The sequence below is a fragment of the Cellulomonas fengjieae genome (assembly GCF_018388465.1).
Classification (GTDB): Bacteria; Actinomycetota; Actinomycetes; order Actinomycetales; family Cellulomonadaceae; genus Cellulomonas; species Cellulomonas fengjieae.
The window spans coordinates 858,773-1,088,489 of the sequence record NZ_CP074404.1; the positions used below are offsets into that span (position 1 = coordinate 858,773).

Here is a 229,717-nt window from a genome sequence, read left to right on the forward strand (position 1 = left end):
CCGCGGCACGACGCCACCGCGCTGGCGGCGCACGTGCTGGGCCGGGAGCGCCTCGAGCTCGCACTCGCGCCACCGGTGCCGGACGGGTTCGCCGAGCGGTTCGCCGGCCTGGTCGAGCGTCGCCGCAACCGTGAGCCCCTGCAGCACCTGGTCGGGTCCACCGGCTTCCGCTACCTGACCCTCCTGGTCGAGCCGGGGGTGTTCGTGCCCCGCCCCGAGACCGAGGTCGTCGCACAGGTCGCCGTCGACGAGGCCGCCCGCCTGACCGACCCGCTGGTGGTCGACCTGTGCTGCGGCGCCGGCGGCATCGCCCTGTCGGTCGCGACCGAGGTCCCGTCCGCGCGGGTCGTGGCGGTCGACCTGTCGCCCGAGGCCGTGGACCTGACGCGGCGCAACGCGGTGCGGGTGGGCGCGCCGACCGTCCGAGTCGAGCACGGCGACGTGGGAGACCCGATGCTGCTGCGCGAGCTGGAGGGCACCGTCGACGTGCTCGTCGCCAACCCGCCGTACATCCCGCCCGACGCGGAACCGGTCGATCCCGAGGTGCGCGACCACGACCCGGACCTCGCGCTCTACGGCGGCGGCCTCGACGGGCTCGACGTGCCCCGCGCGGTCCTGCGGGCCGCCGCGCGGCTCCTGGTCCCGGGCGGGCTGCTGGTCATGGAGCACGCCGAGGTGCAGGACGCGGCCGCGCGCGAGGCCGCGCTGGCCACGGGCGCGTTCGTCGACGTCGAGTCGCGCGCGGACCTGACCGGCCGGCCCCGGATGCTCGTCGCTCGGCGAGCCGCACAGCAGCACGTGACAGACTCGGCGCCGTGAACGAGCGGATCACCCCCGCGAGCGACCCCTCCACCTGGGGCAGGGCGCTCGACGAGGCGGTCAACATCCTGTCCCGCGGGGGCCTCGTGGTCGTCCCCACCGACACCGTCTACGGGATCGCCGCCGACGCGTTCACCCCGCCGGCGGTGCAGGCGCTGCTCGACGCCAAGGGCCGGGGGAGGCAGATGCCGCCGCCCGTGCTGATCGCGAGCGTGCAGACCCTCGACGGCCTGGCCACGGGCGTCCCTGCCGGTGCGCGCGCCCTCGCGGAGGCCTTCTGGCCCGGCGGGCTCACCCTGATCGTCCGGGCGCACCCGTCGCTGGCCTGGGACCTGGGGGAGACGCACGGGACCGTCGCGCTGCGCGTCCCGGACCACGAGACCGCGCTGGCCCTCCTGGCACGCACCGGGCCGCTGGCGGTCTCCAGCGCCAACACGACCGGGTCGCCCGCCGCGGTCACCGCGCAGGACGCCTACGACCAGCTGGGGGACTCGGTGGCGCTGTACCTCGACGCCGGCGAGGCGCCCGGGCAGGTGTCCTCGAGCATCGTCGACGCCACGGGGGAGACCCTGCGGCTCGTCCGCGCCGGGGCGATCAGCCTCGAACGGCTGAACGAGGTCACCCCGGTCGAGGGGCCCACCGCGTGAGGGTCTACCTGCTCGCCATGCTCATCTCGGCCACGGTCGCGTACCTGATGACGCCGCTCGCCCGCTGGTGCGCGCTGCGCTGGGGCGCGATCACGGCCGTGCGCGACCGGGACGTGCACGCGATCCCGACGCCCCGGCTGGGCGGGATGGCGATCTTCGCGGGCATGCTCGTCGCAATCGTCATGGCCAGCCGGCTGCCGTTCCTGGAAGGCGTGTACGCCAACCCGAGGCCCCTGGTCGGGATCATGGGCGGGGCGGCGATCGTGTGCGCGCTCGGCGTCGCGGACGACATCTGGGACCTGGACTGGCTGACCAAGCTCATGGGGCAGGTGCTGGCCGGCGGGTTCCTCGCCTGGCAGGGCGTGCTGCTCTACCAGCTGCCCACGGCCGGAATGCCGACGCTCGGGTCCACCCGGATGGCGACGTTCCTCACGGTCTTCACGGTGGTCGTGGCCATGAACGCGGTGAACTTCGTCGACGGGCTCGACGGCCTCGCGGCCGGTGTGCTCGCCATCGGCGGCACGGCGTTCTTCCTGTACGCCTACCTGCTCACCGAGGGGGCGAACCCCGGCGCGTACGCCAACGCCAACCTCGCCGCGCTGGTCCTCGTGGTGCTGGTGGGTGCGTGTGTGGGCTTCCTGCCGCACAACGTCTATCCGGCGCGCATCTTCATGGGTGACTCCGGCGCCATGGTTCTCGGCTTCGTGTTCAGCGCCGCGGCCATCATCATCACCGGCCAGATCGACCCCGAGCAGGTGCTCGCGCGCCAGCGGTTCCCGGCGTTCCTGCCGATGCTCCTGCCGTTCGCGGTGCTGCTGCTGCCGCTGCTGGACATGGGCCTGGCGATCATCCGCCGGGTGGGCGCCGGCAAGTCGCCGTTCCACCCGGACCGCATGCACCTGCACCACCGCCTGCTGCAGCTCGGCCACTCGCACCGACGTGCCGTCGCGATGATGTACGTCTGGACCGCGGTGTTCGCGTTCGGCGCCGGCGCGCTCGTCGTGCTGTCGACCACGACTACCCTGATCGTGCTCGGGATCGGCGTCGTGGTAGCGACCCTCCTGACCCTCGGACCCCTACGCGGCAAGACCGCACCCGCGCCCTCGGAGGCCCACTCGTGAACGCATCCACCCCGACCGACCCGGTCACCCCCCGCGCCGACCGCTCCGCGGCCGACCAGGTGTTCCGCACGGCCCTGCGCGACATGCTGATCCTGCTGGGGGCCCTCGCGGTCCTCGGCGTCGGCATCGGCGCGCTCGTCGCCGGCACCGAGGGGGTCTGGGGCGCCGCGATCGGCGTCGGCCTCGCGCTCGTCTTCTCGGGCACGACGGTCGTGTCGATGCTGCGCACGAGCGGCTCCAGCCCGCAGGCCATGGCGGCCGTCGTGATGGGGGCCTGGCTGGCCAAGGTGATCGTCGTCATCGTCGTGCTGGCGCTCATCACCGACATGGACTTCTACAGCAAGCCGGTCCTCGCGGTGGTCCTGCTGGTCGGCGTCATCGGCTCCGCCTACCTCGACTACCGGGCCGTGAGCCGCGGCCGGATCCCGTACGTCGAGCCCACCTACGCCGACCGTCCCGAGCGTCGGGACGACGCCGAAGCGTAGGTTAGGCTTCCACCATCCATGACGGCCAGACGCCGCTGGCGTGCCCGCGCTGAAGCGGTACCCGGCGCCTTCGACCCAGGAGCTCGTTCTGTCAAGCCTCGCCTCGATCACGACGTTCGCCTCCGCCGAGGGCGAGGGCGGATTCCACGCGCCGTCCATCGCGGACTTCTTCCCGCCCCCGATCCTGTTCGACGGCACCGCCTTCGAGTTCAACCGCCTGCAGCTGGTCCGCGTCATCGCGGCCGTCGTGCTGGTGGGGCTCATGATGCTGGCCGCTCGTCGCGCCACGCTGGTCCCGGGCCGTGCACAGAACGTTGTCGAGATGCTCCTCGACTTCGTGCGGGTCAACGTCGCTGAGGAGATCCTCGGCAAGGAGCGCGCGCACAAGTACGTCGCGCTCCTGACCACGATGTTCTTCGCGATCCTGGCCTTCAACATCACCGGCGTGATCCCCGGCCTGAACATCGCCGGGACCTCGCTGATCGGCCTGCCGATCCTGCTCGCGCTGTGGGCCTACGTCATGTACCTCGGAGCGGGCGTCAAGGCGCAGGGGGTCGGCGGCTTCCTCAAGTCGAACCTCTTCCCGCCCGGCGTGCCGCCGTTCATGTACGTGCTGCTCACGCCGATCGAGTTCCTCACGGTGTTCATCCTGCGGCCCGCCACGCTGGCGATCCGGCTCATGGCGAACATGGTCGCGGGGCACCTCATGCTGGTGCTGACCTTCTCCGCGACGAACTACTTCCTCCTCGAGGCCGCTCCCGCGATGAAGGCGTTCGGCGCCCTCACCCTGGTGAGCGCGATCGCACTGACCCTCTTCGAGGTCTTCGTGGCCGCACTGCAGGCCTACATCTTCGTCGTCCTCACCGCGGTGTACATCAACCTGTCGGTCGAGGCCGAGCACTGACCATCTCAGCCCCCGGGGATCAGTGATCCCCACCCACGCACGATCGCCCGGCCGAACGGCCGGACGACCAACGGAAGGAACGAGAAATCGTGGCACTCGCGGACACCGGCACCATCCTCGCTGCGGCAGACGCCGTCTCCGGCAACATCGCCACCGTCGGCTACGGCCTCGCGGTGATCGGCCCGGGCATCGGCCTCGGCATCCTGATCGGCAAGACCATCGAGGGCATCGCCCGTCAGCCCGAGGTCGCCGGCCAGCTGCGCACGACCATGTTCATCGGCATCGGCTTCGTCGAGGTCCTCGGCCTCCTCGGCCTCATCACCGGCTTCCTGTTCCCGTGATCGGCGCCGCGCTGAACGCGGCTGCGATCGTGGCCGCGGAGGAGACCGAGGCGATCGACGGTATCTCGCTGCTCCTGCCGGCGGCCTATGACCTGGTCTGGTCAGTGGTCGTCCTGCTGATCATCGCGGTGCCGTTCTACCTGTACGTCCTGCCCAAGTTCAAGGTGCTCCTGGATGAGCGGACCGCCAAGATCGAGGGCGGGCTGGAGCATGCAGAGAAGGCGCAGGCCGAGGCCGCCGAGCTGCGTGCGGAGTACGAGCAGCAGCTCGCCGACGCCCGCACCGAGGCAGCCCGCATCAAGGAGGCCGCTCGCACCGAAGGTGGCGAGATCCTCAACGACCTCAAGGCGCGGGCGACCGCCGAGGCAGCGCGCACGGTCGAGACGGCCCAGCGCCAGATCGAGGCCGAGCGCCAGCAGGCCGCGGTCTCGCTGCGGCAGGACGTGGGCGCGCTCGCCACCGAGCTCGCCTCCAAGATCGTCGGCGAGTCCCTCGAGGACTCCGCGCGTCAGTCGCGGGTCGTCGACCGCTTCCTCGAGGAGCTCGAGGCATCTGCGACCGCGCCCGTCGGCGGGTCCACGACCACGAGCGTCGGCAAGGAGAACTGATGCGCGGCACGAGTCTGGCGTCGCTCGGCGCAGTACAGCTCCGGTTCGCGCCGGTGCTGTCCGCGGCGGGCACGACGGCCGTCACGCTCGGCGAGCAGCTGTTCGCCGTCGTCGACGCCCTGGACTCCTCGGGCTCGCTGCGGCGGACCCTGTCGGACCCGGCTATCCAGGGCGGCGCCAAGGCGGGACTCGTCTCCGGCGCGTTCGGCCGGCTCGACTCGCGCGTCGTGGACGTCCTGTCCACGGCCGTGCAGGAGCGCTGGTCCTCCGCCGACGACCTCATCGAGGCCGTCGAGCGACTGGGCTTCGACGCCGTGCTCGCCTCGGCGCAGGCCGGTGGCGAGCTCGAGCGGGTCGAGGACGAGCTGTTCCGCATCACGCGGTCGCTCGTCGGCCAGCGCGAGGTGCGCCAGGCACTGTTCGACCCGCGGGTCCCCGGCGACAAGCGGGCGGACCTGGCGGAGGACCTGCTGCGGGGCAAGGTCGCCCGCGCCACCCTCGTGGTGGCCCGACGCGCTGCCGCCTCGCCCCGGGGTCGGCGCTTCGTCGCCACCCTCGGCCTCGTCGGTGAGCTTGCCGCCGCACGGCGCGAGCGCCTGGTGGCGGCCGTGACCTCCGGCAGCGAGCTCTCGCCCGCACAGCTCGAGCGGCTGGGCCAGATCCTGCAGCAGTCGTACGGTCAGGATCTACAGCTCAACGTGACGGTGGACCCCGAGATCCTCGGGGGCATGCGCATCCAGGTGGGCGCGGACGTGGTCGACTCGACCGTGCTCGCCAAGCTTGCCGACGCACGACGACGACTTGCCAGCTGAGAATCGGCCCCCGGCCGGTCCCTTGAACGACGTGCACGAACGTACGACCGCCCGACCGGCGGTCACGACAGGAGAAGAGCAATGGCTGAGCTGACGATCCGGCCAGACGAGATCCGGGCCGCGCTGGACAGCTTCGTGAAGTCCTACGAGCCGACCGGCGTGGTCTCTGAAGAGGTCGGCCGCGTGACCCTGACCGCCGACGGCATCGCGCAGGTCGAGGGCCTGCCCGGAGCCATGGCGAACGAGCTGTTGCGCTTCGAGGACGGCACGCTCGGCCTCGCGCTCAACCTCGACGTGCGCGAGATCGGCGTCGTCGTGCTGGGGGAGTTCACGGGCATCGAGGAGGGCCAGGAGGTCCGCCGTACCGGCGAGGTGCTCTCGGTGCCGATCGGTGACGGATACCTCGGGCGTGTCGTGGACCCGCTGGGCCAGCCCATCGACGGTCTGGGCGAGCTGGAGACCGAGGGCCGCCGCGCCCTCGAGCTGCAGGCCCCCGGCGTCATGGCGCGCAAGAGCGTCGACGAGCCGCTGCAGACCGGCCTCAAGGCGATCGACGCCATGATCCCGATCGGCCGTGGCCAGCGTCAGCTGATCATCGGCGACCGGCAGACCGGCAAGACCGCCATCGCGATCGACACGATCATCAACCAGAAGGCCAACTGGGAGACCGGCGACCCGACGAAGCAGGTCCGCTGCATCTACGTCGCCATCGGCCAGAAGGGCTCCACCATCGCCGCCGTGCGCGGCGCCCTGGAGGAGGCCGGCGCGCTGGAGTACACGACCATCGTCGCGGCCCCCGCGTCCGACCCGGCCGGCTTCAAGTACCTCGCGCCCTACACCGGCTCGGCCATCGGCCAGCACTGGATGTACCAGGGCAAGCACGTCCTGATCGTCTTCGACGACCTGTCCAAGCAGGCCGAGGCCTACCGTGCCGTGTCGCTGCTGCTGCGCCGCCCGCCGGGCCGCGAGGCGTACCCCGGTGACGTCTTCTACCTGCACTCCCGTCTGCTCGAGCGTTGTGCCAAGCTCTCGGACGAGCTGGGGGGCGGCTCGATGACGGGTCTGCCGGTCATCGAGACCAAGGCCAACGACGTGTCGGCGTACATCCCGACCAACGTCATCTCCATCACGGACGGGCAGATCTTCCTGCAGTCCGACCTGTTCAACGCCGACCAGCGTCCCGCCGTCGACGTCGGCATCTCGGTGTCCCGCGTCGGTGGTGCCGCGCAGGTCAAGGCGATGAAGAAGGTCTCCGGCACGCTGAAGCTGGACCTCGCGCAGTTCCGGTCGCTCGAGGCGTTCGCGATGTTCGCGTCCGACCTCGACGCCGCGTCCCGCGCCCAGCTGACCCGTGGCGCGCGCCTCATGGAGCTGCTCAAGCAGGCGCAGTACTCGCCGTACCCGGTCGAGGACCAGGTCGCGTCGATCTGGGCCGGCACCAAGGGCAAGCTGGACGACGTCCCGCTGGCCGACGTGCGCCGGTTCGAGACCGAGCTGCTCGACCACCTGCGCCGTAACACCGACGTGCTGTCGACGATCGCGTCGACCGGCAAGCTCGAGGACGAGACCGAGAAGGCTCTCGGCGACGCGATCGACGAGTTCCGCAACGGGTTCCTCGCGGGTGACGGCTCGACGCTGGTCGGCTCGTCCGACGACGGCGCCGAGGTCGACGTCGAGCAGGAGCAGATCGTCCGGCAGAAGAAGGGCTGACGTGGCAGGTCAGCAGCGCGTCTACCGGCAGCGGATCCGGTCGACACAGTCGCTGAAGAAGATCTTCCGCGCGATGGAGCTCATCGCTGCCTCGCGCATCGGCAAGGCGCGTGACCGGGTGACGGCGGCGACGCCGTACTCGCGCGCGCTGACCCGTGCGGTGTCGGCGGTGGCCACGCACTCCAACGTGACCCACCCGCTCGTCACCGAGCGGACGGACACCAACCGGGTCGCGGTCCTGCTCGTCACGTCCGACCGGGGCATGGCCGGCGCCTACTCGGCGAGCGCGATCCGTGAGGCCGAGCGCCTGATCGGGCGCCTCGTCGAGGCGGGCAAGGAGCCGGTCGTCTACGTCACGGGCCGCCGGGCCATCTCGTACTACGCGTTCCGCGGGCGTGAGCTCGCGGGGCAGTGGTCGGGCGCCTCGGACGCGCCGTCGGTGGAGACCGCGACGGAGATCGCGGACACGCTCCTCGCGGCGTTCCGCGCCCCGGCGGACGAGGGCGGGGTCGCGGAGCTGCACGTCGTGTTCACGCACTTCCGGAACATGGTGTCGCAGACCCCTCGGGTCATCCGGCTGCTCCCGCTCGAGATCGTGGAAGGCGTCGAGCCGCCCGAGGAGGGTGCGGTCTCGCCGCTGTACTCGTTCGAGCCGTCGCCCGAGGACGTGCTCGACGCGCTGCTGCCGATGTACGTGCGGAGCCGCGTCTACACCTGCCTCCTGCAGGCGGCGGCGTCCGAGCTGGCCGCGCGCCAGCGGGCGATGCACACCGCGACCGAGAACGCCGAGGACCTGGTGCGCATGTACACCCGGCTCGCCAACCAGGCCCGCCAGGCCGAGATCACCCAGGAGATCAGCGAGATCGTGTCGGGCGCCGACTCGCTCGCCGCCTCCTGACGACTACGTCCCCACAGACGAACCGGAGAAACACCATGACTGCTACCACTACCGAAGCTGCCGTCGAGCACGCGTCCGGTCCTGGCGTGGGTCGGGTCGCGCGGGTCATCGGCCCCGTCGTCGACATCGAGTTCCCGTCGGACCAGATCCCCGAGATCTTCAACGCGCTCAAGGTCGACATCGACCTGTCGGCGCAGGGGGAGGGCGAGGCCGAGGGCGTCACGACGATGACGCTCGAGGTCGCCCAGCACCTCGGGGACTCGCTCATCCGCGCCATCGCGCTCAAGCCGACCGACGGCCTGGTCCGCGGCGCGCTCGTGCGCGACACCGGCGAGGCGATCAGCGTGCCCGTCGGCGACGTCACCAAGGGTCACGTCTTCAACGTCATCGGCGAGGTGCTCAACCTCAAGGAGGGCGAGAAGCTCGAGATCACCGAGCGCTGGCCCATCCACCGCAAGCCCCCGGCCTTCGACCAGCTCGAGAGCAAGACGCAGATGTTCGAGACCGGCATCAAGGTCATCGACCTGCTCACGCCGTACGTGCTCGGCGGCAAGATCGGTCTCTTCGGCGGAGCGGGCGTCGGCAAGACGGTCCTCATCCAGGAGATGATCCAGCGGGTCGCGCTCAACCACGGTGGTGTCTCCGTGTTCGCCGGCGTCGGCGAGCGCACGCGTGAGGGCAACGACCTCATCGTCGAGATGGAGGAGGCCGGCGTCTTCGACAAGACGGCGCTCGTCTTCGGCCAGATGGACGAGCCGCCGGGCACGCGGCTGCGCGTCGCCCTGTCCGCGCTGACGATGGCGGAGTACTTCCGCGACGTGCAGAAGCAGGACGTGCTGCTCTTCATCGACAACATCTTCCGGTTCACGCAGGCCGGGTCCGAGGTGTCGACGCTGCTCGGCCGCATGCCGTCCGCGGTGGGCTACCAGCCGAACCTGGCCGACGAGATGGGCCTCCTGCAGGAGCGCATCACCTCGACGCGTGGTCACTCGATCACCTCGCTGCAGGCGATCTACGTGCCGGCCGACGACTACACCGACCCGGCCCCGGCCACCACGTTCGCGCACCTCGACGCGACCACCGAGCTCTCGCGTGAGATCGCGTCCCGGGGCCTGTACCCGGCCGTGGACCCGCTGACGTCGACGAGCCGGATCCTCGACCCGCGCTACGTCGGCCAGGCGCACTACGACGCCGCGACGCGCGTCAAGTCGATCCTGCAGCGCAACAAGGAGCTCCAGGACATCATCGCGATCCTCGGTGTCGACGAGCTGTCGGAGGAGGACAAGACGGTCGTGGCACGCGCCCGCCGTATCCAGCAGTTCCTCTCGCAGAACACCTACATGGCGGAGAAGTTCACCGGCGTGGTCGGCTCGACGGTCCCGCTCACCGAGACGGTCGAGGCCTTCGGCAAGATCGCCGACGGCGAGTTCGACCACATCTCCGAGCAGGCCTTCTTCAACATCGGTGGCCTCGAGGACCTCGAGCGCAACTGGGCCCGCATCCAGAAGGACTACGGCGTCTGAGCACGTCCGCGGCGGGGCGTCGTCTCCACGGCGCCCCGCACCCGTAGTCCCGCACACCACCGAAGGAGAGTCCCGTGGCAGACATCGAGGTCGACCTCGTCGCCACCGCCGGCAAGCTCTGGTCCGGCACGGCCCGCATGGTCTCGGCGCGGGCCGGCGACGGTGAGATCGGCATCCTCGCCGGTCACGAGCCGGTGCTGTCCGTCCTGCAGGCGGGCGAGGTCCGCGTGTTCCCCGTCGGGGAGGGCGAGCCGAAGCGCTGGCAGGTCAAGGGTGGGTTCCTGTCGTTCGACTCCAACCACCTGACCATCGTCGCCGACGACGTCGTGGAGGGCGCCCGCCCGACGACGCCGCGCGCCTCGCACTGAGGGCCCCCGGCACGGTGAGCACGCAGGCCATCGCACTCCTGAGTGTGGTCGTCGTGGTGCTGCTGCTCACCGTCGTGGCCCTGTGGGGGTCGCGGGTGCACACGTTGAACCGTCGCGTCGGCTCCTTCCCGTGCTCGGTCGGCCGGACCCCCGACGGCCCGTGGTCCTCCGGCGTGGCGCAGTACGGCGCCGACCGGCTCTACTGGTGGCGGTACCGCTCACTGGCGGCGCGGCCGCACAGCCGGTGGCAGCGCGACGGCTTCGTCGTCGTGGAGCGCACCGAGCACCAGGCCGGCCAGCTCGTGGTCACGTGCCGTGACGGTGCGGCGGCCCACCAGGTCCACCTCCTGATGAGCGCCGACGCGTACGCCGGCCTCACGTCCTGGATCGAGGCGACGCCGTCGCGCGTCGGCTCGGTCATCTAGCACCCCGGGAAGAGATCCGATGCGTCTCGTCGTCGCGTCCTGCTCGGCCCGCTACAGCGGGCGGCTGAACGCCCACCTGCCCCTGGCCACGCGCCTGCTGGTGGTCAAGGCGGACGGCAGCGTGCTGCTGCACTCGGACGGCGGCTCCTACAAGCCGCTGAACTGGATGAGCCCGCCCTGCACGCTGGCGGTCTCGGAGCCGGACGACGAGGCCCGGGCGGCCGGCGTGACGCAGGTATGGACCGTGCAGCACCAGAAGTCCGACGACAGGCTGGAGATCGACCTGTACGCCGTCCAGCACGACTCGGCGCACGAGCTCGGCGTCGACCCGGGCCTGATCAAGGACGGCGTCGAGGCGCACCTCCAGGAGCTCCTCGCCGCCCAGATCCTCCTGCTCGGCACGGGCCACACGCTGGTGCGCCGCGAGTACCCCACCGCGATCGGACCGGTCGACATCCTGGCCAAGGACCCGGCCGGCGGCACGGTCGCGGTGGAGATCAAGCGCCGCGGGGACATCGACGGTGTCGAGCAGCTGACCCGGTACCTGGAGCTGCTCAACCGGGACCCGCACCTCGCGCCGGTGCGCGGGGTGTTCGCGGCGCAGGAGATCAAGCCCCAGGCGCGCGTGCTGGCCACGGACCGCGGCATCGGCTGTCTGGTGCTCGACTACGACGCGATGCGCGGCGTGGACGACAGCGGATCCCGCCTCTTCTAGCCGTACCGCCCGGGCAGGTGGGTCGACGGCGTGACCGCCGGGTCCCTGCCCGAGGCACGCACGGGCGCGGGCCCGCACCGTCCGGGTGAGCCGGAACGGCGACCGCGTGCGCAAGGATGAGCGCCGTGAGCACCGAGACGCCCCTCGTCCTGCGCGGCCGGCTCGTCACCCCTCGCGGGGTCGTCGACGACGGTGCGGTGGTGGTCGACGACGCCACGATCGTGTGGGTCGGACCCGCGGCCGGCCTGCCGCGCGGGTGGAGCCTCCCGGAGCCGACCGACGTCACGCTCCTGCCCGGGCTGGTCGACCTGCACTGCCACGGCGGCGGCGGGGCGAGCTTCCCGGACGCGGTCGACGCCTCGGACGCCCGGCGTGCGGTCGACGAGCACCGTCGGCACGGCACCACGAGCCTCGTCGCCTCGCTGGTGACCGCCGCGCCCGACGTGCTGCTCGAGCGCACCGCGGTGCTGGCGGGGTTGGCGGACGCCGGTGAGATCGTCGGGATCCACCTCGAGGGGCCGTTCCTGTCGACCGTGCGCTGCGGCGCCCAGAACCCCGCGGACATGCGGGCGGGCGATCCGCTGCTCGTGCGGCGCATCGCGCAGGCCGCGCGCGGCCACCTGGTCACGATGACCGTCGCGCCGGAGGTGCCCGGCTTCGACGACGTGCTGGACGCCCTGGTCGACGTGGGTGCCGTGCCGTCGATCGGCCACACCGACGCGACCGCCGAGCAGGTCGACGAGGCCGTCGACCGCGGCTTCGACCTGTTGGCCGCGCGCTCCAACCGCCGGCTCACCGCCACCCACCTGTTCAACGGCATGCGGCCGCTGCACCACCGCGACCCCGGTCCGGTCGCGGCGTGCCTGGCCGCCGCGGCACGCGGGGAGCTCGTCGTCGAGCTCGTCGCCGACGGCACCCACCTGGCCGACGGCACGGTCCGGTCGGTGTTCGACCTGGTCGGTGCGGGCTCGATCGCCCTGGTGACCGACGCGATGGCGGCGGCGGGGATGCCCGACGGCGAGTACCGGCTGGGCCCGATGGACGTGCGGGTGGCCGACGGGGTCGCGCGTGTCGCCGACGAGGGTGGGGCCATCGCCGGCGGGGTCGCGCACCTGCTCGACGTCGTGCGGCACGTGGTCGCGGCGGGCATCCCGCTGGCCGACGCCGTGCTCAGCGCCGCCTCCGTCCCCGCCGACGTGCTGGGCCGTCGCGACCTCGGCGCGCTGGCCGCGGGCCGCCGGGCGGACCTGGTCGTCACCGACCACGGCCTGGCGCCCCTGCGCGTGATGCGTGCCGGCGTCTGGGTCTAGCGCGGGGGAGCGGTGCTGGTGCGGGTCGTCAGCACGGGCGCCAGCAGGCGGGTCTCGGCGGGCTGCTCGCCCGTGAGGCGGCCGATCGCCATGTCGACCGCGACCGCGCCGATCGTGTGCGCGGGCAGGTCGACGGCGGTCAGCGGCTCCGACTGCCCGAGGGCGACGTCCTCCGGACACACCGCCACGACGGAGATGTCGCCGGGGACGTCCTTGCCGCGCGACCGGAGTGCCTCGAGCACGGCGGGGAGGGCGACCTCGTTGTGCACGATGAGGCCGGTGACGCCGGGCATGCTGGTGAGCACCTGGTCCACCGCGTCGATCGCGCCGCTGTGCGAGGACTCGCAGGTCTCGAACACGGCCTCCAGGCCGAGGCGCGCGGCCTCCTGCGTGAAGCCCCGCACGAGGCGCGCGGCGTAGGTGGTGCGGCGGCTCAGGACCGCGCGCGGCGAGCCGATGAGGGCGATCTGCCGGTGCCCGAGCCCTGCGAGGTGGTCGACGGCGGTGCGGCCGACGGCCTCGAAGTCCAGGTCCACGCACGAGAGCCCGGTGGGGTCGCGCGGCAGGCCGATCAGCACGGCGGGCTGGCGCTGACGACGCAGGATGGGCAGGCGCGGGTCCTCGGCCTCGACGTCCATCATGATCACCGCGTCGACCATCGAGCCGGCGGCGACGCGTTCGATCCCGTCGTGGTCGTCCTGGGTGAGCAGCAGGACGTCGTGCTTGAAGGCCTGGGCGCGCGTGACGACGCCGGTGACGAACTGCATGATCACACTGACGTTGACGTCGACGCGCAGCGGGGCCATGAGCGCGAGCACCTGCGTGCGCTGCGAGGCCAGCGCACGAGCTCCCGCGTGCGGCCGGTAGTCGAGGTCGCGCACGGCGCGCTCGACCCGGGCGCGGGTCGCGGCCGAGATCGGTCGCTTGCCGGAGAAGGTGTAGGACACCGTGGAGACCGAGACCCCGGCCACCCGTGCCACATCGTCGATCGTCGCCATCGTCGTCCCCTCGTCGGCTGCCCGCTGGCCACCCTAGCGAGTCGAAGCAGCATCGAAGCGGTGGCGCGCGCCGTCGACCGCTCCGCGCGTTTGTGCTGACCGCTATGCCCATTGGACCATCGAAGCGGTTCGATGGACAAGCCCTCATCGGGACGTTCCTCGCGATCCGCCCGCCCGAGGGCGCGTGCCGCACCGTCAGCGGCGCAGCGCCCCGCAGTCAGGGCTGGTCGACGAGGGGTGGCGGGAGCGTTCCCACGATGTGTATCGTATCGTTTCGACGCTCGCACGTCCCCGGGCCTGGACCGATCGGCAGAGACGCCGCTGCGACGTCCACGGCCCGCACGCCTGCGCAGGCAGCTGTCCCAGCCCGCTCGATCGAAGGACCCGCACATGACGACCTCGCGCCCCTCCGGCCGCCAGTTCCCCGCCGACTTCCTCTGGGGCTCCGCCACGGCGGCGTACCAGATCGAGGGCGCCTTCGACGAGGACGGCCGTGGCCCGTCCATCTGGGACACGTTCTCCCGGACGCCGGGCAAGGTGCTCAACGGCGACACCGGTGACGTCGCGGTGGACCACTACCACCGTGTCCCCGAGGACATCGCGATCATGACGGACCTCGGGCTGCAGGCCTACCGCTTCTCGATCGCGTGGCCCCGCGTCCAGCCGACGGGTTCGGGCGAGTTCAACCAGGCCGGCCTGGACTTCTACGTCGACCTCGCCGACCGCCTCATCGCCGCGGGGATCAAGCCCGTCGCGACGCTCTACCACTGGGACCTCCCGCAGGCGCTCGAGGACGAGGGCGGCTGGGCCAACCGGCAGACCGCGCTCAACTTCGCCGTGTACGCCCGCAAGCTGGCCGAGGTCCTCGGCGACCGGATCCACGTCTGGACCACGCTCAACGAGCCGTGGTGCTCGGCGTTCCTCGGCTACGGCTCCGGAGTGCACGCCCCGGGCGTGACCGACGACGCGAAGGCCCTCGCGGCGGTCCACCACCTCAACCTCGCCCACGGCCTGGCCGGCCGGGCGATCAAGGACGTGCTGGGCGACGACACACCGATCTCGGTGACGCTCAACCTGCACGTGACGCGCGCCGCCTCCGACAGCCCCGAGGACCTCGAGGCCAAGCGCCGCATCGACACCATCGCCAACGACGTGTTCCTGAGCCCGATGCTCGACGGCGAGTACCCCAAGGAGGTCTTCGGCGACACCGAGGGGATCAGTGACTGGTCCTTCGTGCAGGACGGTGACCTCGAGCTCATCAAGGTGCCGCTCGCGCTCCTGGGGGTCAACTACTACTCGACCAACCGGGTGCAGCATGGCACCCCTGCGGTCGGCGACGGCACACCGGGCCCCGACGGGCACCGGTCGTCCGAGAACAGCGCCTGGACCGGCGCGACCAACGTGGAGTGGGTCGCACAGCCGGGGCCGTACACGGCCATGGGCTGGAACATCGAGCCGCAGGGCCTGGTCGACCTGCTCATGGAGCTCCACGAGCGGTACCCGAACGTGCCGATGGCCATCACGGAGAACGGCGCCGCGTTCTACGACGAGGTCAGCGCGGACGGCCGGGTGCACGACCCGGACCGGGTCGCGTACCTGCACGACCACATCGACGCCGTCGGCGAGGCCATGGACCGTGGCGCCGACGTGCGCGGCTACTTCGTCTGGTCGCTGCTGGACAACTTCGAGTGGGCCTACGGCTACGACCGTCGGTTCGGCGTGGTCCGCGTCGACTACCAGACGCAGGAGCGCACCGTGAAGGACTCGGGCCTCTGGTACCGCGAGCTGCTGCGCACCCGCACGATCCCCAACCCGGAGTCCGCAGCCCGCTGACCCACCCACGACGTCCGAGCAGCTGGAGGCCCTGGCCCACATCTGCTCGGACGTCGTGTTGTTGGCCGGTGGGGGAGGATGGCGGCGTGGGACGACGATCGACGAAGCGCCCGTACGGCGCCGAGCACGTCGAGCTCGATCTCGACCGGGCGACCGGTGGCCGACGTGCGGAGTCCGGGGCCGACGGCGAGTGGACGGTGCAGCGGGTGCGCGGCTCCGACCGCGAGTACCGGTGCCCCGGGTGCGACCAGCTGGTGAGCGCCGGGACGCCGCACGTCGTCGCGTGGCGGACCGACGGGCTGTTCGGCGAGGCGCTCGACGACCGACGGCACTGGCACTCCTCCTGCTGGCAGGCGCGAACCCGGCGCAGACCGACCCGGCGGTGACGGCGGCTTAGGCTCGTCCCGATGACCACGCACACGTCCGACCCCGGCCTCATCCGAGCGCTCACCGTCCTGCCCGCCCTGCGCGAGGACGTCGAGCTGCACACCGCGGACGGGCTCACGCTCGTCGGTGAGCTCGCTCGACCCGTCGAGACGGCGCCCGCGGCGACGCTGGTGACGCTGCACCCGCTGCCGACGCACGGCGGCTACATGGACTCGCACGTCCTGCGCAAGGCGGCGTGGCGGCTGCCGGCACTCGCCGACCTGGCGGTGCTGCGGTTCAACACGCGCGGCACGACCAGCCCCCGGGGCACCAGCGACGGAGCCTTCGACGGGGGCGACGCGGAGCGGTACGACGTGCACGCCGCCATCGAGTTCGCCGAGTTCCACGACCTGCCGAACCGCTGGCTCGTCGGGTGGTCATTCGGATCCGAGCTGGTGCTCATGCACGGCCGCGACCCGTCGATCGAGGGCGCCGTCCTGCTGTCCCCGCCGCTGCACCGGGCGACGGACGCGGACCTCGACGCCTGGGCGCAGTTCGGCAAGCCGCTGGTGGTGCTCGTCCCCGAGCTGGACGACTACCTGCGCCCCGACGAGGCCCGCCGCCGGTTCGCGCGGGTGCCGCAGGCCGAGGTCATCGGCGTCGACGGCGCCAAGCACCTGTGGGTGGGCGAGTCCGCTGTGCGGCGCGTGCTCGACGAGATCGTCGCGCACGTGCTGCCCGACCACCCGGTCCCGCTGCCCACCCACTGGGACGGCCCGAGCAGCACGGCGAAGGATGACGCATGAGCCTGCACACCTACCGCGCGGACGGACCCGGGCTGCCCGTCGTCCTCCTGCACGGATTCCCGCTGGACCACCGGATGTGGGACGCCGTGGCCGACCAGCTCACCGCCGACCGAGCAGTCCACGCGGTCGACCTGCCGGGCACGCCGGGCAACGCCACCGATCTTCCGGAGCCCGCGCTCGAGGCCTCGGCCGACGCGGTCGCGGAGGTCCTGCGCGCCGCGGGGATCGACCGGGCCGTCGTCGCCGGCCTGTCGATGGGCGGCTACGTGGCGCTCGCCCTGCTCGAGCGCCATCCCGACCTCGTCGCGGGCCTCGCGCTGGTGGACACCAAGTCCACGGCCGACCCGCCCGAGGCGCGCGCCAACCGGCTGCGCATCGCCGCGCAGGTGGAGGAGTCGGGTTCGGTGGACGCCGTCCGGCCGATGGCCTCGTCGCTCGTGGGCGAGTCGACGAGGTCCTCGCGGCCCGCCGTCGCCGTGCAGGTCGGCGAGTGGATCGACCAGCAGGAACCCGCGGGCGTCGCGTGGTCGCAGCGCGCCATGGCCGCCCGCCCGGACCGCTCGGACGTCCTGCGTGCGTTCGCCGGCCCGGTGGTCGTCGTGGTCGGTGACGAGGACACGGTCACGCCCGTGGAGGCCGCCGAGCACCTGGTCGCGACGGCACCCCAGGCCCAGCTCGTCGTCGTCCCGCGCGCAGGCCACCTCTCCTCGGTGGAACAGCCCGCGGACGTCGCGGCCGCCCTGGCCAACCTGGCGCAGGCCGCCGACTCCGCCTGACGGCTGCTCCTCAGCGCGCGAGCACGCGCGCGAGGGCCTCCGCCATGTCGAGCGACTCGCCGTCCTTCCCGCCCGCACCGATCACGAGCGGGGGAGCGGACGGCTCCGGCGTGACTCCGCGGAGGCGTGCGGTCAGGCTCGACGGCGTGGTGAGCACGTAGAACCTGCCGTCGGTGTCCACCGCGACCGTCTCGTCGCGCCGCAGGTACCAGCCGACCAACGGGGTCCGGTAGCGGGCGCGGCCGTCGTAGGAGCGCGCGGACAGGGGCTCGGGGGCGGGGCCGTCGGTCAGCGCCCGGCGCAGGAACGCGTCGATCTGCTCCTGCGCCTGGGCGGACTCCGCCCGCTGTCGTTCGGCCAGCCGCTCCCCGTGCACCGCGGCAGCAGCCCGGCGCTCCTCGCGCCAGCGGGCCGCCTTGTCGTCCGTCACGTGTGCCCCCGGAGCCGTCGCGGCCTGCCGTCAGCGGGTCGGCGCGGAGGCGTCGTCGCTGGCGGGCTGCCCGTCGCGGGCGTCGGCAGCGGCGTCCTCGACGTCCGTCGCCGGGGCCGCCTCGGCGGCCGCGTCGCTCGGGGCCGTGTCGCTGGAGACCTCGTCGCTCGAGACCGCGTCGCTGGAGACCGCGTCGTTCGAGACCTCGCCGGCGGGGGCGTCGTCGGACGGCGACAGACCGGTCTTCTCCTCGGCGGGAGCCGCCTGGACCGGGATGGCCGCCGACACGGGAGCCGGACGGGACTTGGTCGGCCGGGACGCCGGGCGGGCGGGCTTGGCCGCGGCGGCACCCGACGGGCCCGACGTGCTGGACCCGCCCGACGTGCTGGCCGCGCCCGACGTGTTCGACGTGCTCGACGTGCCCGACGTGCCCGACGTGCCCGACGGAGCGTCCGTGCCCTGGTCCTTGTCCTTGCCCGTGACCGGCGCGGCCTTCTGCTCCTGCTGGAAGGCCGCCTCGGCACGGGAGGCCCGCTCGAGCGTCGCGCGGTCGGGGTTGTGGCCGAGCAGGTTGCGCAGCTCGTCGAGGTACGACGTGATCGACTCGCGCTGCCGGTTGAGGTCCTCGACCTGACGGGTCGCCGTCGTGCGCTCGCGCTCCGACTCGATCATCGAGTCGGAGATCTGCTTCTCGGCGTGCTCCCGGGCCTCGGCGACCACGCGGTCGGCGTTCCGGCGCGCGTTCGACAGCAGCTCCTTGGCGTGCTGCTCGGCGTCGGTGCGGACCTTGTCCGCCTGGGCCAGCGCCTTGGCCACGCGCTGCTCGGCCTCGGCGGCGTGCGCCTCGGCATCCCGCACCAGGCGCTCGGTCTCGGCACGCGCGGTCTCGTGCCGGCTGGCGTCCTCGCGCTCCGCCGCCTCTCGGCGGGAGGCGATGGTCAGCTCGGCCTCGGCCAGCTGCTGCTCGGCCGACCGGACCAGCTCGTCCGCGCGGGTCTTGGCGGACGTGGTCAGCTCGGCCGCTGCTCGGCGGGCCTCCGTCGTGACCCGCTCCACCTCGAGTCGGGTGCGCTCGCGCAGCTCGGCGGTCTCGCGGTCGGTGGCGGACCGCAGCTCGCCCGTCTCGCGCTCCGTGACCTCCCGCAGCTCGGCCGCCTCGCGCGCCGTGACGTCGCGCAGGTGGGTGGTCTCGTGGGCGGCGCGCTCGCGCAGCTCGGTCGTCTCCCGCTCGGCCTGCGCGCGCAGGTCGGCGGCGTAGCGCTCGGCCTCGCCCCGCAGGCTGACGACGACGCGCTCGGCGTCCGCCCGCTGCGCCGCGAGCTCGTCGGAGGTCGTGGAGCGCAGCTCGCCGGTCTCCCGCTCGGCCTGCGCGCGGACGAAGGCGGCGTACTGCTCGGCCTCGGCGCGCAGCGCGGCCACCTCGGCCGCCACCCGCTGCTGCAGCGCGGCGGCGTCCCGCTCGGCGGAGGCGCGGACCCCGTCCGCGTACTCCTGCGCCTGCACGCGCAGGGATGTGACCTCCTCGGCGGCCTCCTGACGGGCCAGGCTGACCTCGATGGCCGCGTCGCTGCGCTGCTGGGCCACGTAGCGGTCGACCTCGATGCGCGCGGCGGCCAGCTCGGCCTCGACCCGCTGGCGCAGCTCGGTGGTGTCCCTGTCGGCGCTCTGACGCAGGTCCTGCGCGTACCGCTCGGCGTCCTCGCGCTGGGCGGTCGTCTCCGCCTCGGAGCGCGCCCGCAGCTCGCTCGCCGTGCGCTCCGTCGCGATGCGCAGCTGCGTCGCCTCGTGCTCGACGCTGGCCCGCAACGTGCCGAGCTCGCGCTCGAGCGAGCTGCGCCGCTCGCTCTCCTCGGTCGTGATCGCGCTCTGGATCCGGGCGGCCTCGCGCTCGGCGGAACCGACCAGCTCCTCCGCACGACGCTGCGCGGCGAGCAGGGTGCTCTCGGCCTCCGCGGCGGCAGACGTCTTGACCTCGTCGGCCTCGCGCCGGGCGGTCGCGACGAGCTCGGCGACCTCGTTCTCGGCGCGCGCCCGCAGCTGGCCGGAGGCGAGCTTGGCACGGGCGAGGGCGTCCGCCGCCTGCGAGTTCGCCTGCGTCACGACATCCGACGACTGCTCCTCGGCCGACCGCAGGAGCTGCTCGATGCGCGAGCCCAGGCCCGAGTACGTCGGCCGCTCCGCCTCGCGCAGCTGCCGGTGCGCCTCGGACAGCTCCCCGGCCACCTGCATGGCCCGACCGTCGAGCGACTCCACCTGGGCGCGCGCGTCCGCGAGCGCCTTCTCCAACGCGGTGAGCCGGGCATCGACGGCCTCCCGCTCGTAGCCACGGAAGTTCACGACGGGGAAGGGCGGGCGAGCATCGGGCACGAGCAGTCCTCCTGGGCACCGTGGCTCCGCGCGGAGCTGCCTCGGTCGAGGCGCTCGTCAACTGCCGGAACCCGCTGGTCAGGATACCGGTCTTCACCCGCTGGCGGACGCGACGCCACCGCCGCAGGCACACGACGGCCGATCCGTCCAGTCGAGCCCGGTTCGGCCGTCACAGGCGCGCGGCCTATCCTGATGCCTCTCTTCCTTGGAGGATTCTGCGTGCTCAAGCGACTGATGATCGCTGCGATCGGCATCGTCGGACTGGTCGTCGTGTGCCTCGGTATCGCATCGGCGACGGTGTGGCGGGCCGACGACGTCCTGGTGGCGACCACCTCGGGGGGTCCGCACACCCTCGTGACGGACCCCGGCGTCCTCGAGCTCGGGGGTGACCCCGTCACGGTCAAGGTCACGGTTCCGGACGACGGCAAGGTCGTGCTCGCGATCGGGCGGGACACCGACGTGGCCGGCTGGGTGGGCACCGACGAGCACGGCCGGGTGACCGGCCTGTCGGGGTGGCACACCCTCGAGGTCGAGGAGGTTGCCGGCCCGGAGCCGACACCGGCGCCGACCGACGCCGCGGCGCCCGCCGACGGTGCGAGCCCCGCACCGGCCGAGGGCGCCACGGACGCACCCGCGACGGTGGCCGACCCGTCCGGGTCGGACCTGTGGGTCGCCGAGGAGACCGGCACCGGTTCCGCCGAGCTGGTGTGGCCCGCTCAGGAGGGCCGCTGGAGCCTGCTCGCCGTCAGCACCGGGGAGTCCGCGCCCACCCTCTCGCTCGCGTGGCCCCGCGTGGTCACGACGCCGTGGCTGTGGCCGTGCGTCGCGGTCGGTGCCCTGCTGATGCTGGTCGCGGCGTGGCTGATGCTGCGCGACGTGCGCCGCCGCCGCGCCGGGCTCGACGACGAGACCTGGCACCCCGTGAGCACGGGGGCCGTCCCCGTGGTGACCGTCGGCGACGGCAACGAGATCCCCGTGCTCACCCGTCGGGAGCTGCGTGAGGCCGCGCAGGCCCGTGCGGCCCGCCCGCGCACCGGCTCGGTGCCGAAGGTGACGGCGCGCACCGGCTCCGTGCCGGTGGTGGCGGCACCGAAGAACCCGACCGCCGACGCACCCGCGACGACCTCGGCGGGCGCGGCCGCGGTCACCCAGGCCACGGTCGCGACCAGCCGCCGGTCGCTGCGACCGCCGACGGGCGCGATCCCCGTCGTGCCGCAGAAGTCTGCGACGGACCGACCCGCGCCCGGCCCCGGCTGGACGCCGACCGCCGCGCCCGGGGGCGACCGCACGTCGGCCGACGCGACAGCTGGGCGGCCCACGTCGGCTCCGGTCGCGCCGACGACATCGGGCGGCCCCGGACCTGCGCGCCCGACCGCGGATGCCCCGCCGCACGGCCGCCCGTCCTGGGTGGCCGGCACGTCGGCGCCGGCGACCCCGGTCGGAGCACCCGTCACGGGTCCCAACCGTCCGGCGGACCGTCCGGTGGACCGTCCGGCCGGGTGGACGGCGGTCCCGCCGCCTCCCGGTGCCCGCGTCCGCCCCGGTTCCCCGGACGATCCCGGCGCCGCGCACGCAGGTCGGCCCGCCTGGGCCAGGACGGACGCCGGTCAGGCCGACGAGCCCGGGACCGCAGGTTCTCGCGCCGACGCCTGGCGTCGCGCCTGGGGCCTGCCGGCCACCGACCCCACCCCCACCACCCAGCGCGACGACCACGAGGAGGAGAACCGATGACGCGCACACCGCGCCCCACCCGCGTGCTCGCCGCGGTCGGCAGCGTGCTCGTGCTCGGCCTCTCCGCGTGCAGCGCCCCGCTGCCGCAGGCCCAGCCCGACCCCGTCCCGGCCGTCGCACCGGCGGCCACGACCGTCTCCCAGACCCAGACGCTCCTCGGTGACGTGGGGGAGGTGCTGACCACCGCGGACACCGCGCTCGACGCGGCCCAGCTGACGCCGCGGGTCGAGGGACCCGCACTGGCCGTCCGGACCGCCGAGTACGTGCGCGCGACCGCGACGGCGGGCGCCAAGCTGCCGACGGCGCTGCCCACGGACGAGCAGGCGCTGATCGTGCCGCAGACCGACACGTGGCCGCGCACCCAGCTGGTCGTCACCAAGCAGCCCGACGACCTGCAGGCACCGCGCATCCTCGTCATGCAGCAGACGGCCCCGCGCGAGCCGTACCGGCTGTGGGGCTGGGGCCGGATGGGTGCCGGCATCCAGATGCCGGCGACGGCGGCCGCGGAGACGGGCAGCCCTGCGCTCGCACCCGACGCGACCGGCCTGCTGATGACGCCGACCGAAGCGCTCCAGCAGTACGCCGACGTCCTCGCCAACGGTGACGCCTCGACGTTCGCGGCGAGCTTCGAGCCCGACACGTTCCGCACCAGCATCGAGGCCGCCCGGGCAGCGACGGCGTCGGGGGTCCAGGCCGCCGGCTCGGCGACCGAGACGTACACGCCCGACGCCGCGCCCGTGGTCAGCCTCGGCACCGTGGACGGCGGTGCGATCGTCGTCGGACAGCTCACCACGGTGTCCACCGTGACGCTGACGGTCGCAGGTGGGACGATCCCCATCGCCGACCCGTTCTACGCGGCGCTCACCGGCAAGCAGAGCGCCGGCAGCAACTTCGTCCGGACGTTCACCGACGTGCTCGTCATGTACGTGCCTCCAGCGGACAGCGGTGCCAAGGTGCAGCTGCTCGCCGCGGAGCACGCCGTGACGGGCGCGACCGCCGAGTGATCGCCCACCGACCCGCACCCTGACCCGCCCACCCGGCACCGGCCACGAAGGAAGATCGACGCATGTCGCAGCCCACCGGACCTCGCCCGCCCCTCGACGTGCGAGGTGCCGTCGACCTGTCGATGCTGAACCGCCCCGCGACGCCGGCGCCCGGTAGTCCGGGTGGGCTGCCCGCACCGGGCGCCTACGTGGTGGACGTCGACACGCAGTCGTTCCCCGACCTCGTGCAGAGCTCGACGCAGCACCCCGTGGTCGTGGTCCTGTGGGCGCCGCGCAGCGAGGTGAGCGCGACGGTCGCCGCGGACCTGGCGGCGCTCGCCGACGAGGACGCCGGCCGCTGGCAGCTGGCCCGCATCGACGCCGAGGCCAACCCCCAGATCGCGCAGGCCTTCCAGGCGCAGGGCGTGCCGACGGTCGTCGCCGTCATCGCGGGTCAGCCGCTGCCCCTGTTCCAGGGTGCCTACCCCCGGGACCAGGTGCGAGCGGTGCTCGACCAGGTGCTCGCGGCCTCGGAGGCCAACGGCGTCACCGGGCGCGCGACGCCCAGCACGGGGGCACCGCAGGACGAGGTCGAGCCGGAGCCCGAGCTCCCGCCCCTGCACCAGGAGGCGTACGACGCGATCGAGCGCGACGACCTCGCCGCGGCGACGGCCGCCTACGAGCAGGCGCTCAAGGAGAACCCTCGTGACACGCTCGCCCGTGCCGGCCTCGCGCAGGTCGGGCTGCTCGAGCGCACGCGCGACGCCGACCTGCAGAGCGCCCGTGCGGCCGCTGCGGCGGACCCGTCCGACGTGGACGCGCAGCTGGCCGTCGCCGACCTCGACATCCTCGGCGGCAAGGTCGAGGACGCGTTCGCGCGGCTGGTGGACGTCCTGCGCACGACCTTCGGACCGGACCGCGAGCGGGTGCGCGTGCGCCTCGTCGACCTGTTCGAGGTCATCGGTGGCGAGGACCCCCGGGTGATCGCGGCCCGACGTGCCATGGCGAGCGCCCTGTACTGACCCGCGGGCCTGGGCCCGGCACCCGCCGCGAGGCCGCGGCGGCACGTCGCGCCGGGCAGGCGCGCGCGGGCGACAGCGGGGGCCGTCAGGCGCGTTCGTGCAGGTCAGGGGCGCCGGGGACCACGTGACCCGCGTCACCGCTCACGGATTTGCCACCTGGCGCGGGCGCTGCGTAATGTTCTCGATGTCGCCCCGGCAGGGAGGAACGGACACAGCGGATCACACCGCGTGGCTGGTCCCCCGGGAAGACTCCTCGGACACGTCGACCGGCGGCAACATCGCCGGTCTGAGGTAGTGTCCGGGACGCGGAACGCAGGTTCCAGCCCAGTTGGATCGCCTCTCACCAGGGGATTTGACGAGGCGGGGCCGCTCCGCTAAGTTAGAGCAGTTGCCTCCGGACAGGTTGAGAAACCGAGATGGATGCGCGTCTGTTCCTTGAGAACTCAACAGTGTGCCAAATAGTCGATGCCATATGGCTCGCTATCTGAGGGTGTGTCCGCTCGTTTGGGTGGGTGTGTCTGATGGTGGTGGGTCTTGGTTGAGATAGATGTCCGTTCTTTCACCTCCGTGGGAGGCGGCATCAAAATTCAGCCGAATCTGAACGGTCCTTATCGGGACCATTTCGTTTGTCGGTTGCTCTGCTGCTTTCGGGTGGCGGGGTGCCATGTAGACATTAACGGAGAGTTTGATTCTGGCTCAGGACGAACGCTGGCGGCGTGCTTAACACATGCAAGTCGAACGGTGACGACCAGCTTGCTGGTCTGATCAGTGGCGAACGGGTGAGTAACACGTGAGCAACCTACCCCAGACTCTGGAATAACCATGGGAAACGATGGCTAATACCGGATACGAGACGTGCACGCATGTGTGGCGTCTGGAAAGATTTATCGGTCTGGGATGGGCTCGCGGCCTATCAGCTTGTTGGTGGGGTAGTGGCCTACCAAGGCGACGACGGGTAGCCGGCCTGAGAGGGCGACCGGCCACACTGGGACTGAGATACGGCCCAGACTCCTACGGGAGGCAGCAGTGGGGAATATTGCACAATGGGCGCAAGCCTGATGCAGCGACGCCGCGTGAGGGATGACGGCCTTCGGGTTGTAAACCTCTTTCAGCAGGGAAGAAGCGAAAGTGACGGTACCTGCAGAAGAAGCGCCGGCTAACTACGTGCCAGCAGCCGCGGTAATACGTAGGGCGCAAGCGTTGTCCGGAATTATTGGGCGTAAAGAGCTCGTAGGCGGTTTGTCGCGTCTGCTGTGAAAACCTAAGGCTCAACCTTGGGCTTGCAGTGGGTACGGGCAGACTAGAGTGCGGTAGGGGTGACTGGAATTCCTGGTGTAGCGGTGGAATGCGCAGATATCAGGAGGAACACCGATGGCGAAGGCAGGTCACTGGGCCGCAACTGACGCTGAGGAGCGAAAGCATGGGGAGCGAACAGGATTAGATACCCTGGTAGTCCATGCCGTAAACGTTGGGCACTAGGTGTGGGGCTCATTCCACGAGTTCCGTGCCGCAGCAAACGCATTAAGTGCCCCGCCTGGGGAGTACGGCCGCAAGGCTAAAACTCAAAGAAATTGACGGGGGCCCGCACAAGCGGCGGAGCATGCGGATTAATTCGATGCAACGCGAAGAACCTTACCAAGGCTTGACATACACCGGAAACTTCCAGAGATGGTTGCCCCGCAAGGTCGGTGTACAGGTGGTGCATGGTTGTCGTCAGCTCGTGTCGTGAGATGTTGGGTTAAGTCCCGCAACGAGCGCAACCCTCGTCCCATGTTGCCAGCGGGTTATGCCGGGGACTCATGGGAGACTGCCGGGGTCAACTCGGAGGAAGGTGGGGATGACGTCAAATCATCATGCCCCTTATGTCTTGGGCTTCACGCATGCTACAATGGCCGGTACAAAGGGCTGCGATACCGCGAGGTGGAGCGAATCCCAAAAAGCCGGTCTCAGTTCGGATTGGGGTCTGCAACTCGACCCCATGAAGTCGGAGTCGCTAGTAATCGCAGATCAGCAACGCTGCGGTGAATACGTTCCCGGGCCTTGTACACACCGCCCGTCAAGTCACGAAAGTCGGTAACACCCGAAGCCGGTGGCCCAACCCTTGTGGAGGGAGCTGTCGAAGGTGGGACTGGCGATTGGGACTAAGTCGTAACAAGGTAGCCGTACCGGAAGGTGCGGCTGGATCACCTCCTTTCTAAGGAGCATCTGGCATCAGGTTGTCCTGTCATGGGGTGGCTGTGGTGTCCAGGCCCGTTGTCCCTGCCGAACGAGTGGGGGACGGTGCTCGAGGGTGGAACATCGACTGTGGCCGGCTTTCGAGCTGGTGGCGACCTAGTACGCCGGGCCCTTTGGGGTTCCGGGTGGGAACGGATCGTTGCTGGTGAGGGGTCGGCTGGGCACGCTGTTGGGTCCTGAGGGAACAGCCGGAAGGTTGTTCGTTCAGGGTCGCTACGAGTCGCATCGCCGCCTGTGGGTGGGGGTGGGGCTCGGGTGGCTGCGGGCTGGTACCGCTCAGTCGAACCGCTCTTGCTGGTGCCTTCGGGTGCGGTGGGGTAGGCGCTGGGGTGAGGGTGCTGGTTTCCCGGTCGTAGCTTGAGAACTGCACAGTGGACGCGAGCATCTTTTATGAATGATCTTTGTGGTCAAGTTTATAAGGGCACAGGGTGGATGCCTTGGCACTAGGAGCCGAAGAAGGACGTTGTAGCCTGCGATAAGCCTCGGGGAGTTGGCAAACGAACCGTGATCCGAGGATGTCCGAATGGGGAAACCCCGCACGAGTCATGTCGTGTGACCCGCACCTGAATATATAGGGTGTGTGGAGGGAACGGCGGGAAGTGAAACATCTCAGTACCGCCAGGAAGAGATATTCCGTGAGTAGTGGCGAGCGAAAGCGGATCAGGCCAAACCGTGTACGTGTTCAAGCCGGCAGGCGTTGCGTGCACGGGGTTGTGGGACCTTTCAGCTGGTTCTGCCGATCCAGCAGGGAGTCAGAAAGTCGCGTCATAGTCGAAGGGCATTGAAAGGCCCGGCACAGAGGGTGTGACCCCCGTAGACGAAATGGCGTGGCCTCCCGAAGGGGATCCCAAGTAGCTCCGGGCCCGAGAAACCTGGAGTGAATCTGCACAGACCACTGTGTAAGCCTAAATACTACCTAGTGACCGATAGCGGACAAGTACCGTGAGGGAAAGGTGAAAAGTACCCCGGGAGGGGAGTGAAATAGTACCTGAAACCGTGTGCCTACAATCCGTTGGAGCCTCCCTAGCAGGGGTGACAGCGTGCCTTTTGAAGAATGAGCCTGCGAGTTAGTGGTACGTGGCGAGGTTAACCCGTGTGGGGAAGCCGTAGCGAAAGCGAGTCCGAATAGGGCGATTCAGTCGCGTGCTCTAGACCCGAAGCGGAGTGATCTAGCCATGGGCAGGTTGAAGCGCGGGTAAGACCGCGTGGAGGACCGAACCCACCAGGGTTGAAAACCTGGGGGATGACCTGTGGTTAGGGGTGAAAGGCCAATCAAACTCCGTGATAGCTGGTTCTCCCCGAAATGCATTTAGGTGCAGCGTCACGTGTTTCTTGCCGGAGGTAGAGCTACTGGATAGCCGATGGGCCCCAACAGGTTACTGACGTTAGCCAAACTCCGAATGCCGGTAAGCCAGAGCGTGGCAGTGAGACTGCGGGGGATAAGCTCCGTAGTCGAGAGGGAAACAGCCCAGACCACCAGCTAAGGCCCCTAAGCGTATGCTAAGTGGGAAAGGATGTGGAGTTGCACAGACAACCAGGAGGTTGGCTTAGAAGCAGCCACCCTTGAAAGAGTGCGTAATAGCTCACTGGTCAAGTGATTCCGCGCCGACAATGTAGCGGGGCTCAAGTATACCGCCGAAGCTGTGGCATTCACATATCAGCTCAGCGCACCTTTTGGGTGTGTTCAGGCGTGTGGATGGGTAGGGGAGCGTCGTGTGGCGAGTGAAGTCGCGGGGTAACCCAGCGGTGGACGCCACACGAGTGAGAATGCAGGCATGAGTAGCGAAAGACGGGTGAGAAACCCGTCCGCCGAATGATCAAGGGTTCCAGGGCCAGGCTAATCCGCCCTGGGTAAGTCGGGACCTAAGGCGAGGCCGACAGGCGTAGTCGATGGACAACGGGTTGATATTCCCGTACCGGCGAAGAACCGCCCATACCGAGCCCGGTGATGCTAAGCGCCCGAGCCGGCACATCGTCCCTTCGGGGACACCGTGCCGGGGAGCGCGTGACCCGAACCGGTAGTAGGTAAGCGTATTAACAGGGGTGACGCAGGAAGGTAGCCAAGCGTGGCGATGGTAGTCCACGTCCAAGGTCGTAGGGCGAGGTGTAGGCAAATCCGCACCTCATATAGCCTGAGAGCTCACGGTGACCGCGAATGCGGGAATCTGGTGATCCTATGCTGCCAAGAAAAGCCTCGACGCGAGGTTCTAGCCGCCCGTACCCCAAACCGACTCAGGTGATCAGGTAGAGAATACCAAGGCGATCGAGAGAATCGTGGTTAAGGAACTCGGCAAAATGCCCCCGTAACTTCGGGAGAAGGGGGGCCTGAAGCGTGATCCGGCTAGCCCGGGGAGCGTGAAGGGCCGCAGAGACCAGGGAGAAGCGACTGTTTACTAAAAACACAGGTCCGTGCGAAGTCGCAAGACGATGTATACGGACTGACGCCTGCCCGGTGCTGGAAGGTTAAGAGGACGGGTCAGCCGCAAGGCGAAGCTCAGAATTTAAGCCCCAGTAAACGGCGGTGGTAACTATAACCATCCTAAGGTAGCGAAATTCCTTGTCGGGTAAGTTCCGACCTGCACGAATGGCGTAACGACTTCTCCGCTGTCTCAACCGCGAACTCGGCGAAATTGCACTACGAGTAAAGATGCTCGTTACGCGCAGCAGGACGGAAAGACCCCGGGACCTTTACTATAGCTTGGTATTGGTGTTCGGTGCGGCTTGTGTAGGATAGGTGGGAGACTGTGAAGCCGGCACGCCAGTGTCGGTGGAGTCAACGTTGAAATACCACTCTGGTCGCTCTGGATATCTAACCTCGGTCCGTGATCCGGATCAGGGACAGTGCCTGGTGGGTAGTTTAACTGGGGCGGTTGCCTCCTAAAATGTAACGGAGGCGCTCAAAGGTTCCCTCAGCCTGGTTGGCAATCAGGTGGCGAGTGCAAGTGCACAAGGGAGCTTGACTGTGAGACTGACAGGTCGAGCAGGGACGAAAGTCGGAACTAGTGATCCGGCGGTGGCTTGTGGAAGCGCCGTCGCTCAACGGATAAAAGGTACCCCGGGGATAACAGGCTGATCTTGCCCAAGAGTCCATATCGACGGCATGGTTTGGCACCTCGATGTCGGCTCGTCGCATCCTGGGGCTGGAGTAGGTCCCAAGGGTTGGGCTGTTCGCCCATTAAAGCGGTACGCGAGCTGGGTTTAGAACGTCGTGAGACAGTTCGGTCCCTATCCGCTGCGCGCGCAGGAAACTTGAGAAGGGCTGTCCCTAGTACGAGAGGACCGGGACGGACGAACCTCTGGTGTGCCAGTTGTTCCGCCAGGAGCACGGCTGGTTAGCTACGTTCGGAAGGGATAACCGCTGAAAGCATCTAAGCGGGAAGCCTGCTTCAAGATGAGGTTTCCATGCCCCCTTGAGGGGTGAGAGGCTCCCAGCTAGACCACTGGGTAGATAGGCCGGATGTGGAAGAGGGGACTAAAGACCCTCGCAGCTGACCGGTACTAATAAGCCGACAACTTCACCACACCATTCATTGCGTGTACGCGTCCACTGTGCGGTTCCCGAGGTACGAACGGGAATCCCGTTTGAGAACTCGATAGCGTTACGGCGGTCATAGCGAAGGGGAAACGCCCGGTCCCATTCCGAACCCGGAAGCTAAGCCCTTCAGCGCCGATGGTACTGCACTCGCCAGGGTGTGGGAGAGTAGGACGCCGCCGGACATCATTCAGAAAGAGCCATCCCTTCGGGGGTGGCTCTTTCTGTTTTCCGGGGTTGTCGACTGACTCCGCGGGTGGCCTTCTGGTGCGCGTTCGGGCGCGGTCGCGCCGCGTGGGCGGCCGCCGGTGGCGTCAATTGCGTGGCACGAGAGACCGCGGTGGCGTTAGCGTGGCCGGATTCTCGAGTCGGCTCGGAGGAGGTGGGACCCATGGACGCAGTCTCCGTGGTGTGCGCTCCCGTGCAGGTCGCACGACTGGGCTAGTCGCCCGCGGGAGCGCCGCCGAGGCACTCGCGAAAGGCAGCTCACCATGAACGTCTCATCTTCTTCCTCAGAGTCGTCCGGACAGGCGACGGACTCTGCTCCCCGTCGGCGGGAGCCTGACGTCGACGCCACGCGCCGCGTACCCCCGGCCGGTGCTCGGGCTCTGGTGCTCGGCGGGGGTGGCTCGACGGGTCACGCGTGGCTGATCGGCGTGTTGACCGGGTTCGTCGAAACCGGGCTGGATGTGAGCGCCGCCGACCTGACGATCGGTACGTCGGCGGGGGCGACCGCCGCCGCCCAGCTGGCCGGCGCCACTGCTACCGAGCTATACGGCGCGGCCCTGGCGGCGCCCCCTGCGCAAGCTCCCAGTACGGCCGGGCGCGACCAGGGACGCGCTGCGCGTGGGCGGGTGGTGGACCACCTCGAGCGGTTCCGCGCACTCGTCGCCGCATCGGCGGACGCGGCAGACATGCGCCGCCGGATGGGTGCGGCGGCGCTCGAGAGGGTGGCGGCATCGGACGGCTCCTGGCAGGCCCGGTGGCGCGCGACGGTCGCCGCACGCCTGCCTGACGCACGCTGGCCGCAACGTCCCGTGGTGCTGACGGCGGTCGACGCGCACAGCGGTGAGCCCGTCGTGTTCGACCGGCACAGCGGCGTCGACCTGGTCGATGCCGTGGCCGCCAGCACTGCCGGTGGCGGCTATCCCTACGAGATCGGCGGCCGGTACTACATCGACGGCGGGTACCGGTCCAATGCCGAGAACGCCGACCTGGCGGCCGGGTTCGCGCGCGTGCTGGTGCTGTCACCGCTGGGCGGCAGGTCGCTGTACCCGGCGGAGTGGGGCACGCGGCTCACCGCGCAGGTCGACCGGCTCCGGGCCTGGGGGAGCCGGGTGGTGACGATCGCCCCGGGCGCTGCCTCCGAGCACCTGTTCGGCGCGGACGCGATGGATCTGTCGTTGCGTCCGGCTGCTGCCCGGGCCGGTTACGAGGACGGCAGGAGGCAAGCCGAGCAGATCGCCGACGTCTGGGGCTGAGCTCGGCAGGACGCCCTGCGCCGCCGCCGTGCACCTCGGGGCAGCGGCGGTGACGGCGTCGTCAGGACGGCGCCTCGGGGAGACGCGGAAGCCCGCACCGACCGGTGCGGGCTTCCGTGCGTCCTACCGTGCCGTCGAGGTCAGCCGGCCTGGAAGATGACGACACCCAGCGGAGGAACCCGGATCGACGCGGAGTACGGGCGTCCGTAGTGCGGTTCGTGGAGAGCCTCGATCTGGCCGAGGTTGCCGACGCCGGACCCGCCGTACGCCTCCGAGTCGGAGTTGAAGATCTCGCGCCACCGACCGCCGCGCGGCAGGGCGAGCCGGTAGCCCTCGTGCGGGACGCCGGCGAAGTTGACGACCACCGCGACCGGCACGCCGTCCTCGCCCTTGCGCAGGTACGCGAGGGTGTTGCGGAACGCGTCGTCGGAGTCGATCCACTCGAACCCGTCCGGACTGTGGTCGAGCTGCCACAGGGCGGGCGTGTCGACATAGACGCGGTTGAGGTCGGCGACCGCACGCATCACACCCTGGTGGCCCGGGTCGTCGAGGGCGTGCCAGTCGAGCGAGCGCGACTCGGCCCACTCGGTCTGCTGGGCGAACTCGCTGCCCATGAACAGCAGCTGCTTGCCGGGGTGGGTCCACTGGTACCCGAGCAGCAGCCGGACACCGGCCAGCTTCTGCCAGTGGTCCCCGGGCATGCGCTCGTACAGGGAGCCCTTGCCGTGCACGACCTCGTCGTGGCTGATCGGGAGCACGAACCGCTCCGAGTAGGCGTAGACCAGCGAGAACGTGATCTCGCTGTGGTGGTAGCGCCGGTGCACGGGCTGCTCGGCCAGGTAGCGGAGCGTGTCGTTCATCCAGCCCATGTTCCACTTCAGGCCGAAGCCGAGGCCGTTGGCGTCGGTGGGGGCGGTGACGCCCGGCCACGCCGTCGACTCCTCGGCGATCATCATGATCCCGGGGGTGCGGCGGTAGGCCGTCGCGTTGGCCTCCTGCAGGAACGCGATGGCGTCCAGGTTCTCGCGGCCGCCGTACTTGTTGGGCCGCCACTGCCCGGGCTTGCGCGAGTAGTCCAGGTAGAGCATCGAGGCGACGGCGTCGACGCGCAGGCCGTCGACGTGGAACTCCTCGAGCCAGTACGTGGCGTTGGCGACCAGGAAGTTGCGCACCTCGGGGCGCCCGAAGTTGAACACGTACGTGCCCCAGTCCGGGTGCTCGCCCAGCAGCGGGTCCGGGTGCTCGTACAGGGGCGTGCCGTCGAACTGCGCGAGCGACCACTCGTCCTTGGGGAAGTGCGCGGGCACCCAGTCGACGATGACGCCGATGCCGGCGTTGTGCAGAGTGTCCACGAGGTAACGGAAGTCGTCGGGGTGGCCGAACCGGGACGTCGGCGCGTAGTACGACGACACCTGGTAGCCCCACGAGCCACCGTACGGGTGCTCGGCGACCGGCATGAGCTCGACGTGGGTGAAGCCCAACGAGAGGACGTGCTCGGTCAGCTGCTGGGCGAGCTCGCGGTAGGACAGGCCCGCGCGCCACGAGCCGAGGTGGACCTCGTACACGCTCACGGGGGCCGTGTGGGGGTCGCGGGCGGCGCGGGCGGTCAGCCACGCGTCGTCGGTCCACTCGTAGTGGGACTCGACGACGACGGAGGCGGTCGCGGGCGGGACCTCGGCGCCCCGTGCGAGCGGGTCCGCCTTCTGGCGCCACGACCCGTCGTCGCCGAGGATCTCGAACTTGTAGCGCGCGCCGGGGCCGACGCCGGGTGCGAAGACCTCCCAGACCCCGGACTCACCGAGCGAGCGCATGGAGTGGGACGCGCCCTGCCAGTAGTTGAAGTCGCCGACGACGCGCACGGCGCGGGCGTTGGGCGCCCACACGGCGAACGACGTTCCCGTCACCTCGCCGAGCGTGCCGGGGTAGGTGTGGACGTTGGCGCCCAGGACGGTCCAGAGCTGCTCGTGGCGGCCCTCCCGCACCAGGTGGCGGTCCAGCTCCTGGACGGTGGGCAGGTAGCGGTAGGGGTCGTCGACGATCGTGGTCTGACCGTCGTACGTCACCTCGAGGCGGTAGTCGGGAACGTCCACGCCGGGCAGGACCGCGACCCAGATGCCGTCCTGCTCGTGCCGCGCCTCCGTGCGTGCGTCGGCGGTGACGACCGTCACGGAGTCCGCGAGCGGGCGCAGGGTGCGGATCGTGATCCCACCAGCTCCCACGTGCGGGCCGAGGACGTCGTGGGGGGCGTGGAACGCCCCATGGGCGACTGTTCGGAGGGTCTCGGGATCGACGGGGACCGGGGACGGTAAGGCCGGGCTCATGCCCCCTACCCAACCACCCGGTTGCTCGGCCCGCAGGACAGACGCCCAGGTGACCTGCGTCTCAGGCCCCGTCGCGGGGTGCTGTCGTGGTGGTTCCGCGGGCGACGAGCCGGGGCAGGGGAGCGGTGTACGAGCGGACCGTGCCGGACGCGAGCAGGTTGAGCACGCAGTCGGCCACCTGGACGCCCATCGCGTGCACGTCGAGGCTCATGGCGGACAGGGCAGGGTGGGAGAGCCGGCACAGGGCCGAGTCGTCCCAGGCGAGCAGGGAGAGCCGGTCGGGGACCGTGACGTCCATCTCGTGCGCCACCCCGAGCCCGGCGACGGCCATGACGTCGTTGTCGTAGATGATCGCGGACGGTGGGGTGCCGCGGCCCAGCAGCGCGCGAGTCGCGCGGGTGCCGGACTCCTCACCGTAGTCACCCTCGACGACGGCACCGTGGGCGCCGAGCCGGGCGCACTCGCCCATGAACGCCTCCGTGCGCGCCTGCGTGTGGGCGAGGTGGCGGGGGCCGCTGACCCGGGCGAGGCGCCGGTGGCCGAGGCCGACGAGGTGCGTCACCGCGGTGCGCATCGCCTCGGCGTTGTCGATCCAGACGTTGGCGAACGGCAGGTCGGGGCGCGGTCCGCCGACCACGACGGTGGGGATGCCGAGGCCGCCCAGGACGTCGAGCCGGGCGTCCTCGAGGGCGATGTTGACCACGACGACGGCGTCGACCAGCCTGCCCTCGCCCCAGCGCCGGTACGTGCCGATCTCCGCGTCGTGGTCGGGCACGACGTGCAGCAGCAGCGACCGGCCCTCGCCGGCGAGAGACTCCTCGATGCCGCCGATGAGCTCCATGAAGAAGGGCTCGAAACCGAGCATCCGCGCAGGCCGAGCCAGCACGAGTCCTACCGCGTCGAGCCCAGGTGCCATGGACGCGAGCGTACCTGCGGAGCGTGCGCGCTCAGGCGGGGGTGCGACCACGCGCGCCGACCCGGGGGACGACCACGTCGTTGGCCGAGCGCAGCACGGGGGCACGGGTCAGGTCGGCGGGGTCGATCACGGCGCGGGTGCGGACGTGGAAGGACGCGGTCGCGCCCGCCGGGATGTCGACCATCGCCGTGTCGACCACGGCGTCGGGGTCCAGGCGGTCGACGAGCAGCGTGACGTCCCGGGCCAGCGACGACGCGGTGACGTCCACGCGGTACCCGTCCTGGACCGGCGTGACCGAGGCGTGCAGCGGGCTCGGGTCGAGCGCCAGGTCGACGTCCTCCGCCCACGTGTGCACGGCCTGGGCGGCACCGAGGCGCACCACGAGGACCTCCCGCTCCGGGGCGTCCGGGGTGGCGACCGCCGCCGGCAGGGAGAACTGGCCGACGGACCAGGCCCCGACCGCCAGTGCGAGCTCCTCCTGGGCGAGGACGGTCCCGTCGAGGAGCCGGCGCGACAGGCTGACCGTGCCCTGCCAGATGGTGGGCGTCTCGTTGACGACCACCAGCACCTCGCGGTCCTCGCGCGGCTGCACCGTCAGGATCCGCGGGGCGAACGCGGCCCGCAGCGCGTACCAGAGCGGCTTGGGCCGCTCGTCGCTGTCGATCGCCGCCCAGGAGGTCACCGGCCAGCAGTCGTTGAGCTGCCACACGATCGCCCCCGCGGTGCGCGGCCACCAGGAGCGGTAGTGCTCGAGGGCGAACCGCACCGCGCGGGCCTGGTTGAGCTGGGTGGCCCAGTGCCAGTCGGTGAAGCCGTCCGGGACTCCCAGGTGCGGCTCGAGGCCGCGGTCGAGCTTGCCGTTGCCGTCGTCGGCCTTCTGGTGCAGCAGGAAGGTCGGATCCTGCTGTGCCAGCGGGCCGCCGTCGTCGGGACGCACCGCGCGCGTGAGCGTGGTCCACGTGGGCGGTCCCTGGAAGCCGAACTCGGAGCAGAAGCGGGGCACGTCGTCGGCGTAGTGCCGGTAGTCGACCCTGTTCCAGACCTCCCACTGGTGGAACGTGCCGTGGTCGGGGTCGTTGGGGTGCACGTCGGTCAGCGCCGCGCCCGGCGAGTACGGGCTGCCGTCGGAGTAGGGGCGGGTGGGGTCGAGCTCCGCGACGACGCCCTTGAGCAGCTCCGTGGCGTACCGGTAGCCCCAGGTGCGGCCGTCGAGCTGCTCCTGCCAGCCCCAGTCCATGAACCCCCAGAGGTTCTCGTTGCCGCCGTTCCACAGCACCAGCGACGGGTGGGCAGTCAGCCGCGCGACGTTCTCCCGGGCCTCGGCCTCGAGCTCGTCCCAGATCGGCTGCTCCTCCGGGTAGGCGGCGCACGCGAGCAGGAAGTCCTGCCACACGAGCAGACCCCGCTCGTCGCACAGCTCGTAGAAGTCCTCGGACTCGTAGATCCCGCCGCCCCAGACGCGCAGCAGGTTGAGGTTGGCGTCCACAGCCTGGTCGAGCCGGTGCGCGAGGCGCTCACGGGTGATGCGGGTGAGCAGGTGGTCGTCCGGGATCCAGTTGGCGCCCTTGACGAAGATCGGGCGGCCGTTGATGCGGAAGGTGAAGGCGGTGCCGTGCTCGTCGGCACCGGTGTCCAGCTCGACCGTGCGGAAGCCGATGCGGCGCGACCAGGTGTCGAGCGGCTCCTCGTCGGGCGCCAGGAGGTCGACGGTGAGCTCCGTGAGCGGCTGGGCGCCGTGCCCGACCGGCCACCACAGCGGCGCGCGCGGCACCTCGAGCACCACGCGGGCCGAGCCGGCGTCGCCGGGCACGAGCACCGTGGCCTCCGCGCCGCCTGACCGCGCCTGCACCGTCAGCGGGACGTCCCCGCCCGCCAGACCCGAGCGCTCGACGTCCACGTGCACCTCCACGCGGCCGGTCCCGTCCGGACCGACCGTGACCAGCGGGCGGACGCCGGCGAGGCGGGCCACCCGCCAGCGCTCCACCCGCACCGGGCGCCAGAGCCCCGCCGTCTGCAGGTCGGGCCCCCAGTCCCAGCCGAAGGAGCAGGCCATCTTCCGCACCATGTTGAACGGCTGGGCGTACGCCATCGGGCGCGGTCCGAGGCGTGCGGCCTCGGCCTCCGCGTGGACGAGCGCCGAGCGGAGCAGCACGCGCAGGCGCTGCGTGTCCGGGCGGACCAGGTGGCGGACGTCGAACCGGTACGCGCGGTGCTGGTTGGCCGTGCGGCCGACCTCGTGCCCGTCGAACGACACGGTGGCGACGGTGTCGATGCCGTCGAACACCAGGTCGACGCGTTCGTCGGGCGCCGGCGGCGCCAGCTCGAGGTCGTGCTCGTACGCCCAGTCCGTCCGGCGCATCCAGGCCAGGTGCTCCTCGTTGCGGTCGAGGTACGGGTCGGGGATCAGCCCGGCATCGAGCAGGGCGGTGTGGCTCGTCCCGGGGACCCGGGCGCGGACGCGACGACCGACCAGCTCGGCGGGGACGGGGCCGGCGACGGCAGTCAGCGACCAGCCGTCGTACAGGTCCTGGGTGATCATCGTCGAGCTCCTGGGTCCGTGGGTCCGGCGCGTGCCCGCCGCATCCTCGCGACGGGCCTCGTCGGCACCCGAGAGCGCCGATCGTCTGGGCAAGCACCCGAAGGGCAATTCTTAGGCAACTGAATAAAGTAAGTCAATCGCAGACGCACGTAGCGTGGGGCACCACAGAACTCACCGACCAGGAGACCCCGTGACTGCTGCCGACGACGCCCCCACCGACCTCGTCCACCTGCGTGCCTCCGGCGTGAGCGTGGTGGTGGACCTGGCCGGGGCGCTGCCCCGGATCCTGCACTGGGGGAGCGACCTGGGAGCCCTCGACGCCACCGGCCTGGCGGCCGTCCGCCGTGCCTGGGTCCCCGTGCCGCACGGCTACCCGGTGGACGGCGGCGTCGAGATCGCGGTCCTCCCGCAGGAGTCCACGGGCTACCTGGGCACCCCCGGCCTGGTCGGCAGCCGCGGCGGGCAGGACTTCTCGACCCTCTTCGTCACCGGGTCGCACGGCGTCGAGACGACCCCGGAGGGGACGCAGCGGCTGACCGTGGACGCGGGCGACGACGCAGCGCGGCTCACCCTGCGTCTCGTCCTCGAGCTCACCGCCGAGGGACTGCTCCGGCAGCAGGCGACGCTGACCAACCGGGCCGACGAGGTGTACGGCCTCGACGGGCTCCTGCTCACGTTCCCCGTGCCCCGCGTGGCCACCGAGCTGCTCGACTTCTCCGGTCGCTGGGCGCGGGAGCGCAGCCCGCAGCGCACGCAGTTCACGCACGGCACCCGGCTGCGCGAGAACCGGCGCGGCCGCACCGGCTACGACACGGCCTACGTGCTCGTCGCGGGCACGGCCGGCTTCGCCAACCGGACGGGCGAGGTCTGGGGGCTGCACACCGCCTGGTCCGGCAACCACCGCATGCTGGCCGAGCGCAGCCACTACAACCCCGGCCTGCTCGGCGGCGGCGAGCTGCTCGGCTCGGGCGAGGTGCGGCTGGGCGGCGGGGAGTCGTACGCCAGCCCGTGGGTCTACGGGTCGTGGGGGACCGGGCTGGACGAACTCGCGGGGCGTTTCCACGCCTGGATGCGGGCGCGCCCGCAGCACCCCGCCACGCCGCGCCCCGTCACGCTCAACACCTGGGAGGCGGTCTACTTCCAGCACGACCTGGACCGCCTGACCGCGCTCGCGGACGCCGCGGCGGCGGTCGGGGCGGAGCGCTTCGTGCTCGACGACGGCTGGTTCGGGGACCGGCGCGACGACACGCGCGCGCTCGGCGACTGGCACGTCTCCGCGGACGTGTGGCCCGACGGTCTGCACCCGCTGGTCGAGCACGTGACCGGGCTCGGGATGCAGTTCGGGCTCTGGGTGGAGCCCGAGATGGTCAACCCCGACTCGGACCTCGCCCGCGCGCATCCCGACTGGATCCTCCAGGTGCCGTCGCGCCTGCCCCGGGCGGCCCGGCACCAGCAGGTGCTCGACCTGGCCGTCCCCGGGGCCTACGCCTACATCCTGGAGCGGATGGACGCACTGCTGACCGAGTACCCGATCGGGTACCTCAAGTGGGACCACAACCGCGACCTGGTCGACGCGGGCCACGGGGGACTCCCCGGGGTGCACGGACAGACCCTCGCCATCTACCGGCTCCTCGACGAGCTGCGTGCCCTGCACCCGGGCGTGGAGATCGAGTCGTGCTCGTCGGGCGGGGCGCGGGTGGACCTGGAGATCCTGCAGCGCACCGACCGCGTCTGGGCGAGCGACTGCATCGACGCGTTCGAGCGCCAGCAGATCCAGCGGTGGACCAACCTGCTGATCCCGCTCGAGCTGATCGGCGCGCACATCGGCTCGGGCCACGCGCACAGCACCGGGCGGCGCCACGAGCTGTCGTTCCGGGCGGGGACGGCGCTGTTCGGGCACCTCGGGATCGAGTGGGACCTGCAGGAGGCCGGCGAGGCCGAGCGGGCCGACCTCGCCGCGTGGATCGCGCTGTACAAGGAGGTGCGCCCGCTGCTGCACACGGGCACGTCGGTGCACGCCGACGTGGTCGACCCCGTGCTGGCGGTGCACGGGGTGGTCGGCGCCGACCGCCAGGACGCGCTGTACGCCCTGGCGATGACGGGCCGGTCGACGGACACCGCGCTCCCGCGCCTCACGCTGCCCGGCCTGGACCCGGACGCGTCCTACCTCGTGCGGCCCCAGGCCCCGGGCGACGCGGTCGACCACGCGCCGCAGTGGTGGACCCCCGAGGGGGTGCAGCTTCCGGGCCGTGTGCTGTCCGCGGTCGGCCTCGAGGCGCCGTTGCAGCTGCCCGAGCGCATCGCGCTCGTGCGCGCGACGCGGGTCTGACCGCCTACCGCTGCTGCAGGCCCCGCGTGGGGAGCTCGTGCCGACCAGCGGCACGAGCTCCCTCACGCGATCGGTCGCCGCTCTCGTCGCCCTACTTCGTCGCGCCCGACGTGAAGCCGTTGTAGATGTACCGCTGCAGGAACAGGAAGAGCACGAGGATCGGGATGATCGTGATGACGACGCCCGCCGAGATGACCTCCCACTGCGAGCCGTACGGGCCCTTGAAGTCGAACAGCGTGGTGGAGATAGGCCGCAGCTCCTTGGACGGCAGGTAGAGGAACGGCAGGTAGAACTCGTTGTAGATGCCGATCCCCTTGATGATGACGACCGTCGCGATGGCCGGCTTGAGGTTGGGCAGGATGATCTGGAAGAAGATCCGCAGGTGCCCGGCGCCCTCGATCATCGCCGCCTCGTCCAGCGACCTGGGGACCGCCCGGATGAACTGCAGGAAGATGTAGATCGAGATGATGTCCGTGCCCATGAACAGCAGGATCAGCGCCCAGCGGGAGTCGTAGAGCCCCAGCCCGTTGATGATCTGGAACGTCGCCACCTGGGTGGTGACGCCGGGGACGAGGGTCGCGAGCAGGAACAGCGCGAGCACCGTGGCGCGGCCGACGAAGCGGAAGCGGTCGAGGGCGTACGCCGTGGCGGCGCCGATCAGGATGGTGCCGACGATCGCCGCGCCGAAGATGAAGACGGTGTTGCCGAAGGCCGCAAGCATGTTGCCGCGCGTGAACGCGGTGACGTAGTTCTCGACGTTCGCCCAGTCGGCCGGCGGCGTCATCGGCCCCGTCGCGAGGAACTCCTGACCGGTCTTGAAGGACCCGAAGAGGATCAGGCCCAGGGGCAGCAGCATCGCGACCGAGGCGATGACGAGGGAGACGTACTTGGCCGTGCTGGTGACTGTGCTGGTGGCGCTGCGCGTCATGTGAGGTCCACCTCATCGTCGGGTACCACCCTGCGCTGGATCCAGGTGACCAGCAGGACGACGAGCAGCAGGACCACCGCCATCGCCGACGCCAGCCCGACCAGGTTGCGGTTGAACGCCATCCAGACCGTCCGGATGACGAACGTCTCGGTGCCGTTGGCGCCGCCGGTCATGACGAACGGGACCTCGAACACCGCGAGCGCGCCGGAGATCGCGAGGATGAGCGACAGGCCGACGATGGGGCGGATCGACGGCAGGATGATGTAGCGGAACTGGTGCCAGCGGTTGGCGCCGTCGAGGTCCGACGCCTCGTAGATCTCGGAGCTGATCGACTGGATGGCGCCCAGGAACATCACGAAGTTCAGGCCCAGGTAGCGCCACACCGACACCCCGGCCAGGGAGAAGTTGGCGACGTCGGGGTCGCCCGTCCACTGCTGGACCAGGCTCTCGAGCCCGGCGGTCAGCAGGACCGTGTCCAGGCCGCCGCCGGGCTTGAGGAAGTTCAGGAAGATCAGGCCGATAGCGACCCCGTTGATCAGGTAGGGGAAGAACAGGATGCCCTTCCACAGGTTCGTGAACCGGACCCGGAACGACAGGATCGTCGCGAAGTACAGCGCGAGCGCCATCTGCACGAACGAGGCGACGAAGTAGTACAGCGACACGTAGAACACGCGGACGTTGTCCGGGTCGGTGAACACCTCGACGTAGTTGTCGAGGCCGACGAGGTTCTTGGTCTTGTCCAGCCCGTCCCAGTCCGTCGCGGAGTACCAGAACATGGTGACGACGGGTGCGAACGTCAGCAGGAGCAGGAGCCCGACGGGGATCAGCAGGAAGTAGTACGGCGTCAGCCGGCGGTACCACGCGGTGCCGCGGCCCGCGCCGCCCCGGGAGCGGGGGGTGCGGGCCGCGACGGACTGCTGCGCGGCCGCCGCCGGCGGGTCGGACAGACCCGGGTGAGCGGTCGTCATGGCTGCCTCAGCCGGCCGAGGACCGGCCCTCGGCCCACTGCGCGTTGAGGTCGTCGAAGACCTGCTCCTTGGTGCGCGCACCGGAGCGTGCGTCGTCGATCGTCTTCTGACGGAACTTCGGGTCCGTGGTCACGATGCCGGACGCCGTGTCGATGTCCGCGAACAGCGACTCCTTGCCCTCCTCGGCCGGGTTCAGCGTGATGAGCTCCACCTGCTCGACGAAGCCCGTCAGGGCGTCCGGCACGGGGCCGTCGATGATCGGCGAGAGGCCGGCCTGCGACTCCGAGAACCCGGACTCGTGGTTGAACCAGTCGATCCAGGCGCGTGCGGTCGCCTTGTTGTCCGAGTTCACGTTGATGCCGAGGTTGTAGTCGCCGCCGGCAACGGAGTGGAAGGTGCCGTCCACCTGGACCGGGGTAGGCGCGTACGCGATGTCCTCCGCGCTCGCGCCGGCTTCCTCGGCCGCGGCGGCCATCTGGGGCAGCGCCCACGAGCCGAGGACCATCGTCGCCACCTGGCCGGTGCCGAGCAGTCGCTTGGACTCCTCCCAGTTCGTGGTGGTGGGGTCGGCCTCCGTCAGGCCCTGCGCGACCGCGTCGTAGATCAGGCCGTCGACCACGCCGTAGTCGCTCTCGGGCGTCCACGGCGTGTCCGACTCGATGATCTTGTTCTTCCAGTCGGGGTCCGCGGTGACGGCGCCGAGCCAGCCGTCCCACTGCGACAGCGGCCAGCCGTCCTTGTAGTTGGTGTAGAGCGGCGCGATCTCGACGCCGTTGTCCTTGATGGCCTGCAGCGCCGCGAGGAAGGCCTCGGGCGTGTCGGGGAACTCGGTGACGCCGGCCTCCTCCCACACGCGCTTGTTGTAGACGTAGCCCTGGACGTTGCCGACCACCGGGATGCCGTACGACTGGCCCTCGAAGGACTTGTCGTTGATCCACTGGTACTCCGCGCCGATCTCCTCCTGCGTGCCGAGGGGCTCGAAGAAGTCGGCGTACTGGTCGGGTGTGACCGAGCCGGGGATGGCGAGCACGTCGCCGTAGTTCTCGGTGTTCATGCGCGTCTTGACCTCGCCCTCGTAGTCGGTGAGGCCCTCGACGGTGACCTCGGTGACCTCGGGGTACGCGGCCTTGAACTGCTCGACGTACTCGTCGAACGTGCCGTCCTCGACGAGGTCGGTGCGCCAGGTCAGCACGGTGATCTCCCCTGCGGGGGTGCCGTCGTCGTTGGCCTCGTCGTCACCGCCGCTGCCGCCCGAGCAGGCGGTGAGGGCGAGGAGGGAGCTGGCTGCGGCGATCGCCACGAGGCGTGCGCCTCGCTTCTGAGGGAACATCGTTGATCCTCTCGTCGTGCCGGCACCTCCGCGTGCCGACCGGGGTCTGCGGAGGCAGGACCGCTCGGACCGGGCAGCGCTGCTCCGCGTGACATTCTTAGGCAAGTGAACAAAGTTAGTCAACGGGCGTGTCCCGGGTGGGGATGCCCGTTCTCGGATCGTTATGGTGTGCCACGAGGGGGACACCCCATGGAGGAGGACGGGTGAGCGGCTCCCAGCCGGGTCTCGGTGCCGCGCACGCGAGCAGCCGGTCGGCGATCCTGGACCTGATCCGGGCCGCCGGGACGATCAGTCGCGTCGAGCTGACCCGGGCGACGGGCCTGACCGCCGCGACGATCTCGACGGTCGTGCGCAGGCTCATCGACGACGGGCTCGTGCTCGAGGTCGGCCGCGCCGAGTCGACGGGCGGCAAGCCGCGGATGCTGCTGGAGCTGGACGCCTCTGCGCGGTACGCGGTCGGCGTGCACCTCGACCACGCCGGCATCACCTACGTCATCGCGAACCTCGGCGGCGCCATCGTGGCCCGGTGGCGGCGCCCCGGCGCGGGGTCGGACGACCCCCGCGAGGTCGTCGCCCGCATCGCCGCGGAGATCCGCACCACCGTCACGCGCGTCGGCGTCGACCCCACCCGCATCCTCGGGCTCGGCGTCGTCTCGCCGGGGCCGATCTCCGCCAGCACCGGCATGACCCTCACGCCCCCGGTCATGCAGCGGTGGGCCGAGTTCCCCCTGGCGGCCGCCCTCGAGGACGCGGTGGGGCTGTCCGTGGTGCTGGACAACGACGCGACCGCGGCCGCCGTCGGCGAGTACTGGTCCGGGGGGATCACGACCGGGTCGGCGTTCGCCGCGCTCTACATGGGCACCGGGATCGGCGCCGGGATCATCGTGGACGGCACCGTCTACCGCGGGTCCAGCTCGAACGCGGGCGAGGTCGGGCACATCTGCGTGGACCTGGACGGTCCGGTCTGCTGGTGCGGCAACCGGGGCTGCGTCGAGGCGCTCGCGGGCCCCGCGGCCGTCGTCGCGGCGGCACGCGAGGCCGGGCTCGAGCTCGCCGGGCGGGGGGTGGCCGAGGACTTCGGCTCGCTCGCCCGGGCCGCGAGCCGCGGGGACGCGCTCCCGATGGAGCTGATCCAGCGGTCGGCGCTGTACATGGGCGTCGCCGCGCAGACGCTCGCCAACGTGCTCGATCTCGAGCTCGTCGTCCTGACCGGCCCCGCGTTCGCGATCGCCGGCTCGCTGTACCTGCCCGAGATCGAGCGCCGGCTCGGGCAGTCGTTCTTCGCGCGCGGCAGCCACCCGGTCCGGGTGGCCATCTCGTCGAACGCGCCGGAGGCCGCGGCGGTCGGTGCCGCGGCGCTCGTGCTGCAGAGCGAGCTGGCGCCGCGGCAGGTGGGCGTACGGATGCCGCTCGAGCTGCCGCTCGAGGTCACCGCGGGCTGATCAGGGCCGCGTCAGGCGCTCCAGCCCTGCCATCGGGATCGGGAGCCACGTCGGCCGGTTGCGCGACTCGTAGACGACCTCGTAGAGCGTCTTGTCCAGCTCGAGCGCGCGCAGCAGCGTCTGGTCGCCACCGCCGTACCCGGCGAGCAGCCCGGCGCGGGCGTCGGCCGTCCAGTCCGCGGCGCGGTCGCCCGACAGGCCGCCGACCGCCGCGGCGTAGTCGATCGAGCGCAGCAGGCCGGCGACGTCGCGCAGGGCGAGGTCGGGCCGCGTGCGCTGGTCCAGGGGCGCGAGCGGCTCGCCCTCGAAGTCCATGACGTACCAGGTGTCGTGCGACCGGAGCACCTGGCCGAGGTGCAGGTCGCCGTGCACCCGCTGGCGCGGCGGGGCCGCGGGCAGGGCGCGGACCTCGTCGACGACCGCGGCGACGTCGTCGGCGAACGGCGCCAGGGCCGGGACCGCGGACAGCGCCCACGAGAACCGGGTGGCGACCGCACGCGCGACCTCCTCGGGACCCTGGTCACCCGCGTCGGTGCCGTAGGCCGCCACGAGGGCGTCGTGCATCGTCGCGGTGACCGCACCGAGGTCGGCAGCCAGCGAGGCGAACGACTCGCCGCGGCCCGCGTACGCGCAGGCGAGCTCGAAGCCGTCCTCGGCCGCGTCGACGAAGGCGGCGAGCACGCCGAGGTAGCCCGTGCCGGGCCTGCCGTCGGGACCGGGCCACTCGCCCTGCAGCCAGGCGAGGGGTGCGGGCACGTGCTTCCAGCCGACGCCGACGAGGTGCCGGGGGACGTCCACGTCCGGGTTCTCGCCGTGCGCGACCGCGCGGAGCACCTTGAGGATGCCGGGACGGGCGCCCGGCAGGATCACCGACGTGTTCGACTGCTCGCCCGAGATCGCCCGCGCGGCGGACACGTCCACGTCGGCGCCCGGCCCCTCGGCCGCGGCGAGCCAGGCCGCGAGGAACTCCGGACGGTCGGAGCCGTCGACGACGCTGCGGCCGTCGAGGGTCCCGATCGCGCCCTCGGCCGGACCGTCCGTCAGGACGACCGGCACCTGCAGCACCGCGTCGATGGACCCGGCGCGTGCCCGGACCAGCAGCACCGTCACGTCCGGTGCGAGCACGAACGACGCGACCGCCGACAGCTGCGCGGACTGGCCCTTGGCGGGGAACCAGCGCCTGGTGGGCAGCCAGTCGCGCAGGACGTCGAGCAGGCGCGCGTCGTCGGGGGAGGTGCGGGCGACGAGGCTCACGGGGCGGTCAGCTCCAGCCAGTAGAAGTCGCGTGAGCCCAGCGTGAACGAGGCCGACCCGTCGGCGCCGACCGGGGCGAACGGCGCCCCGCCGAACGCGTCCCGCACCGACCAGCCCACCTTGTCCGGCAGCCTCACGGTCGCGGCCCGCGCGGTGGCGGCCATGTTGGCCACCACCAGGATCGTCTCCTCGGCCGTCTGCCGGCAGAACGCCAGCACGGAGTCGTTGTCGCAGGGCAGCACGGTGAAGTCGCCGGCGCCCAGCGCGGGGTGCTGCCGGCGGACGGTGAGCATGCCGTGCACCCAGTGCAGCAGCGACGTCGGCTGCGCCAGCTGCGCCTCGACGTTCGTGTGGCTGTAGTGGTGCACCAGGGACTGGACCAGCGGCAGGTAGAGCTTGCCGGGGTCCGCGGTGGAGAATCCCGCGTTGCGGTCGGGCGTCCACTGCATCGGGGTGCGGACCGCGTCGCGGTCGGGCAGCCAGATGTTGTCGCCCATGCCGATCTCGTCGCCGTAGTACAGGCACGGGCTTCCGGGCAGCGAGAGCAGGAGGGCGTGCGCCAGCTCGATCTCCTTGCGCGAGTTGTCCAGGAGCGGGGCCAGGCGCCGGCGGATGCCGACGTTGGCGCGCATCCGGGAGTCGGGTGCGTACCACCCGTACATCGACGCGCGCTCCTCGGTGGAGACCATCTCGAGCGTGAGCTCGTCGTGGTTGCGCAGGAAGGTGCTCCACTGGGCACCGTTGTTCGGGATGGGCGGGGTGTCCGCGAGGATGTCGATGATCTGCGTCGCCCGCTGGTCACGGATCGAGTAGTAGATCCGGGGCATCACCGGGAAGTGGAAGCACATGTGGCACTCCGGCTCCTCCTCGGTGCCGAAGTAGTGCACGACGTCCTCGGGCCACTGGTTGGCCTCGGCCAGCATGATGCGACCCGGGAACTCCTCGTCGATCATCTTGCGGACCTTGCGCAGGAACGCGTGCGTCTCCGGCAGGTTCTCGCAGTTGGTGCCCTCCGCCTCGAACAGGTACGGCACCGCGTCCAGCCGGAAGCCGTCGACGCCGAGCCCCAGCCAGAACCGGCCCACGTCCATCATCGCCTCGACCACGCGCGGGTTCTCGAAGTTGAGGTCCGGCTGGTGGGAGAAGAAGCGGTGCCAGAAGTACTGCCGCCGGACGGGGTCGAACGTCCAGTTGGACGTCTCGGTGTCGACGAAGATGATGCGCGCGTCCTGGTACTTGGTGTTGTCGTCGCTCCACACGTAGAAGTCCCCGTAGGGGCCCTCCGGGTCGGAGCGCGACGCCTGGAACCAGGGGTGCTGGTCGCTGGTGTGGTTCATCACCAGGTCCACGACGATCCGCATGCCGCGGTGGTGCACCTGCTCGATGAGCTCGGTGAAGTCCGCCATCGTGCCGTACTGGCCCGCGATCGCGGTGTAGTCCGCCACGTCGTAGCCGCCGTCGCGCAGCGGGCTCGGGTAGAACGGCGGCAGCCACAGGCAGTCGATGCCGAGCCACTGCAGGTAGTCCAGGCGGTCGATGAGACCCCGCAGGTCGCCGCTGCCCTGGCCGGAGCTGTCGGAGAAGGTGCGGAGCATGACCTCGTAGAACACCGCGGTCCGGTACCACTCGGGGTCGTGGCTGAGGCCGCCGGGCTGCACGGCGGGGTGCGGCAGCGGCGGGTGGCCGTGGCCGGGCAGCAGGATCTGTGCCGTCGTGGGGGCCGGCTCGCGCGTGTGGCGCCCCACGGGAGTCGTCTCGGTCACGGCGCCACCAGGTGCACCACGTGCGCCGCCCGGACCATCGGGTCGAGCCGGACCCACACGGAGCTGCCCCACTCGTACGTGTCGCCCGACAGGACGTCGTGCGCGACCACGGGATGGTCCGGATCCAGCCCGAGCGCATGCAGGTCGAGCTCGACGATGCCCTCCCGGGTGGTCCACGGGTCGAGGTTCACGACGACCACGACGGTGTCGGCCAGACCGGTCGGCGAGTGCTTCGCGTCGAGGTGCTTGACGAACGCCACGAGGGCGTCGTCGGAGGTGGGGAGCACCCGCAGGTTGCGCAGCTGCTGCAGGGCGGGGTGCGTCCGGCGCAGCTCGTTGAGCCGACCGAGCAGCAGGTTGATGCCGATGCCGTCGGCCTTCGACCAGTCGCGCGGCTTGAACTCGTACTTCTCGTTGTCGATCTGCTCGTCCACACCCGGCCGGGGCACGTCCTCGACCAGCTCGTAGCCCGAGTAGATGCCCCACGTGGGGGAGCCCAGGGCGGCCAGGATCGCGCGCACGGCGAAGCCCCGCACACCCGTGGTCTGCAGGTAGGGCGGCAGGATGTCGTGCGTCGTCGGCCAGAACGCGGGCCGCAGCCACGCGCCCTGCTCACCGGAGACCTCCGCCAGGTACTCCTCGATCTCCTCCTTGGTGTTGCGCCAGGTGAAGTACGTGTACGACTGGTGGAAGCCGATCTTGGCGAGCGTCTGCATCATCGCGGGCCGGGTGAACGCCTCGGACAGGAAGATGACCTCGGGGTGCGCGGCGCGCACGGACGCCAGGATCCGCGCCCAGAAGTCGAGCGGCTTGGTGTGCGGGTTGTCGACCCGGAACAGCGTCACCCCGTGGTCGATCCACACCTGCAGGACCCGGCGGATCTCGGTGTAGATGCCCTCGGGGTCGTTGTCGAAGTTCAGCGGGTAGATGTCCTGGTACTTCTTCGGCGGGTTCTCCGCGTACGCGATCGTGCCGTCGGCGCGCGTGGTGAACCAGTCCGGGTGCTCGGTCACCCACGGGTGGTCGGGGGAGCACTGCAGCGCGATGTCCAGCGCCACCTCCATGCCGAGGTCACGAGCCGTCGCGACGAACGCGTCGAAGTCGTCGAAGGTGCCCAGCGTCGGCTCGATGGCGTCGTGCCCGCCCGCGGGCGAGCCGATGGCGTACGGGGAGCCCGGGTCGCCGAGGTCCGCGAACAGGGAGTTGTTGGGGCCCTTGCGGTGCGTCTCGCCGATGGGGTGCACCGGGGTCAGGTACACGACGTCGAACCCCATCCCGGCGATGCGCGGCAGGTCCAGCGCGGCGGTGCGCAGCGTCCCCGAGATCCACTTGCCGGCGGCGGCGTCGAAGCGCGCGCCCTGCGAGCGGGGGAAGAGCTCGTACCAGGAACCGGCGAGGGCCAGCGGGCGGTCGACGGTCAGGGGGTAGGCCTCGGAGCGGGTCAGCATGTCGCGCAGGGGGTGGGCGGCGAGCGCGGCGTGCACCGCGTCCGACAGCCCGGCCGACAGGCGCTCCTGCGGGGTGTCGCGCACGTCGCGCAGGCCGATGACCGCCTCCCGCAGGACCCGGACCGAGGCGCGGCTCATCGCGTCGGTGCCCGTGCGGGCGGCCGCGCGCTCGAGCAGCAGCGCACCCTCGGTGAGCATGAGCTCGACGTCGACGCCGGCCTCCACCTTGATCGCCGCGTCGTGCGCCCACGTGCCGTACGGGTCCGACCAGCCCTCGACGCGGAACGTCCAGTCACCGGTGCTCGTGGGCACCAGGCGGGCCTCGAACCGGTCCAGCCCGGGGGCGATGTCGACCATCCGGGCGCTCGTGCGATCGATGCCCGACGGGTCCGTGAGAACGGCTGTGGCACCGACGGCGTCGTGCCCCTCGCGGAACACGGTGGCCCGCACCGGGACCGCCTCACCGACGACGGCCTTGGCGGGGAACCGTCCGGCCTCGGCCACGGGGGAGACATCGATCACAGGGATACGGCCGACGGAGGTGCCGGGGGACAGGGGGCGAGTCGTCACACTCCCGAACCTATCCGTAGGTGCAGGTCGGGGGCATCTGGAGCGCGCCGCTGTGCTGAGGCGCACAGTTCCCGCGTGCCCTTGCGAGCGGTGTCAGGCGCGCAGGGCGCGGCCCACGGTGCGCCCCGTGTACAGGCAGCCGCCCAGGAAGGTCCCCTCCAGCGCGCGGTGCCCGTGCACGCCGCCGCCGCCGAACCCGGCGGCCTCACCCACGGCCCACAGCCCGGGCAGGACCTCACCGTCGGGCCGCAGCACGCGACCCTCGAGGTCGGTGTGCAGGCCGCCGAGGGTCTTGCGCGTGAGCACGGACAGCCGGACGGCCAGCAGGGGGCCGTGGGCCGGGTCGAGCAGCCGGTGCGGGGCGGCCACGCGGATGAGCCGGTCGACGACGTACCGTCGCGCCATCGCCGTCGCGACCACCTGGTGGTCCTTGCCGAGGCCCGTGGTCACCTGCCGGTCCCGGGCGACGATCGTGCGCTCGAGGGCGTGGGCGTCGATGCGGTCCGAGCCCGACAGCGCGTTCATCTTCGCCGCGAGCTCGGCGGGCGTGTCCGCCCACAGGAACTCGTCCGACCCCTCGGCGAAGGCCTCGACCGGCCCGACCGCGCCCGGCTTGACCCGGTCGAGCAGGAGCCGCAGGTCCTTGCCCGTCAGGTCCGGGTTCTGCTCCGAGCCGGACAGGGCGAACTCGGAGCCGAGGATGGTCCTGTCCAGCACGAACCACGAGTGGTCGTCGCCACGTCCGGTGATGTGCCGCAGGGAGCCGAGCGAGTCGAAGCCCGGGAAGAGGGGCGCCGGCAGGCGGTTCCCGTCCGCGTCGAGCCACAGGGAGCTCGGTCCGGCGAGGATCCGGATGCCGTGCTGCGACCACACCGGCGAGTGGTTGGTGATGCCCTCCGGGTAGTGCCACATGCGGTCCTCGTGCACGACCGCCGCGCCGGACGCCCGGGCGGCGGCGATGCCGGAGCCGTCGACGTGGTCGGGGACGCCCGAGAGCATCCGCTGCGGCAGCCTGCCCGCGGACGCCGGCCACGCCGCTCGGACGAGGTCGTGGTCGGCCCCGATCCCACCGGTCGCGACGACGACCGCGCTCGCGGACAGCTCGAACGGCCCCCGCACCGCCCGGGTGCTCGGCACGGCGCGCCCCACGGGCTCGGCGACGAGGACGTCGCCCTGCACCCCCGTGACCCGGCCGTCGGTGGTGACCAGGCCGGTCACCCGGTGCCGGAACCGCACGTCGACGAGGCCCTCGCGGCGGGCGTCGAGCAGCGCCCGCACGAACGGTTCGAGGATGCCCGGCCCGGTGCCCCACGTGACGTGGAACCGGGGGACGGAGTTGCCGTGCCCGTCAGCCAGGTACCCGCCGCGCTCGGCCCACTGCACGAGCGGGAACCAGCGCACGCCGAGCCCGTGCAGCCAGGACCGCAGGTCACCCGCGGCGAAGTCGACGAACCCCTCGGCCCATGCCCGGCCCCACCGGTCCGTGCCGTCGTCCGCGAACTCGGCGGACCCGAACCAGTCGGCGAGCGCGAGCTCCGCGGAGTCCTTGACGCCCAGGCGGCGCTGCTCGGGGGAGTCGACGAGGAACAGGCCGCCGAACGACCAGAACGCCTGGCCGCCCAGGCTCGCGGCCGGCTCCGCGTCCAGCAGGGTGACCCGGCGCCCGGCGGCGACCAGCTCGGCAGTGGCGACGAGGCCGGCGAGGCCCGCGCCGACGACCACGACATCGGAGTGCGTCATGCGACGTACCGTACGCGGGCCCGGACGCGCGTCCAGTCCCTACGATCCGGTGTGGTGACCTACGTGCTCAGCGACGCCGCCGACCGGCTCGACCTCGAAGCGATCTGGCGGTTCCTGTCGACCGAGGCCTACTGGGGGCGCTGGCGCAGCCGGGACGACGTCGAGCAGCAGGTCAGGGGCGCGTGGCGGGTGGTCGGCGCGTACCTCGCGTCCACCGGCGAGCAGGTCGGGTTCGCGCGCGCGGTCTCCGACGGCGTCGGGTTCGCGTATCTCGCGGACGTGTACGTCGACGCCGGGCACCGGGGCGCAGGACTGGGGCACCGCCTCGTCGCGGCGATGATCGACGAGGGCCCGGGCGCCGACTTCCGCTGGGTGCTGTTCACCGGCGACGCCCACGGGCTGTACCGCACGCACGGGTTCAGGGACCCGGACAGCACCGCGATGGTCCGGCCCGACCGTCGGGGCTGACCCGGCGCCCGTCAGGGCTTGTCGAGCACGTACACCCGCATGCTCAGGGCCTCCACGACCGTCGCCTCCCCGGGCTCCGCGTGCAGGGTGCCCTCGATCGCCGCGGAACGCTCCCCGGCCGGGCTCTCCCAGACGGAGTCCCACGCCAGCCGCCAGCGTCCACCGTGGTCGTCGGCGAGGACCAGGTGCACGGCGTCGAGCGACCCGTTGATGACCAGCAGCACGGTGTCCCGCTCGGGCGGCGGTGCCGTGCGCACCATCTGCAGCGTGCGGATGGCCGGGTCGTGCCAGCGGTCGTGGTCGAACGGGACGCCGAGCGCGTCGAACCACGCCAGGTCCGGCCGTTGCCCGGGCACGTGCGGGCGACCGGTGTAGAAGCGCTCGGAGCGCAGGGCGGGGTGCTCGCGGCGCAGCAGCAGCAGCCACCGGGCGGTCGCGAGCAGGTCCTCGCGCCACGGGGTGAGGTCCCAGTGCACCCACGAGATCTCGTTGTCCTGGCAGTACGCGTTGTTGTTGCCGCGCTGCGTGCGGCCCATCTCGTCGCCCGCGGTGATCATGGGCGTGCCCGCCGCGAGCACCAGGGTGGCGAACAGGTTGCGGATCGAACGCCGACGCAGCGGCGCGATGTCGACCGCGGGGTGCTCGCGGCCGACGTGCCCCTCGCTGCCGTGGTTCCAGGACCGGTTGTCGTTGCTGCCGTCGCGGTTCTGCTCGCCGTTGGCCTCGTTGTGCTTGTGCTCGTAGGCGACCAGGTCCGCGAGCGTGAAGCCGTCGTGGGCCGTCACGTAGTTGACCGAGGCGCCGGGGCCGCGCACCAGCGGGGGGTCGCTGTGGCCGAAGAGGTCCACCGACCCGGACAGGCGGGTGGCCAGGTCGCGGACCCGGTGCCCGGGCTGGCCGTGGGCCGCCCGGCCGGGGTCGGCCAGCCAGAACGAGCGGGCGGCGTTGCGGAAGCGGTCGTTCCACTCGGCGAACGGCACCGGGAACTGACCCGTGCGCCACCCGCCGGGACCGACGTCCCACGGCTCCGCGACGAGCTTGAGCCCGTGCAGCGACGGGTCGGTCGCCATCGCGACGAAGGTCGGGTGGTCGGGGGTGAACCCACCCGCGTCCCGGCCGAGCGTCACGGCCAGGTCGAAGCGGAAGCCGTCCACGCCGACGACGTCCGCCCAGTACCGCAGCGAGTCCAGGGTGAGCCGGACCACCTCGGCCCGGCGGAAGTCGAGCGTGTTGCCCGTGCCGGTGACGTCCGCGAGCGTCGCGGGCGCGCGGCCGTCGTGCGCGTAGTAGGTCGCGCTGTCCAGCCCGCGCCACGACAGGTGCTGACCGGCCAGCCCGCCCTCGCAGGTGTGGTTGTAGACGACGTCGAGCAGCACCTCGAGGCCCGCCTCGTGCAGCGCGTGGACCGCACCGCGCACCTCGGCGAGCACCGCCGCCGGTCCCGCCGCCCGCGCTGCCGCGGTCGCGTAGGCCGCGTGCGGCGCGAAGAAACCGAGGGTGCTGTAGCCCCAGTAGTTGGTCAGCCCCTTCTCGACCAGGTGGGGCTCGGAGGAGAACGCGTGCACCGGCAGGAGCTCGATCGCGGTGACGCCGAGCCCGAGCAGGTGGTCGACGACCGCGGGGTGTGCGAGCCCGGCATAGGTACCGCGCAGATCCTCGGGCAACCGCTCGTCCAGCAGGGTCAGGCCCCGGGCGTGCGCCTCGTAGACCACGGTGTGCGACCACGGCGTCCACGGGCGGTTCCGGGCGGGGTCCGGGCCGGGCAGCCGGCGGGTGTCCACGACGACCGAGTAGGGGACGTGGCCGCGGGAGTCGCGCGGGTCGGCAGGGCCGTACGGGTCGCCGGCCAGGTCCGCGCCCACGACGTGGCCGTACGTCTCCGGCGTGTGCGCGACCTCGCCGTCCAGGCCGCGGGCGTACGGGTCGACCAGCAGCTTGGCGGGGTTGTACCGGTGGCCCGCGGCGGGTTCCCAGGGCCCGTGGGCGCGCAGGCCGTAGCGCTGGCCGGCACGGACGCCGGGCACGGACGCGCTGAAGACCCCGTGCACCGGCGGGCCCAGCGGGACGCGCCGCTCGTCCGGCCCGTCGAACAGGCACAGGTCCACGCCCGTCGCGTGCGCCGCGTACACGGCCACGTCCACGCCGCCGTCCGTGACGTGCACACCGAGGCGGGGTACGGGTCGGTGCGGGGACGGGGTCACCTGCACATTGTGCGGGACGCGGGACGACGCATGTCGGGCGTCTCCGCCCCTGGACCCGGCGCCCGCGGGTGCGCACCGGGAGGTAACGTTCCGCGGGTGAGGATCGTCGTCTGCGTGAAGCATGTCCCTGACATCCAGTCCGAGCGGGCCCTGGGCCCCGACGGTCGCGTGGTCCGCGACGGCGGGGACGGCACGATCAACGAGCTCGACGAGAACGCCCTCGAGGCGGCGCTCGCGCTCGCGGAGGCGCACGGCGGGTCGGTCGTCGCTCTCACGGTCGGCCCCGCCGACGCCGCGGACGCCGTGCGGCGCGGCCTGCAGCTCGGTGCCGAGGAAGCGGTCCACGTGGTCGACGACGCGGTCGCCGGCTCGGACGTCATCGGCACCGCGCGCGTGCTCGCCGCGGCGATCGCGCACCTCGACGCGCAGGAGCACGTCGACCTGGTGGTCACGGGCATGGCGGGACTCGACGGCTTGACGTCGCTGCTGCCGACCGCGCTCGCGGAGCTGCTCGACCTTCCGGCGCTGCCGCTCGCCGCGGAGCTGACCGTCGAGGGCGGCACGGTGCGCGTGCGCCGCAACCTGGACCACGCCTCCGAGGTGCTCGAGGCCGCGCTGCCGGCCCTGGTGTCGGTGACGGACCAGGCCAACGAGCCGCGCTACCCGAACTTCAAGGGCATCATGGCGGCCCGCAAGAAGCCGATCACCACCCTCACGCTCGCGGACCTGTCGCTCGACGCCGCGCGCGTCGGGTCGCTCGGGTCCCGCACCGAGGTGCTCGAGGCCACCGCGCGCCCGGCGCGCGAGAACCGCGTGCTCGTGCAGGACACGGGCGACGCCGGCGTCCGGCTCGCCGCGTACCTCGTCGACAACTTGCTCGTCTGACGTCCCGAACCGAAGGATCGCCGCCGTGACCGCACCCGTTCTCGTGCTCGTCGACCACACCGAGGCCGGCGCCGTGCGCGCCCCCGTGCGCGAGCTGCTCACGCTCGCGCGCGACCTGGCCGGCGGCGCGGGCGTGCACGCCGCGTGGGCGGTCGACGGTGTCGAGCCCACCGCCGACGTCGTCGCCGAGCTCGCCGCCCTGGGCGCCACGCACGTGCACCGCGTCGTCGCCGACGCGGACCTGCACCTGTCGGCCGTGCTGTCCGAGGCGATCGCCTCCCTGCTCGACGCCACCGGCGCGGGCCTGCTGCTCGTGGTCTCGTCGTTCGAGAACAAGGAGATGATCGCCCGGCTCGCGGTGGCCACCGGCGCGGGCGTCATCACCGACGCGGACGGCCTCGCCCTGGTCGACGGCCGGTACGTCGCGACGAAGACCGTGTTCGCCGGAACGTGGACCACCGCGTGCGCGATCACCGCGCCGCTGGCGATCGTCGCCCTCAAGCCCAACTCGGTGCAGCCGGTCCGCGTGGACGCGGCCGCCGCGCCGCAGATCGGCGAGCACGTGGTCGCCGTGAGCGACAAGGCCCGGCGCGTGCACCTGGTCGAGCGGACCGAGCGACCCGCGAGCGGGCGGCCGGACCTCGGCAGCGCGAGCATCGTCGTGGCCGGTGGCCGCGGCACCGAGGGCGACTTCTCGGTGGTCGAGGAGCTGGCCGACGCGGTCGGGGGCGCGGTCGGCGCCACGCGCGTGGCCACCGACGAGGGCTGGATCGGGCACGACGCCCAGATCGGCCAGACCGGCGTCACCGTCGCACCTCGGCTGTACATCGGCGTGGGCGTCTCCGGCGCGGTGCACCACCGCGGTGGCATGCAGGCGTCCGGCACGATCGTCGCCGTCAACTCCGACCCCGACGCGCCCATCTTCGAGATCGCGGACTTCGGCGTGGTGGGCGACCTGTTCACCGTGGTCCCGCAGGCCGCCGCGGAGATCCGCCGCCTCAAGGGCTGACTGGTCCGTCCGGGTGACGGGCTGACGCGGTCGGCGAATCCCCGGACGGGCCCGCGCGTGCTCCGCTAGCGTGCGCGTGGGTCCCGGCCGCCGCACGCCGGGCAGCGTGCCGAGGAGAGCCGTGATCCGCTACCTGCCGTTCCTGATCGAGGCCGCGCTGCTGGTCTACTGCCTCATCGAGTGCATCCAGACCGACGTCCCGCGCAACCTGTCCAAGACGACGTGGGTGTTCGTGATCATCCTGCTGCCGATCGCGGGCGGAATCGCCTGGCTCGTCGCCGGGCGCCCCGAGCGCCGGCCCGCCCGGGACGTCCCGTGGCCGTCCACGGGGACCGCCGGGTTCCCCGAGTACGAGCGGCCCCGCCGCACGTCACCGGACGACGACCCGGAGTTCCTGGCGGCCATGGGCGCCTCGGACGACAAGCACGAGCAGATGCTCAAGGACTGGGAGGCGCAGCTGCGCGACCGCGAGCACAAGCTCAAGGACGAGCCGCGCGACCCGGCCTGACGCCCGCGCTCAGGACAGGTCGCGCAGCCAGCGGATCGTCGCGACGCCCTGCGCCGCCTGGAACCGGCGCAGGTTCGGGATGCCGAGCGGTGCCGGCTGGCGTGAGCTCCACGTGAAGTAGCCCGACAGCCCCGCCAGGCCCGCCCGCAGGGCGTCGTCGTCGACGCCCTCCGACACGGCGTTCGCGCGGAAGAGCGTGGCGGGGTCGCCGCCGCCCTGCAGCGCGACGCTCGGCAGCATGAACGCGAGGTCCAGCCAGGGTGCGCCCACGCTGGCGTGCGGCCAGTCGATGATCCAGACGCGGTGGTGGTGGTCGGGGTCGATCATCACGTTGTCCGCGCGCAGGTCGCCGTGCACGAGCGCGTCGCCGGCGCACACGCGCAGGGACTCCTGCTCCCAGCGGACGAGCTGCTCCACGTGGTCGAGCGCCCAGCGGCCGATGCCGCCGCCCATGTCGGCGAGCTGGTTCTGCGTGGCCGCGTCGAGCGCGTGCAGCTTGCGCCATCCGGTGAAGTCGTCGGCCAGCTGGTCGTCGGTGCGGGGCAGCGAGTGGCCAGGGAGGGGTTCGGCGTCTGCGAGCGCTCCCACGGCGTCCGTGACGGCGCGCAGGTCCTCGGGCCGCCACGGCAGCTCCGGGGAGCGGCCGTGCGCGACCTCGAACCCGAGGATCACCCAGTCGCCGTCGTCGGACGACCACAGCAGCTTCGGCGCCGGGACCTGGGGCGGCAGCGCGTGGGCGACGCGGATCTCGGCGCGGGCCAGGTCGGGCGAGACAGGGTTCTGCTCCCCGGAGACCGCCTTGACGAAGACGCCGCGGCCGTCGGCCAGCTCGAGGACGGCCGCGAACCCGGGGCTGAAGCCGCTCGTCGCGCTGGTCTCGGCCGTGACCTGGGCGCCCGCGAGCTCGGTGATCCGCGCGCGCACGTGCCGGGGGAGGTCGCGCCAGTCCAGCCGCTGGCCGCTGAAGGCGAGCGGGAGGGCTATGACGTCGTCGGCACTCACGCGCCACATCCTGCCAGTACGCAGGTGGTGCACGGGTGGTGGTTTCACGGGCCGTGGGCCGGGCGTGCTCCCGGGGTTCGTAGACTGGAGCGCGATGAGCGTGTATCTCGACCATGCGGCGACCACGCCGATGGTCCCGGAGGCCGCGCGGGTGCTCGCCGAGCAGCTCGCGCGCACCGGCAACCCCTCCTCGCTGCACGCCTCCGGCCGGGCGGCTCGCCGCACCGTCGAAGAGGCCCGGGAGCGGCTCGCGGCGGCCCTGGGCGCCCGGCCGAGCGAGGTCGTCTGGACCTCGGGCGGGACGGAGGCGGACAACCTCGCCGTCAAGGGCATGTTCTGGTCCCGGCGCAGCCAGGACCCCCGTCGACGCCGCCTGCTGGTCTCCGCCGTCGAGCACCACGCGGTGCTCGACCCGGCGTTCTGGATGGCCGAGCACGCCGGTGCCGAGCTGGTTCTCCTCCCGGTCGACGCGGACGGGGTGCTCCAGGTCGACGCGCTGCGTGAGGAGCTCGAGCGCCACGGCGAGCAGGCCGCACTGATCTCGGTCATGTGGGCGAACAACGAGATGGGCGCCCTGCAGCCGCTCGGCGACGTGGTCGAGCTCGCGCGCCGGTACGGGGTGCCCGTGCACGCCGACGCCGTGCAGGCCGCGGGGCAGGTCCCCGTCGACTTCGGGGCGTCGGGGCTCGACGCGATGACCGTCACCGGCCACAAGGTCGGCGGTCCGGGCGGTGTGGGTGCGCTGTTGGCCCGCCGCGGGCTGGACCTCACGCCGGTGCTGCACGGCGGCGGGCAGGAGCGCGGCGTGCGGTCCGGCACGCTCGACGCGCCGCTGATCGCGTCGTTCAGCGTCGCGGTGGACCTGGCCGTGGCGGAGCAGCCCGCGTTCGCGGCCCGGGTCGGTGCCTTGCGCGACGCCCTCGTCGAGGGCGTCGAGGCGCTGGTGCCCGACGCCGTGCTGCGCGGGCCGCGCACCACGGCCGCGCGGCTGCCGGCCAACGCGCACCTCACCTTCCCCGGCTGCGAGGGCGACTCGCTGCTGTACCTGCTCGACTCCGCGGGCATCGAGGCGTCGACGGGGTCGGCGTGCCAGGCGGGCGTCCCCCGGCCGAGCCACGTGCTGCTGGCGATGGGTGTCGACGAGGTGGCCGCGCGCGGAGCGCTGCGGTTCAGCCTGGGGCACCCGTCGACGACGGACGACGTCGAGGCGCTGCTCGCGGTGCTGCCCGGAGTCGTCGACCGCGCCCGCGCGGCGGGTCTCGCCACCGTCGGGTCGGTGTCCTGATGCGCGTGCTGGCAGCCCTCTCCGGAGGGGTGGACTCCGCCGTGGCGGCGGCCCGCGCGGTCGATGCAGGGCACGACGTGGTCGGGGTGCACATGGCCCTGTCCCGCACGCGGGAGCAGTTCCGCACGGGATCGCGCGGGTGCTGCTCGATCGAGGACGCGGGGGACGCGCGCCGCGCGGCCGACGTGCTCGGCATCCCGTACTACGTGTGGGACCTCTCGGAGCGCTTCGAGGAGACGGTGGTCGCCGACTTCGTCGCGGAGTACGAGGCGGGCCGCACACCGAACCCGTGCGTCCGGTGCAACGAGCACATCAAGTTCGCCACGCTCCTGGACAAGGCAGTCGCCCTCGGCTTCGACGCCGTCTGCACGGGCCACTACGCCCGCATCGAGACCCGTGCGGACGGCACGCGCGAGCTGCACCGCGCGCACGACCCCGCCAAGGACCAGTCCTACGTGCTCGCGGTGATGGGACCGGAGCGCCTGGCGCGCTCGATGTTCCCCCTGGGCGACGTCGCGTCCAAGGAGCAGACGCGCGCCGAGGCCGCCGCTCGCGGCCTGTCGGTGTCGGCCAAGCCGGACTCCTACGACATCTGCTTCGTCGCCGACGGCGACACCCAGGGCTTCCTGCGCGCGCGCCTGGGCTCGCAGCCCGGTGAGATCGTCGACGCCTCCGGTGCCGTGCTCGGCCAGCACGACGGCGCGTACGCGTTCACCGTCGGGCAGCGCAAGGGCCTGTCGATCGGGCGGCCGGCACCCGACGGTCGTCCGCGGTACGTGCTGTCGGTCGAGCCGGTGCAGAACCGGGTGGTCGTCGGCTCCGCCGAGGACCTCGCGGTGCACAGCGTCGTGGCGGACCGCGCCGTCTGGTTCGCAGGCCCGGAGGCGCAGTTCGCGTGCGCGGTGCAGGTCCGCGCGCACGGAGCCGCGGTGCCGGCGCACGCGACCGTCCGTGACGGCGTGGTCGAGGTCGTCCTCGACTCGCCGGGGGACCTGCGGGGCGTCGCGCCCGGCCAGTCCGCCGTGCTCTACGACGGCACGCGCGTCCTGGGCCAGGCCACCGTGACCGCTGCGCAGCGCGCCGCCATCGGCGCCGCCCGGTGACCGGGGCGCGGCCGGGCGTCACGGGCAGCGGACCCTGGCCCGGGCTGGACGTGCTGGAGGCGCAGACGGTCGTGGTCGGCGACCTCGTCGACGTCCCGTCCGAGGTGGCCGGCCTGCCGTTCACCGTGACCCTCGCCGAGCGCGGACCGTGGAGCGACCGTGTCGGGCGGACGTCGTCGCTCCTCGCCGAGCTGCCGACCGAGCTGGGGCCGCACGGCTGGAAGCTCGCCGACCGGCCGAGTCGCGACCTCGCACGGGCGCACGCGTACCTGCGGGAGGACGTCGACGCGCTCGCGGTCGCCGCGCACGGGTGGGACGGGCCGTTGGTGGTCCCCGTGCTGGGCCCGCTGACGCTCGCCGCCTCGCTCTACCTGGCCCGCGGCGACAAGGTGGTGTCCGACGCGGGGGCGGTCCGCGAGCTCGCCGCGTCCCTGGCCGCCGGCTTCGCCGAGCACCTGGCCACGATCCGCCGGTCGGTCCCCGGGGCGCAGCCCACCGTGCTGCTGCACGAGCCCCTGCTGGCACAGGTCATGGCCGGGGTGCTGCCGTCGTTCTCGGGGTACTCCGCGCTGCGCTCGGTGCCCGGACCGGTGGCCGCCGAGCGGATCCGGGAGGTCGCCGCAGGCATCCGCTCGGTCGAGGGTGCGCGGGTCGTCGTGCACGGCGGGACGGCGTGGACCTCGCTCGGCGCGATCCGGGCGGCGGGCGTGGACGGGTTCGCGCTCGCGGTCCCCGCCCTCGACGAGCGGAGCTGGGAGAAGGTGGCGGAGGCCGTCGAGGGCGGCCTCGCCTTCTGGCCGGAGCTGGCCCCTCAGGCGTCGTCGCAGTGCGCCGGCCCGGACGTGGTGGGCCAGGCCGATACGCTCACCCGGCCGTGGCGGTCCGTCGGGCTGCCGATGACGAGCCTGCGCGACGTCGTGCTCGTCGCGGGGCCCGTCGCCGGGAGCAGCCCGGACGACGCCCGGGGCGTGCTGGCCGGGCTGGTCCGGGCCGCGCGGATCGTGGCCGAACGAGCGGAGGCATGACCGTGGTGGGTGCACCTGCACAGCCGAGCGTGAAGCGCGCCCTGGCGCTCCTGGTGGCCTCCGGGGCCGCGATCGTCGGGATGGTGCTGCTCGTCGTCTGCTACACCGGCATCGGCGTGGCCACGCTGACGTCCGCGACCGATGACATGCACCCCTGCGTGGCGGCGTACTCCGCCGGGACCGACTCCGCGACGGTGCGGTACACCGTGGTCCCGCCGCAGGCGGTCTGCACGTGGGACGTGGCCGGGGAGCCGACCGAGGTGGTCGTGGCGTCCGCGTCCACCGCGCTGTTCGCCACCGCCGCGGTGCTGGTGGTGGGCGGGGTGCTGGTGTGCGCCGGGCTGCTGGTCTCCCAGCGCCGCAGCCCTCGGCCCTGAGCGCGGGCCGTTCGCGCTCGTCCCGCGTGGGCGCCGTGACCGGTGTGGGCGGGGGGCGCGATGATGTGACGGTGAGCAACCAGATCGACGACCCCGCCGCCGCGCACGAGATCCCCGCGGACGCGCGGCACCGCTGGGCCGAGCTGGCCGCCCTCATCGAGGCCGACCAGTTCGCGTACTACATCCGCGACGCCCCCGTCTCCTCGGACAAGGAGTACGACGAGCGGCTGCGCGAGCTGCAGGCGCTGGAGGACGAGCACCCCGGCCTGCGGACCCCCGACTCACCGACGCAGCGGGTGGGCGGCACGTTCTCCACCGAGTTCGCCCCCGTGCAGCACGTGGAGCGGATGCTCTCGCTGGACAACGCGTTCTCCGACGAGGACCTGGCCACGTGGGTGGGTCGCGTGCACCGCGACCTCGAGTCGGACGCCACCATCCACTACCTGTGCGAGCTCAAGATCGACGGCCTGGCCGTCGCGCTGCTGTACGAGAAGGGTCGCTTGGTGCGCGCCGCGACCCGCGGGGACGGACGGACGGGGGAGGACGTCACGCTCAACGTCCGCACCATCTCGACCATCCCCGACGTGCTGGCCGGGGACCCGGCCACCCACCCCGAGCGCATCGAGATCCGCGGCGAGGTCTTCCTGCCGGTCACGGCGTTCGCCGAGCTCAACGCGGCACAGGTCGAGGCGGGCAAGAGCCCGTTCGCCAACCCCCGCAACGCCGCCGCGGGCTCGCTGCGCCAGAAGGACCCGCGTATCACGGCCTCGCGTGACCTGCGGATGTACGCGCACGGCATCGGCGCGCTCGTGTGGGGCGCGGGCCGAGGGACGGGGATCGAGCGGCAGTCGCAGGTCTACGACCTGCTGGCAGGCTGGGGCGTGCCGGTCTCCGGGCACACGCGGGTCGTCGACGGGCTCGACGGCGTGCGGGAGATGATCGCGTACTACGGGGAGCACCGGCACGACGTCGAGCACGAGATCGACGGCATCGTCACCAAGGTGGACGAGATCGCGCTGCAGCGCCGGCTCGGGTCCACCAGCCGCGCGCCGCGCTGGGCGATCGCGTACAAGTACCCGCCCGAGGAGGTGAACACCAAGCTCCTCGACATCCGTGTCAACGTCGGCCGCACCGGCCGGGTCACCCCCTACGGCGTGATGGAGCCGGTATTCGTCTCGGGCTCGACCGTCGAGATGGCGACGCTGCACAACGCGAGCGAGGTGGCGCGCAAGGGCGTGCTCATCGGCGACACGGTGGTGCTGCGCAAGGCGGGCGACGTCATCCCGGAGATCGTCGGTCCGGTGGTGGACCTGCGCGACGGCACCGAGCGCGCGTTCGTGATGCCCACCGAGTGCCCCTCGTGCGGCACGCCGCTGGCGCCCGCCAAGGAGGGTGACGTCGACATCCGCTGCCCCAACCAGCGGTCCTGCCCGTCGCAGCTGCGCGAACGGCTGTTCCACGTCGCGTCGCGCGGGGCGTTCGACATCGAGGCGCTCGGCTGGGAGGCGGCCAGCGCCCTGCTGGCCGCGGGTGTCGTGACGGACGAGGGCGACCTGTTCGCGCTCGACGCCGACGCGCTGCGCAACGTCCCGCTGTTCACCCTGTCCGCCCGGTCGAAGGTCGCGGGCGTGGTCCGCGAGGCGGGCGACCTCAACGCGACGGGAGTCGCTCTCCTGGGCAACCTGGAGAAGGCCAAGGAGGCGGCGCTCTGGCGCGTGATCGTCGCGCTGTCCATCCGGCACGTCGGCCCGACCGCGGCGCGCGCGCTCGCCCAGCACTTCGCGTCCATCCCCGCGATCGCGGTGGCGACCGAGGAGGAGATCGGTGCGGCCGAGGGCGTCGGTCCGACGATCGCGGGCGCGGTCCGAGCCTGGTTCGACCAGCCCGGCGAGGACGACAAGTGGCACGCGGCGATCGTCGAGAAGTGGGCCGCGGCGGGCGTGCGGATGAGCGAGGAGCGCGACGAGTCCGCGCCGCGCACGCTCGAAGGGCTCACCGTGGTGGTCACCGGCGGCCTCGAGCGGTTCAGTCGCGACGGCGCGAAGGAGGCGATCCTGGCCCGCGGCGGCAAGTCGGCGGGCAGCGTCTCCAAGAAGACCGACTACGTGGTGGTCGGCGAGAACGCGGGGTCCAAGGAGGCCAAGGCCCGCGAGCTCGGGCTGCCGATCCTGGACGAGGCCGGGTTCGAGCGGCTGCTCGCCGAGGGGCCGGCGGCGTTCGGCGGCCCCGTGCCGGACGGCGAGGCACCGGCGGACGACAGTGCCTGACGTGTGGGTGCCCGACGTGACTGTGCCCGACGTGACTGTGCCCGACGTTCCGGTGCCTGACGTGACGGTGAACGCGGGGACCCGGAGCCCGGCGTGAGCGGTGCCGTGGTGCGGGTGGCGAGCGGCACGCAGGTGGCCGACGCCGGGGCGCTGACCGCGCGGGCGTACCTGGCGGACCGGCTCGTCGACGGCTCCCACCCCTACGTCGACGAGCTGCGGGACGCGCAGCGGCGGGCTCGGGAGGTGACGCTGCTGGTCGCCCTGCTGCCGCGCGCCCCCTCCGACGACGCGAGCGGCTCGTCGGACGCGGTGGGCGCCGACGGTCCCGTCGTCGTCGGCACCGTCACGCTGGCGCCGTACGGGACGTCGTACGCCCAGATCGCCGAGCCGGGCGAGCTGGAGATCCGGATGCTCGCGGTCACGCCCGAGGCGCGTCGCCGGGGCATCGCGGAGCTGCTGATGACGACGGCCCTGCGGGAGGCCGTCGCGGGCGGTGCGCGCCGGGTGGTGCTGTCCACCACCGACGCGATGCACGCGGCGCACAGCCTCTACGAGCGGCTCGGTTTCGTCGCGGTGCCGCAGCGGGACTGGGGTCACGTCGAGGTCCACCTGCGCGTCCACGCGTGGACGCCCCCGGACGCGCCGGGCGCGCTGGTCGAGTCCGCGACGTGGCCGCCGGCACGGGTGGTGGACGTCGACGGCTGGCGGGTGGGGCTGTCGGGGGGCCTGACCCGCCGCGCCAACAGCGCGCTGCCGCTCGGGGTGCCGCAGGACCTTCCCGTGACGCTCACCCGGGTCGAGCAGCTGTACGCCGGCGAGGGGCAGCCGTCCATCGTCCGGGTGTGCCGGGCGTCGCCGCCCGGTCTGGACGACGTGCTGGCCGCGCGCGACTACGCGGTGATGTCGCGGACCGACGTCCTGGTGCGACCGCTCGACGGTCTCGGGCCCGGCGGCGGCGCCCTGCGCACGGCGGAGGGTCCGGTGCGCGTCGGGGTGGCCGACCGGCCCGATGACGAGTGGCTCGCCGCGTGGTCGGGCTCCAAGGCGCGGCTGCACGCCACCGGGGCCGCGGCGCAGGCCGACGACGAGAGCCTGCGGCTGGCGCGCGAGGTGCTCGGCGGGGCACCCGCGCTCTACCTCACCGCGACGGACGCCACCGGGCTCGTCGGGGTGGTGCGGGCCGCGTTCGCGCAGGACTGGGTCGGGCTGTCGTGCCTCGTCGTCGCGCCTCGGGCGCGCCGCCACGGCCTCGGGCGGGCGCTGACCCTGCGCGCGCTCGACGAGGCCGTCCAGCGGGGTGCGGACCGCGCGTTCCTCCAGGTCGAGGCCGAGAACACGGCTGCCGGTGCGCTGTACGCGTCGCTCGGCTTCCAGCCGGCCGAGCGGTACGTCTACCGGGAGCGGGGCTAGCCGGCGGCTCGGCGGTCAGCGGCTCGCCCAGAGCAGGCCGCGCTCGATGATGATCCGTACCGCGGGCACCTCCAGGTCGGCCAGCTGGTGGCCGGGCGCGCACACGAACACCCGGCCGGCGCCCCAGCGGCGCGTCCAGACCGCCGGTGACGTGACGGGCTCGTGCCAGGGGTCGCCGGGTCCGGGCGTGATCGTCGTCGTCGCCAGGACCTCGTTCAGTGGGTCGGTCAGCAGCCAGTACTGCTCCGACCGCAGCGTGAAGTCCGGTACGGCACGAACAGGTCGGCCGCTTCCTCGGGTGCGTGACCTTCCCAGCCGCCGCGGACGACGAGGGCACGGCGTTGCTCGGTCACGGGGGGTCTCCTTCAGCTGATCAGGGCATCGATCGCGGCGGCGGACAGGACGTGCTCGGAGGCCATGGCGCTCGCTCCGAGCACGCCGGCGCGCCCCGTGGTGCGGGAGGCGACGATGCGCAGGTGCTGGGTGGCCAGCGGCAGGGAACGGCGGTAGACGACCTCCCGGATGCCCGCGAGGAGGTGCTCGCCGGCATCGGCGACGACCCCGCCGATGACGATGACCGAGGGGTTGAGCATGCTGACGCAGGCGGCCAGCACCTCGCCGATGTGCCGGCCGGCGGCGCGCACCTCACGGCTGGCGTCGAGGTCGCCGGCCCGCACGAGCGCCACCACGTCGGCGCTCGTGGTGGCGTCCGGCAGCACGCTCGCGATGGCCGGGCCGCTGGCGACCGCCTCGAGGCAGCCCGTGTTGCCGCAGCGGCACGGCCGGTCCACGCCGCCCGGGACGGCGATGTGGCCGAGGTCGCCCGCCGCGCCCTGGGCGCCGCGGCGGATCCTGCCGTCGGAGATGATCCCGGCGCCGATGCCCGTCGCCACCTTGACGAACAGCAGGTGGTCGACCTCCGGCCACTGCGACGTGTGCTCACCGAGGGCCATCAGGTTGACGTCGTTGTCGACCAGCACCGGCACGCGCAGCTTGCGCGACAGCAGCCCCGGGACGTCGGCGTCGTCCCAGCCCGGCATGATCGGCGGGTTGATCGGCCGCCCGGTGGAGTGCTCGACCGGCCCGGGCAGGCCCACGCCGACGCTCACCAGGTCGCTGAGCGGGCGGCCCGCGGTGCTGAGGAGCTCGAGCCCGAGCTCGAGCACGCGGTCCAGCACCGGTCCGGGTCCCTCGGCGATCGCGATGGGCTCGTGGTGCTCGGCGAGCACCGTGCCGACCAGGTCGGTGAGCGCCAGGCGCGAGTGCGTGGCGCCGAGGTCGACCGCGAGGACCACGCGAGCGGCCGGGTTGAACGCGAAGGTGGCGGGTGGCCGGCCGCCGGTCGAGCTGGCCTCGCCGGCCGGCGCGACGAAGCCCGAGGAGAGCAGGAGGTCGACGCGGGCCGCGATCGTGGAACGCGCTTGCCCGGTGAGTGTCGCCAGGTCGGAGCGGGTCCGGGGCTGCCCGTCACGGAGGAGCTGGAACATGTCCCCGGCGCCCGTCGGCCGGGGAGCGAACTTGAGGAGCTCGTCCATGGGCACAGTGAACCATTCCGGCTTCTGCAAGGCACGCCCCGGTAACTTCGACAGTTGCCTGACATCTTTTGCTTGACGAGCAGCAGAAGTACTCCTACCGTCCTCGCTATGGTCAACGAGGACCCGCCCCTGCTCCAGATGCGCGGAATCATCAAGCAGTTCCCGGGTGCCCGGGCGCTGGACGGCGTCGACCTGGACGTCCGCGCCGGCGAGGTGCACTGTCTGCTCGGCCAGAACGGCGCGGGCAAGTCGACGCTGATCAAGATCCTCGCGGGCGCCCACCAGCCGACCGAGGGCCAGATCCTCCTCGACGACCGGCCGGTCACGCTCACCCACCCGGTCGCGGGCCTGGCGCTCGGCATCGCGACGATGTACCAGGAGCTCGACGTCGTCGACGGCCTGTCCGTGGCCGAGAACGTCTACCTGGGCCACGAGCTGGCCAGCGCGGGCTTCTCCCGGCGTCGGGCCGCCACTGCCCGGACCCGGGAGATCCTCACGCGGCTGGGTCACGGCGACCTGTCCCCGCACCGCGAGGTGGGCAGGCTGTCCGCCGCCGGCAAGCAGATCGTCAGCATGGCGCGCGCCCTGTCGCACGACGCCCGGGTGATCGTCATGGACGAGCCGTCCGCCGTCCTCGACGTCGAGGAGGTCCGCAACCTCTTCCGCGTGGTCCGCGAGCTCACGGCGTCGGGCGTCGCCGTCGTCTACATCTCCCACCGTCTCGACGAGATCCGGCAGATCGGCGACCGGATCACGGTGCTCAAGGACGGCCGCACGGTCGCGACCGGTCTGCCCGCGAGCACCCCGACGGCGGAGCTCATCCGGCTCATGACCGGCCGCACCGTCGAGTACGCGATCCCGCCGCGCCCCGCGCTCCCGCCGGACGCCCCGACCGTGCTCCGGCTCGACGGGCTCACGCTGCGCGGGGCGTTCCACGACGTCTCGTTCGACGTCCGCGCCGGGGAGGTGGTCGGCCTCGCCGGTCTCGTCGGCTCGGGCCGCACCGAGATCCTCGAGACGGTGTTCGGGGCGCGCCGGGCCACCGGCGGTGCCGTGCACGTGGACGAGCGTCGGCTGCGGGCCGGCTCGGTGAGCGACGCGGTCGCGGCCGGGATCGGGCTGTGCCCCGAGGAGCGCAAGAGCCAGGGCCTCCTCCTCGACGAGCCCGTGTACCGCAACATCACGCTGTCGACGTTCGCGCGGACGGCGACCGCGTCGTTCCTGGACGAGGGCGCCGAGCGCCGGGTGGCGCGCGAGCAGATCGACGCGCTCGACGTCCGGCCGTCCGACCCCGACCGCAGCGCCCGCACGCTGTCCGGCGGCAACCAGCAGAAGGTCCTGCTCGCGCGCTGGCTCGTGCACGGCTGCCGCGTGCTCCTGCTCGACGAGCCGACCCGCGGCGTCGACGTCGGCGCGCGCGCCGAGATCTACGGCCTCATCGCCGACCTCGCCGCGCAGGGCGTCGCCGTCGTGGTGGTCTCCAGCGACATCCCGGAGGTGATCGGGCTCGCCGACCGCGTCCTGGTCGTCTCCGAGGGGCGGGTGGTCCACGACGGACCGGCGTCCGGCATCGACGAGCACCGCGTGCTCGACCTCGTGATGGAAGGAAGTGCCGCGTGAGCGAGCAGGACGTGACGGTCCCGGCCGCCGACGAGTCCGCCCGGGTCGAGCAGGTCGCCCAGGCCGACGAGAAGCGCCGGACGGGCGGACTCCTCAAGGGAGCGGCCGGCCGCAACCTCGGCCTGGTCATCGCGCTGGTGGCGCTGTGCGTCTTCGGCGTGGCCACGGCCGGGGAGCGGTTCGCCAGCCTCGACAACGTGCTCACCATCCTGCGGCTGGCGTCCGTGATCGGCGTGCTGAGCATCGGCATGACGTTCGTGATCACCGGCGGCGGCATCGACCTGTCCGTCGGCTCGGTCGTCGGCCTCGCGTCGGTGTGGGCCACCACCGTCGCCACCCAGACCATGGCCGAGGACGTCCACTGGATGGTCATGGTGCTGTGCGCGCTCGGCGTCGGGCTCGGCGCGGGCGTGATCAACGGCGTGCTCATCGCCTACGGGAAGGTCGTGGCGTTCATCGCGACGCTCGCCATGCTGGTCGCTGCCCGTGGCCTGGCGGAGATCATCGCCGACCGGCAGACGCAGATCGTCCGGGTGGACGGCTTCCTCGACGTGGTCCGCTCGTCCCCGCTCGGCCTGCCGATGCTGGTGTGGATCTTCGCCCTGGTGGCCGTCGCGGGCTGGCTCCTGCTCAACCGGACGACGTTCGGCCGGCGGACCATCGCCGTCGGCGGCAACCCCGAGGCAGCCCGGCTGGCGGGCATCAAGGTCAAGCGCCACACCATGTACCTGTACGCGCTGGCGGGGCTCACGGCCGGCATCGGCGGCGTGATGATGCTCGGCCGCACGACGGCCGGCAGCTCCACCAACGGCCAGCTCTACGAGCTCGACGCCATCGCCGCCGTGGTCGTCGGCGGAACCCTGCTGATCGGCGGCCGCGGCACCATCGTCGGCACCGTCCTGGGCGTCCTGATCTTCTCGACGCTCACCAACGTGTTCACGCAGAACAACCTGTCGATCTCGGCACAGGCCATCGCCAAGGGCGTGATCATCGTCGTCGCCGTGCTGCTCCAGCAGCGCATCGCCGAGCGCTCCCGTGCCGGAACCTGACCCAGCCCCGCCCCTGCTGTTGCCCGCCCGATCAAGGAGGATCGTCATGTCCGGACCCGCCCTCTCCCGGCCCCGTCGAGGCTGGATCGCCGCCGCCGGCACCGCCGCCGCGCTCGCGCTCGTCGTCGGCTGCACGTCCAACACCCCCGAGGAGGAGGAGGCCCCGCAGGCCGCCCCCGCGGCCGCCACGGGCAACGACGAGTCCGGCGAGAAGGTCGTCATCGGCTTCTCCGCCCCGGCGGCCGACCACGGCTGGATGGGTTCGATCACCAAGTCCGCCGTCGCCGAGGCCGGGAAGTACGACGACGTCGAGCTGGTGCAGGCCGAGGCGACCAACGACGTCAACCTGCAGATCAGCCAGGTCGAGCAGTTCATCAACGACGGCGTCGACGCCATCGTGCTGCTGCCGTTCGACGGCGCGGCGCTCACGGAGGTGGCGATCGAGGCCATGCAGGCGGGGATCGTCGTCGTCAACGTCGACCGCGAGTTCGAGGACCCCGACGCCGCGCGGACCACCGTGCTCGGCGACAACTACGGCATGGGCGTGAGCGCGGGCGCGTACATCTGCGGCGAGGTGGGCGGCAACCCGGACGCCAAGGTGGCGGAGATCGCCGGCATCGACTCGCTGCCGCTGACCCAGGACCGCAGCCAGGGGTTCGAGGACGCGCTCGCGGCCTGCGGCCTGTCGGTGAGCAACCGCGTGGCGGCCGACTTCACGGTCCAGGGCGGCGAGTCCGCCGCGGCCAACCTGCTGCAGGCGGCGCCCGAGCTCGACGCCATCTGGAACCACGACGACGACCAGGGCGTGGGCGTGCTGGCCGCGATCGAGAACGCGGGCCGCGACGAGTTCATCATGGTCGGGGGTGCCGGCTCGAAGAACGTCATGGAGGCCATCCAGGCGGACGACTCCGTGCTCAAGGCGACCGTCGTCTACCCGTCCACCCAGGCGGCCGACGGCATCAAGCTGGCCCGGCTGCTGGTGCAGGGCAAGTCGATGAGCGACCTGGTCGAGGTCGAGGTGCCGCGCACGGTCCAGCTGTACGCGCCCGTGGTGACCAAGGAGAACGTCGACCAGTACCTGCCGACCGCCTTCGAGTCCTGACACCGACACCTGACCCATCGCACGGCCGGGCGGGCCGCCGCGTACGCGGCCCGCCCGGCACATCGGCCATCCCGCGCGGGTGACCTGGAGGAGGAACCGTGACAGCAGCAGTCCCACGCCTGGGCGTCGGCATGGTCGGGTACGCGTTCATGGGGGCCGCGCACTCGCAGGCCTGGCGCAACGCGCCCCGGTTCTTCGACCTGCCGATGCGGCCCGACATGGCCGCCGTCGCGGGGCGGGACGCGGCCGCCGTGCAGGCCGCGGCCGTCAGGCTGGGCTGGTCGAGCACCGAGACCGACTGGAAGGCGCTGGTCAGCCGCGACGACATCGACCTGGTCGACATCTGCACGCCGGGAGACACGCACGCCGAGATCGCGATCACCGCGCTGGAGGCCGGCAAGCACGTGCTGTGCGAGAAGCCCCTGGCCAACTCGGTCGAGGAGGCCGAGGCGATGGTCCGGGCGGCGCAGGCCGCCGACGGGCTCGCGATGGTGGGGTTCACGTACCGGCGGGTCCCCGCGATCCAGCTGGCCCGCACGCTCGTCGCCGACGGCCGGATCGGCACCGTCCGGCACGTGCGCGCGCAGTACCTGCAGGACTGGATCGCGGACCCGCAGGCGCCGTTGTCGTGGCGGCTGGACAAGCAGAAGGCCGGTTCGGGGGCCCTCGGCGACATCGGTGCGCACATCGTCGACCTCGCCCAGTTCGTGACGGGGGAGGCGGTGACCGGGGTCTCGGCGATCCTGGAGACGTTCGTGCGGGAGCGACCGGTCGCCTCCGAGCACTCGGGGCTGCGCGGCACCGCGGGCGCGCAGACCGGTCCGGTGACCGTGGACGACGCCGCGATCTTCCTCGGCCGGATGTCCGGCGGCGGGCTCGCCACGTTCGAGGCGACCCGGTTCGCGTGGGGGCGCAAGAACGCGATCCGCCTGGAGATCAACGGCTCCGCGGGCTCGCTCGCGTTCGACTTCGAGGACATGAACGTCCTGCACTTCTTCGACGCGACGCAGCCGGCGGTCGAGGCGGGGTTCCGCCGGATCGTCGTGACCGAGCCGGAGCACCCCTACATCGCGGCGTGGTGGCCGGCGGGGCACGGGCTCGGCTACGAGCACGCGTTCACGCACCAGGCGGTGGACCTCGTCACCGCGATCGCCGAGCACCGCCAGCCGGTGCCGAGCTTCGCCGACGGGCTCGTGGTGCAGCGCGTGCTCGCCGCGGTCGAGCAGTCGGCGGCCGACGACAGCAGGTGGACCCCCGTGCAGAAGGAGAGCTGACCATGGCGCGACCGATCACCCTGTTCACCGGCCAGTGGGCCGACCTGCCCCTCGAAGAGGTCGCGCGCCTGGCCGCCGGCTGGGGCTACGACGGCCTCGAGATCGCGTGCTGGGGCGACCACCTGGACCCGTGGCGCTGGGACGACGACGAGTACGTCGCCGGCAAGCGGGCGCTGCTCGACGAGTACGGGCTCGAGGTCTACGCGATCTCCAACCACCTCAAGGGACAGGCGGTCTGCGACGACCCCATCGACCAGCGGCACCGCGACATCCTGCCCGACGTCGTCTGGGGCGACGGCGACCCGGAGGGCGTCCGGCAGCGCGCCGCCGAGGAGATGAAGCACACCGCGCGGATGGCCGCCAAGCTCGGCGTGCAGACGGTCGTGGGCTTCACCGGCTCGAGCATCTGGAAGTACGTCGCCATGTTCCCGCCCGTCTCGCAGGCGGCCGTCGACGCGGGCTACCAGGACTTCGCGAGGCGGTGGAACCCGATCCTCGACGTGTTCGACGAGGTCGGGGTGCGGTTCGCGCACGAGGTGCACCCGAGCGAGATCGCGTACGACTACTGGACGACCGTGCGGACCCTCGAGGCGATCGGGCACCGGGAGGCGTTCGGGCTGAACTGGGACCCCAGCCACTTCATCTGGCAGCAGCTGGACCCGGTCGACTTCATCCTCGAGTTCGCCGACCGGATCTACCACGTGGACTGCAAGGACGTGAAGCTGCGGCTCGGCAACGGGCGCAACGGCCGGCTCGGCTCGCACCTGGCGTGGGCGGACCTGCGACGCGGGTGGGACTTCGTGTCCACGGGCCGGGGTGACGTGCCCTGGGAGGCGTCGTTCCGGGCGCTCAGCTCCATCGGCTACGACGGGCCCATCTCCGTGGAGTGGGAGGACGCGGGGATGGACCGGCTGCTGGGGGCGCCCGAGGCGCTGGAGTTCGTGCGGCGCAACGCCTTCGACCCGCCCACGGCGGCGTTCGACGCGGCGTTCAGCACGCGCTGACGGCTCGCCGGCGAGGAAGTCGCGGCTGCCGCCCGGGGTCGGGATCCTCCCGGTTCGTCCTGTGCCAGGACACGCGCAGCCCGGCGGCGGATACTGGGGCGATGATCTCGCTCGCGCGTGCTCAGGAGCTGCAGGCCGCCGGTCTGCGCTGGCAGCCGGCGCCCGGAGACCGGTTCGCGCTCCGGACGCTCGAGGACCAGGTGTTCACCATCTCGGACATGGTGGTGGAGCCGCACGACTACCCGACCGGCACGGTGCTGGGCTTCAACGGCACCACCGAGTGGGCCCTGGACTCGGTCGCGCAGGAGGACGCCGTCTGGCTCCCGCGCGAGGACCAGCTGCGCGACCTGCTCGGCGGCACGTTCCGCAGCCTGGCGCGTTCGACGGACGGGCAGTACGCGGTGCTCATCGAGTACGCGGGCCGACCCGAGCGGCTGTTCACGGCCGACGCCCCCGAGGACGCGTACGCGCAGGCGCTCCTGGCCCTGGTCACGGCGGCGGTCGGCCGCGTGTAACGCGCACATCCGGCGCCTCTTTTGCAATGATGCGCGCCATGCCCACACACCTGCGCCACTCCCGCACGGCCGTCGCAGCCCTCACCCTGGCCGCGGCGGTCGGTCTCGCCGGCTGCACCGCACCGGACGACGACCCCGAGCCGACCGCGCCCGCCTCGGCATCCGCCCCGGCCACGCCCTCCGCGGAGCCCAGCGCCTCGCCGTCCGAGGCGGCCGTCGAGCCGGTGGTGGTCACGCTTCCCCGGGAACGCGGGACGGTGGACGTCGCGGTCCGCTCCCTGGTGCTCGACGAGAACGGCACGACCATGACGCTGCGCGTCGACTTCACGCCGCACCTGGTGAAGGCCGACGACGCGATGACCCTGTCCGCGATCAACAGCTACTTCTTCATCTTCCCCGAGCTGCTCGACCGTCAGCACCTCAAGCGCTACTCGGTGATCGAGGGCGAGGGGACGCAGGACTGGCTGACCAACAAGGACGCCAGGACGGGCAACGACGAGACCCTGTCGTCGTGGTTCGTCTACGCGGCCCCCGAGGACGACGTCGACGAGTTCACGCTGATGATGGACGGCTGGGGGCTCGAGATCCCGGGCGTCGAGGTGACCGCGTGAGCGCGGGGGCGATCGCCGTCGCGATGGCGCTGCTGCTCCCGTTCGCGTACGTGGACCGGGAGGACGCTCCCGAGCCGTCGGCCGAGCGGATCGAGCGCTCCGTCAACGCGTACTCGACCGAGGGCAGCGTGACGGGCGTCGAGGCGCCCGCGTCCACCGGCGGCGGGACGACGCTGACCATCGGGTCCGACGTGCTGTTCGCCTACGCGAGCAGCGAGCTGGACCAGACCGCGCAGGCCGCGCTCGGCGCGCAGCTGGACCAGATCCCGGCCGGCGCCCAGGTGACGGTCGAGGGGCACACCGACTCCCGCGGCGGCGACGCCGTGAACGTCCCGCTGTCCACCGCCCGCGCGGAGGCGGTGGCGGGCGTGCTGCGCGCCTCGCGCACCGACCTGGTGCTCCAGGTCGTCGGCAAGGCGTCGAGCGAGCCGGCCGTGCCCGAGACGGACGAGCCGGCCATGGCCAAGAACCGGCGGGTCGAGCTCAGCTGGGCGAGCTAGCCGGAGTCCCGGCGGCCGGGGCGCCTCAGTCCTCAGCGCGGCCGTCGGGGTCGTGCACGGGGACGAAGGTGCCTCGGTCGCTCGAGACCGTCCAGCCGGGTTCGTCGTCGCCCGCGGGTGCGGCCACGACGCGGATCGGCTCGGTGTCGCCCGGGCGGTGCTCGTGGACCGGGGGCCACGGCGTCCTGCCCGGGACCGTCTGCTCGGGTGCCGGCCGGCGCACGGCGACCGACGGTGGCCGTCCGTGGGGCGGCTGGGCGGGCGTGAAGATGATCGCGCACAGGTCGCGGTAGGTCGCGTCCGGGTCCGCCACCCAGGCGATGCGGCCCAGCGCCTGGTCCTGTCCGGCGGACTCCAGCAGGAACTCCCCGTAGCCGAGGATCCGACCGGCGATCGACCGCGAGAACCGCATGTCGGTGACCTTGACCAACGGCATCATCGAGACCTTGTGCGTGACGAGGCCGTACATCATCAGCATCCGCTTGTCGGTGGCGACGAACCACTCGTTGCGCCAGTCGAGCACGCGCCAGACGAGCCGCGCGAGCAGGACGAACCACAACCACCACAGCCAGTCGGAGCGGTCGCCGACGGCGGTCGCGGCCACGTCCACCAGCCACGCCACGAGCGCGAAGCCGGCCAGCGTGGTCAGGCTGGGTTCGAGGAGCTTGGCCCAGTGCGACCGGCGCGTCAGGACGACGCGCTCGCCGGGTAGGACGTACTTGCGCAGCGTCCGGTGCCCCGCGAGCGTCTGCTCGACCGTGCCCATGTCACTGCGTCAGGTTGGCGAAGAACTCGCCGAAGCTGCTGAACGCGCGGACGACGATGTCCCACAGCGCGCGGACGCCGTCGGCCGCCCGGTCAGGGCTCGTGACGATGGCGTACACGAGGAAGATGGCGACGATCCAGAACAGCGCTGTCTTGATCTTCGGCGGCATGGCGGTCCTCGCGGGGCGTCGTCGGGGGAGGCGCGTGGCGTGTTCGGTGCACGTTCGGGGCAGGCGGCGGAGCGGACCCGGGGCGGGGGCCGGCCGACACCACCAGGCGGGGCAAAGCGTACTTTCCGGACCGCGCCCCGCGGGGGAGCACACACCGGCGGATTTCCGCGTGATCGCGCCTCGTCGACGCGGTATCAGCCATCGCGGGCCGGGGTCCTCTCGGGTGAGGAGACCGAGGGGGCGCAGCGTGGCGGGGTACCGGCAGGTCGGGGTCAGCCTGGTGGCGCGGGCGATGGGCTGCGTCTCGGTCTGGTTGGTCGAGCAGGACCTGCGGGGGCGGGTCGAGGTCACCCGGTGGGACGGGTCGGGCGACGTCATGGCGCGCGGGTGGGCGGTGGACGGCCCGCTCGTCGCCGTGCTGGCGGGCCTGCCGGTGCTGCGGCCGCGCGTCGACGCGGACGGCGCGATCGTGCTCACGGTGCGCTCGCCCGCCGTCGGGCTCGTCGGGTGGCGTCTGGTGGGCGAGGACCCGTTCGACCAGGCCGACCTCGTCGCCGCCACCCGGATGGTGTCGTTGCTGGCGGACCCCGAGATGCGGGCGCCCGACGGGCCCGGGGCGGCGTGCGCGGCCAGGGTGCTCACGGCGCGCGAGTCGGAGATCCTGTCCCTGGTCGGCGAGGGCCTGACGGCCCGGGCGGTCGCGCGCCGGCTGGGCATCAGCGTGCGCACCGTGCACAAGCACCTGGAGCAGGCCTACCGCAAGCTCGACTGCCACGACCGGCTCAGCGCGGTGCTGCTCGCGCGGGGCTCCGGTCTGCTGGTTCCCGCGGGCTGAGGCGGTCCTCGTCCTCGTCCGGGTCGAGCCGGCGCAGCTCGACCCGCACGGCCGCGAGGACCGCGGCGGCGACCCGACCGTCGCCGGCGCCGGACAGGGTGGGCGGGTGCACGACGACCTTCATGGCGTGCCCACCCCCGCGCGGCCGCGCGCGGTGAAGTCGAGCACGCGTCCCGATCGCGGGATCACGAAGTCGTTGAGCTCCGCCGCGATCGGTCCGTCCAGCTGGATCTGGTCGGCCGCCTGCCGCGTGTCCACGTAGCGGCCGGCACCCTGCACGTCCGCGATCCGGCCCGGGGTCGCCGTGGGCGTCGCCCCGGGCACCGGCAGGCCGTCGGGGCCCACCGGGACCAGGCGCGTGGCCAGCCCTTGCTCCGGGGTGATCGTCGAGCGCAGGTTGCGCAGGTAGCCCGCGTCGATCTCGAACATCTTCAGGCGTGCGCCGGGCCGCGCCTCGAGGATGAACTCGACCGCCCGCTCGAACGAGCCGATGTTGAGGTTGAGCTTGTCGCCGCCCGCGTGGATCCGGGTGTTGCCGTGCTGGTCGATGCTGATGTACTCCCGGCTGCGCCGGGCGACGCCGCCCGAGCCGCCCTCGATGCGGAACACCACGGGGTTGCCGGTGCGGGACGTGAACATGAGACGGCTCAGGGCGCGGGCCTGCTCCGGTCCCGGCTGACGCGCCGGGAGCTGGATCCAGACGCCCTGCTGGCGGGTCCCCGTCCCTGCCTCCAGCGCGCCGAGCGCCGCGTCGAGCTCGTCGGCGAGCCCGGCCGGGTCGTCGCCGGGCAGGTCGGTCGGGACGTCGCCGACGCGCGGCGGCGCCCCGGGAGCCGGCGGACCGGCGAGCTCGTCGGCCAGCCGGCCGGCCTCGGCCGCCTGGGCCTCGCGGTGCGCGGCCTCGCCGAGCAGCGCGTCGGCGCGGCGGCGCAGGCCGGCCTGGTCGGCGGTGATCGCCCGGTCGAGGATCGCCTCCGCCTCGCGGCGCAGGGCTGCGGCGTGCCGGCGTGCCGCCTCGGCCTGCAGCCGCAGGGCGCCCTCGAGCTGGCGGTCCATCACCTGCGCGACCGTCCGCCCGGCCGCGGTGGCCGGCCGGGCGACCAGGTTCGCCTCGGCGAGCAGCGCGAGGATGCCACGCTGCTGCTCGGGCGTGTAGTGCGCGATGCGGCTGAGGAACGACGCGAGGTCGCCGCCGGTCGAGAACGTGCCCGTCATCAGGTGGCGGGCCTGCGCGGGCTCGAGGGCGGCCAGCACCTCCATCAGGCGCACCGCGACCTGCGGCTGGTCGGCGAACGTCTCGGCCAGTCGGCGCGCCGCCTCGACGGAGGCGGGGTCGTCCGCTGCGGCGAGGAAGATCTCCAGCCCGCGCACCGCCTGCCGGGAGAACTGCGCCCCGGACAGCTCGAGCACCCGCCGTGCCGTGGCCGACGCCGCCCATGCCGTGAGCACCTGGGTCACCCGCTCCCGGAACTGTCCGGTCAAGGCGCTCGTCGCGATGTCGGTGGCGAACAGCGTGACCGACCGGTGCATCGCCGACAGCGCGTCGGTGGCCCCGGCAGCGAACTGGGCCAGCGTGTAGCCCTCGTCGCGAAGCTGCTCCACCAGGTCGCCGACCACTGTCCGGGCGTACCGGCCCCCGGAGCCCAGGGCCCGCATCACGGGCGCCACGGTGAACTCGGCGAGGACGCCCATCGCCGCGCCGATCGCCATGTCGCGGACGTACGTGCGCCAGCCCGACAGGTGCCCGTCGCGGACGGCCACCTCGACCATGTCGCGCGCGAACCGGGTGAGCAGCGCGGACGTCGAGCCGCCGACGATGCCGACGGTCAGCTTCTCCACCACGATGCCGGTCCAGACCCGCCGGACGCTCTGGCCGCCGATCGCCCGCCCCAGCGGTGCCGCGACGAGCGCACCGGCGCGGAAGCCGAGGGCGCCGAGGTAGCCCTCCACGGCGGCCATGAGGAAGCCCTCGACGCTGAGGCGCGCGTCGAAGAAGATCACGCGCACGACGTAGATCAGCTCGCTGATCGCGATCGACGCGAGCACCATCTTCGCGCCGCCGCCGGCCGAGACGAGGGCCGCGATCAGGCCGGCCTCCCACGCGATCGCGATGAACCCCACGACGGCGATCACCATGCCGAGCGTCGCGTAGAGCTCCCCGGCCTTGCCGAGGCGCAGGTAGACGATCATCGCCTCGAACTCGTCGGCGGACCGGCTGAACTCCGCACCGACCGTCGTCCAGGCCGACGTGCCCTCCCGGCGCTCGACGCGTGCCAGCCGGACCGTCCACATGGGCAGGTCGTCCACGGGGGTGTAGTCGACGGCGACGAGGCGCAGGCTCGTCTCGATGGTGACGGTGGTGAAGTCGTCGTCGGTGATGCGCGCGCGCTCGCAGGCCGCCGCGACCACGTCGCGCAGGAACGTCTCGGCCGACACCTCGCGCGTGTCCACCCCCGACGCCAGGCGGGTCATCAGCGCCTGCCGTTCCGTCTCCAGCGCGGTGCGGAACCGGTCGGCCGCGGCTGGCGACAGCTCGCGCTCGTCGCGCTCCGAGACGAATGCCGAGCTGACGCGGCCGAGCACGTCCCGGCCCGGGACGCCGACGGTGAGGCGCCGGTCCTCGTCGCGGTCGATGTCCACGGTGCCCGCGGCCGCCGCGTCGCCCGCTCGGTAGGCGTTGGCCCGGGCGTCCCGCCACTGCCGGGTGAGGCGCTCGAACAGCGCCACGATGCTCGGGTGCGTGCGGTGTCGGGTGGCCCGGGAGTGGTGCAGCAGGTTGATGACGGTGTCGCCGAGCGTCGAGCGCTCGCACACGGCGACCAGGCGCGGGATCTCCCCGGCCGCGTCGAGCTCGTCGAGGGCGTACTCCCAGGCAGTACCGCCGGGCGGCCGGGCGTCGTAGCCCCCGCCGAGGCGGCGCGAGAAGAAGCCGGCCAGCTCCGACCGCCAGACCAGCTCGCGGCTCTCGCGGTCCATGAGGTCCCGGATCTCGCCGGCGAGCCGTCGCCCCTCCGGTCGCAGCACCGCAGCGCCGAGGGTCTCGGGGTCGAGGGGGAGGTGGACGGCGACCGCGAGCACCACGGTGCCGGGCGGGGCCTGCGGGCCGGGGGCGGGCGCCCCGCGTCGGCGGGGTACCGGTGCCGGCACGGGGAGGCCGGCCGCCCAGCCGGTCACCGCGTCACGGACCGCCGTCGGGAGGGCGGGGAGGTCCGGGTACGCCACCATGTCGTCGACGGCGACGCCCGGCTCCGGCGCGGGCAGCCCGGCCCGCGACAGCAGCATCCGCCCGGCGAAGCCGATCGCCACCTCGCCGACCGCCCGTCGCGTGCGCATCGGCAGGACGTCGACCCGCACGAGCCGCGTGCCCGCCTCGTCGAGCACCCGCTGCCAGGGGAACCCGTGCCGCGACTGGAACACCGCGGGGTCCAGCGTGCGCGACGCCTCGGCCAGAGGAACCCGCAGCGTGGTCGGCGGGCCCGTCTCGAGGAGCGCCTCGGGGAGGATGTCCGGCAGCTCCATGCCCGCCCACACGAGTCGTGACCGACGCAGCAGGCGGGTCGAGGCGCCGTTGCCCGAGACGCGTCGCGCGTTGGTCCGGTGCAGCAGCGGCAGCCGGGCCACCTCGCCGTCCGTGTCGAACGTCGCCAGCAGCGTGACGTCACCCTCCGCGACCGTGGCACCCGACAGCATCGTGCGGCCGCGGCGCCCGCCCAGGAGCTCGAGCGCGCGGGCATCGAGCCGGGGGAGCAGCTCGCCGAGCGTCGTGGGGTGCTCGACCTCGACCACCCAGACCGCGACGTAGTGCTCCTCGGCCGACAGGTCCTCGTACAGGGCGCGCTGCGGCAGGACGCTGCCGCGCGCCGGGTCCGGGTCCTGCGACATCACGGTCTCGACCCAGTCGGTGAACTCGTCGACGCGTGCCCGCACGTGGGCCGAGCGCAGCACCCGCCAACCGCGGCCCGTCGGCGGGGTGGCGACGGGCACGGGAACCCGCCGGCCGCGGCCCCGGTACGACGGGATCGCGTACCCGTCCGCGACGTCGCGGTCCTCGTCGTACCGCTCCGCGGCGTCGTCCGGCCGGCGCGGCGCGCCCGACGCACGGTCCGCGTCGGCAGCCGGCTCCGCGAGCAGCCGCGCCGCCTGGGCGAGCCGGTCACGCACCTGGCGGCCCACCGCCTCCCGGAGCGCCGCGAGGGCGGCCTCGTCGGGTTCGCCGAGCACGCGGACCGTGATCGGCACGTGGCAGTGGACGGTGGTCGCCATGGTGTCTGCGCGAGTCGCGGGCGGGCGGGCGGGTCAGCGGTCGAGGTTGAGGATGCGCAGGCCGCCGAAGGGCCGCCCCGCGGCGTCGCGTGCCACGACGTCGAACGCCTGCAGCGCGCCCGCCACCCCGGTGTGCTTCAGCGCGAGCTGCGCGAACGTGCCCTCGCGGCCCACCGTGGTGACCAGCCGACCGGCACCCCAGTCGCGGGCGCGCAGCGCGGGCCGGTCCGCGAGCATCGGCGCCACCCGCTTGCCGACACCCAGGAGCTGGTGCACGTCGAGCTCCCCGAGCCCGTCGATGCTCAGCGTCCCCTGCACGGCCTTGCGGCTGAAGGCGATCGGCACGTCGGGCCTGCCCCGGGTCCCGGCCAGGACCAGGCGCTTGCGGCCGACCTCCGGGATCGTGATCTCGCGCAGCGAGCGCAGCAGCCACTGCTCACCGATGCCCAGGTCCCGCGACCTCAGCGGCAGCAGGTCGAGCGCGAACTCGCCACCGTTCTCGGGACCGAAGACCTGGAACGTGAAGTTGACGGTCGCGTCCTTGAGCACGGCGATGTTGCGCTGGCCCTGGTGGGGGTCGTTGATGACGTCGTAGGTGGTGGTGTCCGGCACGGGCCCGCCGTCGGGCACGGAGTAGGCGTTGGCGACGAGGCACAGGTGCCCGTTGCTGGTGCCCTCGATGTCGGCTGCCGTCGGCGTCCACGGGATGGCGCCCAGCACGGGGTCCTGGATCTGGCACGTGATCACGTGGGGGTCCGCGGAGCTGGTGCCGCCCGAGCCCGGCTCGATCGACGCCGCGAACCCGGTCAGCTTGCGGCGCGCGTTGAACGGCTGGAACGGGCCGACGAACGGGTTCATCACGTACGCGTCGACGCGCACGTCCTCGATCGCCGTGGTCCTGTTGGCGTTGGAGACCCGCACCTTGACCGTGGTGGCCTGGCCGACCTTCGTCTGCGTCTGGCTCACGCCGCCGGACAGGAAGATGCTCGTGTTGTTCCACTGGGGGTTGGTGCCGGTGTACGGCCGCACGCCGGCAGTGTCGGTCGCCCCGGGGAGGCCGAAGTCGACGCTGAGGAAGATGCTCATGGGTGCTCCTTTGTCGGTCCGGCGGGTGCCGGTCAGGCGAGATAGCTGATCTGGAAGCCGGACAGGCTGACGCTGTCGGTGACGGCGGCGTTGTCGAGGGTCGCCAGCACGAAGTAGCGGAACGTCGTGTTGTCGACCACCGCGAACGCGGGATCGACGGCGACCGTGTTGTCGAACGGGTTGGCGTCGCCCGTGACGCGGGCGAGGCGGTCGCTCGCGCCACCCCCCGCCAGCCGGGCGCGCATGAGGTTGACCCGCAGGGATCCTGCGCCGCTGTTGACTCCCGTCGCCCGCAGGCTCGAGACGCGGACCCCCTGCGGCAGCACCGCGGGGGCGATCCCCGACAGCGCCGTCTGCGCGGGTGGCCGGACGGCGTTGCCCGAGGTGTCGAGCGCCCAGGTGCCCCCGCCCGTGGTGGCCACGAGGATCGGGGGCAGCGTCACGACGCGTGTCTGTGCACCCGGTCCGGCCTCGAGGCCGTCGAGCACCGTGTCGATCTGCGACACGACACCGGCCAGCGCGCCGAGGTCCGACTGCAGCGCCGCGAAGCGCACGTTGAACCCGTTCGGTCCGGACGCCTGCACCCGGTCGCGGTTGTCGACCCACGGGGTGTGGCTGAAGGTCGGTGTGAAGCTCACGCTAGCCATGCGATGTCCCCTTCCTCAGTGAACGGACGGCCCGGTGCAAGCGGAACGCCGGGTAGGTGAAGCTCGGGTCGATGCCGCCGGGGGTCGAACCCAGCTCGACGACAGCCGACCGGAGCTGTTCGGTCAGCACCTCGACGCCCACCGGGTGCAGCGTGTGCAGCGCATTCATCAGGAGGTAGTACTGGTCGCGCGAGATACGCGCCCCGGCCAGCTCCGGGCGCAGCCGCACCTCGAACGCGTACGGTCCGGGCGCGCCCGCCTCGCGCAGGGTCGCGCGCACCCAGCTGCGGCCGGGCACCCGCGCGGTGACGGCGACGGTCGGTGCGGTCGTCGACATCAGCTGGACCCCCTGCCGGTCGGGCGCGGTCGGCACCACCTGTGCGCTGGACCAGCCCAGCCGCGAGGTCGCCGAGACGTCGGCCGGTGCGGGGGAGACGGTCAGGACGACGGTGTTGCCGACCTCGAGCTCGGTCGGCCCGTCGACGCCGACCGGGTCGCCCGGCGGCCCCGCGACGACGACCGTGGCTCCCGCCCGGGCGACGTAGGCGAACCCGACGGCGTGCGCGGCGACGCCGAGGCGGTCCGCACCGAGCACCGAGTGCGTCAGGACCAGACGTCGCCCCTCCCGCGCCAGGTCCCCGGCGGGCGCCGCGGGCCGGTACGCCTCGGCGAGCGTCAGCTGTCCCGGTTGGCCGGCGGCGTCGAGCGCGTCGAGCAGCGCGACGAGCGGCGCCACGAGCCCGCGGTCCACCTGCGCGTCCTGTGGTGCAGGCCCGAGCGTCACGCGGGGGTCGGTGAGCGTCGCCAGGTAGGCGGGGTCGAACCCCGGTGCGGGCGGTCCGACGATGCTCTCCGCGACGCCCTGCGTGCCGTCCTCCGCGATGGCCGCACCGTCGGCCAGCGGGCCGGGCAGGGCGCGCACGGTCACGGTGACGGTCGTGGTCCGCCCCCGGTGCACGACGTCCGCCGACAGCGCGAGCGGACCGGGCGCCGACGCGGTCAGCGTGGCCGTGGCCGCACCGGGTGCGGTGGGCACGAGCGTGGCGCGATCGGCCGCGCCGAGCAGCGAGAAGCGAACCTCGGCGTCGATCGGCACGGTGGCGCCGGTGAACGTGGGCGTGCCGAGCGAGACCTCGACGAGCGTCGGGATGCCGACGTCGATCCGGGGTGTCCCGCCGGCCTGGAGCACCGGACCCGCACCCGTCGGCCCCAGCAGCAGCGAGCGCCCCGGTGCGCAGGCGGCGTAGACGATCCCGCCGGCGCGGTGCTCCACCAGGTCGAACCCCGCCCGGTGCGCGAGCGCGGCCAGGCGACCCGGCCCGACCGCCGCGGGCGTGAGCACGACGGCCCGTCCGTCGGCGCGGGCGTCCCGCGCGGCTGCGTCCCAGCCGGAGCGCACGTGGACGCCGCCGGAGAGTCCCGCGGCGTCGAACAGGTCGGCGAGCCGGGTCAGGGCCGCGGCGGTCGGCGGGCGCATCAGGCGGGGGTCGGGGGCGGGAAGTCCCGGCTCCCGGGTGGGGTCCGCGGCGACGGGCGCGAACGAGACGCGCGGGTCCGCGCAGCGCCCGAGCAGGTCCGGGTCGGCCGCACCGTCGGCCGCCGGCCACATCGTGTCCTCGCGTACCCCGGGCCGGCCGTCGCCGTCGATGCTCTCCATCGACGGGACCGCCTCCGGCCAGACGCGCAGCACCGTCCCACCCGTCCAGGCGGGTCCGTCGGTGTCGTCCACGACGAACGGGTCGGCCACGCCGTCGACCACCGGTACGAGACGGTTGAGCACCGCCTGGAGCCGGGCCGGGGTGGGCAGCTCCCAGCGGCGGAACAGCGCGAGCCGCCTGCGGTAGCTGTCGTCCGACTCGCCCAGCACGGGGTGGAAGTGGCGGCGCGCGACCGAGCTCAGGCGCACCTCGTCGAGGGAACCCCGGAACCCCGACGCGTCGGGGCCGAGGACCACGTCGCCCGGTCCCTGCACCGCGCCGAGCACGCCGCTCGCCACCGCGGACTCCAGGCCGTCGACCACCACCGAGAGGCGCGACGACCCGGCGTCGCGGGCCAGGACGAGCGCGACGTGCGTGAACCGCTCGGTGGGCAGGTCGACCGCCGCCGAGACGCTCAGCGCGGTCGTGCCGTCGTCGACGGTCGCGCGCACCGACTGCCGACCGCCCAGGCCGAGGTCGCCGACGTCGAGGGCCCAGGACGGGCTGCCCGCCGGTCCCCGGCGCGCGACGAAACCCAGGGTGGACCCGGGGTCGGGCCGCACGAACAGCTCCACCGTGAGCCCGTCGCCGGCCGCGGCGTCGAAGTCGGTGTGCGAGGCGAGCGTCACCGCGCCGGGGCCGGGGAAGCGGAGCCCGCGGTCGTAGCGACCGACGGCGCCCACGGTCGCGGCGCCCGACGGCGTCCCGTGGTGGGGCGTGCGGCCGGGGAAGACGGCGGCGGCGTCCGCGACCGCGGGGACCGCACCCGGGGCGTCGTCGAGGTGCAGGAGCGCGACCGTCCCGTCGTCCACGGAGTACGGCGTCGGAGGGAAGCGGGGTACCGCCAGGTCCGCGCCGACCAGGTCGAGGCCGGCTCCGCCGGTGCGGGCCACGACGCGCTGGTCGTGCACCTCGCGGGCGAGGCGGGCGAGCCGGTCGCGCTCGGCGCCGAGCACCCACAGCAGGCGGGCGGTCGTGCCGAGCAGCGCGGTGACCTCCCACCGGTCGGCCGTGGTCCCCGTGGCCGGCGGGTCGGGCTCGCGGAGCGCCGTCAGGCGGGCGCCCGCGCTCGCGGCGGCGGGCAGCGGCAGCGCGACGCTGTCGCCCGCACCGAGGCCGCTGACGTCGACGGGGACCGTGAAGACGCCCGCCACGGGGTCGGTGCCGTCGACCTCGACCACGGTCCCCCCGGACGCCCGTGCCCGCAGGACGTAGCTGGCCTCGGGGGAGCGCCCGTACAGCGCCTGGTGCTCGGTGAACGCGTACGGCGCCACCGCGGCGGCGCCGGGCACGGCACCGGCCAGCAGCGTGAGGTCGAGGGCGTCGGCCCCGCGGGCGAAGGGCAGCGTCAGGCGCCCCCGCATGCCGTGCACCGCCGCGGGTGGACGCAGGGCCGGGATCACGGGATCACCACCTCGATGTCGTCCAGGCCCGAGTCCGGCCGGAACACCGCGAGCTCGGTGGGGGCCATCACGAGGTTCTCGCCCACCCCCGCCTCGTAGGCCACGGACTGGAAGCCGACGGGTCCCAGGCTGAACCGACCGAACACCGCGGGCCCGCGGCGCAGGTGCATCGCCTGCACGTCGAGGACGCCCGCCTCGTCGGTGAAGGCGCGCATCACCTGGGCGAACAGCACATCACCGCCCAGCCGCAGCCCCGCCGCCTCGGCACCCACGCGCTCGAGCACCCTGGCGAGCAGCGCGTCCTTGTCGTAGCCGGGCTGCACGACGACGCGTGCGCGGACCCCGACGTCGATGTGGTCCGCCTCGATCACGTTCGGGTGCACGCCGGGTGGGCGGACCAGGTCCAGCGCCTCCCGCACCCGCTCCAGCCGCGCACGGGGCCCTGCGGCAGCCACGGCCACCGGAACTCGTGCGCCACCACGACGTCGAACAGGTAGGGCTCGCCGAAGCGCCGCTCCGCGGCGAACAGCCGCCGGCCGAAGTCGAAGAGGCCGAAGTACGACTGCGAGACGTCGACGCCGCCCAGCGGGTCGGAGATGAGCACGTCCACGACGCCGTCGACGGCGAGGACCGCCTGCTGCACGGCCTCGATGGTCCAGAGCGTGCGCGACGTGCCGACCAGCCGGCCGCGATAGACGTCGTCGGGCTCGGGGGTGGTCCCGCCTGCCGTCGGGGCGGCGTTGGCCACCGAGATCGTCGCCGGGCCGAGGTCGGCGAAGTACACCGCGGCGTGCGCCGCCTCGATCGCGGCGATGCCGCCCGCCGGGACGTCCCCGGCGGGGCCGCGGTCGAGCGCGAGGACCGGGGTCGTCGCCTCCGGCGCGGTGGCGGTGAGCGTGACGGCGCGGGTCGTGGTGAACAGGGTCCCCGAGGCGGTGGTCAGCACTGTCGCCTCGTTGACCAGGTACGTCCGGCCCGGGACGCCGCCGCTCAGCGTCAGGGTGACCTCGCCGGCCGCGTGCTCGGTGCGCCGGTCGACGCCGACGTCCTCGCCGAGCAGGTCGAGGCTCGCGCCGTCCGCCGTGGAGGGGAAGCCGGCGTAGTAGCTCCACTCCAGCCGCTTCCACAGCTCGGCGTCCTCGCCGGCCGTCACCTCGAGGATCTTGCGCAACGGGCTCGTGGCGGTCAGGTCGACGTCCGCGCCGAACGCGGCACGCGCCCTCGCCAACGACTCCGCCAGGACGACGTCCAGCCCCTTGACGACGTAGCCGTCGTCGGTGACCCCGTACGGCATCATCTCGCTCACCACCTCACGTCTGCCAGGACCTGCACGGTCGCTGCCGCGCCGGTCGTCGGGTCGGAAGCCGGGTCGGTCAGGTCGGCCGCGAGCGGGACGGGGGTGACCGTGATCTCGACGAGCGCGGTGCGGACGTCGCCGGCGCCGCCGTCGGTGCCCGGGTGCGCGGCGAGGTACTCCGGGTCGTCGTCGAACAGCACGCGGTCCACGCTCGCGACCCGGGGGTCGCCCGCGAGCGACCGGATGATGCTCAGGCGCAGCACGTCCTTGACCATGGGCCGCGGCAGCGCGGCGGTGAACGTGTCCCGCACGTCCAGGCCGTACCGCACGTCGAGCCGGTCGCTGGCCCAGGGGGTGGCGAGCCGCAGCTCCAGCCCTTGACGCAGGCACGCCACGCCGCCGACCTCCTCGAGGCGCCCGGCGTCGAGCACGAGGTCGCCGTCGTCGAGCGCGAGCGCCCGGCCGTAGGCCGCCTGCTCGCGGGCGCCGCGCGATCCGGCGCTCATGACGTCACCAGCGACGAGTGGCCCGCCGAACGGACGCTCCACTGCCCGGGCCCGTCCGCGGAGACGCCGTCCGTCAGGCCGCGCGCATCGGTGGTCAGCACCTTGTGCCCGCCCACGGACAGCTTCGTGGCCTCCCCGGCCAGCAGTGAGGTGACCGCCAGGCACGGCTTCGTCGAGCTGGTCGCCGGTGTGCCGCAGCCGCTGATCGTGGCGCCCAGGACGTCGAGCCTGGCGAGCGCCGCCCTGCCCCCGACGGTGAGCGCCGTGCGTCCGCCGGTGAGCGTGACGGAGCCGCCGTGCGCGCACGCGAGCTGGGAGCCGACGGTCAGGACGGTGGCCATCACGCCACCTCCACGGACGAGCCGTCGATGCTCAGGGAGACCTGGCCGTTGCCGAAGGTGAGCTTCTTGTGGTCGGTGGTCACCGACACCGCCCCCTGCGCGTCGATCGTGATCCTGGTGCCGCTCGCGTGCTCGATGGTGATCGTGTCGTCCGCGGGGACGGTGGGTCGCGTGCCGACGGCCGGCAGCGCCGAGGCGCCGACGAGGACGTGCAGCGCCCTGGCCTGCAGCACCCGCGCGCCCCGGGCGTCGACGAGGTCGTTGACGCCCTTGCCGGTCGGCCGTCCGTCGGAGCCCAGCTCGGTGGGCAGGGCCAGCCACCAGTCGCCGGCCTGGTTGGGCGGTGGCGCGGCGGCGGGCTCGGTGGGCCAGAGCCAGCCCGCGACGACCGCGTCGTTGGTCAGGGAGCGGTTGTGGGCCAGCAGCGCGCGCATCCCCGGGTAGACGGGCGTGACCAGCCCGACCTTGTCGAAGGCGAACACCGAGGCGACCGGCTTCTTGACCAGCTCGTCCTCGGTGGAGACGGGGCTGTCCGTGCTCGGTGCGGTGACGCCCCGGGCGGGGGTCTGGGCGTAGTGCATCGTGACGCGGTGCTTGTCACCCTGCGCGGCGCCGTCCCCGGCCACGTACGCGGTGACCTGCCCGACGTCGACGGCGGGGTTGTCCTGCCGCGCGGCGAGCATGGCCCGGTTGAACTCGTCCACCACGCGCGTGGCCGGCGTCGCGGCCGGCGCGCGGGCGCCGCCCGTGACGTCGGCGAGCACGAGCTCGCACACGTAGCCCGACTTCACCGAGTAGGTGGTGGTCAGCGCGCTGATCCGCAGGGTGCCGGACGCCCCCGGGGCCTTCGAGACGATCGACTGCCCGACCCGCAGGCCGGGGTGCCCGAGGACCGTGACGGTGTGCCCGTCGGTCACGGCCCGGTCGGCCGGTGAGGCCGGGGCCGACGCCGCGGCACCCGCCGCGGGCCGGTCGGTCTGGGCGCTGCCGAGCTGGACGATGTTGTCGGCGATCTCCACGGGCGCGCGGTCCCGCCCGACGGCCGCGCCGATGGCGACGACCCCGTCCCCGACGACCAGCGCCTTGCCGGCCAGCTCGGTCAGCTGCGAGAGGGCCGACAGCACCGAGCCGCTGCGGACGGTGAAGTCCCGGGTCGACGCACCCAGCGAGGACCCGTCCGCGAGCCGCAGGCCGCCCGCCGGTGCCGTGACGCTGCTCAGGAGGCGGCGCACGACGGCGTCGAGGTCGCCCGAGCCGCGTAGGGTCCCCGCGGCGCGGGTGTGCAGCAGGAGGTAGCCGGTCTCCTCCTGCCCCCGGAGCACCACCTTGGCGCGCCCGTCCTCGCCGATCGTGGCGTCGATGTCCACGATCCGGCCGCGGAGCACCGGGTGGTTGCCGAACACGATCCGGGGGTCGTCGAGGTAGCCCAAGCTGATCGCGACGTGCAGGGCGCCGTCGTGGTTGGCGGACCGGAGGATCTCGGTGTCCTTGCTGGGCAGGTCGTAGACCGTCACGGCGAACGTGGTCGCGGTCGCCCCCTCGCGCGCCGTGATCGTCACGTCGGCGTCGAGCACCAGGCCCAGCCCGTACACACTGTTGCTGATCGTCAGGGGCAGGCCGAATCCGAACGCCGAGGCCAGGGCACCCAGTGCGCCCCCGCCCGCACCCGCGGCGCTGATCACCACCTTGTGCCAGAGCACGATGCCGTTCATCGCACACCCACCCGGGCGCGCAGGACCGAGCCGAACGCGCCGGCACCGTTGAGGTTCCCGACCGCGATGCGTACCTCGTCGACCACGAGGACGAGCTCCGCCGCGGTGTGCACCAGGCCCGGCAGGAACCGGCGGCGCAGCAGCGGGACGGGCGTGCCGTCCGGCGACTGCCGGACCACGACGCCGACGAGCATGCCCTGGGCGGGCGAGGTCGCCGAGCCCACCACGTCGATCGTGGTGCGGCGGTCGGCCTCCTGGTCCAGGAGGTGCTCGGGCACGTCGACGTACAGCTCGAACCGGTAGGTGCGCTCCGCCATGCCGAGCAGGAAGGACTGGGGGAAGCCGTCGTCGGCGTCGACGGGCAGCGTCCGCAGGCCGACGGTCGACGCCGCGGTGGCCGGCACGGGTGCGGTCACGATGAGCCTCCTGTTCGGGTGCGGGTCAGGGGCCCGGGGCCCGGGTGACCGGGTTGGGCGGGGGCGACGACGGCAGGGCGGCCGTCGCGACGGCGAGTGCGAGGTCGAGCGCCTCGCCGGCCAGCTCGGCGATCGCCGAGCGGGGCACGTGGACGAGCGTGATGCTCACGTCGAGCGCCTCGCGCTTGCTCACCGAGTGCGTGAACTTGAGGTCGGTGATCTGCATGTCGGTGCTGACGGTCATGCCGGCGACGACCGGGATGCCGGCCAGTGCCAGCGCCGGCGCGGCGGCCGCGGCGGTCCACCGGGTGGCCAGCGCGAGCGTCTCCAGCGCCTTCTTGATGAGCAGCCGCTCCTGACCGATCAGCACGGCCTCGATCTGGATCGTCTTGGCTGTGGGAGCCAGCGCCTGGAGGAACCGGCTGCCCATGACCCGCTCGATCTTGTAGCCGTCGGACAGCACCATCGACTGCACCGCGAACAGCGGGACGGGGCCCACGAGGACCGGGGGGTTCCCGGACAGGACGCTCACGGCTCACCCCCGCGCGCCGAGCTCACGACCGAGCTCGTCGAAGACGCGGGCGACGACGGTGCCGGCGGTCGCGTCGTCCAGGCCGACGACCTCGATCTGCACGGGGAACCAGTAGTGCACCTCCGTCGGTCCCTCACCGTCGGCTCCGCGCGCGGTCACCAGGTCCGCGGCGGCACCCGGCGCCGGCACGACGAGCTCGCCCTCGTGCACCAGCGCGATGCCGGTGCGCTCGACGCGGGTCGCGCCGTCCAGGTCGAGGTCGTCGCCGTCCACGTCAGGCCTCGATGCCGACGGTGAGCGCCATGCAGGTGAAGTTCGCCTGCGGCACGCCGTCCACGACGACGTTGCTGGGCGTCGCGCTGGTCACCAGGCAGCGGCTGAACTTGAGCGCCTTGAACGCCCAGTCCTCCCCGTCCTTCTCGGTGACCGCGATCTCGAACTCGCCGCCCGTCAGCGCGAGCTCGGTGAGGTCGGCGACCGCGGTGGCGATCGCGGGGACGGCCATGGTGAACGTGATCGTCACCGGCTGCCGGATGACCCCGACGTTGTCGGACTCGATGCTGTGCAGGACCGTGTGCGGCACCCCGAAGGTCGGGGAGATGCTCGTGATCGGCGTGATCGTCGTCGTGCCGAGCTTGACCTCGAGCCGCGTGTTCCAGTCGGGCATGGCGATCTCCTATTCGAACTTGAGGGTCAGCGCGACGCGGTGGATCGCGCCGGCGTAGTCGACGGCGACGAGGACCTCGACCACCCGCTGGGACTGGGCGTCGTCCACCTGCTGGTCCTCGGCGGCGGTGCGGACCGGCTTGTCCAGCAGTCCGAGGATCGGGATGATCACGTCGTACCCCTCGATCACCCCCTGGCGGACGAGCGGGTCCAGGACCGCCTCGAGCTGGGCACCGAGGGTGCGCAGGCCGGAACGGCTGACGCGGACGTTGCCGATCGTGCGGATCAGCTGGGCCTTGAGCAGGAACGAGACGTTGTCGATCGTGCGCACGACGTCGATGTACTTCTTGCCGCCGCCCGGGTCTCCCGTGTAGCCCTCGCCCAGGTACAGCCCCTGGCCGGGGATGAGCGCGGGGTCGACCAGCCAGTTGACACCCTGCCCGGCAGGACCGGATGCGAACGTCTCGGAGCCGTTGAGCTGGTCGATCTCCGCGGCCGTGAACGCCTCGCTCGACGTCTTGACCGGCTTGAGCAGCAGGGAGACGTGCGGCTCGTAGCCCGCGATCGTGCCCGCGACGGCCGCCGCGACGTCCTCGTCGCTCTTGTGGGCGACGAACACCATGCGTTCGCTGGCGAGGGCGCCGGAGACGATCGTCGGGTCGGTGGCGGCCTTCTCCAGCATGGCGACGCCGATGCGCTCCCGGCCGTCGCCGCCGGTGTTGGAGACGCCGACCACGTGGTCGGCCAGTGCGCGGACGGCACCCCCGGCAGCCGCGGCGGCCGTGTCGAGCGGCGTGTCCGCGAGCGTGACGATCTGCACGTCCCGGGTGGAGAGCGTGTCGAGCGCGAGCGCCCAGTCCGGCGCGGCCGTGTCGACCCGCACGCCCGTGACCTGCGTGGGTCCGGGGATCTGGTTGAAGGCCAGCGAGATCGCGTCACCGAGCGCGCCCGGTGCGCGACGGCGCGCCTCGGCGGGGTCGGTGAAGACGACGGCGTCGCCGACGGCGAGGAGGTCGGCCGGCGGTGCCGCCGGTGGCGTCACCCTGCCGACGACCGCCACGTTGCCGTAGGCGCGCACGGCCGGCGCGAACATGTCGGAGACCGGGTTCACCCGGACGTACCGGACGGTCATGGTCGTGTCCCTTCGTGGAGAGCGGGTGCTGGCGCGGCGTGGGGTCGGCGACCCCGTGCCGGGGGCGGGCGGCGCCTCACGGCGGGCTCGCGAAGAGCGGGAGCACGCCCGCGGAGGCGTACAGGGAGTCGACGGCGGTGTCGTCCGGCTGCCCCGCGGGCGCGGTGGCCGGCAGGACGACCGCGACCGCGAACGGCCGGACCGGCCGGCCGAGCGTGGGATCGGCCCTGCCCGGGGGGCCCGCGGCCCCCGCCGCGCGCAGGCGGCGTGCGGCCCGCAGGCCGCCGACGAGGTCGCGGTCGTCCAGCACCGCGAGCGCGACGTCGAGCGTGATGGTGCGGGCGTTGGCGGGGTCCGCCGGGTCGAACGGGGGCGCGGGACGCAACCGGACCTCGGCCAGGACGTACTCGGCGGACGCGCGCAGCTGCTCGACGGTGCTGATCCGGCGGCGCGCGAGGAAGTCGTCCAGGTCGAGGTAGCGGAACCGGGACCGGAAGTCGGCCAGGCTCGTGACGTCGTCGATGGCGCGCGTGACGGCCGACTCGACCCCGCCGGGGTCCAGCGCCGCCACCACGTCGAGCAGCACGGTGACGTACAGGTCCGCCCACACCTCGGCGCCCACCCGCTCGACCAGGCCGCGCAGGTCCGCGGTCAGGTGGCTGGGTTGCGCCTGCGTCCAGGTGAGGGCGACGCGGTCGGCGGCGGTCAGGCGGTGCTCGGGCCGGACCGACAGCACGGTCGCGCCGGTGATCCGGTCCAGCTCGACGCCCTCGGTCTCGTAGACCTCGTCCACGAGCCGCACCAGGCGCGGGTAGGTCGCGGCGGGCGCCCCGGTGAGCAGGGCCGTCATCGCGGCGGGGTCGTGCAGCTGGGCGAGCACGTGGTCCGCGAACGCCGCCATGGCCGACCTCCTCCCGCTGCTGTGTGGACGGATCCACTGTCACGGGGGACGGGTCGGGGTCGACATACGCACAACTGCGCAGCGGGGGAGGTATCTGATGCGGCGGGAGGCCGCCGCACCGCTGACTAGACTCGGCTCCATGTCCACCCTCTCTCGCGACGAGGTCGCGCGCGTGGCGGGCCTGGCACGGATCGACCTCACGCCGGCGGAGCTCGACCGCCTGGCGGGCGAGCTCGACGTCATCGTCGAGTCGGTCGCCCGCGTGAGCGAGATCGCCACGCCCGACGTGCCGGCCACCAGCCACCCCCTGCCGCTGACCAACGTCTTCCGACCCGACGTGCCCGTGGCGGTCCTCGACCGCGACGCCGTGCTCGCCGCTGCGCCGTCGGCCATCGACGGCAAGTTCGCGGTCCCGCAGATCCTGGGGGAGGACGCGTGAGCCCCGAGAGCACCGACCTGACGCGGCTGTCCGCCGCCGCGCTGGCCCGGAAGCTGGCCGCCAAGGAGGTGTCGAGCGTCGAGGTGACGCAGGCGCACCTCGACCGGATCGCGGCCGTCGAGCCCGCCGTCCACGCGTTCCTCCAGGTCAGCGACACTGCGGCCCTCGCGGTGGCCGCTGACGTCGACGCCCGCCGCGCGGCCGGCGAGGAGCTGCACGCGCTCGCGGGCGTGCCGATCGCCGTCAAGGACATCGTCGTCACCCAGGGCCTGGAGACCACCGCCGGCTCGAAGATCCTCGAGGGCTGGATCCCGCCGTACGACGCCACGATCGTCGAGCGGATCAAGGCGGCGGGCCTGCCCATCCTGGGCAAGACCAACATGGACGAGTTCGCCATGGGGTCCTCCACGGAGCACTCCGCCTACGGCAACACCCACAACCCGTGGGACCTCGACCGGATCCCCGGCGGCTCCGGGGGCGGGTCCGCCGCGGCGGTCGCCGCCTACGAGGCCCCGCTGGCCATCGGCACCGACACCGGCGGCTCGATCCGCCAGCCCGCGGCCGTCACCGGCACGGTCGGCGTCAAGCCCACCTACGGCGGGGTGTCCCGCTACGGGCTCATCGCGCTGGCGTCCTCGCTCGACCAGGCCGGCCCGGTGACCCGCACGGTCCTCGACTCGGCGCTGCTGCACGAGCTCATCGGCGGCCACGACCCCCGCGACTCGACGTCGATCGACGAGCCGCTGCCCGCGCTCGTCGCCGCGGCCCAGCAGGGCGCCAACGCGGACCTGTCGGGCGTGCGCGTCGGTGTCATCCGCGAGCTGCAGGGCGAGGGCTACCAGCCCGGCGTCCTCGCGCGGTTCGAGGAGTCCCTCGAGCTGCTCCGTGGTGCGGGCGCGCAGATCGTCGAGGTCTCCTGCCCGCACTTCACGTACGCGTTCGCGGCGTACTACCTGATCCTGCCGGCCGAGGCGTCCAGCAACCTGGCCAAGTTCGACGGCATGCGGTTCGGCCTGCGGGTCGTCCCGGAGGACAACCCCACCGCGGAGCGCGTCATGGCCGCCACCCGCGGCCAGGGCTTCGGCGACGAGGTCAAGCGCCGGGTCATCCTGGGCACCTACGCCCTGTCGGCCGGCTACTACGACGCCTACTACGGCTCGGCGCAGAAGGTCCGCACGCTCATCCAGCGCGACTTCACCGCCGCGTTCGAGGCGGCCGACGTGCTGGTCTCCCCGACGGCGCCGACCACGGCGTTCAAGCTGGGGGAGAAGCTGGACGACCCCCTGGCGATGTACCTCAACGACGTCGCGACCATCCCGGCCAACCTGGCGGGCGTGCCCGGCCTGTCGCTGCCGAGCGGGCTGTCCGACGACGGCCTGCCCGTCGGGTTCCAGGTGCTGGCACCGGCCAAGGCCGACGACCGGCTGTACCGCGTGGGGGCCGCGCTCGAGGCGCTGCTGGAGAACGAGTGGGGCGGGCCGCTGCTGGCCCGGGCACCTGAACTGGCAACAGCGCTGGAGGCACAGAAGTGAGCACCGTGAGCACGCTGGTCGACTACGACGACGCCGTCGCGCGCTACGACACGGTCATCGGCATCGAGGTGCACGTCGAGCTCGGGACGGCCACCAAGATGTTCGACGGCGCGCCGGCCGGGTTCGGCGAGGAGCCGAACACCTCGATCACCCCGGTCTCGCTGGGGCTGCCCGGCGCACTGCCGGTGGTCAACGGCCTGGCCGTGGAGTACGCGATCCGGATCGGTCTGGCGCTGAACTGCTCGATCGCGCAGACCTGCCGGTTCGCCCGGAAGAACTACTTCTACCCGGACGTGCCCAAGAACTTCCAGACGTCCCAGTACGACGAGCCCATCGCCTACGAGGGGTGGGTCGACGTCGAGCTCGACGACGGCAGCATCTTCCGCGTCGAGATCGAGCGCGCGCACATGGAGGAGGACGCCGGCAAGAACACCCACATCGGCGGCTCCGACGGGCGCATCCACGGCGCCGAGTACTCGCTGGTCGACTACAACCGCGCCGGCATCCCGCTCGTGGAGATCGTCACCAAGCCGATCACCGGCGCCGGTGCCCGGGCGCCCGAGGTGGCCCGCGCGTACGTGCAGACCCTGCGCGACCTGTTCCGCGCGCTGGAGGTCTCCGAGGCCCGCATGGAGCGCGGCAACGTCCGCGCGGACGTCAACGTGTCGCTGCGGCCCACGCCCGACTCCCCGCTGGGCACCCGCACGGAGACCAAGAACGTCAACTCGTTCCGGTCGGTGGAGCGGGCCGTGCGCTACGAGGTCAGCCGCCAGGCGGGCGTGCTCGACGACGGCGTCGCGATCATCCAGGAGACGCGGCACTGGCACGAGGACACCGGCACCACCGCCTCCGGGCGCGTGAAGTCGGACGCCGAGGACTACCGGTACTTCCCGGAGCCGGACCTGGTGCCGATCGCGCCGGACCGCGCCTGGGTCGAGGAGATCCGCGCGGGCCTGCCGGAGCTTCCCGCGGCCCGGCGCCGCCGGCTGCAGGGCGAGTGGGGCTACGCCGACGCCGAGATGCGCGACGTCGTCAACGCCGGTGCCGTGGAGCTCATCGAGACCACGATCGCCGCGGGCGCGAGCCCGGCCGCCGCACGCAAGTGGTGGATGGGCGAGCTGGCCCGCACCGCCAAGCAGCAGGAGGTCGAGCTGGCCGAGCTGCCCGTGACGCCGGGCCAGATCGGTCAGCTGCAGAAGCTGGTCGACGAGGGCCGGATCAACGACAAGCTGGCCCGGCAGGTGCTCGAGGGCGTCCTGGCGGGCGAGGGGGACCCGGAGACGGTGCTCGTCGCGCGCGGGCTCGAGGTCGTCTCGGACGACGGCCCCCTGCTCGAGGCCATCGACGCCGCCCTGGCCGCACAGCCGGACATCGCGGAGAAGATCCGCTCCGGGAACCTGGGACCTGTCGGCGCGATCATCGGAGCCGTGATGAAGGCGACCCGCGGTCAGGCCGACGCCGGGCGCGTCCGCGAGCTGCTGCTCGAGCGCATCCAGGTCGGGGGCTGACCGGGCGTCGTGACCCGCCGGTAACGTCCCGGCCATACCCGGGCCGTAGCGTTCGCCGCGGCGACAGGAGGCAACTGATGGACAAGCCCACGCTCCAGGGGGAGATGATCGTGCTCCGCCCCATCAGGGCGGGCGACGCCGACGCCGTGTGGGAGTCGGTGAGCGACCCCGAGGGGATGCGCCTCACCGGCACCACGCAGCTCCTCTCCCGGCCCCAGATCGACGCCTGGTGCAGCTCCATCGAGTCCGCCGAGGGGCGCATCGACCTGGCGGTGACCGCGAACGGTGCCGACGAGTACCTCGGCGAGATCGTGCTCGACGACATCGACGAGGCGGTCCGGTCGGCCAGCCTGCGCCTGGTGATGCGTCCCGGCTACCGGGGCCGGGGCTACGGCACGGAGGCGATCCAGCTGATGCTCGGCCTGGCGTTCGACGGCCTGGGGCTGCACCGCGTCGGGCTGGACGTGCTGAGCATCAACACGAGGGCCACGTCGCTGTACGAGAACCTCGGGTTCCGCATCGAGGGCCGCAGGCGCGACGCCTACCGCGACGGCCCCGGGTTCTGCGACGCGATCATGATGGCGCTGCTCGAGGACGAGTTCCGCGCGTCCCAGATCCCGACGTAGGAACGGGGCAGCCCCGCCGGGCGCCCGCGGGGGACGTTCGACGGGGCGACGGCGGGGTGCGCGGTCAGCTGATCTTGCGCCGGTAGATCCGCATGGCGAAGGCGTAGGACACCACGAGGATCCCCAGGCACCAGGCCAGCGCCACCCCGAGGTCGCTGCCGACCGGCTGCCCGGCGAACAGCGCCTGGATCGAGTTGACGATCGACGTGACCGGCTGGTTCTCCGCGAAGGCCCGGACCGGACCGGACATGGTGTCCGTGGGGACGAACGCCGAGCTGATGAACGGCAGGAAGATCAGCGGGTAGGAGAACCCCGCCGCCCCGTCCACCGACTTGGCGGAGAGGCCGGCGATGACGGCGAGCCAGGTGAGCGCCAGCGTGAACAACGCCAGGATCCCGGCGACGGCCACCCACGCGAGCACGCCCGCCGAGGTGCGGAACCCCATGAGCAGGCCGACCAGCACGATGATCACGACCGTGATCCCGTTCGACGCCATCGAGGTCAGCACGTGTGCCCACAGCACGGACGGGCGCGAGATCGGCATGGAGTGGAACCGCTCGAAGATCCCGCTCTGCAGGTCGGTGAACAGCCGGACCGCCGTGTAGGCGATGCCCGACGCGATCGCGATCAGCAGGATCCCCGGCAGCAGGTAGTTGACGTAGTTGTCGGCGCCGGACCGGAGCGCCCCGCCGAACACGTAGACGAACAGCAGCATGAGGGCGATCGGGGTGAGCGCCGTGGTGATGATCGTGTCCACGCTGCGGGTGATGTGGCGCAGGGATCGGCCGGTCAGGTCGACCGTGTCGCTGACGAAGTGGGTGGTGGTCATGACAGGTCCTCACTGGGCTCGGTCGTGGCGTCTTTCCCGACGAGGGCGAGGAAGATCTCCTCGAGGCTGGGCTGCTTCTCGACGTACTCGACCGTGGCCGGCGGCAGCAGCCGCTTGAGCTCGGCCAGGGTGCCGTCCGCGATGATGCGGCCCTGGTGCAGGATCGCGATCCGGTCCGCCAGCTGCTCGGCCTCGTCGAGGTACTGCGTGGTCAGCAGGACGGTCGTGCCCTGCGTGGCGAGCTCCGTGATCACCTGCCAGACCTCGAGGCGGGCCTCGGGGTCGAGCCCGGTGGTCGGCTCGTCGAGGAAGAGCACCGTCGGCTGGCCGATCAGGCTCATCGCGATGTCGAGCCGGCGGCGCATGCCGCCCGAGTACGTGGCCACCCTGCGCGACCCCGCCTCCGCGAGGTCGAACCGCGTCAGCAGCGTGTCCGCGATCTGGCCCGGGTCCGGGAGGTGGCGCAGCCTGGCGACGAGCACCAGGTTCTCCTTGCCGGAGAGGATGTCGTCGACCGCGGCGAACTGCCCGGTCAGGCTGATCGACTCCCGGACCTGCAGCGGGTCCGCCATGACGTCGAACCCGTTGACCTCTGCCGTGCCGGCGTCCGGCTTCAGCAGGGTGGACAGGATCCGCACCATCGTGGTCTTGCCGGCCCCGTTCGAGCCGAGCAGGGCGAAGATGCTGCCCGGCGCGACCTCGAGGTCCACGCCCCGCAGGACGTGCAGCTCCTTGAAGGACTTCTCGATGCCCTGCACACGGATCGCAGGCTCACTGGTGTTCATGTGTCGTGCTCCTTCCTGTTCGGTCTCTCGGTCACCGGGTGCGTTGGATGTGGATGTCGCCGGCCTGGGTGCGCGCGCGGACCGCGACGGCCTGCTCCGACCCGGTGGGGCCGCGGTCGCCGTCGAGCTGGTTGCGCACGTGGCCGCTCTTCGAGGACAGGTCGAGCCAGGCGGGGACCCCGGGGGAGATGCCGACGGTGACCTGGCCGTAGCCGCTCTCGATCTGGATCGAGCCGCTGGAGACCTCGCGGAGCCGGATGCTGCCGTACGCGGTCTTCGCCGCCACCGAGCCCAGCGCCGTCGTGACCTCGAGGTCGCCGTAGGACAGCTTCGCCTCGAGGTCGCCGGCGGCCCGCTCGACCTGGATGGAGCCGTGCGCCGCCTTGAGGATCGCGTCGTCGGTCACGGTCCCGATCCGGATCTGGCCGTGGTCGGCCGTGATCTCGGCGGTGCCGTCGGCGGTGCCCACGCTGACGCTGCCGTGCCCGGCCCGCAGCCACAGGTCGCCCGTCGCGTCGACCTCGACGTCGCCCATCGAGCTCTTGATGCGGGTGGCCCCGAGGCGCCCGATCGTGCGGACCGCACCCATGGCGATCTCACCGGTGAACCGCGACCCGGTCGGCAGCTCGACCAGGACGTCGACCGAGTCGTCGGGGCCGGCACCGATCCAGGCGAGGCGGGGCCGCGGGCCCGTGATCGTGAGCCGCGTGCCGTCGAAGTCGACCTTCGTCTCCTCTGCGCCTCTGCGGTTGCCCGCCTTCGCGGGGTTGGTGGCCGACACCGTCACGACGGTCTCGGTGCGGTCGCCGGCGACGACCTGCATCTCACCGACCTGCACGTTGACGGCCAGGTCGATCGGGGTCGGGGTCTGGTAGCTGGGCATGGCGAGGCCTCCCTGTGTGAGGGTGTGCTGGTCCGGCCCCGCGGGTCCGCGTGGCTGGTGGGGCTGTGGGGAGCTGGGGCTAACGCGCCCAGCCGGCAAAGCTGTCGCCGGAGCGGAGCGCGCGCTGGGCCGACCGTCGCTGCTTGGGCTGGAGGGCAGCCGCGACCGCACGGACCAGCCACGTGTTGACGGACAGGCCGTCGGCTGCAGCCGCCTCGTCCACGCGCACCTTGAGCGCGTCGGGAAGGCGGAGCGTCGTGCGCGAGGTGCTCACGTCGTCGACGTCGACGGGCGCCGCGGGGGAGTCGTCGGTGTCGGGCTCGGTGCTGGGCTGCGCGACGACGAACTCGATCTCGCGCCCCCGAAGCCGCACGTCGACCGAGCCGGGAGCCAGGTCGCGGGTGATCTCGCCGGCCGCCGCCGACAGGACGTCGAGCAGCACCAGGCGCGTCGCGGCGTCGAGCCCGGCGACGAGCCGCTCGGCCGCCGCCCGGGTGTCGTCGTTGCCGTTGTCAGCCGCGTCCACCAGCCGGCGCTGGAGGTCGCTCACGTACTGTCCGAGTTCCATGGCATCAGCGTGACACCACGATGGTGTCACGTCAACCCTCGATGGTGTCAGGACCGGATCGAGGTGGTGTCAGACCGGCCCTCGGCGGAAGTCGTCGAGGGCGATCCGGCGCTCGGCGGCGTGGTCGACGATCGGCGGCGGATAGTCCGGGGGAGCTGCGCGCCCCAGCGTCCACGGGCGGTGCACCGCGCGCCCGGGCACCTGCCGCAGCTCGGGGACCCACTCGCGCACGTAGGAGCCGTCGGGGTCGAACCGTTCGCCCTGCGTGACGGGGTTGAACACCCGGACGTAGGGCGCCGCGTCGCGCCCCGTGCCCGCGACCCACTGCCAGTTGAGCTGGTTCTGTGCGACGTCCCCGTCCACCAGCCGCTCCATGAAGTACCGGGCGCCCCGCTGCCAGCGCACGTGCAGGTCCTTCACCAGGAACGACGCCACCACCATCCGGACCCGGTTGTGCACCCAGCCGAGCGCGCGCAGCTGGCGCATGCCGGCGTCGACGATCGGGTAGCCGGTCCGCCCGGCCGCCCAGGCGTCGAATGCGGCGTCGCCCGGGTCCCACGCGTCCGGCGGCACCACCTCGCGCAGGGAGCTGCGCGCCGCGCCGGGGTGGTGCCACAGGACGTCGGCGTGGAACTCGCGCCAGGCCAGCTGGGACCGGAAGGTCGCGACGTCCGACCCGAACGCCGCCAGGTCGGCCAGCAGCGTGCGCGGGTGCAGCTCGCCGTACTTGAGCGGGACCGAGAGCCGCGAGGTGCCGTCGATGTCGGGGCGGTCGCGCTCGGTGCCGTACCGCTCGAGCCCGTCCTGCACGTACGCGCTCCAGCGGGCGCGGGCGGCGCGTTCACCGGCCGCGGGCAGCCGCACGTCCGTCGTCGGCTCGTCGGGGATGCCGTCGGAGCGGACCTGCGCCCACCGGACGTCCTGGGGCTGCCGGGCGGGAGCGTGCCACCCGTGGTCCAGCCAGGCCGCGCGGAACGGGGTGAACACCTGGTACGGCGTCCCCGCCTGGGTGGTCAGCCGGCCCGGTGCGACCGCGTACGGCGAGCCGGTCGGGACCAGGGGGACGTCCAGCGCCCGCTCGACCGCGTCGTCGCGGCGCCGGCCGTAGGGCTCGGTCGCCGCGGTGACGTGCACGGCGGCCGCCGCGACCTCGCGCGCGACCGCCGGCAGCACCTCGGACGGCGTCCCGTGCCGCACCACGAGCCGCCCGCCGAGCGACTCGTCCAGCGCCCGCAGGCTGCGCGTGAGGTACGCCACTCGCGGCGCCGCGGAGGGCCGCCAGAGAGCCGGGTCGACCACGAAGAGGGGCACGACCTCGTCGTCGCAGGACGCGGCGCGCTCCACCGCGGTGACCAGCGCAGGGTTGTCCGCCAGCCGCAGATCGCGGCGGAACCAGAGGATCGTGGCCACCCGGCGACGGTAGCCGCAGCACCTCCCGGCCGCCGTCCGGGCGGGTTGGGCCGGACCTCGAGGGCCGTGTCACGATGGTTTCATGAGTGGCGCAGAGGGTAACGGTCAGGTCGACGGGACCGCACCGGCCGCGCAGAAGCGCAGCACGCTTCCGGGCGACCGGGCGTTCTTCGGTCAGCCTCTCGGTCTGTTCACGCTCTTCGGGACCGAGCTGTGGGAGCGGTTCAGCTACTACGGGATGCGCGCCATCCTGCTGTTCTACCTGACCGACACGGTCGCGAACGGCGGGCTCGGCGTCGAGCAGACGTCCGGCGAGGCGCTCGTCGCCATCTACGGGTCGTCGGTCTACCTGCTGTCCGTGCTCGGCGGCTGGCTGGCTGACCGCGTCATCGGCGCGCGGCGCTCGGTGCTCTACGGCGGCATCATCATCGCCGCCGGACACGTGCTCCTGACGTTGCCCGCGCCGTTGTTCTCCTACCTGGGCATCGTGCTGGTGGCGCTGGGCACCGGGCTGCTCAAGCCGAACGTGTCCAGCATGGTCGGCGAGCTGTACGACCGCGACGACCCCCGCCGCGACTCCGGCTTCTCGATCTTCTACATGGGCATCAACATCGGCTCGCTGTCCGCCCCCTTCCTGGTGGGTGCCGCCCGGGCGATCGGCGGCTACCACGCGGGCTTCGCCGTGGCCGCCGTCGGCATGGCGATCGCGCTCGTGTTCTTCGTCGCCGGGCGCAAGTACCTGGGTGGATCGGGCGACGTGCCGCCCAACCCGATGACCGCCCAGGACCGCCCCGCGGTGGTCCGGCTGGTGCTCGTGGTGCTCGCGGGGATCGCCTTCGCCTTCGCGGTCGCGCGACTCGTCCGGGGGGAGTTCGGGCTCTCGACGTTCATCGACGCGATCTCCTACCTCGCGCTCGCGGCCCCCGTCGCCACCTTCATCGTCATGTTCCGCTCGCCCAAGGTGACCGCCAACGAGCGGACCCGGCTGCGTGCGTACATCCCGCTCTTCGTCGCGGCGATGATCTTCTGGATGATCTTCGAGCAGGCGGCCAGCACGCTCGCCTCCTACGCGCAGGACAACACGGAGCTGTCCCTCTTCGGCCTGTCGCTGTCGCCCGAGCTCTTCCAGTCCATCAACCCGGCCACCATCATCCTGCTGGCGCCGCTGTTCGCCTGGCTGTGGATCCGGCTCGACGACCGCCCGCCGACGGCGGTGAAGTTCGCCCTGGGCCTGACCTTCGCCGCCCTGAGCTTCGTGTTCCTGGCGGGTGCGTCGTGGCTGGCGGACGGCGGCAAGACGCCGGCCTGGGTGCTGGTCGCCGTCTACGTCATCCAGACGGTCGGTGAGCTGTGCCTGTCCCCGGTCGGCCTCGCCGCCACCACGCTGCTGGCCCCGCGGGCCTTCCGCGGGCAGGCCATGGCCCTGTGGTTCCTGGCGCCGTCCGCGGGCAACGCGATCGCCGCCCAGGTCATCCAGTCCACGCCGGACGCCTCGCCGACCGCGTACTTCGGCACGATCGGCCTGGTGGCGCTCGTGTTCGCGGGGGCGATGTTCGCGCTGGCGCCGTGGGTGACGCGGCACATCCGCGCGGGCGCCGACTCCCCGGGGGAAGCGGCGCTGCAGCACTGAGCCGGGCGGGTGTCGGCCGCCGATGGCAGGGTGGGCGCCATGGCTGACACCACACTCCTGCGCCACGGCGACGTCACGGCTGCGGTGGACCCCCGCCACTGGCGCGTCCTCCTGCAGTCGCTTCGGGCGACGTTCTCGACGCCCGACTTCACCACCGCCGCAGCGTTCGTCTCGCGCATCGCCGCCGCCGCGGACGAGGCGAACCACCACCCCGACGTGGTGCTCCGGTGGGGACAGGTCACGGTGACCACCACGAGCCACGACGCGGGCGGCCTGACGCAGCGGGACGTCGACCTCGCCGCGACGGTGAGCGCGATCGCGGACGAGCTCGGCGTGACGGGTGACGCCCAGCGCAGCGAGATGCTCGAGATCGCGATCGACGCGCTCGACATCCCGGCGGTGCAGCCGTTCTGGGCGGCGGTCATGGCCTACGACGTGACCTCGGACGACGAGGTGACCGACCCGGCCGGCATCGGCCCGGCCATCTGGTTCCAGCAGATGGAGGAGCCACGGCGGCAGCGCAACCGGATCCACTTCGACATCACGGTCGGTCACGACCAGGCCGAGGAACGCATCGCGGCTGCGATCGCCGCGGGCGGGCACCTGGTCAGCGACGACCGGGCACCGGCGTTCACGGTGCTGGCCGACGCCGAGGGCAACGAGGTGTGCGTCTGCACGTGGCAGGCGCGCGACAGCAGCTAGCACCGCCGCACGTCCTGTAGTCGAGCGCTTCGCAGTCGAGATCGTCCCGTTAGTAAAACGTTATCGATAACGTTTGACCATCGCCCGGGACGGATGTCAGAGTGGCGACTGCGCCCCACCGTCAGCGGAGACCGGGCGTGTGTTGACGAAAGAGACTGCACCACCCCCGAGGTGGTGCCGCCCTTGCGAGGCGGGCGCGGTACCGGCAGGGATGCCGGCCCGTGGTGGTGACGGCAGCGCGGGCAGCGCAGGCGGCACCCGCTGTGGCTACGGCGGCAGCGCATCGCCCGCAAGGGGCCAGCTTTCCACTCTGTGCAACTCGACGAAGAGGACAGATCTCATGATTGCTCGCAAGCTCCTGGCGGTCTCTGCCGCCATGGTGATGGGTCTCGCGGGGCTCACGGCCTGTAGCGGTGGCGACGGTGACGACGGCGGCGGCGGCGGCTCGGGCGACACCCAGATGACCTTCTGGCACAACTCGACCACCGGTGACGGCAAGGCCTACTGGGAGGCCACGGTCAAGGACTTCGAGGCCGCCAACCCGGGTGTGAAGATCAAGATCCAGTCCATCCAGAACGAGGACATGGACGGCAAGCTCCAGACCGCGCTGAACTCGGGCGACGCGCCCGACATCTTCATGGCGCGCGGCGGCGGCAAGCTGGCCGACGTCGTCGAGGCCGGCCAGGCGCAGGAGATCGTCGTCGACGAGGCGACCAAGTCGCAGCTCTCGGACGCAGCGTTCAGCGCCTTCACGGTCGACGGCAAGATCTACGGCATGCCGATGTCGGTCCTGCCCGGCGGCATGTACTACAGCAAGGACCTGTTCGCGCAGGCCGGCATCACCGAGACCCCCGAGACCATCGAGGACCTCTCGGCCGCGGTCGACAAGCTGAAGGCCGCGGGGATCGCCCCGATCGCCCTCGGCGCCAAGGACGCCTGGCCCGCCGCGCACTGGTACTACTTCTTCGCGCTGCGTGCCTGCTCGCAGGACACGCTGGACAAGGTCGCCACGGAGATGAACTTCGACGACCCGTGCTGGCAGAAGGCGGGCGACGAGCTCGCAGACTTCGCCGCGACCGAGCCGTTCAACCAGGGCTTCCTCACCACGGCGGCGCAGACGGGCGCGGGCTCGTCCGCCGGCCTCATCGCCAACCACCAGGCCGCGATGGAGCTCATGGGCGCCTGGAACCCGGGCGTGATCGCCTCCCTGACGCCGGACACGAAGCCGCTGGCCGACCTCGGCTGGTTCCCCTTCCCGGCCATCGACGGCGGTGACGGTGGAGCGGGCGCCATGATGGGTGGCCAGGACGGCTTCTCCTGCTCCAAGGACGCTCCGGCCGAGTGCTCGGAGTTCCTGAACTTCGCGATGCAGAAGGAGTACCAGAACGGCTACGCCACGGCGTTCCAGACCCTGCCTGCCTCCGCCGAGGCGCAGGCCGAGGTCACCGACCCCGCCCTCGTCCAGGTCCTCGAGGCCTACCAGTCTGCGCCGTACGTGTCGCTGTGGCTGGACACCCTGCTGGGCCAGAACGTCGGCAACGCGCTGAACGCCGGCGTGGTCAACCTCCTCGCCGGCCAGGGTGACTCGGCCGCGATCGTCAAGGGCGTCGCCGACGCCGCTGCGAAGGAGTAGTACGCACCATGAGTGACTCCTTGGGTGAGGGCAACCTCGCCGTGACCTCCTCGCCCGAGGGTTCCTCGGCGGTCGGGGACGGTGCCCACGCGGCACCGTCCCCGGCCCGCCGGACCGCGGGGCCGAACTGGCGCCAGCGCTTCGAGATCACGCTTCTCGCCGGCCCCGCCATCCTGATGTTCGTCACGTTCGTGATGTTCCCCGTCGTCCTGGCGGCGTACTACGGCTTCTTCAAGTGGAAGGGCTTCGGCCCGCCGACCGATTTCGTCGGTCTGCAGAACTACGTCACGATCCTGCAGGACCCGACGTTCCACGACGCCCTGCGGCACAACCTCGTCATCGTCGTGCTGTCCCTGGTCCTGCAGGGACCGGCCGCGGTGCTCCTCGCGCTCCTGCTCAACCAGAAGATGCGCGGGCGCTCGCTGGTGCGGGTGCTGATCTTCGTGCCGTACGTGATCTCCGAGGTCATCGTCGGCACCGGCTGGAGCCTCATGCTCCAGACCAACGGCGCAGTCAACGACCTGCTGGTCAAGATCGGGCTGCCGAGCTGGACGGTCGACTGGTTGTCGGACCCCAAGATCGCCATCTGGTCGCTGATGCTGATCATCACGTGGAAGTACATCGGCTTCGCGGTGATCCTGTTCCTCGCGGGCCTGCAGAGCATCCCGGAGGAGCTCTTCGAGGCCGCGGCGATCGACGGCGCCTCCTACTGGCAGACCCAGCGGCGCATCACCCTGCCGCTGCTCGGCCCGACGATCCGGATCTGGGCGTTCCTGTCGATCATCGGAGCGCTGCAGCTGTTCGACCTCGTCTACATCATCTGGGGCCAGTACGTCGCCGCGACCGCGGGGACGTCGACGATGGCCACCTACATGGTGGTCAACGGCCGCAACGCGGCGAACTACGGCTTCGGCAACGCGGTCGCCCTGATCCTGTTCATCATCTCGCTCATCGTCGCCCTGACCTACCAGCGGTTCGTGCTCAGGCGCGACACCGAGGGTGCTCTCACGGAAGGTAAGAAGTGATGGCGACGATGACCGCGCCCCCGCTGGACCCGACCGCGCCGCGCCCGGCGCGTGAGCGCAACCGGCCGAGCCTGTCCGCGGCGAGCTGGGTGACCTACGTCGTCGCCTTCGCGCTCGTGGGCATCTGCATCGGGCCCGTGCTCTACATCATCCTCGGCGGCTTCCGGACGAACGCCGAGATCACCGTCGACCCGTCGGGGTTCCCGACCACGTGGCAGTTCGTCAACTACGCCGAGGTGCTGCAGAGCTCGACGTTCTGGCGCCAGGTCTCCAACTCGGTGATCTGCGGCATCTTCACGGCCGCCGGTGTGGTCGTCCTGGGTGTGGCGGCCAGCTTCGTGCTCGCCCGGTACAACTTCTCGGGCCGGGCCGCGATGTACTCGCTCTTCGCGGCTGGGCTCATGTTCCCGATGACGGTCGCGATCACGCCGCTGTACATCATGATCCGGGGCCTCGGCCTGAGCGACAGCCTGGCGGGGATCATCCTGCCGCAGATCGCGTTCGGCCTGCCGACGACGATCATCATCCTGGTGCCGTTCCTGCGGGCCATCCCCAAGGAGCTCGAGGAAGCCGCCTCGATCGACGGCGCCAGCCGGCTCGGGTTCTTCTTCCGCATGGTGATCCCGCTGTCCGTCCCGGGCGTCGTGACCGTCGGCATCCTCGCCTTCATCGCGAGCTGGAACAGCTACATGCTCCCGCTGTTCATCCTCAACAACGAGGACATGTACACGCTGCCGCTCGGGGTCCAGGCCTTCGCGTCGCAGTACTCCGTGGACACCGCCCGCGTGCTGGCGTTCACGTCCCTGTCGATGATCCCTGCGCTCCTGTTCTTCACGTTCTTCGAGCGTCGCATCGTCGGTGGCCTCACCGGCGCGGTCAAGGGCTGACCACAGCCGTATCCCGGTCGCGCGCGCGGCGGCACGCGAGTGTCGTCGCCCGCACGGATGCACTCCAATGCCATGACGAAGGAGAAGTACCCCGTGGTCGACGCCGTACCCGCCATGCCTCGCGTGTCCGAGCGCGTGCGCGCGCTGCACGCCCAGATGACGCTCGACGAGAAGCTGGCCCAGCTCGTGGGCTACTGGCTCGACCAGAACGGCACCGTCGCACCGATGCAGTCGGAGATGGCGGCCGGGCAGCCGGCGTCGGCGGAGCTCGGCGAGGTGACGCGCAACGGCCTGGGCCACTACACCCGGGTGTACGGCACCCGCCCCGTCGACCCGGCCGAGCGCGCCGCGTGGCTGTGGGCGGAGCAGCGCCGGCTCAAGCGGGAGACCCGGCTCGGTATCCCCGCCCTGGTGCACGAGGAGTGCCTCACGGGCCTCGCCGCGTGGCAGGCGGCCACCTACCCGACGCCGCTGGCGTGGGGCGCCTCGTTCGACCCCGAGCTCGTGCACGACTCGGCGGTCGCCATCGGCGAGTCGATGCGCCGGCTGGGCATCCACCAGGGCCTGGCCCCGGTGCTCGACGTCATCCGTGACCCGCGCTGGGGTCGGGTCGACGAGTGCATCGGCGAGGACCCGTACCTCGTCGGCACCATCGGCACCGCGTACGTCCGCGGGCTGCAGGAGTCCGGCGTGCACGCCACGCTCAAGCACTTCGTGGGGTACTCCGGCTCCAAGTCGGGGCGCAACCACGCTCCGGTGAGCGCGGGTCCGCGCGAGATCGCGGACGTGTACCTCCCGCCGTTCGAGATGGCGATCCTCGAGGGGGGAGCCAGGTCGGTGATGAACGCGTACGTCGACATCGACGGCGTGCCCATGGCCTCGAGCGTGGAGTACTTCACGTCCATCCTGCGCGAGCGGTGGGGGTTCGACGGCGTCGTGGTCGCGGACTACTTCGCCGTGGCGTTCCTGCACGTCATGCACTCCATCGCCGCGGACCGGGGCGAGGCGGCCGCGCTGGCCCTCGAGGCCGGTATCGACATCGAGCTGCCCACCGGCGACGCCTACCTGGCGCCCCTGGCGGAGCGTGTCCGGTCGGGCGCGCTCGACGAGGGGTTCGTGGACCGGGCCGTCCTGCGAGCGCTCGCGCAGAAGGAGGAGCTTGGCCTGCTCGACCCCGACGCGTTCGAGGACGAGCCGCCGACGGACATCGACCTCGACTCGCCCCACCAGCAGGCGCTCGCACGCCGTCTCGCCGAGGAGTCCGTCGTCCTGCTGACGAACGACGGCGTGCTGCCGCTCAACGGGTGGCCGCAGGCTCCGGCGCGCGTGGCGGTCGTCGGTCCCAACGCGGATCGCGCCGAGGCGCTCATGGGCTGCTACTCGTTCGCCAACCACGTCCTGGCCCACCACCCGGAGCTGCCGCTCGGCTTCGAGATCCCGTCGGTCCTCGAGGGGTTCGAGCAGGCGTTCGCGGGTGCGGGCCTGGACCGTCCGGAGCTGGTCTTCGCCGAGGGCTGCACCGTCGACGGCACGGACACCTCCGGGTTCGCCGAGGCCGTCGCGGCTGCCGAGGGCGCCGACGTCGCCGTCGTGGTCGTCGGTGACCAGGCGGGGCTGTTCGGTCGCGGCACCGTGGGGGAGGGCAACGACGTGGAGTCCCTGGAGCTGCCCGGCGTGCAGCGCGCTCTCGTCGAGGCGCTCGTGGCGACCGGCACGCCGGTGGTCATGGTGATGCTGACCGGCCGCCCCTACGCCGTCGGCTGGGCGCTGGACGGCGACACGCGGCCGGCCGCGGTGCTGCAGGCGTTCTTCCCCGGCGAGGGCGGCGGCCTGGCCGTCGCCGACGTCGTCACCGGTGCGGTGAACCCCTCCGGGCGGCTGCCGGTCTCGATGCCGCGGTCGACCGGCGCGCAGCCCTACTCCTACCTGCATCCCATCCTCGGCGGGCCGTCCGACGTCACGTCGACCGACTCCACGCCCGCGCGGCCGTTCGGCTTCGGGCTGTCGTACACGACGTTCGGCTACTCCGACCTCACCGTGGACCCGACCGTCTGCTCCAGCGGCACGTTCACGGCAGCCGTGACCGTCACCAACACGGGTTCCGTGGCGGGGACCGACGTCGTGCAGCTCTACGGCCACGACGTGCGCGGCTCGATCGCGCGGCCGGTGGCGGCGCTCCTGGGCTACGCGCGCGTCGAGCTGGAGCCGGGCGCCTCGAGCCGGGTGACGTTCGCGGTGCCGACGATGCGTTTTGCATTCTCCGACCGGCGCATGGTGCGGATCGTGGAACCCGGTGACGTCGAGGTCTGGATCGGCTCGCACGCGGCCGCCTCCCGGTCCGGGACGGGCATCAAGGAGTCCACGGGCGGCGTCATCTCCAACGGCCGGGCCACCGAGAACCGCGAGATCCCCGGCACGGCCACCCCGCGGGCGTCGGTCGAGATCACCGGCGACGTGCACGAGGTCACGACGACGGACCCCCGGACGGTGGAGGTCAAGGTCGTCGCCGCGTGAGCCTCGTCGGGAACCCGCTCCTGCCGGGGTGCTACCCGGACCCGTCGATCTGCCGGGTCGGTGAGGACTTCTACCTCGTCACGTCGACCTTCGAGTACTTCCCGGGGCTGCCGGTCTTCCACAGCCGCGACCTGGCCGGCTGGCAGCAGATCGGTCACGTCGTCGACCGGTCCGACCAGCTGGACTACGAGGGCATCGCGTCCTCCGGCGGGTTGTACGCCCCGACGCTGCGGCACCACGACGGTCGCTTCTGGCTCATCTGCACGCTGGTCGACCAGCAGGACGCGACGCGCGGCGGGAACTTTCTGATGACCGCGGAGCACGCGGCCGGGCCGTGGTCGGCGCCGGTGTGGCTGGATGCCGACGGCATCGACCCGTCCCTGTTCTTCGACGACGACGGCCGCGTGTGGGTGCACGGGACGCGGCTGGCACGCGAGCCGCAGTGGCACGACCAGACCGAGGTCTGGGTCAGGGAGCTCGATCCCGTGGCCATGGCCCTCGTCGGGCCGGAGCACGTGGTCTGGAACGGTGCGCTGCGCGACGTCGTCTGGGCCGAGGCCCCGCACCTGTACAAGGTCGACGGTACGTACTACCTCCTCGCCGCCGAGGGCGGCACCGAGTTCCACCACGCCGTCTCGGTGGCCCGGGCGGACGCGGTGACCGGACCGTACGTCGGGAGCAGGGGCAACCCGGTCCTGACCCACCGCCACCTGGGCCGCGGGTCGGAGGTGGTGGGCGTCGGGCACGCCGACCTCGTCGAGGCGTCGGACGGCAGCTGGTGGGCCGTGCTGCTGGGGATGCGTCCGTACGGCGGCTACCACTACAACCTCGGCCGCGAGACGTTCCTGGTCCCCGTCACCTGGGAGGACGGGTGGCCGGTGTTCGCGCCCGGCCGCGGCCGGGTCACCGCCCAGGTCGAGGTGCCGTTCGCGGGGACGCCGAGGCCGGGCCCGGCGCAGGCGACCACGTCGGGCATCGTGGCGCCCGACGACCTGCGCTGGACCTCGCTGCGGGCACCCGCCAGCACGTTCGCGTCGTCGACGGGCGACGGGTGGCGGTTGACGATGCTCCCGAGCAGCCTGCGCGACCCGAGCACGCCGGCGTTCCTCGGGGTGCGCCAGCAGCACGCCGACGTCGACGTGCGCGCCGTCGTCCGGGCCGCCGTGGGCCCGGGGGAGGAGGTCGGTCTCGCGGTGCGGCAGTCGGAGGCCCACCACGTGCGGCTGTACGTGACCGGATCCGGTGCCGAGCGATCGGCAGTCGCCGTGCACCGCCACGCGGGCGTCGAGTCGACGCTCGGGCAGGTCCCGCTGCCGGGTGACGGTGCGGTGGTGCTGGCCGTGCGCGCCCGCGGTCAGGAGTACGCGCTGCTCGCGGGCGTGGACGACGGCGATCCCCTGCCGGTGGCGACCTTCGACGGCCGCGTGCTGGACTCCGTGGCGACCGGGGGGTTCCTCGGCCTGTGGGTCGGCGTGTACGCCACCAGCAACGGCCGACCGACCGGCACGACCGTCCACCTGGACAGGTTCGAGTACCAGCCGACAGGATGAGCACCCGGGCGTTCGGGGACAGGTCCCCGGGAACTGAGATCCGGTGAATCCGCGCCATGGCAAACGTTATCGATAACGTTTTAGTTGCAGTACGCTCTGGCCCATGGGTCCACGGGTGACGATCACCGATGTCGCACGGCGAGCGGGCGTCTCCACCGCGACGGTCTCCAAGGTGATCAACGAGCGCTACGGCGTGGCCAGCGGGACGACGACGCACGTGCAGGCGGTGATCGCGGAGCTCGGCTACGAGTCGAGCCTCGTGGCCCGCAGCCTGCGGTCCCACAAGACCAACGTGATCGGCATCCTCGTCGCCGAGTTCGAGCCGTTCTCCGCCGAGATCCTCAAGGGTGCCTCCATCGGCCTGGGCGACTCCGGCTACGCCCTCCTGGCCTACACCGGCGGCCAGCTGACCGGCGGGGTCGGCTGGGAACGTCGCTACCTGTCCCGGCTCAGCGGCACGCTGATCGACGGTGCGGTCCTGGTGACCCCGACGGTCCTGGAGGCCGGTGCGGGTGTCCCCGTCGTCGCGATCGACCCGCACGCGGGGCCGTCGGGGCTGCCCACCGTGGACTCCGACAGCTTCACCGGCGCCGTCCAGGCGGTCGAGCACCTGCTCGCGCTGGGACACCGCCGGATCGGCTTCATCGGCGGCCGCTCGGACCTCGAGTCCTCCCGGCTGCGCGAGGCCGGCTACCGCAAGGCCCTCACCGACGCCGGCATCCCGGTCGACGCGGGGCTGGTCCGGGCCGGTGACTACCGCAAGGACTCGACGCACGAGCCGGCCCGCGAGCTGCTGACCCTGCCGGAACGGCCGACCGCCATCTTCGCGGCCAACGACCTGTCGGCGATCGGGACGCTCGAGATCGCCCGTGCCCTGGGCCTCGACGTGCCGGGCGAGCTCTCGATCATCGGCTTCGACGACATCCCGGAGTCCGCGCTGACCAACCCGCCGCTCAGCACGGTGCACCAGCCGATCCAGCAGATGGGTGCCGCGGCCATCGCGCTGCTCATCTCGCTCATGGACGGCGCGCCGGTCGAGCAGACCCACATCCAGCTCACGACGTCGCTCGTCGAGCGCGGGTCCACGGCCCCACCGCGCTGACGCGCGCCGCTCGTCCGCAGGGTGACCCTCGCGCAGCCGCGTGCGGACGCAGTCCTACACTCGCAGGCATGACCGTGACGTCCGACAACGCCCCCAGCAGCTCGGCTCCAGCCGTCGACATCAAGCCCCGCTCGCGCACCGTCACCGACGGCCTCGAGGCGACGGCCTCCCGCGGGATGCTGCGTGCCGTCGGCCTCGGCGACGACGACTTCGCGAAGCCGCAGATCGGCGTCGCGAGCTCCTGGAACGAGATCACGCCCTGCAACCTGTCGCTGCAGCGGCTGGCCCAGGCCGCCAAGGCGGGCGTGCACGCCGCCGGCGGCTACCCCCTTGAGTTCGGCACCATCTCGGTGTCCGACGGCATCTCCATGGGCCACGAGGGGATGCACTTCTCGCTCGTGAGCCGCGACATCATCGCGGACTCGGTGGAGACCGTGATGCAGGCCGAGCGCCTCGACGGCTCGGTCCTGCTGGCCGGCTGCGACAAGTCGCTGCCCGGCATGCTCATGGCCGCCGCCCGTCTGGACCTGGCCAGCGTGTTCCTGTACGCCGGGACCATCGCGCCGGGCTGGGTCAAGCTCGAGGACGGCACGGAGAAGGACGTCACGATCATCGACGCGTTCGAGGCGGTGGGCGCCTGCGCCCGCGGGCTCATGAGCCGCGGGGACGTCGACCGCATCGAGCGCGCCATCTGCCCCGGCGAGGGCGCCTGCGGCGGCATGTACACCGCGAACACGATGGCGTCGGTGGCCGAGGCGATCGGCATGTCGATCCCCGGTTCGGCCGCGCCGCCGTCGGCCGACCGCCGCCGCGACGCCTACGCGCACAAGTCCGGCGAGGCCGTCGTGGAGATGCTGCGCCGGGGCATCACCGCTCGCCAGATCATGACCAAGGAGGCGTTCGAGAACGCGATCGCCGTCGTCATGGCGTTCGGCGGCTCGACCAACGCGGTCCTGCACCTGCTGGCCATCGCGCACGAGGCCGAGGTGGACCTCACGCTCGCCGACTTCTCCCGCGTCGCGGCCAAGGTCCCGCACCTGGGCGACCTCAAGCCGTTCGGCCGCTACGTCATGAACGACATCGACCGCATCGGCGGCGTGCCCGTCGTGATGAAGGCTCTGCTGGACGCGGGCCTGCTGCACGGGGACTGCCTGACGGTCACCGGCAGGACGGTCGCGGAGAACCTGGCCGACGTGAACCCGCCGGACCCGGACGGCAAGATCCTGCGCGCGCTCGACAACCCGATCCACAAGACGGGTGGCATCACGATCCTGCACGGCTCGCTGGCGCCCGAGGGTGCCGTGGTGAAGTCCGCCGGGTTCGACTCGGACGTGTTCGAGGGGACCGCGCGCGTGTTCGACCGGGAGCGCTCGGCGATGGACGCGCTGGAGGACGGCACGATCGTCGCCGGTGACGTCGTGGTCATCCGCTACGAGGGGCCCAAGGGTGGCCCGGGCATGCGCGAGATGCTCGCCATCACCGGCGCGATCAAGGGCGCCGGCCTGGGCAAGGACGTCCTGCTGCTCACCGACGGCCGGTTCTCGGGCGGCACCACGGGTCTGTGCGTGGGGCACGTCGCCCCCGAGGCCGTCGACGCCGGACCGATCGCGTTCGTCAAGGACGGTGACCGGATCCGGCTCGACGTCGCGAACGAGACGCTCGACCTGCTGGTCTCCGACGAGGAGCTCGAGGCGCGCAAGGTCGGCTGGGCGCCGCTGCCTCCCACGTACACCCGCGGCGTGCTCGCCAAGTACGCGAAGCTCGTCCAGTCGGCGTCGAAGGGCGCCGTCCTGATCTGAGCGAACGGCCCGGTCCCGCGAGGGCCGGGCCGTTCGTCGTCCTACGGGCACCGGCCACCGCCGTCGTCGAGGTGGCCAGGGACCAGGTCAGTGGGAGCTGCCGACGCACTCACGAGGACCGGTCTCTCGTGCCTCACGCTGGTGCGCCGATGGCCCGCCCGGGCGGTCGAGTCGGTTCGGGCGCGCGACGACGACGGCCGCGACCCCGAGCAGCCCCATGCCGAGCGGCACCCAGAGAGCCGTCCGGTAGGCCGCCATCGGCGCGCCGCCCGCCTCCGCAACGACGGTCAGCGCTGCGCTGGCCGCGGCGAGCCCGAGAGCGGCGCCGAACTGGAAGGAGGTGTACAGGATGCCGCTGGTCAGACCCTGGTCCTCGTCGGCGACGTCGTCGGTCGCGGCGATCGTCAACGGCCCGTAGGCGAAGGTGAAGGCCAGGCCGAGGGCGAGGAAGCTCGGGAACATCATCGCGTAGGTCCAGTCCGGGGCCACGGGCAGGAACAGGGCATAGGACACCACCGCGAGCGCGAGTCCTCCGATCGCCACGGGCCAGGTGCCGTACCGGGAGACGAGTCTCGGCGTCAGCGTCGGGGCGAGGAGTGCGTCGATCGCGAGCACCAGCATCGCGAGAGCCGTCTGCAGTGCCGTCCAGCCGCGGAGCTCCTGGAGATAGAGCACCACGATGAACTGGAACCCCGCGAAGCCGGCCGCCAGCGAGGCCGCGCCGAGGTAGGCCCGGAGCAGCGGGCGGGACCGGAGGAACACCTTCGGGATGAGGGGGAACGGAGCCCGCCGCTGCCGCGCGCCGAACGCGACGATGGCAGCGGCTGCACCCGTGGCCGCGACGACGACCACCGGCCCGAGCCCGTGTGCCGCCTGCTCGACCGTGAGCACCGTCAGCACGATCCCGGCGGTCAGCAGCACCGCGCCGGGCACGTCGAACGGGGTGCGGTCCAGATCGGTGCTGTCGCGCGGGAGGAGTGCCAGTCCGGCGATGAGGATGACGACGCCGAGCGTGACCGGCGCGAAGAACACCCAGCGCCAGCCGATCGCCGTGAGCAGCCCTCCGGCTATCAGGCCAAGCGAGAACCCCGCGGCACCGATCCCGGCGTAGATGAGGACGGCGCGGTTGCGCGCGGCGCCCATGGCGAAGCCGGTGCTGATGATGGCCAGCCCCGCGGGCATCATGAACGCCGCCGTGATCCCGGTCGCGAACCGTGCGACGACCAGCATCCAGCCCTCGTCGGCGAGGCCGCCCGACATCGAGAACGCGATGAACACCGCCAGCGCGGCCAGGAAGACACGTCGGCGTCCGAATCGATCGCCGATCCGACCGCCGAGAATCATGAACCCTCCGTAGGCGATCACGTACCCGCTGAGGATCCACTGGAGCTCGGTCGTCTCGAGGACGAGGTCCGCGCGGATGGCAGGCAGCGCGATGTTGAACATCGCGATGTCGATGCCCTCCAGGAACGCGGCGCCGCACAGGGTGATGAGCAGCAGGATTCCTCGTCCGCGCAGCTGCATGCCGGCTGACGCCGACGTGGTGGTCTGGGTCACGGCGCTCCTCAGGTCGGTTACTTCTTGTGCCTGATCGGATCGTCGGTCATCCTGGCCTCATGGCGGAAGTACGCACTTCGGAGTACGCCGGTTCCTGCGAAGTAACCGACATGCCGAACGACCCCTTCCAGTGGGACCGTCGCGAGGACTGCGAGGTGCGGCAGATCCTCGATCGGATCGCCGACAAGTGGTCATTGCTGGCCATGGCACTGCTCGAGAACGGCACGCTCCGGTTCACGGAGCTCCTCCGACTCGTCGACGGGGTGAGTCAGCGGATGCTCACCGTGACGTTGCGCCAGCTGGAGCGTGACGGCCTGGTCTCCCGGACCGTGCACCCGGTCGTGCCGCCGCGGGTCGAGTACTCGCTCACGGACCTGGGTCGCAGCCTGAACGGCACCGTCCGCGAGCTCGTGACGTGGACTGAGTCGCACCAGGCCGACATCGCCGCGGCGCGCGCACGGTACGACGCATCCATCGCGCCCTGAGCCCCGGCGCGGCTGCCGATGGCTACTTGATCGACCCCCGCGTGACCCCGGAGATCACCCACCGCTGGGCGAAGATGTAGACGATCAGCAGGGGCGCCATCGCCATGAGGTAGGAGGAGAACGCCACCGTGTAGTCGGTGTTGAACTGGCCCTGGAAGACGTACTGCGCCAGGGGCAGCGTCCGCGCCCCGGGGTCCGTCAGCACGACGAGCGGCATGATGAAGTCGTTCCAGGCCCAGACGCACGTGAGGATGCCCACCGTCGCGTTCATCGGCGCCAGCAGCGGGAAGATGATCTGCCGGAACACCCGCCACGTCGAGGCGCCGTCGACCCTCGCCGCCTCCTCGAGCTCGATCGGGATCGAGCGGATGTAGGCGGTGTAGATGAAGATGTTCAGCGACAGCCCGTAGATCGTGTAGAGCACGATCAGCCCCGCCTGATTGTCCAGGCCGAGGAGCGCCGTCTGCTTCACCAGGGGAAGCATGATGATCGGGAACGGGATGAACAGGGCTGCCAGCAGGTAGAAGAAGACGCCCTTGAAGAACAGCCGGTCCATGTTCCGTGCCAGCGCGTACGCGACGACCGAGCTGGTCAGCAGCGTGAGGACGACGGACCCGATGGTGATCATCGCCGTGTTCATGAGCGCCTGCGGGAACCTGGTCCGGTCCCACGCCTCCGCGAAGTTCCCCCAGTCCACGGGGTTCGGCCACTCGAAGCCGGTGCCGGACAGCAGCTGGTCGGGCGTCTTGAGCGCCACGACCACGGCCAGGTAGAGCGGGACCAGGATCGTGAGCGAGCACACGGCGATCAGTGCGGTCACCCACCAGTTGATCCTGCGGGTGTCGTCGTCGGCGGTCTTCCTGCGCCGCCGCCGCGGGCGGTCGGGGAGGACGGGCTCGGCCTGGCCGAGCACGGTTCCGGCGGTGGTCATCAGAATTCCGCCTCTCTGCTCTGGAGGACCCGGAACTGGACGAGCGAGACCACGGTGATGACGACGAAGAAGATCACCGCGTTCGCGGTCTGGTAGGCGAACTCGCCCCCCGAGAACCCGCCGCGGAAGATCAGCAGCGTGACGGACTCCGTCGCGGTCCCGGGGCCGCCGTTCGTGAGGGCGACGATGGGGTCGAACACCTGCAGGAAGCTCTTCAGGCTCAGGACCACGTTGATCGTGAAGAAGGCGCTGATCAGCGGGAACGTGATGCTGGTGAACTGCTTCCACGGCTTGGCACCGTCCAGCGACGCCGCCTCGTACATCTCGCGCGGGATCGTCTGCAGCCCGGCCAGGTAGATGATGATCGCGAAGGCGCAGGCCTGCCAGACGGCCAGGGCGACGATCGCGGTCCACGCCCAGGTCTCGTTGGTGAGGATGTTGTCGGCGAAGAGCGGGATGCCCGACAGGATCTTGGGCAGCGAGTTCGAGAAGATGAACTGGAAGACGTAGCCGATGACGAGGATCGCCAGGACGTACGGCACGAAGTAGACGCCGCGCCAGAAGTCGCGCGCGAGGATCTTGGCGTTCAGACCGAGCGCGATGGCCAACGAGATCAGGTTGGTCAGCACGGTCGCGGTGACCGCGAACAGGAACGAGAACCCGTACGCCTGCAGCACCCGGTCGTCGCGGAACAGGTTGACGTAGTTGGACACCCCGACGAAGTTCCAGGCGCCGTAGCCGGCGTAGTTGGTGAGGCTGAAGAAGATGCCGACCAGCACCGGGAGGGTGTGGAACAGGAAGAACGCGATGACCGCGGGCCAGACCATCCAGTAGAACGTGGACTGCGCGCGGTCCCGCTTGCCGCGTCGCGCGGTGGTGGTACCGGCCCGCCCGGCCCCGCGCGCCGCGGGCAGGGGCATCGCCTGCGTGGAGGACGTCATCGTCAATCTCCCGTCACGGGGATGGTGCGAGCGGCGACCTTGCTCCACTCGCTGTCGAGGGTGGCGAGCGCAGCCTCGGCGTCGCCGGTGAACAGGAACTGCTGGTCGATCGCCGCGAGCGGGATGCTGGCCGGGATCTGGTGGTCGATGAAGCCCGCGATCCGGCCCTCGTCGAAGTACGGCGCGACCGACTGGATCGCCGGGTTGTCGCTGGGCTCCGCGCCCTCCACGGCCGGGAACATGTTCTGCGAGGCGGCGAACTGCTCGACCACGTCCTTCTGGAACAGGTAGTCGATGAACCGCAGCGCCTCCGCCTGCCGCGGGGACTCCTTCGGCATCGTCACGGCCACATCGACCCCCGAGACCAGCACGCGGTCGGCGGGGTCCTCGGCCGCCGGGTACGGGAAGATCCCCGCCCGCAGGTCCGGGTTGACGCCCTGGATCGGGCTCAGCGCCCAGATGCCTTGCAGGAGCATGGCGACCTCGCCGTTGGCGAACGCCGCGTTGCCGTCGTCGTAGGTCGCCCCGCGGTATCCCGGCTGCATGTAGTCGAAGAGCTGTGCCTGCTGGTCCAGCGCCCCGGCGAAGTCCTTCTCGAACGACACCGGGGAGTCCGGACCGGTCTCCGCACCCTGCTCACGCATCCGCTCGAAGAAACCGTCCTCGGCGGCGTAGGCGCCGATCCCGTTGAACGAGGCCAGGGTCGTCCACGAGTCGGCGAGCGTCCCGTAGAACGGGGTGATGCCGGCGGCCTCGAGCGTGTCGCAGATCGCGATCAGGTCGTCCCAGGTCTCGGGGACCTCGAGGCCCTGCTGCTCGAAGATCTCTTGGTTGTAGATGATCCCGTCGGCGTTGCTGACGTAGCCGAGGCCGTTCACCTCGTCGCCGTACGTGCCCAGGTCCGCCATGATCTCCTGCACCGCCGGGTTGATGGTCTCCAGCACCGGCTGGTCGGAGAAGTCGTAGAAGACCCCGGCCTCCGCGAGTCGGCCGAAGTTGCCGCTCGCGTTGAGGGTGATGACGTCCGGTGCCTTGTCCTTCACCAGCAGCGTCCGGATGGCCGTGTCGGCGTCGGCGACCTGGTTCTGTACCACCCGGATGTCCGGGTTCTCCGCCTCGAAGTCGGCGATGATCTGGTCGAAGTCCTCGAGCGCCTCACCCTTGAACTGGAAGAAGCTCAGGGTGGTCACGCCGTCGGAGGGTTCGTTCGCACAGCCGCCGGCGGCGGTCAGCAGCAGCGCCAGCACCGCCGCCGCCCTGACACGCCGACCTCGTCGCGTCACTCGGTCTCTCATCGTGCGCCTCCCTGCGCCGGGTTCCGGACGCGGGCGCAGGCCGACGACGTCCAGCTCGCGACCCGTCATGACGGTCTCGTCGTCCTGCCATTGGAGCGCTGACTGCGCCGCGGCGCGCGTCGAGACGCCCACGACGTGGATCCGGGAGCGCCTGCCGTGGGCCAGCCGACCAGCGCCACGGCCCGGCCGATCCCGCTCTGCCGGTCGCGCCCTTCATGTCAACATGGAACCAATGGACCGGTGGACGGAGTGCTGACCGACAGCGACCGAGCGCTCGCCCGCGCCGTGCTGATCGCCGGGCCGATCTCGCGTAGCGAGCTCACCAGCCGCCTCGGGAGCGGCGAGATACGCGATCCAGGACACCGTCGACCGCATCGACCTCGATCGGGAGGCGCAGGAGCTGCTGCAGGCCCCGGCCCCGACGAGAGGAGCCCTCGTATGACGTGGACGACGAAGGACGCGCCCTGGTGGACCCGGGCCGTCGTGTACCAGGTGTACCCGCGCTCGTTCGCGGACTCCGACGGAAACGGCATCGGTGACCTGCCGGGGATCCTCGGCCACCTGGACCACCTGGCGGAGCTGGGGGCGGACGTCGTCTGGCTGTCGCCGATCTACACCTCGCCGCAGGACGACAACGGGTACGACATCAGCGACTACCGCGCGGTCGACCCGGTGTTCGGCACGCTCGAGGACCTGGACCGGCTGGTCGAGGCCCTGCACGAGCGGGGCATGAAGCTGGTCATGGACCTCGTGGTCAACCACACGTCCGACGAGCACCCGTGGTTCGTCGAGTCCCGCGACCCCGCGAGCCCGAAGCGCGGCTGGTACTGGTGGCGGCCCGCGCGCGACGGCATGGCGGCCGGGGCGCCCGGCGCCGAGCCGACCAACTGGCGCTCGTTCTTCGGCGGCCCCACCTGGGAGCTCGACGAGCGGTCGGGCGAGTACTACCTGCACCTGTTCAGCCGCAAGCAGCCGGACCTGAACTGGGAGAACCCGCAGGTCAGGGACGCCGTGTACGAGATGATGCGGTGGTGGCTCGACCGCGGCGTCGACGGCTTCCGGATGGACGTCATCAACCTCATCTCGAAGGACACCGCGCTGCCCGACGGTGCGGTCACGGACGGCCTGTTCGGGGACGGCGGACCGTACTACGTCTGCGGGCCGCGCATCCACGAGTTCCTGGCCGAGATGCACAAGGCCGTGTTCGCCGACCGTCCGGGCACGCTGCTGACCGTGGGGGAGATGCCCGGCGTCACGGTGGAGCAGGCGCGGGACTTCACCGACCCGGGGCGCAAGGAGGTCGACATGGTGTTCCAGTTCGAGCACGTCGGCCTCGACCACGGCCCCGGCGGCAAGTTCGACGTCCGGCCGCTGCGGCTGCGTGACCTCAAGGCGTCGCTCGGTCGCTGGCAGGCCGGTCTGGCCGACGTCGGCTGGAACAGCCTCTACTGGGACAACCACGACCAGCCGCGGGTCGTGTCGCGGTTCGGCGACGACGGGGAGCTCCGACGGGAGTCGGCCACGATGCTGGCGACGGTCCTGCACCTGCACCGCGGGACGCCCTACGTGTACCAGGGCGAGGAGCTCGGGATGACGAACGCGCACTTCACGCGCTTCGACCAGTACCGGGACATCGAGACCCTCAACCACGTCACTGCTGCGAAGACGGTCGGCACCGGGACGGACGAGGACCTCCTCGCCGGCATCGCCGCGATGAGCCGCGACAACGCCCGCACCCCCATGCAGTGGGACGACTCGCCGCACGCGGGGTTCACCACCGGCATCCCGTGGATCGAGGTGAACCAGAACTACCGCGAGATCAACGCCGCGCAGCAGCGGGCCGACCCCGGGTCGGTCTTCCACTACTACCGGGCGCTGATCACCCTGCGGCACCGGGACCCCGTGGTCGCACTCGGCGACTTCACGATGCTGCTGCCCGACCACGAGCACGTGTACGCCTTCACCCGCCGGCTCGACGGCACCGAGCTGCTGGTCCTCGGCAACTTCTCCGGGGACGTGCAGGACGTCGAGCTCGGGCAGGCCTGGCCCCTGGGCGCGCCGGCCGACGCGCTGGTGCTCGCCAACTACCCGGCCGGCGACGCCCCCTCGCCCGACGGGCGGCTGCGACTGCGCCCGTGGGAGGCGCGGGTCTACCGCTGGGACCTGTTCTGACTGTCGGCCCGCCCGCCGCTCGCTAGGCTCCTGTCGAGCGATCGGGGGACCCATGGGCAAGGTGCACGAGCGGATCGACGGCCGGCTGCGCGCGTTCGTCGAGGCGCAGCCGATGTTCTTCGTCGCGACGGCCCCGAGCGGCCCGGACGGGCACGTCAACCTCTCGCCGAAAGGTGTTGCGGGCACGTTCGTCGTCCTCGACGAGCACCGGGTGGCCTACCTCGACCTGACCGCGAGCGGCGCCGAGACGATCGCGCACCTGCGCGACAACGGCCGCATCACGCTGATGTTCTGCGCGTTCCAGGGGCCCCCGAACATCGTCCGGCTGTACGGCCGCGGCCGGTTCGTCACGGTGTACGACGAGGGATTCGACGAGCTCGCGGCGCTCTTCGGCGAGACACGTGGCGCGCGCGCCGTGATCGTCGTCGACGTGGACCGCGTCTCCGACTCGTGCGGGTACGGCGTGCCCCTCATGACGCTCGAGGGGGAGCGGGATCTGCTCCCACCGCACCTGGAGCGCAAGGGGGTCGACGGTCAGGCCGCCTACCGGCGGCGCAAGAACCGGACCAGCATCGACGGCCTCCCCGCGTTCGACATGGACCCGGCGCCCTCGGCGGAGCGATCCCTGCCGTCCAGTACGTGATCGCGTGAACCACGATGTGAGATGGGTCGGGGGTCGCGTGACACATCGGAAACCTGGGCGTAGTGTCCAACGCGTGCAGACGACCCTTCTCGTAGTACTTCCTGAGCGCGCCGGCTAGAGGCCTCCCGCACAGGCCCCGTCAGCGCGCTCGCCCCTCGTCCAGCCCGTACGTGGCTCGAGGGGCTTTTCTGTGTTCCGACCAGCTCTCGCTCGGCAGTGCCGAGCGGCACCGAGCACCACCCAGCAGTGCCCAGCAGCACCACCCACGAGCATGACCAGGGAGACAACGATGGTCCAGGGCCCCCACCCGGCGCCGCCGCGAACAGCCGCGCCCGCCGCGTCCTCCGCAGCCCGCGTCCCGGTCCCGACCGCGGCGGAGCAGGTCACCGGTGCGCAGTCCATCGTCCGCTCGCTCGAGGAGGCCGGCGTCGAGGTCGTGTTCGGCATCCCCGGCGGCGCGATCCTGCCCACGTACGACCCGCTGATGGACTCCACCAAGGTCCGCCACATCCTCGTCCGGCACGAGCAGGGCGGCGGGCACGCGGCCGCCGGCTACGCCGCCGCGACCGGTCGGGTGGGCGTGTGCATGGCGACGTCCGGCCCGGGTGCGACGAACCTCGTGACGCCCATCGCCGACGCGCACATGGACTCGGTGCCCCTCGTCGCGATCACCGGCCAGGTCGGCGCCTCGCTCATCGGCACGGATGCGTTCCAGGAGGCCGACATCGTCGGCATCACCTTGCCGGTCACCAAGCACAACTACCTGGTGACGGACCCGGACGACATCCCGCGCGTGATCGCCGAGGCGTTCCACATCGCGTCGACCGGGCGGCCCGGTCCGGTGCTCGTGGACATCGCCAAGTCGGCGATGCAGGCCCGCACCACGTTCTCCTGGCCGCAGGAGCTCAACCTGCCCGGCTACCACCCCGTGACCAAGCCGCACGCCAAGCAGATCCGCGAGGCGGCCCGGCTGATCGCCACGGCACGCCGGCCGGTGTTCTACGTGGGCGGTGGCGTGATCCGCGCCCGCGCGTCCGCGGAGCTGCGCGCGCTCACCGAGGCGTCCGGTGCGCCGGTCGTGACGACGCTCATGGCGCGCGGTGCGCTGCCCGACTCGCACCCGCAGCACCTGGGCATGCCCGGCATGCACGGCACGGTCGCCGCCGTCGCGGCGCTGCAGAAGGCCGACCTCGTCGTCGCCCTCGGTGCGCGCTTCGACGACCGCGTGACCGGGCTGCTGTCGAGCTTCGCGCCGAACGCGACCATCGTGCACGCCGACATCGACCCGGCCGAGATCGGCAAGAACCGCGCGGTCGACGTGCCGATCGTCGGCGACCTCAAGGAGGTCATGGCGGACCTGTTGCCCGAGCTGGCCCGCGAGCACACGCAGCACGGCAAGCCGGACCTGGAGCAGTGGTGGCGTCAGCTGGACGACTGGCGCCAGACGTTCCCGCTGGGCTTCGACGAGCCCGGCGACGGCCACCTCGCCCCGCAGCACGTCATCCAGCGGATCGGTGAGCTGTCCGGGCCGGAGTCGATCTTCGCCGCGGGCGTCGGCCAGCACCAGATGTGGGCGGCGCAGTTCATCAAGTACCAGCGGCCCAACTCCTGGCTGAACTCCGGGGGACTGGGGACCATGGGCTACGCCGTGCCGGCGGCGATGGGCGCCAAGGTGGGCGACCCGTCGCGCACCGTGTGGGCCATCGACGGCGACGGCTGCTTCCAGATGACCAACCAGGAGCTCGCCACCTGCACGATCAACGAGATCCCGATCAAGGTCGCGATCATCAACAACTCGTCGCTCGGCATGGTGCGGCAGTGGCAGACGCTGTTCTACGAGTCCCGCTACTCCAACACGGACCTCAACACGGGGCACGGCACGGTGCGCATCCCGGACTTCGTGAAGATGGCCGACGCGTACGGCTGCGCCGGTCTGCGCTGCGAGACCGTGGGCGACGTCGACGCGACCATCAAGCGGGCCCTCGAGATCAACGACCAGCCGGTCGTCATCGACTTCACCGTGTCACGCGACGCGATGGTGTGGCCGATGGTCGCCGCGGGCGTGAGCAACGACGCCATCCAGTACGCGCGGGGCATCAGCCCGGCGTGGGACCGAGAGGACTGAGCCATGAGCCGCCACACCCTGTCGGTCCTCGTCGAGAACAAGCCCGGCGTCCTGACGCGCGTCGCCGGCCTGTTCGCGCGGCGGTCGTTCAACATCCACTCGCTCGCGGTCGGTCCCACCGAGCACGACGAGATCTCGCGCATCACGGTGGTCGTCGACGTCGCGGACCTGCCGCTCGAACAGGTGACCAAGCAGCTGAACAAGCTCATCAACGTCATCAAGATCGTCGAGCTCGAGGACGCGTCGTCCGTGCAGCGCGAGCTGCTGCTGGTGAAGGTCAAGGCCGACGCTGCGCAGCGCACCGGAGTCCTCGAGGTCGTCCAGCTGTTCCGGGCGCACGTCGTCGACGTCGTGCCGGACACCGTCGTCATCGAGGCGACCGGTGGACCGGGCAAGCTCGACGCCCTGCTCGCCGCCCTGGAGCCGTTCGGCATCCGGGAGATCGTGCAGTCCGGCACCGTGGCCATCGGCCGCGGGTCCCGCTCGATCACCGACCGCGCCCTCGAGCGCGTCAACAGAAGCGCCTGACCGTCCCCCTGACCGTTACGTACACCCAGACCCACAACACCGAGGAGACCCATCGTGGCCGAGCTGTTCTACGACGACGACGCCGACCTGTCGATCATCCAGTCCAAGAAGGTCGCCGTCATCGGCTACGGCAGCCAGGGGCACGCGCACAGCCTGAACCTGCGCGACTCCGGCGTCGACGTGACCGTCGGCCTGCGTGAGGGCTCGGCGTCCCGAGCCAAGGCCGAGAACGAGGGCCTCAAGGTCGCCTCGGTGGCCGACGCGGTCCGCGAGGCCGACGTCGTCGTCATCCTGGCGCCCGACCAGGTCCAGCGCATCGTGTACCGCGACGAGATCGAGCCGAACCTGAAGGACGGCGCCGCCCTCGTCTTCGGGCACGGCTTCAACATCCGCTTCGGCTACATCAAGCCGGCCGCGGGGCACGACGTGCTCATGGTCGCCCCCAAGGGCCCGGGTCACCTGGTCCGTCGCGAGTACGTGGACGGGCGCGGCGTGCCGGTCATCGTCGCGGTCGAGCAGGACGCGTCGGGCTCCGCCTGGGACCTCGCGCTGTCGTACGCCAAGGCGATCGGTGGCCTGCGCGCCGCCGGCATCAAGACGACCTTCACCGAGGAGACCGAGACCGACCTGTTCGGTGAGCAGGCCGTCCTGTGCGGTGGCGTCTCGCAGCTCATCCAGTACGGCTTCGAGACCCTGACCGAGGCGGGCTACCAGCCGGAGGTCGCGTACTTCGAGGTCCTGCACGAGCTCAAGCTGATCGTCGACCTCATCTTCGAGGGCGGCATCACCAAGCAGCGCTGGTCCGTCTCCGACACCGCCGAGTACGGCGACTACGTCTCCGGCCCGCGCATCATCACGCCGGACGTGAAGGACAACATGAAGGCCGTGCTAGCCGACATCCAGAACGGCGCCTTCGCCGAGCGGTTCATCAAGGACCAGGACGCCGACGCGCCGGAGTTCCAGGAGCTGCGCGAGAAGGGCCAGAACCACCCGATCGAGCCCGTCGGCCGCGAGCTGCGCAAGCTCTTCGCCTGGGTCAAGCCGGCCGAGTCGGACTACGTCGAGGGCTCCGCGGCGCGCTGACCCTCCGCACGACGAACGGCACCCCGTCCCGCGGGGTGCCGTTCTGCGTCCCGGTCAGTCGTTGCCGACGTGGTCGTCGGCCGACGTCGTCGCCTTGGTGATCTTCTCGTCGTGCGAGCCGCCCGTCTTGCTCGACGCGGCGTCGCCCGCCTTGTCGAGTCCCGCGTCGCTCGCCTTCTCCGCCTGGTCGCTGTCCATCGCGCCGGCCGCCTTGCCCTTGAGGTCGTCGATTCCCATGTGCGCGTTCCTTCGTCCGTGCCGAACCGGCCGGCTCCTTCGGCCCCTCTCATCCTGCGCGCCGGTTCGGCGACCGGCACCCCGGAGCCCCGCACCACAGCGCGCACCACCGAGCGCGACGTCCCCGGCTGCAGCACGTCGTGCCGCCCACCAGGACTTACGCAAGGATGAGCGGATGACGACGGAGGGACGACGATGACCGACGAGCTGGTGGAGCCGGCCGAGCACGCGGCCGAGGGGCCGGTCGACGACCTGCGCATCGCGGCGTTCTGGCAGGCGGCGCGTGGACACGTGGGTTTCGGGAAGATGGACCAGGTTCTCGGTGGCTCGACCGAGGACGTGCTGGCGCCGCCGGCGTGGTCGTTCGGGGACAACCCGGCGCTCGCGGACCAGCTGCTCACCCTCGTCCTCGACGGACGCAAGACGGCGACCTCGACGGCGCTGGTGGAGCTCACGGACGTCGGCCTGGAGACGCCGCGGGTGGGCGAGCTGTCCATCGTCACGGACTCGGCCGGTGAGCCGCGAGCGCTCCTGCGGACCACGCAGGTCGACGTCGTCCCGTTCGATCGGGTCAGCGCGGAGCACGCCGCGGCCGAGGGCGAGGACGACCTGACCTTGGAGTCCTGGCAGGCGCAGCACGAGACGTACTGGCGCCGGGTGCTCGGGGACGACCGGTTCTCCACCACGATGGACGTCGTCACCGAGCGTTTCGAGCTGATCTACCCCACGACCGGCCCGACACCCGCGGTCGACTAGTCGGTTCGTCTGGTGAGACGGCCCGTTCCGAGAGGTGGGACGGGGTTTACGCTCGGCGCATGGCTGACACCACTGCTCCCCGGGACCTCCGCCTCGCCGTCGTCGCAGGTGACGGCATCGGCACGGAGGTCGTCGAGCAGGGTCTGCTCGCGCTCGACACGGCGCTGCACGGCAGTGGGGTCACCGTCTCGACCACCGACTTCGACCTGGGTGCCCGCCGCTACCACGCCACGGGCGAGACCCTCACGGACACCGACCTCGAGGCCATCCGCGGGCACGACGCGATCCTGCTCGGCGCCATCGGCGACCCGAGCGTGCCGTCGGGCGTGCTGGAGCGTGGGCTGCTGCTCCGCCTGCGCTTCGCCCTGGACCACTACGTCAACCTGCGCCCCAGCCGGCTGTACCCGGGCGTGGCCTCTCCGCTGGGCAACCCCGGCGAGATCGACTTCGTCGTCGTCCGCGAGGGCACCGAGGGACCGTACGTCGGCAACGGCGGCGCGATCCGGGTGGGCACCCCGCACGAGGTGGCCAACGAGGTCAGCGTGAACACCGCCTTCGGCGTCGAGCGCGTGGTGCGTGACGCGTTCGCCCGCGCCGCAGCGCGTCCGCGCAAGAAGCTCACCCTCGTGCACAAGCACAACGTGCTGGTGCACGCCGGCCACCTGTGGCGCCGCACGGTCGAGGCCGTCAACGCCGAGTTCCCGGAGGTGACGGTCGACTACCTGCACGTGGACGCGGCGACGATCTTCCTGGTCACCAACCCGTCCCGGTTCGACGTGATCGTCACCGACAACCTGTTCGGCGACATCCTCACGGACCTGGCGGCCGCCATCACGGGCGGTATCGGGCTGGCGGCGTCCGCGAACATCAACCCGGACCGCACAGCACCGAGCATGTTCGAGCCCGTGCACGGCTCGGCCCCGGACATCGCCGGCCAGGGCAAGGCGGACCCGACGGCCACCGTGCTGTCGGTCGCGCTGCTGCTGGAGCACCTCGGCCTGCCTGCCGCCGCTTCCCGCGTGGAGAAGGCGGTCGCGGACGACATCGCCGGCCGCTCCTCCGCCGAGCGAGTACGTTCGACGGCCGAGGTGGGCAAGGACCTCGCCGCGCGCATCGCCGGTTGATCCAGGCGGGACCCGTCCCGAATATCCACTCGGCCGTCCTCACCGGTACCGTCGATCCTGACTCTGGTGAAAGGCCCCCGCTCATGAGCACCACGACCAACCCGACGTCCGCCGACCTCTTCACGATCACGCGGACCGACACCCCCGTCCCCGACGAGCAGCGCGAGGCGATGCTCGCGTCGCCGAAGTTCGGCACCGTGTTCACCGACCACATGGCCCGGATCTCGTACACGAACGAGGACGGGTGGACCGGCCGGCGCGTCGAGAAGTACGGCCCCCTGCTGCTGGACCCGGCGACCGCGGTCCTGCACTACGCGCAGGAGATCTTCGAGGGCATGAAGGCGTACCGGCACGCCGACGGCTCGGTGTGGACGTTCCGCCCCTGGGCCAACGCGGCGCGGTTCGCGCGCAGCGCCCGCCGGCTGGCGCTGCCGGTGCTGCCCGAGGCGGACTTCCTCGGTGCGATCGAGGCGCTCGTCGCGACGGACCTGGCCTGGGTGCCGTCCGGTGAGGAGACGAGCCTGTACCTGCGCCCGTTCATGTACGCCTCCGAGTCGTTCCTCGGCGTGCGCCCCTCGATGGAGGCGGAGTTCCTGGTCATCGCCTCGCCCGTCGGACCGTACTTCGCGGGTGGCGTGCGGCCGGTGTCCATCTGGGTGGACCAGGAGTACCACCGCGCGGGTGCGGGCGGCACCGGGGCGGCGAAGTGCGGCGGCAACTACGCCGCGAGCCTGCTCCCGCAGCAGCGCGCCCACGACCTGGGCTTCGAGCAGGTGTGCTTCCTCGACGCGTCGACCAACACCCTGCTCGAGGAGCTGGGCGGCATGAACGTGTTCGTCGTGCACGCCGACGGCAGCGTGGCCACCCCGCCGATCTCCGGATCGATCCTGGAGGGCGTGACGCGCTCGTCGATCCTGCGCCTGCTGACGGACGCGGGCCACGAGGTGTCCGAGCGCCAGATCCCGCTGGCGGAGCTGCGTTCCGGGCTGGCGGACGGGTCGGTGCGCGAGGTGTTCGCGTGCGGCACGGCCGCGGTGATGACCCCGATCGGCCGGATGGCGAGCGACGACTTCGACCTCGTGGTCGGGGACGGCGACGCCGGGCCGGTCACCATGCGCATCCGGGCCGAGCTCACGGACATCCAGTACGGGCGGTCGACCGACCGGCACGGCTGGCTGCACCGGCTGGTCTGATGCCGCTCGCAGCAGACGTCGACCGCATCGCGCAGGAGACCGGCTTCGCGGGCGTGGTCCGGGTGGACCGCGCGGGCGCCACCGAGCTCGACGCCGCGTACGGCCTCGCCGACCGGCGGCACGCCCTGGCGATGACCACGCAGTCGCAGCTGGCCATCGCCAGCGGCGTCAAGGGCATGACCGCGCTCGCGGTGATGAGCCTGGTCGAGGAGGGCACCCTCACGCTCGCGACGACCGCGCGCTCGCTGCTGGGCACCGACCTGCCGCTCGTCGCGGACGACGTCACGGTCGAGCACCTGCTCGGGCACCGCTCCGGCATCGGCGACTACATCGACGAGGAGTCGGACACGCCGATCGAGGCGTACCTGATGCCCGTCCCGGTGCACCTGCTGGAGACCACGGAGCAGTTCCTGCCGGTCCTCGACGGCTTTCCCACGGCCTTTCCGGCGGGCGAGCGGTTCGCCTACTGCAACAGCGGCTTCGTCGTGCTCGCGCTGCTGGCGGAACGCGCGTCCGGGGTGCCGTTCCACGACCTGGTGCGCGAGCGCGTCTGCCGCCCGGCGGGGATGGTCGACACGGACTTCCTGCGCATGGACGCCCTGCCCGGGCGTGCCGCGGTCGGGTACGTCGAGATGGGCGGCGAGTGGCGCACCAACGCGCTGCACATGCCGGTGCTCGGTTCGGGCGACGGCGGCATCTACTCCACCGGCGCGGACCTGCACCGGTTCTGGACCGCGCTGTTCGCGGGCCGGATCGTGAGCGCGGAGACGGTGGCGGAGATGGTGCGGCCGCGCCCCACGGTTCCGGGTGACGACCGGCGGTACGGGCTCGGGTTCTGGGTGCACCCCACGCGTGAGATCGCCCAGCTCGAGGGGTTCGACGCGGGGGTGTCGTTCCGCAGCTCGCACGACCCGGCCCGGGAGCTGACCGTCACCGTGATCGGCACCACGGCCGCGGCCGCCTGGCCGCTGGCCACGGTGCTCGACGCCCAGCTGCTCGACTGACGCCTCAGTCCACGGTGGTCCCGGGCCGCAGGGTCCGGCTGAGCACGCCGGTGAGCAGGGACCAGATCGCGATGCCGATGAGCGCGTTGATCAGCCCGGACGCGATCGCGGACTCCAGCACGTCGGTCCACGTGAGCGGCAGCAGCGCGGCGGTCAGCGTGGCCAGGAACAGGATCCAGCCGAAGAACGCTCGGGGCTTGGGCGTCGAGAGGACCAGGAGCTGCAGCAGGGCGCCGGCGAGTATCGCGGCCAGGACACCCCCGACCACGTAGGCGGCCCCCGTGGACTGCGTCCCGAAGAGGTCACGCACGACGAGGTCGATGTCGAGGATCTGGTCCACGATGAGCACGCCGACCAGCCCGATCAGGGCCGTGACCAGCGCCGTCGCCGCCACGCCCGCCCAGTACCGGCCACCGTCGACCGACGGTCCCGTCGCGCGGGCGGCGGGCGGGGGAGCGGCGGTGAACGCGGGCTGCGCGGTCGGCGGTTGCACGGGCGGCGGCTGCGCGGCCGGGTACACCACCGTGGGGTCCACCGGGGCGGCGGCCGGGGTCGGTGGCGCCGGCTGTGCGGCGTGCGGGTACGCGGACTGGCGCTCGGGAGGTGGAGTGGGCGTGGACATCGCTGCCTCCTGCTGGGTCGACCCGACCGGAGCACCGCCGGTGACGGCACGGCTCAACGCTAGCGACAGCCGCCCGAGTGCGCCTGGACGCGCGGTCCAAGGCGTGGACCGGGTGACCGTGCGACGTGACGTGTGCCACTATGCACGGGTGACCCGCTCCCTCATTATCGAGTAGCGCGTCGGCCCACCAGCTGACGCGCAGACCTCCCGTACCTCGGGGGGTCTTTTTGTTGGTCGGAGCACCACCCCCGCCCCGACTACCGTCGACCGCACCGGCCCACCCCCGCCGGCGTCATGAGGGCGCAACCCGCGCGAGGTCCTGTCGTCCGTCCCAGCACCGAAGAGAGCTCATCGTGTCCGTCCTCCCCACCCTGCCGTTCCAGGTCTACGACACGACCCTGCGGGACGGCGCCCAGCAGGAGGGGATGAACCTCTCCGTCGCCGACAAGCTCGCCATCGCGCCTCTGCTCGACGAGCTCGGTGTCGGCTTCATCGAGGGCGGCTGGCCCGGCGCGGTGCCCAAGGACACCGAGTTCTTCAAGCGGGCAGCCAAGGAGCTGGACCTGCGCAACGCCGAGCTCGCCGCGTTCGGCAGCACCCGCAAGGCCGGCACCCGCGCCGTCGACGACCCGCAGGTCCGCGCGCTCGTCGACTCCGAGGCGCCGGTCGTCGCGCTCGTCGCCAAGCACGACCTGCGGCACGCCGAGCGCGCGCTGCGCACCACGGGCGTCGAGAACATCGCGATGATCGCGGACACGGTCGCCTTCCTGGTGCGGGAGGGACGTCGGGTCGTGGTGGACGCCGAGCACTTCTTCGACGGCTACCGGTTCGACCCCGCGTACTCCCGCGCCGCCGTCCTGGCCGGCTTCGAGGCCGGCGCGGACGTGGTCGCGCTGTGCGACACCAACGGCGGCATGGTCCCGACGTGGGTGTCGCAGATCGTGCACGAGATCCGGGACGCCGTCGGGCCGGACGCCGTGCTCGGCATCCACGCGCACAACGACTCCGGCTGCGCGGTCGCCAACACCCTGGCCGCGGTCGAGGCGGGGTGCTCGCACGTGCAGGGCACCGTCAACGGGTACGGCGAGCGCACGGGGAACGCCGACCTGCTGTCGGTCGTCGCCAACCTGGAGCTGAAGTACGGACTGCAGGCACTCAAGGTCACGGGCGGGCTGCCCGGCGGTCTGCCGGAGCTCACCCGCATCGCCCACGCCATCAGCGCGATCACGAACATCTCCCCGTTCGCGCGGTCGCCCTACGTGGGTGCCAGCGCGTTCGCGCACAAGGCCGGCATCCACGCCTCGGCCATCCGGGTGGATCCCGACCTCTACCAGCACACCGACCCGTCCGCCGTCGGCAACGACATGAGGATGCTGATCTCCGACATGGCAGGCCGGGCGTCGATCGAGCTCAAGGGCCGCGAGCTCGGCTTCGACCTCAGCGACCGGCCGGACGTGCTGGGCCGGGTGACCGACCGGGTCAAGGACGCCGAGGCCAACGGCTACACCTACGAGGCCGCGGACGCGTCGTTCGAGCTGCTCCTGCTCGAGGAGATCGACGGCCGGCGGCCGCAGTACTTCCGGGTCGAGTCGTGGCGCGCCATCGTCGAGCGCAGCGGCGGGCGCGGGACGCCGGCGACGGCGGAGGCCACCGTCAAGCTGCACGCCGGTGGCGAGCGCGTCGTCAGCACCGGCGAGGGGAACGGCCCGGTCAACGCGCTGGACCACGCCCTGCGACAGGCGCTGCTGCGCGTCTACCCGGAGCTCGCGACGTTCGAGCTCATCGACTTCAAGGTGCGCATCCTCGACTCGATGCACGGCACCGACGCCGTCACGCGCGTGCTCATCGAGATGACCGACGGGCAGCGCTCCTGGAGCACCGTGGGCGTCGGGCCCAACCTGCTCGAGGCGTCGTGGGAGGCGCTCACGGACTCCGCCATCTGGGGTCTGCGCAGCTGCGGCGTGACGCCCCGCTGAATTCATCCCTGCGCCGACGACCGTCCAGGCCTAGCCTCGGGGGGACCTGCCGCTGACGTGCGGCCGTCGACGTGCGGAGGGAGCGACCGTGTCCGGCAGTACGCCGCCGCCCGACGTGGCCGGGGAACCACAGCGGGGGCGGACCGGTTGGCGGTGGCCGCTCGTCGTGGTGCTCGCGCTCGCCTGCCTGACGGTGCTGGTCCTGATGCCCTGGACTCCCGTCGAGACGGAGCCGGATCTCACCGAGACCGGAACCACCGCCGAGCCCACGGTGGAGCCGAGCACCCCGGCGTCGCCGGTGGCGCAGCCCGGTTCCGACGCCGTGTTCGACGCGACGACCGCACCCGCGCTGTTCGTCACCGCGGCCGACCTCGTCGCCGGGGTGCCCGCCGCGGAGCCCGGGGTGGACGCGCAGATCACCGCCGGGCAGCTGCCGTGGGGCCTGCCGGCCGGCTCGACCATCGACCCGGCGGAGTGCACCATCGCCGCGACGGTCGTCGCGACGCCCCCGCCCTGGTACGACGCGCTGATGTGGGGCAACGAGGCGCTGGCCTTCGAGCAGGAGGTCGTCCTGCTCCCGGACCCCGCGACCGCTCGCGAGGCGTTCCGGTCGCTGGTCACGACCGTCGACGCGTGCCCCGAGTACAGCCAGGTCAACCTGGGCGTGGACGGTGGCACGTGGGTCACCGAGCCGGCGATCGAGGGCCAGGGGGTCTACCCGTCGATCGTGCAGGAGGTCACGCAGTCCGCCGAGGGCACCGAGGTGCCCGGGTACCGCGGGCACCTGCTCGTCGGCAACACGGTGGTGACGTGGACCGCCGAGGCGCTGGAGGCCGGTGACCGCGAGGCGGCCCTGGCGACGCTGGGCGATCCGACCACCCTGTCCGCGCTGGTCCAGGACCGGGCGCAGTCGGCGGTCCGGTCCCTGGGCTGAGCCGCCTACGCTTGCGGCGTGCATGGTGAGTACAAGGTCCCGGGCGGCAAGCTCGTCGCGGTCGACCTGGACGTGGTGGACGGGCTGCTGAGCGACGTCAGCGTGAGCGGTGACTTCTTCCTCGACCCGGACGAGGCGCTCGCGGTCCTGTCGTCGGCGCTCGTGGGACAGCCGCACGACGCCCCGGTGAGCGCCCTGATGGGCGCCGTGACCGCCGCGCTGGACCGCCAGGAGCAGCCGGTGACCATGGTCGGGTTCGACGCGCACGCGCTCGCGGTCGCCGTGCGACGCGCGCTCGGGTACTCCACTGCCTGGAGCGACCACACCTTCGAGCTGATCCACCCCGGCCCGTTGCCACCGGCCCTGCACGCCGCCCTCGACCAGGTGCTGACCGAGGAGCTCGCGGCCGGACGCCGCGGTCCCACGCTGCGGTTCTGGGAGTGGGTCGAGCCGGCCGTGATCATCGGCTCGTTCCAGTCGCTGCGCAACGAGGTGGACCTCGAGGCGGCGCAGCGGTACGGCATCACCGTCGTGCGCCGGATCTCCGGCGGCGGCGCGATGTTCATGGAGGCCGGCAACTGCATCACGTTCTCGCTCGTCGTCCCGGCGTCACTGGTGGACGGGATGACCTTCGAGGACTCCTACGCGTTCCTCAACCAGTGGGTGCTGGGCGCCCTCGCGGACGTCGGCGTGGACGCGTTCACCAGCGGCCTGAACGACATCGCCTCGCCCGCGGGCAAGCTGGCGGGCTCGGCGCAGAAGCGCATGGTCGGCGGCGCCGTGCTGCACCACGTGACCATGTCCTACGACATCGACGCGGCCAAGATGCTCGAGGTGCTGCGGATCGGGCGCGAGAAGCTCTCCGACAAGGGGACGGCCAGCGCGGCCAAGCGGGTGGACCCGGTGCGCTCGCAGACACAGCTACCGCGCGAGGCCGTGATCGCGGCGTTCGCCGACCACTTCCGCGCGCTGTACCCGACGGTGGACGGCGACCTGCGCCCCGAGGAGCTGGCGCGGGCGACGGAGCTGATGCGGACCAAGTTCACCGATCCGGGTTGGACCGCGCGCGTGCCCTGACGTGCGCCCTGCGTCAGGGGCCGTGCAGCACGACGAACGCGACGGCGGCGATCCCGAGAAGCAGCACGCCGGCCGCGCTGGCGGCCACGAGCCGGCCGCCCGGAGGCACCGCACCGTCGGCGAGGTGGCGTCCGTGCGAGACCACCGCCAGGGCGACCGCCACGACGGCGGCCGTCGCGGCGAGGCTCCACGCGGCCAGTCCGACGAACTCCTGGAGCAGGTGCGAGGCTGCCAGCCCGCCGGCGACGAGTCCGATCGCGGTGCGTCGCCACGCCAGGTGGGTCCGCTCCGCGGCGAGGGTGGGCGGTGGCGGGGCGCTCACGCCACGGCCAACCCGACGAGCACGAGCCCGCCCGCGACGCACACACCGACCACCAGCAGGCCGAACGCGGACGGTGCGGGCAGCGAGGAGCTGCGCCGGATCGCGCGCTCGGCCCGGGCCCAGCCGACCCAGGCCAGCACCGGCGCCAGGACGCCGAGCCCGACGAGCACCAGCGCGGCCGCGAACCGCAGGTCGGCCTGCACCGGCAGGTCGAGGGCCTCCAGGGCCACCCCGGCGGCCAGCAGGGCCAGCGACGTGCGGATCCAGGCCAGGAACGTCCGCTCGTTGGCCAGCGCGAACCGGGCGTCGGGGTCCGTCCCCGTGCCGTAGACCCAGCGCGGGAACCGGCGCTCGTCGCTCATGCGCACATCCTGCCGCGGCCCCCCGTCAGAGCCGGCGCGACAGCACGATGGAGGAGCCGACCAGCACCGCGAGCAGGAGCCACTCGATCGCGCCGATCACGGTCGCCCCGTCGGCGCCCAGCGCCACGGCCGCCATGCCGACCGCGTTCGCCAGGAACGCCGCGAGGCCGACGTACGCCAGGGAGGAGGAGAAGATCGTCTTGTCGCGCTCGTCGGCGGTGCCCAGGAGCGCACGGCCGAACCCGCTCGCCGACGACGGACCCTGACGTGCCGCCCGCCAGCGCAGCACGGCCATGAGCACGATGAACCCGCCGCCGCCGACGAGGGCGCCGGCCGCAGTGTCGGGCTCCCCGGCCAGGGTGAACGCCAGCCAGAGGGCGCCCACGGCGAGCACGGCGGCGGTTCCGGCGACCAGGAGTCGACCCGTGGACAGGGTGCGTCGGGCGCGGGGCTCAGGCGTCGTCATGGAAGATCTCCTCGATCGTCGTGCGGAAGTAGCGGGCCACCGCGAACGCGAGCGGCAGGGAGGGGTCGTAGCGGCCGTTCTCCAGCGAGTTGACGGTCTGCCGGGAGACGGCGAGCGCGTCGGCGAGCGCCGCCTGCGAGAGCCCGGCCTCCTCGCGCAGGCGCCGGATGTCGTTCCTCATCGGGCCTCCGCCCGCGCGGCCGGTGCGGGCCGCACCAGCAGCGGGCGCAGATCGATCAGCACGTGCAGCACCATGAGCAGGAGGATGCTGCCCGTCACCAGGTAGAGCTGGGTGAAGGCGGCGCCGAGCGCCCCGGTCAGGACCATGCCGAGCCAGCCCTGGTACCAGTGTGCGAACCCGAACAGCAGCGCGGCGACGACCACGACCCCGGCGTGCGGCAGGTCGGGAACGGCCACGGCGAGGGCGAGCACGACCAGGCCGCGGTAGGTGATCTCCTCGGTGACGCCGGCGGAGAGCGACAGGCCGGCCCATCCGCGACGAGCAGCGGGCGTCACGGGCATCATGGCGTCCACCGCGGCGACCGGCTGCCGGGGCCGCAGGGGCATCCGCCGGTGGACGAGCGCGAGGATGCCCGCACCGAGCGCCAACCCGACGACCGCTCCGACCACGGTGCTCGCGACGTGGTCACCGGCGTCGGGCGTCATGGCCCCCAGGTCGGGCAGCCGCAGGCCCAGGTCGGAGAGCCCGATCCCCGGCAGGAGCAGGACCGCGGCGAGGGCGACGGCGCCGCTGAGCCAGCCCTGCCGGGTCCAGCTGCGGTAGAACCGGCGCAGGATGCCGTCGCGGGTGTCGGCGTCCGGCGCCGCGGCCATCCCCGCGACGAGCGCGGCGTGCTGGCGGCGCCCGATCAGCGGGTCCGTCGCGACGAGGACGAGGACCAGGGCGACGAGGACCAGGGTGGTCAGGGTCGGGACGTCGAGGTCCCGCAGGGTGTCGAGGGTGTCCACGAGCGTCCTCCGATGTGACAAGCGTGCTTGACATGGAAAGCGTCCTTGACATGACACGCGATGTCAAGCGAACTTGTCACGTATCCCCGGGCGGCCACGCCGCTCCTGACCGGTATGAGCGTCGACCTCGATCGGGAGCTGCGCCGGCTGGGCGTCCTGCACGCCCGCGAGCTCGCCGCCGCCCGTCGCCGCACGGCCGGAGCCGCCACCCGCACCGCGCAGGCGGTGCTGCTGCGCGGAGGTCAGGTGGGCCGCGGCCCGAAGACCGCGCTGCCGACGCGGACGAGGGTCGCCCCCTCCGCGACCGCGAGCTCGAGGTCCCCGCTCATCCCCATCGAGAGCTCGGTCGCGGTCCGGGTCCCGGACGCCACCAGCTCGTCGCGCAGACCGCGCAGGAGCGCATAGCCGGACCGTACGACGGCGGGGTCGGCGGACCGCGCACCGACCGTCATGAGCCCCGCGACGCGCAGCCGCGGCAGGGCGGCGACAGCGGTGGCGAGCTCCACGGCCTGCTCGGGGGCCACGCCGTGCTTGGTCGGCTCGCCGGACACGTTCACCTGGACGTACACGTCCAGCGGGCCGGTCGTGCGGGCCGACAGCCGCTGCGCCAGGTCCAGGGACGCCAGCGACTCGATGCACGACGCCCAGCGCAGGGCGGCGTTCACCTTGTTGGACTGCAGCGGGCCGATCAGGTGGACGTCGGCGAAGCCGGCGAGCTCCGGCCCCTTGGCGACGAGCTCCTGCACGCGGTTCTCGCCCACCAGGAGGGCGGTCGCCGCGGGGTCGTCGGCCCGGGCGCGGGCGTCCGCGGCGAGCGCCTCGCGGACCAGGTCGGCCGGCTGCGTCTTCGTCGCGAGCAGCAGCCGCACGTCGCGCGGGTCCCGGCCGGCCTCCTGCGCGGCCACGGCGACGCGGAGCCGCACGCGCGCGAGGCGCTCGGCGATCACGCGGTCGTCCGCGCGATGTCCGCCACCGTCGCCGCCGTGAGGCGGACGAGGTCGTCGGGCGAGAGCTCGACGTCGAGCCCGCGCCGGCCGGCCGAGACCAGGACGGTGTCGAACAGCCACACGGTCTCGTCGACGACCGTCGGGTGCGGCGTCTTCTGGCCGAACGGCGAGATCCCGCCGACCACGTAGCCGGTGGCGCGCTCGGCGTCCGGCTTGGGCGCCATGGCCGCCTTCCGGCCGCCCACGGCGTGCGCCAGCGCCTTGAGGTCCAGCTGCCCCGTCACCGGCACCACCGCGACCGTGAGCGTGCCGTCCACCAGCGTCATCAGGGTCTTGAACACCTGCTCGGGCGGGAAGCCGAGGGCGGCCGCCGCCTCCAGTCCGTAACCGAGGGTGCTGTGCGGGTCGTGCGTGTACGGGTGCGCCGTGTACGGGACGCCCGCCGCGGTCAGTGCGACCAGCGCGGGGGTGCCGGCGTGCTCCTTCTTCGCCACGGAGCCACGATAGGGGTCGGACCAGGGTTGTCCCGGATGTCGTCCGTGCCGCCGAGGGTGCACGCTGGGTCGGTGAAGACGCTGCTCAACATCATCTGGCTCGTGCTCGCCGGCTTCTGGCTGGCCCTGGGCTACGTCGTCGCCGGGATCATCTGCTGCGTCCTCATCGTCACCATCCCGTTCGGCATCGCGTCGTTCCGCATGGCCAGCTACGCGCTGTGGCCGTTCGGGCGCACGGTGGTCGACAAGCCGACCGCCGGCGCGCTGTCCGTGATCGGCAACATCATCTGGCTCGTCGTGGCGGGGTGGTGGCTGGCTCTCATGCACATCGTCACCGGCATCGCGGAGGCCGTCACCATCGTGGGCATCCCGCTGGCCCTGGCCAACTGGAAGATGGTGCCCATCTCGCTGTTCCCGCTGGGCAAGCAGATCGTGCCGTCCGACCGGATCATGGCGGCCTACGGGCAGTGACTACTGCCCCGTGATCAGGACGATCAGCAGGTAGACCAGGGTGCCGGCCGCGACGCCGGTCCCGGCCGCGAACCACGTGGCGGGGTTCCTGCCCCGGGCCTGCAGCACCGTGGCGGTGACCACGAGCACCACGGCCGCCGCGATCGTGAGGATCCCGAGCACCCAGACCGCGGACACGAGCGCGGCCGCCATGCAGATCAGGAAGACGTACCGCGGGGACCTCGTGCGACGCACGGGGGCGTCGGTGGGCGGGGTGCTCATGCGCGAACGGTAGCCGGACACCGCCGGTAGGCGCGCATCTCAGGCGGTGAGGTCCCCCAGGGGGCCGACGGCCACGATCCGCAGCTGGACCTCGCCGGTCTCGTCGGACCCCGCCAGGTCCACGACGGCGTCGATGCGCCAGTCGTGGTCGCCCTCGGGGTCGTCCAGGAGCTGGCGCACGTGCCACGTCCCGCGGCCCGGGGTCACCTGGAACAGGGCCGGCCCGCGGGCGGGGGCGCCCGTGAGGATCTCGTCGTGGTCGTCGTAGAAGGGGTCGAGCGCGGTGCGCCACCGGTCGGCGTCCCACGGCTCACCGTCCGCGTCGAGGTCACCCAGCTGGGCCAGACCGCCGTAGTACTCCCGGGCGGCGAGCTCGACCCGGCGGAACAGGGCACCGCGCACGAGCGCGCGGAACACCCGCGGGTTGGCGGTGATCGGCTCGGGGACGTCCTCGTCGATCCCGCTATCCATCCCACCCAGTGCGGCGGCACCTCGTTCCTCCAGGGGGTTGCTGAGCCGCTCCCACTCGTCGAGCAGGCTCGAGTCGGTGCGCCGGACCAGGTCGCCCAGCCACTCGATGAGCTCCCACAGCTCCTCGGTGCGCGCCTCTTCGGGGACCGTCTGGCGCAAGGCCCGGTAGGCGTCGGCGAGGTAGCGCAGCAGCACGCCCTCGGTGCGGTCGAGCTGGTAGTAGGCGACGTACTCGGCGAAGCTCATCGCCCGCTCGTGCATGTCGCGGACCACGGACTTGGGGGACAGGGCCAGGTCGGCCACCCACGGGTTGGTCTGCCGGTACGTCACGAACATGGCCTCGAGCAGCTCCGCGAGCGGCTTCGGGTAGCCGACGTCCTCGAGCAGGGCCATCCGCTGGTCGTACTCGAGCCCGTCGGCCTTCATCTGCGCGACGGCCTCGCCACGGGCGCGGTTCTCCTGCGCCGACAGCACCTGGCGCGGGTCGTCGAGAGTGGCCTCGATGACCGAGACGACGTCGTGCGCGTAGGCCGGGTCCTCCCGGTCCAGCAGGTCGAGGGCGGCGTACGCGAACGGCGACAGCGCCTGGTTGAGGGCGAAGTTCGGCGCCAGCTCGGCGGTCAGCTGCACGGCGCGGCGGCGGCCGTGCGGCGCGGTCGGGTCCTCGACCCAGGGGCGCTCGACGACGCCCGCGGCGCGCAGCGACCGGTAGACCGCGATGGCGCGCCGCACGTGCCGGCCCCGAGCGCCCTCGGGCTCGTGGTTGTCGGTAAGGAGCTTGGTCATGGCCGCCACCGGGTCGCCGTCGCGCGCCAGCACGTGCAGCACCATCGCGTGCGAGACGGCGAAGCTGCTGGTCAACGGCTCGGGCGGGGCGTCACGCAGTCGCTCGTACGTCTTGTCGGTCCAGTTGACGTGACCCTCGGGTGCCTTCTTGCGGATGATCTTGCGCAGCTTGCGCGGGTCGTCGCCGGCCTTCTCGAGGAGCTTGCGGTTCTCGATGACGTGCTCCGGGGCCAGGACGATGACCTCGCCGACGGTGTCGAACCCGGCGCGGCCGGCCCGCCCGGCGATCTGGTGGAACTCGCGCGCGGACAGGTGCCGCATGCGGATGCCGTCATACTTCACCAGGCTGGTCAGCAGCACCGTCCGGATGGGGACGTTGATGCCGACGCCGAGCGTGTCGGTGCCGCAGACCACCGGCAGCAGGCCCTTCTGCGTCAGCCGCTCGACCACCCGGCGGTACTTGGGCAGCATCCCCGCGTGGTGCACGCCGACCCCGTGCCGCAGCAGCCGGTTGAGCGTCCGGCCGAAGCCCGGACCGAAGCGGAACCCCGCGATCTCGTCGGCGATGCGGTCCCGCTGCTCGCGGCTGGCCAGCGGCGTCGACATGAGCGACTGCGCCCGCTCGACGGCCTCCTTCTGCGTGAAGTGCACCACGTAGACGGGGGCGCGACGGGTCTTGACCAGCTCGTCCAGCAGCTCGTGCAGAGGCTCGATGGCGTAGGAGAACGTCAGCGGCACGGGGCGCTCGGCGTTCGCGATGACGGCGACCGGCTGGTGCGTCCGGCGGGTGAGGTCCTCGGCGAAGAAGCCGACGTCGCCCAGCGTGGCGGACATCAGCACGAACTGGACGTGGTTCAGCTCCAGCAGCGGCACCTGCCACGCCCAGCCGCGCTGGGGGTCGGCGTAGAAGTGGAACTCGTCCATGACGACCTGGCCCACGTCGGCGCCGTCGCCGTCGCGCAGGGCCACGTTGGCCAGGATCTCGGCCGTGCAGCAGATGATCGGGGCGCCCGGGTTGACCGCCGAGTCGCCCGTCATCATGCCGACGTTGGCGGAGCCGAACGCCTCGACGAGGGCGAAGAACTTCTCGCTGACCAGCGCCTTGAGCGGGGCCGTGTAGTACGTCCTGCGGCCCTGGGCGAGCGCCACGAAGTGCGCGGCGACGGCGACGAGCGACTTCCCGGACCCGGTGGGCGTCGACAGGATCACGTGCGCGCCGGTCACCAGCTCGAGCAGCGCCTCGTCCTGGTGCGGGTAGAGCGTGAGCCCCTGGTCGTCGGCCCAGCCGGTGAAGGCCTCGTACAGGGCGTCGGGATCGGTGGGGTCTGCGGGGATGCGATCGGCCAGGTTGGGGGTGCTCATCGTGCCTCGATGGTCCCATGCGCACGGGCGTCTAGGGTGTGGGCCGTGAGCGAGCGGCCGACCGTGGAGATGTGGACCGACGGGGCCTGCAAGGGGAACCCGGGCGTCGGTGGCTGGGGCGCGTGGATGCGCTACGGCACGCACGAGCGCGAGCTGTTCGGCGGCGAGGCTCTCACCACCAACAACCGGATGGAGCTCACGGCCGTCATCGAGGGCCTCCGGGCACTCACCAAGCCGTGCGACGTCACGCTGCACGTCGACTCGCAGTACGTGATGAACGGCGTCACCAAGTGGATCGCCGGCTGGAAGCGCAACGGGTGGCGCACGGGGGACAAGAAGCCCGTGAAGAACCAGGAGCTGTGGGAGGCGCTGGACGCCGAGGTCGCCCGGCACACGGTCCACTGGGTGTGGGTCCGGGGGCACGCAGGCGACCCGGGCAACGAACGCGCCGACCTGCTGGCCAACCGCGGCGTGGAGAAGGTGCGCGCCGAGGCGTGATCCCGTGCGGCGACCTAGCATCGTCTCGCAGGGAGTCGCCGAGCAGGGAGGTCCCATGGTGCACAGCCTGGCGACGATGCGGGACCGCGCGGGCACGGCGCTCTTCCTGCGGGTGGCCGGACCGGACGGGTTGGCCAGCCGAGAACGCATCCACGGCACACCCGGCCCGCGGTGGTTCGGCCCGGACGCGGCCATCCGGCAGGTGCACGGGGACGCGTCGATGTTTGTCGGCGGCATGCGGGCGCTGCTGCTCCAGTCCCTGCATCCCGCGGCGATGGCGGCGGTCGGTGCGCACTCCGGCTACCTCGGTGACCCCTGGGGTCGGCTGGCGCGGACCAGCACCTTCCTGGCCGTCACCACGTTCGGCACCATCGACGACGCCACCGCGGCGATCGACCGCGTCCGCCGGGTGCACGAACGCATCCGCGGCGTGACCCCCGAGGGCATCGAGTACGCGGCCGGTGACCCGACCCTTCTGCGCTGGGTGCACGTGGCGGAGGTGGACAGCTTCCTGCGGGCGCACCGCGTGTACGGCCAGCACCCGCTCGACGCCGCCGGTGCCGACGAGTACGTCGCCGAGGCCTCCCGCGTGGCGGTCGCTCTCGGTGCCGAGCGCGTGCCGGAGTCGGTGGCCGAGCTGGCCAAGGCGCTGGACGAGTTCCGGCCGGCGCTCGCCGCGTCCACGGCAGCGCGGGAGGCGGCCGACTTCCTGCTGCACGAGCCGCCGGTGGCCCGGCCGCTGCGTCCGGCCTACTCGCTGCTGGCGAGGGCGGCCGTCGCGTCGATGCCGCCGTGGACGTTCGAGCTGCTCGGCCTGGACCGGCCGGGCGCGACGGGGTTGGCGTACGGCCGTGCGGCCGGGGCGGTGGCGACGCGCTCGATCCGCTGGCTCCTGGGCGCGAACGACGCGAGCCGGGTGACCGGATGAAGCCGTTCCTCCTGCTCAGCTCGCGCGCCGAGGACGTCGCTGCCGACGGGGAGCAGGCAGCGATCGCGCGGTTCGGGGGACTGCACGCGGGCGAGCTGGAACGCATCCGCATGGAGGCGGCGTCGTTCCTGCCGGTGGACCTGGACCGGTACGCCGGGGTCATCGTCGGTGGCAGCCCGTTCGACGCCAGCACCCCCGAGGACCAGAAGTCGCCGGTGCAGCGCCGGGTCGAGGCCGAGGTCTCGACGCTGCTGGACGAGATCGTCGACCGCGACCTGCCGTTCTTCGGCGCCTGCTACGGCGTCGGCACCCTCGGCGTCCACCAGGGTGCCGTCATCGACCGGACCTACGCCGAGCCGATCGGGGCCGTGACGATCTCGCTCACGGACGCCGGGCGGGAGGACCCGCTGCTCGAGGGGCTACCCGAGTCGTTCCAGGCGTTCGTGGGCCACAAGGAGGCGTGCCGGGTGCTCCCGCCCGACGCGGTCCTGCTGGCGTCGTCGGCCACCTGCCCGGTGCAGATGTTCCGCGTGCGGCAGAACCTCTACGCCACCCAGTTCCACCCCGAGCTGGACGTCGAGGGCATCACCACGCGGATCGGCGTCTACCGCGACTACGGCTACTACGAGCCCGGGGAGTACGACGACGTGCTCGCGCGCGTGCGTCGCGCCGACGTGTGGGCGCCGCACCGCATCCTCGAGGCGTTCGTGCAGCGCTACCGGGCCGGCGCCCGCTGAACCGCTGAGCGGCTGCACCTCGCCGCGCAGATCCCGCAACCGGGCGTCGGCGCACCGTACGGTGGGCCATCCGACCGGGCCACCAGCACGAGGAGACACGATGAGCGCCACGTCCCGCCGGACCAGCGGGCTGGTCGCCGCCGTCGCCGTCCTCCTGCTGGCGTCGTGCGCGGAGGGCGGCTCGGGCGCACCGACGGCCGCACCGTCCGCCTCCGTGACGCCGTCCCCGACCGAGAGCGCGACACCGGCGCCCACCGCATCGGAGACCGGCGCCTCGGAGCCCGACGCGCCGATCCCGTTCCCGGCAGACGTCGCGGTCGACGAGCAACCGTCCTCGGACGACGCCGCGCTGACCCTCACCGACGTGACCACCGGGCAGCACGAGGGCTACGACCGCGTGGTGTTCCACCTCGGCGGCACCGGGACGCCCGGGTGGATCGTGCGCTACGTGGACACCGCGACCGACGACCCGGCGGACACGGTCCTCGATATCGACGGCGACGGCACGCTGTCGGTCATCCTGCTCGGGTTCCAGCTCCCCACCACGACCGGCATCACCGAGTGGGACGGTCCCAACCCGATCCGCACGCCCGACTACGAGGAGCTGCGCGAGGTGAACGTCCGCGGGCAGTTCGAGGGGCAGGAGCTCGCGTACCTCGGTCTCGACTCGACCGGCGAGCCGTTCCGGGTGTTCGCGCTGACGGACCCGACCCGGGTCGTGGTGGACGTCCAGGATGTCGACGACGACGACTGACGACGGTCAGGCGAGCAACGCCTCGCACACCTCGACCAGCCGCGCCCGCAGGACGTTCCCGCGCTCGGCGAACGTGCGCTGCCGGGCCACGTACTGCGCCTTGCCCTCGGGCGTCTCGATGGCCACCGGGTCGAGGCCGTAGGTCGTCACGTCGTAGGGCGACGCCTGCATGTCGAGCGTGCGGATGTCGCGCGCCAGCTCGAAGCAGTCGAGCAGGAGCTCACCCGGGACCGCGGGGCCCAGCTTGGTGGCCCACTTGTAGACGTCCATGCCGGCGTGCAGGCAGCCGGGTTGCTCCATCGCGGTCATGGACTCCCGCGTCGGGCGCAGCGTGTTGCGCCCGACCGCCTCCGGGGTGAAGAACCGGTAGGCGTCGAAGTGCGTGCAGCGGATCTTGTGCTTCTCGACCACGGCGTCGGTCCCCGCGGCCCCGAGCCGCAGCGGCAGCGGGTGGCGGTGCTCGTCGCGCTCCCGGTAGACCATGGCCCACTCGTGCAGCCCGAAGCAGCCGGTCACCGGTGCGCGGCCCAGGGTCGCCGTCAGCAGGCCGTGGATGAAGCGGACCGCGTCGCCGCGGTCCGCGACGAACGCGTCGACGTCGAGCGCGACCGTCCCGTCGTCGGTCCGGTACCAGCGCCAGTCGGCGTGCGGTGCGGGGACCTCCAGCGCGACGCCGACGCCGGGGTGCCAGCGCCGCAGCGCCGCGGGCGTCACCGGGTAGTACTCGAACAGGAAGTCCTCGATCGCGTGCTTCTGCTGGCGGGACCGGCGCTCGCGGCGACCGGCGGTGAACGCGTCGGCGCGGTCGGCGTGCGCGTCCGCGAGCGACTGCCACGTCGTCGCGTCGAGCACAGGGACGGTCACGGGCATGCCCCCAGGGTAGGTGAGGCTGTCAGGCTGCCGGTGAGCTGATCCTCGCGTGGGGACCTCCACCCCAACGCAGCCGCGGGCGACAGACGTTGTGGGTGTAGGAGTCGCGAACAGGGAGCGTGGTGCGTGAGCAGACGGTGGGAGGACCTGCTGGAGCAGGTCGCGCGTGAGCGCTATCAGCGCCTGGTCGCGCACGCGACGCTGGTGTCGGCCTCGCCGTCCGATGCGCAGGACTTGGTCCAGGAGTCGTTGATCTCGGCGTTCTCGGGCCGAGCGCGGTTCGGGTCGGTGGAGCAGGCCGAGGCGTACGTGCGCCGGGCGATCGCGTCGCGGGCGGCCGATGCGGGGCGGCGCCGGACGCGCGAGGCGCGCCTCCTCGCCCGGGCGGCCACCCAGACCCCGCAGGCGGTGCTGCACGAGGACCTGCTGCCGGGCGCGGACGTGGTGCGGGCGCTGGCCACCCTGAGCCCGCGCGAGCGCGCGTGCGTGGTGCTGCGGCAGATGGAGGACCTGTCCGTCGTCGAGACGGCGTCCGTGCTCGGGCTGTCCGAGGGCGCGGTGAAGCGGTACACGTCGGACGGGCTCGCGCGGCTGAACAGCGCGCTGGGCAGCACCGGCGGTGCGGCGGAACGCATCCCCGTCACCCGGCTGAACCCGACGGAGGTGCGCCGTGAGCGATGACCTGCACGCCCTGCTGGCCCGGGCTGCCGAGCAGATCGAGGGCGCCGCGCCCGCGTTGGAGGGAGGGCGGCTGGGCGTGGTGCGGTCCGCGGCTCGTCGTCGTCGGGTGGTCCGGCGGGCCACGGAGTCGTTCGCCGCCGTCGGTGTGGTGGGGGCGCTGGGGGTGGGCCTGTGGTTCGGGCTGGGGCAGTCGGCGCCGGACCCGGTGGTGCCGGTCGAGACCCCGACGGTCACCCCGACGCCGACGCCGGAACCCAGCGCGACGCCGACGCCCACACCGACGCCGACCGGGCCACCGACGCGCGCGGACTCGATCGACGACGCGACCGTGGTCGCCAGGCTGAGCGCTCCGCGCACCGGGGAGGTCTGGACGACACCCGTGCGCGCGCCCGAGCAGGACGCTCTCCTGCCGTCGGACGACTTCCCGGGCTGGACCGTCTACCTGGTGGGCAGCCGCGCAGACGCGTCGATCTATCTCGGGGTGTCCCCGTGGTCGGGGCCGCAGTACGGCCCGGGTGCGGAGGCGTTGTTCGAGGTGGACGCATCGGGCGCGCGGCTGATCGCGTGCCCCAGCGCACGCACGGGCGACCCGTGCGTCGATCCCGACGGCGCCGTACCGATCGCGCGCGACGAAGCGACCTTCTACGACACGCTCACGCTTCCGGAGTCCCTCGACCTCGGGGGGTTCGTGGTCACGACGGCGGGCGCCCGCGAGCAGGCGAGCCCGCACTTCCTGGGGCGTGCCGTGCAGCTCGAGGGGCCGCCCTTCGAGATCCGCACCGTGCGCGCGCTCGGCTCGCTCGCCGTGGTGGAGCGCTCGGAACCCTCCGAGATCTCGGGCCTCATCAACCTCTCCTACGGGGTGCTGACTCCGTTCGGCTCCTTCGTGCAGCTGTTCCCAGGTGACGTCCCCGGGGGCGACTTCGGTGACATCACGTGGGACGACGGCGTCACCCGCGGCGAGGTCGACGAATGGACCAGTGGGCCCGGGTCAGGCAGCTGCTCGTGGTGGGCGTACTCGCGCGAGCAGCACCACGCCGCAGAGCAGTGGCGCGAGGGGGGCACGACGGCCGACGGCCGCCGGGTGTGGATCCCGGCCGCGGGTGGCAACCCGTTGTCACGCACCGTGCGGGCCTGGCACGAGGCGAGGGCCCAGGCCGCGGGGGAGGAGTACCCGTACCCGACCGACGACGCCTTCCTCCAGGCGAACGCCCTGTTCGCGATCCAGGGGCCGGGCGGCGAGTGGCTCGTCGGCGGGCGGGGCGACGCGCTGTCGTGGGCGTGTGCCTAGCGTGACGGTGCCTCCGTCGCGGTGGGCGGCTCCGTCGTCACCGTCGCGTCCGGGAGCCGGTCCGGTGCGATGTCCGCCGCCTTCGTCGACACCCGGTGCAGCACCCACTCGAACGGGCCGCGCCCGACCGAGACGGCCCACAACCAGCACAGCCCGACCGTGATGACGAGGAAGGCGAGCCACCCGGGGACCGTCGCGTCGTAGACCACGCCCCGGCCGAGCAGGGCGATCGCGACGATGTGCAGCGTGTACGCGGTGAGCGCGAGCGAGCCCACGGCGGCCAGGGGGGCGAGCGCACGGGGCCAGCGGGCGGCCACCGCGAGGGAGACGGCGAGCACCAGGGCCGCGACACCGACGTTGCCGACCACCTCGAACGTCGTCGACGAGTGCGGTTCGGCGGTCGCGAGGCCGTCCGGCCAGCGCAGGGTGTGCCGGGCGACCCAGGAGCCGCCGTGCCCGAGCACCACCAGGCCGGCGCCGACCGCGGCGCCGGCCGCCTGCAGCCTGCCGGAGCGCAGGTCGCTGCGGCCGATCGCCAGGCCCACCAGGACGTAGGCCATCCACACGATCGCGGGGTAGTAGTGCCCGACCGTGATCTCCGTGAGCAGCGTCGGCCTGCCGTCGAGGGCGGCGGCGAGCCACTGGCCGAGCGGCGGCCCGACGACGGCGACCACGCCGGCCGCCACGAGCAGGGCCGCGCGGGACCAGCGCAGGGCCACGCACCCCAGGGCGAACAGCAGCCCGTAGGTGGGCAGGATGACGGCGACCGGCGTCGCGAGCAGCACGAGCAGCGCCCCGAGGGCGAAGAGCAGCAGCGCGCGCACGAGGATGCGCATCCTCGCCTGGACGAGCCGGATGCCCGTCACGGGCCGGGTGCCGCCGGACAGCAGGGCCAGCGAGACACCCGCGAGCACGACGAACAGGGACGCGGGCCGACCGTCCGCGAGCTGGGCGAAGCCCCCCGGTGGCACGGGGCCGTGGTCGTCCGGGCCGACGTGCGCGGTCATCATCCCGAGTACCGCGAGCCCCCGGGCGACGTCGATCCCCACGATCCGGCGCATGCTCGGATCGTAGCGACCCGCGTGATCTCGCATGTCGAAACGGTTCGTTCCAATTGTTGAACTGCGAGCCTCTGAGGTGGTTACAGTGCGAGGTGAACTCCCCGACGCACCCCGACGTGTACACCCACGGGCACCACGAGTCCGTGCTGCGCTCGCACCGGTGGCGCACGGCCGAGAACTCGGCGGGGTACCTGCTGCCGGTCCTGGTGCCGGGGTCCAGCCTCCTCGACGTCGGCTGCGGTCCCGGCTCGGTGACCATCGACCTCGCGGCCCGGCTCGCGCCCGGTCGCGTCGTCGGCGTCGACACGTCCGCGGCCGTCGTCGAGATCGCACAGAAGGCGGCCGCAGACACGGGTGCCGCCAACGTGACGTTCCAGGTGGCCGACGCCTACGAGCTGCCGTTCCCCGACGACGCCTTCGACGTCGTGCACGCCCACCAGGTGCTCCAGCACCTCACCGACCCCGTGACCGCGCTGCGGGAGATGCGCCGCGTCACGCGCCCGGGGGGCGTTGTCGCGCTGCGCGACGCCGACTACTCCGGGATGACCTGGTACCCGCCGTCGACCGGTCTCGACGAGTGGCTCGCGCTCTACCACGAGGTCACGCAGGCCAACGGGGCGGAGGCGAACGCCGGTCGCAAGCTCCTCTCCTGGGTGCACGAGGCGGGGTTCGACCCCGCGGGCGTCGTGCCGGGTGCGGGCACCTGGTGCTACGCGACGCCCGAGGACCGCGCGTGGTGGGCGGGGCTGTGGGCGGACCGGTCCGTCGCGTCCGACTTCGCCCGGCAGGCGATCGCGCACGGTCTGGCCGACGAGGTCGGTCTGGAGCTGCTGGCCGACGCCTGGCGCGAGTGGGGCGACGAGCCCGACGGCTGGTTCGCGGTGCTGCACGGTGAGGTGCTCGCGCGCGCCTGAACTAGGGTGACGACGTGCGCATCGCGAGGTTCACCACCGGGGGAGATCCCCGCTACGCCCTGGTCGACGGAGCTCCCGGCTCGGAGGAGCTCGTGGTCATCACGGGTGACCCGCTCTACACGCCCGTGCAGCCCACCGGCGAGCAGATCAAGCTCGACGACGACAGCGTCCGGCTGCTGGCACCGGTCATCCCGCGCTCCAAGATCATCGGCGTGGGCCGCAACTACGCCGAGCACGCCGCCGAGATGGGCAACGAGATCCCGGTCGCTCCGCTGCTGTTCCTCAAGCCGAACACGTCGATCATCGGACCCGACGACCCGATCGTCCTGCCGGACTGGACCGAGCACGTCGAGCACGAGGCCGAGCTGGCCATCGTGATCGGCAAGGTCACCAAGGACGTCCCGCCGGACCGCGCCCTGGAGCACGTCTTCGGTTACACCGTGGCCAACGACGTCACCGCGCGCGACGCCCAGAAGGCCGACTCCCAGTGGGCGCGCGCCAAGGGGTTCGACGGCTCGTGCCCGATCGGCCCGTGGATCGTGCCCGGCCTGGACGTCGACGACCTCTACGTCCGCGCCCGCGTGAACGGCGAGACCAAGCAGGACGGCCGCACCTCGCAGATGATCTTCGACGCCGCCTACCTCGTCTCCTACGCGTCCGAGGCGTTCACGCTCCTGCCCGGCGACCTCATCCTCACCGGCACCCCGGCCGGCGTGAGCCCGATCGTGGACCGGGACATCGTCGAGGTCGAGGTCGAAGACATCGGCGTCCTGCGCAACCCGGTGCTGCGCCGCCACTGACCCCCGGCTCTGCCGGCCCGCCGAACGAAAAGAGAACCGTGGACATCGAGGGTGTCGCTGTGGAGACCACCGCGATCGAGGGCCTGCTCGTCTTCCGACTGAAGCAGGTCGAGGACCCGCGGGGGACCGTGCGCGAGTTCTACCGCGCCTCGCAGTGGCAGCACGACGAGCTGGCGTCCCGGGTCGACGGCCCGTGGGCCCAGGTGAACATCACCGAGAGTCGGCGCGGTGCCATCCGCGGGCTGCACGGCGAGGCCATGAACAAGCTCGTCGGCATCGTCTCGGGCAGCGCGCTGGGCGCCTACCTGGACGCGCGGGAGGACTCGCCGACCTACGGGACGGTGCACACCGTCGCCCTGGAGAAGGGCACGCAGGTCTTCGTGCCCAAGGGCGTCTGCAACGGCTTCCAGTCGCTGTCCGACGAGACGCAGTACCTCTACTGCTTCGACACGGAGTGGCGCCCGGGGATGCCGGGGACCGCCTTCAACCCGCTGAGCCCGGACCTCGGGATCGAGTGGCCCGTGCCCGTGGACGTCGAGGACCCGGCGCAGGTCTCGGTCAAGGACCGCAGCGCCACCGTCTGGACCGCGGCGAAGGCGTGACCCCGCGCCAGTAACCTGGGGTCTGTGACTTCCTCCGCCGTACGCGTCCGCTTCTGCCCCTCGCCCACCGGGACGCCGCACGTCGGCCTCATCCGCACGGCGCTGTTCAACTGGGCGTACGCCCGCCACACGGGCGGCACGTTCGTGTTCCGCATCGAGGACACGGACGCGGCGCGCGACTCGCAGGAGTCCTACCTCCAGCTGCTGGACGCGCTGCGCTGGCTCGGCCTGGACTGGGACGAGGGCGTCGAGGTGGGCGGGCCGCACGAGCCCTACCGGCAGTCGCAGCGGATGGACCTGTACGCCGACGTCGTCCGGCGGCTGGTCGAGGGCGGGTACGCCTACGAGTCGTTCTCCACGCCCGACGAGATCGAGGCACGCCACAAGGCCGCCGGGCGGGACCCGAAGCTCGGCTACGACGGCGCCGACCGCGACCTGACCGACGAGCAGAAGGCGGCGTTCCGCGCCGACGGCCGCGAGCCGGTCCTGCGCCTGCGGATGCCGGACGAGGACATCACGTTCACGGACCTGGTCCGCGGCGAGGTGACGTTCCGCGCCGGTTCGGTGCCGGACTTCGTCATCGTGCGCGCCAACGGTCAGCCGCTCTACACGCTGGTCAACCCGGTCGACGACGCCCTCATGGGCATCACGCACGTGCTGCGCGGCGAGGACCTGCTCTCCTCGACGCCGCGGCAGATCGCGCTCTACCAGGCGCTGCTCGCGATCGGCGTCGGCTCGGTCGTCCCCGTCTTCGGGCACCTGCCGTCCGTGCTGGGCGAGGGCAACAAGAAGCTGTCCAAGCGGGACCCCGAGTCGAACCTGTTCCTGCACCGCGACCGCGGCTTCACGCCCGAGGGCCTGCTCAACTACCTGGCGCTGCTGGGCTGGTCGATCGGGCCGGACCGCGACATCTTCTCGATGGAGGAGATGGTGGCCGCGTTCGACGCCGCCGACGTGAACCCCAACCCGGCGCGCTTCGACGTCAAGAAGGCGGAGGCCATCAACTCCGCGCACGTGCGCCTGCTCGCGCCGGACGACTTCCGCGACCGGCTCGTGCCGTACCTGCACCGCGGGGGTGTGGTCCCGGCGGACTCGTACGCCGACCTGGCCCCGCAGCACCAGCGGCTGCTCGACGCCGGGGCGCCGCTGATCCAGGAGCGCATCACGCTGCTGGGCGAGGCCGTCGACATGCTCGGGTTCCTGTTCGTGGCGGACGACGAGCTCCAGGTCGCCGACGACGCCCGCGGTGCCCTGCGCGAGGAGTCCGGGTCGGTCCTGGACGCCGCCGCGGCCGCGCTCGAGAACCTCACCGAGTTCACGACGGCGACCACCCAGGAGGCCCTGCAGGCGGCCCTGGTCGAGGGCCTCGGCCTCAAGCCGCGGTTCGCGTTCACCCCGCTGCGGGTGGCCGTGAGCGGGCGCCGGATCTCGCCGCCCCTGTTCGAGTCGATGGAGATCCTGGGCAAGCAGTCCACGCTCGCGCGGATCGCCGCGCTGCGCGCCTCGCTGTGAGGCGGGTCGACGGCGTCCTGTTCGACATCGACGACACCCTCGTCGACACGCTGGGCGCCTTCCGGCACGCGCTGGCGGGGGTGGCCCGCCGCTACCTGCCGGGCCTGCCGGAGGAACGCCACGGCGAGCTCCTGGCGGTGTGGCGGGCCGACGCCGGGGGGCACTACGCGGCCTACACCCGCGGCGAGGTCGGGTTCGCCGAGCAGCGCATGACGCGCGCCAACGAGCTGCACGCGCTGTTCGGCGGCGCGCCCCTGGACGAGGACGCGTACGCGCGGTGGGCGGACGAGTTCGACGAGGACTTCTCGGGGGCGTGGGCGGCGCACCCCGACGCGGGAGCGCTCGTCGACCGGCTGCTCGCTGCGGGCCTCGCCGTCGGTGCGCTGTCGAACGCCGACGTGGCCAAGCAGACGGAGAAGCTCGAGCGAACCGCCCTGCTCGACCGTGTGCCGATGCTCGTCGGCATCGACACCCTGGGGTTCGGCAAGCCCGACCCGCGGGTGTTCCTGGAGGCGTGCCGACGGCTGGGCACGGCCCCCGAGCGGACCGCGTACGTGGGTGACGAGCTGGACGTCGACGCCGTGGCCGCCCGGAAGGCCGGCCTGCTGGGCATCTGGGTGGACCGGCCGGGCGCGCGGCGCACGCCGCTCACGGACGACGAGATCGCGGCGGCCGACGTGGTCGTGATCGAGTCGCTCGGTCAGCTCCCGGACGTGCTGGGCCTCTGACGACGCCCTCGGCGGGGCTCAGCGCAGCCGCGCCCGGTAGCACTCCGTGCGGTAGGGCACGTCGACCCACTCACGCCCGCGCAGGTCGGGGTGGGTGGCGACGAGCTCGTCGACCGCGTCGAGCAGCGCGTCCCGCTCGTCGGGTGGCAGCAGGATCAGGTGGCTGCGGCTCGCCGCGAGGCCGCGCAGCTGGTCCGTGCGCAGCCGCTGGGTCCAGCGGAAGGTCGCGTGCTCGGTGGGCGTGAACGCGTCCCCGAGCACCGGGTCGCGGTAGCTGGTATCGAGGCTGTCGCCCCGGTGCACGATCTCCGTCCACCGCGCGACCCAGTCCGTCGCCTCGTCGCGGACGTTCCAGATCGGGGCCACCTGACCCCCGGGCCGCAGCACCCGCGCGATCTCGGCGGCGGCCGCCGCCGGGTCCACCCAGTGCCAGGCCTGCGCGATGGTCACGGCGTCCACGGACGCGTCCGGCAGGCCCGTGCGCTCCGCCGTCCCGGGCCGGACGTCGACCGAGGGGTGTGCCGCGCCCAGCTCGGCCCGCATCGCGTCCGACGGCTCGACGGCGACGACGTGCCAGCCCAGCGCGACCAGCCGCCCGGTGAGCTTGCCGGTCCCGGCGCCCAGGTCGAGGACGTCACGCGCGTCCGCGGGCACCGCCCAGCGCACGGCCTCGTCCGGGTAGCCGGGACGGGTGGCCTGGTAGACGGCCGCCGCCTGGTCGAACGAGGCGGCGCGGTCGGCCCGGTCGTCGGTGCTCATGGCACCGATCGTGCCGCGACCGGCCGGGTCACGCCTCCGGCAGCGGGTCCAGGTACTCGAGCGCCGCCGCGTGCAGCCGGCCGTTGGACACCAGCGCCGAGCCGCCGAAGGGGCCGGGGACGCCCCGGATCGAGGTGAACATCCCGCCGGCCTCCGTGACGATCGGCACGAGCGCCGCCATGTCGTGCAGGGCGAGCTCCGGCTCGGCCGACAGGTCCACCGCCCCCTCGGCGACGAGCACGTGCGACCAGAAGTCGCCGTAGGCGCGGGTCCGCCAGGTGCGCCTGGTCAGGCCGAGGAACGCGTCGAGCTGTCCGCGCTCCTCCCACCCGCTCAGCGAGGAGTAGGACAGGGACGCGTCCTCGAGGCGGTCGACGCCGGACACCCGCAGCTGGCTCGCGGCCGCGAGCGACTTGCCGGTCCACGCGCCGTTGCCCTGTGCGGCCCACCACCGCCTGCCGAGGGCCGGCGCGCTGACCAGGCCGACCACCACCTGGTCACCGTCCAGGAGCCCGATGAGCGTGGCCCAGACCGGGACCCCCCGCACGAAGTTCTTGGTCCCGTCGATCGGGTCGATGACCCAACGGCGCGGCCCGTGGCCCGTGTCGCCCAGCTCCTCGCCGTGCACCGCGTCGCGCGGCCGCGCCCGGGACAGCTGGCCCCGGACGATCTCCTCGGCGGTCTTGTCGGCGTCGGAGACCGGCGTCAGGTCCGGCTTCGTCTCGACCCGCAGGTCCTGCGACTTGAACCGGGACATGGTCAGCGAGTCGACCTGGTCCGCGATCACGTGGGCGAGGCGCAGGTCGTCGTCGTACCCAGGTCGCAGGCTCATGCCGACACGGTAGTGGGTCGCGTCACGGACGAGCGGGCTCCCGGCTGTCCGGCTCCCCGGAGCCGAGCCGGCTGGCCAGGAGCCGGCGGAACGACTCGACCCGCGCGGTGCGTGCGGCCTGCGTCGTCTCGTCGGGGGAGCCGGCCACCCACTCGTCGAGCGCGCAGTCGGGGGCGTCGGCGGCGTGCGTGCACCCGCGCGGGCACGCCTGCGCCACCTCGGCCAGGTCCGCGAACGCACCCAGCAGGTGCTGCGGGTCCACGTGCGCGAGCCCGAACGACCGCACGCCGGGGGTGTCGATGACCCACGTCGGCGCGGACGTGCCCGGCACGCGCAGCGCCACCGCCGAGCTCGACGTGTGCCGACCTCGACCGGTCACGTCGTTGACGATGCCCACCGCGCGGTAGGTGCCGGGCACCAGCGCGTTCACCAGCGTGGACTTGCCGACGCCCGAGTGCCCGACCAGCACCGACGTCTTGCCGTCCAGCGCGGCACGCAGGTCCTCGAGACCGTGGACGATCCGACCGCCCTCGGACTTCTCCGCGCTGGTGACCACCACCTCGACCCCGATCGGCGCGTACATGCCCACCAGCTCCGCCGGGTCCGCCAGGTCCGCCTTGGTGAGGGCGAGCAGGGCGTCCATGCGGGCGTCGTAGGCGGCGGCGACGCAGCGGTCGATCATCCGGGTCCGCGGCTCGGGGTCGGCCAGGGCGGTGACGATCACGAGCTGGTCGGCGTTGGCGACGATGATCCGCTCGACGGGATCGGTGTCGTCGGCGGTCCGCCGCAGCACGGTCCGGCGCTCCGCGATGCGCACGATCCGCGACAGGGAGCCGTCGTCGCCGGAGGTGTCACCGACGATGTCGACGCGGTCGCCCGGGACCACCCGGTTGCGGCCCAGCTCGCGGGCCTTCATCGCGACGGCGACCCGCTCGTCGGGCCCGTCGGGGTCGACGAGGATCGAGTACCGCCCGCGGTCCACCGCGGTGACCAGCGCCGTCTCGGCATCGGCGTGCTCCGGGCGCTGCTTGGTCCGGGGACGGGACCCCCGCCCGGGGCGGATCCGCACGTCCCGCTCGTCGTAGCGACGGTTCACCATCAGACCGGCACGGCCGATCCGGCCAGCATGCCGTCCCAGAGCCCCACGAAGCCCGGGAGCGTCTTGGCGGTGGTCGCGACGTCCTCCACCTCGACGCCCGGCACGCGCAGGCCGATGAGCGCGCCCGCGGTGGCCATCCGGTGGTCCTCGTACGTGTGCCACGTGCCCGCGGACAGCGGGCGCGGCGTGATGACCAGGCCGTCCGCCGTCTGCTCAGCCTGACCGCCCAGCCGCGTGATCTCCGCCGCGAGCGCCGCCAGCCGGTCGGTCTCGTGACCGCGCAGGTGGGCGATGCCGCGCAGCCGCGTGGGGGAGTCGGCCAGCGTGGCCAGGGCCGCGATCGTCGGCGCGACCTCGCCCGCGGCGTGCAGGTCGAGGTCGACGCCGTGGATGCGCCCGGTCCCGGTCGCGCTCAGCACGTCGCCGTCCAGCCGCGTCGAGCCGCCCATGCGCTCCAGGATGCCCGGCAGGAGCCCGCCGGGCTGCGTCGTGCTCGTCGGCCAGCCCGGCACGCGCACCGTGCCGCCGGCCACGAGGGCCGCGCACAGGAACGGGGCGGCGTTCGACAGGTCGGGCTCCACGCGCACGTCACGACCGGTGATCGGGCCCGGGGACACCTGCCAGATGGCGGGGCGCGAGTCGTCGACCACGACGCCCGCCTCGCGCAGCAGCGCGACGGTCATCTCGATGTGGGGCAGGCTCGGCAGCGTCCGGCCGGTGTGCCGCAGGGTCAGCCCGCGCTCGAACCGGGCGGCGGCGAGCAGCAGCCCCGAGACGAACTGGCTCGACTCCGACGCGTCCACGTCGACCTGTCCGCCACCCACCGAGCCGCGACCGTGCACGGTGAAGGGCAGGTGCCCGACGCGGCCGTGCTCGTCGACCCGGACACCGAGGGTGCGCAGCGCCGCCACGACCGGTCCCATCGGCCGCGTGCGCGCCGCGTCGTCGCCGTCGAACCGCACCGGACCGTCGGCGAGCGCGGCGACGGCGGGCAGGAACCGCATGACGGTCCCGGCCAGGCCGCAGTCGACGTCGGCGCCGCCGGCGACGGGGCCGGGCGTGACCACCCAGTCGCCGCCGTCGTCGTCGATCCGCGCACCCAGCGAGGTCAGCGCGGCCGCCATCAGGAGCGTGTCGCGCGAGCGCAGCGCTCCGCGCAGGCGTCCGGGGGCTTCGGCGAGCGCGGCCAGCACGAGGTACCGGTTGGTGAGCGACTTCGATCCGGGCACGTCCACCAGGGCGTCGAGCGGGCCACCGGCGAGCGGTGCGGTCCAGAGGTCCATGGCACCCAGGCTAGTGCGGTGCCGCGGACCCCCGGCGGACGTCTCAGTCCGACGCCGCCTTGGCGGCTGCGTGCTCGCTGCGCGCCTTCTGGAGGCGCCAGCTGATCCCGGGGCGTCCCTCGAGGTCCACGCCGGCGATCAGGGCGCCGCCGGTGAAGGCCAGCGCCCGCACGAACCGGTCCCGCCGGGCCTTGCGCACGGCGGGGTCCTCGGTGCGCAGTCGCTTGGTCGGCAGGTTCGTCAGGATCAGCGGGACGGTCAGCGCGGCGAGTGCCAGGGCGGCGGTCCGCGGCGCCTTGCCGACGGCGAGCAGGACGCCCGCCCCGGCGAGGGCGGCCCCGTGCGCCTGCACGATCGAGGTCAGCTGACGCTCGGTGAGCTCGCGGCCCAGCGCCTGGCCGGCGGGACCTTGACGGGCGGGCTCCGGCAGCCGGGAGCGCAGTGTGGTCAGCGACGCACGGGCCTCGGCGGCGTGCGCGGCGGGATGCCGGACGACGTCGAGTCCTTCCGTGACGAACCACGAGGCGAACAGGGGTCGGGCGAGACGACGCAACAGCACGGAAGCTCCTCCTCCTACAGGGCGCCGCCGGCGGCGGACGGCGCGTCGGCGGACTCGCCACCGTCGCCGATCTGCTCGCGGGCGACGTAGTTCTCGAGGTCGAACAGGTTGTCGCCGGCACGGGTGGCGACGGTGAGCAGGGTGGTGGCCGAGGCGACCTCCTCCACCTGCTCCTTGAGGAACCACAGCAGGAACTGCTCGCCCAGGGCGTCACCCTCGGCCCGCGCGGCCGCGAAGATCGCCTCGATCTGCGCGGTCACCTGCTTCTCCTGCCGCAGGGCCAGGCCGATGGGCTCGGTGACCTGGGAGAAGTCGTTGCGCACGGCGCTGCCGGCGGGGATCTCGACACGCAGGTCCCGGTCGAGCAGGTACTGCACGATCATCAGCGCGTGGTTGCGCTCCTCGATCGCCTGCCGGTAGTAGTGCCGGGCCAGCTGGGGCAGGTCCTGGCCGTCGAACCACACCGCGATCGCCACGTACTGCTGGTGGGCGTCGAACTCGTGGCCGATCTGCTCGCGCAGGAGGCGCAGGAACGTGGAGTCGTCGGTGCCGCTGGTCATGGCGCCAACCTAGTGCGCGCTCGGCGCGTCCGCGACGGAGGGAATGGCTCGCGCCCGCGCGCCGTTGATCCACTCATGAGCTGTGCTACCGCGACTCCACCTGCGACGTCGTCCGCGACGGGGTGGGCGATCGGCATCCCCGTGGACACTCTTCCGCCCGGGCGGCCCGCGCAGATGCAGGCGAATCGGGTGAACCTCGCGTGGCCGGCGCCGGTCGGTGGTCCCCAGCCCGCGGGGCTAGGCTCGACAGCGATGAGCGAGGACACGAACCGGGCCCCCGAGTCCGAGGACGACGGGGCACGGACCGAGAGGTTCGAGGCCGAGGCGCTGGTCTACCTGGACCAGCTCTACGGCGCTGCCATGCGGATGACGCGCAACCCCGCGGATGCCGAGGACCTGGTCCAGGAGACGTTCGCCAAGGCGTTCGCCGCGTTCCACCAGTACCGTCCGGGCACCAACCTCAAGGCGTGGCTGTACCGCATCCTCACCAACACGTACATCAACTCGTACCGCAAGAAGCAGCGCGAGCCGCAGCAGTCCCGGTCCGAGGAGATCGAGGACTGGCAGCTGGCGCGTGCTGAGTCGCACACGTCGAGGGGCCTGCGTTCCGCCGAGGCAGAGGCGCTCGACCACCTCCCGGACTCCGACGTGAAGGACGCGCTGCAGCGCCTGCCCGAGGAGTTCCGGATCGCGGTGTACCTCGCGGACGTCGAGGGCTTCGCGTACAAGGAGATCGCCGAGATCATGGGGACGCCGATCGGGACGGTGATGTCCCGGCTGCACCGCGGTCGCGCACAGCTGCGCGAGCTGCTGTCGGACTACGCGCGCGGGCGGGGCCTGGTCGCGGTGGCCCCCACCGCACCGGAGGGCGAACGATGACCGACTGGCGAGAGGCCGCTGACGAGTCCGAGCTGCCCGTGCCGGGCAACTGCGACAACACGTGCAAGGACGCGCTCGACCGGTTGTGGGAGTACCTCGACGCCGAGCTGGGCCCGCTCGACGCGGCGACCGTCCGGGCGCACCTGACGGAGTGCGACGGGTGCCTGGAGGAGTACGACGTCGACCTCGTCGTGAAGACCCTGGTGCGCCGCGGGTGCCAGGAGGCGGCTCCGCCGAGCCTGCGCCTGCGCATCCACGAGCAGCTGACGGTCATGCGCGTCACCCAGGACTGAGCCACCCCACGGACGAACGAAGGCCCGGAGCAGCAGCTGCTGCTCCGGGCCTTCGTACTGCGCGGGCTACCGCTCGCCGAACGCTCAGGCGTTGGGACGGTTGCCGTGGTTCGCGGCGCTGCCCTTGCGGGAACGGCGCTTGCGGCCTCGCTTGCTCATGGGATCTTCCTTCGTCGACGTTCCGGGGACGGCGCCCGTGCTGCGCGCCGGACTCGCCCCATCGTCCCACACCTCCCGCGTCCTCAAGTGCACGGGCCGCGCGTCCGATATCCAGTGCGTGAGTCAGCCGACGCAGTCCGTCATCCCGTTCCTGCACGCCCTCGCGAGCACGGGCGGCTCCGACCTGCACTGCAAGGTCGGCTCCGCGCCACGGGTCCGCGTCGACGGCCGACTACGCAAGCTGCAGGTCCCGGACCTCAAGCCCGCGGATACCGAGCGCATGCTCGAGGAGGTCCTCCCCGACGAGCTCGTGGAGCCGTTCCGCCAGAACCACGAGGCCGACTTCGCGTTCTCCGTGTCCGGGGTGGGCCGGTTCCGCGTCAACGCCTACCAGGCGCGCGGCACGTACGGCCTGGTCTTCCGTCGGGTCGCGGTCGGCGCCCAGTCGCTGGCCGAGCTCGCGCTCCCGGAGGTCATCGGCGAGCTGGCCCTGGAGCCGCGCGGTCTGGTGCTCGTGACGGGTCCCACCGGCTCGGGCAAGACCACGACGCTGGCCTCGATGCTGGACCTCGTCAACACGCTGCGCGAGGTCAACATCGTGACGATCGAGGACCCGATCGAGATCCTGCACCAGGACAAGAAGTCGATCGTCTCCCAGCGCGAGGTGCGCCAGGACACCGCCGACTTCACGGTCGCCCTGCGGGCCGCGATGCGGCAGGACCCCGACGTGATCCTGGTCGGCGAGATGCGCGACGTGGAGACCGTCCGGGCGGCCCTGTCCGCGGCCGAGACCGGCCACCTCGTGCTGTCCACGCTGCACACGATCGACGCGGCGGAGAGCATCAACCGGATCATCGACTTCTTCCCGCCGCACGAGCAGAAGCAGGTCCGCATCGCGCTGGCCCAGACCTTGCGCGGCATCGTGTCCCAGCGCCTCGTCCGGCTCGCCGACGGCACCGGCCGCCGCCCTGCCGTCGAGGTCATGGTCAACACGGGCCGCACCCGGGACGCGATCCTGGAGCCGGCCGACTCGCCGCCGCTGATCGACCTGATCCGGGAGGGGGACTTCTACAAGATGCAGACGTTCGACCAGCACCTGTTCGAGCTGGTCCGGGACGACGTCATCACCTACGAGGAGGCGCTCGCCGTCTCCACCAGCCCGCACGACCTCACGGTCGACCTGCGGCAGGCGGGCCTGGTGTCCTGACGCTCGGCGCCCGGCCCGCGACCCTCCGTCGCTGCGCGGGCGGTCAGGAGTCGTCGGGCAGGCCGAGCCAGGTGTGCCACCCGGTGTGCAGCACCAGCCAGGCCATCAGCCCGTAGCCCGCCTGGCCGGGCAGGACGCCGTCGCCGGCGGCGAGGTCGCCCAGCCACTGGTCGTGGGCGGCCAGTGGCGTGTAGGTGTCCACGAACGGCACCCGGCGACGGGTCGCGACGTCCGCGAACGCGGCGGACAGGTCGGCCAGCGTGTCGGCGTCGGCCGTGCCGCCGGGCGGAGGGCCGACCACGAACGTGGGGATCCGGCGCTGCTCGGCGACGTCGAGGATGTTGGCCAGGTTGAGCCGGCTACGGGCCAGGGACAGACCGGCGGCGACGTCGGCGCGACCCAGCGCGACGACGAGGCGGTTGTCGGCCTCGGGGGACAGGCGGCGCGAGACCTCGTCGTCCCACCGTGCGCCCAGCGCGGTGGTGGTCTCGCCCGGCACGGCGAGCGTCAGGACGGTCAACGGGTCCGGCGTCGGTGTCCGGGCGGCCACGCGGCCCACCCAGCCGAGCGCCTTGGGGTCGCCTGCGCCGGCCACGAGCTCGTCGCCGACCACCGCCAGCCGCAGCGGCAGCTCTCCCACGTGTGTCACCTCTCGCCGTCCGACCCGTCCCACGACGGCCGTCGCGGGACAGTCTCTCAGGAGGTGCGGGCGACCGCGGGCTCATCGGCGGGCCTGTCGGCTCGCCGGGCGTGCGTGCGACGGCGGGGGCGGCGGGTCAGGCGCTGCCGAAGGGGCGGCTGGGCAGGTTCGAGACGGAGTCGGACCAGTCGAGGTGGGACGCGGGCGGTCGTGCGGTGCCCAGGCCGTCGCGGCGCACCGTGACGACCAGACGGGCGACCAGCCACGCCGCGGTGGCGAGTGCGAGGACGATCCAGAAGGTGGTCATGGCAGAAAGTCTGCGACCCACAAGAAGATGCCACGAGTGGCAGTAGTGACGGTGACCGTTGACATTCCGCCAAGCGCTCGGGATGCTGGCTCGATGCTCCGTACCGTCGCGGCCATCGCCCTGCCCAACGTCGCACCGTTCGAGCTGGGTGTCGCCTGCGAGGTGTTCGGCATCGACCGGCGCGACACCGGCGGCCCCGTCTTCGACTTCACGGTCTGCGGCATCGAGCCGGGCGTCGTGCCGACGAAGGGCGCCGGCTACTCCGTGACGGTCGACCACGGGCTCGAGGCGACCAGGGACGTCGACCTGGTGATCGTCCCGGCGTACGGCGAGGCGGACTCCGCGCCCGAGCCGGTGCTCGAGGCCCTGCGGGACGCGCACGCCCGCGGCGCCTGGGTGCTGAGCATCTGCAGCGGCTCGTTCGCGCTCGGGTACGCGGGCCTCCTGGACGGCCGCCGGTGCACGACCCACTGGATGTACACCGACGAGCTGGCCCGGCGGTTCCCGCAGGCCCGGGTCAACCCCGCCGTCCTCTACGTCGACGACGACCGAGTGATCACGAGCGCCGGCACGGCGGCCGGCATCGACGCGTGCCTGCACCTCGTCCGTCGCGAGCTCGGTGCCGCTGCGGCGTCGGCCGTCGCGCGCCGGATGGTCGTGCCCCCGCACCGCGACGGCGGCCAGGCCCAGTTCGTCGACACCCCGCTGCCGTGCGACGCGGACACCCTGGCCCCCCTGCTCGCCTGGATGGTGGAGAACCTCGAGGAGGAGCTGAGCGTGCCGGAGCTCGCCGCGCGGGCGTTCGTGTCCGAGCGGACGTTCGCCCGCCGGTTCCGCGCCGAGACCGGCACGACGCCCGCGGCGTGGGTGACCCGGCAGCGCGTGGCCCGCGCCCAGGAGATGCTCGAGCGGTCCGACGCGGGCATCGAGGAGATCGCGCGGCTGTGCGGCTTCGGCACCGCGGCGGTGCTGCGCCACCACTTCGCACGCACGCTCGGCACCAGCCCGCAGGCGTACCGGCGCGCCTTCGCCCCCGCCCCCGTCTCCTGACACGGCGAGAGCCGCACCCCGGGCGGGATGCGGCTCTCGACGGGTGGCTCAGCGCGCGAACGCCGCCTCGATGAGCGTGGCCTGCTGGGCCTGGTGCTTCTTGGCGGACCCGGCGGCCGGCGAGGCCGACTCCTTGCGGGAGACCACCCGCAGCGTGCGGTCCAGCAGCTGCGGCAGGTGCATGGACAGGAACGTCCACGGACCCTGGTTGCCCGGCTCGTCCTGCACCCACACCAGCTCCGCACCGTCGAACGGGGCGACCGCGGCGCGCACGGCCTCCTCGTCGAGTGGGTACAGCTGCTCGAACCGGACGATCGCCGTCTGCTCGTCGCCGGTCTTGACGCGGTGCGCCAGCAGGTCCCAGTAGACCTTGCCGGAGCACAGCAGCACACGGGTGACCTGGTCGGCCTTGGGGGCGGCCAGCTCGTCGCCGATGACCGTGCGGAACGTGCCCGAGGTGAAGTCCTCCACCGGGGACGACGCCGACTTCAGGCGCAGCATCGACTTCGGCGTGAAGACCACCAGCGGGCGACGCGGCCGGTCGTAGGCCTGGCGACGCAGCAGGTGGAAGTGCGACGCCGGGGTCGACGGCTGCGCGATCGTCATGTTGTCCTCGGCCGCGAGCTGCAGGAACCGCTCGATGCGTGCGGACGAGTGGTCCGGTCCCTGCCCCTCGTAGCCGTGGGGGAGCAGCAGCACGACGGACGAGCGCTGCGCCCACTTCTGCTCGGCGGACGAGATGAACTCGTCGATGATCGTCTGGGCGCCGTTGACGAAGTCGCCGAACTGCGCCTCCCACAGCACCAGGGCGTCCGGGCGCTCGACCGAGTACCCGTACTCGAACCCGAGGGCCGCGTACTCGGACAGCGACGAGTCGTACACCCAGAACTTGGCCTGGTCGGCCGACAGGTACAGCAGGGGGGTCCACTCGGCACCGGTCTCGCGGTCGTGCATGACCGCGTGCCGCTGCACGAACGTGCCGCGCCGGGAGTCCTGCCCGGCGAGGCGCACGGGAGTGCCCTCGACCAGGAGCGACCCGAACGCGAGCAGCTCGCCGAAGCCCCAGTCGATGCCGCCCTCGCGGGACATCGCCTCGCGCTTGGCCAGCAGCTGCGCCAGCTTGGGGTGGACCGTGAAGCCCTCCGGCGGTCGCACGTGCGCGCGGCCGATGCGCTCGAGCGTGCCGGCGTCGACCGCGGTCTTCCAGCCCACCATCATCCCGGCGTCCTCGAGCTGCGACTCCGGCCGCTCGAGGCCCTTGACGGCCTCGGCCTCCGGCGGAGCCGGGACGTAGCCGTCCTCGCGCGTCTCCGCGAACACCCGCTCCAGCTGCTGCTGGTAGTCCTGGAGCGCCTGCTCGGCCTCCTCGATCGTGATGTCGCCGCGCGCCACCAGCGTCTCGGTGTAGAGCTTGCGCACCGAGCGCTTGGCCTCGATCAGGTTGTACATGAGCGGCTGCGTCATCGAGGGGTCGTCGCCCTCGTTGTGACCGCGGCGGCGGTAGCAGACCATGTCGATGATGACGTCGCGGTCGAACTGCTCGCGGTACTCGAACGCTAGCGCCGCGACCCGCACGCACGCCTCCGGGTCGTCCCCGTTGACGTGGAAGATCGGCACCTGAAGACCCTTGGCCACGTCGGTCGCGTACTGCGAGGAGCGCGACGAGGAGGGGCCGGTGGTGAAGCCGACCTGGTTGTTGATGATCAGGTGGATCGTGCCGCCGGTGCGGTACCCGCGCAGCTGCGCCAGGTTCAGCGTCTCGAACACCACGCCCTGGCCGGCGAACGCGGCGTCACCGTGGATGAGGATCGGCAGGACGGAGAACCCGTCGCCACCGAGGTCGATGCGGTCCTGCTTGGCGCGCACGATGCCCTCGAGCACCGGGTCGACCGCCTCGAGGTGCGACGGGTTGGCGGCCAGGTACACGGCCGTCGTCGCGCCGGACTCCGCGGTGAAGGTGCCCTCGGTGCCCAGGTGGTACTTGACGTCGCCCGAGCCCTGCACCGACTTGGGGTCCTGGTTGCCCTCGAACTCGCGGAAGATCTGCGCGTAGGACTTGCCCGCGATGTTGGCCAGGATGTTCAGCCGGCCACGGTGGGCCATGCCGATGCCGACCTCGTCGAGCCCGTTGTCGGCGGCCCGGGACAGGATCGCGTCGAGCAGCGGGATGACCGACTCGCCGCCCTCGAGCGAGAACCGCTTCTGGCCGACGTACTTGGTCTGCAGGAAGGTCTCGAAGGCCTCCGCCGCGTTCAGCCGGCGCAGGATCCGCAGCTGCTCCTCGCGCGGCGTGCGGGCGAACCCGGCCTCCAGGCGCTCCTGGAGCCAGCGCCGCTGCCGCGGGTCCTGCAGGTGCATGTACTCGCTTCCCACCGTGCGGCAGTACGAGTCCCGCAGCAGGCCGAGCACCTCGCGCAGCTTGGCGCGGGGCTTGCCGCCGAAGCCGCCCGTCGGGAACGTGCGGTCGAGGTCCCACAGCGTGAGGCCGTGGGTCTGCACGTCCAGGTCGGGGTGCTTGCGCTGGCGGTAGGCCAGCGGGTCCGTGTCGGCCATGAGGTGGCCGCGCGAGCGGTAGGAGTGGATCAGCTCCGCGATCCGGGCCGGCTTGATCGCCTCGGCGTCGGGGTCTGCGGCCTCACGCACCCAGCGGACGGGCTCGTAGGGCACCCGCAGGGATGCGAAGACGCGGTCGTAGAAGCCGTCCTCGCCCAGCAGCTTGCGGGCGATGATGCGCAGGAGGTCGCCGGACTGCGCACCCTGGATGATCCGGTGGTCGTACGTCGAGGTCAGGGTCAGGACCTTGGAGATGCCCATCTTGTTCAGGGCGTCCTCGGACGTGCCCGCGAACTCCGCGGGGTAGTCCATGGCACCGACGCCGATGATCGTGCCCTGGGCCTGCATGAGACGCGGCACCGAGTGGACCGTGCCGATGGTGCCCGGGTTGGTCAGCGAGATCGTCGTGCCGGCGAAGTCCTCGACGGTGAGCTTGTTGCCGCGGGCGCGCCGCACGACGTCCTCGTACGCGGACCAGAACCCGGCGAAGTCGAGCGTCTCGCACTTCTTGATCGACGGGACCAGCAGCTGGCGCGTGCCGTCCGGCTTGGCCAGGTCGATCGCGATGCCGAGGTTGACGTGCGCGGGCGTCAGGACGCTCGGCTTGTCGTCGACGACCGTGTAGGAGGTGTTCATCGCCGGCATGTCTGCCAGCGCCTCGACCAGCGCGAAGCCGATGAGGTGCGTGAACGAGATCTTGCCACCGCGGCCGCGGGCCAGGTGGTTGTTGATGACGATGCGGTTGTCGACCATGAGCTTGGCCGGCACCGCGCGCACCGATGTCGCCGTGGGGACCTCCAGCGAGGCCTCCATGTTGGTCACGACGCGCGCGGCCGGGCCGCGCAGCTTCTGGACGTCGTCCGTCGTCTCGGCCTCGTCGACCGCGGAGGCGCGCTGGGCGACCTGCGCGTACGGGGCGGTGGCCGGCTGGGCGGTCGCGATGGGGGCCGTGAGGGCGGCGGGCTCGACCTCGGGCGCCGCGGGGGTCGGCGGCGCCGTCTCCTTCGCCACCGGGGCGGCGGGTGCCGGGGCAGCTGGTGCCGGGGCGGCAGGTGCCGGGGCGGCAGGTGCCTCGACCGCAGGGGCCTGCTTCGCAGGCGCCGGCGCGACCGGCGTGCCGTTCGCCGGGGCCTTCGTGGGAGCCGATGCCTTCGGGGACGAGGCGCCGTTCGTGAGCCCCTCCTCGGGCTTGTAGCCCTCGAAGAAGTCCCACCACGCCGGGTCGACCGAGTTCTTGTCCTCCTGGTACTGCTCGAACAGCTCGTCGACGAGCCACTCGTTGGCGCCGAACACGGCTCGTGTCGAGTCAGGATCCGCCATCTGGGTCACGCTGGGATCGCCCACTTCCGCTGCGGCTGGTGACCGCGTCTCTGCTAGTCCGACTGCTACTTCTGTTGATGACAACACTACGGCCTCAGGCCACCGCAGCCGCGCTCAGGAGCCCTCTGCGGGGCAGATCGACGGTCGCGTTCACCTCGTTGGCACACCCGGGTCAACGCGCGGCAACGGGCCAGTTCGGCACCCCTCAAGACGAGGTCGGCACTACCCCTGCGAGGTCATGGTTGTGCTGGCAGCCCGGCGGGCCGCCGCGGGGCTCAGGTGATGTCGCGCCGGAAGGTCGTCACGCGCCCGATGGCCGCAAGGCCGAGCCCGTACGCGAGCAGCACCAGGGCGCCCTGCCACCACTCCAGCACGGCCATGAGCCCGCTCTCCGAGAAGAAGCTGCCGCCCGAGACGGCCTCGCCCGCCGCGCCCGGCAGGTACGCCGCGATGTCGGCGCCCCAGCCGGTCATGGAGAGCACGACCCGCAGCACCGGCTCGACGAACTGCGTGAACGCGAGGACGACGACGATCACCGCCACCTGGTTGGTCAGGACCGACCCGAAGCCGACGCCGACGATCGCCCACAGGGCCAGGGCGAGCGCGGACAGGGCGATCGTGCGCCACGTCGAGGCCTGGTCGAGGAACGTCGGCTGGTCCAGCATGGTGAGCACCGCGGCACCGGCGCCGACGGAGGCGAGCGTCCCGACGACGCCGTACACGAGGCCCAGGGCCGCGGCCGCGACCAGCTTGGCGGAGACCAGGATCGTGCGGCGCGGCTCGGCCAGCAGGGTCGGCGTGATCGTCTGGTGCCGGAACTCGGAGGCCACCGCGAGTGCGCCGACGAGCAGGGGGAAGACGTAGCCGAACGAGACCGCGATCGTGTAGACGGACCGCACCACGGAGTCGGGGGCCAGGGCCGCCGACTCCTCGCCGGTGCCCGTGGTGGTGGTCATCGCGCCCTGCGCGATGGCCCAGCCGAGCACGGCGGCCAGGAACGCCATGTAGACGGCCATGGCGATCAGGAGGATCCACCACAGGCGGGTGGTGACGAGCTTGCGGTACTCGGTGAGCAGGGCGGCGCGCATCAGGCTGCCACCCCCGCGACCGGCGCCGAGCCGACGGAGCCGACGAGCTGCAGGAAGAGCCCTTCCAGCCCGGGATCTCGGCTGGTCAGCTCGTGCAGCTCGACTCCCGCCGCGAACGCGGCGGCACCGACCGTAGCGGCGTCGACGTCCAGCAGGTCGGCAACCCGGGGGTCGGCGGCGGCCGAACGCGTCCAGCCCGCCCTCTCGACCAGCGCCGCCAGGGCGACGGCGTCCGGGGAGACGGCCCGCACGTGCACCCGGGCCATCCCGGCCAGCTCCGCCAGCGACGAGGCGTGCGCCAACCGGCCGCGCGCGATGATGACGACGTCATCGACCGTCTGCTCGACCTCGGACAGCACGTGGCTCGAGACCAGCACCGTGCGGCCCTCGGCGGCCAGGGCGCGCAGGAAGCCGCGCAGCCAGCGGATGCCCTCAGGGTCGAGGCCGTTGGCGGGCTCGTCGAGCAGGAGGACCCGGGGGTCGCCCAGGAGCGTGGTGGCCAGCGCCAGGCGCTGGCGCATGCCGAGCGAGAACCCGCCGACCCGGCGGTTCGCCGCGGCGGACAGGCCGACGAGCTCGAGCACCTGGCCCGCGCGCGCGTCGGGGACGCCGGCCTGCGGGGTGAAGAGCCGCAGGTGGTCCAGCGCGGTGCGCCCGGGGTGGAAGCTGGCGGCCTCGAGCGCGGCGCCCACGGTCTGCAGCGGCTGGCGGATCTGGCCGTAGGACCGGCCGCCGATCGTGGCGGCACCGGAGGTCGGCCGGACCAGGCCGAGCAGCATCCGCAGCGTGGTGGTCTTGCCGGCGCCGTTCGGTCCCAGGAAGCCCGTGACCCGGCCGGGGGAGACCTGGAACGAGAGGTCGTCCACCGCGCGGACCGGGCCGAACGACTTGGACAGGTGCTCGACGAGGATGGTGCCGTCGGTTGTCATGCGCCGACCCTAGTGTTCTATGGGTAGTAGAACAATTTTCACATGCGCAACGTCTAGGCAGCGGGGAGCGTGACGCGCATCGTGCAGCCGTCCGCCGTGTCCGCGACCTCGATCCGACCGCCGTGCAGCTCCACCGCCCAGCGCACGATCGCCAGCCCCAGGCCGGTGCCGCCGGTCGAGGCCTGTCCCGTGACGGCCGGGCTGTTCCCGCGCACGAACCGTTCGAACACGTGCGGCCTCTGCTCGGGGGCGATGCCGGGACCGTGGTCGACGACGTCGATGCGGACCTGCGAACCGACGCGCGACGCCTCGAGGCGGACCTCGTCGTCCTCGGGGGAGTGCCGGACGGCGTTGTGCAGGAGGTTCGCGACCACCTGGTGCAGGCGGTCCGGGTCGGCCGGGACGACGAGGTCCGGGGGGTCGACGACCACGGGGAAGCGCAGCCGCTTGGCCGACCCGACGAGCATCGCGCCCTCCGCGGCCTCGTGGAGGAAGTCCTGCAGGCGGACGTCGGCGATCTCCAGCGGGACGTCGCCGGCCTCCAGCCGGGACAGGTCCAGCAGGTAGGTGACCAGCCGCCCCAGCCGCTCGGTCTGCGCGAGCGCGGCCTGCATCGATGCGGGGTCCGGCTCGGTCACGCCGTCGACGATGTTCTCCAGCTGCGCCTGCAGGGCGGTGACAGGCGTGCGCAGCTCGTGCGAGACGTTGGCGACGAGCTCACGCCGGAACATGTCCGCCTGCTCGAGGTCGTCGGCCATCGTGTTGAACGCGTCGGCCAGCTGACCCACCTCGTCGAGGCTCGTCGCGCGGACCCGGCGGCTGTAGTCGCCCGCCGCCATCCGCCGCGCCGCGTACGTCATCTCCCGCAGCGGCGACGTCATGCCGCGCGCCAGCAGCTGCGTGACGACCAGCGAGACGACGATGGCGATGGGGAGCGTGCGGGACGGCCCCAGGTGGTTGTACAGGCCCACCCAGGTGATGAACGCGGCGGCCGTGACGGTCGCGGCGACCAGGACGCCGAGCTTGATCTTGATCGAGCTCAGGCGGTCCAGGGGGCGCACGTCCGGCAGCCGCGCGCGGGCGAGCTCGCCCCGGGCGTGACGGGGTGCGTTCACTCGTCGTCGGGGACGCTCGGCCCCGTCTGAGCCGGCCCGTCGCTCGGCTCGAAGGCGTAGCCGACGCCGTGCACGGTGCGGATGAGATCGGGCCCCAGCTTGCGGCGCAGCGCCTTGATGTGGGAGTCGACCGTGCGCGTGCCGCTGGCGTCGACCCAGTCCCACACCTCGGCCAGCAGGCGCTCGCGGGTGAGCACCGTGCGCGGGGTCGCGGCGAGGGCGAGCAGGAGGTCGAACTCGGTGGGCGTGAGGTGCACCTCGGCGTCCCCGCGCAGCACCCGACGCTGGGCGCGGTCCACGGTGACGTCGCCGAGGACGAGCGGGGGTTCCGGCTGCTCGGCGGAGGCGAGCTCCGCGGCACGGGTGGCGCGCTCGGTGCGACGCAGCAGCGCCTTGGTCCGGGCCACGAGCTCGCGCATGGAGAACGGCTTGGTCATGTAGTCGTCCGCGCCGACGCCCAGGCCGATCAGCATGTCGGTCTCGTCGTCCCGGGCGGTGAGCATGAGGACCGGCACGGGGCGCTCCGCCTGGATCCGGCGGCACACCTCGAGGCCGTCGATGCCGGGGAGCATCACGTCCAGGACCACCACGTCCGGTCGCAGCCGCGACGCCGCGCCGACCCCGGCGAGCCCGTCGCCGACCGACTCGACCGTCCAGCCCTCGGCCGAGAGCCGCTGCACGATCGCCTGCGCGATCGCCGGCTCGTCCTCCACCACCAGGACCACCGTCCCGGCACCGCCGGGTGTCGTCGTCGACCCGCCGCTCACGTTCGCCATTGCGCCAGAGTGGCACAGGCGGGGCGCAGGAGGCCCTCGGACGCGGACGCGCCCTGTGAAGTCGGCGGACCGCCCGTATGATCGACACACCATGAGCAGCTCAAGTCGCTGCCGGCGTCCTGCCCGGGCCGACGAGCCCGGGGGAGACCATGCCGGCCCCCACTTCCTCTCTCCTGTCCTTCTCTGCGCCGGCCCACGGGTCGGCGTTCGTCGTGCCGCCGGTGGTCGCACGTGCTGATCGAGTGGCTCCTGGTCGCGCTGGGCATCGTGCTCACGCTCGGCACCGCCGTCTTCGTCGCCAGCGAGTTCTCGCTGGTGACGCTCGACCCGGGCCTGGTCGACGGCCAGACCTCCGCTGAGGACCGGCGCGGGCAGTCCGTCCTCAAGGCCCTGCGCCGGCTGTCGACCGAGCTGTCCGGCGCCCAGCTGGGCATCACGGTGACCACGGTCCTGCTCGGGTACACCACGCAGCCGGCCGTCGTGCGCCTGCTCCGCCTGCCGCTCGAGACGTCGGTGCTCGGGCAGGCGGTGGGTGGCATCGTCGCGGGGGTGCTCGCGCTCGTGGTGGTGAACGGCTTCTCGATGGTCGTGGGAGAGCTCATCCCCAAGAACCTCGCGATCAGCCGCCCGCTGCCCACGGCACGCGCGGTGGTCCCGCTGCAGCGGGCGTTCACCAGCGGGCTGCACCCGCTGATCGTCGCGTTCAACGGCAGTGCCAACGCGCTGCTGCGCCGCTTCGGGGTGGAGCCGCGCGAGGAGCTCGCGGGTGGCCGCTCGCGCCAGGAGCTGGCCGCGCTGGTGCGCCGTTCGGCAGAGGTCGGCACGCTCGACGAGTCGACGGCCACGCTCCTGACCAACTCGATCGAGTTCACCGAGCTGACCGCCGTGGACGTGATGACGGACCGCCTGCGGCTCGTCGTCGTACGTCGCGAGGAGTCAGCGGCCGACGTCGTCGACCTGGCCCGTCGCACCGGGCACTCCCGGTTCCCCGTGATCGGCGACTCCAGCGACGACATCGTCGGGCTGGTGCACCTGCGCCGCGCGATCGGCGTCCCGTACGAGCGCCGGGCGGAGGTGCCGGCCGCCGCGCTCATGGTGGAGGCGCCGCGCGTCCCCGAGACCGTGCACCTCGGGCCGCTGCTGGTCGAGCTGCGCGAGCTGGGTCTGCAGATGGCCGTCGTCGTCGACGAGTACGGCGGCACGTCCGGGGTCGTCACGCTCGAGGACGTCGTGGAGGAGCTGGTCGGCGACGTCGCCGACGAGCACGACCGCCGGCGTACCGCCACGGCGCGGTCGGCGGACGGCTCGTGGCTGCTGCCCGGCGTCCTGCGGCCCGACGAGCTCACCGAGGTCACGGGCCTCCAGGTGCCCGCCGACGGACCCTACGAGACCCTCGGGGGCCTGGTGATGTCCGAGCTGGGACGCATCCCCACCAACGGCGACGAGGTCGTGGTCGACCGCGTCCGGATCCAGGTGGACGCCATGGCGGGCCGGCGCGTCGAGCGGGTGCGCGTGTGCGCGCTGCGGGCCGACGAGGAGGACGGCTCATGAGCTCGAGCCTCGCGCTGGTGGTCGGTGTCCTCCTGCTCGCGGCGAACGCGTTCTTCGTCGGCGCCGAGTTCGCGATCATCTCCGCCCGCCGCAGCGCGATCGAGCCGCTCGCCCGCGAGGGTGACCGGCGCGCCAAGACGGTGCTGTGGGCGATGGAGCACGTCTCCCTCATGCTCGCGTGCGCCCAGCTGGGCATCACCGTGTGCTCGACGAGCCTCGGCGTGGTCGCCGAACCGGCGATCGCGCACCTCATCGAGGGTCCGCTGCACGCGCTCGGGATCAGCGAGAGCCTCACGCACCCGATCTCCTTCGTCATCGCGCTCGCCGTCGTGGTCTACCTGCACGTCGTCCTCGGCGAGATGGTGCCCAAGAACCTCGCCGTGGCCGGCCCCGACCGCGCGGTGCTGCTCTTCGGCCCGCCGCTCGTCTGGGTCGCCCGCCTGGTGCGCCCGATCATCACGGCCCTCAACTGGATCGCCAACCACGCGCTCCGGCTGTTCGGGATCGAGCCCAAGGACGAGGTGGCCTCGGCGTTCACCGCGCAGGAGGTGCAGTCGATCGTCGAGCGCTCCCAGGCGGAGGGGCTCATCGAGGACGAGGAGGGCCTGCTCGCCGGTGCGCTCGAGTTCTCCGACCGCACCGCGCAGGACGTGATGATCCGGACCGAGGCGCTGGTCACGGTCGGCCTCGGCAGCACGCCGGAGGACGTCGAGCGGCTGGTCGCCCGGACGGGGTTCAGCAGGTTCCCCGTCGTCGACGAGGCCGGGTCGCTCACCGGCTACCTGCACCTGAAGGACGTGCTCTACGCCGACGAGGCCGCGCGCAGCGTGCCCGTGCCGCTCTGGCGCGTCCGCGCGCTCGCGGTGGTCGGCCCGCACGACGAGGTCGAGGACGCGCTCGCGGCCATGCAGCGCTCCGGGTCGCACCTGGCGCGGGTCGACGAGGACGGCCGAGCGGTCGGCGTGGTCTTCCTGGAGGACATCCTCGAGGAGCTCGTCGGCGAGGTCCGGGACGCGATGCAGCGGGGCCAGATGTTCTGAGGGCGCGGTACGTCTGCGCGGTTCACGCGCCGTTTTCGGCGTGTCGCCCGCGTGTCGCGCTCCCGGGCTGGACGGCGGTCCAAGACGTTTGGAAGCGCGACCGCAAGACGTTACTGTTTCGTGACCGTAAGCCGACAGGGCCGTCCGCGGTGCTCCGCAGGACGACGTCGCCCGACCGGACGATACGTGGACAGATCTGGAGGTGTCGTGGGTTCGCACAGCGAGGACGCCGTGTCGAGGCCCCCGACCCGTCGCAGCCTGCGCGAGGCCGAGCGGCGGTCCGCGACGAGCGGCGCACAGCCCCAGGTCGCGCCCCCAGGGGTATCCGCTCCGGGCGGCCCCACCGCCCACCAGGTGCCGTCCTGGGCGCACCACGGTCCCGTCGCCCCGAGCTCGCGCCCGGCGCACAGCCCGGCTCCCGCCCCGGTGCCGCGCCCCGTACCCGCCCCGGTCTCGCGCCCGGCTCCCGCCCCGGCCACCGAGGCCCTCACGGCCGTCCCGCAGGTCACCGCTGCCGCGCCCGCCCGCTCCGCGTGGTCCACCTCTCCGCGGGTGCCGGCCACCCAGCCCGCGCCGGCCACTGCGAAGCAGGCGCCGGCCAGCGCACCGCAGGCGCCGGCCCGCGCCGAGGTCGCCCCGGCGCCCGACCAGTCGTCGGCCGCCCGCGTCGCGTCGCCCACCGCCTCGCGGCCCGCACCGAAGCCCGACCGGCCGGTCCACCCCAGGGTGGAGGACGTCCCCGAGCTCGCCGGCGTCCCGCACGGCAGCATCCGCCGCACACCCCGCCCCACCCGCGCGGCCGCCCGGCTCGGCGTGCTGGGCGTCCTCGCCGGCATCACGGTCGTCATCCCGGTCACCCAGGGCCTCGTGGCCGGCCCGGTGGCCTTCGGCTCCGACGCGCTGGCCGACTCCAGCCTCCCGAGCACCGTCTCGGCGCTCGCCGGCGCGTCGCTGTCCGCGCTGCCGCCCACGTCGCTGGCCTCCACGGACGGCGCCCTGCAGGCGCGCGGCCTGGCCGCCGCGAGCCGGGCGGAGGAGCGTTCCGCGCTCCCCGGCTGCGACGGCTCGCTGCGTGCCGCCGGGCAGAACGGTCTGCTCCGGACGGCGGACCTGTGCACGCTGTGGGACAACCACACGCAGCTGCGGGCCGACGCGGCGGTCTCCCTGGCCGAGTTCAACCAGGCGTTCGCCGCGCGGTTCGGCGGCGACCTGTGCCTGTCCAGCGGCTATCGCACGCTCGCGGCCCAGCGGTCGGTGAAGGCGCAGAAGGGCGGCCTCGCCGCGGCCCCCGGCAAGAGCAACCACGGCTGGGGCCTCGCGATCGACCTCTGCCAGGACCAGACGTCCGGCGTGAAGTGGCGCTGGATCAACGAGAACGGCCCGGCCTACGGCTGGGAGAACCCCGCGTGGGCGCAGCCGGGTGGCAGCGGCCCGTTCGAGCGGTGGCACTGGGAGTACACCAAGGGCGTCCAGGCCGACGGCGAGTACTACGACAGCTGAGGCTGTTCGTCAGGCCGCCGGTCCGTCGGCTCCGACTCGTCGGACCACGCTCGTCGGGCCACCGCCCTGACCCTCAGACGAGGGTCAGGCCCCAGGTGATCACGTGCGTGGCGCCGGGTGCCAGCTGCACCAGGTCGTTGCCGGTGCGGAACGCGTCGGCGATGCACGTCATCGGCTCCGCGGCCACGCCCCGGCGCTGGATGAGCGCCACGGTGTCGCCGGTGCAGACCTGCCAGGCACGGGCTGCGCCGTCCGCCCACATGGCCACGGTGCGCCCGTCGGAGCCGCCCAGTCGGATCCAGGACAGCCCGTCGGCGTCGCGGTCGAGGTCGATCCACGCGTCGTCGAGGGCGAGCCCCGCCAGCGGGCGCGGGGACCGCAGGTCGTAGTCGCCCGAGACCCGCTCCGTGCCGGTCGGCAGCATGCGGTCGTCGATCGTCACGTGCCGCGCGGCGTCCACCTGCAGCGTGCAGTCGTCCACGCTGCCGTCGCCCGGGGACAACCACGGGTGGAACCCGATGCCGTACGGCGCAGTCGTCGTGCCCAGGTTGGTCGCCTCGGCGGTCACGCGCAGGCCGCCCGCCGTCAGCTCGTAGGTCACCTGCAGGCGGACCGGCCACGGGTACCCGTGGGTCGGGACGACGACGTGCTCCAGCACCACCGTCGTGGCGTCGGCGCTGAGCGTCTCGAAGGTCGTGTGGGCGACCAGCCCGTGCAGAGCGGTCTGCCGCGACGGCTCGGTCAGCGGGACCTCGTACGTGGTGCCCTCGTAGCCGTACGTCCCGTCGCGCAGCCGGTTGGGCCACGGTGCCAGGACCGCCCCGGAGAACGCCGGCGGGATCTCCGTCTCGTCGAACGGCAGGACGACGTCGCGGCCGTCGACGACGTACTCGCGCAGGCTCGCGCCGACGGCGGTTACGACGGCGCGCTGCGCACCGAGCTCGAGGACGTGCTGGCGGCCGGTCGGCAGGGGTGTGGTGAGGGTCGTGGACACGCTCACACGGTATCTGCCCGCCGTCCCGTCTGTGGACAACGGGGTGTGCGACGCGCGTCGTGTCCCCTAGGGTTCCGGCCAGCGTGCAGACCGGACATGACGGACGTATCGGACGCTGTGACGGGCGCGTGATCGACCTGGGACCGAGAGCGAGGGGGCGCCGTGGACGGGGTGGCGATCCTCGAGACCGAGGTGCGCGAGCTGATCCGCCGCCGCGGTCTGGACCCCGTGCGGGACCGCCCCGGCGTGGTCGCCCTGGTCTCGGACGCGATCGCCGACTACGACGAGCGGTCGGTCGTCGGCGCCGTCCCGCCTCTGGTCGACGCGGTCGCCGCGCACAAGGCGGTGGTGGATGCGGTCGCGGGGCTGGGTCCGCTGCAGAAGTACCTCGACGACCCCGAGGTCGAGGAGATCTGGATCAACTCGCCCACGCAGGTGTTCGTCGCGCGCCGCGGCGAGGCCGAGCTCACCACGACCATGCTCACGGACGGCCAGGTGCGGGACCTGGTGGAGAAGATGCTCAAGGTCTCGGGGCGTCGGCTGGACCTGTCGAGCCCGTTCGTGGACGCGAGCCTGCCCGGCGGTGAGCGGCTGCACGCGGTGATCCCGGACGTCACGCGGCGGCACTGGTCGGTGAACATCCGCAAGTACGTGGTGCCGGCGACCTCGCTGGACGACCTCGTCGCCCTGGGGACGGTGTCCCCGCACGCGGCCGCGTTCCTGGCGGCGGCCGTCCGCGCGGGCCTGAACGTGCTGGTCTCCGGGGGCACCCAGGCGGGCAAGACCACCATGCTCAACGCCCTCGCGGGAGCCATCCCGGCGCGGGAGCGCGTGATCACGTGCGAGGAGGTCTTCGAGCTGCGGCTCGTCGCGCGCGACTGGGTCGCCATGCAGTGCCGCCAGCCCAGCCTGGAGGGCACCGGGGAGATCCCGCTGCGCCGGCTGGTCAAGGAGGCGCTGCGGATGCGGCCGAGCCGGCTGCTGGTCGGCGAGGTGCGCGAGGCGGAGGCGCTCGACCTGCTGATCGCGCTGAACGCGGGCGTGCCGGCGATGTGCACCATCCACGCGAACTCCGCACGGGAGGCGCTGACCAAGCTGTGCACGCTGCCGTTGCTCGCCGGGGAGAACGTGTCGGACCGGTTCGTCGTGCCGACGGTCGCCTCCGCGGTGGACCTCGTCGTGCACCTGGACATCGACGGCAACGGACGTCGGCTGGTGCGTGAGGTCGTGGCGGTGCCCGGCCGGGTCGAGCAGGGCATCGTGGAGACCGCCGACGTCTTCCACGCACGCGACGCCCACCTGGTCCGCGCCGACGGCTACCCGCCGCACCCCGAACGCTTCGCCCGCGCCGGGATCGACCTGCCGGCGCTGCTGCGGGGGCGGACCTGATGGGGGTGGTCGTCGGGTTGCTGCTCGGTGCCGGGCTGGCGTGCATCTGGTGGTCGTTCTGGGCCGAGCCGCGCCGGCCCGGCTCACGGAGCTCCACCGGCTGGCACGCCAGGACCCAGGACGCGCTGGTGCAGGCGGGGATGGCCGGGGCGACGCCCGGGGGACTGGTGCTGACCAGCGTCGTGCTCGGGCTGGTGGTCCTGGTGCTCGGCACGGCACTGACGCGGATCCCGTCCATCGCGCTGTGCTTCGCGCTCTTCGCGACGATGGCTCCGTGGGCGGTGGTGCGGGGCCGCGCCCGCCGGCGTCGGTCCCGGCTGCGCCAGCTCTGGCCCGAGGTGGTCGACCACCTGGGGTCCGGGATCCGCGCCGGGCTGGCGCTGCCCGAGGCTGTCGCGCAGATCGGGGAGCGTGGGCCGGTCGAGCTGCGAGAGGCGTTCACGGCGTTCGCCGAGGACTACCGCGCCACCGGGCGCTTCGGGGACTGCCTCGACGCGCTCAAGGCCCGGCTCGCCGACCCGGTGGCCGACCGGATCGTCGAGGCGCTGCGCCTGACCCGCGACGTGGGCGGCACCGACCTGGGTCGGCTGCTGCGCACGCTGGCCACGTTCCTGCGCGAGGACGTACGCACCCGCGGCGAGCTCGAGGCCCGGCAGAGCTGGACCGTGTACGCGGCGCGGCTCGCGGTCGCGGCGCCGTGGGTCGTGCTCGCGCTGCTGGCCACCCGCCCGGAGGCCGCCAGCGCCTACGACACTCCCGCGGGGTTCGCCGTGCTCGCGGTCGGCGGCGCCTGCACCGTGGCGGCGTACCTGGTGATGCTGCGCATCGCCCGGCTGCCCGACGACCCGCGGGTCCTGCGGTGAGCCCGGGCGTCCTCGGGGCGCTGGTGGGGCTCCTCGGCGGGCTCGGCCTGACGGTCGTGGTCCTGCGGCTGCGCTCCCGGCGGATCAGCCTCGACCAGCGGCTCGCGCCCTACCTGCGCCCGCAGGCGACGTCCTCGGGGCTGCTGCGGGCGCCGAGCGTGCGAGGACCGTTCGCCACGGTGGAGCGACTCGCGGCACCCGTGATGTCGGACGCGGTCCGCCTGGTGACCCGCCTCGGGTCGCCCACCGCCGACCTGCGGCGCCGCCTCGGCCGGGCAGGCCGCACCGAGACCGTCGAGCAGTTCCGTGCCGGGCAGGTGGTCTGGGGCGTGCTCGGGCTGGCCGCCGGTCTCGCGCTCGCGCTGGTGCTCGCCGCGGCGCGCGGCGGCGCCGTCGTCCCGCTCGTCGTGCTCGTGGCCGTCTGCGGCCTGACCGGGGTGCTGGCGCGGGACTGGGCGCTCACGCGTCAGCTGCGGGCGCGCGAGTCGCGGATGCTCACCGAGCTGCCGACCATCGCGGAGCTGCTCGCGCTGGCGGTCGGGGCCGGTGAGGGGGCCGTCGGTGCTCTCGAGCGCGTGGTCCGCAGCACCCACGGCGAGCTCACCGCGGAGCTGGCGCGCACCCTGGCCGACACGCGCGCCGGCGCGCCCCTGACCGCCGCGCTCGACAACCTGGCCGACCGGACCGGGCTGGCGGCGCTCGCGCGCTTCGCGGAGGGCGTCGCCGTGGCGGTGGAACGCGGGACGCCCCTGGCCGACGTGCTGCGGGCGCAGGCGCAGGACGTGCGTGAGGAAGGGCGCCGCGCCCTCATGGAGACGGGCGGGCGCAAGGAGGTGCTGATGATGGTCCCGGTGGTCTTCCTGATCCTGCCCATCACGGTCGTCTTTGCGGTCTTCCCCTCGATGGTGGTCCTGCGAGTCGGACTGTGACGCGCGCAGGGGTCTGGCACGGCGCCGCGGTGGCGCCCGACGAAGGGAGAACCGATGACGAACGGGACCGAGATCGAGGAGAGTTCGAGCGACCGCCCGACGTCACGCGTGCGGGCGGCGCTGTGGGGCTCGCTGGTGTGGGGGTCGACGGCGTGGGCGGGCGTCCGGCGTCACGTGGGACGCGGCGGACCCGACCGCGGCGACGTGCCCGGCTGGGTCCTGGTGACCCTGATGACCGCCGGCCTGGTGACCGCGCTGTGGGTGATCGCCGGCGACGCGCTCGGGCGGGTGTTCCTGGACGCGATCAACAGCGTCACCGGCACCTGACCGCCGACGCGGGGTCGGCGATCGTCGACTTCGCACTGGTCGGGGGCCTGGTGACCGTCCTGTTCGTCGCGGTGCTGCAACTGACCCTGGTGCTGCACGTGCGGAACACGCTCGTGGACTCCGCCGCCGAGGGTGCCCGCTACGGCGCGCTGTCCGGGCACGACCCCGCGGACGGCGCCGAGCGGTCGCGCCTGCTGATCACGCAGTCGTTGTCGGCGGCGTACGCCCGCGGCGTGAGCGCGCAGCGGACCAGGCTGGACGGGCTCGACGTCGTGCGGATCGAGGTGCAGGCGCCGCTCCCGCTGGTCGGGCTGATCGGCCCGGCGGGCACGCTGACCGTCCGCGGGCACGCCCTGGCCGAGGCGCCGTGACGAGCGGCTGGGCGGCGCGGCGGGCCCGGCCGGCGGGCGACGACGGCAGCTCGGTCGTCGAGTTCCTGGGCCTCTCGGTCGTCCTGATCGTTCCGCTGGTGTACCTGGTCCTCACGCTCGGACGCCTGGAGGCGGCGACGTTCGCCGTCGAGGGCGCGGCGCGCGAGGCTGCGCGGACGTATGTCGCGGCCGAGGGTGCCGACGCCGGGACGCAGCGGGCGGTCGCCGCTGTCGGCATCGCCCTGCGCGACCAGGGATTCGATGACGACCCCGCGGACGCGCTGACCCTGACCTGCTCGGCGGAGCCGTGCCTGGCCCCCGGCAGCGACGTCGCCGCGCGGATCGAGGTGCGCGTGCCGCTGCCGTTCGTGCCGAGCTTCGTGCGCGCGGTCGTCCCGCTGGAGGTGCCCGTCAGCGCCGAGCGCGTCGCGCCGGTCGACACCTACCGGACGACCCGATGAGCCGCGGCCGCGGGGACGACGGGCAGGTGATGATCCTGACCCTGGGGTTCGTCGTCGTCGCGCTGCTGCTGCTCACGGTCGTCGTGTCGGCGGCGGGCGTGCACCTGGAGCGCAAGCGGCTGCTGGCGCTCGCGGACCTGCTCGCGCTCGAGGCGGCCGACGCGGTGGCCGAGGACCGGTACTTCGTCCCCGGTGCCGGCCGGACCGCGACGGGCGTCCCGCTCACCGATGCCTCGGTCCGGGCGGGGGTCGACGGCTACCTGCGGGACAACCCGGGTGCGGCGACCGCGTGGGACGAGCTGGCCGTGCTGGACGCGTCGAGCCCCGATGGGCGGTCCGCACGGGTGCACCTGGGTGCGGTGGTCCGGCCGGTGCTGGTGAGCTGGGTGCTCGCGCCGTGGTCGGACGGGATCGCGCTGCAGGCGGAGTCGGTCGCCCGCGGTTCGTGACCGGTGAGGGGATCGGCGAGCCGGGCCGTGGGGCGAGCGGACGGCACGGACCCGGTAACCTGGTCGGTTGTGGCCACCACCGACTTTCCCACCGCGATCCGTGATCTGCGCACCACCCTGGGCACCATCCAGGCGGTGAGCGACCCCAGCGCGCTCCAGGCGAAGGTGGCGCAGCTGTCGGAGCAGGCCTCGGCCCCCGACCTGTGGGACGACCCGGACGCCGCGCAGAAGATCACCAGCGCGCTGTCGGCGACGCAGGCCGAGCTGGACCGGATGAGCACGCTGGACAGCCGGATCGACGACCTCGAGACGCTGGTCGAGATGGCGACCGAGGAGAACGACGAGGACACCCTCGCCGAGGCCGAGGCCGACCTGCTGAAGATCAAGAAGGACCTGGGCGAGCTCGAGGTCCGCACGCTGCTGGCGGGGGAGTACGACCAGCGCGAGGCCGTCGTCACCATCCGCGCGGGCGCCGGTGGCGTCGACGCCGCGGACTTCGCCGAGATGCTGCTGCGCATGTACCTGCGCTGGGCCGAGCGGCACGGCTACCCGACCTCCGTGCTCGACACGTCCTACGCGGAGGAGGCGGGCCTGAAGTCGGCGACCTTCGAGGTGAAGGTCCCGTACGCGTACGGGAACCTGTCCGTCGAGGCCGGCACGCACCGCTTGGTGCGCATCTCGCCGTTCGACAACCAGGGCCGGCGCCAGACGAGCTTCGCGGCCGTCGAGGTCATCCCGCTCATCGAGTCGAACGACTCCATCGACATCCCCGAGTCGGAGATCAAGGTCGACGTCTTCCGCTCGTCGGGCCCCGGCGGCCAGTCCGTCAACACCACCGACTCCGCGGTGCGGATGACCCACATCCCGACCGGCATCGTGGTGTCGATGCAGAACGAGAAGTCGCAGATCCAGAACCGTGCCGCCGCGCTGCGCGTGCTGCAGTCACGCCTGCTGCTGGTCCGCAAGGCCCAGGAGGACGCCCAGAAGAAGGCCATGGCCGGTGACGTCAAGGCGAGCTGGGGCGACCAGATGCGCTCGTACGTCCTGCAGCCGTACCAGATGGTCAAGGACCTGCGCACGGAGCACGAGGTCGGCAACCCGGCCGCGGTGTTCGACGGCGACATCGACGACTTCATCGAGGCAGGCATCCGCTGGCGCCGATCGCAGGAGAACGCCTCCGCCTGAAACACGTTGCCTTCGGGCATCGAAGCGATGCCCGCCGGAACGCTCCCATAACGCCCAGGACACGGGTTGATAACGACACTTGCGTGCGCCTAGTCTTCAGGTCTTGAATTCAACCGACATGACCGGGCGTGCGGGACCGGTGCGGATCCTCACGGGTCCCACCCGGGCCGCCGGGGCACAGACGCCCTCGGCGCCGTACGACCGGACGGTTCAACTAGGGAGCAGACAACGATGTCTTTTGCATGGAAGAAGGTGGCCGTCGGCATCGCCACGGCAGGCCTGGTCGTCGGGCTCTCCGCCTGCAGCCAGGAGCGGGACGCAGAGGCCGAGCCCACCGGCGACGCCGCCGTCGAGGAGACCATGGTCGGCATCGCGATGCCGACCAAGAGCCTCGAGCGGTGGAACCGTGACGGTGCGCACCTCGAGGACCTGCTCCAGGAGTCGGGCTACGAGACGACGCTGCAGTACGCCGACAACAAGGTGGACCAGCAGATCACGCAGCTCGAGAACATGATCAACCAGGGCGCGAACATCCTCGTGATCGCGGCGATCGACGGCACGGCGCTCACGCCCGTCCTCGACCAGGCCGCGGAGAACGACGTCACGGTCATCGCCTACGACCGCCTGATCAACGACACGGAGAACGTCGACTACTACGCGACGTTCGACAACGAGAAGGTCGGCCAGCTCCAGGGCGAGTACATCGTCGAGGCGCTCGACCTCGAGAACGCGGCGGGTCCGTTCAACCTCGAGCCCTTCGCCGGCTCGCCGGACGACAACAACGCCAAGTTCTTCTTCTCCGGCGCGTGGGACGTCCTCAAGCCCTACGTGGACGAGGGCAAGTTCGTCGTCCCGTCGGGCAAGGCGCCCGCGAGCAACGACGACTGGGCCAGCATCGGCATCCAGGGCTGGGGCTCCGACACCGCCCAGGCCGAGATGGAGAACCGCCTCAACTCGTTCTACGGCGGCGGCCAGAAGATCGACGTGGTCCTGTCCCCGAACGACTCGCTCGCGCTGGGCATCGCCCAGGCCCTCGCGGGTGCCGGCTACGCCCCGGGCGACGGCTACCCGGTGCTGACCGGGCAGGACGCCGACCAGGCGAACGTGCTCAACATGCTGGCCGGCAAGCAGTCCATGTCCGTCTGGAAGGACACCCGCGAGCTGGGTGACCGCGTCAGCGTCATGATCGACTCCATCGTCAACGGCGACACCGTCGAGGTCAACGACGAGGAGACGTACGACAACGGCGTCAAGGTCGTCCCGACCTACCTGCTCGACCCGCAGGTCGTCACGCCCGACACCGTCGAGTCCGTGCTCGTCGAGTCCGGCTTCTACAAGGCCTCGGACCTGGGTCTCTGACCCTTCCGGAGTGCTGCCGAACGCCGGCCCGTGCCAGACGTGCACGGGTCGGCGCTCGGCGGCGTCGCCTGACGACACTGTGAGGACACATGAGCACTGACCACATCCTCGAGATGCGGGACATCACCAAGCGGTTCCCCGGCGTGATCGCGCTGCAGGACGTCAACCTTCTGGTCCGGCAGGGCGAGATCCACGCGATCTGCGGGGAGAACGGGGCCGGGAAGTCGACCCTCATGAAGGTGCTGTCGGGCGTCTACCCGCACGGCACCTACGAGGGGGACATCGTCCTGGGCGGCGAGACCGTCGAGTTCCGCGGCATCCGCGACTCCGAGCGGCACGGCGTCGTGATCATCCACCAGGAGCTCGCGCTGAGCCCGTTCCTGTCGATCGCCGAGAACATCTTCCTCGGCAACGAGCAGGCGGAGCGCGGCGTCGTCGACTGGAACAAGACCAACGCCGAGGCCGCCAAGCTGCTCGCCCGCGTGGGCCTCGACGAGCGGCCCGACACCAAGATCGTCGACATCGGCGTCGGCAAGCAGCAGCTCGTGGAGATCGCGAAGGCGCTCTCCAAGGAGGTGCGCCTGCTCATCCTCGACGAGCCCACGGCGGCCCTGAACGACGAGGACAGCGCCCACCTGCTGGGCCTGATCCGCAGCCTCAAGGCCCACGGGATCACGTCGATCATCATCAGCCACAAGCTCAACGAGATCGAGGCGATCGCCGACACCACGACGATCATCCGCGACGGCAAGACCATCGAGACCATCGACATGCACGGTGGCGACGTGAGCGAGGAGCGGATCATCCGCGCGATGGTCGGCCGCTCGCTGGACAACCGGTTCCCGGAGCACACGCCCACGATCGGCGAGGAGGTGCTGCGGATCGAGGACTGGACCGTGCACCACCCCATCGACCAGTCGCGCAAGGTCGTCGACGGTGCGTCGCTGGACGTGCGCCGCGGCGAGATCGTCGGCATCGCCGGTCTCATGGGCGCGGGGCGCACGGAGCTCGCCATGAGCGTCTTCGGGCGCAGCTACGGCGCGCGGATCAGCGGCCGGGTGTTCAAGGACGGCAAGCAGGTCGACCTGCGCAACGTCGGCGCGGCCATCCGGCACGGCATCGCGTACGCGACGGAGGACCGCAAGCGGTTCGGCCTCAACCTGATCGACACCATCCAGCACAACATCTCGGGGTCCGCCCTGGGCAAGCTCGCCCGCTGGGGCGTCGTCAACCGCAGGGACGAGGAGAAGGTCGCCGAGCAGTACCGGCGCGACCTCAACATCAAGACGCCCACGGTCGCTGCCCTGGTGGGCAAGCTGTCGGGCGGCAACCAGCAGAAGGTCGTGCTGAGCAAGTGGATCTACACCGATCCTGACGTGCTGATCCTCGACGAGCCCACGCGCGGCATCGACGTGGGCGCCAAGTACGAGATCTACACGATCATCAACCGGCTGGCGGATGCGGGGAAGGGCGTCATCGTCATCTCCTCGGAGCTGCCGGAGCTGATCGGGATCTGCGACCGGATCTACGCGCTCAGCCAGGGACGCGTCACGGGCCAGGTCGCCCGCGCCGACGCCACGCAGGAGCGACTCATGCAGTACATGACCATGGAGAAGGACGTGACGGCACGATGACTACCGACCTCAACACCGCCCCGGCAGCGCCGCCGGGAGCCCAGCCCCGGGTGCCGCTCTCGCAGCGGATGGCGGGTCTCGGCGGCAACGCGCGCCAGTACGGCATCTTCGGCGCGCTCGTCGTGATCGTCCTGCTGTTCCAGGTGCTCACCGACGGCAAGCTGCTGCTCGCCAACAACGTCGCCGCCCTGTTCCAGCAGAACGCCTACGTGATGATCCTGGCCATCGGCATGGTCATGGTCATCGTCGCCGGGCACATCGACCTGTCGGTCGGCTCGGTCGTCGCGTTCGTCGGCGGCATCGTCGCCGTGAGCATGCGCGACCTGGGCCTGTCCTGGATGCTCGCGGTCCTGCTCGGCCTCGCGGTCGGCGCGGTCGTGGGTGCCTGGCAAGGCTTCTGGGTGGCCTACGTCGGCATCCCCGCCTTCATCGTGACGCTGGCGGGCATGCTCGTGTTCCGCGGGCTCGCGCTCGTGGTCGTGGGGGAGACGGTCGCGGGCCTGCCGTCGGAGTTCATCGCGATCTCCAAGGGCTCGCTGCCCAACGTGCTGGGCTACGCCAACAACATGGACGTGGTCACGCTGCTGATCGGGGCGCTGGCCATCGCGGCGATCGCGGTCAACCAGGTGCGTGCCCGCAGCTCGCTGCGCAAGCACGAGCTGTACGTCGAGCCGACCGGCCTGTTCGTCACCAAGCTCGCGCTGGTCGCCATCGGCGTCGGGGTGCTCACGGTCATCCTGTCGTTCTCCGCGGGCGGCACGCCGATCGTGCTGGTCATCATCGGGGTGCTCGTCGTGGCGTACTCGTTCCTGATGGGCCGCACGGTGTTCGGCCGGCACATCTACGCGATCGGCGGCAACCGCCTCGCGGCGAGCCTGTCGGGCGTCAACACGCGCAGGGTCGACTTCTGGATCTTCGTGAACATGGGCCTGCTCGCCGGTGCGGCCGCCGTCGTCACCACGGCCCGCGCGGGGGCTGCCGCGGCGGGAGCCGGTGCCAGCTTCGAGCTCGACGCGATCGCCGCGTGCTTCATCGGTGGGGCGGCGGTCACGGGCGGCATCGGCAGGATCTCGGGCGCCATCGTCGGTGCGCTCATCATGGGCGTGCTCAACATGGGCCTGTCGATCATGTCGGTCGACCCGTCCTGGCAGCAGGCGATCAAGGGCCTCGTGCTGCTGCTCGCGGTCGCGTTCGACCTGATCAACAAGCGACGCGCGGGGACCAGCTAGCGAGGCGGTGGCGGGGGGCGGCGACGAGTTCGGCTAGGTTCGCCCGGTGAGCAGGCGAGCAGCGGCAGCCGGCTCCCAGTCGTCCCTGCGTGAGGCCAACCGCAACCTGGTCGTCGAGACGGTCAAGCGGTTCGGCGGGCTCACGCAGGTCGAGCTCGCCGCCGCCACCAGCCTGTCGCAGGCGACGGTGTCGACGATCGTCCGGGAGCTCCTGGCTGCCGGCGTCGTCGACACCGCCACGACCACCCGCAGCGGGCGGCGTGCCCAGATGGTCACGCTCGCCCGCCGCATCGGTCTGGCGGCCGGGGTGCAGATCGGCCCCCGGCACCTGCGGATCGTGCTCGGTGACTTCAGCCACCAGGTGATCGCCGAGCAGACCCTGCCGCTGCCGGCGGAGCACCGGGTGGACACGAGCCTGGACCGGGTGGCGCTGCTGGTGGTGGACCTGGTGGAGCGCGTCGGTGCGTCGCTCGACGACGTCGTCGGGCTGGGCGTGGGACTGCCCGCACCGGTCGACGCGTCCACGGGCATGGTCTCCGTGCCGGGCATCATGGCCGGCTGGGACACGGTGCACATCGGCCAGGTGCTGGCCAAGCGCCTGGGCCGGCCGGTGTACGTCGACAACGACGCCAACCTCGGCGCGATCGCGGAGAGCACGCTCGGCGCGGCCCGCCCGTACGGTGACAGCGTCTTCGTGCGCGCGTCGTACGGCACGGGCGCCGGGATCGTCATCAACGGGCAGGTCCACCGCGGTGTGGCCGGCACGGCCGGCGAGATCGGCCACGTGCCGGTCGCGTTCCCCGGCGAGCTGTGCCGCTGCGGCAACCGCGGATGCCTCGACACCGTCGTCGGGGCCGCTGCCCTGATCGGGCTGCTGCGCGAGAGCAGCGGGCCGCTCACGCTGCGGGACGTGGTGCAGCGCGCGATCGACGGCGACGAGCGGTGCTGCGCCGCGGTCGCCGCGGCGGGAGCCATGATCGGCACGGTCGTCGCGGGCCTCGGGGTGGCGGTCAACCCGCAGGTGGTGGTCGTGGGCGGCGAGCTCGCGGAGACCGGGGAGACCCTGCTGCGGCCCCTGCGCGAGGAGGTGCGTCGGCGGGTGCTGCCCAACCACATCGCCCCGCTCGAGGTGGTGCCGGCGTCGCTGGGGTCCCGGGCCGAGGTGATCGGTGCCCTCGTCCTGGCGGTGCAGTCCACGTCCGTGCCGCTGCGGGTGGACGACGACGCGCCGGTCGGGGCAGGAACGGCGACATGACGTTGTTGACTGACGAGGTGGCGGGGGATTCACTGCACGTGTCACGTGCCCAACGAGGAGCCGGGGAATGGCGATGAGCGGCGCGAACGAGGTGCCCCTGCTGTCGCTGCGCGGGGTGAGCAAGCGTTTCGGGGCGGTGGAGGCGCTGGTCGGCATCGACCTCGACGTCCACGCGCACGAGGTGGTCGCGCTCGTCGGCGACAACGGTGCCGGGAAGTCCACGCTCGCCAAGATGATCTCGGGAGTGCTGACCCCGGACACGGGTCTCATCGAGATCGACGGCGAGGTGGTGACCATCCCGACGCCGATCGCCGCGCACGCGCTCGGCATCGCGACCGTGTTCCAGGACCTCGCGCTGTGCGACAACCTCGACGTCACGTCGAACCTGTTCCTCGGCCGCGAGCTGCGCACCCGGCTGGGCCGCGACGACGAGCGCATGGAGCAGGTCGCACGGCAGACCCTCCGGAACCTGAACAGCCGCATCACGTCGGTGCGCTCGCCGCTGTCGACGCTGTCCAAGGGGCAGCGCCAGTCCGTCGCGATCGCGCGCACGCTCATCGGCAGCCCGCGCATCGTGGTCCTCGACGAGCCGACCGCCGCCCTGTCGGTGGCGCAGACAGCCGAGGTCCTCACGCACATCGAGCGGCTGCGCGACCTGGGGCTCGGGGTCGTCATCATCAGCCACAACATGAACGACGTCCGGGCGGTGTCCGACCGGATCCTGGTGCTCCGGCACGGCCGCCCCAACGGCGAGTTCGACGCCGCGACGGTCAGCCACGAGGCGCTCCTCGCGGCGATCACCGGGGCCACGCCGATCGGTCTGGCCGCGAGCATGTACGCCCGGATGGCGAACTGACGGGTGGTATGTCCGTCCTGTCCGGGTGGTGTGACGGATCGCTGGTGCGCCTGCGGCGTGTCACCGCCCGGGCGGGGGCGCAGCGCTGCCTAGTCTCGACGAGGCCGGTAGTAGTTCCCGCCTTGTCCCCGAGCACTGGCCACCGATGTCGTGATCCGTTTCGAGAACGTCACCAAGGTCTACGCGCGCGGCGCCCGACCGGCGCTGGACCGCGTGTCCCTGGATGTCGAACGGGGTGAGTTCGTCTTCCTCGTCGGAGCCTCCGGCTCGGGCAAGTCGACCTTCCTGCGCCTCGTGCTGCGCGAGGAGCGGGCGTCGGCCGGCCGAGTCTTCGTCGCCGGCAAGGAGCTGGGCACGCTGTCGTCGTGGAAGGTCCCGGCCCTGCGACGCCACATCGGCGCGGTGTTCCAGGACTTCCGCCTGCTGCCCAACAAGACGGTGTTCGAGAACGTGGCGTTCGCGCTGCAGGTCATCGGCAAGCCGCGCCACCACATCCTGACCACCGTGCCGGACACGCTCGAGATGGTCGGCCTGGCCGGCAAGGAGAAGCGCCGTCCGCACGAGCTGTCCGGCGGTGAGCAGCAGCGCGTCGCCATCGCCCGCGCGTTCGTCAACCGGCCCAACATCCTGCTGTGCGACGAGCCCACGGGAAACCTGGACCCGACGACGTCCCTGGGGATCATGCGCCTGCTCGACCGGATCAACCGCACGGGCACGACCGTCGTCATGGCGACGCACGACGACGAGATCGTCGACCAGATGCGCAAGCGGGTCGTCGAGCTGTCCACGGGCGAGATGGTCCGTGACCAGTCGCGCGGCGTGTACGGATCGGACCGCTGATGCGCCTGCAGTTCATCCTCTCCGAGATCGGCCAGGGCCTTCGCCGCAACCTGTCGATGACGATCTCCGTCATCCTGGTGACGTTCGTGTCGCTGACCTTCGTCGGCTCCGCCGTCCTGCTGCAGACGCAGATCGGCAAGATGAAGGACGACTGGTACGACAAGGTCGAGGTCTCCGTCTTCCTGTGCCCGCAGAACTCGACCGCGCCCACGTGCGCGAGCGGCGAGGTCACGGACGAGCAGAAGTCGCAGATCCAGGCGGCGCTCGCGTCGCCCGAGGTCGACCCGTTCGTGGAGAAGGTCTACACGGAGACCAAGGAACAGGCCTACGAGGCGTTCCAGGAGCAGTTCAAGGACCAGTTCTGGGCCTCCGCGGCGACCGTCGACGACATGAACTCGTCGTACCGGATCAAGCTGACGGACCCCGAGAAGTACTCGGTGGTCTCGGAGGTCATCTCCGGCAAGGCGGGGGTGGAGGAGGTCAAGGACCAGCAGCGGCTGTTCGACCGGCTCTTCTCCGTGCTCAACAGCGCGACCCTGCTGGCCGGTGGGCTGGCGCTGGTGATGCTGCTGGCCGCCGTCCTGCTGATCACGACCACGATCCGGCTGTCCGCGCTGAGCCGCCGCCGGGAGACCGGCATCATGCGGCTGGTCGGGGCGTCCACCATGTTCATCCAGCTGCCGTTCATGCTCGAGGGGGCCATCGCCGCGACGATCGGCGCCCTGCTCGCCGTCGGTGGGCTCTGGCTGGGCGTGACGTACCTGATCGAGGACTGGCTCGGCGGCTCCGCGGGCTGGATCCCGTACGTCAGCACCGCCGACGTCCTGACCATCGCACCGGTGCTGATCGGGGTCGCGATCCTGCTCGCCGCGATCTCCTCGCTGGTGACCCTGAGCCGCTACACCAAGGTCTGACCATGAGCCGCCTGCGCGTGTCCGCGTTCCTGACCACGGTCGTCGTCCTGCTCTCGGCGTTCCTGGCCGGGCCCGCCGCCGCCGACAGCATCGACGACCGCCGCCGGGCGGCCCAGGCGCAGAAGGAGGCCATCGCCAAGGCGCGCGAGCAGACGCACGCCGCGATGGAGGGCGTCGACGCGAGCATCCAGGAGCTCGCCGTGCAGCTCTCGGACACGCAGGCGAAGATCCCGGGCGCGCAGGCGGCGCTCGACACGGCGAAGGCGCAGCTCGAGCAGGCGCAGCGCGAGGCGGCGATGATCGCGGCGCGGCTGGTGGACGCACAGGACCAGCAGGCGACGATCACGACGACGATCGCGCAGGACACCGAGCGCGCGACGCAGATGCGCGCCGCGATCGGGCAGATGGCCCGCGAGGCGTACAAGGGTGGCGGCGGCGTCTCCGGCGTCGACATCATCCTGGACGCCCAGAGCACCGACGACTTCGTGCAGCGCTACGGCCTCATGGCCACCGCGCTGCGCACGCAGGCCCAGATCCTCGACGAGCTCAAGGCGGCGGAGGCCGGCAACCGCAACGCCGAGGCGCGGCTCGCCGCGGTCAAGGACAAGATCGCCGAGCTCAAGGCCGCAGCCGACCAGAAGGTCGTCGAGGCGGACGCCGCGAAGGTCGCCGCCACCGCGGCGAAGGAGGCGCTCGACGCCCTCCTGGCCCAGCAGGTGGCGCAGCAGGCGGCCCTCGACAGCACGCGGGCCTCGCTCGAGGCGCAGCTCGCCCAGGCCGACGCCGAGGCCGCGCAGGTGCAGAAGGAGCTCGAGCAGGCGGCCGCCGAGGCGCGTGCCCGCGACGCGGCGGCCGGCAGGCCGAAGCCCCAGCCCGGCCCGATCGGCGGCGGCGGGGGTGGCGGTGGCGGCGGTGGTGGTGCGCTGTTCGGCAACCCCACCAGCATCAGCCCGATGTACGTGACCTCCGACTACGGCATGCGGCTGCACCCGACGCTGAACTACGTGCGGCTGCACGCCGGCATCGACCTGCGCACCTACTGCGGCACGCCGCTGTACGCCGGCCGCGCCGGCACGGTCACGTGGGCCAAGTCGCGGTTCGGCTTCGGCAACCAGGTGATGATCGACAGCGGGTTCGTCAACGGCAACGCCGTGTCGGCCAGCTACAACCACATGACCAGCTTCGCGGTGGGCGCGGGCCAGAGCGTCGAGCGCGGCCAGCTCATCGGGTACGCCGGCAACACCGGCACCTCCGCGGCCTGCCACCTGCACCTCGAGGTCTACCTGAACGGCCAGCCGACGAACCCCCGTCCGCTGCTCGGACTCTGAAAGCGCTGGTCCGGGCCAGGTAGTCTCGACCTGCACACTCCCTTTCCAGCCAGGAACGAGGTTCGACCACCGTGGCCAAGGACGTCGGGCGCAAGGTCGTCGCGTCGAACCGCAAGGCCCGGCACGACTACGTCATCGAGGACGTCTTCGAGGCCGGCATGGTGCTCAGCGGCACCGAGGTCAAGGCGCTGCGCATGGGCCGGGCCTCGCTGGTGGACGGCTGGTGCGAGGTGACCAACGGGGAGCTGTGGCTCGAGGGCGTGCACATCCCCGAGTACTCGCAGGGCACGTGGACCAACCACGCACCCCGCCGCAAGCGCAAGCTGCTCCTGCACCGCCAGGAGATCGACCGCCTGGAGTCCCGCACGCGGGAGAAGGGGCAGACGATCATCCCGCTGTCCTTGTACTTCCTCGACGGACGGGCCAAGGTAGAGATAGCGCTTGCCCGAGGCAAGCGCGAGTGGGACAAACGCCAGGCGCTACGCGAGAGGCAGGACAACTTGGAGGCCACCCGAGCCATCCGCGAGAAGCGCGACCTGTGAGGGCCGTTCGCGCACTCCTGCTGGCACTGGGTCTGGTCGTCTCGCTGACCGCCGCTGCCGTCCCGGACCAGTCCGGGGGCCGCGAGATCACCCGCTACGACGTCACGGCCGTGCTGGCCGAGGACGGCACCATGCGGGTGACCCTCGACTTCGACTTCGACTTCGGCTTCGAGTACGGGCACGGCCCGTACCTGACGCTGCCGACGCGCGTCTCCTACGACGACGAGCTGGACCGCGCCTTCCGGTACACGGACATCTCGGTGTCCTCCCCGTCGGGCGCCCCCGCCGATCTGCACACGGAGTCGGAAGACGACATGCTCCTGCTGCGCATCGGCGACGAGGACATCGACGACGTCAAGGGCGTGCAGACGTACCGCGTCGAGTACACCGCGGACGGACTGCTCAACCCGGCCAACGCCCAGCACTCCGGCGACGAGCTGTACTGGAACGTCATCGGCTCCGGCTGGGACATCCCGCTGGGCGACCTGTCGGTGACCGTCGAGGGTCCCGCCCCGGTCGAGGGTGTCGCCTGCTTCGCCGGCTCGTACGGGTCCGATGCGCCGTGCACCTCGTCGTCGTTCGACGGCTCCACCGCGACGTTCACGCAGGACCTGCTTCCGTTCGGCTACCAGTTCTCCACCGTGACCGGCTGGCCCGCGGGCACGTTCCCCGGCGTCGAGCCGATCCTCGTCGACAAGATCGACCCGCTCGCCCCCGTGCGGCCGCTCTCCGCGCTCGGCGGGGTCGCCCTGCTGGTGCTCGCCGGCGGTGCCGCCCTGGCGGTCGTGCGGGTGCGCCGCGTGGGCCGCGACCGCGCGTACCTCGGCCTGACGCCGGGGCTGCGGCCGGCCGAGAACCAGCCCGGTGCCGCGTCCGGCTTCCGTGACCGGCGCGAGGTCGTCTCGGTGCAGTTCCAGCCCCCAGAGGGCGTGCGCCCCGGGGAGGTCGGCACGCTCGTCGACGAGAAGGCCGATCCCGTCGACGTCACCGCCACCCTGGTGGACCTCGCGGTGCGCGGGTACCTGCGCATCGAGGAGGTGCCCCGCAAGGACCCGAAGAAGAAGCCGGACGACTGGACCCTCGTGCAGGTCAAGCGCGGCGACGGTGACCTCCTGCCGTACGAGCAGACGCTGATGCGCGAGCTCTTCAAGAAGAAGTCCTTCGAGGTCACGCTGTCGGACCTGAAGACGACCTTCGCCGCCTCCATGGCCAAGGTCCAGGACGGGCTCTACGACCACGTCACCGAGTCCGGCTGGTTCCGGTCCAACCCCAAGTCGGTGCGCACCGCCTGGTACGTCGTCGGCACCGTGATCGCCGTGCTGGGCGCCCTCGCGACGGTGGGGGTGTTCGCCGCCGGGGTGCAGGTGCCCGGGCTCGGTCTGGTGCCGCTCGCGGTGGCCATCGTCGGCGTGGTCGTCATCGTCCTGGGCAAGGCCGCACCCGCGCGCACCGAGGACGGCACCGCCGTGCTGGCCCAGGCCCTCGGGTTCCGCCGCTACCTGGCCACCGCCGAGGCGAACCAGCTGCGGTTCGAGGAGGGCGAGGACATCTTCAGCCGGTACCTGCCGTACGCGATCGTCTTCGGGCTGGCCGACCGCTGGGCGCGCGTGTTCGCCGAGCTGGCCGCGCAGGGGCGCACGTTCGAGCAGCCGTCCTGGTACGTGGGCAGCTACCTGTACGGCGCGAACCTCTACTGGGCGACCTCGTTCGCCTCGTCGATGGACCGGTTCACGACGATTGCCACGCAGTCGATCTCCGCGCCCACGCCCGGGTCGTCGGGCGGCTCCGGGATGGGTGGCGGAGGGTTCTCCGGCGGTGGCGTCGGCGGCGGTGGTGGCGGGGGCTGGTAAGACTTGTGTCCATGACGCTGCCGGTGATGCCGCCCGTGGACCCGATGCTCTCCAAGTCAGCCGCGACGATCCCGCCCGGCAAGCTCTACGAGCCCAAGTGGGACGGGTTCCGGGCGATCGTGTTCCGCGACGGGGACTCCGTCGAGATCGGCTCGCGCAACACCAAGCCGATGCAGCGGTACTTCCCGGAGATCGTCGAGGCGTGCCTCGCTTACCTGCCCGACCGGTGCGTCGTCGACGGCGAGATCATCGTGCCGTCGTCGTCGGGCGGCCTCGATTTTGACGCCCTCCTGCAGCGGGTGCACCCGGCGGAGTCTCGCGTGCGGCTGCTGTCCGTCGAGACGCCCGCGCTGCTGGTGCTGTTCGACGTGCTGGCGCTCGGGGATGACGACCTGATGGGGCTGCCGTTCTCCTCGCGCAGGGAGGTTCTGGCGTCATTGGTGAAGCCCGGCGGACCGATCTCGATCACGGCGCAGACCGACTCCTTGGACGTCGCGGAGCAGTGGTTCTCGCAGTTCGAGGGCGCGGGGCTCGACGGCGTCGTCGCCAAGGACCCTGCCGGGCTGTACGAGCCCGGCAAGCGGACCATGCAGAAGATCAAGCACGAGCGCACCGCCGACTGCGTGGTCGCCGGGTACCGGCCGCACAAGTCCGGCGACGACGCCGTCGGGTCGCTCCTGCTGGGGCTGTACGACGACGACGGGGTGCTCGCGTCCGTCGGGGTCGCGGCGTCCTTCCCGATGGCGCGGCGGCGTTCGCTCGTCACCGAGCTTGCGCCCCTGGTAGTTCCCCTCGAAGGGCACCCGTGGGACTACTCGGCCTCCGGCCGCACGCCGCGCGAGGCGGCGGGCAGCCGCTGGTCCGCGGGCAAGGACCTGTCGTTCGTGCCGCTGGCGCCGACGCGGGTGGTGGAGGTTGCGTACGACCACATGGAGGGCGACAGGTTCCGGCACACCGCGCAGTTCCGCCGGTGGCGCCCGGACCGGGACCCGTCGTCGTGCACCTACGCGCAGCTCGAGGAGCCGGTGTCGTACTCGCTGTCGGACGTGCTCGCCACCCGCTGACTCCTCAGGTCGGGCCACGGCGTGCCGATGTGTCGGGCGACGGCTGGTCGAACCCGAGCGAAAGCAGCACTGCGTGCGCGCACCGAGCGTTGTCCCCACGGGAGTCGAGCGCACCTTCGGTGACGACGAGATCATCGTGTCCAAGACCGACACCAAGGGCCGGATCGCCTACGCCAACGCGGTGTTCCTGCGGGTGTCCGGGTACGCCGAGGCCGACGTCGTCGGCCAGCCCCACAGCGTGATCCGGCACCCCGAGATGCCCCGCATCATCTTCAAGATCCTGTGGGAGACCATCCAGGCAGGGCAGGAGATCTTCGCGTACATCAACAACCTCGCCGCCGACGGCGCCTACTACTGGGTGTTCGCCCACGTCACGCCTTCTTTCGACCCCGCCGGGTCGATCGTCGGCTACCACTCCAACCGGCGCAGCCCCGACCGCGCCGCGGTCCGCTCCATCGACGGCCTGTACGGCGCCCTGCACGCGGAGGAGGCCAAGCACGCCCGGCCCGCCGACGCGATGGCCGCCTCGGGCGTGCTGCTGGCGGCCGAGCTCGCGGCGCGAGGCATGACGTACGACGAGTTCGTGTGGAGCGTCGGCCGATGAGGCGCTCGGCGACCGTTCCCGACGACCTGCCCCACTACCGCAGCGCGGTCGCCGCACTCTCGGAGGCCTTCGAGCGGGTGGCCGCCGGTGACCTGGAGGTCCGCGTCGCGCCCCTGGCCGGCCCGCCGGAGCTCGCCGCGCTGCGCGACGACGTCAACCACGGGCTCGACGTCATGGACGCCTTCGTCCGCGAGTCCGGCGCCTCGCTCACCGCGGCGGCCGAGGGGCGCTTCCACCGCCAGTTCCTGGTCCGCGGCATGCCCGGCACCTTCCGCGACGGGGCGGAGCGCATCAACACCGCGCGCGCCACCATGCAGGACGCCGCTCTTGCGCTCGAGGAGCAGTCCCTGACCCGCCAGCTCATGGTGGACAAGGTCGTCGAGGTGTCCGTGCACGTCGCCGCCGCGTCGACCGAGCTCGGCGCCTCCGCGCAGGTGCTCGCGCAGTCCGCGCAGTCGGGGGTCGACGAGGCGAACGCCGCGCTCAGCACCGTCGAGGCGCTCGAGCAGGCCGCCGTGGAGATCCAGCAGGCGGTGCAGCTGATCAAGAACGTCGCCAAGCAGACCCGCCTCCTGGCGCTCAACGCGACCATCGAGGCCGCCCGGGCGGGGGAGTTCGGCCGCGGCTTCGCCGTGGTCGCCGCCGAGGTCAAGACGCTCGCCGACGAGTCCGCCCGCTCGTCCGACGACATCACCGCCCAGGTCGCCGCGTCGCGCGCCGCCACCGACCTCGCCGTGCAAGCCATCGGCCGCGTCGCCGGCGCCATCCACGAGATGAACGACCAGGTGGGCGGCATCGCGCAGGCCGCCGGGGGAGCGCAGGGGCTGTCCGAGCTGGCCGAGACGCTGCACAGCGACATCTCGCAGTTCGCGGCGCGGCGCTGAACGCCCGTGTCCGGCTATGCTGGTGGTGCAGGCCGCGCTTCGGCTCGGTCGGTGCTTGAAAACTGAACATGGGGGTGATCGGTTTCGACGGTGATCGTCGAACCAGGAGAAGCGGGTCGAGGACGCACGGTTATCTCGTCAACGCTCCGTGCAAACCAATAGGTGCCAATACAAACCGCACCGACTTCGCCCTCGCCGCCTGAGCGAGTCCCGAAGTCCGTTGGCCTGAGTACGCTCTCGACTCAGTAACCAGCGTCATCTAGAGAGCCACTGCTGGTAATCCTCGTCAGTGGGGTTGCCGGGACTTTTAGCTGACTGGGCCTGTCCACGGCTTGCCTGTGTGACCGTGGGGGCCGAGAAAATCACAGCAGGCTGCACCCGGAGAAGTCCTGGTACTGCGTCATCGGACGCGGGTTCGATTCCCGCCACCTCCACAGTTTCGTATTGACCAGAAGCAGCCATCCGCTGAGGCGGGTGGCTGCTTCTGTGTCTGTGGTGCGCCATCACGCCAGATCGAAGAACCGGTCGAAGAACGCGGTCAACCGGTCGATGACCGCCTGTTTTTTGGCTCCGTGGCTAGAGCCCTTCGCGAACCGGGAGATTGGAGGCAGGATCTGCGTGATGGCGGTGCCCGTGCCACGTACCTGCCCGTCGCGGAAGGCGGTGTCGACGAAGGCGCGGGTCTGCTCGGGCCGGAGGTTCTCCTCGGTGATGATCCGTGCGAGCTCGGCCTCGCGCTTGGCTGCGACGTAGGCGCGCCACTCCTCGGCCACGTCCTCGTCGATGGACACCCGGTCGACGAACTCCTCGATGAGGTCCTTCTTGTTGCGCAGCGACGGGCTGGAGTCGACGGCGCGGTCGATGGCCGCCTTGATCTCCTTGTCATCCCCGTCACCCTTGGCGGCCCGGTACTGCTCGACGAGCATGAGGATGTAGTCGACGTTGATCTCGACCTGCTTGATCAACTCGATCTCGAAGACGACGTCGTCGTTGATCGACTCCCGATCGGCGCCATCCGTGCGGCGGAAGGCCTGGTAGAGGTCCAGGTAGATCGACTGGTAGTCCTGCAGGTCACGGTCCGACAGGATCTGGCTGCCGGCGAAGTCGTCGAACGACACCAGGATGTTGCGCAGCCGCAGCAGGGCCCCGAACAGCGCGATGAAGTCCTTCTGCGCCTGCTCCCCGATGATCTGCTGTCCGAGCGGGAACCGCTCGCGCAGCTCGGTGACCTTCTCGGCGTACTCGTCGAAGTACTCCCCGTAGGGCTTGAGCAGCACGATGCCGGCAGCGTCCTTGTTGCCGAACAGCGCAATCGCGTCGTTCGTCTCGGTCTCCAGGTCCCGGAACGAGACGATGTTGCCGTAGGTCTTGACCGAGTTGAGGATGCGGTTGGTCCGCGAGTAGGCCTGGATCAGGCCGTGGGCGCGCAGGTTCTTGTCCACCCACAGCGTGTTCAGCGTGGTGGCGTCGAACCCGGTGAGGAACATGTTGACGACGATGACCAGGTCGACCTCACGGTTCTTCATCCGCAGCGACAAATCCTGATAGTAGTTCTGGAAGCCGTCCGCGCTCGTGTCGTACGAGGTGCCGAACATGTCGTTGTAGTCCTGGATGGCGTCCTCGAGGAAGTCGCGCGACGAGCGGTCCAGGAGATCGGTCTCGAACTCCTCCTCGCCGAGCAGCCCTGCGCCAGTCTCGTCCTCGGCCTCGTTGGGTGCGTAGGAGTAGATGAGCGCGACCTTGAGCCGCTTCGCCTCCGGCAGGTCGGCCTGGAGGCGGCCGAACATGTTGTAGTAGATCTTCGCTGCCTCGATGGACGCCGTCGCGAAGAGGGCGTTGAAGCCGGCAACGCGACGGTCCTTGAGGGCGTAGGTCTGGTTGCGCTTGGTCTTCTGGTCGAAGTGGTCGATCACGTACTGCGTGACCTGCCGCACGCGGGAGGTGTCGAGCAGCGCACGCTCGGTGTCGATCGCAGAGACCTGCTTGTCGACGACCGCGCCGACCTTGACGGTGTTGACGTAGTCGATGCGGAAGGGCAGGACGTTCTTGTCGCTGATCGCGTCGACGATCGTGTACGTGTGCAGCTTGTCGCCGAACGCCTGGGCCGTGGTCCGCAACGCCGGGTTCCCGCCCGTGCCGGCGTTGCCGGCGAAGATCGGCGTCCCGGTGAATCCGAACAGGTGGTACCGCTTGAACGCCTTGGTGATGGCGGTGTGCATGTCACCGAACTGCGAGCGGTGGCACTCGTCGAAGATGATGACGACGTGCCCGTCGTAGACGGTGTGGCCCTTGTTCTTGGCGATGAAGGTCGACAGCTTCTGGATCGTGGTGATGATGATCCGCGCTGAGGGGTTCTCGAGCTGCTGCTTGAGGACTGCCGTCGACGTGTTGGAGTTGACCGCGCCCTTCTGGAACCGCTCGTACTCGCGCTTGGTCTGGTAGTCCAGGTCCTTGCGGTCGACGACGAACAGCACCTTGTCGACGCCACCGAGCCTGGACGCGAGCTGCGCCGCCTTGAAGGACGTCAGCGTCTTGCCCGACCCGGTCGTGTGCCAGACGTACCCTCCGGCAGCAGGGGTGCCGAGCTGCTTGAGGTTCGTGGACGTCTCGATGCGGTTGAGGATCCGCTCCGTCGCCGCGATCTGGTACGGGCGCATCACGAGCAGCATCCGGTCGTCGGTGAGCACGCAATACCGCGTCAGCACGTTGAGCAGCGAGTGCTTGGCGAGGAAGGTCCGTGTGAATCCGACGAGGTCAGTGATCGGCTTGTTGGTGGCGTCCGCCCACCAGGACGTGAACTCGAAGGAGTTCGACGTCTTGCGGCCCCGCTTGCCCTTGCTCTGCTCGTCGAGGTGCTGCGCGCGGGTCGTGTTCGAGTAGTACTTGGTCAGCGTCCCGTTGGAGATAACGAAGAGCTGGACGTACTCGAAGAGCCCGGATCCTGACCAGAACGAGTCGCGCTGGTAGCGGTTGATCTGGTTGAACGCCTCGCGGATGTCGACGCCCCGCCGCTTGAGCTCGACGTGCACCAGCGGGAGGCCGTTGACGAGGATCGTCACGTCGTAGCGGTTCGCTCGCTGCGCCGGGACGTCTAGACCCGCGGCTGCTCCGGGCACCTCGTACTGGTTGATCACCTGCAGCCGGTTGTTGTGGATGTGTGTCTTGTCCAGCAGCGTGATGTTCTTCGACGAGCCGTCGTCCCGCTTGAGCAGCTGGACGTGGTCCTCCTGGATGCGGACCGTCTTCTCGACGATGCCGTCCCGCTCGCCCGCGATCTTCTCGGCGAAGAACCGCTGCCACTCGCTGTTCGTGAACGTGATGCGGTTGAGCGCCTCGAGCTGGGTGCGGAGGTTCGCGACCAGGTCAGCCTCGGTCGTGATCGGCAGGTAGTCGTACGCCTGCTCCCGCAGCAGCCGAACGAGCTCGGCCTCGAGCTCAGCCTCCGACTGGTACCGCGTCGCCTCCGCCGGATCGGCTTCGAACTCCGCGACGACCGTCGACTCCGACGACACCGCGATCGGCTCGAAACGCGCCACCGCACCATCACTCACGCAACAGCCTCCTCAAACGACAACAGCCGATCCCGGTAGTACGCGTACTGCTGACGACGCGCCTCAATCTCAGCAGGCAGACCCGACGACAAATCGTTAAGAAAAGTGTCAAAATTATCTAGGATCTTAGCTATTCGGCGCTGCTCATCAAGCGGCGGAACGGGCACCATAACGGACGCAACGATCGCGGAGTTCAAGTTCGAAACGGCACCCCCATTCCCCGCCTTTCGTGCAAACTCCGCCTGGATCGGTGCGGAACGGAGGAGATGGAAGAGGAAATCGGGAACGTAAGCACCATCGTCCGGGCGAATCGCCAGCCACCCGTCATGGATGCAACCCTCGATTTTTGAAATGTATGGTCGCCCAAAGCTCATGGAGTTCGACAACACAAAGTCGCCGGGAAAGATTCGTCGCGACTTGGCTGCACCCGCGGGCGTGACCCGCTGAGCTGTCGCTGTGATGAACTTTCCCTCGGCGAGAACGTCTCCGATCTTGATCCAAGGAACCCCGTCGCTGGAGTCTGTCAGGAATCGCTGAATCGGACGCGGGGATGCCCCTCGGGCAATTTTGACCACATCGCCCAACCGGCACCAGCGCGTACCGCCTGGAGGGAATGCCAGGAGATGGTCTCGATAGTGACTGTACTGGCGCTTGCGGGCCTCCAGCTCCGCCTCCAGCTCCGCCTCCAGCTCCGTGAAGGCATCCAAGACCCTCACGACCTCCCGCTGTATCTCGAGAGGAGGCACCGGCACCCGGTACCTCAAGGTCGCAGCCTTGTCGCCGCGCGGCATCTTTGCACCCCTGGCGTGCTGCATCGAGTAGGTGATGAACGGATCGGATGCCAGCAAGTAGTACAGGAATCGCGGAACCAACAATTTCTGCCCCGCGGCGCGGAGAGTAATGGTCAAGACGTCTGGGCTGGCGCCGCCATCGCGATCCGCAAACCAAACCTTCTTGAGGTATGGCCGAATATTCCCGAGCAGCACGTCACCCTCGCGAAATCGGATCGCACCACTGGAGTTCGCGCTGTAATCGGCATCCTTGCGCCCTCCGAAGTTGGGCAGCAGGTTATCTACACCGACGTAGTTGGTGCTAGCGAGTGCGGCCCCATCGACACGCTCGCTGGCAATCTCAGCCATATCCCCGAGCGCGTTGTACTTGACGCCGTCGGGTGCGTATTCCTTGATTAAGTCGTCGATGCGGCTCACGCGTCCACACCTTCGAGATCGGCGACGATGGCGTCGATCTGCTCGCGGAGCGCCGCCTGGCGCTCGACGATGCCGGCGATGCGGGCGTTGAGCTCGGTGATGTCGACGAGCTCGCGAGTGTCCTCGGCCTCCACCCACGACGACACGGAGATGTTGTAGCCGTTCTCGCCGATCGCCTCGTTCGCCACGAGCCGGGCGAAGTGCGCGACATCCTCGCGGGCCGTGAACGCCTCCAGGATCCTGGCCCGGTTCGCGTCCGTGAGCTTGTTCGTGTTCCCGCCGCGCACGAACTCGGCGGACGCGTCGATGAACAGCACGGCGTTGTCGTTCTTCGACTTCTTGAGCACGATGATGCAGGTCGCGATCGTGGTGCCGAAGAACAGGTCCGGCGGTAGCTGGATCACTGCATCCACGTAGTTGTTGTCGATGAGGTACTTGCGGATCTTCTGCTCCGCACCACCGCGGTAGAGCACACCGGGGAACTCGACGATCGCGGCCGTCCCGTTGACGGCGAGCCACGACAGCATGTGCATCGTGAAGGCCAGGTCCGCCTTGGACTTCGGGGCGAGCACACCGGCTGGCGCGAAACGCGGGTCGTTGATCAGCAGCGGGTTGGCGTCACCCTCCCACTTGATCGAGTAGGGCGGATTGGACACGATCGCCTCGAATGGCTCGTCGTCCCAGTGGGCCGGGTCGATCAGGGTGTCACCGTGCGCGATGTCGAAGTGCTCGTAGTTCACGTCGTGCAGGAACATGTTGATCCGGCACAGGTTGTAGGTCGTGAGGTTGATCTCCTGGCCGAAGTACCCCTGCCGGACGCCGTCCTTGCCGAGCACCTTGCGGTACTTCAGCAGGAGCGACCCGGACCCACAGGCCGGGTCGTACACCTTGTTCACGCTTGTCTTGCCGACCACGGTGATGCGGGCGAGCAGCTCGGAGACCTCCTGGGGCGTGTAGTACTCACCCCCAGACTTGCCGGCCGAGGAGGCGTACATCTGCATCAGGAACTCGTACGCGTCACCGAAGGCATCGATCTTGTTCTCGGTGAACGACCCGTCGCCGAGGTTCAGGTCCCCGATCGCGTCGAGCAGCTTGACGAGCCGCTCGTTGCGCTTGGACACCGTGGGCCCGAGCTTGTTCGAGTTGACGTCCATGTCGTCGAACAGGCCCTTGAGGTCGTTCTCGGCGACCGTGCCGATAGCGGACGCCTCGATGTTGCGGAAGGCCCGTTCCAGGGTCTCGTTGAGGTTCTGGTCACGCGGCGCCCGTGTACGGACGTTCGCGAAGAGTTCCGAGGGGCGGATGAAGAATCCCTTCTCCGCCACAATCTCACGGACGAGGTCGGGGTCGTCGACCTCACGGTTCGGGACCTTGACGTAGTCAAAGTCCGGATTGCCCGACGCGTGCTCGTGAGAGTTCAGGTAGTCCGTGAGGTTCTCCGAGATGTACCGGTAGAACAGGAACCCGAGCACGTACTGCTTGAAGTCCCAGCCGTCGACGCTGCCGCGCAGGTCGTTCGCGATCCTCCAGATGGTCTTGTGCAGCTCTGCCCTCTGGGTCTCACGGTTCATGGGCTGACCCTAACGTCGGGCCGACACGCCAGCGGACGCGCCACTCGGAGCGCTACGGTGTCGCGAGCTGATTCGCAGGTGAGAGCCCGGAGGCGCGTGTGGTCAAGGCAATGGAGACGAGCTTCGCCGGGGTGCTGGAAGGCAAGAAGCAGTACCAGGTGCCGCTGTACCAGCGTGTGTACTCGTGGGGTAAGAAGCAGCTCGACCAGCTCTGGGACGACATCATCGAGCTGGCTGCGACCCGACGCGACGAGCCGGGGGCGAGTCACTTCATCGGCTCGCTCGTCCTCGCGACGAGCCCTGACTTCAACGCCGTCGGCGTCTCCAAGATGCTCGTCGTCGACGGGCAGCAGCGCCTGACCACGCTCACACTGCTGCTCGCGGCTCTCCGCGACCACCTTGCCGAGACCGGCGACACCGCGAGCGCGGACGCCATCCACGCCCAATACCTGGTGAATGTCTACGACAAGGGCAAGCCCACCAAGGTGCTGCCCACCCAAGCCGACCGCGAGGCGTACAAGGCGGTGCTGACGTCATCGCCCGAGGCCGGCGGGTCCGATGCGATCGGCAACGCCTACAACCACTTCCGGGCCAAGATCGCTGCAGCGGACGACCCCGACGACCCGCACGACCTGGAGGAGCTCGAGAACGCCGTCATCCACGGGCTTGCCGTCGTTGTCGTGACGGCGGAGGCCGGGGACAACGCGCACCGCATCTTCGAGTCGCTCAACAACACCGGTCTCCAGCTCAACCAGTCCGACCTGCTCAAGAACTACCTCTTCATGCGGCTCGGCGAGCGGGCAGATGACGTGTACGACGCCGTCTGGCTTCCGTTGGAGAAGAAGTTGTCCTCCGGGTCTCTCGAGCTGCTGTTCTGGCTGGACCTGGCCCAGCGCGACGAGCGCGCCAAGCAGTCGGACACCTATGCCGGCCAGCAGAAGCGACTCGAGAAGCTCACCACTCCCGACCAGATCGAGTCCGAGGTGCGGCGCATCGCGGCCTTGGGCGACGTCCTGGCGACGATTCTCGACCCGTCGCGAGAGAGTGACCCGGCGATCCGGCGTCGGCTCGAACGCATCAGGGCGTGGGGCTCGACCACTGCGTACCCGGTCGTCATGACAATCCTCGCTCGGCGGGCCGCGGGTACTGCGACATCCGCTCAGGTCGCTGACGCGCTATTGACGCTGGAGTCGTACTTCGTGCGCCGCATTGTTGTCGGGCGCGCTACCGCCGGCCTCAACCGCAGCCTGCTCCAGGCGGTGAGCACCGTGACGGATGCCGAAGCCGTCGACCTCTCCCTGCGCGACTACCTGTCACAGGGGCGTAGGCACTTCGCCACAGACAAGCAGGTCCGCCAGGCCGTCGGAGTCGTGCCCTTCTACTGGCAGGGCCGCGCCGCCCAGAAGAAGCTGATCCTGCAGTGGCTGGAGGAGTCCTACGGGGCCAAGGAAGTTGTGGACCCCAGGAACCTCACGATCGAGCACGTACTGCCCCAGACCCTGACCGACGCGGTCCGGCAGGACTTCGCGGCCGGGCTCCCCGACCACGCGGACGTGGCAGCTGAGCACGAGCGCATCGTGCACACGATTGGCAACCTCACCCTCACCGGCTACAACAGCGAGCTCAGCAACCGCCCGTTCGCCGCCAAGCGGGCGATGCTCGCCGAGTCCGGGCTCCGCATGAACCAGGAGATTGCCGCCCACGAGGCATGGGGCACGGAGGACATCAACGGACGCGGGGCAGACCTGGCTGAAAAGATCATCGCTCTGTGGCCCGGACCGAACGAGGCGCTTACCGGCGCCAGCGACGACCAGCCGTCGGGCACCCGCCGGCTGGTCGCTTCGATCGTCGCCGAGATCCCCGCAGGCCGCTGGACCTCCTACGGCGAGGTCGCGCTCGTCGCGGGCTCGTACCCCCAGCCCATCGCGGCGATCATCACCACCTATCTCATGCAAGGTGCCTGGCGGGTGCTGCAGACCGGCGGGACGATCTCTCCGGGCTTCCGCTGGCTCGACCCCGAGCGCTCCGAGGACCCGCGCGCCTACCTGGAGTCGGAAGGCCTGAAGTTTGGCGACGACGGGCACGCCGCCACCGAGCAGTTCATCGATGCCCGGGAGCTCGCGGCTCTCGCCGGGCTCGAGGTCGGCGACGAATCTCCGGCCTGGCGGGCGGCGGGCTCCAGGCCGCTGCTGGCACAGCGCCAAGCGTTCTTCCAGACCGTCCACGACCTCGGCGGAGCCACTGGGACGCTCATCAGTTCATGGCCAAAGGCCACGCCGCAGGATGCCGTCGACGTGAATGTCGGTGTGCCCGGTTGCGCCGTCGTGCTCTCACTTGCCAGTCGTGAGCCCGCCGCCGTCTACTGCTCGTTCTACATCCGGAACGACAAGGCCCTGTTCTCCCACCTGCACAGTCGCCGCCACGAAATCGAGGACGCCCTCGGCGCCAGCCTCGAATGGCGAGACAACCCCGAGAATAAGTCAAGCCAAGCGATCCTCCGGCGTGACGGAGACTGGCGCGAGGAGGCTCTCGCACCGGGACTCGCACAGTGGCTCGTCACCACCGCCGAGACCTTCGCAGCGGTCTTTCCTGGGTACGTGGAGAGTGCCCGGCCGCTCGTTTGAACGCGATGGTCAATGGTGTGTGCCGTCGCGTTCCGCCCTTGAGGCGTTCGCGCTGACCCGGAATCGGTACGGCGGGTCCGGCGGCTTGCTGGCACCCGTAACAAGAGCCAGGAGACCAGGCGTGGCGAACCGGGAGAACGCGCGCTCTTCCTGCGGAGTAGCGGCTTAGGGCTCCCGCGCGACCGTTTCGGCATCATCACCAGCGCGAGCATCTCGATGCTCCCTCTTGCGCTTGAACCGTGCGCCGATCACGTCGGCCGCGGCGCCGCGAACGGCCCGTGCCGCATCATCGGCGGCGACCTTCGCGCGCGGCGCGTCCGAGATTCCGTCGCCGTCGACGTCCACGGCTCGGAAGACATCGGTAGCCCGGCCGACGGTCTCGGCCCCCAAGCGACCGGCGGCCGTGACGCTGACCGACGCTGAGGCGACCGCCTTGTCCCGCATCTCGAGGGCGGCGTGGCTCCAGCGCTTGGCGTCAGATGATTCAAGGCCTGAGTCGATGCCAAGTCGCCCGCGGAAGTCGGCGACGCCGATGGCCACCCGGTTACTCGATCGGACGACGGCCGGCGCGTCGAACGGGTTGAGCAGGACTTTGGAGTTCGCTCTGTCGACGGTCACGCGCATCTGCTCGAGAAGGCGGGCCGTACAGCCACCGATGAGCGCGAGCCGGTTCTGGCGGGCTGCCTGCAGTCCGGCTCGATGGCTCTCAAGTTCGTCGGGCGACGCGTCGAGCACACGGTCGAGCTCGAGCACGGCGACTGCATCCTGAAGCTGGAACGTACGCGCGAGGACAGCGAGCCACTCGAGGACTTTCGGCTCGGCCTTCTTGGTCTCCTTGGCGATGTCTCCAAGGTCCGCCTTCCTCTCAAGCTTCTCCGCGATCCCGTCGAGCTGGTGGATCGCATAGCCCTGCGTGCGTGCGATCGTCATCCCGGTCGCCTGCACCTTCGACCACGTGACTTCGGAGACCCGCCCGACCTGACCGCGGACGATGAGGGCCTCCTCGATGATCAGGTCGACGCCGATCATGTCCGCCAGCACGGCGACCTTCTGGCCGCGCAAGATGTCGTCGACCTTCTCATTGATCTCCTGGAGGTATTCGACGATCTCGTCCATCTGCTCCTGCATAGCGCGCTGCTGCATCATCGTCGACAGCGCGGAAAGAGCGAATGGTCCGGTCAGCAGTGCGGTCGGAGCTTGCGAGATCTGGAGCCACTGCTTGATGTCGCCGCGTTGCCCGACCATGGCGTGGCTGACACCCGGGTTCTTCGTCGCCATGAGTCCGTACTTCCTGACGGCCTCGGCGGACTCCGCGGTGAGCTTCACCCAGCGTCCAGAGTTGGCTGCGAGGTCCGCACCGACCTGTCCAGCGGTCGCGGCATTCGACGTGAACGACCGCAAGCGGTGCATGTCGAGCTCCTTCGATGGCACCCGGTCCAGCCCGGCCGAGAGGAAGAACCGCTCGATGTCGGTCGAACTGCCGATGATCGCAATGCCGTCGCCGTCGCTCACGAGCTCGATCTCGCTGCCCATCACTGCTCCTTCTTCCGCGAGCGCCTGTGCACGCGAGTCGTGTGATTTGCGCCCGACGGTACTCGGCCACGGCAGTCGAATCCCGGGTATGGACTCGCGTCGCAGTCCCGGATTGTCGCAATGGCGACCGCCAGACTGTTGTGCGCGCCGCTGCGGTCGATAACTCATCGACAGCAGCACTTCCGCACGTCAGAAGGTGCGACTAGTGCAACGGGTTCGCAAGCGTTGTTCTGAGTGGCCATCGCCAGTCCCCGCCTCCTGGTCTTCGCCTTCGAGCGTGGCGCCCGTCACCCAGACCGCACTCAAGGGGGTCCCCCGTTCGGCCGATAGCACCGAGGGCTACCGCGCGGTCGTGCGTGCGGCTCCAACGGTGATCTGCGACGGAAGTGACGTGACATATGAACGACGAGCCCGGCCTCGGCGGCATCCTGGTTCTGATCCTGCCGGACTTTGGGGCGCTGTTCGGCGGCGGCGTGGAGGCAGTCACTCCGGTCCTCGTGCTGATCATCGGCGGGCTCGCCGTCGGAGTCGGGGGCTTCGCGTGGCGTGAGGCGCAACGGGCCATCCGCCTCCTGACCGAATCGGCCGGCCCCGTCGACGGGGTGACGCAGGAAGACCTGTGGGCACGCCGCACGGAGATCGTCGAGAAGGCCAAGGCGTGCTCCCCACCAGTGGCCGACACGTGGCGCGAGTTCAACGAGACGCTGGTGAGCGACGGTCGGGCGCTGTTCAACACAGTGGAGGCGGCGGAGTTCTTTAACGAGCACCGCTTTGCCCCGCGGCTTGTCGGCAACCGGCTGCTACAGGCAGCCCCGACAGTCCTGACGATGCTCGGTCTGCTCGGGACGTTCATCGGGCTCACGGTCGGTCTTCGGGGTCTCGACCTGGGATCGTCAGCCGACGAGCTTCGTGGCGGTATCCAGACGCTCGTACACGGCGCATCGCTCGGGTTCACCGCCTCTCTGTGGGGCGTAGCGATGAGCCTGCTTACCAACGTCTTTGAGCGGTGGCAGGAACGCCGCGTCGTGAAGCGGGCTCAGGACCTGCAGTCACAGATCGATCACCTGTTCCGGATGCGTTCGCCGGAACAGTCCCTCTCGGACATCGCAGCCTCCTCGAAGGACTCGAACACGGCTCTGCAGGTGCTCCACGAGAAGATTGGCTCGGCCCTGCAAGAGTCCGTCAAGGGCGTCGGTGAAGAGACGGGCCGTGCGGTGACTCTGGCGATCCAAGAGGCGCTGGCGCCGGTCATGTCGGACCTTGCCAAGAGCGCGGCTGACCAGTCGGCCGACGTCTTCAAGGAGATCTCCGTTCAGCTCACCAAGTCGTTCAGCGAGATTGGCACATCGCTGGCTGGCGAGCTCAAGGCGTCCTCCGACTCGATGCGCGGCACGCTTGAATACATGGGCGAACAGCTCGCCCGACAGGCCGACCAACACCTCGCCCACATGACAGAGCTGCGGCGGACGACGACGGAGCAGATCACGGCGATGACCGCGGCGACGTCACGGCAGGTGGAGCTCCTCGACCGATCCCTGCCGCCGGTGGTCAGCGGTCTTGAGCGCGCCTCGTCGCTCGTCGGCGACGTGATGACCGGTATGGACGCCGCGACGGAGAACCTTCGTGCGGTCGCGTCGGACCTCGGCAACGTCAGCACCGGGCTGGGATCGATGCTCGCCTCCGCCATCGGCACAATGACCGAGCTGAGCAGCAAGACCTTGGAGGCGGCGCGTGCCCTCGACGACCAGCGGGGTGCCGTTGGGGAGCTCACTGAACGGTCCGTCATTGCCGCCCGGCACCTGACCGAGGCGTCCGAGACGCTCAACGGCGGCTTCGTCGGGATGCGCTCGGCCCAGCAGGCGTTCCTGGAGGACCTCCAGCAGCAGCTGACGAAGCACTCCGCGGCCATGTCGGGGTGGCTCGCCACGTACGGAGCGCAGGTCAACCAGCAGACCGCGCACCGAATGAGCGAGTGGAATGCCCACACCGAGGCGTTCACCAACCACATGCTCCAGGCCACGTCGGCCCTCTCGGACGCCATCGACGAGCTCGGAACCCCGCGCGCGGTGGAGCAAGGCACCTCAGCATGAGTTCGCGCATGCTCCGACGCAGACGCCCGCAGGAGAGCGCAGAAGAGACCGTTTGGATCTCCTTCTCCGACCTGATGACGGCACTGCTCACGGTCTTCATGCTGGCGGCCGTCGCCCTCGTCTTCACGCTCACCCAGGAGCAGTCCGCTCTCGAGGAGGTGCGTGCGGAGGCAGAGCAGGCAAAGGCCGATGCGCAGGCGGCACAGGAGCGGGGCGATCGGTTCGACGCCATGCTCGGCAGCCTGAGCACGAGTGAACACGTCCGTGCGGCGATGGTCGCGGAGATCCGCGATGCCCTCGCCGCGCAGGGCATCGCAGTCGAGGTGGATGCTGCTCACACCGTCATCCGCGTGCCCGTGGAACTCCTCGGCTTCGAGAGCGGCTCGTCGGAGATCCAGCCGCAGCACGAGGGAAGTGCGATCACGATCGGGAACGTGATTGCGGAAGTCCTTGTCAAGGACGGGCGCTACGGCGAGCTCGACACCGTGTTCGTCGAGGGCCACACGGACGACGTCCGCATGGACAGTCTGCACGGCGGCAACTGGGGCCTGTCGGCTAACCGTGCGATCTCGCTGTGGCGGCTGTGGGAAGACCGGCTGCCCACTGGACTGGGTGGCCTCGTAGGGCACTCCGGTGAACGGCTCTTCTCCGTCTCCGGTTACGCCGAGACGCGCCCGATCAACGTGGTGCAGACCACCGACGAGGAGCGCGCAGCGAACCGGCGTATCGACATCCGTTTCACCGAGCACAGGTTCTCCGAGCAGGAGCTTGCGGCGATCCGGGAGGGTACGGGCGGCGCATGAGGACCACACTGCTCGATCTTCCGGCTCCGAGCCTGACCCTGCCGCCTTGGAGTCGTGCAGTGCACACCACGTGGTCGCGGCGGGCCGAACGAGCGTCCGCGCTAAGCCGGGGCGCGGGCACTGGGCGGCATTTCGAAGTGTTGCTTTCGGAGGCGAGGTCGCTGCTCGAGGCCGGCGATACTGATCGGATCGTGGGGCGAGCCGGAGACCGACGGTTCCTGCGAGCCGTGCTCACGGTCTGGAACGACGACGCCGACCTCGCGCGGCGGACGATGGTGCCGTCGCTGTTGGGGGCGATGCGCCCGAGCGGTGGGTACTCCCGGCTCACGACCATCACGGCGGCGGTGCTTCTGTTCGAACACTTCGACACCCTCGACGAGTGGCATCACGGGCTGTTCGATGCCCTCTGCACCTTCGTCCGGGATGCCGTCGCCACGCAGACGGTGCGTCGGACGAGCGATCTCGTGGAGGTGCTGCGGTCCTGCGATGCTCTCCTTCTCGAACGTGAAGGGCCGCGACGGCTGGCGGATCATCTGGTGACGGTCAGGTCCGAGCCCGTCTTGTGGTTCAAGGAGAACCACCTGGGCTCCTACGCCGACAGCCGCCTGGGCCGCGTGATCAGGGATGCGTTCTACCTCGCGTGGATCGCCGCGGTCGACGCCGAGCGTGGCGAGCACCGATATCTCAGACATATCACCTCTGAGGTCGTCGCCCGGCAGCGCAGCGAGACAACCGATGCTGACGGCCGGTACTTCGGACACCACGTGCTGGAGGCGCTGACCGCGAAGCAGACGCGCCATCCGAGTGCGTCGTGGCTTGAGGCGGTGCTCGCGATCGGCGGGGACCCCCGCATGCGCGAAACCGATGAGTGGCAGAGGTGGTGGCCCGGCGTTTCTTCGTCCGGCTTGACGCGAGCAACGCGCTGGATGCAGGGCGTCAATCTGACGGCCTTCCTCGACGGAGTCGAGGCGTACGCGAGGAACACCTACAACAGTGACATGCAGCGCATGCTCGAGCGCCGCCGCCGCTTCCTCACCGGGCTCTATGAGCAGGACCGCATTGATGACGTGCGGCTGATCCTCGGAGACGACATCCGGACTTGGATCCGACGCAACGTTCCTGCCGCGGCCCAGGGTGACATCAGCCGCCTCAGTGACACGGATAGACAGGAAACGGCGGTCATCTACGTGGAGTGCGACACCTTCTCCCTCGTGGAGGGATCCCACAACTTCAAGCTGCACGTGTACGCGGGCGGTCAGCTACCGGAACTCAGCGACCGTCGGACGACCTCGTTCAGCGCCGGTGAACTCCGCATTGCGATTCCGAACCGATTCCAGCGGACGCACGGCGAAGCCAACTTCGACGCGTTCGCACACGACATCGCCGGCGCGTGGCTGAGGAAGGCCTTGGACTTCTTGCGCAGCCGTGGCGTCCGCCTCGACGAAAGGGCCCTGATGACGGCCCCCGACTACACCGAGTTGGCGATCCGCCGAGCCCGGATCTTCTGACGTGGGCTTCATCGACCGGATCCGCCGCAACAAGTCGGCCGCCCCTGACGACGACTTCTCGCCCATGCCGGGCTTCCGCGTCGACTTTGGCGAGGAGACCCGATTCATCGCCGACGTCGAGGCCCTGACGCTCATGCGGGCGGGCCGCGCGCAGCGCACCGCACAGGAGCAGTACTACGTGCTCGACGCGCTCGCAGATGACGGCCGCGGCACCGCGCACGCCGATGGCTTCACCCTGTCGGCCGAGGAGATCTGTCGGCTGGACACATCGGATGCTGCTGTCCTGAATCTCCCACCTCGCTATACGGGCAAGATCTCGACAACGGTCCACCACTGGACAGCGTCGAAGGGCTTCCGGGTCGAGGTCGAGCTGTACGCGGGGGCCTACCCGGCGCCCGTGCAGCGCAGGGGACCGGCCGTTCGCGTAGGCGCCCAGGTCTACCGCGCCAGCGTGCCGCTGCTCCGCACCTTGCACGCCCTCGAGACGCACGCGGCGTTGCCAGCCGACGCGAGGACCGAGGCTCGGAACGTGGGGCTGGTCGCCGAGCTCCAGACGGCGCAGCAGCTCGCTGCCTCCGATGACCCAGAGGTGCGGGACGGCGACTTCCGCCTCCGGCTCGGTGGTCTCGACAGCTTCCGCACGGTCACGCCGACCTCGGTCGGCCTCCTGGTGGAGCCCCAGCCGGACGGTTCCCTGCACGTCGAGCCTGACCTTGGGCCGGACGTCGACCGCGAGCTCATCCGTAAGCGCTGGCAGCAGCTCGACACATCGGCCGGGAGCGCCCAGACGGGCGGGGATGGCCCAGACTCTGCCGTGCTCCGCGCGGAGCACGATCTTGTGCTGCTCGAACCGCACGTTATCGATGGCATCCGCGAAGTCAGGAGCCGCCCACACATCCCTGCCGGCGAGGTTCGACAGTTCCTGGAGGCGCCCGGCTCGTACTACGACCCGGGCACGGTCGACGTCGACATCCGATTCGGCGTCCGGGTCGCAGGACTCGGCGTGATCGCTCCCGTCACCTTCACGGAGGCCCAGACCAGTGGCCTCGCCTGGTTCGGAGAGATCGGCGCCGTCTCGCCACCTGAGGCGCTCGCGGGCGTCGCACAGACGCCGAGGGAACAGACGCGAGTCGAGCAGGACGTCACCCATGCCTGGGATCGCGGGGAGGCCGTGCTCACCGTGGGTGAGCAGGTCGTCGATATTGCCGATCGCAGCCGCGTGCAGGAGGCGCTGACCGAGTCACGTCGCAGGATCGAGGCTCTGACAGTCGACGATGAGGCCGGCGACCCGTTGCAGGAGCCAGTGCCGTCCGACCGGCAGGTCACCGTCGGAATGCACATCCGTGATGCCGGGAACGTGGCGGACCGGCTGCGGGCGCAGGCACGCGAAGCCCGCCCGCGCGTTCCCGTCGACCTCGCCTCCCTGCGACGCCGGCCGTACGCACATCAGATTGCTGGCATCGAATGGATGGCGGGCCTCATGCAGGCGGCACACGGATCGCCGGCAGGAGATCCGGGGACCATCCAAGGAGCGCTCCTCGCGGACGACATGGGACTCGGGAAAACCTTCATGGTGCTCGTGGCACTCGCAGATTCGCAGCGGGCGCAGACCGCGTCCGGCCAGCAACCGCAGCCCGTCCTCGGCGTCATGCCTGTCGCCCTGCTGGAGAACTGGCTCCAGGAGATCGAGGCCACCTTCGGCACGAGGAACGGCCCATTCGCCGACATCGTCGTGCTTCAAGGTTCTGGCCTTGCGGACTACCGACTGCGCGGCGCGACGCGCGAGACGGCAGCGAGTCTGGACGACCTTGACGAGCACGGCATGGTGCGGGCGGATCGGATCCACGCGTCGCTGCGGGTCGGCGCCGAATGGGGCGAGGCCCGGCTCGACCGACCCGGCGTCCTGGTTCTGACTACCTACGAGACCTTGCGCCGGTACCAGGTGTCGCTCGGTCTCGTTGACTGGGGTGTCGTCATCCTCGACGAGGCCCAGGCGACCAAGAACCCGGAGATCCTTGCGACACGCGCCGCCAAGGCACTCAAGGCACGGTTCAAGTTGCTGGCAACTGGCACCCCTGTCGAAAACTCCCTGCGTGACTTCTGGTCGCTGGTCGACACCGCCCAACCGGGGTTGCTAGGGGCCTGGGCGCAGTTCGAAGAGGACTGGGTCACTCCGATGCAGGGCGCAACTGGAGAAGAGCACCAACGACTGGGACGAGCCCTGCGCGACGCGGTCGGCGACTTCATGCTTCGTCGGATCAAGGAGGACCACCTCACCGACCTGCCGCCGAAGCACATCCACCGCTACCCGCAGCTCATGCCGTCGATCCAGGTCGACGCTTACGACGAGGTCCTCACGGACTACCGTGCGGAAAAGGGCGGCGCAGGCGCGGCCCTGCGGACCCTGCACGCACTCTCCGACGTCTCCCTCCACCCAGGGCTGCGCTTCGGCGCCCTCGATGCGGACCCGGCTCTTGTGCGTCACTCCGCTCGCACGCTCGTCACTGTGCGTGACGTTCTCGACGGTGTCCGTGACTCAGGCGAGAAGGCGATCATCTTCGCCAAGCGCAAGGAGCTGCAGCGCGCCCTGCGCCTGTGGCTGGGGCAGCTCTACGGCCTGCCCATTGAGGTGGTCAACGGCGACACCGCGGCGACCGGCCTCGGTGAGACGCGGATGCACAAGATCCGCCAGTTCGAGGCCCGCGAGGGCTTCAACGTGATCATCATGTCGCCGCTCGCCGTCGGGGTGGGGCTCACCGTCGTTGGCGCCAACCACGCCATCCATCTCGAACGGCATTGGAACCCCGCCAAGGAGGCGCAGGCGACCGACCGTATTCACCGCATCGGGCAGCGGCGCGAGGTTCACGTCCATTACCCGATCGCACTGCACCCCGGCGTCCGATCATTCGACGAGAACCTCGATGAGCTCCTCGAGCGGAAGGTAGCGCTGCGGGACGCCGTCGTCGTGCCGCAGGAAGTGACCCAAGAAGAGCTGGAACGGGTACTGGGTTTGGTCTGAGCCCTCGCGGGAGCGAACCCTGCTGCCGTTACGCCTCACTCTGCGCGCGGTGCCGAAACCTTGCGTACCGCCACGACATCGCATCTGCATGCGGGTACGGCACTCCCGCGCGTAGCTGAAGAGCCGTCAGTCGCAGATCGTCCGGTTTGATGCGGGGGTCAAGCTCGATGCTTCCGGACCCTGGATTGAGCGCCCAGAGGCCGGCGTCGAAGGCTCTGTGCAGAGTCGCTGTCAGCAGGATGCCGTTGCGCCCATCGTCGGGCCGCAGTCGGCAACCGGGATGACATGGGCCGCGTCGAGCACTTCCTTCACCGGGATACCGGTGGTGGCGCATCGTGCCTCGATGGCGATCTTCATCCGCATGCGCGGCACGCCGGCGGCGGCAGGGATCACCCATCTATCGCACCCAGCGTTCAGCCGGCTTCGGGTAAATCGACGGCGTCCGTCGCTCAGTCCAGAGCCACCCACAACCCGTCTCTCGCCCGAGTCATCCCGACGTACACCTCGCGCCGCCGCAGGGTCCACCGCTCGCGCTCGGTGCCGTCCCGCCGGCGGGGTGGTGCTCACGTCGTCCTGGCGAACGTCGGGGAGCAGAACCTGCTTGAACTCCAGCCCCTTCGCGCGCTTGATCGTGCCGACCTTGACGCCGTCGGTCGGGCGGCCGTCATATGCGGTCAGCTCAGTCACCGGGATGCCGGCCTTGCGGAGCGCAGCCGCCGAGGCGCGCACGGCGTGCCGACTCAGGCAGAGCACGCCGATGTCACCGGGACCGGTGCCGACGGTCCGGAGCACCGTTTGTACGTGCGCGATGAGGTGTTTTTCGCGCTGAGCCCACGAGCCGCAGCGCACGAGCGTCGGCTGCGGCCCCTCTCGCTCGACCCGCGCCGGTCGCTCACCCCGGCCGATGACGCCGTCGATCTCGGCGTACTCGTCACCCGCAACGAGTCGCGACGCGAAGTCGAGGATCTGCTGCGTGTTGCGGTAGTTGGCGTCGAGCACGACGCCGCGACCCGCGATGTCGACGCCGATCTCGGCGAGGGTGTAGCCGCCGGGGTAGATCGTCTGCTGGCCGTCGCCGACGAGCAGGAAGGCGTCGTCACGATCGCCGACCAGGCGGTAGAGCATGCGCACCATGGCCGACGACAGGTCCTGCGCCTCATCGACCACGACGGCGGTGTAGCGGTCGGTCATCGGCTTGCGGTCCAGCTCGTGCTCCGCGAGAAGAATCTGGTCGGCCCAGTCGAGGACTCCTGCCGTACGGAGCCGCTCGTCGTACGCGACGCGCAAATCCCAGACGGCCCGTCGCTGTTCAACCGTGAGGGGGTAACGACGGCCCGCGCGCGTGAGGGCGGCGTACTCCTCGAAGGTCGTCAGCCCGCGGCCTTTGATGATGTGCGCGATCTCGTCTTTCCAGTAGTGCGAGTCCCGTGAGCTCGCACCGAGGACGCCGGGTGCGCCGATGTCGCGCCACGCGGAGTGAAACGCCTCATTGATCCGCGTGCCGTCGAGCCGGATCCGCACGCCCCGCTCGTCGAGAAGCCTGCTGGCGAACTCGTGGACACCCATGAAGTCGACCCGGTCGACGGCGTCGGGAGCCATACGTTCCAGCGTGCTGCGCAGCACATCCGGGAGGGTGCGGATGTAGGTGGTTACCAGGATGCGGCCGGGTCGTGAACGCGCCAGGTATGCCGCGCGATGGAGGGCGACGACGGTCTTGCCCGTTCCGGCTGCGCCTCGAATACGCGCGGGACCCTTGAACGTCCGGCGGACGAGCCGAGCCTGCGCCGGATGCAGGAAGCTCATCCACTCCTCGATGGGAGCGGCGAGCATGCCGTCGAGCAGCGCGGACTGCACCTCGTCGTCACTGAGGAGCGCGTCCTGGATCGGGTGGGTGTCGCGGGGGAGAGCAGGTTGGGGCACGGTGACACTGATCGGCGCTGGCGCGTTGACCTCGGGAAGCAGGGTGAGGGTGGCGGCTAGCACGGCGTCGACCTGCGACGGTGTCAGCCGCGCACCGAAGGACGCGATGTGGCGCAGCACGTCCTTCTCGCCGACGACGCGCACCGGTCCGACCGACTCGTTCACCGAGGCTCGCCCGGCGAGGACTGCCACGACGTGGACCTCACCTGGGGCCAGACCGACGTCCGCCAGTGCACCCTCGATCGTGTAGCCGAGATCGGCGAGGTTCATGAGGTCGTCTGTCGCGTCCTCCTGGCCGCGGTAGATCCGACCGTCCCCGATGCTGACGTCGCGCCAGGCCTTCGTGTCGACGACGAACACGCCGCCCGGCCCGACGACGACCAGGTCGACCTGGGCCCGACGGCTGCCGGGCCATCGGCGGTCGGCGAGCAGGTGATGTCCGACGGCCGCCAGCGGCGCCAACGCACGCGCGGTGGCCTTCTCCGTTACGTCGGCGATGCCGTACCGCGCCGCCGTGGCGCGAGCTTCCGCGGCGGCGGCCGTGTGCGCGTCGGCCAGCGCGATCTGGCGCCGGGCCTCGGCGCCGGCTGAGTCTCCTGCGGGCATCAGAACGTCCTCACCCGACCCCATCGGCAGCTGTCGCGCGCGCCTTGAGCGCGCCGGACGCCGCCGGTGCGAGGCCGTAACCGTGGACTGCCGGTAATACCGGGTTATACTTCCCGTGTGAAGACCGCGATTTCCATCCCCGACGAGACCTTCGAAAAGGCATCCCGGCGCGCGCACGACCTCGGGATGAGCCGATCGGAGTTCTTTACTCGCGCGGCAGCGCACTATCTCGACGAGCTCGACGCCGAGTCCGTGACGCGCCAGATCGACGCCGCCGTGGACGCGCTCGGCGTCGATGACTCGGCGGCTGACGCCGTCGCTGCCGGACGCCGCCTGCTCGACGCCGAAGCTGACGACTGGTGATTGAGCGAGGAGGGCTCTACTGGGCCGACCTCGGGGCACCGGTCGGATCCCGTCCGGCGAAACGGCGACCGGTGATGGTGATCTCGGCCGACACCTACAACCAGAGCCGACTCGCGACGGTCGTCGCCCTCGTGCTCACCTCCAACACGGACCTCGCGACCATGCCTGGCAACGTGTTCCTCCCAGCCGCAGCGACGGGGCTTCCGCGTGACTCGGTAGCGAACGTGACCGCCGTGGTGACGCTGAACAAGACTGACCTTGCCGAGCAGACTGGGCATACCCCTCTCGCACTGATGAGGGAGATCGACCGCGGGCTGCGAGGCTCACTCGATCTGTAGTGGGGGAGCTGAGCTCGAGGCGTCAACCCCGGACGACCCCGACCGGGTCTCGGCGGCCGCAACCTCGGAGCCGGGGATGTCGAGGCCGTAGTTGGCGAAGCCCGGCACCACCCACGCAAGGGCGATGTGCGAGGCACGGTTCACGGGATCTCCCGGGAGAGGTGGCGGCGTCGGGTGCGGCGCGGGCAGCACGGTAGGGATTGCTCGCGACGAGCGTCGTCGCTCATCCAAACGGACGCCGGATCGTGGACTGGCCGCGGCGTCGGTCGAGGACGGCGCTGACGTGCGAGGCCCGGCGGTTCATCGGGGTCGAGCACCGACAGCTAGCCTCGTGGCGTGGATGCGGCGCCAAGGCATGACGAGACCGACGTGCTCGCCGATCTCCGGCGCTACCCCGACCTCGAGGCGCCGAACCTGCATGCGGTCGACGCGAGCGACCGGCTGATCCTCGACGAGGCGGCCTCCGCGCTCGCGGCGGTTGCGGGTGACGACGTGGTCGTGATCGGCGACCACCACGGCGCGCTGACGCTCGGCGCGATCGCGCGGCACGGGCTATCCGGCGTCCGCACGCACCAGGACCGGTTGCTCGGCGAGCGGGCGCTCGCGGCCAACGCGGAGCGGCTGGGCCTCGGCGGGTTCACGTCGCTCGCACTCACGCCGGAGCTGGTCGCCGGCGCGAAGGTCGTGCTGCTCCAGCTCCCGCGGTCGCTCGATGCACTCGACGAGATTGCGGGCCTGGTCGCGGAGAACGCGGCCCCCGAGGTGGTGGTCTTCGCGGGTGGCCGGGTCAAGCACATGACGACCGCGATGAACGACGTCCTGCGTCGCCACTTCGCCGACGTGCAGGCGCACCTGGCGCGGCAGAAGTCGCGCGTGCTCGTCGCGTCGGCCCCCCGCCCGGCGGCCGAGCGGCCGGCACCACGCTGGCCGGAGTTCCAGGAGCACCCGGATTTGGGCATCACAGTGTGCGCGCACGGCGGGGTGTTCGCCGGGACGGCGATCGACATCGGCACGCGCGCCCTGCTCGCGCACCTCGACGCCGTGCCGACGGACGTCGCGTCGGCCGTCGACCTCGGCTGCGGCACGGGTGTGCTCGCCGTCGCGCTCGCGCGGGCGCGCCCGGATGCGGTCGTCACGGCGACCGACGAGTCGGCGGCCGCGGTGGACTCCGCACGCGCGACGGTCGCAGCGAACGGCCTGGAGGGACGCGTCGTCGTCCTGCGCGCGGACGGAGCCGACGGATTGCCCGACGAGAGCGCCGACCTCGTGCTGCTCAACCCGCCCTTCCACGTCGGCACGGCCGTGCATGCGGGCGTAGCGCGCGCGCTGTTCGAAGACGCCGCGCGCGTGCTGCGTCCCGGCGGTGAGCTGTGGGCGGTGTGGAACTCGCACCTGCGCTACCGGTCGACGCTGGAGCGCGTGGTCGGGCCGACCCGGCAGGTCAGCCGCGACCCGAAGTTCACCGTCACGGCCTCCACGCGCGCCCAGGCCTGACTGGCGGAAGGGGCCGGACGAGCTCGCGGCGACTGTGGTGCGGGACGCGGCTCAGCCGCACCAGACCGCCTTGTCCGCGATCTGACGTCGGGGTGTGCCGTCCGGGGAGTTGGCGTTGGCGGCGCTCGTGATCATGGAGTAGAGGCCCCACAGGTGCTCGACCGTTGCCTCACGCGCGGCGGTGGGGTCGCCGGCGACGATGGCCGCGACGATCGCGTCGTGGGTGTCGGCGGAGGTGGTGGCCGAGGCCGGGATGGCCAGGGACATGCTTCGGAACTCCCGCAGGCCCGGCACCAGGATGGCGTAGAGCTTGGACAGCAGCGCACTGTGCGCGCAGGCGACCAGGACCTCGTGGAACCCCTCGTCACTGTCGATGCGCGACTCGAGGTGCTCGGCGGCGCGGTGCTTGCGGGCAGCGCGGTCGAGCAGCGCCAGCTCCCGTGTGGTGGCCCGCTCCGCAGCGAGGCCGGCAGCGGTGACCTCGAGCGACATCCGGGCCTCGAACAGCTCGGTGACCTCGAAGTCGTTGTCGGCGCTCCACTGGACGAACGAGTGCACCGGTTCCATCCGGGTGCGGTCGACGACGAAGGTGCCCAGACCGGCCCGTACCTCGACCGCCCCCATGGTCCGGAGGCGCTGGATCGCCTCGCGCAGCGACGTGCGGCCGATGCCGAGGTCGCGGGCCAGCTCGGTCTCGGTGGGCAGCTGCTCGCCGGGTTTGAGCTCACCGCTCTTCATGGCAGTCAGGAATCGCTCGACGACGATGTCGGGTAGTGCGCGCCTGTCCCGCTGCTCCACCTTAAGCATCACTCGGGTCACGGTAGCAGGGTCGCTGACAGCCGCGGGAGGCGCTTCTCCGATCTTGTGTTTCGGCCGGTCAGCGGGCATGTTGCGGGCAGGTTAACTCTCTGCCTCGCTGCTTGCATGATGTCTGACAACCACTTAGCGTCCGTTGCTGAAACGCCTCACCCCGAAAGGCAGATCAGCCGACAATGGCCAGCGAACGCACACTTTTCATGACCCAGGAGTTCGACCTTCCGGGGGAGTTGCCCGTCGCCGTGGCGCACGGCGGGGTCGACATGGAGCCGACCCCCGCCACCTTCGCCACCCTGGAGCAGTCGACCGGCGTCGCCTTCGCGCTGCTCGCCGACGGACGACCGGGGATCGAGGCAGCGCTCGGCGCGGTCGCAGTCCTGGAAGACGACCCCGCGTTCAACGCCGGCTACGGATCAGTGCTCACCCGCACGGGGCAGGTGGAGACCGACGGCGCCGTCTCCGACGGCTTCACGGGCAGGTCCGCGGGAGTCGGCGCCGTCCCGGGCGTCCGTCATCCCGCCGCTGTGGCCTACGGGGTTCTTCAGGGCCGCGACACGGTCCTGCTGGCCGGGCCGGCCGCTGCCGACTACGCGCGGACGATCGGCCACTCTCCGGAGGACCTGGTCGTCGAGGAGCAGGTCCAGGCACTGGCGCGGATGCAGCCCGGTGACCAGCAGAGCGCCTTCACCGGCCGCAGGGTCCCCAGCGAGACGGTCGGCTGCATCACGATCACTGCCGACGGACGGATCGCCAGCGTGTCGAGCACCGGCGGGCTGATGGGCAAGCCATCCGGCCGGATCGGCGACGCGTGCATCCCCGGCGCGGGCTTCTGGACCGACCGCCGGTTCGGCGTCCTGTGCTCCGGCTCGGGAGAGGCCGCGCTGCGTCGCCAGCTCGCCAGCGAGGTCGCCCGTCGCGCCGGGCACTCGGGCCTGCTCGCGGCGCTGACCGACACGCTGACCGAGGCGGCCCGGACACCCGGGACGATCGGGGCCATCGTCGCCATCGACCTGGACGAGCGGAAGGTCGCCACCATCCACAACGGCGCCAGCTTCCCGGTCGTGGTCCGGCACGCAGGCGGCGCGTTCCGGCTCGGCGCCGCGGACGCACGGCTCTGGGACCAGGTGGGCGCACGATGACCGCCCTCGCGCTGGACACCGGGATCGCCCGGGTCCGCGACCGGATCGGCGCTGTCCTGTCCGGCAAGGGCATCTTCATCGCGCTGGCGGTGGTCCTGGTCGTCGCTGCCATCGTCGCGCCGAACTTCTACGCGCAGGTCAACGTCAGCAACACGCTGCGGCGGGCGTCCATCCTGGGCCTGGTGACCATCGGTCAGCTGGTCGTGCTCATGGTCCGCAACGTCGACCTCTCGGTCGCCGCGATGATCGGCATCACCGCGGTGCTGCTCTCCACGGCGCACACCACAGCGACCGGGCTGGTCATGGCGCTGCTGCTCGCAGTGGTCGTCGGAGCCGCGAACACCTGGCTGGTCGTCCGGCGCGGTGTGCCGGCCTTCGTCGCGACGTTCGGCATGGTCATGGTCCTGCAGGGCGGCAAGCTGATCTGGACGCAGGGCTCGACCAGCGGCGAGTCCCCGGCCGCGCTGGTCGACCTCGCTCGCGGGTCGGTCGGCCCGGTGCCGACGCCGTTCCTGCTGTGGCTGCTCGTCACGATCGCGCTGTCCGTCTGGATCAGCTCGACCCGGTCGGGCCGCAACGTCGTGGTGGCAGGCGCCAACCCGACGATGGCCCGTCTCTCGGGCATCAACGTCGGGAAGATCCAGTGGCTGGCCTTCACCGGCTCCGCCGTGCTGGCGGTCCTCGCCGGCGCGCTGCTCACCGGCTTCTCGGGGTACGTCGACCGCTCCATCGGCACCGGTTACGAGCTGGACTCGATCACCGCCGCACTCCTGGGCGGGGCGCGGTTCAAGGGCGGCGAGGGCTCCTTCGTCGGGGCGATGGGTGGCGTGCTGGTCCTGGCCGCGCTCGACACGCTGATCGTGGTCCTGGGCCTTCGACCCGAGCTCCAGGACGTCATCAAGGGCGTCGTCCTCATCCTCGCCCTGACCCTGCACTGGCCCGACCGGCGATGACCGGTGGTGGGTCCGCACCACCCCCCGAAGCAGCATCGACACCCATCCCCTGAGGAGAACCATGAGAACGACTGTTCGGACCGCTGCGGTCGGCGTGATCGGCACGCTGGCGCTGACCCTGACCGCCTGCTCCTCCGCCGACACCGAGGGCGCCGCGCCCAGCTCGACGAAGGCTGCGGAGCTGACGTTCGACGAGTCTGGCCGCCCGGTGCTCGACGACTCGTTCTCCAAGGCGGTCCAGGCTGCCAACGGGGTGACGGTTGACACCTCCGCCTTCAAGGCCGAGCCGCCCTACAACGTCGCGACCATCACGCAGGGGCCGGTCAACGGCTGGGCCACCACGTTCGACCTGGTCATGAAGGACAGCCTGGCCAAGTCCGGCAAGGTCGGCGACGTGATGTACGTCCCCTGGGACGGGGTCACCGAGAACCAGGTCAAGGGCATGGAGGACGCGATCGCGGCCGACGTGGACGCGATCGTGCTGCTGTCGATGTCCCGCGCCGGGCTCGTCTCGTCGATCGAGCGCGCCGCCGCTGCCGGTATCCCCGTGATCACCTGCATGGGTGGTGCCGAGACGGACGCGTACACCGCCGAGGTCAACGCAGACATCCCGCTGCAGGGCTTCCAGACCGCCGACGAGATCAGCAAGAAGCTCGACGGCAAGGGGCAGGTCGTCATGCTGAACGGCACCGCGGGGGTCGACTCGGCGGAGTTCTGGCGCTCAGGCGCCAACGCGGCGTTCTCGCAGTACCCCGAGATCGAGATCGTGACCGAGCAGTACGCCGACTGGTCGGCAGCCAAGGCCATGGACGTCATGCGGACCGTCGTCGCGCAGTACCCGGACGTGGACGCGGTGTGGGTGGGTGGCCTCGAGATGGGCCCGTCGGTGATCCAGGCCTACAAGGAGGGCGGCGCCGAGCTTCCCCTCGTCGGCGGGACCAACCCGACCAACGGGTTCCTTCGCCTGGCGATCGAGAACGACCTCGACTTCTACGTCGCGCCGTTCACACCCGCCGCGCCGCAGGAGTGCGTGAACACGATGCTCAAGGTCCTCGACGGCCAGCCGGTGCCGAAGTTCACCAACGTGGCCGACGTGCTCGAGGGTGCAGCCCCGTACGGCAAGGACGAGGCGTCCACGTGGTTCGAGGCGGCGTTCAACGACGACTTCAACGGCCCGAAGGTGCTCGACGACAAGGCCTACCTCGACGCCGGGTTCGGCAAGTAGAGCAGTCCTGAGGCCGGTGGGGCCGCCCCGGCGGCGGCCCCACCGCGCTCCGACCCGACAGAAGAAGGCAGCCATGGCCGACGTCCCAGCGCTCGAGCTGGTCGGAATCACCAAGCAGTACGGGCCCGTGCGGGCGCTCGACGGCGTCTCGCTGTCCGTGCGCGCCGGCGAGGTGCACGCCCTCATGGGCGAGAACGGCGCCGGGAAGTCGACGCTCCTGAAGGTCCTCAGCGGGGTCACGAAGGCGGACTCCGGCACGCTGCGACTCTTCGGGTCCGACGTCAACCTCAGCAGGTTCACGGCGCGGGCAGCCCGGGACGCCGGCGTGGCGATCGTGCACCAGGAGTTCTCGCTCATCCCGTCGCTGACGGTCGCGGAGAACATCTTCCTGGGCTCCGAGCTGGCCAGCCGCGGCGTGATGCGCGACGCGGCGATGGCAACCGAGGCGAGCAGGCTGCTCGGTCGGCTGGATGCCGGGATCTCGAGCAAGACCCTCGTCGGCGACCTGAGCCTGGCCCAGGCGCAGCTCGTCGAGATCGCCAAGGCCCTGGCGGGTGACGTCAAGGTCATCGCGCTGGACGAGCCGTCGGCTGTCCTGTCCGGCGATGAGCTGGACAAGCTCTTCGACGTCGTCGCGGGGCTCGCCGCGAGCGGCGTGGCCGTCCTCTACGTGAGCCACCGGATGGACGAGGTGTTCACGCTCTGCGAGCGGTACACCGTGCTCAAGGACGGGCAGAACAGTGGGACCGGGTCGATCGCCGAGACCGACGCGACCGCACTCATCGCCTCGATGGTGGGACGCAACGTGTCCCAGATGTTCCCGCCCTCCGCCCTGCGGCCCGGGGAGGTCGTGCTGCAGGCACGGGCCTTCGAGGTGGCCGGTCTCGCGCCGCTCGACCTCGACGTGCGCGCCGGTGAGGTGGTGGGCATCGCCGGGCTGCAGGGCTCAGGGCGCACGCGCCTGGCACGCGGCCTGTTCGGGGACGTGCCGGTCATCGGTGGCGAGCTCCGGCTGGGTGGCAAGCCGGCGCGGCTCGGGGGGCCGGCGCAGGCCATGGCGTCCGGGATCGCCTACCTGCCGGAGGACCGCAAGGGCATGGGCCTGGCTCTCGGCAAGTCGGTGGCCACCAACGTGTCGATGCTGTCGTGGCGACGGTTGCGGTCGGCCGGCGGCCTCATCGGACGGGCGAAGGAACGGGCCCTGGTCGCCGGGGCCGTGCGCAAGCTGTCCATCAGGACGAGCGAGTCCGGCTCCGCGCCGGTCGGCACCCTGTCCGGGGGCAACCAGCAGAAGGTCGTCATCGCCAAGTGGCTCGAGCTGCTCCCGGACGTCGTCATCTTCGACGAGCCGACGCGCGGCATCGACGTCGGGGCCAAGGAGCAGATCTACACGATCCTGCGGGACCTCGCCGACGCGGGCAAGGCCGTCATTCTCATCTCCTCCGAGCTGATCGAGGTCCTCGGCATGTCCGACCGGATCCTGGTGATGGTCGACGGAGACGTCGTCGGCGAGCTGCCCGGCGACACCGCGACTGAGGAGAAGATCATGGATCTGATCGTCTCGCACCGCCCCGAGACGCCGGCGGTGTCGGCATGAGCGGGCGGCTGAAGGCCAAGGTGGCGCGGGCTGCCGAGAGCGGAGCGGTCGTCTGGCTGATCGTTCTGGTGCTCGCCCTGTTCGCGAGCATCCAGTCGAGCGGTTTCGGCACCTTCGCCAACCTGAGCAACGTCAGCCGGCAGGGGTCGCTGCTCGCGATCGTCGCTCTCGGGGTGTTCGTCGTCGTCCTGCTCGGGCACTACGACGTCTCGATCGCGGCCAACGCCAAGGTGTCGTCCATCTGTGCGGCGTTGACCATGAACGGGCTCGACGCCAACCTGGCGGTCGGTGTCGCCGTGGGTCTCGGCGTGGGTCTGCTGATCGGGGTGGTCAACGCGATCCTGGTGGTGCGGCTGAAGGTGGAGTCCTTCATCGCGACGCTGGGCACGGGCACGATCCTCACCGGGTTGGCCGTGTTCGTCGCGCCCACTCCGGTGGGCAAGGCGGCGCCGAGCCTGTCGGCGTTCTACCAGCAGCGCGTGGGCGGCCTGTACGTCGTGGTCCTGGTCATCGCGCTGCTGTGGATCGCGACCTGGTTCGTCCTGCGCCGCACGGTGCCCGGGCGGCACGTGTTCGCGGTCGGCGCGGACAGCCACGTCGCCGAGATGAGCGGGATCGCCGTCACCAAGATCCAGGTCTCCGGCTTCCTGGCCAGCGGGCTGCTGGGCGGCCTGGCGGGGCTCTTCGTGCTCGCCAGCGCGGGGCTCGGCGATGCGAACGCGGCAGCCGGTCTGGAGTTCACCGCGCTGGCCACGGTGGTCATCGGCGGAGCCAGCCTCGACGGTGGGCGCGGCAAGCTCCTCGGGCTGCTGGGTGGCGTGGTCCTGTTCGCACTCATCGGCAACATCTTCAACATGCTGCGCATCGACGTCTGGTACCAGGAGCTGCTGCGCGGCCTGGTGATCCTGGTCGCGGCCGCCATGTTCGCCGGCGGCGCACGGACCATCGTCCGACGGCGCCCGCGCGCGGCTCGACCGGCGTGAGGCCGGCCGCGGGCAACCCGGCGCCCACCACCGCACGTCACAACGAAAGGAAGTACAGCTGACCATGGCCATGACATCCGACTCCGGCCGAGGAATGACGCCGGACGAGCTCGACGAGTTCCTCACCGCCGGCAAGCTGTTCGCGAAGATCGCCACGGTCAACGAGGACGGGATCCCGCAGATCAGCCCCGTCTGGTACGCCTGGGACGGCGAGGCGTTCCTCGTCGTGAGCAAGGAACGCACCGGCATGGTCAAGAACCTGCGACGCGACCCCCGCTGCGGCCTGCTGGTGGACAACGTGGAGCTGCCCTACAAGCGCGTCAGCGTGCAGGGTGCCGTGGAGTTCCTCGGCCCCGACTTCGACTACGAGACCCCCATGCGCCAGATGGTGCTGCGTTACCTCGGCGAAGAGGGCATGGCCTACGCCGAGAGCACCATGGTCTTCCCGCGTGTCCCGTTCTACGTCCGGCCCCTGCGCATGACCAGCTGGAACGGCGGCGGCTTCGACCGGACGTTCAACAAGGAGACCGTCTGGCGTGAGGTCGGCTGATGGCGGGCAACGGACGCCTCGACGGCCTGCGGGTCCTGCTCACCGGCGGCGGCTCGGGGATCGGGCTCGCGATCGTGCAGCGGTATGTCGAGGAGGGCGCGATCGTCTCGGTCGCGGACCTGAACCCGGCGGCCGCCCCGGCGGTCGAGAGCCTCGGCGCGCGGTTCGCCGCTGTCGACGTCGCCGACGCCGACGCGGTGGTGGCGTGGGTGGACCAGGAGGCCGCGGCGCTCGGGGGGATCGACGTCGCCGTCGCGGGTGCCGGCTACCAGCTGGTCGCCATGGCGACCGACCTGACAGTCGAGCAGTGGGACCACCAGATGGCCGTCATGCTGCGGGGACCCTTCGTGCTGTTCAAGTCGGTCCTGCCGTACGTCATCGAGGGAGGCGGAGGATCGCTCATCGTGATCGGCTCCAACCTCTCGTTCGCGGGAATGACGAAGACCACCAGCTACACCGCCGCGAAGCACGGGGTCATCGGTCTGGTCCAGGTCCTGGCGGTCGACTACGCGCAGGACGGGGTGCGGGTCAACGCCCTGTGCCCCGGACCGACCGACACCCCGTTGATCCGTCGCCAGCTCGAGGAGGCGGCCGACCCGGCGGCCAAGCTGGCGCAGTGGAACAGCGACATGGTGCTCAACCGGCTCGGCACGCCCGAGGAGATCGCGGCAGGCGCCGTCTTCCTGGCGAGCGACGAGTCGAGCTTCGTGACCGGGTCGTCGTTGATGATCGACGGCGGCTTCACAGCCTGGTGAGCGCGCGACCTGTCCGCCGCCCGGCACGGCTCGGGTGAGGGCAGGTCGACCGACCACACGCACATCGAGAGAGCGAGCACATGTCTGAACGTCTGGCTACGAAGCGAGTCCTGGTCACAGGCGGCGGGTCCGGGATCTGTCTGGCCATCGTCCGCAGGTTCATCGACGAGGGAGCAACCGTCTCCGTCTGCGACCTCAACCCCGAGTCCCGCACCCAGGTCGAGAGCCTGGGGGCGCGGTTCGACGTGGTCGATGTCGCCGACGTCGCCGCGGTCGAGGGCTGGGTGCAGCGTGAGATCACGGCCCTGGGCGGCGTCGACGTCGTCGTGGCAGGGGCGGGCTACGAGCTCGTCGCGAAGGCGGGTGACCTGACCGTCGAGCAGTGGGACCACCAGATGGCGGTCATGCTGCGGGGGCCGTTCGTGACCTTCCGGGCGGCGCTGCCCGCGATGGTGGAGGCCGGCCGGGGCGGTTCGCTGATCGCGCTCAGCTCGCAGGTCGCGTTCGCGGGGATCACCGGCTACACGGCGTACGCCCCGGCCAAGCGCGGGCTGATCGGCCTGGTCCGCGTGCTGGCCATCGACTACGCGCAGTACGGGATCCGCGTCAACGCCGTCTGCCCCGGTCCCACGGACACCCCGATGATCCAGCGCCAGCTGGATGCAGCACCCGACCCCGCGGCCCTGCTGCGGACCTGGCAGGACGCCACGCTGCTCGGCCGCCTCGGGCAGCCCGACGAGATCGCGTCCGGTGCCGTGTACCTGGCCAGCGACGAGTCGGGCTACGTCACCGGCTCCGCCCTGATGATCGACGGGGGGTACACCGTCCGATGACGCGGGAGCCCATCGACGCCGCGGTGCTCCTCGAGGAGCTGGCCCGCATCGACTCCCGCAACCCGGACCTGTCGCCCGACAGTGCGGGGGAGCGGGCGCTCGCAGAACGCGTCGCCCAGATCGTGGCCGGTCTGGGCATGGACGTCCGCCTGATCCCGGTCCTCGACGATCGGCCGAACCTCGTCGCCGTGCTCCCCGGGGTCGACAGCGACGCGACGGTGATCTTCGAGGCACACCTCGACACCGTGCCGGCGGACGCGGGGACGCGCGAGGTCCGGCGTGAGGGGCGCCGCCTGTACGGCAGGGGGACGTGCGACACCAAGGGTTCCCTGGCGGCGATGATCGCGGCGATCGACCGGCTCTCGCGGACCGCGGGGCCGAGGCCGACCGTGCTGCTCGCCTGTGCCGTGGACGAGGAGTACCTCATGCGCGGGGCCGGCCAGCTCGCCACCGAGCTGCCGTCCGCGGATGTGGTCGTCGTCGGCGAGCCGACCTCGTTGGTCCCGGCCCGGGCGCACAACGGCTTCCTGCGGTTCCGCGTGGAGGTGCTCGGCCGCTCCGCGCACAGTTCCCGGGCCGCGCTCGGCGTCAACGCCATCAACCAGGCGGCGCGGCTCGTCCTCGCGCTGGACGCGACGGTCGGCGAGCGTCGGCGGGCCAGCCCGCACCCCCTGGCGGGGCACGCGCTCCTCTCGGCCACCATGGTGGACGGCGGCATCGCACCGAACGTCATCCCGGACCGGTGCAGCGTCCTGTTCGACCGCCGGGTCGCCCCGGGCGAGCGTCCGGAGGAAGCACTCGCGGAGGCGTACGAGGCGATCGCACAGATCTGCGAGAGGGAGTCGATCACGGTGGAGCTGCCCGAGCCTCTCGTCAGCCTCGGTGCGCTGGAGACGCCGCCCGACGCGGTCGCCGTGGTCGCGGCCGAGGCGGCGGCGTCACGCGCGCTCGGCCGCGACGTCAGCGCCGGGGGTGTCACCTTCTCGACCGACGCGTGCTGCTTCTACGACCGGCCCGACCTGCCCTCGGTCGTGCTGGGCCCGGGCTCGATCGACGAGGCGCACGGCAGCGTCGAGTGGATCGAGCTCGATGACGTCGACACTGCTGTCCGCATCTACTACGACCTCGCCATGACGGCGCACACCATCCGGCAGGAGCACAGGTGATCATCGACTTCCACACCCACGTGGACGAGGCCGAGGCGTTCGGGTGGATCGACCCGCCGGAGAAGATCGTCGGCCTGCTCGACGAGGCGGGCATCGACAAGGCGGTCATCATGACCTACACCGATCTGCCCGGCACCAACCCCGGTGCGCTCGAGTACATCGTCGACGCTGCGGCGCAGTTCCCCGACCGGCTGGTCCCGTTCGTCCGGCTCAACCCCAACTACACCGCCGCGATGACGGAGCTCGTCGAGCGGGCGGTGGAGCTGGGGGTTCGCGGGGTGAAGCTGCACCCCACGACCACGCTGGCCCACCCTGCCGGCGACGCGACGGTGGCGGTGCTTCGCGCGTCGGCGCAGGCCGGGCTCCCGGTGCTGTTCCACTGCGGCGACGACCCGTACACCACGCCGCAGACGTTGGGTCTGGCGGCGCAGGCGGTTCCGGAGTGCGCCATCGTGTTCGGGCACATGGGCGGGTACTTCCACGTCCGGGACGCCATCGACACCGCGCTGCGTCTGCCGAACGTCTACCTGGAGACCTCGGCGATGCCCCGCCCGGAGATGATCCGCACGGCGGTCGGCGAGCTGGGCGCGCACCGCGTGATCTTCGGCAGCGACGGTCCGGGCTGCAACCCGCGCCTCGAGCTCGCCAAGATCACCTCGCTCGGCCTCCCGGCCGCGGACGAGCAGGCGATCCTCGGCGGCAACGCCGCACGACTGATGGAGGTGTCGGCCGCATGATCGACTCCCTCGTGGTGCTCGGTGAGAACCTGTTCGGCCCGAGCCTGAGTGTCAGCGACTGCCTGCTCACCTCGGCGCAGCTGGGCATCGAGGGCGTCGTCGCCGCTCCCGCCCGGGGCCGCGACTATGTCCTGCCGGCGGCCAACGACCGACTCGCGGCCGACGCCGACGGCATGCCCGGGGTGGCCCGGCTGGCCCGGGTGGACCCCCTGCAGGGAACGGCGGCGCTCAGCGAGCTGCGCCGCTGCCTGGATGAGCTGCACTGCTCGGGCGTCTTCCTCAACCCCGACGAGGAGGTCTTCGCCGTCCAGGACGCCGAGGCGGTGGTCCGCGTCGCCGCTGACGCCGGCGTTCCCGTCGTCGTGGTCGCGGGAGTCCCTCACCGTTCCGAGCCGTTGCAGATCCTCGACCTGGCAGCCCGGGTCCCCGAGGCGCGCCTGATCCTGACCTCGGGCGGGCAGATCAACATCGCGGGGCTCAGCATGGTGGACGCCTGGGCGGCTCTGACGGCCGCCCCGAACATCTCCGTGCTCTCCAACGGGGAGTACCGCCAGGACTTCCTCGAGAGGATCCCGCGGGAGCTCGGTGCCGAGCGGCTGCTGTTCGCGTCCTTCGCGCCGTACTACGAGCAGCCGTTCGAGGCGGCGCGGATCCGCAACATCGGGTACTCGGCGGGGGATCTGGACGCCGTCTGTCACGACAACGCGCGCCGCGCCTTCGCCCTCACGTTCGGCTGACCTGCGGCTGCGGCTCGGCGGGTCCACCCAGCGCGGGCTCGCGCCTCAGCTGGTCGCGGGCGCGACAGTCGTGCTGCTCCAGCTCCCAGAGGCTGCCGATGTCTACGCCACGAGGAAGGCCAGCGCCAAGGAGCGATGGATGCTGTCCACCGTGGGTTGATCGAGGAGTCCGGGAGCGAGGAGCTGCTCCGCGGCCTTCTTCGGCGAGAGGACGTCGACGCCATCGATGACGAACGAGCCACCGAAGAGCGGCCAGTCGGCGTCGACGAAGCAGAGCATCCCGCGCACCGGAACCTCCGACAGCCCCGCGGCATCCAGCGCGCTGCGTACGAGCGTGACCTGCTTGTGCGCACCCTCGACCGCTTGGTGCAGTCCCGCGAGCCGACGAACAGCATGAACTTGCGCGGCCGGAAGATGCCGCCGGCAGCGCGGGGCGTCCCTATCCGGATCACGGCACGTTCCACGTG

209 protein-coding genes, 3 rRNA genes, 1 other RNA gene and 1 pseudogene (2 of these 214 cut by a window edge) are annotated in these 229,717 nt (G+C 71.6%); 134 read left to right on the plus strand and 80 right to left on the minus strand.

Translation table 11 applies throughout. From position 1 onward, the window contains the following. From prmC to KG102_RS04020, 15 genes are all read left to right on the plus strand, one after another. Positions 1-819, plus strand: partial view of a peptide chain release factor N(5)-glutamine methyltransferase gene (gene prmC / locus KG102_RS03950; protein WP_208209787.1) — the 3' portion only. Its footprint begins 72 nt before the window's first position; 819 of the gene's 891 nt are visible here — the last part of the coding sequence; its start codon lies beyond the left edge, outside the window; it ends in the stop codon at positions 817-819. Continuing rightward, positions 816-1,466, plus strand: coding sequence for an L-threonylcarbamoyladenylate synthase (locus tag KG102_RS03955; RefSeq protein ID WP_208290419.1), 651 nt, complete (start codon positions 816-818; stop codon positions 1,464-1,466). The genes prmC and KG102_RS03955 overlap by 4 nt, the downstream gene beginning before the upstream one ends. Continuing rightward, positions 1,463-2,587 (plus strand): glycosyltransferase family 4 protein, encoded by a 1,125-nt coding sequence (locus KG102_RS03960; protein ID WP_208209785.1) that lies wholly within the window; start codon positions 1,463-1,465, stop codon positions 2,585-2,587. The genes KG102_RS03955 and KG102_RS03960 overlap by 4 nt, the downstream gene beginning before the upstream one ends. Beyond that, positions 2,584-3,072 carry a TrbC/VirB2 family protein gene (locus KG102_RS03965; RefSeq protein WP_208209784.1) on the plus strand — a complete coding sequence of 163 codons (489 nt, stop codon included), beginning with the start codon at positions 2,584-2,586 and terminating at the stop codon, positions 3,070-3,072. Before KG102_RS03960 ends, KG102_RS03965 begins: the two co-directional genes overlap by 4 nt. A 49-nt stretch (positions 3,073-3,121) precedes the next feature. Then, positions 3,122-3,976 carry a F0F1 ATP synthase subunit A gene (atpB, locus tag KG102_RS03970; RefSeq protein ID WP_208290596.1) on the plus strand — a complete coding sequence of 285 codons (855 nt, stop codon included), beginning with the start codon at positions 3,122-3,124 and terminating at the stop codon, positions 3,974-3,976. Positions 3,977-4,065: 89 nt separating this feature from the next. Beyond that, positions 4,066-4,317, plus strand: coding sequence for an ATP synthase F0 subunit C (gene atpE, locus KG102_RS03975; RefSeq protein ID WP_307802288.1), 252 nt, complete (start codon positions 4,066-4,068; stop codon positions 4,315-4,317). Then, positions 4,314-4,925, plus strand: coding sequence for a F0F1 ATP synthase subunit B (locus KG102_RS03980; RefSeq protein WP_208290418.1), 612 nt, complete (start codon positions 4,314-4,316; stop codon positions 4,923-4,925). Before atpE ends, KG102_RS03980 begins: the two co-directional genes overlap by 4 nt. Beyond that, the gene (locus KG102_RS03985; protein ID WP_208290417.1) at positions 4,925-5,737 is read left to right on the plus strand and encodes a F0F1 ATP synthase subunit delta; all 813 of its coding nucleotides are present in this window, start codon (positions 4,925-4,927) and stop codon (positions 5,735-5,737) included. The genes KG102_RS03980 and KG102_RS03985 overlap by 1 nt, the downstream gene beginning before the upstream one ends. An 81-nt stretch (positions 5,738-5,818) precedes the next feature. Further along, positions 5,819-7,447: a F0F1 ATP synthase subunit alpha gene (gene atpA, locus KG102_RS03990; protein ID WP_208209781.1), complete on the plus strand. Its 1,629-nt coding sequence runs from the start codon at positions 5,819-5,821 to the stop codon at positions 7,445-7,447. Between the two features lies 1 nt (position 7,448). Continuing rightward, the gene (locus KG102_RS03995) at positions 7,449-8,345 is read left to right on the plus strand and encodes a F0F1 ATP synthase subunit gamma (RefSeq protein ID WP_208209780.1); all 897 of its coding nucleotides are present in this window, start codon (positions 7,449-7,451) and stop codon (positions 8,343-8,345) included. Between the two features lie 35 nt (positions 8,346-8,380). After that, entirely contained in the window at positions 8,381-9,868 is a 1,488-nt protein-coding gene (gene atpD / locus KG102_RS04000) for a F0F1 ATP synthase subunit beta (RefSeq protein ID WP_208209779.1), read from the plus strand. A gap of 74 nt (positions 9,869-9,942) precedes the next feature. Beyond that, on the plus strand, positions 9,943-10,236 hold the full coding sequence (locus KG102_RS04005; RefSeq protein ID WP_208209778.1) for a F0F1 ATP synthase subunit epsilon: 294 nt from the start codon (positions 9,943-9,945) through the stop codon (positions 10,234-10,236). 14 nt (positions 10,237-10,250) lie between these two features. Beyond that, on the plus strand, positions 10,251-10,661 hold the full coding sequence (locus KG102_RS04010; protein WP_249667463.1) for a DUF2550 family protein: 411 nt from the start codon (positions 10,251-10,253) through the stop codon (positions 10,659-10,661). A 19-nt stretch (positions 10,662-10,680) separates the two neighbouring features. Then, the gene (gene nucS / locus KG102_RS04015; protein ID WP_208209777.1) at positions 10,681-11,376 is read left to right on the plus strand and encodes an endonuclease NucS; all 696 of its coding nucleotides are present in this window, start codon (positions 10,681-10,683) and stop codon (positions 11,374-11,376) included. Between the two features lie 116 nt (positions 11,377-11,492). Continuing rightward, on the plus strand, positions 11,493-12,686 hold the full coding sequence (locus KG102_RS04020; RefSeq protein ID WP_208290416.1) for an N-acetylglucosamine-6-phosphate deacetylase: 1,194 nt from the start codon (positions 11,493-11,495) through the stop codon (positions 12,684-12,686). On the opposite strand, the gene KG102_RS04025 is transcribed toward KG102_RS04020, so the two are convergent. Continuing rightward, entirely contained in the window at positions 12,683-13,684 is a 1,002-nt protein-coding gene (locus KG102_RS04025; protein ID WP_208209775.1) for a LacI family DNA-binding transcriptional regulator, read from the minus strand. The two genes, KG102_RS04020 and KG102_RS04025, sit on opposite strands and share 4 nt — an antisense overlap. Positions 13,685-14,074: 390 nt before the next feature. Between KG102_RS04025 and KG102_RS04030 the strand changes: the two genes are divergently transcribed. The 4 genes from KG102_RS04030 to KG102_RS04045 all read left to right on the plus strand — a co-directional run bounded on the left by KG102_RS04030 (position 14,075) and on the right by KG102_RS04045 (position 17,465). Further along, the gene (locus tag KG102_RS04030) at positions 14,075-15,517 is read left to right on the plus strand and encodes a GH1 family beta-glucosidase (RefSeq protein WP_208290415.1); all 1,443 of its coding nucleotides are present in this window, start codon (positions 14,075-14,077) and stop codon (positions 15,515-15,517) included. Positions 15,518-15,603: 86 nt separating this feature from the next. Beyond that, complete coding sequence (locus KG102_RS04035; RefSeq protein WP_208209773.1) at positions 15,604-15,903, plus strand: hypothetical protein; 300 nt, start codon at positions 15,604-15,606, stop codon at positions 15,901-15,903. A gap of 21 nt (positions 15,904-15,924) precedes the next feature. After that, on the plus strand, positions 15,925-16,689 hold the full coding sequence (locus tag KG102_RS04040; protein ID WP_208290414.1) for an alpha/beta hydrolase: 765 nt from the start codon (positions 15,925-15,927) through the stop codon (positions 16,687-16,689). Then, entirely contained in the window at positions 16,686-17,465 is a 780-nt protein-coding gene (locus KG102_RS04045; RefSeq protein ID WP_208290413.1) for an alpha/beta fold hydrolase, read from the plus strand. The genes KG102_RS04040 and KG102_RS04045 overlap by 4 nt, the downstream gene beginning before the upstream one ends. A 10-nt stretch (positions 17,466-17,475) precedes the next feature. On the opposite strand, the gene KG102_RS04050 is transcribed toward KG102_RS04045, so the two are convergent. Then, on the minus strand, positions 17,476-17,895 hold the full coding sequence (locus KG102_RS04050) for a hypothetical protein (protein WP_208290412.1): 420 nt from the start codon (positions 17,893-17,895) through the stop codon (positions 17,476-17,478). Between the two features lie 30 nt (positions 17,896-17,925). Then, positions 17,926-20,262, minus strand: a complete 2,337-nt coding sequence (locus KG102_RS04055) for a coiled-coil domain-containing protein (protein WP_249667464.1) — start codon at positions 20,260-20,262, stop codon at positions 17,926-17,928. Positions 20,263-20,481: 219 nt separating this feature from the next. Here KG102_RS04055 and KG102_RS04060 point away from each other — a divergent pair, with 219 nt between their 5' ends. The 7 genes from KG102_RS04060 (at position 20,482) to KG102_RS04090 (ending at position 31,246) form a co-directional block, all read left to right on the plus strand. Continuing rightward, positions 20,482-21,993: a hypothetical protein gene (locus tag KG102_RS04060; RefSeq protein WP_208290411.1), complete on the plus strand. Its 1,512-nt coding sequence runs from the start codon at positions 20,482-20,484 to the stop codon at positions 21,991-21,993. After that, positions 21,990-22,997, plus strand: a complete 1,008-nt coding sequence (locus KG102_RS04065; protein WP_208209768.1) for a hypothetical protein — start codon at positions 21,990-21,992, stop codon at positions 22,995-22,997. The genes KG102_RS04060 and KG102_RS04065 overlap by 4 nt, the downstream gene beginning before the upstream one ends. A 62-nt stretch (positions 22,998-23,059) precedes the next feature. Beyond that, a complete protein-coding gene (locus KG102_RS04070; RefSeq protein ID WP_208290410.1) occupies positions 23,060-23,998 on the plus strand; it encodes a tetratricopeptide repeat protein in 939 nt (312 codons plus the stop codon). A gap of 673 nt (positions 23,999-24,671) precedes the next feature. Then, a 16S ribosomal RNA gene (locus KG102_RS04075) occupies positions 24,672-26,192 on the plus strand. 446 nt (positions 26,193-26,638) lie between these two features. Beyond that, a 23S ribosomal RNA gene (locus KG102_RS04080) occupies positions 26,639-29,755 on the plus strand. A gap of 78 nt (positions 29,756-29,833) precedes the next feature. After that, a 5S ribosomal RNA gene (rrf, locus tag KG102_RS04085) occupies positions 29,834-29,950 on the plus strand. The 16S, 23S and 5S rRNA genes sit together here, the layout of an rRNA operon. Positions 29,951-30,256: 306 nt before the next feature. Beyond that, the gene (locus KG102_RS04090; RefSeq protein WP_243884293.1) at positions 30,257-31,246 is read left to right on the plus strand and encodes a patatin-like phospholipase family protein; all 990 of its coding nucleotides are present in this window, start codon (positions 30,257-30,259) and stop codon (positions 31,244-31,246) included. A 140-nt stretch (positions 31,247-31,386) separates the two neighbouring features. Here the strand turns inward: KG102_RS04090 and glgB are convergent, their stop codons facing one another. The 3 genes from glgB to KG102_RS04105 all read right to left on the minus strand — a co-directional run bounded on the left by glgB (position 31,387) and on the right by KG102_RS04105 (position 37,022). After that, positions 31,387-33,567: a 1,4-alpha-glucan branching protein GlgB gene (glgB, locus tag KG102_RS04095; protein ID WP_208289496.1), complete on the minus strand. Its 2,181-nt coding sequence runs from the start codon at positions 33,565-33,567 to the stop codon at positions 31,387-31,389. A 61-nt stretch (positions 33,568-33,628) separates the two neighbouring features. Then, entirely contained in the window at positions 33,629-34,483 is an 855-nt protein-coding gene (locus KG102_RS04100; protein ID WP_208214693.1) for a LacI family DNA-binding transcriptional regulator, read from the minus strand. Between the two features lie 31 nt (positions 34,484-34,514). Beyond that, positions 34,515-37,022, minus strand: coding sequence for a glycoside hydrolase family 2 protein (locus tag KG102_RS04105; protein WP_208289495.1), 2,508 nt, complete (start codon positions 37,020-37,022; stop codon positions 34,515-34,517). 190 nt (positions 37,023-37,212) lie between these two features. Here KG102_RS04105 and KG102_RS04110 point away from each other — a divergent pair, with 190 nt between their 5' ends. Further along, the gene (locus KG102_RS04110) at positions 37,213-39,351 is read left to right on the plus strand and encodes an alpha-galactosidase (RefSeq protein ID WP_208289494.1); all 2,139 of its coding nucleotides are present in this window, start codon (positions 37,213-37,215) and stop codon (positions 39,349-39,351) included. A gap of 91 nt (positions 39,352-39,442) precedes the next feature. Here KG102_RS04110 and KG102_RS04115 read toward each other — a convergent pair whose 3' ends face one another. The 3 genes from KG102_RS04115 to KG102_RS04125 are packed head-to-tail and all read right to left on the minus strand — an operon-like array spanning position 39,443 to position 42,577. Continuing rightward, entirely contained in the window at positions 39,443-40,279 is an 837-nt protein-coding gene (locus tag KG102_RS04115; protein WP_208289493.1) for a carbohydrate ABC transporter permease, read from the minus strand. After that, on the minus strand, positions 40,276-41,247 hold the full coding sequence (locus tag KG102_RS04120) for a carbohydrate ABC transporter permease (protein ID WP_208289492.1): 972 nt from the start codon (positions 41,245-41,247) through the stop codon (positions 40,276-40,278). Before KG102_RS04120 ends, KG102_RS04115 begins: the two co-directional genes overlap by 4 nt. 7 nt (positions 41,248-41,254) lie before the next feature. After that, positions 41,255-42,577, minus strand: coding sequence for an ABC transporter substrate-binding protein (locus KG102_RS04125; protein ID WP_208289491.1), 1,323 nt, complete (start codon positions 42,575-42,577; stop codon positions 41,255-41,257). 203 nt (positions 42,578-42,780) lie between these two features. On the opposite strand from KG102_RS04125, the gene KG102_RS04130 reads away from it, so the two are divergent. Next, positions 42,781-44,019, plus strand: coding sequence for an ROK family transcriptional regulator (locus tag KG102_RS04130; RefSeq protein ID WP_208289490.1), 1,239 nt, complete (start codon positions 42,781-42,783; stop codon positions 44,017-44,019). Here KG102_RS04130 and KG102_RS04135 read toward each other — a convergent pair whose 3' ends face one another. From KG102_RS04135 to KG102_RS04150, 4 genes are all read right to left on the minus strand, one after another. Continuing rightward, complete coding sequence (locus tag KG102_RS04135; protein WP_208289489.1) at positions 44,020-45,273, minus strand: maltokinase N-terminal cap-like domain-containing protein; 1,254 nt, start codon at positions 45,271-45,273, stop codon at positions 44,020-44,022. Next, on the minus strand, positions 45,270-47,036 hold the full coding sequence (treS, locus tag KG102_RS04140; protein WP_208214685.1) for a maltose alpha-D-glucosyltransferase: 1,767 nt from the start codon (positions 47,034-47,036) through the stop codon (positions 45,270-45,272). The genes KG102_RS04135 and treS overlap by 4 nt, the downstream gene beginning before the upstream one ends. Continuing rightward, a complete protein-coding gene (locus KG102_RS04145; protein WP_249667466.1) occupies positions 47,033-49,054 on the minus strand; it encodes an alpha-1,4-glucan--maltose-1-phosphate maltosyltransferase in 2,022 nt (673 codons plus the stop codon). Before KG102_RS04145 ends, treS begins: the two co-directional genes overlap by 4 nt. Before the next feature lie 93 nt (positions 49,055-49,147). Beyond that, positions 49,148-50,794: an FAD-binding dehydrogenase gene (locus KG102_RS04150; RefSeq protein WP_208214684.1), complete on the minus strand. Its 1,647-nt coding sequence runs from the start codon at positions 50,792-50,794 to the stop codon at positions 49,148-49,150. Between the two features lie 54 nt (positions 50,795-50,848). Between KG102_RS04150 and KG102_RS04155 the strand changes: the two genes are divergently transcribed. After that, positions 50,849-51,262, plus strand: coding sequence for a GNAT family N-acetyltransferase (locus KG102_RS04155; protein ID WP_249667467.1), 414 nt, complete (start codon positions 50,849-50,851; stop codon positions 51,260-51,262). An 11-nt stretch (positions 51,263-51,273) separates the two neighbouring features. Here KG102_RS04155 and glgX read toward each other — a convergent pair whose 3' ends face one another. Continuing rightward, the gene (gene glgX / locus KG102_RS04160) at positions 51,274-53,463 is read right to left on the minus strand and encodes a glycogen debranching protein GlgX (protein ID WP_372438373.1); all 2,190 of its coding nucleotides are present in this window, start codon (positions 53,461-53,463) and stop codon (positions 51,274-51,276) included. Positions 53,464-53,559: 96 nt separating this feature from the next. On the opposite strand from glgX, the gene KG102_RS04165 reads away from it, so the two are divergent. From KG102_RS04165 to KG102_RS04175, 3 genes are all read left to right on the plus strand, one after another. Further along, complete coding sequence (locus KG102_RS04165; protein ID WP_208214679.1) at positions 53,560-54,348, plus strand: electron transfer flavoprotein subunit beta/FixA family protein; 789 nt, start codon at positions 53,560-53,562, stop codon at positions 54,346-54,348. 25 nt (positions 54,349-54,373) lie between these two features. Beyond that, on the plus strand, positions 54,374-55,357 hold the full coding sequence (locus KG102_RS04170; RefSeq protein WP_208289486.1) for an electron transfer flavoprotein subunit alpha/FixB family protein: 984 nt from the start codon (positions 54,374-54,376) through the stop codon (positions 55,355-55,357). Between the two features lie 121 nt (positions 55,358-55,478). Continuing rightward, positions 55,479-55,865, plus strand: a complete 387-nt coding sequence (locus tag KG102_RS04175; protein WP_208214676.1) for a PLD nuclease N-terminal domain-containing protein — start codon at positions 55,479-55,481, stop codon at positions 55,863-55,865. A 9-nt stretch (positions 55,866-55,874) separates the two neighbouring features. Here the strand turns inward: KG102_RS04175 and KG102_RS04180 are convergent, their stop codons facing one another. Continuing rightward, positions 55,875-56,867 carry a phosphotransferase family protein gene (locus KG102_RS04180; protein ID WP_208214675.1) on the minus strand — a complete coding sequence of 331 codons (993 nt, stop codon included), beginning with the start codon at positions 56,865-56,867 and terminating at the stop codon, positions 55,875-55,877. 94 nt (positions 56,868-56,961) lie between these two features. On the opposite strand from KG102_RS04180, the gene KG102_RS04185 reads away from it, so the two are divergent. The 6 genes from KG102_RS04185 (at position 56,962) to KG102_RS04210 (ending at position 64,334) form a co-directional block, all read left to right on the plus strand. Next, complete coding sequence (locus tag KG102_RS04185; RefSeq protein ID WP_208289485.1) at positions 56,962-58,152, plus strand: cysteine desulfurase family protein; 1,191 nt, start codon at positions 56,962-56,964, stop codon at positions 58,150-58,152. Further along, positions 58,152-59,255 carry a tRNA 2-thiouridine(34) synthase MnmA gene (mnmA, locus tag KG102_RS04190; protein ID WP_208289484.1) on the plus strand — a complete coding sequence of 368 codons (1,104 nt, stop codon included), beginning with the start codon at positions 58,152-58,154 and terminating at the stop codon, positions 59,253-59,255. The genes KG102_RS04185 and mnmA overlap by 1 nt, the downstream gene beginning before the upstream one ends. Then, positions 59,252-60,280: a uroporphyrinogen decarboxylase/cobalamine-independent methonine synthase family protein gene (locus KG102_RS04195; protein ID WP_208289483.1), complete on the plus strand. Its 1,029-nt coding sequence runs from the start codon at positions 59,252-59,254 to the stop codon at positions 60,278-60,280. Before mnmA ends, KG102_RS04195 begins: the two co-directional genes overlap by 4 nt. Continuing rightward, positions 60,277-60,657 carry a hypothetical protein gene (locus KG102_RS04200; RefSeq protein WP_208289482.1) on the plus strand — a complete coding sequence of 127 codons (381 nt, stop codon included), beginning with the start codon at positions 60,277-60,279 and terminating at the stop codon, positions 60,655-60,657. Before KG102_RS04195 ends, KG102_RS04200 begins: the two co-directional genes overlap by 4 nt. A 65-nt stretch (positions 60,658-60,722) precedes the next feature. Further along, positions 60,723-62,924, plus strand: a complete 2,202-nt coding sequence (gene ligA / locus KG102_RS04205) for an NAD-dependent DNA ligase LigA (protein WP_208289516.1) — start codon at positions 60,723-60,725, stop codon at positions 62,922-62,924. 93 nt (positions 62,925-63,017) lie between these two features. Continuing rightward, on the plus strand, positions 63,018-64,334 hold the full coding sequence (locus KG102_RS04210; protein WP_208289481.1) for a GNAT family N-acetyltransferase: 1,317 nt from the start codon (positions 63,018-63,020) through the stop codon (positions 64,332-64,334). Between the two features lie 15 nt (positions 64,335-64,349). Here the strand turns inward: KG102_RS04210 and KG102_RS04215 are convergent. Continuing rightward, positions 64,350-64,610, minus strand: a pseudogene (locus tag KG102_RS04215) (ThuA domain-containing protein); the annotation flags it as partial. 89 nt (positions 64,611-64,699) lie between these two features. Further along, the gene (locus tag KG102_RS04220) at positions 64,700-65,869 is read right to left on the minus strand and encodes an ROK family protein (RefSeq protein ID WP_208214666.1); all 1,170 of its coding nucleotides are present in this window, start codon (positions 65,867-65,869) and stop codon (positions 64,700-64,702) included. Positions 65,870-65,977: 108 nt separating this feature from the next. Between KG102_RS04220 and KG102_RS04225 the strand changes: the two genes are divergently transcribed. From KG102_RS04225 to KG102_RS04260, 8 genes are all read left to right on the plus strand, one after another. Then, a complete protein-coding gene (locus tag KG102_RS04225) occupies positions 65,978-67,489 on the plus strand; it encodes a sugar ABC transporter ATP-binding protein (RefSeq protein ID WP_208289480.1) in 1,512 nt (503 codons plus the stop codon). After that, positions 67,486-68,538 carry an ABC transporter permease gene (locus KG102_RS04230; protein WP_208289479.1) on the plus strand — a complete coding sequence of 351 codons (1,053 nt, stop codon included), beginning with the start codon at positions 67,486-67,488 and terminating at the stop codon, positions 68,536-68,538. The genes KG102_RS04225 and KG102_RS04230 overlap by 4 nt, the downstream gene beginning before the upstream one ends. Positions 68,539-68,584: 46 nt before the next feature. Continuing rightward, entirely contained in the window at positions 68,585-69,640 is a 1,056-nt protein-coding gene (locus tag KG102_RS04235; protein WP_208289478.1) for a substrate-binding domain-containing protein, read from the plus strand. 131 nt (positions 69,641-69,771) lie between these two features. Further along, positions 69,772-70,914 (plus strand): Gfo/Idh/MocA family protein, encoded by a 1,143-nt coding sequence (locus KG102_RS04240; protein WP_208214703.1) that lies wholly within the window; start codon positions 69,772-69,774, stop codon positions 70,912-70,914. 2 nt (positions 70,915-70,916) lie between these two features. Further along, positions 70,917-71,918 (plus strand): sugar phosphate isomerase/epimerase family protein, encoded by a 1,002-nt coding sequence (locus KG102_RS04245; protein WP_208289477.1) that lies wholly within the window; start codon positions 70,917-70,919, stop codon positions 71,916-71,918. Positions 71,919-72,019: 101 nt separating this feature from the next. Then, a complete protein-coding gene (locus KG102_RS04250) occupies positions 72,020-72,433 on the plus strand; it encodes a pilus assembly protein CpaE (protein WP_208214660.1) in 414 nt (137 codons plus the stop codon). 38 nt (positions 72,434-72,471) lie between these two features. Then, positions 72,472-73,044: a hypothetical protein gene (locus KG102_RS04255; protein WP_208214659.1), complete on the plus strand. Its 573-nt coding sequence runs from the start codon at positions 72,472-72,474 to the stop codon at positions 73,042-73,044. Continuing rightward, positions 73,041-73,544: an OmpA family protein gene (locus KG102_RS04260; RefSeq protein ID WP_208214658.1), complete on the plus strand. Its 504-nt coding sequence runs from the start codon at positions 73,041-73,043 to the stop codon at positions 73,542-73,544. Before KG102_RS04255 ends, KG102_RS04260 begins: the two co-directional genes overlap by 4 nt. Positions 73,545-73,569: 25 nt before the next feature. Here KG102_RS04260 and KG102_RS04265 read toward each other — a convergent pair whose 3' ends face one another. Next, positions 73,570-74,310, minus strand: a complete 741-nt coding sequence (locus tag KG102_RS04265; RefSeq protein WP_208214657.1) for a PH domain-containing protein — start codon at positions 74,308-74,310, stop codon at positions 73,570-73,572. Position 74,311: 1 nt separating this feature from the next. Beyond that, positions 74,312-74,479 (minus strand): hypothetical protein, encoded by a 168-nt coding sequence (locus KG102_RS04270; RefSeq protein ID WP_208214656.1) that lies wholly within the window; start codon positions 74,477-74,479, stop codon positions 74,312-74,314. A gap of 223 nt (positions 74,480-74,702) precedes the next feature. Here KG102_RS04270 and KG102_RS04275 point away from each other — a divergent pair, with 223 nt between their 5' ends. After that, on the plus strand, positions 74,703-75,314 hold the full coding sequence (locus tag KG102_RS04275; RefSeq protein WP_208214655.1) for a response regulator transcription factor: 612 nt from the start codon (positions 74,703-74,705) through the stop codon (positions 75,312-75,314). On the opposite strand, the gene KG102_RS04280 is transcribed toward KG102_RS04275, so the two are convergent. From KG102_RS04280 to KG102_RS04355, 16 genes are all read right to left on the minus strand, one after another. Next, positions 75,262-75,438, minus strand: coding sequence for a hypothetical protein (locus tag KG102_RS04280; protein ID WP_208214654.1), 177 nt, complete (start codon positions 75,436-75,438; stop codon positions 75,262-75,264). The genes KG102_RS04275 and KG102_RS04280 overlap by 53 nt on opposite strands. Then, complete coding sequence (locus tag KG102_RS04285; RefSeq protein WP_208289476.1) at positions 75,435-79,577, minus strand: hypothetical protein; 4,143 nt, start codon at positions 79,575-79,577, stop codon at positions 75,435-75,437. Before KG102_RS04285 ends, KG102_RS04280 begins: the two co-directional genes overlap by 4 nt. Positions 79,578-79,610: 33 nt before the next feature. Then, the gene (locus tag KG102_RS04290) at positions 79,611-80,663 is read right to left on the minus strand and encodes a hypothetical protein (RefSeq protein WP_208289475.1); all 1,053 of its coding nucleotides are present in this window, start codon (positions 80,661-80,663) and stop codon (positions 79,611-79,613) included. Between the two features lie 32 nt (positions 80,664-80,695). After that, on the minus strand, positions 80,696-81,310 hold the full coding sequence (locus KG102_RS04295; RefSeq protein ID WP_208214651.1) for a hypothetical protein: 615 nt from the start codon (positions 81,308-81,310) through the stop codon (positions 80,696-80,698). Further along, the gene (locus KG102_RS04300; protein WP_208289474.1) at positions 81,303-84,410 is read right to left on the minus strand and encodes a LamG-like jellyroll fold domain-containing protein; all 3,108 of its coding nucleotides are present in this window, start codon (positions 84,408-84,410) and stop codon (positions 81,303-81,305) included. Before KG102_RS04300 ends, KG102_RS04295 begins: the two co-directional genes overlap by 8 nt. Next, entirely contained in the window at positions 84,407-84,781 is a 375-nt protein-coding gene (locus KG102_RS04305) for a hypothetical protein (RefSeq protein ID WP_208289473.1), read from the minus strand. Before KG102_RS04305 ends, KG102_RS04300 begins: the two co-directional genes overlap by 4 nt. Next, positions 84,778-85,707 (minus strand): baseplate J/gp47 family protein, encoded by a 930-nt coding sequence (locus tag KG102_RS04310; RefSeq protein ID WP_243884567.1) that lies wholly within the window; start codon positions 85,705-85,707, stop codon positions 84,778-84,780. The genes KG102_RS04305 and KG102_RS04310 overlap by 4 nt, the downstream gene beginning before the upstream one ends. A 5-nt stretch (positions 85,708-85,712) precedes the next feature. Then, on the minus strand, positions 85,713-86,213 hold the full coding sequence (locus KG102_RS04315; RefSeq protein WP_208214648.1) for a GPW/gp25 family protein: 501 nt from the start codon (positions 86,211-86,213) through the stop codon (positions 85,713-85,715). After that, positions 86,210-86,554: a hypothetical protein gene (locus KG102_RS04320; RefSeq protein ID WP_208214647.1), complete on the minus strand. Its 345-nt coding sequence runs from the start codon at positions 86,552-86,554 to the stop codon at positions 86,210-86,212. Before KG102_RS04320 ends, KG102_RS04315 begins: the two co-directional genes overlap by 4 nt. Further along, a complete protein-coding gene (locus KG102_RS04325; protein WP_208289471.1) occupies positions 86,554-88,266 on the minus strand; it encodes a hypothetical protein in 1,713 nt (570 codons plus the stop codon). Before KG102_RS04325 ends, KG102_RS04320 begins: the two co-directional genes overlap by 1 nt. Beyond that, positions 88,263-88,682 carry a hypothetical protein gene (locus KG102_RS04330; RefSeq protein WP_208289470.1) on the minus strand — a complete coding sequence of 140 codons (420 nt, stop codon included), beginning with the start codon at positions 88,680-88,682 and terminating at the stop codon, positions 88,263-88,265. Before KG102_RS04330 ends, KG102_RS04325 begins: the two co-directional genes overlap by 4 nt. A 25-nt stretch (positions 88,683-88,707) precedes the next feature. Next, positions 88,708-89,214, minus strand: coding sequence for a hypothetical protein (locus tag KG102_RS04335; protein WP_208214644.1), 507 nt, complete (start codon positions 89,212-89,214; stop codon positions 88,708-88,710). Between the two features lie 3 nt (positions 89,215-89,217). Beyond that, positions 89,218-89,487 (minus strand): hypothetical protein, encoded by a 270-nt coding sequence (locus KG102_RS04340; RefSeq protein ID WP_208289469.1) that lies wholly within the window; start codon positions 89,485-89,487, stop codon positions 89,218-89,220. Between the two features lies 1 nt (position 89,488). Then, positions 89,489-89,881 carry a hypothetical protein gene (locus tag KG102_RS04345; RefSeq protein ID WP_208214642.1) on the minus strand — a complete coding sequence of 131 codons (393 nt, stop codon included), beginning with the start codon at positions 89,879-89,881 and terminating at the stop codon, positions 89,489-89,491. 9 nt (positions 89,882-89,890) lie between these two features. Next, positions 89,891-91,012: a hypothetical protein gene (locus KG102_RS04350; protein ID WP_208214641.1), complete on the minus strand. Its 1,122-nt coding sequence runs from the start codon at positions 91,010-91,012 to the stop codon at positions 89,891-89,893. A 76-nt stretch (positions 91,013-91,088) separates the two neighbouring features. After that, on the minus strand, positions 91,089-91,913 hold the full coding sequence (locus KG102_RS04355) for a hypothetical protein (RefSeq protein ID WP_208289468.1): 825 nt from the start codon (positions 91,911-91,913) through the stop codon (positions 91,089-91,091). Positions 91,914-92,052: 139 nt separating this feature from the next. On the opposite strand from KG102_RS04355, the gene gatC reads away from it, so the two are divergent. The 4 genes from gatC to KG102_RS04375 all read left to right on the plus strand — a co-directional run bounded on the left by gatC (position 92,053) and on the right by KG102_RS04375 (position 96,018). Beyond that, positions 92,053-92,352 carry an Asp-tRNA(Asn)/Glu-tRNA(Gln) amidotransferase subunit GatC gene (gatC, locus tag KG102_RS04360; RefSeq protein WP_208214639.1) on the plus strand — a complete coding sequence of 100 codons (300 nt, stop codon included), beginning with the start codon at positions 92,053-92,055 and terminating at the stop codon, positions 92,350-92,352. Further along, positions 92,349-93,884 (plus strand): Asp-tRNA(Asn)/Glu-tRNA(Gln) amidotransferase subunit GatA, encoded by a 1,536-nt coding sequence (gatA, locus tag KG102_RS04365; protein WP_208214638.1) that lies wholly within the window; start codon positions 92,349-92,351, stop codon positions 93,882-93,884. The genes gatC and gatA overlap by 4 nt, the downstream gene beginning before the upstream one ends. Positions 93,885-93,889: 5 nt before the next feature. Beyond that, positions 93,890-95,392, plus strand: coding sequence for an Asp-tRNA(Asn)/Glu-tRNA(Gln) amidotransferase subunit GatB (gene gatB, locus KG102_RS04370; protein ID WP_249667472.1), 1,503 nt, complete (start codon positions 93,890-93,892; stop codon positions 95,390-95,392). Positions 95,393-95,469: 77 nt separating this feature from the next. Beyond that, positions 95,470-96,018 carry a GNAT family N-acetyltransferase gene (locus tag KG102_RS04375; RefSeq protein ID WP_208214636.1) on the plus strand — a complete coding sequence of 183 codons (549 nt, stop codon included), beginning with the start codon at positions 95,470-95,472 and terminating at the stop codon, positions 96,016-96,018. Positions 96,019-96,082: 64 nt separating this feature from the next. Here the strand turns inward: KG102_RS04375 and KG102_RS04380 are convergent, their stop codons facing one another. From KG102_RS04380 to KG102_RS04400, 5 genes are all read right to left on the minus strand, one after another. Next, on the minus strand, positions 96,083-96,847 hold the full coding sequence (locus KG102_RS04380) for an ABC transporter permease (RefSeq protein WP_208214635.1): 765 nt from the start codon (positions 96,845-96,847) through the stop codon (positions 96,083-96,085). Then, positions 96,844-97,632, minus strand: a complete 789-nt coding sequence (locus KG102_RS04385; RefSeq protein ID WP_208289467.1) for an ABC transporter ATP-binding protein — start codon at positions 97,630-97,632, stop codon at positions 96,844-96,846. The genes KG102_RS04380 and KG102_RS04385 overlap by 4 nt, the downstream gene beginning before the upstream one ends. A gap of 31 nt (positions 97,633-97,663) precedes the next feature. Continuing rightward, positions 97,664-98,515, minus strand: a complete 852-nt coding sequence (locus KG102_RS04390; protein ID WP_208289466.1) for a DUF4097 family beta strand repeat-containing protein — start codon at positions 98,513-98,515, stop codon at positions 97,664-97,666. 79 nt (positions 98,516-98,594) lie between these two features. Then, complete coding sequence (locus KG102_RS04395) at positions 98,595-99,083, minus strand: histidine kinase (RefSeq protein ID WP_208214632.1); 489 nt, start codon at positions 99,081-99,083, stop codon at positions 98,595-98,597. Positions 99,084-99,152: 69 nt separating this feature from the next. Then, entirely contained in the window at positions 99,153-100,493 is a 1,341-nt protein-coding gene (locus tag KG102_RS04400; RefSeq protein WP_208289465.1) for a cryptochrome/photolyase family protein, read from the minus strand. Positions 100,494-100,575: 82 nt separating this feature from the next. Between KG102_RS04400 and KG102_RS04405 the strand changes: the two genes are divergently transcribed. The 9 genes from KG102_RS04405 to ilvD all read left to right on the plus strand — a co-directional run bounded on the left by KG102_RS04405 (position 100,576) and on the right by ilvD (position 113,335). Then, positions 100,576-102,123, plus strand: coding sequence for a peptide MFS transporter (locus KG102_RS04405; protein WP_208214630.1), 1,548 nt, complete (start codon positions 100,576-100,578; stop codon positions 102,121-102,123). Positions 102,124-102,162: 39 nt separating this feature from the next. Continuing rightward, the gene (locus KG102_RS04410) at positions 102,163-102,825 is read left to right on the plus strand and encodes a 4a-hydroxytetrahydrobiopterin dehydratase (RefSeq protein ID WP_208289464.1); all 663 of its coding nucleotides are present in this window, start codon (positions 102,163-102,165) and stop codon (positions 102,823-102,825) included. A gap of 340 nt (positions 102,826-103,165) precedes the next feature. After that, positions 103,166-104,458: an extracellular solute-binding protein gene (locus KG102_RS04415; protein ID WP_208214628.1), complete on the plus strand. Its 1,293-nt coding sequence runs from the start codon at positions 103,166-103,168 to the stop codon at positions 104,456-104,458. 8 nt (positions 104,459-104,466) lie between these two features. Continuing rightward, positions 104,467-105,483 (plus strand): carbohydrate ABC transporter permease, encoded by a 1,017-nt coding sequence (locus tag KG102_RS04420; RefSeq protein ID WP_208214627.1) that lies wholly within the window; start codon positions 104,467-104,469, stop codon positions 105,481-105,483. Further along, a complete protein-coding gene (locus tag KG102_RS04425; RefSeq protein ID WP_208214626.1) occupies positions 105,483-106,370 on the plus strand; it encodes a carbohydrate ABC transporter permease in 888 nt (295 codons plus the stop codon). The genes KG102_RS04420 and KG102_RS04425 overlap by 1 nt, the downstream gene beginning before the upstream one ends. Positions 106,371-106,442: 72 nt before the next feature. Further along, positions 106,443-108,884 (plus strand): beta-xylosidase/alpha-l-arabinosidase, encoded by a 2,442-nt coding sequence (locus KG102_RS04430; protein WP_208289463.1) that lies wholly within the window; start codon positions 106,443-106,445, stop codon positions 108,882-108,884. Continuing rightward, positions 108,881-110,434 (plus strand): glycoside hydrolase family 43 protein, encoded by a 1,554-nt coding sequence (locus KG102_RS04435; RefSeq protein WP_208289462.1) that lies wholly within the window; start codon positions 108,881-108,883, stop codon positions 110,432-110,434. Before KG102_RS04430 ends, KG102_RS04435 begins: the two co-directional genes overlap by 4 nt. A 103-nt stretch (positions 110,435-110,537) precedes the next feature. Then, positions 110,538-111,536 carry a LacI family DNA-binding transcriptional regulator gene (locus KG102_RS04440; protein WP_208214623.1) on the plus strand — a complete coding sequence of 333 codons (999 nt, stop codon included), beginning with the start codon at positions 110,538-110,540 and terminating at the stop codon, positions 111,534-111,536. Positions 111,537-111,604: 68 nt separating this feature from the next. Continuing rightward, positions 111,605-113,335, plus strand: coding sequence for a dihydroxy-acid dehydratase (ilvD, locus tag KG102_RS04445; protein ID WP_208289461.1), 1,731 nt, complete (start codon positions 111,605-111,607; stop codon positions 113,333-113,335). An 87-nt stretch (positions 113,336-113,422) separates the two neighbouring features. Here ilvD and KG102_RS04450 read toward each other — a convergent pair whose 3' ends face one another. Continuing rightward, positions 113,423-114,892: an MFS transporter gene (locus tag KG102_RS04450; protein ID WP_208289460.1), complete on the minus strand. Its 1,470-nt coding sequence runs from the start codon at positions 114,890-114,892 to the stop codon at positions 113,423-113,425. 110 nt (positions 114,893-115,002) lie between these two features. Between KG102_RS04450 and KG102_RS04455 the strand changes: the two genes are divergently transcribed. Further along, positions 115,003-115,377 (plus strand): winged helix-turn-helix transcriptional regulator, encoded by a 375-nt coding sequence (locus KG102_RS04455; RefSeq protein ID WP_243884290.1) that lies wholly within the window; start codon positions 115,003-115,005, stop codon positions 115,375-115,377. Between the two features lie 22 nt (positions 115,378-115,399). On the opposite strand, the gene KG102_RS04460 is transcribed toward KG102_RS04455, so the two are convergent. From KG102_RS04460 to KG102_RS04470, 3 genes are read right to left on the minus strand one after another with little or no spacing between them, the layout of a single operon-like run. Beyond that, positions 115,400-116,308 (minus strand): carbohydrate ABC transporter permease, encoded by a 909-nt coding sequence (locus KG102_RS04460; RefSeq protein ID WP_208214619.1) that lies wholly within the window; start codon positions 116,306-116,308, stop codon positions 115,400-115,402. After that, positions 116,308-117,249: a carbohydrate ABC transporter permease gene (locus KG102_RS04465; protein ID WP_243884289.1), complete on the minus strand. Its 942-nt coding sequence runs from the start codon at positions 117,247-117,249 to the stop codon at positions 116,308-116,310. Before KG102_RS04465 ends, KG102_RS04460 begins: the two co-directional genes overlap by 1 nt. Before the next feature lie 2 nt (positions 117,250-117,251). Continuing rightward, positions 117,252-118,544, minus strand: a complete 1,293-nt coding sequence (locus tag KG102_RS04470; RefSeq protein ID WP_208289459.1) for an ABC transporter substrate-binding protein — start codon at positions 118,542-118,544, stop codon at positions 117,252-117,254. A gap of 438 nt (positions 118,545-118,982) precedes the next feature. Between KG102_RS04470 and KG102_RS04475 the strand changes: the two genes are divergently transcribed. The 5 genes from KG102_RS04475 (at position 118,983) to ilvC (ending at position 125,095) form a co-directional block, all read left to right on the plus strand. Continuing rightward, a complete protein-coding gene (locus KG102_RS04475; RefSeq protein ID WP_208289458.1) occupies positions 118,983-120,716 on the plus strand; it encodes a glycoside hydrolase family 13 protein in 1,734 nt (577 codons plus the stop codon). A 52-nt stretch (positions 120,717-120,768) separates the two neighbouring features. Beyond that, positions 120,769-121,359 carry a pyridoxamine 5'-phosphate oxidase family protein gene (locus tag KG102_RS04480; protein WP_208214616.1) on the plus strand — a complete coding sequence of 197 codons (591 nt, stop codon included), beginning with the start codon at positions 120,769-120,771 and terminating at the stop codon, positions 121,357-121,359. A gap of 289 nt (positions 121,360-121,648) precedes the next feature. Next, positions 121,649-123,484: an acetolactate synthase large subunit gene (locus tag KG102_RS04485; RefSeq protein ID WP_208214615.1), complete on the plus strand. Its 1,836-nt coding sequence runs from the start codon at positions 121,649-121,651 to the stop codon at positions 123,482-123,484. Between the two features lie 3 nt (positions 123,485-123,487). Then, positions 123,488-124,012: an acetolactate synthase small subunit gene (gene ilvN / locus KG102_RS04490; RefSeq protein WP_208214614.1), complete on the plus strand. Its 525-nt coding sequence runs from the start codon at positions 123,488-123,490 to the stop codon at positions 124,010-124,012. Positions 124,013-124,066: 54 nt separating this feature from the next. Beyond that, positions 124,067-125,095 (plus strand): ketol-acid reductoisomerase, encoded by a 1,029-nt coding sequence (ilvC, locus tag KG102_RS04495; RefSeq protein WP_208214613.1) that lies wholly within the window; start codon positions 124,067-124,069, stop codon positions 125,093-125,095. Between the two features lie 54 nt (positions 125,096-125,149). On the opposite strand, the gene KG102_RS04500 is transcribed toward ilvC, so the two are convergent. After that, positions 125,150-125,332: an Rv0909 family putative TA system antitoxin gene (locus KG102_RS04500; protein WP_208214612.1), complete on the minus strand. Its 183-nt coding sequence runs from the start codon at positions 125,330-125,332 to the stop codon at positions 125,150-125,152. Positions 125,333-125,527: 195 nt separating this feature from the next. On the opposite strand from KG102_RS04500, the gene KG102_RS04505 reads away from it, so the two are divergent. The 4 genes from KG102_RS04505 to KG102_RS04520 all read left to right on the plus strand — a co-directional run bounded on the left by KG102_RS04505 (position 125,528) and on the right by KG102_RS04520 (position 129,409). Next, positions 125,528-126,088, plus strand: a complete 561-nt coding sequence (locus tag KG102_RS04505) for an ASCH domain-containing protein (protein WP_208289457.1) — start codon at positions 125,528-125,530, stop codon at positions 126,086-126,088. A 59-nt stretch (positions 126,089-126,147) separates the two neighbouring features. Further along, entirely contained in the window at positions 126,148-127,212 is a 1,065-nt protein-coding gene (locus tag KG102_RS04510; RefSeq protein ID WP_208289456.1) for a 3-isopropylmalate dehydrogenase, read from the plus strand. A gap of 83 nt (positions 127,213-127,295) precedes the next feature. Beyond that, on the plus strand, positions 127,296-128,405 hold the full coding sequence (locus tag KG102_RS04515; protein ID WP_208214609.1) for a branched-chain amino acid aminotransferase: 1,110 nt from the start codon (positions 127,296-127,298) through the stop codon (positions 128,403-128,405). Further along, positions 128,405-129,409: a serine hydrolase domain-containing protein gene (locus tag KG102_RS04520; protein WP_208289455.1), complete on the plus strand. Its 1,005-nt coding sequence runs from the start codon at positions 128,405-128,407 to the stop codon at positions 129,407-129,409. Before KG102_RS04515 ends, KG102_RS04520 begins: the two co-directional genes overlap by 1 nt. A gap of 4 nt (positions 129,410-129,413) precedes the next feature. Here KG102_RS04520 and KG102_RS04525 read toward each other — a convergent pair whose 3' ends face one another. Then, positions 129,414-130,031, minus strand: coding sequence for a hypothetical protein (locus KG102_RS04525; protein ID WP_208214607.1), 618 nt, complete (start codon positions 130,029-130,031; stop codon positions 129,414-129,416). Positions 130,032-130,384: 353 nt separating this feature from the next. Between KG102_RS04525 and cimA the strand changes: the two genes are divergently transcribed. From cimA to KG102_RS04540, 3 genes are all read left to right on the plus strand, one after another. Next, positions 130,385-132,007: a citramalate synthase gene (gene cimA, locus KG102_RS04530; RefSeq protein ID WP_256440420.1), complete on the plus strand. Its 1,623-nt coding sequence runs from the start codon at positions 130,385-130,387 to the stop codon at positions 132,005-132,007. 88 nt (positions 132,008-132,095) lie between these two features. Next, a complete protein-coding gene (locus KG102_RS04535; protein WP_208289454.1) occupies positions 132,096-132,941 on the plus strand; it encodes a RodZ family helix-turn-helix domain-containing protein in 846 nt (281 codons plus the stop codon). Between the two features lie 18 nt (positions 132,942-132,959). Continuing rightward, positions 132,960-134,018 (plus strand): lipoyl protein ligase domain-containing protein, encoded by a 1,059-nt coding sequence (locus tag KG102_RS04540; protein WP_208214605.1) that lies wholly within the window; start codon positions 132,960-132,962, stop codon positions 134,016-134,018. Between the two features lie 13 nt (positions 134,019-134,031). Here KG102_RS04540 and KG102_RS04545 read toward each other — a convergent pair whose 3' ends face one another. The 7 genes from KG102_RS04545 to ybaK form a co-directional block, all read right to left on the minus strand. Then, positions 134,032-134,340 (minus strand): DUF202 domain-containing protein, encoded by a 309-nt coding sequence (locus KG102_RS04545; protein WP_208214604.1) that lies wholly within the window; start codon positions 134,338-134,340, stop codon positions 134,032-134,034. Then, the gene (locus KG102_RS04550; protein ID WP_208289453.1) at positions 134,337-134,702 is read right to left on the minus strand and encodes a YidH family protein; all 366 of its coding nucleotides are present in this window, start codon (positions 134,700-134,702) and stop codon (positions 134,337-134,339) included. The genes KG102_RS04545 and KG102_RS04550 overlap by 4 nt, the downstream gene beginning before the upstream one ends. Positions 134,703-134,727: 25 nt before the next feature. Continuing rightward, positions 134,728-135,168, minus strand: a complete 441-nt coding sequence (locus KG102_RS04555; protein WP_208214602.1) for a hypothetical protein — start codon at positions 135,166-135,168, stop codon at positions 134,728-134,730. Beyond that, positions 135,155-135,349: a helix-turn-helix transcriptional regulator gene (locus KG102_RS04560; protein ID WP_208214601.1), complete on the minus strand. Its 195-nt coding sequence runs from the start codon at positions 135,347-135,349 to the stop codon at positions 135,155-135,157. Before KG102_RS04560 ends, KG102_RS04555 begins: the two co-directional genes overlap by 14 nt. Next, entirely contained in the window at positions 135,346-136,137 is a 792-nt protein-coding gene (locus KG102_RS04565) for a CPBP family intramembrane glutamic endopeptidase (protein WP_208214600.1), read from the minus strand. Before KG102_RS04565 ends, KG102_RS04560 begins: the two co-directional genes overlap by 4 nt. A gap of 242 nt (positions 136,138-136,379) precedes the next feature. Then, positions 136,380-137,084: a YggS family pyridoxal phosphate-dependent enzyme gene (locus KG102_RS04570; protein WP_208289452.1), complete on the minus strand. Its 705-nt coding sequence runs from the start codon at positions 137,082-137,084 to the stop codon at positions 136,380-136,382. Then, positions 137,081-137,578 (minus strand): Cys-tRNA(Pro) deacylase, encoded by a 498-nt coding sequence (gene ybaK / locus KG102_RS04575; RefSeq protein ID WP_208289451.1) that lies wholly within the window; start codon positions 137,576-137,578, stop codon positions 137,081-137,083. The genes KG102_RS04570 and ybaK overlap by 4 nt, the downstream gene beginning before the upstream one ends. 72 nt (positions 137,579-137,650) lie before the next feature. On the opposite strand from ybaK, the gene KG102_RS04580 reads away from it, so the two are divergent. Beyond that, positions 137,651-138,049, plus strand: coding sequence for a YccF domain-containing protein (locus KG102_RS04580; protein WP_208214597.1), 399 nt, complete (start codon positions 137,651-137,653; stop codon positions 138,047-138,049). Here the strand turns inward: KG102_RS04580 and KG102_RS04585 are convergent, their stop codons facing one another. Then, the gene (locus KG102_RS04585) at positions 138,050-138,310 is read right to left on the minus strand and encodes a hypothetical protein (RefSeq protein WP_208214596.1); all 261 of its coding nucleotides are present in this window, start codon (positions 138,308-138,310) and stop codon (positions 138,050-138,052) included. Positions 138,311-138,349: 39 nt separating this feature from the next. Beyond that, positions 138,350-140,929: a DEAD/DEAH box helicase gene (locus KG102_RS04590; protein ID WP_208214595.1), complete on the minus strand. Its 2,580-nt coding sequence runs from the start codon at positions 140,927-140,929 to the stop codon at positions 138,350-138,352. Positions 140,930-140,938: 9 nt separating this feature from the next. Between KG102_RS04590 and rnhA the strand changes: the two genes are divergently transcribed. The 4 genes from rnhA to KG102_RS04610 all read left to right on the plus strand — a co-directional run bounded on the left by rnhA (position 140,939) and on the right by KG102_RS04610 (position 143,846). After that, complete coding sequence (gene rnhA, locus KG102_RS04595) at positions 140,939-141,427, plus strand: ribonuclease HI (protein WP_372438368.1); 489 nt, start codon at positions 140,939-140,941, stop codon at positions 141,425-141,427. A 55-nt stretch (positions 141,428-141,482) separates the two neighbouring features. Further along, the gene (locus KG102_RS04600; RefSeq protein ID WP_208289450.1) at positions 141,483-142,355 is read left to right on the plus strand and encodes an oxygenase MpaB family protein; all 873 of its coding nucleotides are present in this window, start codon (positions 141,483-141,485) and stop codon (positions 142,353-142,355) included. Next, positions 142,352-143,092: a glutamine amidotransferase gene (locus KG102_RS04605; protein ID WP_208289449.1), complete on the plus strand. Its 741-nt coding sequence runs from the start codon at positions 142,352-142,354 to the stop codon at positions 143,090-143,092. Before KG102_RS04600 ends, KG102_RS04605 begins: the two co-directional genes overlap by 4 nt. A gap of 100 nt (positions 143,093-143,192) precedes the next feature. Beyond that, a complete protein-coding gene (locus KG102_RS04610) occupies positions 143,193-143,846 on the plus strand; it encodes an AMIN-like domain-containing (lipo)protein (RefSeq protein ID WP_208289448.1) in 654 nt (217 codons plus the stop codon). 6 nt (positions 143,847-143,852) lie between these two features. On the opposite strand, the gene KG102_RS04615 is transcribed toward KG102_RS04610, so the two are convergent. Continuing rightward, positions 143,853-144,716: a 3-methyladenine DNA glycosylase gene (locus KG102_RS04615; RefSeq protein WP_208289447.1), complete on the minus strand. Its 864-nt coding sequence runs from the start codon at positions 144,714-144,716 to the stop codon at positions 143,853-143,855. 126 nt (positions 144,717-144,842) lie between these two features. Between KG102_RS04615 and KG102_RS04620 the strand changes: the two genes are divergently transcribed. Together KG102_RS04620 and KG102_RS04625 are read left to right on the plus strand one after the other, a co-directional pair. Then, entirely contained in the window at positions 144,843-145,397 is a 555-nt protein-coding gene (locus KG102_RS04620; protein ID WP_208289446.1) for an RNA polymerase sigma factor, read from the plus strand. Beyond that, positions 145,387-146,688 carry a hypothetical protein gene (locus tag KG102_RS04625; RefSeq protein ID WP_208289445.1) on the plus strand — a complete coding sequence of 434 codons (1,302 nt, stop codon included), beginning with the start codon at positions 145,387-145,389 and terminating at the stop codon, positions 146,686-146,688. Before KG102_RS04620 ends, KG102_RS04625 begins: the two co-directional genes overlap by 11 nt. Here the strand turns inward: KG102_RS04625 and KG102_RS04630 are convergent. Further along, complete coding sequence (locus KG102_RS04630) at positions 146,685-147,749, minus strand: heparan-alpha-glucosaminide N-acetyltransferase domain-containing protein (protein WP_208214589.1); 1,065 nt, start codon at positions 147,747-147,749, stop codon at positions 146,685-146,687. The genes KG102_RS04625 and KG102_RS04630 overlap by 4 nt on opposite strands. A gap of 92 nt (positions 147,750-147,841) precedes the next feature. Here KG102_RS04630 and KG102_RS04635 point away from each other — a divergent pair, with 92 nt between their 5' ends. Genes KG102_RS04635 through KG102_RS04655 form a run of 5 tightly spaced genes read left to right on the plus strand, consistent with a single transcriptional unit; the run spans position 147,842 to position 152,305 of the window. Beyond that, positions 147,842-148,663 carry a methyltransferase domain-containing protein gene (locus tag KG102_RS04635; RefSeq protein ID WP_208289444.1) on the plus strand — a complete coding sequence of 274 codons (822 nt, stop codon included), beginning with the start codon at positions 147,842-147,844 and terminating at the stop codon, positions 148,661-148,663. A 14-nt stretch (positions 148,664-148,677) separates the two neighbouring features. Beyond that, a complete protein-coding gene (locus tag KG102_RS04640) occupies positions 148,678-149,463 on the plus strand; it encodes a fumarylacetoacetate hydrolase family protein (RefSeq protein WP_208214587.1) in 786 nt (261 codons plus the stop codon). Positions 149,464-149,522: 59 nt separating this feature from the next. Continuing rightward, positions 149,523-150,065, plus strand: coding sequence for a dTDP-4-dehydrorhamnose 3,5-epimerase family protein (locus KG102_RS04645; RefSeq protein WP_249667474.1), 543 nt, complete (start codon positions 149,523-149,525; stop codon positions 150,063-150,065). Between the two features lie 24 nt (positions 150,066-150,089). Continuing rightward, positions 150,090-151,577: a glutamate--tRNA ligase gene (gene gltX, locus KG102_RS04650; protein WP_208214585.1), complete on the plus strand. Its 1,488-nt coding sequence runs from the start codon at positions 150,090-150,092 to the stop codon at positions 151,575-151,577. After that, complete coding sequence (locus KG102_RS04655) at positions 151,574-152,305, plus strand: HAD family hydrolase (RefSeq protein WP_208289443.1); 732 nt, start codon at positions 151,574-151,576, stop codon at positions 152,303-152,305. The genes gltX and KG102_RS04655 overlap by 4 nt, the downstream gene beginning before the upstream one ends. 18 nt (positions 152,306-152,323) lie before the next feature. On the opposite strand, the gene KG102_RS04660 is transcribed toward KG102_RS04655, so the two are convergent. From KG102_RS04660 to KG102_RS04685, 6 genes are read right to left on the minus strand one after another with little or no spacing between them, the layout of a single operon-like run. Next, positions 152,324-153,064 carry a class I SAM-dependent methyltransferase gene (locus KG102_RS04660; protein ID WP_208289442.1) on the minus strand — a complete coding sequence of 247 codons (741 nt, stop codon included), beginning with the start codon at positions 153,062-153,064 and terminating at the stop codon, positions 152,324-152,326. A 28-nt stretch (positions 153,065-153,092) separates the two neighbouring features. Beyond that, entirely contained in the window at positions 153,093-153,896 is an 804-nt protein-coding gene (gene hisN / locus KG102_RS04665) for a histidinol-phosphatase (protein WP_208214582.1), read from the minus strand. 22 nt (positions 153,897-153,918) lie between these two features. Continuing rightward, the gene (gene rsgA, locus KG102_RS04670) at positions 153,919-154,995 is read right to left on the minus strand and encodes a ribosome small subunit-dependent GTPase A (RefSeq protein ID WP_208214581.1); all 1,077 of its coding nucleotides are present in this window, start codon (positions 154,993-154,995) and stop codon (positions 153,919-153,921) included. Continuing rightward, positions 154,995-156,278 carry a 3-phosphoshikimate 1-carboxyvinyltransferase gene (gene aroA / locus KG102_RS04675; protein ID WP_208289441.1) on the minus strand — a complete coding sequence of 428 codons (1,284 nt, stop codon included), beginning with the start codon at positions 156,276-156,278 and terminating at the stop codon, positions 154,995-154,997. The genes rsgA and aroA overlap by 1 nt, the downstream gene beginning before the upstream one ends. Before the next feature lie 43 nt (positions 156,279-156,321). Continuing rightward, positions 156,322-156,837 carry a DoxX family membrane protein gene (locus tag KG102_RS04680; RefSeq protein WP_208289440.1) on the minus strand — a complete coding sequence of 172 codons (516 nt, stop codon included), beginning with the start codon at positions 156,835-156,837 and terminating at the stop codon, positions 156,322-156,324. 14 nt (positions 156,838-156,851) lie between these two features. Continuing rightward, entirely contained in the window at positions 156,852-157,397 is a 546-nt protein-coding gene (locus tag KG102_RS04685) for a ferritin (protein WP_208289439.1), read from the minus strand. 174 nt (positions 157,398-157,571) lie between these two features. On the opposite strand from KG102_RS04685, the gene KG102_RS04690 reads away from it, so the two are divergent. Next, entirely contained in the window at positions 157,572-158,276 is a 705-nt protein-coding gene (locus KG102_RS04690; protein ID WP_307802839.1) for a sigma-70 family RNA polymerase sigma factor, read from the plus strand. Then, a complete protein-coding gene (gene rsrA / locus KG102_RS04695; protein ID WP_208214576.1) occupies positions 158,273-158,569 on the plus strand; it encodes a mycothiol system anti-sigma-R factor in 297 nt (98 codons plus the stop codon). The genes KG102_RS04690 and rsrA overlap by 4 nt, the downstream gene beginning before the upstream one ends. Positions 158,570-158,653: 84 nt before the next feature. Here rsrA and KG102_RS19030 read toward each other — a convergent pair whose 3' ends face one another. Beyond that, entirely contained in the window at positions 158,654-158,728 is a 75-nt protein-coding gene (locus tag KG102_RS19030) for a 50S ribosomal protein bL37 (protein ID WP_155859599.1), read from the minus strand. Between the two features lie 118 nt (positions 158,729-158,846). Here KG102_RS19030 and KG102_RS04700 point away from each other — a divergent pair, with 118 nt between their 5' ends. After that, the gene (locus tag KG102_RS04700; protein ID WP_208289437.1) at positions 158,847-159,935 is read left to right on the plus strand and encodes a type IV pilus twitching motility protein PilT; all 1,089 of its coding nucleotides are present in this window, start codon (positions 158,847-158,849) and stop codon (positions 159,933-159,935) included. Between the two features lie 43 nt (positions 159,936-159,978). On the opposite strand, the gene KG102_RS04705 is transcribed toward KG102_RS04700, so the two are convergent. Both KG102_RS04705 and KG102_RS04710 read right to left on the minus strand, forming a co-directional pair. Continuing rightward, on the minus strand, positions 159,979-160,575 hold the full coding sequence (locus KG102_RS04705) for a GDSL-type esterase/lipase family protein (RefSeq protein WP_208214574.1): 597 nt from the start codon (positions 160,573-160,575) through the stop codon (positions 159,979-159,981). Between the two features lie 136 nt (positions 160,576-160,711). Next, a complete protein-coding gene (locus tag KG102_RS04710) occupies positions 160,712-160,882 on the minus strand; it encodes a hypothetical protein (protein WP_208289436.1) in 171 nt (56 codons plus the stop codon). Positions 160,883-160,975: 93 nt separating this feature from the next. On the opposite strand from KG102_RS04710, the gene KG102_RS04715 reads away from it, so the two are divergent. Next, entirely contained in the window at positions 160,976-161,932 is a 957-nt protein-coding gene (locus KG102_RS04715) for a GlxA family transcriptional regulator (RefSeq protein WP_208214572.1), read from the plus strand. 48 nt (positions 161,933-161,980) lie between these two features. Here the strand turns inward: KG102_RS04715 and KG102_RS04720 are convergent, their stop codons facing one another. From KG102_RS04720 to KG102_RS04740, 5 genes are all read right to left on the minus strand, one after another. Beyond that, positions 161,981-165,805, minus strand: coding sequence for a multifunctional oxoglutarate decarboxylase/oxoglutarate dehydrogenase thiamine pyrophosphate-binding subunit/dihydrolipoyllysine-residue succinyltransferase subunit (locus tag KG102_RS04720; RefSeq protein WP_208289435.1), 3,825 nt, complete (start codon positions 165,803-165,805; stop codon positions 161,981-161,983). A gap of 275 nt (positions 165,806-166,080) precedes the next feature. Next, on the minus strand, positions 166,081-166,893 hold the full coding sequence (locus KG102_RS04725) for an ABC transporter permease (protein WP_208214570.1): 813 nt from the start codon (positions 166,891-166,893) through the stop codon (positions 166,081-166,083). Further along, entirely contained in the window at positions 166,893-167,822 is a 930-nt protein-coding gene (locus KG102_RS04730) for an ABC transporter ATP-binding protein (protein WP_208289434.1), read from the minus strand. The genes KG102_RS04725 and KG102_RS04730 overlap by 1 nt, the downstream gene beginning before the upstream one ends. A 53-nt stretch (positions 167,823-167,875) precedes the next feature. After that, positions 167,876-168,937 (minus strand): sensor histidine kinase, encoded by a 1,062-nt coding sequence (locus KG102_RS04735; protein ID WP_208289433.1) that lies wholly within the window; start codon positions 168,935-168,937, stop codon positions 167,876-167,878. Continuing rightward, entirely contained in the window at positions 168,934-169,713 is a 780-nt protein-coding gene (locus KG102_RS04740) for a response regulator transcription factor (protein ID WP_208214567.1), read from the minus strand. The genes KG102_RS04735 and KG102_RS04740 overlap by 4 nt, the downstream gene beginning before the upstream one ends. 231 nt (positions 169,714-169,944) lie before the next feature. Between KG102_RS04740 and KG102_RS04745 the strand changes: the two genes are divergently transcribed. The 3 genes from KG102_RS04745 (at position 169,945) to KG102_RS18910 (ending at position 173,804) form a co-directional block, all read left to right on the plus strand. Beyond that, on the plus strand, positions 169,945-171,264 hold the full coding sequence (locus KG102_RS04745; RefSeq protein ID WP_208289432.1) for a hemolysin family protein: 1,320 nt from the start codon (positions 169,945-169,947) through the stop codon (positions 171,262-171,264). Continuing rightward, the gene (locus KG102_RS04750; protein ID WP_208214565.1) at positions 171,261-172,304 is read left to right on the plus strand and encodes a hemolysin family protein; all 1,044 of its coding nucleotides are present in this window, start codon (positions 171,261-171,263) and stop codon (positions 172,302-172,304) included. The genes KG102_RS04745 and KG102_RS04750 overlap by 4 nt, the downstream gene beginning before the upstream one ends. 231 nt (positions 172,305-172,535) lie before the next feature. Further along, complete coding sequence (locus KG102_RS18910; protein WP_213363038.1) at positions 172,536-173,804, plus strand: M15 family metallopeptidase; 1,269 nt, start codon at positions 172,536-172,538, stop codon at positions 173,802-173,804. Positions 173,805-173,877: 73 nt separating this feature from the next. Here the strand turns inward: KG102_RS18910 and KG102_RS04760 are convergent, their stop codons facing one another. After that, entirely contained in the window at positions 173,878-174,798 is a 921-nt protein-coding gene (locus KG102_RS04760; RefSeq protein ID WP_208289430.1) for an aldose 1-epimerase family protein, read from the minus strand. Between the two features lie 162 nt (positions 174,799-174,960). Between KG102_RS04760 and KG102_RS04765 the strand changes: the two genes are divergently transcribed. The 22 genes from KG102_RS04765 to ssrA all read left to right on the plus strand — a co-directional run bounded on the left by KG102_RS04765 (position 174,961) and on the right by ssrA (position 195,568). Further along, positions 174,961-176,187, plus strand: a complete 1,227-nt coding sequence (locus tag KG102_RS04765; RefSeq protein ID WP_208289429.1) for a CpaF family protein — start codon at positions 174,961-174,963, stop codon at positions 176,185-176,187. Next, a complete protein-coding gene (locus tag KG102_RS04770; RefSeq protein ID WP_208289428.1) occupies positions 176,187-177,050 on the plus strand; it encodes a type II secretion system F family protein in 864 nt (287 codons plus the stop codon). Before KG102_RS04765 ends, KG102_RS04770 begins: the two co-directional genes overlap by 1 nt. After that, the gene (locus KG102_RS04775) at positions 177,047-177,979 is read left to right on the plus strand and encodes a type II secretion system F family protein (protein WP_208289427.1); all 933 of its coding nucleotides are present in this window, start codon (positions 177,047-177,049) and stop codon (positions 177,977-177,979) included. Before KG102_RS04770 ends, KG102_RS04775 begins: the two co-directional genes overlap by 4 nt. 54 nt (positions 177,980-178,033) lie before the next feature. Further along, positions 178,034-178,306, plus strand: coding sequence for a hypothetical protein (locus KG102_RS04780; protein ID WP_372438366.1), 273 nt, complete (start codon positions 178,034-178,036; stop codon positions 178,304-178,306). Positions 178,307-178,356: 50 nt separating this feature from the next. After that, positions 178,357-178,677: a pilus assembly protein gene (locus tag KG102_RS04785; RefSeq protein ID WP_372438365.1), complete on the plus strand. Its 321-nt coding sequence runs from the start codon at positions 178,357-178,359 to the stop codon at positions 178,675-178,677. After that, positions 178,674-179,138, plus strand: coding sequence for a pilus assembly protein (locus tag KG102_RS04790; protein ID WP_208289426.1), 465 nt, complete (start codon positions 178,674-178,676; stop codon positions 179,136-179,138). The genes KG102_RS04785 and KG102_RS04790 overlap by 4 nt, the downstream gene beginning before the upstream one ends. Then, on the plus strand, positions 179,135-179,587 hold the full coding sequence (locus KG102_RS04795) for a pilus assembly protein TadG-related protein (RefSeq protein ID WP_243884286.1): 453 nt from the start codon (positions 179,135-179,137) through the stop codon (positions 179,585-179,587). Before KG102_RS04790 ends, KG102_RS04795 begins: the two co-directional genes overlap by 4 nt. Before the next feature lie 69 nt (positions 179,588-179,656). After that, entirely contained in the window at positions 179,657-180,772 is a 1,116-nt protein-coding gene (prfB, locus tag KG102_RS04800; RefSeq protein WP_208289425.1) for a peptide chain release factor 2, read from the plus strand. Positions 180,773-181,003: 231 nt separating this feature from the next. Beyond that, positions 181,004-182,131 carry a multiple monosaccharide ABC transporter substrate-binding protein gene (chvE, locus tag KG102_RS04805; protein WP_208214557.1) on the plus strand — a complete coding sequence of 376 codons (1,128 nt, stop codon included), beginning with the start codon at positions 181,004-181,006 and terminating at the stop codon, positions 182,129-182,131. A gap of 89 nt (positions 182,132-182,220) precedes the next feature. Beyond that, positions 182,221-183,765 (plus strand): multiple monosaccharide ABC transporter ATP-binding protein, encoded by a 1,545-nt coding sequence (gene mmsA, locus KG102_RS04810; protein WP_208289424.1) that lies wholly within the window; start codon positions 182,221-182,223, stop codon positions 183,763-183,765. Next, positions 183,762-184,994 (plus strand): multiple monosaccharide ABC transporter permease, encoded by a 1,233-nt coding sequence (gene mmsB, locus KG102_RS04815; protein WP_208289423.1) that lies wholly within the window; start codon positions 183,762-183,764, stop codon positions 184,992-184,994. The genes mmsA and mmsB overlap by 4 nt, the downstream gene beginning before the upstream one ends. Before the next feature lie 46 nt (positions 184,995-185,040). After that, on the plus strand, positions 185,041-186,249 hold the full coding sequence (locus KG102_RS04820; protein ID WP_208214554.1) for an ROK family transcriptional regulator: 1,209 nt from the start codon (positions 185,041-185,043) through the stop codon (positions 186,247-186,249). A gap of 73 nt (positions 186,250-186,322) precedes the next feature. Further along, the gene (locus KG102_RS04825; protein ID WP_208214553.1) at positions 186,323-187,105 is read left to right on the plus strand and encodes an ATP-binding cassette domain-containing protein; all 783 of its coding nucleotides are present in this window, start codon (positions 186,323-186,325) and stop codon (positions 187,103-187,105) included. Positions 187,106-187,255: 150 nt separating this feature from the next. Continuing rightward, positions 187,256-187,945, plus strand: coding sequence for a cell division ATP-binding protein FtsE (gene ftsE / locus KG102_RS04830; protein ID WP_208214552.1), 690 nt, complete (start codon positions 187,256-187,258; stop codon positions 187,943-187,945). Further along, complete coding sequence (ftsX, locus tag KG102_RS04835) at positions 187,945-188,859, plus strand: permease-like cell division protein FtsX (protein WP_208214551.1); 915 nt, start codon at positions 187,945-187,947, stop codon at positions 188,857-188,859. Before ftsE ends, ftsX begins: the two co-directional genes overlap by 1 nt. Before the next feature lie 2 nt (positions 188,860-188,861). After that, the gene (locus KG102_RS04840; protein ID WP_208214550.1) at positions 188,862-190,187 is read left to right on the plus strand and encodes a M23 family metallopeptidase; all 1,326 of its coding nucleotides are present in this window, start codon (positions 188,862-188,864) and stop codon (positions 190,185-190,187) included. 71 nt (positions 190,188-190,258) lie between these two features. Beyond that, positions 190,259-190,729, plus strand: a complete 471-nt coding sequence (gene smpB, locus KG102_RS04845) for an SsrA-binding protein SmpB (protein ID WP_208214549.1) — start codon at positions 190,259-190,261, stop codon at positions 190,727-190,729. Next, positions 190,726-192,579, plus strand: coding sequence for a DUF2207 domain-containing protein (locus tag KG102_RS04850; protein WP_249667475.1), 1,854 nt, complete (start codon positions 190,726-190,728; stop codon positions 192,577-192,579). The genes smpB and KG102_RS04850 overlap by 4 nt, the downstream gene beginning before the upstream one ends. Positions 192,580-192,590: 11 nt before the next feature. Continuing rightward, positions 192,591-193,643, plus strand: a complete 1,053-nt coding sequence (locus tag KG102_RS04855) for an ATP-dependent DNA ligase (protein ID WP_208289421.1) — start codon at positions 192,591-192,593, stop codon at positions 193,641-193,643. Positions 193,644-193,716: 73 nt separating this feature from the next. Next, positions 193,717-194,247, plus strand: a complete 531-nt coding sequence (locus KG102_RS04860) for a PAS domain-containing protein (RefSeq protein WP_208289420.1) — start codon at positions 193,717-193,719, stop codon at positions 194,245-194,247. Beyond that, entirely contained in the window at positions 194,244-195,131 is an 888-nt protein-coding gene (locus tag KG102_RS18945; RefSeq protein ID WP_208289419.1) for a methyl-accepting chemotaxis protein, read from the plus strand. Before KG102_RS04860 ends, KG102_RS18945 begins: the two co-directional genes overlap by 4 nt. A gap of 70 nt (positions 195,132-195,201) precedes the next feature. Further along, positions 195,202-195,568, plus strand: a transfer-messenger RNA (tmRNA) gene (ssrA, locus tag KG102_RS04870). Positions 195,569-195,634: 66 nt separating this feature from the next. Here ssrA and KG102_RS04875 read toward each other — a convergent pair. From KG102_RS04875 to KG102_RS04885, 3 genes are read right to left on the minus strand one after another with little or no spacing between them, the layout of a single operon-like run. Then, positions 195,635-198,667, minus strand: coding sequence for a type I restriction endonuclease subunit R (locus KG102_RS04875; RefSeq protein WP_249667476.1), 3,033 nt, complete (start codon positions 198,665-198,667; stop codon positions 195,635-195,637). An 11-nt stretch (positions 198,668-198,678) separates the two neighbouring features. Continuing rightward, positions 198,679-199,890, minus strand: coding sequence for a restriction endonuclease subunit S (locus KG102_RS04880; RefSeq protein ID WP_208289417.1), 1,212 nt, complete (start codon positions 199,888-199,890; stop codon positions 198,679-198,681). Beyond that, positions 199,887-201,461: a type I restriction-modification system subunit M gene (locus tag KG102_RS04885; RefSeq protein ID WP_208289416.1), complete on the minus strand. Its 1,575-nt coding sequence runs from the start codon at positions 201,459-201,461 to the stop codon at positions 199,887-199,889. Before KG102_RS04885 ends, KG102_RS04880 begins: the two co-directional genes overlap by 4 nt. A gap of 110 nt (positions 201,462-201,571) precedes the next feature. Here KG102_RS04885 and KG102_RS04890 point away from each other — a divergent pair, with 110 nt between their 5' ends. Next, positions 201,572-204,085: a DUF4268 domain-containing protein gene (locus tag KG102_RS04890; protein WP_243884492.1), complete on the plus strand. Its 2,514-nt coding sequence runs from the start codon at positions 201,572-201,574 to the stop codon at positions 204,083-204,085. 165 nt (positions 204,086-204,250) lie between these two features. Here the strand turns inward: KG102_RS04890 and KG102_RS04895 are convergent, their stop codons facing one another. Beyond that, complete coding sequence (locus KG102_RS04895; RefSeq protein WP_208289414.1) at positions 204,251-205,618, minus strand: hypothetical protein; 1,368 nt, start codon at positions 205,616-205,618, stop codon at positions 204,251-204,253. 398 nt (positions 205,619-206,016) lie between these two features. On the opposite strand from KG102_RS04895, the gene zorA reads away from it, so the two are divergent. The 4 genes from zorA to KG102_RS04915 are packed head-to-tail and all read left to right on the plus strand — an operon-like array spanning position 206,017 to position 213,038. After that, complete coding sequence (gene zorA, locus KG102_RS04900) at positions 206,017-207,708, plus strand: anti-phage ZorAB system protein ZorA (RefSeq protein WP_208289413.1); 1,692 nt, start codon at positions 206,017-206,019, stop codon at positions 207,706-207,708. After that, a complete protein-coding gene (locus tag KG102_RS04905) occupies positions 207,705-208,511 on the plus strand; it encodes an OmpA/MotB family protein (protein WP_208289412.1) in 807 nt (268 codons plus the stop codon). The genes zorA and KG102_RS04905 overlap by 4 nt, the downstream gene beginning before the upstream one ends. Further along, positions 208,508-210,019 (plus strand): EH signature domain-containing protein, encoded by a 1,512-nt coding sequence (locus KG102_RS04910; protein WP_208289411.1) that lies wholly within the window; start codon positions 208,508-208,510, stop codon positions 210,017-210,019. Before KG102_RS04905 ends, KG102_RS04910 begins: the two co-directional genes overlap by 4 nt. Position 210,020: 1 nt before the next feature. Then, entirely contained in the window at positions 210,021-213,038 is a 3,018-nt protein-coding gene (locus KG102_RS04915; RefSeq protein WP_208289410.1) for a DEAD/DEAH box helicase, read from the plus strand. Between the two features lie 28 nt (positions 213,039-213,066). On the opposite strand, the gene KG102_RS19035 is transcribed toward KG102_RS04915, so the two are convergent. Then, on the minus strand, positions 213,067-213,372 hold the full coding sequence (locus tag KG102_RS19035; protein ID WP_208289409.1) for an HNH endonuclease signature motif containing protein: 306 nt from the start codon (positions 213,370-213,372) through the stop codon (positions 213,067-213,069). Further along, a complete protein-coding gene (locus tag KG102_RS04925) occupies positions 213,270-215,564 on the minus strand; it encodes a UvrD-helicase domain-containing protein (protein WP_208289408.1) in 2,295 nt (764 codons plus the stop codon). The genes KG102_RS19035 and KG102_RS04925 overlap by 103 nt, the downstream gene beginning before the upstream one ends. Positions 215,565-215,681: 117 nt before the next feature. On the opposite strand from KG102_RS04925, the gene KG102_RS04930 reads away from it, so the two are divergent. The 3 genes from KG102_RS04930 to KG102_RS04940 all read left to right on the plus strand — a co-directional run bounded on the left by KG102_RS04930 (position 215,682) and on the right by KG102_RS04940 (position 217,759). After that, positions 215,682-215,927: a ribbon-helix-helix protein, CopG family gene (locus KG102_RS04930; protein WP_208289407.1), complete on the plus strand. Its 246-nt coding sequence runs from the start codon at positions 215,682-215,684 to the stop codon at positions 215,925-215,927. Beyond that, a complete protein-coding gene (locus KG102_RS04935) occupies positions 215,924-216,265 on the plus strand; it encodes a type II toxin-antitoxin system PemK/MazF family toxin (protein WP_307802837.1) in 342 nt (113 codons plus the stop codon). Before KG102_RS04930 ends, KG102_RS04935 begins: the two co-directional genes overlap by 4 nt. A 336-nt stretch (positions 216,266-216,601) precedes the next feature. Then, positions 216,602-217,759, plus strand: a complete 1,158-nt coding sequence (locus tag KG102_RS04940) for a class I SAM-dependent methyltransferase (protein ID WP_208289405.1) — start codon at positions 216,602-216,604, stop codon at positions 217,757-217,759. Between the two features lie 51 nt (positions 217,760-217,810). Here the strand turns inward: KG102_RS04940 and KG102_RS04945 are convergent, their stop codons facing one another. After that, a complete protein-coding gene (locus KG102_RS04945; RefSeq protein WP_208214537.1) occupies positions 217,811-218,566 on the minus strand; it encodes a FadR/GntR family transcriptional regulator in 756 nt (251 codons plus the stop codon). A 209-nt stretch (positions 218,567-218,775) separates the two neighbouring features. Between KG102_RS04945 and KG102_RS04950 the strand changes: the two genes are divergently transcribed. The 11 genes from KG102_RS04950 (at position 218,776) to KG102_RS05000 (ending at position 229,250) form a co-directional block, all read left to right on the plus strand. Then, positions 218,776-219,714 carry an isoaspartyl peptidase/L-asparaginase gene (locus tag KG102_RS04950; RefSeq protein ID WP_208289404.1) on the plus strand — a complete coding sequence of 313 codons (939 nt, stop codon included), beginning with the start codon at positions 218,776-218,778 and terminating at the stop codon, positions 219,712-219,714. After that, entirely contained in the window at positions 219,711-220,667 is a 957-nt protein-coding gene (locus tag KG102_RS04955; RefSeq protein WP_208289403.1) for an ABC transporter permease, read from the plus strand. Before KG102_RS04950 ends, KG102_RS04955 begins: the two co-directional genes overlap by 4 nt. Before the next feature lie 61 nt (positions 220,668-220,728). After that, positions 220,729-221,892, plus strand: a complete 1,164-nt coding sequence (locus KG102_RS04960) for a substrate-binding domain-containing protein (RefSeq protein WP_208289402.1) — start codon at positions 220,729-220,731, stop codon at positions 221,890-221,892. 73 nt (positions 221,893-221,965) lie between these two features. Beyond that, positions 221,966-223,489: a sugar ABC transporter ATP-binding protein gene (locus KG102_RS04965; protein WP_208289401.1), complete on the plus strand. Its 1,524-nt coding sequence runs from the start codon at positions 221,966-221,968 to the stop codon at positions 223,487-223,489. Continuing rightward, entirely contained in the window at positions 223,486-224,472 is a 987-nt protein-coding gene (locus tag KG102_RS04970) for an ABC transporter permease (RefSeq protein WP_208214532.1), read from the plus strand. Before KG102_RS04965 ends, KG102_RS04970 begins: the two co-directional genes overlap by 4 nt. A 70-nt stretch (positions 224,473-224,542) precedes the next feature. Next, positions 224,543-225,022, plus strand: coding sequence for a TIGR03618 family F420-dependent PPOX class oxidoreductase (locus KG102_RS04975; protein ID WP_208289400.1), 480 nt, complete (start codon positions 224,543-224,545; stop codon positions 225,020-225,022). Beyond that, the gene (locus KG102_RS04980; protein ID WP_208289399.1) at positions 225,022-225,777 is read left to right on the plus strand and encodes an SDR family NAD(P)-dependent oxidoreductase; all 756 of its coding nucleotides are present in this window, start codon (positions 225,022-225,024) and stop codon (positions 225,775-225,777) included. The genes KG102_RS04975 and KG102_RS04980 overlap by 1 nt, the downstream gene beginning before the upstream one ends. Before the next feature lie 80 nt (positions 225,778-225,857). Beyond that, positions 225,858-226,610, plus strand: a complete 753-nt coding sequence (locus tag KG102_RS04985) for an SDR family NAD(P)-dependent oxidoreductase (RefSeq protein WP_208289398.1) — start codon at positions 225,858-225,860, stop codon at positions 226,608-226,610. Beyond that, positions 226,607-227,776 carry a M20/M25/M40 family metallo-hydrolase gene (locus KG102_RS04990; RefSeq protein ID WP_208214528.1) on the plus strand — a complete coding sequence of 390 codons (1,170 nt, stop codon included), beginning with the start codon at positions 226,607-226,609 and terminating at the stop codon, positions 227,774-227,776. Before KG102_RS04985 ends, KG102_RS04990 begins: the two co-directional genes overlap by 4 nt. Continuing rightward, on the plus strand, positions 227,773-228,513 hold the full coding sequence (locus tag KG102_RS04995) for an amidohydrolase family protein (protein WP_208289397.1): 741 nt from the start codon (positions 227,773-227,775) through the stop codon (positions 228,511-228,513). Before KG102_RS04990 ends, KG102_RS04995 begins: the two co-directional genes overlap by 4 nt. Continuing rightward, positions 228,510-229,250 (plus strand): amidohydrolase family protein, encoded by a 741-nt coding sequence (locus KG102_RS05000; RefSeq protein ID WP_208289396.1) that lies wholly within the window; start codon positions 228,510-228,512, stop codon positions 229,248-229,250. The genes KG102_RS04995 and KG102_RS05000 overlap by 4 nt, the downstream gene beginning before the upstream one ends. A gap of 102 nt (positions 229,251-229,352) precedes the next feature. Here KG102_RS05000 and KG102_RS05005 read toward each other — a convergent pair whose 3' ends face one another. Then, positions 229,353-229,538 (minus strand): hypothetical protein, encoded by a 186-nt coding sequence (locus tag KG102_RS05005; protein ID WP_208289395.1) that lies wholly within the window; start codon positions 229,536-229,538, stop codon positions 229,353-229,355. A gap of 176 nt (positions 229,539-229,714) precedes the next feature. Here KG102_RS05005 and KG102_RS05010 point away from each other — a divergent pair, with 176 nt between their 5' ends. Next, on the plus strand, positions 229,715-229,717 hold the start of the coding sequence (locus KG102_RS05010) for a hypothetical protein (RefSeq protein ID WP_208289394.1). 201 nt of this gene lie beyond the right edge of the window; only the first 3 of its 204 coding nucleotides appear in the window; it begins with the start codon at positions 229,715-229,717; its stop codon lies beyond the right edge, outside the window.

Coding starts and splice junctions, on each gene's coding strand:
- KG102_RS03985 (WP_208290417.1), top strand. CDS start 4,925: ATGCGCGGCACGAGTCTGGCGTCGCTCGGCGCAGTACAGCTCCGGTTC.
- atpA (WP_208209781.1), top strand. CDS start 5,819: ATGGCTGAGCTGACGATCCGGCCAGACGAGATCCGGGCCGCGCTGGAC.
- atpD (WP_208209779.1), top strand. CDS start 8,381: ATGACTGCTACCACTACCGAAGCTGCCGTCGAGCACGCGTCCGGTCCT.
- nucS (WP_208209777.1), top strand. CDS start 10,681: ATGCGTCTCGTCGTCGCGTCCTGCTCGGCCCGCTACAGCGGGCGGCTG.
- KG102_RS04020 (WP_208290416.1), top strand. CDS start 11,493: ATGAGCGCCGTGAGCACCGAGACGCCCCTCGTCCTGCGCGGCCGGCTC.
- KG102_RS04025 (WP_208209775.1), bottom strand. CDS start 13,684: ATGGCGACGATCGACGATGTGGCACGGGTGGCCGGGGTCTCGGTCTCC.
- KG102_RS04030 (WP_208290415.1), top strand. CDS start 14,075: ATGACGACCTCGCGCCCCTCCGGCCGCCAGTTCCCCGCCGACTTCCTC.
- KG102_RS04040 (WP_208290414.1), top strand. CDS start 15,925: ATGACCACGCACACGTCCGACCCCGGCCTCATCCGAGCGCTCACCGTC.
- KG102_RS04045 (WP_208290413.1), top strand. CDS start 16,686: ATGAGCCTGCACACCTACCGCGCGGACGGACCCGGGCTGCCCGTCGTC.
- KG102_RS04065 (WP_208209768.1), top strand. CDS start 21,990: ATGACGCGCACACCGCGCCCCACCCGCGTGCTCGCCGCGGTCGGCAGC.
- KG102_RS04070 (WP_208290410.1), top strand. CDS start 23,060: ATGTCGCAGCCCACCGGACCTCGCCCGCCCCTCGACGTGCGAGGTGCC.
- KG102_RS04090 (WP_243884293.1), top strand. CDS start 30,257: ATGAACGTCTCATCTTCTTCCTCAGAGTCGTCCGGACAGGCGACGGAC.
- glgB (WP_208289496.1), bottom strand. CDS start 33,567: ATGAGCCCGGCCTTACCGTCCCCGGTCCCCGTCGATCCCGAGACCCTC.
- KG102_RS04100 (WP_208214693.1), bottom strand. CDS start 34,483: ATGGCACCTGGGCTCGACGCGGTAGGACTCGTGCTGGCTCGGCCTGCG.
- KG102_RS04105 (WP_208289495.1), bottom strand. CDS start 37,022: ATGATCACCCAGGACCTGTACGACGGCTGGTCGCTGACTGCCGTCGCC.
- KG102_RS04115 (WP_208289493.1), bottom strand. CDS start 40,279: ATGACGCGCAGCGCCACCAGCACAGTCACCAGCACGGCCAAGTACGTC.
- KG102_RS04120 (WP_208289492.1), bottom strand. CDS start 41,247: ATGACGACCGCTCACCCGGGTCTGTCCGACCCGCCGGCGGCGGCCGCG.
- KG102_RS04125 (WP_208289491.1), bottom strand. CDS start 42,577: ATGTTCCCTCAGAAGCGAGGCGCACGCCTCGTGGCGATCGCCGCAGCC.
- KG102_RS04150 (WP_208214684.1), bottom strand. CDS start 50,794: ATGACGCACTCCGATGTCGTGGTCGTCGGCGCGGGCCTCGCCGGCCTC.
- KG102_RS04185 (WP_208289485.1), top strand. CDS start 56,962: ATGAGCGTGTATCTCGACCATGCGGCGACCACGCCGATGGTCCCGGAG.
- mnmA (WP_208289484.1), top strand. CDS start 58,152: ATGCGCGTGCTGGCAGCCCTCTCCGGAGGGGTGGACTCCGCCGTGGCG.
- KG102_RS04200 (WP_208289482.1), top strand. CDS start 60,277: ATGACCGTGGTGGGTGCACCTGCACAGCCGAGCGTGAAGCGCGCCCTG.
- KG102_RS04220 (WP_208214666.1), bottom strand. CDS start 65,869: ATGGACGAGCTCCTCAAGTTCGCTCCCCGGCCGACGGGCGCCGGGGAC.
- KG102_RS04225 (WP_208289480.1), top strand. CDS start 65,978: ATGGTCAACGAGGACCCGCCCCTGCTCCAGATGCGCGGAATCATCAAG.
- KG102_RS04235 (WP_208289478.1), top strand. CDS start 68,585: ATGTCCGGACCCGCCCTCTCCCGGCCCCGTCGAGGCTGGATCGCCGCC.
- KG102_RS04240 (WP_208214703.1), top strand. CDS start 69,772: ATGGTCGGGTACGCGTTCATGGGGGCCGCGCACTCGCAGGCCTGGCGC.
- KG102_RS04245 (WP_208289477.1), top strand. CDS start 70,917: ATGGCGCGACCGATCACCCTGTTCACCGGCCAGTGGGCCGACCTGCCC.
- KG102_RS04250 (WP_208214660.1), top strand. CDS start 72,020: ATGATCTCGCTCGCGCGTGCTCAGGAGCTGCAGGCCGCCGGTCTGCGC.
- KG102_RS04255 (WP_208214659.1), top strand. CDS start 72,472: ATGCCCACACACCTGCGCCACTCCCGCACGGCCGTCGCAGCCCTCACC.
- KG102_RS04265 (WP_208214657.1), bottom strand. CDS start 74,310: ATGGGCACGGTCGAGCAGACGCTCGCGGGGCACCGGACGCTGCGCAAG.
- KG102_RS04270 (WP_208214656.1), bottom strand. CDS start 74,479: ATGCCGCCGAAGATCAAGACAGCGCTGTTCTGGATCGTCGCCATCTTC.
- KG102_RS04280 (WP_208214654.1), bottom strand. CDS start 75,438: ATGAAGGTCGTCGTGCACCCGCCCACCCTGTCCGGCGCCGGCGACGGT.
- KG102_RS04285 (WP_208289476.1), bottom strand. CDS start 79,577: ATGGCGACCACCGTCCACTGCCACGTGCCGATCACGGTCCGCGTGCTC.
- KG102_RS04290 (WP_208289475.1), bottom strand. CDS start 80,663: ATGAGCATCTTCCTCAGCGTCGACTTCGGCCTCCCCGGGGCGACCGAC.
- KG102_RS04295 (WP_208214651.1), bottom strand. CDS start 81,310: ATGGCTAGCGTGAGCTTCACACCGACCTTCAGCCACACCCCGTGGGTC.
- KG102_RS04310 (WP_243884567.1), bottom strand. CDS start 85,707: ATGATGCCGTACGGGGTCACCGACGACGGCTACGTCGTCAAGGGGCTG.
- KG102_RS04315 (WP_208214648.1), bottom strand. CDS start 86,213: ATGAGCGCCGGATCGCGCGGCGCCCGCGAGCAGGCGGCCTACGGCCGG.
- KG102_RS04320 (WP_208214647.1), bottom strand. CDS start 86,554: ATGGCCACCGTCCTGACCGTCGGCTCCCAGCTCGCGTGCGCGCACGGC.
- KG102_RS04325 (WP_208289471.1), bottom strand. CDS start 88,266: ATGAACGGCATCGTGCTCTGGCACAAGGTGGTGATCAGCGCCGCGGGT.
- KG102_RS04345 (WP_208214642.1), bottom strand. CDS start 89,881: ATGCCCGACTGGAACACGCGGCTCGAGGTCAAGCTCGGCACGACGACG.
- KG102_RS04350 (WP_208214641.1), bottom strand. CDS start 91,012: ATGACCGTCCGGTACGTCCGGGTGAACCCGGTCTCCGACATGTTCGCG.
- KG102_RS04355 (WP_208289468.1), bottom strand. CDS start 91,913: ATGGCGGCGTTCGCGGACCACGTGCTCGCCCAGCTGCACGACCCCGCC.
- gatC (WP_208214639.1), top strand. CDS start 92,053: ATGTCCACCCTCTCTCGCGACGAGGTCGCGCGCGTGGCGGGCCTGGCA.
- KG102_RS04375 (WP_208214636.1), top strand. CDS start 95,470: ATGGACAAGCCCACGCTCCAGGGGGAGATGATCGTGCTCCGCCCCATC.
- KG102_RS04380 (WP_208214635.1), bottom strand. CDS start 96,847: ATGACCACCACCCACTTCGTCAGCGACACGGTCGACCTGACCGGCCGA.
- KG102_RS04385 (WP_208289467.1), bottom strand. CDS start 97,632: ATGAACACCAGTGAGCCTGCGATCCGTGTGCAGGGCATCGAGAAGTCC.
- KG102_RS04390 (WP_208289466.1), bottom strand. CDS start 98,515: ATGCCCAGCTACCAGACCCCGACCCCGATCGACCTGGCCGTCAACGTG.
- KG102_RS04395 (WP_208214632.1), bottom strand. CDS start 99,083: ATGGAACTCGGACAGTACGTGAGCGACCTCCAGCGCCGGCTGGTGGAC.
- KG102_RS04405 (WP_208214630.1), top strand. CDS start 100,576: ATGAGTGGCGCAGAGGGTAACGGTCAGGTCGACGGGACCGCACCGGCC.
- KG102_RS04410 (WP_208289464.1), top strand. CDS start 102,163: ATGGCTGACACCACACTCCTGCGCCACGGCGACGTCACGGCTGCGGTG.
- KG102_RS04415 (WP_208214628.1), top strand. CDS start 103,166: ATGATTGCTCGCAAGCTCCTGGCGGTCTCTGCCGCCATGGTGATGGGT.
- KG102_RS04420 (WP_208214627.1), top strand. CDS start 104,467: ATGAGTGACTCCTTGGGTGAGGGCAACCTCGCCGTGACCTCCTCGCCC.
- KG102_RS04425 (WP_208214626.1), top strand. CDS start 105,483: ATGGCGACGATGACCGCGCCCCCGCTGGACCCGACCGCGCCGCGCCCG.
- KG102_RS04430 (WP_208289463.1), top strand. CDS start 106,443: ATGACGAAGGAGAAGTACCCCGTGGTCGACGCCGTACCCGCCATGCCT.
- KG102_RS04440 (WP_208214623.1), top strand. CDS start 110,538: ATGGGTCCACGGGTGACGATCACCGATGTCGCACGGCGAGCGGGCGTC.
- ilvD (WP_208289461.1), top strand. CDS start 111,605: ATGACCGTGACGTCCGACAACGCCCCCAGCAGCTCGGCTCCAGCCGTC.
- KG102_RS04455 (WP_243884290.1), top strand. CDS start 115,003: ATGCCGAACGACCCCTTCCAGTGGGACCGTCGCGAGGACTGCGAGGTG.
- KG102_RS04460 (WP_208214619.1), bottom strand. CDS start 116,308: ATGACCACCGCCGGAACCGTGCTCGGCCAGGCCGAGCCCGTCCTCCCC.
- KG102_RS04465 (WP_243884289.1), bottom strand. CDS start 117,249: ATGACGTCCTCCACGCAGGCGATGCCCCTGCCCGCGGCGCGCGGGGCC.
- KG102_RS04470 (WP_208289459.1), bottom strand. CDS start 118,544: ATGAGAGACCGAGTGACGCGACGAGGTCGGCGTGTCAGGGCGGCGGCG.
- KG102_RS04475 (WP_208289458.1), top strand. CDS start 118,983: ATGACGTGGACGACGAAGGACGCGCCCTGGTGGACCCGGGCCGTCGTG.
- KG102_RS04480 (WP_208214616.1), top strand. CDS start 120,769: ATGGGCAAGGTGCACGAGCGGATCGACGGCCGGCTGCGCGCGTTCGTC.
- KG102_RS04485 (WP_208214615.1), top strand. CDS start 121,649: ATGGTCCAGGGCCCCCACCCGGCGCCGCCGCGAACAGCCGCGCCCGCC.
- ilvN (WP_208214614.1), top strand. CDS start 123,488: ATGAGCCGCCACACCCTGTCGGTCCTCGTCGAGAACAAGCCCGGCGTC.
- KG102_RS04500 (WP_208214612.1), bottom strand. CDS start 125,332: ATGGGAATCGACGACCTCAAGGGCAAGGCGGCCGGCGCGATGGACAGC.
- KG102_RS04505 (WP_208289457.1), top strand. CDS start 125,528: ATGACCGACGAGCTGGTGGAGCCGGCCGAGCACGCGGCCGAGGGGCCG.
- KG102_RS04510 (WP_208289456.1), top strand. CDS start 126,148: ATGGCTGACACCACTGCTCCCCGGGACCTCCGCCTCGCCGTCGTCGCA.
- KG102_RS04515 (WP_208214609.1), top strand. CDS start 127,296: ATGAGCACCACGACCAACCCGACGTCCGCCGACCTCTTCACGATCACG.
- KG102_RS04520 (WP_208289455.1), top strand. CDS start 128,405: ATGCCGCTCGCAGCAGACGTCGACCGCATCGCGCAGGAGACCGGCTTC.
- KG102_RS04525 (WP_208214607.1), bottom strand. CDS start 130,031: ATGTCCACGCCCACTCCACCTCCCGAGCGCCAGTCCGCGTACCCGCAC.
- KG102_RS04550 (WP_208289453.1), bottom strand. CDS start 134,702: ATGAGCGACGAGCGCCGGTTCCCGCGCTGGGTCTACGGCACGGGGACG.
- KG102_RS04555 (WP_208214602.1), bottom strand. CDS start 135,168: ATGACGACGCCTGAGCCCCGCGCCCGACGCACCCTGTCCACGGGTCGA.
- KG102_RS04560 (WP_208214601.1), bottom strand. CDS start 135,349: ATGAGGAACGACATCCGGCGCCTGCGCGAGGAGGCCGGGCTCTCGCAG.
- KG102_RS04585 (WP_208214596.1), bottom strand. CDS start 138,310: ATGAGCACCCCGCCCACCGACGCCCCCGTGCGTCGCACGAGGTCCCCG.
- KG102_RS04590 (WP_208214595.1), bottom strand. CDS start 140,929: ATGAGCACCCCCAACCTGGCCGATCGCATCCCCGCAGACCCCACCGAT.
- rnhA (WP_372438368.1), top strand. CDS start 140,939: ATGGTCCCATGCGCACGGGCGTCTAGGGTGTGGGCCGTGAGCGAGCGG.
- KG102_RS04600 (WP_208289450.1), top strand. CDS start 141,483: ATGGTGCACAGCCTGGCGACGATGCGGGACCGCGCGGGCACGGCGCTC.
- KG102_RS04605 (WP_208289449.1), top strand. CDS start 142,352: ATGAAGCCGTTCCTCCTGCTCAGCTCGCGCGCCGAGGACGTCGCTGCC.
- KG102_RS04610 (WP_208289448.1), top strand. CDS start 143,193: ATGAGCGCCACGTCCCGCCGGACCAGCGGGCTGGTCGCCGCCGTCGCC.
- KG102_RS04615 (WP_208289447.1), bottom strand. CDS start 144,716: ATGCCCGTGACCGTCCCTGTGCTCGACGCGACGACGTGGCAGTCGCTC.
- KG102_RS04630 (WP_208214589.1), bottom strand. CDS start 147,749: ATGCGCCGGATCGTGGGGATCGACGTCGCCCGGGGGCTCGCGGTACTC.
- KG102_RS04660 (WP_208289442.1), bottom strand. CDS start 153,064: ATGAGCACCGACGACCGGGCCGACCGCGCCGCCTCGTTCGACCAGGCG.
- hisN (WP_208214582.1), bottom strand. CDS start 153,896: ATGAGCCTGCGACCTGGGTACGACGACGACCTGCGCCTCGCCCACGTG.
- rsgA (WP_208214581.1), bottom strand. CDS start 154,995: ATGGTGAACCGTCGCTACGACGAGCGGGACGTGCGGATCCGCCCCGGG.
- aroA (WP_208289441.1), bottom strand. CDS start 156,278: ATGGACCTCTGGACCGCACCGCTCGCCGGTGGCCCGCTCGACGCCCTG.
- KG102_RS04685 (WP_208289439.1), bottom strand. CDS start 157,397: ATGACCAGCGGCACCGACGACTCCACGTTCCTGCGCCTCCTGCGCGAG.
- KG102_RS04690 (WP_307802839.1), top strand. CDS start 157,572: ATGCAGGCGAATCGGGTGAACCTCGCGTGGCCGGCGCCGGTCGGTGGT.
- rsrA (WP_208214576.1), top strand. CDS start 158,273: ATGACCGACTGGCGAGAGGCCGCTGACGAGTCCGAGCTGCCCGTGCCG.
- KG102_RS04710 (WP_208289436.1), bottom strand. CDS start 160,882: ATGACCACCTTCTGGATCGTCCTCGCACTCGCCACCGCGGCGTGGCTG.
- KG102_RS04715 (WP_208214572.1), top strand. CDS start 160,976: ATGCTCCGTACCGTCGCGGCCATCGCCCTGCCCAACGTCGCACCGTTC.
- KG102_RS04720 (WP_208289435.1), bottom strand. CDS start 165,805: ATGGCGGATCCTGACTCGACACGAGCCGTGTTCGGCGCCAACGAGTGG.
- KG102_RS04725 (WP_208214570.1), bottom strand. CDS start 166,893: ATGCGCGCCGCCCTGCTCACCGAGTACCGCAAGCTCGTCACCACCCGC.
- KG102_RS04730 (WP_208289434.1), bottom strand. CDS start 167,822: ATGACAACCGACGGCACCATCCTCGTCGAGCACCTGTCCAAGTCGTTC.
- KG102_RS04740 (WP_208214567.1), bottom strand. CDS start 169,713: ATGGCGAACGTGAGCGGCGGGTCGACGACGACACCCGGCGGTGCCGGG.
- KG102_RS04750 (WP_208214565.1), top strand. CDS start 171,261: ATGAGCTCGAGCCTCGCGCTGGTGGTCGGTGTCCTCCTGCTCGCGGCG.
- KG102_RS04770 (WP_208289428.1), top strand. CDS start 176,187: ATGGGGGTGGTCGTCGGGTTGCTGCTCGGTGCCGGGCTGGCGTGCATC.
- KG102_RS04780 (WP_372438366.1), top strand. CDS start 178,034: ATGACGAACGGGACCGAGATCGAGGAGAGTTCGAGCGACCGCCCGACG.
- KG102_RS04795 (WP_243884286.1), top strand. CDS start 179,135: ATGAGCCGCGGCCGCGGGGACGACGGGCAGGTGATGATCCTGACCCTG.
- chvE (WP_208214557.1), top strand. CDS start 181,004: ATGTCTTTTGCATGGAAGAAGGTGGCCGTCGGCATCGCCACGGCAGGC.
- mmsA (WP_208289424.1), top strand. CDS start 182,221: ATGAGCACTGACCACATCCTCGAGATGCGGGACATCACCAAGCGGTTC.
- mmsB (WP_208289423.1), top strand. CDS start 183,762: ATGACTACCGACCTCAACACCGCCCCGGCAGCGCCGCCGGGAGCCCAG.
- KG102_RS04825 (WP_208214553.1), top strand. CDS start 186,323: ATGAGCGGCGCGAACGAGGTGCCCCTGCTGTCGCTGCGCGGGGTGAGC.
- ftsX (WP_208214551.1), top strand. CDS start 187,945: ATGCGCCTGCAGTTCATCCTCTCCGAGATCGGCCAGGGCCTTCGCCGC.
- KG102_RS04840 (WP_208214550.1), top strand. CDS start 188,862: ATGAGCCGCCTGCGCGTGTCCGCGTTCCTGACCACGGTCGTCGTCCTG.
- KG102_RS04855 (WP_208289421.1), top strand. CDS start 192,591: ATGACGCTGCCGGTGATGCCGCCCGTGGACCCGATGCTCTCCAAGTCA.
- KG102_RS18945 (WP_208289419.1), top strand. CDS start 194,244: ATGAGGCGCTCGGCGACCGTTCCCGACGACCTGCCCCACTACCGCAGC.
- KG102_RS04885 (WP_208289416.1), bottom strand. CDS start 201,461: ATGAACCGTGAGACCCAGAGGGCAGAGCTGCACAAGACCATCTGGAGG.
- KG102_RS04890 (WP_243884492.1), top strand. CDS start 201,572: ATGGAGACGAGCTTCGCCGGGGTGCTGGAAGGCAAGAAGCAGTACCAG.
- KG102_RS04895 (WP_208289414.1), bottom strand. CDS start 205,618: ATGGGCAGCGAGATCGAGCTCGTGAGCGACGGCGACGGCATTGCGATC.
- zorA (WP_208289413.1), top strand. CDS start 206,017: ATGAACGACGAGCCCGGCCTCGGCGGCATCCTGGTTCTGATCCTGCCG.
- KG102_RS04905 (WP_208289412.1), top strand. CDS start 207,705: ATGAGTTCGCGCATGCTCCGACGCAGACGCCCGCAGGAGAGCGCAGAA.
- KG102_RS04910 (WP_208289411.1), top strand. CDS start 208,508: ATGAGGACCACACTGCTCGATCTTCCGGCTCCGAGCCTGACCCTGCCG.
- KG102_RS19035 (WP_208289409.1), bottom strand. CDS start 213,372: ATGCGCCACCACCGGTATCCCGGTGAAGGAAGTGCTCGACGCGGCCCA.
- KG102_RS04925 (WP_208289408.1), bottom strand. CDS start 215,564: ATGCCCGCAGGAGACTCAGCCGGCGCCGAGGCCCGGCGCCAGATCGCG.
- KG102_RS04945 (WP_208214537.1), bottom strand. CDS start 218,566: ATGCTTAAGGTGGAGCAGCGGGACAGGCGCGCACTACCCGACATCGTC.
- KG102_RS04950 (WP_208289404.1), top strand. CDS start 218,776: ATGACCCAGGAGTTCGACCTTCCGGGGGAGTTGCCCGTCGCCGTGGCG.
- KG102_RS04955 (WP_208289403.1), top strand. CDS start 219,711: ATGACCGCCCTCGCGCTGGACACCGGGATCGCCCGGGTCCGCGACCGG.
- KG102_RS04960 (WP_208289402.1), top strand. CDS start 220,729: ATGAGAACGACTGTTCGGACCGCTGCGGTCGGCGTGATCGGCACGCTG.
- KG102_RS04965 (WP_208289401.1), top strand. CDS start 221,966: ATGGCCGACGTCCCAGCGCTCGAGCTGGTCGGAATCACCAAGCAGTAC.
- KG102_RS04970 (WP_208214532.1), top strand. CDS start 223,486: ATGAGCGGGCGGCTGAAGGCCAAGGTGGCGCGGGCTGCCGAGAGCGGA.
- KG102_RS04975 (WP_208289400.1), top strand. CDS start 224,543: ATGACATCCGACTCCGGCCGAGGAATGACGCCGGACGAGCTCGACGAG.
- KG102_RS04980 (WP_208289399.1), top strand. CDS start 225,022: ATGGCGGGCAACGGACGCCTCGACGGCCTGCGGGTCCTGCTCACCGGC.
- KG102_RS04985 (WP_208289398.1), top strand. CDS start 225,858: ATGTCTGAACGTCTGGCTACGAAGCGAGTCCTGGTCACAGGCGGCGGG.
- KG102_RS04990 (WP_208214528.1), top strand. CDS start 226,607: ATGACGCGGGAGCCCATCGACGCCGCGGTGCTCCTCGAGGAGCTGGCC.
- KG102_RS05000 (WP_208289396.1), top strand. CDS start 228,510: ATGATCGACTCCCTCGTGGTGCTCGGTGAGAACCTGTTCGGCCCGAGC.